The sequence below is a fragment of the Mucilaginibacter gossypii genome (genome assembly GCF_017569325.2).
In the GTDB taxonomy this organism is placed as follows: domain Bacteria; phylum Bacteroidota; class Bacteroidia; order Sphingobacteriales; family Sphingobacteriaceae; genus Mucilaginibacter; species Mucilaginibacter gossypii.
Map to the genome: position 1 here is coordinate 1 of NZ_CP071878.2, position 230,686 is coordinate 230,686.

General features: G+C 41.4%; 217 protein-coding genes and 5 tRNA genes (1 of these 222 cut by a window edge). 126 read left to right on the plus strand and 96 right to left on the minus strand.

Going from position 1 to position 230,686, the window contains the following annotated elements; genetic code table 11:
- The 3 genes from dnaA to J3L18_RS00015 all read left to right on the plus strand — a co-directional run bounded on the left by dnaA (position 1) and on the right by J3L18_RS00015 (position 4,432).
- Positions 1 to 1,425 (plus strand): chromosomal replication initiator protein DnaA, encoded by a 1,425-nt coding sequence (gene dnaA / locus J3L18_RS00005; RefSeq protein ID WP_090528828.1) that lies wholly within the window; start codon positions 1 to 3, stop codon positions 1,423 to 1,425.
- A gap of 110 nt (positions 1,426 to 1,535) precedes the next feature.
- Positions 1,536 to 3,938 carry a DUF6263 family protein gene (locus J3L18_RS00010; protein WP_129569069.1) on the plus strand — a complete coding sequence of 801 codons (2,403 nt, stop codon included), beginning with the start codon at positions 1,536 to 1,538 and terminating at the stop codon, positions 3,936 to 3,938.
- A gap of 38 nt (positions 3,939 to 3,976) precedes the next feature.
- Positions 3,977 to 4,432 (plus strand): nuclear transport factor 2 family protein, encoded by a 456-nt coding sequence (locus J3L18_RS00015; RefSeq protein ID WP_129569068.1) that lies wholly within the window; start codon positions 3,977 to 3,979, stop codon positions 4,430 to 4,432.
- Positions 4,433 to 4,497: 65 nt separating this feature from the next.
- On the opposite strand, the gene J3L18_RS00020 is transcribed toward J3L18_RS00015, so the two are convergent.
- The 8 genes from J3L18_RS00020 to J3L18_RS00055 form a co-directional block, all read right to left on the minus strand.
- Complete coding sequence (locus J3L18_RS00020; RefSeq protein ID WP_129569067.1) at positions 4,498 to 4,854, minus strand: DUF5615 family PIN-like protein; 357 nt, start codon at positions 4,852 to 4,854, stop codon at positions 4,498 to 4,500.
- Positions 4,854 to 5,081, minus strand: a complete 228-nt coding sequence (locus J3L18_RS00025) for a DUF433 domain-containing protein (RefSeq protein WP_112652775.1) — start codon at positions 5,079 to 5,081, stop codon at positions 4,854 to 4,856. The genes J3L18_RS00020 and J3L18_RS00025 overlap by 1 nt, the downstream gene beginning before the upstream one ends.
- 53 nt (positions 5,082 to 5,134) lie before the next feature.
- Entirely contained in the window at positions 5,135 to 5,686 is a 552-nt protein-coding gene (locus J3L18_RS00030) for an NUDIX hydrolase (RefSeq protein ID WP_129569066.1), read from the minus strand.
- Complete coding sequence (locus tag J3L18_RS00035; protein ID WP_129569065.1) at positions 5,679 to 6,083, minus strand: hypothetical protein; 405 nt, start codon at positions 6,081 to 6,083, stop codon at positions 5,679 to 5,681. The genes J3L18_RS00030 and J3L18_RS00035 overlap by 8 nt, the downstream gene beginning before the upstream one ends.
- Before the next feature lie 28 nt (positions 6,084 to 6,111).
- Positions 6,112 to 6,894 (minus strand): TPM domain-containing protein, encoded by a 783-nt coding sequence (locus J3L18_RS00040; RefSeq protein ID WP_129569064.1) that lies wholly within the window; start codon positions 6,892 to 6,894, stop codon positions 6,112 to 6,114.
- A gap of 11 nt (positions 6,895 to 6,905) precedes the next feature.
- Complete coding sequence (locus J3L18_RS00045) at positions 6,906 to 7,340, minus strand: TPM domain-containing protein (protein ID WP_090528810.1); 435 nt, start codon at positions 7,338 to 7,340, stop codon at positions 6,906 to 6,908.
- A 119-nt stretch (positions 7,341 to 7,459) separates the two neighbouring features.
- Positions 7,460 to 8,041 carry a LemA family protein gene (locus tag J3L18_RS00050; RefSeq protein WP_090528807.1) on the minus strand — a complete coding sequence of 194 codons (582 nt, stop codon included), beginning with the start codon at positions 8,039 to 8,041 and terminating at the stop codon, positions 7,460 to 7,462.
- Between the two features lie 246 nt (positions 8,042 to 8,287).
- Positions 8,288 to 8,863 (minus strand): RNA polymerase sigma factor, encoded by a 576-nt coding sequence (locus J3L18_RS00055; protein WP_112652780.1) that lies wholly within the window; start codon positions 8,861 to 8,863, stop codon positions 8,288 to 8,290.
- 249 nt (positions 8,864 to 9,112) lie between these two features.
- On the opposite strand from J3L18_RS00055, the gene J3L18_RS00060 reads away from it, so the two are divergent.
- From J3L18_RS00060 to J3L18_RS00070, 3 genes are read left to right on the plus strand one after another with little or no spacing between them, the layout of a single operon-like run.
- On the plus strand, positions 9,113 to 10,663 hold the full coding sequence (locus J3L18_RS00060) for an NAD(P)/FAD-dependent oxidoreductase (protein WP_129569063.1): 1,551 nt from the start codon (positions 9,113 to 9,115) through the stop codon (positions 10,661 to 10,663).
- Complete coding sequence (locus J3L18_RS00065; protein ID WP_129569062.1) at positions 10,660 to 11,136, plus strand: DinB family protein; 477 nt, start codon at positions 10,660 to 10,662, stop codon at positions 11,134 to 11,136. The genes J3L18_RS00060 and J3L18_RS00065 overlap by 4 nt, the downstream gene beginning before the upstream one ends.
- A complete protein-coding gene (locus J3L18_RS00070; RefSeq protein ID WP_129569061.1) occupies positions 11,129 to 11,494 on the plus strand; it encodes a CoA-binding protein in 366 nt (121 codons plus the stop codon). Before J3L18_RS00065 ends, J3L18_RS00070 begins: the two co-directional genes overlap by 8 nt.
- A gap of 103 nt (positions 11,495 to 11,597) precedes the next feature.
- On the opposite strand, the gene J3L18_RS00075 is transcribed toward J3L18_RS00070, so the two are convergent.
- From J3L18_RS00075 to J3L18_RS00095, 5 genes are all read right to left on the minus strand, one after another.
- Entirely contained in the window at positions 11,598 to 13,478 is a 1,881-nt protein-coding gene (locus J3L18_RS00075; RefSeq protein WP_129569060.1) for an ABC transporter ATP-binding protein, read from the minus strand.
- A gap of 193 nt (positions 13,479 to 13,671) precedes the next feature.
- Entirely contained in the window at positions 13,672 to 14,586 is a 915-nt protein-coding gene (locus J3L18_RS00080; protein ID WP_129569059.1) for a glycosyltransferase, read from the minus strand.
- A 16-nt stretch (positions 14,587 to 14,602) separates the two neighbouring features.
- Complete coding sequence (locus J3L18_RS00085) at positions 14,603 to 15,421, minus strand: hypothetical protein (RefSeq protein ID WP_129569058.1); 819 nt, start codon at positions 15,419 to 15,421, stop codon at positions 14,603 to 14,605.
- Positions 15,422 to 15,423: 2 nt separating this feature from the next.
- Positions 15,424 to 16,419 (minus strand): glycosyltransferase family 2 protein, encoded by a 996-nt coding sequence (locus J3L18_RS00090; protein WP_129569057.1) that lies wholly within the window; start codon positions 16,417 to 16,419, stop codon positions 15,424 to 15,426.
- Positions 16,412 to 17,425: a glycosyltransferase family 9 protein gene (locus tag J3L18_RS00095; protein WP_223266150.1), complete on the minus strand. Its 1,014-nt coding sequence runs from the start codon at positions 17,423 to 17,425 to the stop codon at positions 16,412 to 16,414. Before J3L18_RS00095 ends, J3L18_RS00090 begins: the two co-directional genes overlap by 8 nt.
- Positions 17,426 to 17,763: 338 nt before the next feature.
- On the opposite strand from J3L18_RS00095, the gene meaB reads away from it, so the two are divergent.
- Positions 17,764 to 18,648, plus strand: coding sequence for a methylmalonyl Co-A mutase-associated GTPase MeaB (gene meaB / locus J3L18_RS00100; RefSeq protein ID WP_129569056.1), 885 nt, complete (start codon positions 17,764 to 17,766; stop codon positions 18,646 to 18,648).
- A 69-nt stretch (positions 18,649 to 18,717) separates the two neighbouring features.
- On the opposite strand, the gene J3L18_RS00105 is transcribed toward meaB, so the two are convergent.
- On the minus strand, positions 18,718 to 20,007 hold the full coding sequence (locus J3L18_RS00105) for an aminopeptidase P N-terminal domain-containing protein (RefSeq protein WP_129569055.1): 1,290 nt from the start codon (positions 20,005 to 20,007) through the stop codon (positions 18,718 to 18,720).
- Between the two features lie 148 nt (positions 20,008 to 20,155).
- Here J3L18_RS00105 and J3L18_RS00110 point away from each other — a divergent pair, with 148 nt between their 5' ends.
- The 9 genes from J3L18_RS00110 to J3L18_RS00150 all read left to right on the plus strand — a co-directional run bounded on the left by J3L18_RS00110 (position 20,156) and on the right by J3L18_RS00150 (position 30,876).
- Positions 20,156 to 21,517: an OmpA family protein gene (locus tag J3L18_RS00110; RefSeq protein ID WP_129569054.1), complete on the plus strand. Its 1,362-nt coding sequence runs from the start codon at positions 20,156 to 20,158 to the stop codon at positions 21,515 to 21,517.
- Positions 21,518 to 21,654: 137 nt separating this feature from the next.
- Positions 21,655 to 21,798: a DUF6728 family protein gene (locus tag J3L18_RS00115; RefSeq protein ID WP_162997005.1), complete on the plus strand. Its 144-nt coding sequence runs from the start codon at positions 21,655 to 21,657 to the stop codon at positions 21,796 to 21,798.
- Positions 21,795 to 22,172, plus strand: coding sequence for a RidA family protein (locus tag J3L18_RS00120; protein WP_129569053.1), 378 nt, complete (start codon positions 21,795 to 21,797; stop codon positions 22,170 to 22,172). Before J3L18_RS00115 ends, J3L18_RS00120 begins: the two co-directional genes overlap by 4 nt.
- A gap of 419 nt (positions 22,173 to 22,591) precedes the next feature.
- Positions 22,592 to 24,691, plus strand: coding sequence for an ATP-dependent DNA helicase RecG (gene recG, locus J3L18_RS00125; RefSeq protein WP_129569052.1), 2,100 nt, complete (start codon positions 22,592 to 22,594; stop codon positions 24,689 to 24,691).
- Positions 24,692 to 24,900: 209 nt separating this feature from the next.
- Complete coding sequence (locus J3L18_RS00130) at positions 24,901 to 26,283, plus strand: M20/M25/M40 family metallo-hydrolase (protein WP_129569051.1); 1,383 nt, start codon at positions 24,901 to 24,903, stop codon at positions 26,281 to 26,283.
- A 140-nt stretch (positions 26,284 to 26,423) separates the two neighbouring features.
- A complete protein-coding gene (locus J3L18_RS00135; protein WP_223266149.1) occupies positions 26,424 to 27,746 on the plus strand; it encodes an MFS transporter in 1,323 nt (440 codons plus the stop codon).
- 271 nt (positions 27,747 to 28,017) lie between these two features.
- Positions 28,018 to 28,827 (plus strand): SDR family oxidoreductase, encoded by an 810-nt coding sequence (locus J3L18_RS00140; RefSeq protein ID WP_129569050.1) that lies wholly within the window; start codon positions 28,018 to 28,020, stop codon positions 28,825 to 28,827.
- A gap of 108 nt (positions 28,828 to 28,935) precedes the next feature.
- Entirely contained in the window at positions 28,936 to 30,177 is a 1,242-nt protein-coding gene (locus J3L18_RS00145) for an AAA family ATPase (RefSeq protein ID WP_129569049.1), read from the plus strand.
- Positions 30,178 to 30,876, plus strand: coding sequence for a TetR family transcriptional regulator (locus J3L18_RS00150; RefSeq protein WP_129569048.1), 699 nt, complete (start codon positions 30,178 to 30,180; stop codon positions 30,874 to 30,876).
- Positions 30,877 to 30,946: 70 nt separating this feature from the next.
- On the opposite strand, the gene ettA is transcribed toward J3L18_RS00150, so the two are convergent.
- Entirely contained in the window at positions 30,947 to 32,629 is a 1,683-nt protein-coding gene (gene ettA, locus J3L18_RS00155) for an energy-dependent translational throttle protein EttA (protein WP_090528750.1), read from the minus strand.
- A gap of 525 nt (positions 32,630 to 33,154) precedes the next feature.
- On the opposite strand from ettA, the gene J3L18_RS00160 reads away from it, so the two are divergent.
- Positions 33,155 to 35,689, plus strand: a complete 2,535-nt coding sequence (locus J3L18_RS00160) for an ATP-dependent Clp protease ATP-binding subunit (protein WP_129569047.1) — start codon at positions 33,155 to 33,157, stop codon at positions 35,687 to 35,689.
- A gap of 245 nt (positions 35,690 to 35,934) precedes the next feature.
- On the opposite strand, the gene J3L18_RS00165 is transcribed toward J3L18_RS00160, so the two are convergent.
- Entirely contained in the window at positions 35,935 to 37,044 is a 1,110-nt protein-coding gene (locus J3L18_RS00165) for a carboxypeptidase-like regulatory domain-containing protein (protein ID WP_129569046.1), read from the minus strand.
- Positions 37,045 to 37,192: 148 nt separating this feature from the next.
- Between J3L18_RS00165 and J3L18_RS00170 the strand changes: the two genes are divergently transcribed.
- On the plus strand, positions 37,193 to 37,579 hold the full coding sequence (locus J3L18_RS00170) for a hypothetical protein (protein WP_091165890.1): 387 nt from the start codon (positions 37,193 to 37,195) through the stop codon (positions 37,577 to 37,579).
- Positions 37,580 to 37,649: 70 nt separating this feature from the next.
- On the opposite strand, the gene J3L18_RS00175 is transcribed toward J3L18_RS00170, so the two are convergent.
- From J3L18_RS00175 to J3L18_RS00190, 4 genes are all read right to left on the minus strand, one after another.
- Entirely contained in the window at positions 37,650 to 38,462 is an 813-nt protein-coding gene (locus tag J3L18_RS00175) for an enoyl-ACP reductase FabI (RefSeq protein WP_129569045.1), read from the minus strand.
- A gap of 102 nt (positions 38,463 to 38,564) precedes the next feature.
- Positions 38,565 to 40,253, minus strand: coding sequence for a DNA repair protein RecN (recN, locus tag J3L18_RS00180; protein ID WP_129569044.1), 1,689 nt, complete (start codon positions 40,251 to 40,253; stop codon positions 38,565 to 38,567).
- Positions 40,254 to 40,340: 87 nt separating this feature from the next.
- The gene (locus J3L18_RS00185) at positions 40,341 to 42,338 is read right to left on the minus strand and encodes a M56 family metallopeptidase (protein WP_129569043.1); all 1,998 of its coding nucleotides are present in this window, start codon (positions 42,336 to 42,338) and stop codon (positions 40,341 to 40,343) included.
- A 5-nt stretch (positions 42,339 to 42,343) separates the two neighbouring features.
- Entirely contained in the window at positions 42,344 to 42,721 is a 378-nt protein-coding gene (locus J3L18_RS00190; RefSeq protein WP_091165901.1) for a BlaI/MecI/CopY family transcriptional regulator, read from the minus strand.
- 260 nt (positions 42,722 to 42,981) lie between these two features.
- Here J3L18_RS00190 and murB point away from each other — a divergent pair, with 260 nt between their 5' ends.
- The gene (gene murB, locus J3L18_RS00195) at positions 42,982 to 44,028 is read left to right on the plus strand and encodes a UDP-N-acetylmuramate dehydrogenase (RefSeq protein WP_375339191.1); all 1,047 of its coding nucleotides are present in this window, start codon (positions 42,982 to 42,984) and stop codon (positions 44,026 to 44,028) included.
- A 263-nt stretch (positions 44,029 to 44,291) separates the two neighbouring features.
- Complete coding sequence (locus J3L18_RS00200) at positions 44,292 to 44,828, plus strand: RNA polymerase sigma factor (protein ID WP_090528721.1); 537 nt, start codon at positions 44,292 to 44,294, stop codon at positions 44,826 to 44,828.
- Between the two features lie 88 nt (positions 44,829 to 44,916).
- Here J3L18_RS00200 and J3L18_RS00205 read toward each other — a convergent pair whose 3' ends face one another.
- Both J3L18_RS00205 and crtID read right to left on the minus strand, forming a co-directional pair.
- Complete coding sequence (locus J3L18_RS00205) at positions 44,917 to 45,525, minus strand: helix-turn-helix domain-containing protein (protein WP_129569041.1); 609 nt, start codon at positions 45,523 to 45,525, stop codon at positions 44,917 to 44,919.
- Between the two features lie 89 nt (positions 45,526 to 45,614).
- Positions 45,615 to 47,093 (minus strand): bifunctional phytoene desaturase/3,4-desaturase, encoded by a 1,479-nt coding sequence (gene crtID, locus J3L18_RS00210; protein ID WP_129569040.1) that lies wholly within the window; start codon positions 47,091 to 47,093, stop codon positions 45,615 to 45,617.
- 81 nt (positions 47,094 to 47,174) lie between these two features.
- Between crtID and J3L18_RS00215 the strand changes: the two genes are divergently transcribed.
- The 57 genes from J3L18_RS00215 to rfbD all read left to right on the plus strand — a co-directional run bounded on the left by J3L18_RS00215 (position 47,175) and on the right by rfbD (position 105,066).
- Positions 47,175 to 48,026 (plus strand): phytoene/squalene synthase family protein, encoded by an 852-nt coding sequence (locus J3L18_RS00215; protein ID WP_223266148.1) that lies wholly within the window; start codon positions 47,175 to 47,177, stop codon positions 48,024 to 48,026.
- Positions 48,026 to 48,571, plus strand: coding sequence for a hypothetical protein (locus tag J3L18_RS00220; RefSeq protein ID WP_129569039.1), 546 nt, complete (start codon positions 48,026 to 48,028; stop codon positions 48,569 to 48,571). The genes J3L18_RS00215 and J3L18_RS00220 overlap by 1 nt, the downstream gene beginning before the upstream one ends.
- Positions 48,568 to 49,248: a lycopene cyclase domain-containing protein gene (locus J3L18_RS00225; RefSeq protein WP_129569038.1), complete on the plus strand. Its 681-nt coding sequence runs from the start codon at positions 48,568 to 48,570 to the stop codon at positions 49,246 to 49,248. Before J3L18_RS00220 ends, J3L18_RS00225 begins: the two co-directional genes overlap by 4 nt.
- Entirely contained in the window at positions 49,245 to 49,517 is a 273-nt protein-coding gene (locus J3L18_RS00230) for a cytochrome b5 domain-containing protein (RefSeq protein ID WP_112652803.1), read from the plus strand. The genes J3L18_RS00225 and J3L18_RS00230 overlap by 4 nt, the downstream gene beginning before the upstream one ends.
- 585 nt (positions 49,518 to 50,102) lie before the next feature.
- The gene (locus J3L18_RS00235; RefSeq protein WP_129569037.1) at positions 50,103 to 53,288 is read left to right on the plus strand and encodes a SusC/RagA family TonB-linked outer membrane protein; all 3,186 of its coding nucleotides are present in this window, start codon (positions 50,103 to 50,105) and stop codon (positions 53,286 to 53,288) included.
- A 13-nt stretch (positions 53,289 to 53,301) separates the two neighbouring features.
- Complete coding sequence (locus tag J3L18_RS00240; protein ID WP_129569036.1) at positions 53,302 to 54,792, plus strand: SusD/RagB family nutrient-binding outer membrane lipoprotein; 1,491 nt, start codon at positions 53,302 to 53,304, stop codon at positions 54,790 to 54,792.
- 171 nt (positions 54,793 to 54,963) lie between these two features.
- The gene (locus tag J3L18_RS00245) at positions 54,964 to 55,743 is read left to right on the plus strand and encodes a hypothetical protein (protein ID WP_129569035.1); all 780 of its coding nucleotides are present in this window, start codon (positions 54,964 to 54,966) and stop codon (positions 55,741 to 55,743) included.
- 101 nt (positions 55,744 to 55,844) lie between these two features.
- Entirely contained in the window at positions 55,845 to 56,036 is a 192-nt protein-coding gene (gene rpsU, locus J3L18_RS00250; protein ID WP_090528691.1) for a 30S ribosomal protein S21, read from the plus strand.
- An 89-nt stretch (positions 56,037 to 56,125) separates the two neighbouring features.
- The gene (locus J3L18_RS00255; RefSeq protein ID WP_129569034.1) at positions 56,126 to 57,037 is read left to right on the plus strand and encodes a tyrosine-type recombinase/integrase; all 912 of its coding nucleotides are present in this window, start codon (positions 56,126 to 56,128) and stop codon (positions 57,035 to 57,037) included.
- A 12-nt stretch (positions 57,038 to 57,049) separates the two neighbouring features.
- A complete protein-coding gene (hpf, locus tag J3L18_RS00260) occupies positions 57,050 to 57,397 on the plus strand; it encodes a ribosome hibernation-promoting factor, HPF/YfiA family (protein ID WP_091166593.1) in 348 nt (115 codons plus the stop codon).
- 241 nt (positions 57,398 to 57,638) lie between these two features.
- Positions 57,639 to 57,711, plus strand: a tRNA-Thr gene (locus J3L18_RS00265).
- Between the two features lie 65 nt (positions 57,712 to 57,776).
- Positions 57,777 to 57,857, plus strand: a tRNA-Tyr gene (locus J3L18_RS00270).
- Between the two features lie 146 nt (positions 57,858 to 58,003).
- A tRNA-Gly gene (locus J3L18_RS00275) sits at positions 58,004 to 58,076 on the plus strand.
- 96 nt (positions 58,077 to 58,172) lie between these two features.
- Positions 58,173 to 58,244: transfer RNA gene (locus J3L18_RS00280), tRNA-Thr, on the plus strand.
- 58 nt (positions 58,245 to 58,302) lie between these two features.
- Entirely contained in the window at positions 58,303 to 59,490 is a 1,188-nt protein-coding gene (gene tuf, locus J3L18_RS00285) for an elongation factor Tu (RefSeq protein WP_091166595.1), read from the plus strand.
- Positions 59,491 to 59,573: 83 nt separating this feature from the next.
- Positions 59,574 to 59,644 (plus strand) — tRNA-Trp (locus J3L18_RS00290).
- A gap of 18 nt (positions 59,645 to 59,662) precedes the next feature.
- Positions 59,663 to 59,857: a preprotein translocase subunit SecE gene (gene secE, locus J3L18_RS00295; RefSeq protein WP_090529653.1), complete on the plus strand. Its 195-nt coding sequence runs from the start codon at positions 59,663 to 59,665 to the stop codon at positions 59,855 to 59,857.
- 17 nt (positions 59,858 to 59,874) lie between these two features.
- Positions 59,875 to 60,417, plus strand: coding sequence for a transcription termination/antitermination protein NusG (gene nusG, locus J3L18_RS00300; RefSeq protein ID WP_091166597.1), 543 nt, complete (start codon positions 59,875 to 59,877; stop codon positions 60,415 to 60,417).
- A 179-nt stretch (positions 60,418 to 60,596) separates the two neighbouring features.
- Entirely contained in the window at positions 60,597 to 61,037 is a 441-nt protein-coding gene (gene rplK / locus J3L18_RS00305) for a 50S ribosomal protein L11 (protein ID WP_090528676.1), read from the plus strand.
- A 28-nt stretch (positions 61,038 to 61,065) separates the two neighbouring features.
- Positions 61,066 to 61,764 (plus strand): 50S ribosomal protein L1, encoded by a 699-nt coding sequence (rplA, locus tag J3L18_RS00310; RefSeq protein WP_090528673.1) that lies wholly within the window; start codon positions 61,066 to 61,068, stop codon positions 61,762 to 61,764.
- Between the two features lie 2 nt (positions 61,765 to 61,766).
- Complete coding sequence (rplJ, locus tag J3L18_RS00315; RefSeq protein WP_090528670.1) at positions 61,767 to 62,285, plus strand: 50S ribosomal protein L10; 519 nt, start codon at positions 61,767 to 61,769, stop codon at positions 62,283 to 62,285.
- 64 nt (positions 62,286 to 62,349) lie between these two features.
- The gene (gene rplL, locus J3L18_RS00320) at positions 62,350 to 62,733 is read left to right on the plus strand and encodes a 50S ribosomal protein L7/L12 (RefSeq protein ID WP_022833154.1); all 384 of its coding nucleotides are present in this window, start codon (positions 62,350 to 62,352) and stop codon (positions 62,731 to 62,733) included.
- 193 nt (positions 62,734 to 62,926) lie between these two features.
- Positions 62,927 to 66,730, plus strand: a complete 3,804-nt coding sequence (gene rpoB, locus J3L18_RS00325) for a DNA-directed RNA polymerase subunit beta (RefSeq protein ID WP_091166600.1) — start codon at positions 62,927 to 62,929, stop codon at positions 66,728 to 66,730.
- A gap of 111 nt (positions 66,731 to 66,841) precedes the next feature.
- A complete protein-coding gene (gene rpoC / locus J3L18_RS00330; protein ID WP_129569033.1) occupies positions 66,842 to 71,131 on the plus strand; it encodes a DNA-directed RNA polymerase subunit beta' in 4,290 nt (1,429 codons plus the stop codon).
- A 375-nt stretch (positions 71,132 to 71,506) separates the two neighbouring features.
- The gene (locus tag J3L18_RS00335) at positions 71,507 to 73,564 is read left to right on the plus strand and encodes a right-handed parallel beta-helix repeat-containing protein (RefSeq protein WP_129569032.1); all 2,058 of its coding nucleotides are present in this window, start codon (positions 71,507 to 71,509) and stop codon (positions 73,562 to 73,564) included.
- Positions 73,565 to 73,699: 135 nt separating this feature from the next.
- The gene (locus J3L18_RS00340; protein WP_129569031.1) at positions 73,700 to 74,014 is read left to right on the plus strand and encodes a DUF3467 domain-containing protein; all 315 of its coding nucleotides are present in this window, start codon (positions 73,700 to 73,702) and stop codon (positions 74,012 to 74,014) included.
- Positions 74,015 to 74,170: 156 nt separating this feature from the next.
- Complete coding sequence (locus J3L18_RS00345; protein WP_129569030.1) at positions 74,171 to 75,019, plus strand: polysaccharide biosynthesis/export family protein; 849 nt, start codon at positions 74,171 to 74,173, stop codon at positions 75,017 to 75,019.
- Positions 75,020 to 75,026: 7 nt separating this feature from the next.
- A complete protein-coding gene (locus tag J3L18_RS00350; RefSeq protein ID WP_129569029.1) occupies positions 75,027 to 77,414 on the plus strand; it encodes a GumC family protein in 2,388 nt (795 codons plus the stop codon).
- A 41-nt stretch (positions 77,415 to 77,455) separates the two neighbouring features.
- Entirely contained in the window at positions 77,456 to 78,496 is a 1,041-nt protein-coding gene (locus J3L18_RS00355; protein WP_129569028.1) for a ferredoxin--NADP reductase, read from the plus strand.
- Positions 78,497 to 78,573: 77 nt separating this feature from the next.
- The gene (gene rfbF, locus J3L18_RS00360) at positions 78,574 to 79,344 is read left to right on the plus strand and encodes a glucose-1-phosphate cytidylyltransferase (RefSeq protein ID WP_129569027.1); all 771 of its coding nucleotides are present in this window, start codon (positions 78,574 to 78,576) and stop codon (positions 79,342 to 79,344) included.
- Entirely contained in the window at positions 79,292 to 80,425 is a 1,134-nt protein-coding gene (gene rfbG, locus J3L18_RS00365; protein WP_208102530.1) for a CDP-glucose 4,6-dehydratase, read from the plus strand. Before rfbF ends, rfbG begins: the two co-directional genes overlap by 53 nt.
- Before the next feature lie 24 nt (positions 80,426 to 80,449).
- Positions 80,450 to 81,751: a lipopolysaccharide biosynthesis protein RfbH gene (rfbH, locus tag J3L18_RS00370; protein ID WP_129569025.1), complete on the plus strand. Its 1,302-nt coding sequence runs from the start codon at positions 80,450 to 80,452 to the stop codon at positions 81,749 to 81,751.
- Positions 81,752 to 81,782: 31 nt separating this feature from the next.
- On the plus strand, positions 81,783 to 82,322 hold the full coding sequence (locus tag J3L18_RS00375) for a dTDP-4-dehydrorhamnose 3,5-epimerase family protein (protein WP_129569024.1): 540 nt from the start codon (positions 81,783 to 81,785) through the stop codon (positions 82,320 to 82,322).
- On the plus strand, positions 82,319 to 83,215 hold the full coding sequence (locus tag J3L18_RS00380; protein WP_129569023.1) for an NAD-dependent epimerase/dehydratase family protein: 897 nt from the start codon (positions 82,319 to 82,321) through the stop codon (positions 83,213 to 83,215). Before J3L18_RS00375 ends, J3L18_RS00380 begins: the two co-directional genes overlap by 4 nt.
- A gap of 60 nt (positions 83,216 to 83,275) precedes the next feature.
- Positions 83,276 to 84,685: an oligosaccharide flippase family protein gene (locus tag J3L18_RS00385; protein WP_129569022.1), complete on the plus strand. Its 1,410-nt coding sequence runs from the start codon at positions 83,276 to 83,278 to the stop codon at positions 84,683 to 84,685.
- Between the two features lies 1 nt (position 84,686).
- Positions 84,687 to 85,625 carry a glycosyltransferase family 2 protein gene (locus J3L18_RS00390; RefSeq protein ID WP_129569021.1) on the plus strand — a complete coding sequence of 313 codons (939 nt, stop codon included), beginning with the start codon at positions 84,687 to 84,689 and terminating at the stop codon, positions 85,623 to 85,625.
- A 36-nt stretch (positions 85,626 to 85,661) separates the two neighbouring features.
- A complete protein-coding gene (locus J3L18_RS00395; protein WP_129569020.1) occupies positions 85,662 to 86,939 on the plus strand; it encodes an energy-coupling factor transporter transmembrane component T family protein in 1,278 nt (425 codons plus the stop codon).
- A gap of 55 nt (positions 86,940 to 86,994) precedes the next feature.
- On the plus strand, positions 86,995 to 88,272 hold the full coding sequence (locus tag J3L18_RS00400; protein ID WP_129569019.1) for a protoporphyrinogen/coproporphyrinogen oxidase: 1,278 nt from the start codon (positions 86,995 to 86,997) through the stop codon (positions 88,270 to 88,272).
- Positions 88,273 to 88,293: 21 nt separating this feature from the next.
- Entirely contained in the window at positions 88,294 to 89,391 is a 1,098-nt protein-coding gene (locus J3L18_RS00405) for an acyltransferase family protein (RefSeq protein ID WP_129569018.1), read from the plus strand.
- Positions 89,392 to 89,398: 7 nt separating this feature from the next.
- Complete coding sequence (locus tag J3L18_RS00410; protein WP_129569017.1) at positions 89,399 to 90,565, plus strand: glycosyltransferase family 4 protein; 1,167 nt, start codon at positions 89,399 to 89,401, stop codon at positions 90,563 to 90,565.
- A gap of 494 nt (positions 90,566 to 91,059) precedes the next feature.
- Positions 91,060 to 91,335 carry an acyltransferase gene (locus J3L18_RS31050; RefSeq protein ID WP_375339192.1) on the plus strand — a complete coding sequence of 92 codons (276 nt, stop codon included), beginning with the start codon at positions 91,060 to 91,062 and terminating at the stop codon, positions 91,333 to 91,335.
- Between the two features lie 27 nt (positions 91,336 to 91,362).
- Positions 91,363 to 92,238, plus strand: coding sequence for a glycosyltransferase family 2 protein (locus J3L18_RS00420; protein WP_129569016.1), 876 nt, complete (start codon positions 91,363 to 91,365; stop codon positions 92,236 to 92,238).
- A 169-nt stretch (positions 92,239 to 92,407) separates the two neighbouring features.
- Complete coding sequence (locus J3L18_RS00425; protein ID WP_129569015.1) at positions 92,408 to 93,328, plus strand: phosphoglycerate dehydrogenase; 921 nt, start codon at positions 92,408 to 92,410, stop codon at positions 93,326 to 93,328.
- A 7-nt stretch (positions 93,329 to 93,335) separates the two neighbouring features.
- On the plus strand, positions 93,336 to 94,328 hold the full coding sequence (locus J3L18_RS00430) for a Gfo/Idh/MocA family protein (RefSeq protein WP_129569014.1): 993 nt from the start codon (positions 93,336 to 93,338) through the stop codon (positions 94,326 to 94,328).
- 35 nt (positions 94,329 to 94,363) lie between these two features.
- Entirely contained in the window at positions 94,364 to 94,969 is a 606-nt protein-coding gene (locus J3L18_RS00435; protein ID WP_129569013.1) for a D-sedoheptulose-7-phosphate isomerase, read from the plus strand.
- A 9-nt stretch (positions 94,970 to 94,978) separates the two neighbouring features.
- Complete coding sequence (locus J3L18_RS00440) at positions 94,979 to 95,743, plus strand: SDR family NAD(P)-dependent oxidoreductase (RefSeq protein ID WP_208102528.1); 765 nt, start codon at positions 94,979 to 94,981, stop codon at positions 95,741 to 95,743.
- Positions 95,736 to 96,812, plus strand: coding sequence for an AroB-related putative sugar phosphate phospholyase (cyclizing) (locus J3L18_RS00445; protein ID WP_129569012.1), 1,077 nt, complete (start codon positions 95,736 to 95,738; stop codon positions 96,810 to 96,812). Before J3L18_RS00440 ends, J3L18_RS00445 begins: the two co-directional genes overlap by 8 nt.
- Complete coding sequence (locus J3L18_RS00450) at positions 96,809 to 97,261, plus strand: NanQ anomerase/TabA/YiaL family protein (RefSeq protein WP_129569011.1); 453 nt, start codon at positions 96,809 to 96,811, stop codon at positions 97,259 to 97,261. The genes J3L18_RS00445 and J3L18_RS00450 overlap by 4 nt, the downstream gene beginning before the upstream one ends.
- Positions 97,262 to 97,267: 6 nt before the next feature.
- Entirely contained in the window at positions 97,268 to 97,948 is a 681-nt protein-coding gene (locus tag J3L18_RS00455) for an acylneuraminate cytidylyltransferase family protein (RefSeq protein ID WP_208102527.1), read from the plus strand.
- A gap of 34 nt (positions 97,949 to 97,982) precedes the next feature.
- The gene (locus tag J3L18_RS00460; RefSeq protein WP_129569010.1) at positions 97,983 to 98,435 is read left to right on the plus strand and encodes a NanQ anomerase/TabA/YiaL family protein; all 453 of its coding nucleotides are present in this window, start codon (positions 97,983 to 97,985) and stop codon (positions 98,433 to 98,435) included.
- Positions 98,436 to 98,479: 44 nt separating this feature from the next.
- Positions 98,480 to 99,163: a cyclase family protein gene (locus tag J3L18_RS00465; RefSeq protein ID WP_129569009.1), complete on the plus strand. Its 684-nt coding sequence runs from the start codon at positions 98,480 to 98,482 to the stop codon at positions 99,161 to 99,163.
- Between the two features lie 5 nt (positions 99,164 to 99,168).
- On the plus strand, positions 99,169 to 99,933 hold the full coding sequence (locus J3L18_RS00470) for an HpcH/HpaI aldolase family protein (RefSeq protein ID WP_129569008.1): 765 nt from the start codon (positions 99,169 to 99,171) through the stop codon (positions 99,931 to 99,933).
- A 70-nt stretch (positions 99,934 to 100,003) separates the two neighbouring features.
- Positions 100,004 to 101,089, plus strand: coding sequence for a 6-hydroxymethylpterin diphosphokinase MptE-like protein (locus J3L18_RS00475; RefSeq protein WP_129569007.1), 1,086 nt, complete (start codon positions 100,004 to 100,006; stop codon positions 101,087 to 101,089).
- Between the two features lie 176 nt (positions 101,090 to 101,265).
- Complete coding sequence (gene gmd, locus J3L18_RS00480) at positions 101,266 to 102,381, plus strand: GDP-mannose 4,6-dehydratase (protein WP_129569006.1); 1,116 nt, start codon at positions 101,266 to 101,268, stop codon at positions 102,379 to 102,381.
- A gap of 6 nt (positions 102,382 to 102,387) precedes the next feature.
- Positions 102,388 to 103,332 carry a GDP-L-fucose synthase gene (gene fcl, locus J3L18_RS00485; RefSeq protein ID WP_129569201.1) on the plus strand — a complete coding sequence of 315 codons (945 nt, stop codon included), beginning with the start codon at positions 102,388 to 102,390 and terminating at the stop codon, positions 103,330 to 103,332.
- 275 nt (positions 103,333 to 103,607) lie between these two features.
- Positions 103,608 to 104,162 (plus strand): dTDP-4-dehydrorhamnose 3,5-epimerase, encoded by a 555-nt coding sequence (rfbC, locus tag J3L18_RS00490; RefSeq protein ID WP_090528581.1) that lies wholly within the window; start codon positions 103,608 to 103,610, stop codon positions 104,160 to 104,162.
- A gap of 40 nt (positions 104,163 to 104,202) precedes the next feature.
- Positions 104,203 to 105,066, plus strand: coding sequence for a dTDP-4-dehydrorhamnose reductase (rfbD, locus tag J3L18_RS00495; RefSeq protein WP_129569005.1), 864 nt, complete (start codon positions 104,203 to 104,205; stop codon positions 105,064 to 105,066).
- A 74-nt stretch (positions 105,067 to 105,140) separates the two neighbouring features.
- Here rfbD and cysN read toward each other — a convergent pair whose 3' ends face one another.
- Together cysN and cysD are read right to left on the minus strand one after the other, a co-directional pair.
- Positions 105,141 to 106,427 (minus strand): sulfate adenylyltransferase subunit CysN, encoded by a 1,287-nt coding sequence (gene cysN, locus J3L18_RS00500; protein WP_129569004.1) that lies wholly within the window; start codon positions 106,425 to 106,427, stop codon positions 105,141 to 105,143.
- 10 nt (positions 106,428 to 106,437) lie between these two features.
- Complete coding sequence (gene cysD, locus J3L18_RS00505) at positions 106,438 to 107,343, minus strand: sulfate adenylyltransferase subunit CysD (RefSeq protein WP_090528572.1); 906 nt, start codon at positions 107,341 to 107,343, stop codon at positions 106,438 to 106,440.
- Positions 107,344 to 107,648: 305 nt separating this feature from the next.
- Between cysD and rfbA the strand changes: the two genes are divergently transcribed.
- Positions 107,649 to 108,512 (plus strand): glucose-1-phosphate thymidylyltransferase RfbA, encoded by an 864-nt coding sequence (gene rfbA, locus J3L18_RS00510; protein WP_090528569.1) that lies wholly within the window; start codon positions 107,649 to 107,651, stop codon positions 108,510 to 108,512.
- Positions 108,513 to 108,517: 5 nt separating this feature from the next.
- On the opposite strand, the gene miaA is transcribed toward rfbA, so the two are convergent.
- The 8 genes from miaA to J3L18_RS00550 all read right to left on the minus strand — a co-directional run bounded on the left by miaA (position 108,518) and on the right by J3L18_RS00550 (position 116,458).
- Positions 108,518 to 109,441 carry a tRNA (adenosine(37)-N6)-dimethylallyltransferase MiaA gene (gene miaA / locus J3L18_RS00515; protein ID WP_311085102.1) on the minus strand — a complete coding sequence of 308 codons (924 nt, stop codon included), beginning with the start codon at positions 109,439 to 109,441 and terminating at the stop codon, positions 108,518 to 108,520.
- A gap of 36 nt (positions 109,442 to 109,477) precedes the next feature.
- Positions 109,478 to 110,566, minus strand: coding sequence for a mannose-1-phosphate guanylyltransferase (locus J3L18_RS00520; RefSeq protein WP_188833318.1), 1,089 nt, complete (start codon positions 110,564 to 110,566; stop codon positions 109,478 to 109,480).
- A 104-nt stretch (positions 110,567 to 110,670) separates the two neighbouring features.
- The gene (locus tag J3L18_RS00525; RefSeq protein ID WP_129571854.1) at positions 110,671 to 111,330 is read right to left on the minus strand and encodes an IS1096 element passenger TnpR family protein; all 660 of its coding nucleotides are present in this window, start codon (positions 111,328 to 111,330) and stop codon (positions 110,671 to 110,673) included.
- Between the two features lie 41 nt (positions 111,331 to 111,371).
- On the minus strand, positions 111,372 to 112,784 hold the full coding sequence (locus J3L18_RS00530) for a CCA tRNA nucleotidyltransferase (RefSeq protein WP_129571855.1): 1,413 nt from the start codon (positions 112,782 to 112,784) through the stop codon (positions 111,372 to 111,374).
- A gap of 341 nt (positions 112,785 to 113,125) precedes the next feature.
- Positions 113,126 to 113,695 (minus strand): L-threonylcarbamoyladenylate synthase, encoded by a 570-nt coding sequence (locus tag J3L18_RS00535; RefSeq protein ID WP_091166671.1) that lies wholly within the window; start codon positions 113,693 to 113,695, stop codon positions 113,126 to 113,128.
- Positions 113,688 to 114,812, minus strand: coding sequence for a glycosyltransferase family 4 protein (locus tag J3L18_RS00540; protein WP_129571856.1), 1,125 nt, complete (start codon positions 114,810 to 114,812; stop codon positions 113,688 to 113,690). The genes J3L18_RS00535 and J3L18_RS00540 overlap by 8 nt, the downstream gene beginning before the upstream one ends.
- Positions 114,813 to 114,952: 140 nt before the next feature.
- Positions 114,953 to 115,768, minus strand: a complete 816-nt coding sequence (locus tag J3L18_RS00545; RefSeq protein ID WP_091166675.1) for a 2,3,4,5-tetrahydropyridine-2,6-dicarboxylate N-succinyltransferase — start codon at positions 115,766 to 115,768, stop codon at positions 114,953 to 114,955.
- A gap of 267 nt (positions 115,769 to 116,035) precedes the next feature.
- Positions 116,036 to 116,458 (minus strand): hypothetical protein, encoded by a 423-nt coding sequence (locus tag J3L18_RS00550; RefSeq protein ID WP_129571857.1) that lies wholly within the window; start codon positions 116,456 to 116,458, stop codon positions 116,036 to 116,038.
- Positions 116,459 to 116,511: 53 nt separating this feature from the next.
- Between J3L18_RS00550 and J3L18_RS00555 the strand changes: the two genes are divergently transcribed.
- The 3 genes from J3L18_RS00555 to J3L18_RS00565 all read left to right on the plus strand — a co-directional run bounded on the left by J3L18_RS00555 (position 116,512) and on the right by J3L18_RS00565 (position 117,969).
- Positions 116,512 to 116,706 (plus strand): lysozyme, encoded by a 195-nt coding sequence (locus tag J3L18_RS00555; protein WP_129571858.1) that lies wholly within the window; start codon positions 116,512 to 116,514, stop codon positions 116,704 to 116,706.
- Between the two features lie 421 nt (positions 116,707 to 117,127).
- A complete protein-coding gene (locus J3L18_RS00560; protein ID WP_129571859.1) occupies positions 117,128 to 117,322 on the plus strand; it encodes a hypothetical protein in 195 nt (64 codons plus the stop codon).
- A gap of 239 nt (positions 117,323 to 117,561) precedes the next feature.
- Entirely contained in the window at positions 117,562 to 117,969 is a 408-nt protein-coding gene (locus J3L18_RS00565) for an Hsp15 family ribosome-associated heat shock protein (protein ID WP_112657759.1), read from the plus strand.
- 94 nt (positions 117,970 to 118,063) lie between these two features.
- Here the strand turns inward: J3L18_RS00565 and J3L18_RS00570 are convergent, their stop codons facing one another.
- Complete coding sequence (locus tag J3L18_RS00570) at positions 118,064 to 118,543, minus strand: nucleoside deaminase (protein WP_090528535.1); 480 nt, start codon at positions 118,541 to 118,543, stop codon at positions 118,064 to 118,066.
- A 124-nt stretch (positions 118,544 to 118,667) separates the two neighbouring features.
- The gene (locus tag J3L18_RS00575; RefSeq protein ID WP_090528531.1) at positions 118,668 to 119,261 is read right to left on the minus strand and encodes an OmpH/Skp family outer membrane protein; all 594 of its coding nucleotides are present in this window, start codon (positions 119,259 to 119,261) and stop codon (positions 118,668 to 118,670) included.
- A gap of 459 nt (positions 119,262 to 119,720) precedes the next feature.
- On the opposite strand from J3L18_RS00575, the gene gyrB reads away from it, so the two are divergent.
- From gyrB to J3L18_RS00590, 3 genes are all read left to right on the plus strand, one after another.
- Positions 119,721 to 121,679 carry a DNA topoisomerase (ATP-hydrolyzing) subunit B gene (gene gyrB / locus J3L18_RS00580; RefSeq protein ID WP_090528528.1) on the plus strand — a complete coding sequence of 653 codons (1,959 nt, stop codon included), beginning with the start codon at positions 119,721 to 119,723 and terminating at the stop codon, positions 121,677 to 121,679.
- Positions 121,680 to 121,838: 159 nt separating this feature from the next.
- Complete coding sequence (locus J3L18_RS00585) at positions 121,839 to 122,450, plus strand: YdeI/OmpD-associated family protein (RefSeq protein WP_129571860.1); 612 nt, start codon at positions 121,839 to 121,841, stop codon at positions 122,448 to 122,450.
- A gap of 33 nt (positions 122,451 to 122,483) precedes the next feature.
- Complete coding sequence (locus J3L18_RS00590; RefSeq protein ID WP_129571861.1) at positions 122,484 to 122,780, plus strand: YciI family protein; 297 nt, start codon at positions 122,484 to 122,486, stop codon at positions 122,778 to 122,780.
- A gap of 2 nt (positions 122,781 to 122,782) precedes the next feature.
- On the opposite strand, the gene J3L18_RS00595 is transcribed toward J3L18_RS00590, so the two are convergent.
- The 5 genes from J3L18_RS00595 to rpsF all read right to left on the minus strand — a co-directional run bounded on the left by J3L18_RS00595 (position 122,783) and on the right by rpsF (position 125,953).
- Complete coding sequence (locus tag J3L18_RS00595; protein WP_129571862.1) at positions 122,783 to 123,868, minus strand: alpha/beta hydrolase; 1,086 nt, start codon at positions 123,866 to 123,868, stop codon at positions 122,783 to 122,785.
- Positions 123,869 to 123,984: 116 nt separating this feature from the next.
- A complete protein-coding gene (mtgA, locus tag J3L18_RS00600) occupies positions 123,985 to 124,656 on the minus strand; it encodes a monofunctional biosynthetic peptidoglycan transglycosylase (RefSeq protein ID WP_218117281.1) in 672 nt (223 codons plus the stop codon).
- Between the two features lie 206 nt (positions 124,657 to 124,862).
- Positions 124,863 to 125,306 (minus strand): 50S ribosomal protein L9, encoded by a 444-nt coding sequence (gene rplI / locus J3L18_RS00605; RefSeq protein ID WP_091166691.1) that lies wholly within the window; start codon positions 125,304 to 125,306, stop codon positions 124,863 to 124,865.
- Between the two features lie 15 nt (positions 125,307 to 125,321).
- Positions 125,322 to 125,585, minus strand: coding sequence for a 30S ribosomal protein S18 (gene rpsR, locus J3L18_RS00610; protein ID WP_022833472.1), 264 nt, complete (start codon positions 125,583 to 125,585; stop codon positions 125,322 to 125,324).
- A complete protein-coding gene (gene rpsF / locus J3L18_RS00615; protein ID WP_090528512.1) occupies positions 125,585 to 125,953 on the minus strand; it encodes a 30S ribosomal protein S6 in 369 nt (122 codons plus the stop codon). Before rpsF ends, rpsR begins: the two co-directional genes overlap by 1 nt.
- 148 nt (positions 125,954 to 126,101) lie before the next feature.
- On the opposite strand from rpsF, the gene J3L18_RS00620 reads away from it, so the two are divergent.
- From J3L18_RS00620 to J3L18_RS00635, 4 genes are all read left to right on the plus strand, one after another.
- Positions 126,102 to 126,722, plus strand: coding sequence for a hypothetical protein (locus J3L18_RS00620; RefSeq protein ID WP_129571863.1), 621 nt, complete (start codon positions 126,102 to 126,104; stop codon positions 126,720 to 126,722).
- 86 nt (positions 126,723 to 126,808) lie between these two features.
- The gene (locus J3L18_RS00625; protein WP_129571864.1) at positions 126,809 to 127,045 is read left to right on the plus strand and encodes a hypothetical protein; all 237 of its coding nucleotides are present in this window, start codon (positions 126,809 to 126,811) and stop codon (positions 127,043 to 127,045) included.
- A 400-nt stretch (positions 127,046 to 127,445) separates the two neighbouring features.
- Complete coding sequence (locus J3L18_RS00630; RefSeq protein ID WP_129571865.1) at positions 127,446 to 128,900, plus strand: capsule assembly Wzi family protein; 1,455 nt, start codon at positions 127,446 to 127,448, stop codon at positions 128,898 to 128,900.
- 82 nt (positions 128,901 to 128,982) lie between these two features.
- On the plus strand, positions 128,983 to 130,776 hold the full coding sequence (locus J3L18_RS00635; protein WP_129571866.1) for a DNA polymerase III subunit gamma/tau: 1,794 nt from the start codon (positions 128,983 to 128,985) through the stop codon (positions 130,774 to 130,776).
- 61 nt (positions 130,777 to 130,837) lie between these two features.
- Here J3L18_RS00635 and J3L18_RS00640 read toward each other — a convergent pair whose 3' ends face one another.
- Together J3L18_RS00640 and J3L18_RS00645 are read right to left on the minus strand one after the other, a co-directional pair.
- The gene (locus tag J3L18_RS00640; RefSeq protein ID WP_129571867.1) at positions 130,838 to 131,272 is read right to left on the minus strand and encodes a hypothetical protein; all 435 of its coding nucleotides are present in this window, start codon (positions 131,270 to 131,272) and stop codon (positions 130,838 to 130,840) included.
- Between the two features lie 83 nt (positions 131,273 to 131,355).
- On the minus strand, positions 131,356 to 132,066 hold the full coding sequence (locus J3L18_RS00645) for a hypothetical protein (RefSeq protein ID WP_129571868.1): 711 nt from the start codon (positions 132,064 to 132,066) through the stop codon (positions 131,356 to 131,358).
- A gap of 212 nt (positions 132,067 to 132,278) precedes the next feature.
- On the opposite strand from J3L18_RS00645, the gene J3L18_RS00650 reads away from it, so the two are divergent.
- The 3 genes from J3L18_RS00650 (at position 132,279) to J3L18_RS00660 (ending at position 135,121) form a co-directional block, all read left to right on the plus strand.
- A complete protein-coding gene (locus J3L18_RS00650; RefSeq protein ID WP_090529643.1) occupies positions 132,279 to 133,508 on the plus strand; it encodes an NADP-dependent isocitrate dehydrogenase in 1,230 nt (409 codons plus the stop codon).
- 136 nt (positions 133,509 to 133,644) lie between these two features.
- A complete protein-coding gene (locus J3L18_RS00655; protein ID WP_129571869.1) occupies positions 133,645 to 134,625 on the plus strand; it encodes a type I phosphomannose isomerase catalytic subunit in 981 nt (326 codons plus the stop codon).
- Positions 134,626 to 134,650: 25 nt separating this feature from the next.
- Entirely contained in the window at positions 134,651 to 135,121 is a 471-nt protein-coding gene (locus J3L18_RS00660) for a hypothetical protein (protein WP_112657779.1), read from the plus strand.
- Positions 135,122 to 135,175: 54 nt separating this feature from the next.
- Here the strand turns inward: J3L18_RS00660 and J3L18_RS00665 are convergent, their stop codons facing one another.
- The 6 genes from J3L18_RS00665 to J3L18_RS00690 form a co-directional block, all read right to left on the minus strand.
- Positions 135,176 to 135,580: a response regulator gene (locus tag J3L18_RS00665; protein ID WP_090528481.1), complete on the minus strand. Its 405-nt coding sequence runs from the start codon at positions 135,578 to 135,580 to the stop codon at positions 135,176 to 135,178.
- Between the two features lie 16 nt (positions 135,581 to 135,596).
- Entirely contained in the window at positions 135,597 to 137,084 is a 1,488-nt protein-coding gene (locus J3L18_RS00670; protein WP_129571870.1) for a sensor histidine kinase, read from the minus strand.
- Positions 137,085 to 137,663: 579 nt separating this feature from the next.
- Positions 137,664 to 138,182, minus strand: a complete 519-nt coding sequence (locus tag J3L18_RS00675) for a DNA alkylation repair protein (RefSeq protein WP_208102526.1) — start codon at positions 138,180 to 138,182, stop codon at positions 137,664 to 137,666.
- Positions 138,183 to 138,653, minus strand: a complete 471-nt coding sequence (locus J3L18_RS00680) for a YciI family protein (RefSeq protein WP_129571871.1) — start codon at positions 138,651 to 138,653, stop codon at positions 138,183 to 138,185. It lies immediately after the preceding gene.
- A gap of 127 nt (positions 138,654 to 138,780) precedes the next feature.
- Complete coding sequence (gene hppD, locus J3L18_RS00685) at positions 138,781 to 139,926, minus strand: 4-hydroxyphenylpyruvate dioxygenase (protein WP_129571872.1); 1,146 nt, start codon at positions 139,924 to 139,926, stop codon at positions 138,781 to 138,783.
- Between the two features lie 86 nt (positions 139,927 to 140,012).
- Positions 140,013 to 141,170, minus strand: coding sequence for a homogentisate 1,2-dioxygenase (locus J3L18_RS00690; protein WP_129571873.1), 1,158 nt, complete (start codon positions 141,168 to 141,170; stop codon positions 140,013 to 140,015).
- Positions 141,171 to 141,700: 530 nt separating this feature from the next.
- On the opposite strand from J3L18_RS00690, the gene J3L18_RS00695 reads away from it, so the two are divergent.
- The gene (locus J3L18_RS00695) at positions 141,701 to 142,696 is read left to right on the plus strand and encodes a fumarylacetoacetate hydrolase family protein (RefSeq protein ID WP_129571874.1); all 996 of its coding nucleotides are present in this window, start codon (positions 141,701 to 141,703) and stop codon (positions 142,694 to 142,696) included.
- Positions 142,697 to 143,052: 356 nt separating this feature from the next.
- Entirely contained in the window at positions 143,053 to 143,943 is an 891-nt protein-coding gene (locus J3L18_RS00700; protein WP_129571875.1) for a flavin reductase family protein, read from the plus strand.
- Between the two features lie 44 nt (positions 143,944 to 143,987).
- Here the strand turns inward: J3L18_RS00700 and J3L18_RS00705 are convergent, their stop codons facing one another.
- Positions 143,988 to 145,031 carry a ligand-binding sensor domain-containing protein gene (locus J3L18_RS00705; protein ID WP_129571876.1) on the minus strand — a complete coding sequence of 348 codons (1,044 nt, stop codon included), beginning with the start codon at positions 145,029 to 145,031 and terminating at the stop codon, positions 143,988 to 143,990.
- A 521-nt stretch (positions 145,032 to 145,552) separates the two neighbouring features.
- On the opposite strand from J3L18_RS00705, the gene J3L18_RS00710 reads away from it, so the two are divergent.
- Positions 145,553 to 146,443, plus strand: a complete 891-nt coding sequence (locus tag J3L18_RS00710) for an IS1595 family transposase (protein ID WP_189549506.1) — start codon at positions 145,553 to 145,555, stop codon at positions 146,441 to 146,443.
- 164 nt (positions 146,444 to 146,607) lie between these two features.
- Here the strand turns inward: J3L18_RS00710 and J3L18_RS00715 are convergent, their stop codons facing one another.
- The 5 genes from J3L18_RS00715 to J3L18_RS00735 form a co-directional block, all read right to left on the minus strand.
- Positions 146,608 to 147,306 carry a L,D-transpeptidase family protein gene (locus J3L18_RS00715; RefSeq protein ID WP_129571530.1) on the minus strand — a complete coding sequence of 233 codons (699 nt, stop codon included), beginning with the start codon at positions 147,304 to 147,306 and terminating at the stop codon, positions 146,608 to 146,610.
- A gap of 216 nt (positions 147,307 to 147,522) precedes the next feature.
- Complete coding sequence (locus J3L18_RS00720) at positions 147,523 to 148,269, minus strand: LytR/AlgR family response regulator transcription factor (protein WP_129571531.1); 747 nt, start codon at positions 148,267 to 148,269, stop codon at positions 147,523 to 147,525.
- Positions 148,266 to 149,300 carry a sensor histidine kinase gene (locus J3L18_RS00725; protein WP_223266292.1) on the minus strand — a complete coding sequence of 345 codons (1,035 nt, stop codon included), beginning with the start codon at positions 149,298 to 149,300 and terminating at the stop codon, positions 148,266 to 148,268. The genes J3L18_RS00720 and J3L18_RS00725 overlap by 4 nt, the downstream gene beginning before the upstream one ends.
- Before the next feature lie 28 nt (positions 149,301 to 149,328).
- Positions 149,329 to 149,664 carry a DUF4288 domain-containing protein gene (locus tag J3L18_RS00730; protein ID WP_090528450.1) on the minus strand — a complete coding sequence of 112 codons (336 nt, stop codon included), beginning with the start codon at positions 149,662 to 149,664 and terminating at the stop codon, positions 149,329 to 149,331.
- Positions 149,665 to 149,699: 35 nt separating this feature from the next.
- A complete protein-coding gene (locus tag J3L18_RS00735) occupies positions 149,700 to 150,554 on the minus strand; it encodes a LiaF transmembrane domain-containing protein (protein ID WP_091166729.1) in 855 nt (284 codons plus the stop codon).
- Between the two features lie 50 nt (positions 150,555 to 150,604).
- Between J3L18_RS00735 and J3L18_RS00740 the strand changes: the two genes are divergently transcribed.
- Genes J3L18_RS00740 through J3L18_RS00750 form a run of 3 tightly spaced genes read left to right on the plus strand, consistent with a single transcriptional unit; the run spans position 150,605 to position 152,397 of the window.
- On the plus strand, positions 150,605 to 150,742 hold the full coding sequence (locus J3L18_RS00740) for a hypothetical protein (RefSeq protein WP_167516053.1): 138 nt from the start codon (positions 150,605 to 150,607) through the stop codon (positions 150,740 to 150,742).
- A 29-nt stretch (positions 150,743 to 150,771) separates the two neighbouring features.
- Complete coding sequence (locus J3L18_RS00745) at positions 150,772 to 151,977, plus strand: hypothetical protein (RefSeq protein ID WP_129571532.1); 1,206 nt, start codon at positions 150,772 to 150,774, stop codon at positions 151,975 to 151,977.
- A 36-nt stretch (positions 151,978 to 152,013) separates the two neighbouring features.
- Positions 152,014 to 152,397, plus strand: coding sequence for a hypothetical protein (locus J3L18_RS00750; RefSeq protein WP_091166733.1), 384 nt, complete (start codon positions 152,014 to 152,016; stop codon positions 152,395 to 152,397).
- 86 nt (positions 152,398 to 152,483) lie between these two features.
- On the opposite strand, the gene J3L18_RS00755 is transcribed toward J3L18_RS00750, so the two are convergent.
- Complete coding sequence (locus tag J3L18_RS00755) at positions 152,484 to 152,891, minus strand: LiaF transmembrane domain-containing protein (protein ID WP_090528441.1); 408 nt, start codon at positions 152,889 to 152,891, stop codon at positions 152,484 to 152,486.
- Positions 152,892 to 153,299: 408 nt separating this feature from the next.
- On the opposite strand from J3L18_RS00755, the gene J3L18_RS00760 reads away from it, so the two are divergent.
- Positions 153,300 to 154,190 carry an IS1595 family transposase gene (locus J3L18_RS00760; RefSeq protein WP_189549506.1) on the plus strand — a complete coding sequence of 297 codons (891 nt, stop codon included), beginning with the start codon at positions 153,300 to 153,302 and terminating at the stop codon, positions 154,188 to 154,190.
- A gap of 36 nt (positions 154,191 to 154,226) precedes the next feature.
- On the opposite strand, the gene J3L18_RS00765 is transcribed toward J3L18_RS00760, so the two are convergent.
- Genes J3L18_RS00765 through J3L18_RS00775 form a run of 3 tightly spaced genes read right to left on the minus strand, consistent with a single transcriptional unit; the run spans position 154,227 to position 156,321 of the window.
- The gene (locus tag J3L18_RS00765; RefSeq protein ID WP_129571449.1) at positions 154,227 to 155,294 is read right to left on the minus strand and encodes an agmatine deiminase family protein; all 1,068 of its coding nucleotides are present in this window, start codon (positions 155,292 to 155,294) and stop codon (positions 154,227 to 154,229) included.
- A gap of 11 nt (positions 155,295 to 155,305) precedes the next feature.
- Positions 155,306 to 155,434 (minus strand): four helix bundle protein, encoded by a 129-nt coding sequence (locus J3L18_RS00770; RefSeq protein ID WP_129571451.1) that lies wholly within the window; start codon positions 155,432 to 155,434, stop codon positions 155,306 to 155,308.
- Positions 155,435 to 155,451: 17 nt separating this feature from the next.
- Positions 155,452 to 156,321 (minus strand): carbon-nitrogen hydrolase, encoded by an 870-nt coding sequence (locus tag J3L18_RS00775; protein WP_129571448.1) that lies wholly within the window; start codon positions 156,319 to 156,321, stop codon positions 155,452 to 155,454.
- 255 nt (positions 156,322 to 156,576) lie between these two features.
- Here J3L18_RS00775 and J3L18_RS00780 point away from each other — a divergent pair, with 255 nt between their 5' ends.
- The 6 genes from J3L18_RS00780 to J3L18_RS00805 all read left to right on the plus strand — a co-directional run bounded on the left by J3L18_RS00780 (position 156,577) and on the right by J3L18_RS00805 (position 163,975).
- On the plus strand, positions 156,577 to 157,536 hold the full coding sequence (locus J3L18_RS00780) for a lysylphosphatidylglycerol synthase transmembrane domain-containing protein (RefSeq protein ID WP_129571447.1): 960 nt from the start codon (positions 156,577 to 156,579) through the stop codon (positions 157,534 to 157,536).
- 101 nt (positions 157,537 to 157,637) lie between these two features.
- Complete coding sequence (locus J3L18_RS00785; protein WP_129571446.1) at positions 157,638 to 159,419, plus strand: aromatic amino acid hydroxylase; 1,782 nt, start codon at positions 157,638 to 157,640, stop codon at positions 159,417 to 159,419.
- A 118-nt stretch (positions 159,420 to 159,537) separates the two neighbouring features.
- A complete protein-coding gene (locus tag J3L18_RS00790) occupies positions 159,538 to 160,242 on the plus strand; it encodes an SDR family NAD(P)-dependent oxidoreductase (RefSeq protein WP_129571445.1) in 705 nt (234 codons plus the stop codon).
- Between the two features lie 68 nt (positions 160,243 to 160,310).
- A complete protein-coding gene (locus J3L18_RS00795) occupies positions 160,311 to 161,744 on the plus strand; it encodes a PAS domain S-box protein (RefSeq protein WP_129571444.1) in 1,434 nt (477 codons plus the stop codon).
- Between the two features lie 92 nt (positions 161,745 to 161,836).
- Positions 161,837 to 163,270 carry a DUF4932 domain-containing protein gene (locus J3L18_RS00800; protein WP_129571443.1) on the plus strand — a complete coding sequence of 478 codons (1,434 nt, stop codon included), beginning with the start codon at positions 161,837 to 161,839 and terminating at the stop codon, positions 163,268 to 163,270.
- Between the two features lie 36 nt (positions 163,271 to 163,306).
- Positions 163,307 to 163,975 (plus strand): DUF6624 domain-containing protein, encoded by a 669-nt coding sequence (locus tag J3L18_RS00805; protein WP_129571442.1) that lies wholly within the window; start codon positions 163,307 to 163,309, stop codon positions 163,973 to 163,975.
- Between the two features lie 98 nt (positions 163,976 to 164,073).
- Here the strand turns inward: J3L18_RS00805 and J3L18_RS00810 are convergent, their stop codons facing one another.
- Positions 164,074 to 164,559 carry a rhodanese-like domain-containing protein gene (locus J3L18_RS00810; protein ID WP_129571441.1) on the minus strand — a complete coding sequence of 162 codons (486 nt, stop codon included), beginning with the start codon at positions 164,557 to 164,559 and terminating at the stop codon, positions 164,074 to 164,076.
- Positions 164,560 to 164,600: 41 nt separating this feature from the next.
- Here J3L18_RS00810 and J3L18_RS00815 point away from each other — a divergent pair, with 41 nt between their 5' ends.
- Entirely contained in the window at positions 164,601 to 165,218 is a 618-nt protein-coding gene (locus tag J3L18_RS00815) for a class I SAM-dependent methyltransferase (RefSeq protein ID WP_129571440.1), read from the plus strand.
- Positions 165,219 to 165,395: 177 nt separating this feature from the next.
- On the opposite strand, the gene J3L18_RS00820 is transcribed toward J3L18_RS00815, so the two are convergent.
- The 3 genes from J3L18_RS00820 to J3L18_RS00830 form a co-directional block, all read right to left on the minus strand.
- Positions 165,396 to 165,875, minus strand: coding sequence for a hypothetical protein (locus tag J3L18_RS00820; RefSeq protein WP_129571439.1), 480 nt, complete (start codon positions 165,873 to 165,875; stop codon positions 165,396 to 165,398).
- Positions 165,876 to 166,035: 160 nt separating this feature from the next.
- The gene (locus J3L18_RS00825; RefSeq protein ID WP_129571438.1) at positions 166,036 to 166,488 is read right to left on the minus strand and encodes a hypothetical protein; all 453 of its coding nucleotides are present in this window, start codon (positions 166,486 to 166,488) and stop codon (positions 166,036 to 166,038) included.
- A gap of 262 nt (positions 166,489 to 166,750) precedes the next feature.
- On the minus strand, positions 166,751 to 167,089 hold the full coding sequence (locus J3L18_RS00830; RefSeq protein ID WP_091166759.1) for a single-stranded DNA-binding protein: 339 nt from the start codon (positions 167,087 to 167,089) through the stop codon (positions 166,751 to 166,753).
- A 151-nt stretch (positions 167,090 to 167,240) separates the two neighbouring features.
- Here J3L18_RS00830 and J3L18_RS00835 point away from each other — a divergent pair, with 151 nt between their 5' ends.
- Positions 167,241 to 167,603, plus strand: coding sequence for a hypothetical protein (locus tag J3L18_RS00835; protein WP_091166760.1), 363 nt, complete (start codon positions 167,241 to 167,243; stop codon positions 167,601 to 167,603).
- A gap of 13 nt (positions 167,604 to 167,616) precedes the next feature.
- On the opposite strand, the gene J3L18_RS00840 is transcribed toward J3L18_RS00835, so the two are convergent.
- Positions 167,617 to 167,790, minus strand: coding sequence for a hypothetical protein (locus J3L18_RS00840; protein ID WP_189549455.1), 174 nt, complete (start codon positions 167,788 to 167,790; stop codon positions 167,617 to 167,619).
- Positions 167,791 to 167,873: 83 nt separating this feature from the next.
- On the opposite strand from J3L18_RS00840, the gene J3L18_RS00845 reads away from it, so the two are divergent.
- From J3L18_RS00845 to J3L18_RS00855, 3 genes are all read left to right on the plus strand, one after another.
- Positions 167,874 to 169,430, plus strand: a complete 1,557-nt coding sequence (locus J3L18_RS00845) for an amino acid permease (protein ID WP_091166763.1) — start codon at positions 167,874 to 167,876, stop codon at positions 169,428 to 169,430.
- Between the two features lie 97 nt (positions 169,431 to 169,527).
- Positions 169,528 to 170,691: an MFS transporter gene (locus tag J3L18_RS00850; RefSeq protein WP_129571437.1), complete on the plus strand. Its 1,164-nt coding sequence runs from the start codon at positions 169,528 to 169,530 to the stop codon at positions 170,689 to 170,691.
- 12 nt (positions 170,692 to 170,703) lie between these two features.
- Positions 170,704 to 171,276 carry a MarC family protein gene (locus J3L18_RS00855; protein ID WP_091166768.1) on the plus strand — a complete coding sequence of 191 codons (573 nt, stop codon included), beginning with the start codon at positions 170,704 to 170,706 and terminating at the stop codon, positions 171,274 to 171,276.
- Between the two features lie 156 nt (positions 171,277 to 171,432).
- Here the strand turns inward: J3L18_RS00855 and J3L18_RS00860 are convergent, their stop codons facing one another.
- The 8 genes from J3L18_RS00860 to J3L18_RS00895 form a co-directional block, all read right to left on the minus strand.
- Positions 171,433 to 172,605: an RsmB/NOP family class I SAM-dependent RNA methyltransferase gene (locus J3L18_RS00860; protein ID WP_129571436.1), complete on the minus strand. Its 1,173-nt coding sequence runs from the start codon at positions 172,603 to 172,605 to the stop codon at positions 171,433 to 171,435.
- Entirely contained in the window at positions 172,602 to 173,855 is a 1,254-nt protein-coding gene (locus J3L18_RS00865; RefSeq protein ID WP_129571435.1) for an ABC transporter substrate-binding protein, read from the minus strand. The genes J3L18_RS00860 and J3L18_RS00865 overlap by 4 nt, the downstream gene beginning before the upstream one ends.
- The gene (guaA, locus tag J3L18_RS00870) at positions 173,812 to 175,341 is read right to left on the minus strand and encodes a glutamine-hydrolyzing GMP synthase (RefSeq protein WP_091166967.1); all 1,530 of its coding nucleotides are present in this window, start codon (positions 175,339 to 175,341) and stop codon (positions 173,812 to 173,814) included. Before guaA ends, J3L18_RS00865 begins: the two co-directional genes overlap by 44 nt.
- Before the next feature lie 543 nt (positions 175,342 to 175,884).
- Positions 175,885 to 176,850, minus strand: coding sequence for an SRPBCC domain-containing protein (locus J3L18_RS00875; protein ID WP_129571434.1), 966 nt, complete (start codon positions 176,848 to 176,850; stop codon positions 175,885 to 175,887).
- Entirely contained in the window at positions 176,847 to 177,167 is a 321-nt protein-coding gene (locus J3L18_RS00880; protein WP_090528388.1) for an ArsR/SmtB family transcription factor, read from the minus strand. The genes J3L18_RS00875 and J3L18_RS00880 overlap by 4 nt, the downstream gene beginning before the upstream one ends.
- 290 nt (positions 177,168 to 177,457) lie before the next feature.
- On the minus strand, positions 177,458 to 178,012 hold the full coding sequence (locus J3L18_RS00885) for a DUF1572 domain-containing protein (RefSeq protein ID WP_091166776.1): 555 nt from the start codon (positions 178,010 to 178,012) through the stop codon (positions 177,458 to 177,460).
- A gap of 110 nt (positions 178,013 to 178,122) precedes the next feature.
- Positions 178,123 to 178,620 (minus strand): hypothetical protein, encoded by a 498-nt coding sequence (locus J3L18_RS00890; protein WP_129571433.1) that lies wholly within the window; start codon positions 178,618 to 178,620, stop codon positions 178,123 to 178,125.
- Positions 178,604 to 179,068 (minus strand): hypothetical protein, encoded by a 465-nt coding sequence (locus J3L18_RS00895; protein ID WP_129571432.1) that lies wholly within the window; start codon positions 179,066 to 179,068, stop codon positions 178,604 to 178,606. The genes J3L18_RS00890 and J3L18_RS00895 overlap by 17 nt, the downstream gene beginning before the upstream one ends.
- A gap of 254 nt (positions 179,069 to 179,322) precedes the next feature.
- On the opposite strand from J3L18_RS00895, the gene J3L18_RS00900 reads away from it, so the two are divergent.
- Positions 179,323 to 180,489 (plus strand): acyltransferase family protein, encoded by a 1,167-nt coding sequence (locus J3L18_RS00900; protein ID WP_189549453.1) that lies wholly within the window; start codon positions 179,323 to 179,325, stop codon positions 180,487 to 180,489.
- Positions 180,490 to 180,930: 441 nt separating this feature from the next.
- Here J3L18_RS00900 and J3L18_RS00905 read toward each other — a convergent pair whose 3' ends face one another.
- The 3 genes from J3L18_RS00905 to J3L18_RS00915 are packed head-to-tail and all read right to left on the minus strand — an operon-like array spanning position 180,931 to position 183,495.
- Entirely contained in the window at positions 180,931 to 181,917 is a 987-nt protein-coding gene (locus tag J3L18_RS00905; RefSeq protein ID WP_129571430.1) for an MlaD family protein, read from the minus strand.
- Positions 181,918 to 181,945: 28 nt separating this feature from the next.
- The gene (locus J3L18_RS00910) at positions 181,946 to 182,719 is read right to left on the minus strand and encodes an ABC transporter ATP-binding protein (RefSeq protein ID WP_091166784.1); all 774 of its coding nucleotides are present in this window, start codon (positions 182,717 to 182,719) and stop codon (positions 181,946 to 181,948) included.
- An 11-nt stretch (positions 182,720 to 182,730) separates the two neighbouring features.
- Complete coding sequence (locus tag J3L18_RS00915) at positions 182,731 to 183,495, minus strand: MlaE family ABC transporter permease (protein WP_223266281.1); 765 nt, start codon at positions 183,493 to 183,495, stop codon at positions 182,731 to 182,733.
- Positions 183,496 to 184,326: 831 nt separating this feature from the next.
- Between J3L18_RS00915 and J3L18_RS00920 the strand changes: the two genes are divergently transcribed.
- From J3L18_RS00920 to J3L18_RS00940, 5 genes are all read left to right on the plus strand, one after another.
- Positions 184,327 to 185,205, plus strand: a complete 879-nt coding sequence (locus tag J3L18_RS00920) for an AraC family transcriptional regulator (RefSeq protein ID WP_112653587.1) — start codon at positions 184,327 to 184,329, stop codon at positions 185,203 to 185,205.
- A 247-nt stretch (positions 185,206 to 185,452) separates the two neighbouring features.
- Positions 185,453 to 187,285, plus strand: a complete 1,833-nt coding sequence (locus J3L18_RS00925; protein ID WP_129571429.1) for a sodium:solute symporter family protein — start codon at positions 185,453 to 185,455, stop codon at positions 187,283 to 187,285.
- An 11-nt stretch (positions 187,286 to 187,296) separates the two neighbouring features.
- Positions 187,297 to 188,493, plus strand: coding sequence for a glycoside hydrolase family 130 protein (locus J3L18_RS00930; protein ID WP_129571428.1), 1,197 nt, complete (start codon positions 187,297 to 187,299; stop codon positions 188,491 to 188,493).
- 14 nt (positions 188,494 to 188,507) lie between these two features.
- On the plus strand, positions 188,508 to 189,731 hold the full coding sequence (locus J3L18_RS00935; protein WP_129571427.1) for an AGE family epimerase/isomerase: 1,224 nt from the start codon (positions 188,508 to 188,510) through the stop codon (positions 189,729 to 189,731).
- 44 nt (positions 189,732 to 189,775) lie between these two features.
- Entirely contained in the window at positions 189,776 to 190,900 is a 1,125-nt protein-coding gene (locus tag J3L18_RS00940) for a glycoside hydrolase family 26 protein (protein ID WP_129571426.1), read from the plus strand.
- A 72-nt stretch (positions 190,901 to 190,972) separates the two neighbouring features.
- Here J3L18_RS00940 and nhaA read toward each other — a convergent pair whose 3' ends face one another.
- Complete coding sequence (gene nhaA / locus J3L18_RS00945; protein ID WP_129571425.1) at positions 190,973 to 192,280, minus strand: Na+/H+ antiporter NhaA; 1,308 nt, start codon at positions 192,278 to 192,280, stop codon at positions 190,973 to 190,975.
- 95 nt (positions 192,281 to 192,375) lie between these two features.
- On the opposite strand from nhaA, the gene J3L18_RS00950 reads away from it, so the two are divergent.
- Complete coding sequence (locus tag J3L18_RS00950; protein ID WP_091166797.1) at positions 192,376 to 192,663, plus strand: hypothetical protein; 288 nt, start codon at positions 192,376 to 192,378, stop codon at positions 192,661 to 192,663.
- On the opposite strand, the gene J3L18_RS00955 is transcribed toward J3L18_RS00950, so the two are convergent.
- From J3L18_RS00955 to J3L18_RS00965, 3 genes are all read right to left on the minus strand, one after another.
- Complete coding sequence (locus tag J3L18_RS00955) at positions 192,626 to 193,864, minus strand: MFS transporter (RefSeq protein WP_129571424.1); 1,239 nt, start codon at positions 193,862 to 193,864, stop codon at positions 192,626 to 192,628. The genes J3L18_RS00950 and J3L18_RS00955 overlap by 38 nt on opposite strands.
- Positions 193,865 to 194,055: 191 nt before the next feature.
- Entirely contained in the window at positions 194,056 to 194,763 is a 708-nt protein-coding gene (locus tag J3L18_RS00960; protein ID WP_189549451.1) for a hypothetical protein, read from the minus strand.
- A gap of 121 nt (positions 194,764 to 194,884) precedes the next feature.
- Positions 194,885 to 195,595, minus strand: a complete 711-nt coding sequence (locus J3L18_RS00965) for a DsbA family oxidoreductase (protein WP_223266280.1) — start codon at positions 195,593 to 195,595, stop codon at positions 194,885 to 194,887.
- Positions 195,596 to 195,732: 137 nt separating this feature from the next.
- Here J3L18_RS00965 and budA point away from each other — a divergent pair, with 137 nt between their 5' ends.
- The gene (gene budA / locus J3L18_RS00970) at positions 195,733 to 196,527 is read left to right on the plus strand and encodes an acetolactate decarboxylase (protein ID WP_129571423.1); all 795 of its coding nucleotides are present in this window, start codon (positions 195,733 to 195,735) and stop codon (positions 196,525 to 196,527) included.
- A 126-nt stretch (positions 196,528 to 196,653) separates the two neighbouring features.
- The gene (locus J3L18_RS00975; RefSeq protein WP_090528340.1) at positions 196,654 to 197,892 is read left to right on the plus strand and encodes a DUF3179 domain-containing (seleno)protein; all 1,239 of its coding nucleotides are present in this window, start codon (positions 196,654 to 196,656) and stop codon (positions 197,890 to 197,892) included.
- A gap of 13 nt (positions 197,893 to 197,905) precedes the next feature.
- Here J3L18_RS00975 and J3L18_RS00980 read toward each other — a convergent pair whose 3' ends face one another.
- The 8 genes from J3L18_RS00980 to J3L18_RS01015 all read right to left on the minus strand — a co-directional run bounded on the left by J3L18_RS00980 (position 197,906) and on the right by J3L18_RS01015 (position 204,920).
- A complete protein-coding gene (locus J3L18_RS00980) occupies positions 197,906 to 198,199 on the minus strand; it encodes a hypothetical protein (RefSeq protein WP_129571422.1) in 294 nt (97 codons plus the stop codon).
- A gap of 417 nt (positions 198,200 to 198,616) precedes the next feature.
- Positions 198,617 to 198,838 (minus strand): heavy metal-binding domain-containing protein, encoded by a 222-nt coding sequence (locus J3L18_RS00985; RefSeq protein ID WP_091166809.1) that lies wholly within the window; start codon positions 198,836 to 198,838, stop codon positions 198,617 to 198,619.
- 3 nt (positions 198,839 to 198,841) lie between these two features.
- Positions 198,842 to 200,290, minus strand: a complete 1,449-nt coding sequence (locus tag J3L18_RS00990; protein WP_129571421.1) for a PepSY domain-containing protein — start codon at positions 200,288 to 200,290, stop codon at positions 198,842 to 198,844.
- Positions 200,291 to 200,293: 3 nt separating this feature from the next.
- Entirely contained in the window at positions 200,294 to 202,648 is a 2,355-nt protein-coding gene (locus J3L18_RS00995) for a TonB-dependent receptor (protein WP_129571420.1), read from the minus strand.
- 329 nt (positions 202,649 to 202,977) lie between these two features.
- Positions 202,978 to 203,349: a hypothetical protein gene (locus J3L18_RS01000; RefSeq protein ID WP_090528324.1), complete on the minus strand. Its 372-nt coding sequence runs from the start codon at positions 203,347 to 203,349 to the stop codon at positions 202,978 to 202,980.
- Positions 203,350 to 203,479: 130 nt separating this feature from the next.
- The gene (locus tag J3L18_RS01005) at positions 203,480 to 203,839 is read right to left on the minus strand and encodes a hypothetical protein (protein WP_129571419.1); all 360 of its coding nucleotides are present in this window, start codon (positions 203,837 to 203,839) and stop codon (positions 203,480 to 203,482) included.
- Positions 203,840 to 204,080: 241 nt separating this feature from the next.
- On the minus strand, positions 204,081 to 204,446 hold the full coding sequence (locus J3L18_RS01010; protein WP_129571418.1) for a glycoside hydrolase: 366 nt from the start codon (positions 204,444 to 204,446) through the stop codon (positions 204,081 to 204,083).
- A 111-nt stretch (positions 204,447 to 204,557) separates the two neighbouring features.
- Complete coding sequence (locus J3L18_RS01015; protein ID WP_129571417.1) at positions 204,558 to 204,920, minus strand: glycoside hydrolase; 363 nt, start codon at positions 204,918 to 204,920, stop codon at positions 204,558 to 204,560.
- 295 nt (positions 204,921 to 205,215) lie between these two features.
- On the opposite strand from J3L18_RS01015, the gene J3L18_RS01020 reads away from it, so the two are divergent.
- The gene (locus tag J3L18_RS01020) at positions 205,216 to 207,432 is read left to right on the plus strand and encodes a putative Ig domain-containing protein (protein WP_129571416.1); all 2,217 of its coding nucleotides are present in this window, start codon (positions 205,216 to 205,218) and stop codon (positions 207,430 to 207,432) included.
- Between the two features lie 344 nt (positions 207,433 to 207,776).
- On the opposite strand, the gene J3L18_RS01025 is transcribed toward J3L18_RS01020, so the two are convergent.
- The 10 genes from J3L18_RS01025 to J3L18_RS01070 form a co-directional block, all read right to left on the minus strand.
- The gene (locus J3L18_RS01025) at positions 207,777 to 208,631 is read right to left on the minus strand and encodes a YjiK family protein (RefSeq protein ID WP_129571415.1); all 855 of its coding nucleotides are present in this window, start codon (positions 208,629 to 208,631) and stop codon (positions 207,777 to 207,779) included.
- Between the two features lie 190 nt (positions 208,632 to 208,821).
- Positions 208,822 to 209,265 (minus strand): hypothetical protein, encoded by a 444-nt coding sequence (locus J3L18_RS01030; RefSeq protein WP_129571414.1) that lies wholly within the window; start codon positions 209,263 to 209,265, stop codon positions 208,822 to 208,824.
- A gap of 131 nt (positions 209,266 to 209,396) precedes the next feature.
- Positions 209,397 to 210,434, minus strand: a complete 1,038-nt coding sequence (locus tag J3L18_RS01035) for a fatty acid desaturase (protein ID WP_129571413.1) — start codon at positions 210,432 to 210,434, stop codon at positions 209,397 to 209,399.
- Positions 210,435 to 210,564: 130 nt separating this feature from the next.
- On the minus strand, positions 210,565 to 211,566 hold the full coding sequence (locus J3L18_RS01040) for a YncE family protein (RefSeq protein WP_129571412.1): 1,002 nt from the start codon (positions 211,564 to 211,566) through the stop codon (positions 210,565 to 210,567).
- A 56-nt stretch (positions 211,567 to 211,622) separates the two neighbouring features.
- Entirely contained in the window at positions 211,623 to 214,712 is a 3,090-nt protein-coding gene (locus tag J3L18_RS01045; protein WP_129571411.1) for an efflux RND transporter permease subunit, read from the minus strand.
- 2 nt (positions 214,713 to 214,714) lie between these two features.
- On the minus strand, positions 214,715 to 214,915 hold the full coding sequence (locus J3L18_RS01050; protein WP_129571410.1) for a hypothetical protein: 201 nt from the start codon (positions 214,913 to 214,915) through the stop codon (positions 214,715 to 214,717).
- Complete coding sequence (locus J3L18_RS01055) at positions 214,915 to 215,841, minus strand: efflux RND transporter periplasmic adaptor subunit (RefSeq protein WP_129571409.1); 927 nt, start codon at positions 215,839 to 215,841, stop codon at positions 214,915 to 214,917. The genes J3L18_RS01050 and J3L18_RS01055 overlap by 1 nt, the downstream gene beginning before the upstream one ends.
- Before the next feature lies 1 nt (position 215,842).
- Positions 215,843 to 217,090 carry a TolC family protein gene (locus tag J3L18_RS01060; RefSeq protein WP_189549449.1) on the minus strand — a complete coding sequence of 416 codons (1,248 nt, stop codon included), beginning with the start codon at positions 217,088 to 217,090 and terminating at the stop codon, positions 215,843 to 215,845.
- Positions 217,091 to 217,167: 77 nt separating this feature from the next.
- Complete coding sequence (locus J3L18_RS01065) at positions 217,168 to 218,415, minus strand: sensor histidine kinase (RefSeq protein ID WP_129571407.1); 1,248 nt, start codon at positions 218,413 to 218,415, stop codon at positions 217,168 to 217,170.
- On the minus strand, positions 218,415 to 219,092 hold the full coding sequence (locus tag J3L18_RS01070) for a response regulator transcription factor (protein ID WP_091166849.1): 678 nt from the start codon (positions 219,090 to 219,092) through the stop codon (positions 218,415 to 218,417). Before J3L18_RS01070 ends, J3L18_RS01065 begins: the two co-directional genes overlap by 1 nt.
- 147 nt (positions 219,093 to 219,239) lie before the next feature.
- On the opposite strand from J3L18_RS01070, the gene J3L18_RS01075 reads away from it, so the two are divergent.
- Together J3L18_RS01075 and J3L18_RS01080 are read left to right on the plus strand one after the other, a co-directional pair.
- Positions 219,240 to 219,653, plus strand: coding sequence for an EamA family transporter (locus J3L18_RS01075; protein ID WP_129571406.1), 414 nt, complete (start codon positions 219,240 to 219,242; stop codon positions 219,651 to 219,653).
- Positions 219,654 to 219,800: 147 nt separating this feature from the next.
- Positions 219,801 to 222,287: a TonB-dependent receptor gene (locus tag J3L18_RS01080; protein WP_129571405.1), complete on the plus strand. Its 2,487-nt coding sequence runs from the start codon at positions 219,801 to 219,803 to the stop codon at positions 222,285 to 222,287.
- Positions 222,288 to 222,411: 124 nt separating this feature from the next.
- Here J3L18_RS01080 and J3L18_RS01085 read toward each other — a convergent pair whose 3' ends face one another.
- Positions 222,412 to 223,059: a DUF47 domain-containing protein gene (locus J3L18_RS01085; protein WP_091166857.1), complete on the minus strand. Its 648-nt coding sequence runs from the start codon at positions 223,057 to 223,059 to the stop codon at positions 222,412 to 222,414.
- A 291-nt stretch (positions 223,060 to 223,350) separates the two neighbouring features.
- Here J3L18_RS01085 and J3L18_RS01090 point away from each other — a divergent pair, with 291 nt between their 5' ends.
- From J3L18_RS01090 to J3L18_RS01110, 5 genes are all read left to right on the plus strand, one after another.
- On the plus strand, positions 223,351 to 223,557 hold the full coding sequence (locus tag J3L18_RS01090) for a hypothetical protein (RefSeq protein WP_090528273.1): 207 nt from the start codon (positions 223,351 to 223,353) through the stop codon (positions 223,555 to 223,557).
- Between the two features lie 114 nt (positions 223,558 to 223,671).
- Positions 223,672 to 226,077, plus strand: a complete 2,406-nt coding sequence (locus tag J3L18_RS01095) for a TonB-dependent receptor (RefSeq protein ID WP_129571404.1) — start codon at positions 223,672 to 223,674, stop codon at positions 226,075 to 226,077.
- Positions 226,078 to 226,349: 272 nt separating this feature from the next.
- Positions 226,350 to 226,868, plus strand: coding sequence for a DUF2911 domain-containing protein (locus J3L18_RS01100; RefSeq protein WP_129571403.1), 519 nt, complete (start codon positions 226,350 to 226,352; stop codon positions 226,866 to 226,868).
- 128 nt (positions 226,869 to 226,996) lie between these two features.
- Positions 226,997 to 228,103 (plus strand): DUF3810 domain-containing protein, encoded by a 1,107-nt coding sequence (locus J3L18_RS01105; RefSeq protein WP_189549447.1) that lies wholly within the window; start codon positions 226,997 to 226,999, stop codon positions 228,101 to 228,103.
- A gap of 499 nt (positions 228,104 to 228,602) precedes the next feature.
- Positions 228,603 to 230,686, plus strand: partial view of a penicillin acylase family protein gene (locus J3L18_RS01110; protein WP_129571401.1) — the 5' portion only. The gene runs 154 nt beyond the window's last position; 2,084 of the gene's 2,238 nt are visible here — the first part of the coding sequence; it begins with the start codon at positions 228,603 to 228,605; the stop codon falls past the right edge of the window.

Below are 230,686 nucleotides of genomic sequence, written 5' to 3' on the forward strand. Positions count from 1 at the left end.
ATGGAAAAAACTTGTACGAACGTTTGGAATAGCTGCCTTCAGATCATCAAAGACAACATACCGGCCCAGAGTTTTAAAACCTGGTTTGAGCCGATTAAAGCTTTGAGAATGGAGGGAAGCGTATTAACCATACAAGTACCAAGTTTATTCTTTTACGAGTGGCTTGAAGAGCACTATGTAGGGTTACTGCGCAAGACAATAAAAAAACAATTGGGCGACGAAGGACGTTTAGAGTATAATATAGTTGTTGAGCAATCATCAAGTAAACCATACACAACTAACATGCCTTCAAACGGAAATGGCGCTGATTCAAAACATCAGAGTATGCCGATACCTATTTCAATTAACAAGGATATTAAAAACCCCTTTGTTATACCCGGGCTCAAGAAGTTGAACGTAGATCCTCAGCTTAACCGTAACTACACCTTCGAAAACTTTGTTGAAGGTGATTGCAACCGTTTGGCCCGCTCTGCCGGTTATGCCGTTGCCGCTAAGCCCGGAGGTACTTCATTTAACCCTTTAATGATTTATGGTGGTGTAGGTTTGGGTAAAACCCACCTGGCACAAGCTATTGGTAACGAAATTAAGCGCACCCTGCCCGATAAACTGGTACTGTATGTATCATGCGAAAAATTTACGCAGCAATTTGTTGATGCTTTAAAGCACAATAATATTAATGATTTTGTGAACTTTTACCAGGCCATTGACGTGCTGATCATGGACGATGTGCACAACTTTGCCGGTAAGGAAAAGACACAGGATTTCTTCTTCCATATATTTAACCACCTGCACCAATCGGGCAAGCAGCTGATCATTACATCAGATAAAGCGCCTAAGGATCTGGCCGGTTTGGAAGAACGCCTGCTTTCGAGGTTTAAATGGGGCTTGTCTGCCGATTTACAGATCCCTGACCTGGAAACCCGTATGGCAATCCTGAAAAACAAAATTTACCAGGATGGTATCGATCTGTCAAACGATGTGATCGAATACGTTGCTCATAACATTGATAATAACGTACGTGAACTGGAAGGTGCCATGGTATCATTACTGGCACAGTCAACTCTCAACCGTAAGGAGATTGACCTGAACCTGGCTAAACAAATGTTGAAAAACTTTGTGAAGAACTCATCTAAAGAAATTTCGATGGAGTATATCCAAAGTTTAGTGTGCGAGTACTTTGAAGTACCTATTGAAATGGTAAAATCTCAAACCCGCAAACGTGAAATTGTACAAGCCCGTCAAATATCGATGTACCTGGCTAAGGCACATACCAAAAGTTCATTGAAATCAATCGGTCATTTTTTTGGTGGCCGTGACCACTCAACCGTGATCTATGCCTGCCAAACTGTGGAGGATTTGATTGACACGGACAAGAAATTTAAAGGGTACGTAGCAGATATTCAGAAGAAACTGAAAATGAGCTAATAATTGCTCGCTAATACAACAAAAAGGCCGGTTATTTTTAACCGGCCTTTTTGTTTTTATGTTTTTTAAATGTAGTTTTAACGGTTGTAAACCTTATCATAAAACTGCATATGAAAAAACACACCCTCCTGCTGTTTTTGTTTTTTTTCCATTTTTCAAATATTTATGGTCAATCCGTTACCCTTGAAAAAGGCAAGCAATTTGAGGTTGATGTGCATACAGAAACGAGGTCGCCCGATATGGCGGACTATTCCACTTTAACCTTTGCCTTTAAGGTAGAGGGTAAAGACGGGCCTAATACTGTACTTGAGTGCAGGATTGTAAAAGTGGTTATGAGTAGCCTCTATGCTAAATATCCAGGTTCCAATAGTATATTAAATACCGATAGCATCCATACACTTAAATTAAACTCGTCCTGGCTGCTTTTACATCTGGCGTTGATGCATCAGCCGTTAACTGTAACAATGAGCCCGCGCGGGCAATTGCTGAGTATTGCCGGTGTTGATAAAGCTTTGCAGGCTGCCATTGACAAATGGGGCCTCAGCGATGCTATGGCTTCACAGCTAAAGGCTAATGGTAAAAGCTTTCCTGAAACCAGTATAACCGGCATATTTACTCAATTGCCGCCACAAACCATCAGTTACAAAAGCGAGTGGACAAGCGATAACTTAAATTATAAGGTTACCGCTATTAATGGTGCTTTGCTTTATATTACTTCAACAAGTATTAAAACAGGAAATGGCCAGGGCATGAGCGGCTCGGGTATTTTTAACCAGGTAACGGGGCTCATGGAGCAGTGGCAATATGCAACAGAAACCAAGTTTGAACAGGAAGAAGAAGGGAGAAAAATAATGGTGCCGCAGTATGCCTACAAGCAAAGCCTGCGGTATGGTGAAAGGCATTATACGCAGGATACTGCCTGGATTAGCATGGCCATAAAAACAAGTCGTTCATTTAGTGATGCTCTTAAAACCAATACAATGTTCGATTCGGTAAAGGTGCATCGCTATTTCAGGGATAACGATGCTAAATTTGGTAATGATCCTTATTATGTAGTAACCAGATTAAATTTAATGCAAGAAATAGCCGGTTCCAGTAATTATGATGCTTACTCCAAAATGCTCAGAAATACACCCACAAGGTTTTTGAAAGACGAGGAAGGGCACTTGTTCAATAAATTTGTTGAGGTGAGTAATACCTCTGCCGACTCGGCCTATGTGATCAGTAAATACCTTTATAAAACCAGATTGTTTGATCAACTCATTCAGGAATCATATGCACAAAGTTTTTTAAGTTCAGATATAGCCAGTCTTATGCAGGACGAAGGCTTTAAGAGGTATGTGGCTTTACAAAAACTAAGTGACGCAGATGTAAAGAAAATGCTTGCCGAGCAAAGCGAGCAACGGCGCAATTCTGTGCAAAAGGCAAATGAGCTGCTACTTTTACTGCATCAGGATAAAGATGTGTTGATTCAACAAAAAATAAACCCGCTTTATTTGTGGGTAAACGCAAAAAAACATGAACAAGATCCCAACTTGTTAAACAAAACAGCCAAAGCTTTTATGCATATGGACGATGCCAGTATGAAAGCTGGAAATGGTAGCAGATATGCCTTATTGACGTATAAGCTGCTTTTAGGCGCTCACGCAACTGCCAAGGCAAATGCACTTTTGTTAAAAACGATTGAAAACCTGGAGCGATACAGCGCAGATACGCTTAATGCTAACCACTATGCCGATCAAAATATGCTGGCTTATGCCTGGTATCTGAAATATCAGGCCGAAAAACCTGCCGATTCGGTTAAGGCGCTGCAATACCTCTCAAAAGCGGCCAGGTGTTCACCCGCTACTACCAAGGAAAAGGCTCATGCCAGTTATTACGACCGGGTTTTCCTGCATTCAAAGGAGAGTTATAGGGAAGAGTTCATTGAACGGCTTTTTAATAGTGGGGATGATACACAAGCGCTTAAGGTATTTGTTGATCACGTTAACGCCGGATTGGATAATATTGACGAATTACAAAAATTGTATGAGTCGCATTTTACAAATAAAAGTTTTAAGGATTTTTTTGTTTCGGATGTGGTAAGTACCTGGAAAACCGCACCGCCATTTACCCTTAAGGCACTTGATGGCAAGGAATATTCATTGGCCGCGTTCAGGAATAGTTGGTTGGTACTTGATTTTTGGGGAACCTGGTGCGGCCCATGTCGCGCTGAGATGCCCCAAATTAATGCTTTTAACAAGGAGCTGAGTGAAGGCAAACATAGCGGTATCAATTTTTTAAGTATTGCCTGCCGGGATAACGAGCAGGAGGTAAAACTATATATTACCGCTAATAAGTTTGAGATACCTGCGGCTATGGCGAATGATACTATTGAAAAGCAATATAGCGTTTCAAGCTATCCTTCTAAGATTATTATATCGCCCGAGGGTAAAATGTTGACCCTGAAGTTTGGTGGCGACTGGACGGGGATCATTAAAAAGCTTAATCAGATGTATCCGGCAAATAACTAAAATTGTTATGGAGAAAGGTAAATGAGGTATATTTAGTTATGAAAAAACTTATCCTCGCAGTATTTATTTTATTGTCGTTCCAATCCTTCGCCCAGCAAACAGAGCAGGATGCTATTAAGCAAACCATCAATACTATGTTTAATGCCATGCGCAAAGGCGATAGCACCTTGTTACGCTCAACTTTTGCCAAAGGCATAACATTTCAAAGTGTAGCCAACAAAAAAGATGGAACAGTAAGTCTGGAGACCGAAAACCCGGATGAGTTTATAAGAATGGTTGGTACCCCACATAAGGGTGTTTATGATGAGCGCGTAACTTTTAGCGATATCAAGATCGATGGTCCACTGGCCAGCGTTTGGGCGCCCTATAAGTTTTACTTAGATGATAAGTACAGCCATTGCGGGGTAGATGTTTTTCAACTAATGAAAACTGCAGGCGGCTGGAAGATCATTTACATAGTTGATACCCGGCGGAAGGACAATTGCCCGGAGTGATTTTACATCACTCCCAGCTTCATCATCCCATAAAATAAACCGGTGCAGTGCATGGCTTGTTTTATCTACAGATATAATTCATATACACCCAAATTGTCGTCATTAATGAAATGAATTATTGATTCTTCATATTTTAATAACAGGTTGGCAATCGCCTGTGTGTTCACGTTACCAATGCGTAACCATATTATTTTAGGAGGGAAAGAATAAAGATTCTGTAGCTCCCAAAAGTCTTCATCAAAAGTTAAAATTGAATAATCGTTTGCTTTAGCAAATTGCCAGGTCTTGAAATCGCTTAAGCGTTCTTGTGCCGTGATTTCATTTACAGGTAAAATATCCCATGATGAGAGCAACTTTTTTAACCGCCATGAGATATTCTCATCGACAATAATACGGGTGCTTTTAGAAGCAAGAACAGCCATCAGGCAACCTTTATTATTCTCTCTTTATTGGCCGCATACGCCAAACAAGCTAAAATATGATCTTCATTTAGCTGAGGGAAATCTTCTGTAATTTCTTTATAAGTTAAACCGGAAGCAAGCCATTGCAGTACGTCGTATACGGTAATGCGTGTACCTTTTATTACAGGTTTACCAAACCTGACTTCCGGATTAACTTCAATGAATTCCTTGTAATTTACCTGTGGCATATTCAAATTTACCTAAATATATTTAGATAAAAAATATAGATTATCTGGTGCCTTTACATCACACCCAACTTCATCATTCCATAAAACAAACCGGCGCAATGCATAGCTTGTTTTATCTCGTTATTGAGCAGTAGTTGTTTTACTTCTTCAATGGTGTATTCTTCAACAATCAGTTCCTCCAGTTCATCGAGGTGTTGGCCCTGCACCTTTTTGCCACCTTTAGTAAAATAGGTAAATGTTTGATTGTTAGCAGTGGATGGATTACCATATACGGTGCAGATCAGTTCAAATTCGTCAAACCGGTAGCCGGTTTCTTCCAGCAATTCCCGGCGTATTGCGTGTACAGGTTCTTCGCCGGCATCAATCACACCGCCCGGAATTTCGAGCGAGATAACACCTGCGGCATGACGGTATTGTTTCACCATCAATACTTTATTGTCTTCGGTTATGGCTACTGCATTAACCCAGTTTGAATATTCAAGTACATAATAATCTTCAACAATTTTGCCGTTTGGCATTTCGCATTTATCAATGCGGAGGGTGGCCCAAGAGCCTTTGTGGATGTATGATGATGAAAGTAGTTTCCAGGTGAGATCTTTACTCATAGTTTTTTTGCAGAAATTGATAGATAGCGTTACGCTTGTTTATGTTTTCGAATGATGCTCGATTGTGATTCTTCTCCAGTCGGTTAAATATAGAAATGATCTTTTGTAAGGCGGCCAAGGTTTCGTCGTTAGCTTCAAAAGGTTCATAATACATATATAACAACTGAGCTAAAGCATCCAGCTTTTCGGGCGAATAGTTTCTCTCGTTGAGTAAAATGTCAAAATCTTCGATGCTTAGTTCAAGCAGATCGTTCAATTTTAGATCATACCCGTCCTGAAGCATTTGATCAGCATGTTGAATAAATGCTTCAGGATTTGCGGCGTTTTTGAAACCTGTCAGCTTTGATATCGAATATATGATCTTTTCGATCTCGCGTAAGATGAAGTCTTTTTGCATTGGTTAAGATGTGTTATGCCGTGAACGACTACCAGCTGCCGCTTGAGCCGCCGCCGCCGCCGCTTCCGCCGCCAAAACCACCAAAGCCACCGCCTCCGCCACCGCCGGAAAAACCTCCCCAGTCGCCACCGCCGCTCCGGCCTCCGCCGCCAAGCATGTTACCTGCCAGGAACCACCAGAATGGGCTTGCACCTCCCCTGCGACCAATGATTTGCCTGCCGCCTCCGCCCCCGCGATTGCGGAATACCAGGATCAGAATAACTACGATTATGACAATAACTATAAAACCGGCCGGGCCGCCGTTGCTTTGCTTTTGTTTTTTTGCCGCCTTATACTCGCCTTTCATGGCTTTGATAATGCTGTTGGTACCAGCATCAAGTCCGCCATAGTAGTCGCCTTGTTTAAAATGGGGTTTAAGGTCGTTTTGGATAATATCCTGAGTAACGATGTCGGGCAAGGCGCCCTCGGCGCCGTAGCCGGTTTGGATGCTCATTTTACGGTCACCGATGGCAACAAGCACCAATACACCGTTGTTTTTATCTTTTTGTCCGATGCCCCATTTCCGTAACAGTTGAACGCCATAGTCATTAATATCATAACTCCCTGTAGATTTTAGGATCACCACTGCAATTTGCGTTGAAGTGGAATCATTGAAGGCTACCAACTTAGTTTCCAGTCGCTGTTTATCAGCCGGGTTTAGAGTGTTGGTATAATCTGTTACGAGAGTATTGGAGCGTTCCGGAAAGTCCTGAGCAATTGCGGCAATAACGCAAAGTGTAAATCCGAAAAACAGTATAAACTTTTTGAGCATGTTTTTAATTTTTAATCGCCATCCATAAAGGCTATATCATCCGGAAGTTCGTTTTGATCGCCGTCCTGATGAGGGAAATATTTTTGGAGCTGTTCCCCGGCAATTTTAAGGCCTGTAACAATTCCTTCAACAATATCGCCATATTTAAAATGCTGCAGCATATCATCGCGGGTGGTATCCCAAAAATCGGGGGGGACAACCTGGTTAATACCGGCATCTCCTATGATGGCAAATTTGCGGTCGACGGTGGCCACATATACAAGCACCCCATGCCTGAGCTTGGTTTTATGCATATTGAGCTGCTGGAAATATTTTGCGGCACGGTCAAGAACATTTTCACTGCACCGCTTTTCGATGCACACCCTGATTTCGCCCGATGAGCGGTGCTCGGCATCTTCAATAGCTTTGCGGATGCGCTGCTGTTCCTCTTCGTTAAATACAGCCATATATTTTAATTATTGATTTTGTGAATTGTTGAATTGTGGAGTTATTGCATCTGTGGGCTTGTTTAACTGTTGAAGTACAAGTCGTAATTCAATAACTCAATAATTCAGTAATTCAATAATTAATTAAACTCTACTTTAGGGGCTTTGTCGGCACCAGGCTCGGCAGTGAAATAGCCTTTTTCAGAAAAACCGAACATTTTGGCAGTTATATTGGCCGGGAACGAACGGATCTTGCTGTTGTATTCCTGAACGGCATCATTAAAATCTTTGCGCGATACATTGATCCTGTTTTCGGTGCCTTCCAGTTGAATTTGCAAGTCGTGGAAGTTGGAATTCGATTTCAGGTCGGGGTAGTTTTCAGTAATTGAAAGCAATTTACCAAGGGCCGCGCTTAGCTCACCTTGTGATGCCTGGAAAGCTTTTATTGATTCGGGTGTAAGCTTGTTGGGGTCAACTTGCACCGATGTTGCCTTTGAACGTGCCTCAACCACAGCTGTAAGGGTGCTTTTTTCAAAATTTGCTGCGCCTTTTACGGTATTAACTAAATTGGGGATCAAGTCGCTACGGCGCTGGTAATCGCTTTGCACGGCACCCCATTTAGCTTTAACAGTTTCATCTAATTTAACCATACTGTTATAGCTGCATGAACTTAAGGACATAGCTGCAGCTATGATTAATATAACCGAGAATAACTTTTTCATTTGTTTTTCGTGTGTTTTTGTGATGTTTTGGGTTAGAGTGCAAATCACGTACCGTTGTTACAAAGGGCATGAGTTGCTGACAAGGTGTCAAGTTACGGCTTTTTGGTAAATTATAGAAGGATGTGAGACGTAAGATGTGCGATATGAGAAATTTTTCACAAATATCGATCCTTTATAAAAGCAGAAAGCCCCATCAGGGGCTGCATCTTTGTAAATGATTTGTATAAGGTTAATGGCGGGACCGGCTTATCCTGCCAGGCAATGTTCTTCGCGCATGGTTAGTTTCGCTACCATATCTTTTAAAAGCGTACGGGCACGGTGCAGTGTAGTGCGTGATAAAAGTTCGCTCATGCCCAGCGACGAACCTATTTCCTGGTGCGAGTAACCTTCAATGGCGTACATGTTAAAAACAGAGCGGTATGTTTTTGGTAATTTTTGTACCAGTTTCATCAGGTCTTTAGCTTCAAGTCCATTATCATTAAATGAGCTGCTGATAGGTATAGCGGCGGCTTCCTCTGCTGCAAAATCATCAACTAAAACTATTGGCTTTAACTTGCGATAACGTGATATGGCGCAATGTACCATGATGCGGCGGATCCATCCTTCCAAACTGCCTTCGCCACGGTAGTTTTTCATATTGCGGAACATTTTTATAAAACCTTCCTGTAATATATCCTGTGCCTCGTCTTTATCGGTTGCATAACGCATGCAAACTGCAAGCATACGTGGTGCTAATAACCTATATAGTTGTTCCTGGCTCTTTCTGTCGTTACTCAGGCAGCCATTCCATATAGTGTGTAAGCGTTCGTCGGCGGTAGTCATTGTTTTGTTATTTAAATATATGAGCTGCATGCCAATCTAAGTGCCATTTTGTAAGTTATTGATTTTCAGAAATTTATTTTTTATCTGGTTTTAAAACTGTTCGATAGCGTACGGTCATTGTACAAACCCGAACGGTTTTGAGGGTTTCGAACCTTCTTCCGATACTTTTAAAAGTCTCGCCCTTTGAGGAGAGATTTAACCGGGGATTCTTAACTTTGCACCATCCGGGATAAAAACCCGGCATCAGTCATGACAAAAGAAACAGAGATAGTTTGTCCTCCTGGGCAACAGGAAGATGAAGCAGTTTTAAAGCAACTGGCGTCAGCAGCGCTGAAAATTCCCCTGAAAAATATTTCGGCGTTAAAAATCTTAAAGCGTTCCATTGACGCGCGCGGCCGCCGTGTGGTTTACCGCATGCAGGTGAGGGTTTTTATAGAAGAGGTCTACCAGCCTGAAATTTTTTCTGTTAATTACCCCAACGTGCAATTTGGCCGACCAGTAATCATCGTTGGTGCAGGCCCGGCCGGATTATTTGCTGCCCTGCAATGCATCGAACTGGGTTTAAAACCAATTGTTATTGAACGGGGCAAAGATGTAAAACAACGCCGCCGTGATTTGGCAAATATCAACAAACAAGGCCTCGTTAACCCCGAATCAAATTATTGTTTTGGGGAAGGCGGGGCAGGTACTTATTCGGATGGTAAGCTGTATACCCGCTCAACCAAGCGGGGAGACGTGAACCAGGTGCTTAAAATGTTTGTGGCCCATGGTGCTGCCGAAGATATCTTGATTGATGCCCGTCCGCACATCGGCACCAATAAACTGCCGCAAATTATCACTGCCATGCGAGAAACCGTACTGAACGCAGGCGGGGAGATCATGTTTGATACCAAAGTAACCCAACTGCTGGTGGATTTTGGAAAAATTAAAGGCGTAAAAATAGCTGCGGGCGAAAAGATCGTGGCTGATGCTGTGATCCTGGCTACAGGCCACTCGGCAAGGGATGTGTTTGAAATGCTGCATAGCCAAAATATCCTGATCGAAGCTAAACCTTTTGCTTTGGGTGTAAGGATAGAGCATCCGCAAGAAATAATTGACCGCGCACAATATCATTGCGAATTGCGAGGCCCTGATTTGCCGCCATCATATTATAGCCTTGTTGAACAGGTTGACGACCGCGGTGTGTTTTCTTTTTGTATGTGCCCGGGCGGCATCATAGCCCCGTGCTCAACAGAAGCAGGGGAGATTGTGGTAAACGGCTGGAGCCCTTCAAAGCGAAATAACCCATTTGCCAATTCGGGTACGGTAGTTCAGATTAACCTGGAGGACGTTGCCGGCGATGATAGCGATCCTTTTAAGATGCTCAACTTTCAGAAACAGGTTGAACAGGCTGCTTTTGTAGCCGGTGGCGGTAATCTGGTAGCGCCCGGACAACGGATGGTTGACTTTGTGCAGAACCGTTTATCAAACGATTTACCCGTTAATTCATACTTGCCCGGTACTAAAAGCGTTGAACTGAAAGAAGTTTTACCGGGGTGGATCAATGAACGCTTGCGCAAAGCGTTACCGGTATTCGGTAAAAAAATGAAAGGCTATTATACCAACGACGCCATTTTGGTTGGCGTTGAATCGCGTACGTCATCACCGGTAAAAATTCCGCGCGACAGGGAGACCTTACAGCATCCACAGGTTACGGGTTTATTTCCCTGCGGAGAGGGGGCGGGCTATGCGGGTGGTATAATTTCTGCTGCTATTGATGGAATTAACTGTGCAACTGCTGCTTTAAAAATATTATCATGACCACATCTCAAAAATTATTTAACCAGCTTCAAAGCGTTTTGTCGGGCGAACCATGGTATGGCCCCTCAGTTTATTTCATTGTTGATAATATCAGTTTTGAAGCTGCCTATGAAAAGCCCGCTGGCTCAATACATAATATTGCCGCTATTATTTTGCACATGACCGGATGGACGGAAGAAGTAATGGACCGCATGAATGGCATGGATGCCCAACTACCTGTTCGTGGTGACTGGCCTGAGCCCGGCCTGCCCGACGAACAAAAGTGGAAATGGATTGTTGAAGATATAAAGCTGGTGAACGTAAACCTGGCAGGCTTTATCCAAAATTTCCCGGAAGAAAAATGGAACGAGCCTGTTACCAAAAAGGGCGGCGAAGCCGGAGAAACTTACGAATACCAGGTGGCCGGTTTGATACAGCATCATATTTATCATTCCGCGCAAATTGCTTTACTAAACAGGATGATCAATGGCTGATAAAAAAACATTAATATTAGGGGCAACGCCTGATACCAGCAGGTATGCCAATTTCGCGGCTACCCGTTTGGTTGAACGTGGGCATACCATTGTTAATGTTGGCATAAAAACGGGCGAAGTAGCTGGTGTACCTATTGAAAAACCTGAAACCATACATCATGATATTGATACCATAACGCTGTATGTTGGCCCACAAAATCAACCTCCGTTGTATGATTATATATTGAACACAAAGCCCAAACGGATCATATTTAACCCTGGTACCGAAAATACCGAACTGAGGCGCAAAGCCAACGAACAGGGGATCGAAACCGAGTACGCCTGTACGCTGGTAATGCTATCGATAGGGGAGTATTAAGTTTCTAAGTCTTAAGTCGAAAGTTTAAAGTCTTACATATGTCAGACTCGATCAGATTAATAATTTGAACTTATAGCTCATGACTTGTGACTTTCTCCTCAACTCATTCGCCGCTGTTAAAAGCCTGCATATCTATCAGTTTTTTATATAGGCCGTTATTTTGTAACAACTCCAGGTGCGAACCGCTTTCAACAACACAGCCGTTTTCAAGCACTATGATGATGTCGGCATTTTGAATAGTGCTCAGGCGGTGAGCTATAATGAGAGATGTACGGTTCTTCATCAGGTTGTTCAATGCTTCCTGTACCAGTTTTTCCGATTCGGTATCCAATGCAGAGGTAGCTTCGTCAAGTAACATAATTGGCGGGTTATTAAGTACAGCACGCGCAATACAAATACGCTGGCGCTGACCACCTGATAGCTTTGTCCCACGGTCGCCGGTATTGGTTTGATAGCCATTTGGCGTTTCCATAATAAAGTTATGGGCATTGGCTATTCGCGCAGCCACTTCAACCTCTGCCTGTGTTACACCTCTTTTACCGAAGGCGATATTATTAAAAATAGTATCGTTAAACAATATCGACTCCTGGTTAACTATGCCCATTAATGATCGTAACGAGTTGGCAGTAACATTTTTGATATCGTGTCCGTCAATAGATATGATGCCTTTCTGCGGTTCGATAAAGCGGGGCAACAAGTCCATCATGGTTGATTTACCTCCACCGGAAGGGCCAACCAGAGCTACGGTTTTGCCTTTAGGTATTTCAATATTCAGATCATGCAAAACATATTTTTCAATTAAGGGCAGCGATTTATTATTCGTACCATCGTCATCGGTGTCCGGTTTAACGGCATAAGCAAATGATACATTTTCAAATTTGATCTTATCCTCAAAATCCAAAAGTTCTGTAGCGTTGGGGGTATCTACGATCTGCGGTTTTTCATCAATTAAGTTTAATACCCGTTCGCCGGCGGCAATTCCTGAATGTATGTTGCCAAATGAATCAGAAATGGCTTTGGCTGGGCGCATTACCTGTGAAAATAAAGCAATGTATCCAATAAAGCCTGATGCTGTAAGTGAACTTTGGTGGCTGATGATCAATGATCCTCCATATAGAACGATACAGGCTACCATTAAAACGCCCATAAATTCGGATACCGGGGAAGCAAGCTGTTGGCGTCTTGCCATACTTTTGGTGATGTTAGAATATTTTATATTTTCATCATCAAAGCGTTTCTTGATAAAATCAGTCGCATTGAATGCCTTGACTATTTTAACGCCTGATAATGCTTCGTCAAGATAGCTTATCATGTTGCTATATGATTTTTGAGAGGCTATGGCTTGTTCTTTTAGTCGCTTTACTATTCGGGATATAATAAAGGCCGAAATCGGGATTACCAGCATGGAGAATAACGTAAGTTGATAGGAAATCCAAAATAACGCTACCAGGTAAGCTATTAGTTGCAACGGCTCTTTAAAAATTACCTGTAAAGTTCCGGTAACCGAAAACTGTACTACCTGTACATCGGCAGATATTTTAGCTATGATGTCGCCCTTACGTTCATTGCTGAAATAGCCGGTATGTAAGTCCATCACATTGTTAAATACCGTTTTGCGCAAATTCAGCAGCGTGTAGATACGCAGGTTTTCCATGATCCTTTGTGAAAGGTATCTGAAAATATTGCTTAACAATACCGATATCACAATAATTAAACACACAAATTTAAGCGCACCCGTTTGTCCGTAAGTTTGATTTGCCAGTGCGGCGTAATAATCAAAGGTTTTTGTCAGTTCTATCCAGTGAGCTGGCTTTACAGGTATTTTGTTATGTGATCTTTCGTCAAAAAGGGTTTTAAGCAATGGTGCAAGCAACGTAAGGTTTAACGTGCTGAATATTACTGTAAATATAGTGCATATGGCATAGGGAAATGCAAATTTGCCAAGAGGACGTGCAAATGAAAGAAGCCTGAAATATATCTTCATCAAATTATTTTAAAAATGCAAAGCTAATATATACTTTAATAAAAAAGCCGGATAGCTAACCGATAGCAGGGGAATTGCTTTTAAAAGAAAGCGCCTGCGGAGCCGGATACAACCTGTATTTATAATTTTAAGCGATTTTCCTGTAACGATAGTTAGTTGTTGTTTCATTAAAGGATATATGTTTTAGTGGTAATTATTCTTTTACCCTTCGGGCATACTTCAGTACAAATAATAGCCTCGATATTCCTTTCCTTTTTTTGAGGTAAGGAAACAGATTTAAATATTGGCTATAAAGTAAATGTATAAGTTTAAGGTTATAATAAGGATAGTTTACCTGGTGATATGCTTTTTTAAGATTGAGAATGAATTTTTTATCACTATCGTTTAATTTCTTATATGTCAAATAATTTGACTGCATGGTGCTGTTAAGGGCAAAGTATAACTTTTTTTGTTTTTCCGCATCTGCTGCTAAGCTCTGTTGAATCACCGATTTCTCATGAATGCGGTATTGTGTCAGTATTTTATCAACATACCGCAATTTATTATTATAACTTGCTACAAAACCCATCCACCAATCATAATAGCCTTTTTCGGGGAAAGGAAAAATATACTCTAAAAACTCCCGCGCCATTAAGGTTGTGTGCCCGGTGACGAAATTACCTAATAGGAATGCCATGTAGTTTCTTTGCAGATACTTAAAATTTAATAGCAAGGGCTTATCCGTTACTGTACCATCATCTTCTATATAAACGGAGTTTGAAAAAACAAGCCAGTTATTACCAATGTTATTCAACAGGTCAGAGATTTTTGTATCCATCCAGATATCGTCCTGATCGCTGATAGCTATATAATCGCCGGTGGTTAAATTAAGCGCATTCTCAAAATTTTTATTAAAACCTAAGTTGGTTTTATTTCGGAAACACTTAATCCTCCTATCTTTTTCAGCATAATCTAAAGCAATGTTATAAGAGTTATCCGTTGAGCAGTCATCAACAATAACAATTTCGAGGTTTTTATAAGTCTGGTTAACAATACTATCCAATTGTTCAGCAAGATGCTTTTCACCATTGTAAGTACAGAGCGCAATAGATATTAATTTTTGTTCCATTTAAATTAAGGAATTTTCAGCCACGTTGCAGGTGCGTTTTTATTTCTTCGGCTGTTTTAATTATCCTCCTGAACACACGCGTATTAAGCAGAATGTTCCTGATTTTTGAACCTGAAACGTAAAACTTCGCGATTGTTGTATTTACATAACGGCCTTTCATAAAGGCGACATATTTTTTTTGGGTAGTTATTAAAGCTTTATCAAATGTACCGTCGGCAATATTGCCCATGCTTTTATGAATAAGCAAAAAATCAATTACATATGCTTTGTAACCCAAAACCGAGGCCACCGTGCAAATGTCAAGTCCGTACAAATGATACCCGCCAATATTGCTGGATAAAGAGAGATTGGCGCTGCTCTTTACTAACATAAAGTTTTCATCAATACTACAAACCTGTTGAGGTAAATTACCTTTTAGGTCAATAAACCCGTTTGGGTAAGCTATTTTTATAGCCAATCGGTCATATAACCTTGCTGCAGCGCCCGCATTTCCTAATATCGCCCAGTTTGGGTCAAGAACGTCCATTTCGGCAATGCGCTTATCAAGGTTTTGGATATTGCTTTCATTTTCAATAAGCAAAATATCCTGGTGACAAATGATGATATATTCGCCCTTGGCTGTTTGTAAAAAGGAGTTGATGCCCTGGTAAGCATCCATTTTATTGGTCTCGGTATTGTCAATTATAAGGTATTCACATATATTTTCGGAAAAACCGTTTTTGATAAAAGTATCAAGCATTTCCATATATTCCTGTTTACGTGTTATAAGCGTGCAAACGGAATACCTGTATTGATAGAAAGGTTTTTCAACTTGTTTTATAAACCCTGGGAGCATGATTATTTCGTTTGTGCGTTTAAAACCTGATCAAGTGCGGTTTTTATTTGTTTTTTTATTTTTGTATACGGAATATAACGTTGTCTTTGGACAGCATGTTGTTTAAAAGCGAGCTTATAAACTTTCATGGCATTAAGCCTTTGCAAATAAAGCCGGTATGCCTGTAAATAATAAGCTTTGCCCACAAGCAGTTTCAGCGGCAATGATAATATGGTAATTATTTGCCAGATATAAAGGCGCATATCATCCAAATGAAAATAGTGAAGCAGCAGTTTATTGCGGGTACTGATAGTTTTGATGCTTTTTTTTGAATTATGTGATTTTATAGTTGCCGAAACGGCATGGAAACAAACAGCTTTTGGCTCATAATAACATTTCCAGCCATTTTCCCAGGCTCTTAATGACAGGTCGATATCTTCATGATAAAATGGCGAAAAAATCTCGTTAAAACCGTTAAGCTCGTTAAGCTTATCACGGCTTACCAGTGCATTGGCCCCGCTTAGATAATATGAGTAAGCCTCAGCGGTAAAATCAATTGATATATTTTTAAAATGGTTGACCTTAAAAAAGGAGAATAAAGGATATTTACATGATTCGGCAACATTGCCTGTTCCTTCATCAATGATCTTACCCATTACACCAAAAGTATCGGGATGGTCAAAGTATTTTATTTGTTGTTCAAAATAATTTTCGCCAGGTTTTATATCACTATTAAGCAACAATACCAATTCGAGCTTTGCCGCGGCTATACCTCTGTTAATGTTAACAGAAAAACCAGCGTTTGTATGGTTACAGATTAGGACAATATCGGGATAGTTTGCCCTGATAAATTCAACACTGTTGTCTGTTGATGCATCGTCGCTAACAACAACCTCATGATTAAGCCCACTGCTTTTCAGTGCTGCATATACCGAAGGCAGATTTTCTGCTAATAATCTGGCTCCGTTATAATTGGGTATTACAACGGATATACCTTTCTTAATATGGGTATTATACATCGCTGAATTTATTATTATACCATGTAACAATTTTTTCGGCAACGATATCTGGTGTTATGACATCCAGGTTATCGGTATGGCTTTCCAAATACCCGGCTTTTTTTCCAAGCGGTCCCCATCGGCCCGGATGGATAGGCCGTAAAGAAGGGAGCAGCCCCAGCGTATTTATACCTGCAGCTGCGGCCAGATGCAGCGGTCCTGTACCCGAAGCAAGTAACCCATCTGCATTAAATATGAAACCAATGAGCTCATTCAGCGACATTTTGCCCGTCATATCCAATACATGGACGGGCAGGGTTTTTATCCAGTTTTTAAGGACATCCTTTTCTTTGTCTGAGCCTGTTATAATAATATTAAATTGCCCGCCGGGTAAACGGTTTATCAGTTCTGTGAAATTATCCAGGCCCCACTCCATACCGCTGCCATGCGATTTTGGATGAATGATCAGGTTAAATTTATCGTTTACAAGTACAGCATCCAAAGCTGGTGTAAGCTCAACTTTATTTTGAAAATTATTATGTGCTATAATTTCGGGTAACGAAGGTATATGCTCAAGACCTAAAGGCTTTAAAAGGACGAGGTTGAGCTGCGCCTCATGCAGATCCGATTTTTTACGGCTTAATTTTACCAGCTTGTTACAGGTGTACCAATGAAATACCCTGTTGGTTGTTCCGATCCGGAGTTCAATACCCGCCTGTTTTGCTATCCTGGCAATATGTTTATTGGGCAACACATGTATTATAGCATCAATGTTTTGCTTTTGCAGATACTCAATTTGGCTGGTATCAGGGAGTGCTTTTAGTTCGTCGTAATTAACAAATGCATCTATAGAAGCCGTAGCGTTAATTACCGGCTGTGTATACGTTCGGCCCAAAAAAGAGACTTTAACGCCAGGGAATAATTGTTTAAGGTAGGATGCCACGGGTAATGTAAGTACAACATCGCCAATGGCATCAACCCTGCTTATTAATATATGAGGTGTTTTGATATAATTGATATCAGCCATTGTTTTAATTAATTACGGGCGGATTAATAAAATCTTACACATTAATCTGCAATGATAAGATTAAATCTGTTACAGGGTAAATGTAATTTTATATCATGTGATATTTAATGTGCATCTTATTATTGTGACGTTTTATAGATATTTTATTAATTTGATCCATAGCTTATATTTTTTAATTATTAAACTTCTGCGTAGGTATTAATTAGTTGTATTAAATATAATAGGATATAACGTGTTTGAATTCGGGTAAATGAATCAAATTTCATCCAGTGTAGTTTAATATTGCTTATAGGTGTTTGTGATATAATAGGTAGATTTGAGCGTTATCGTCATTTGCTTTGAATTTGCATCAAAATATCGTTGGTCAATTAAATTTTCGTGTAATTGCGCGCGCTTTAACTATCGTTGAGAATGATCTTAATGGCAGCGGCGCATTGCTTAAAAGCCTGAAGTTTGATAAAAGCTGCCCGGTTATCGGTATTACGGGCCCACCGGGCGCAGGTAAAAGCACCCTGGTAAACGGTGTCATTGATATACTTTTGAGAGAGGGAAAAAAAGTGGCTGTGCTGGCTATTGACCCTACATCGCCGTTTAATTTTGGCTCCCTGCTTGGCGACAGGATCAGGATGGCTTCTCATTTTAATCATCCCGATGTTTTTATCCGATCATTAGCCACACGGGGCTCTTTAGGAGGCTTGTCAGCAAAAACTATTGAGATGGCCGATGTGCTAAGGGCTGCAGGTTTTGATTTCGTGCTGATTGAAACAGTAGGCGTAGGGCAATCTGAAATTGAAATTACCGGGCTTGCCGATATTACGCTGGTTGTATTGGTGCCTGAGGCAGGAGACGAGATTCAGCATATTAAATCGGGCTTGATGGAAATTGCTGATGCTTTTATTATCAATAAAGCAGATCGGGAGGGGGCCGATGTGTTTGCCAATAACTTAAAAAAGATCATTGCACACAGCGTTAACGAGCAGCCGCCAATTTTTAAAACTATAGCCTCCCAAAACCAGGGGCTCGTGGATATAGCCGCCTTTATACAAAACGCCAATTTAAAGCAAAATAACAGGCGTAAATTGCTGCTGACCGAAAAAGTATACAAACTTATTCAGCAAAAAATGATGACTGGAATCGATAAAAAAAAGCTTCAGCTTGATATAGCTAAAGCTTTGGAGGCCGGAAATTTTAACCTGTATAGTTTTGTGGATACTTATGTATAGTTATTTGATAGCTTAATGTAAAGAAAATACAGATTGAGCTTTTTTGTTTATATAAATTTAATGTAAGTTTTAGCTGTTCATAATTTCTTCAATGTGTTCTGCTTCAACCGGGATGCTGCCCATTAAATCTATATTACCGGTGTCGGTGATAAGGATATTGTTTTCGAGGCGGATACCCAACCCCTCAGCGGCAATGTAAATGCCTGGTTCGCAGGTTAGTATATTCCCTGCCTCAAAAGGTTTATACCTGCTGGCATAGTCATGAACGTCCAGGCCCAGATGGTGCGAGGTGCCATGCATGAAGTATTTTTTATACAGAGGGGCGTTTTTATCCTGTTTTTCAACATCATGTCTGTCAAGCAAGCCCAGGCCCATAAGCTCTCCCGTCATGATTTTACCAACTTCCTCCTGGTATTCATTCCATACTGTGCCTGCTACAATGAGTTTTGTAGCTTCCCGCATCACTTTTAAAACGGCATTATAAACCTGGCGCTGCCGCTCAGTGAAACGGCCGCTAACAGGTATTGACCGGGTCATATCAGCATTATAATTGCCATATTCTGCACCGAAATCAAGCAGTATTACATCGCCCTTGTTACATACCTGGTTATTATCATTGTAGTGCAGCACAATAGCGTTGGCGCCCGAAGCAATAATTGGATTGTAAGCATGGCCCGTAGCACGCTGCCTGATGAATTCATGAATAATCTCAGCTTCAATTTCATACTCGGTTACACCGGGTTTGGTATATTTTAAAACACGTACAAAAGCATCACGCGTAATGTCACAGGCTTTTTGTGTAAGCTGTATTTCAATATCTGATTTTATTACCCTGAGATCGCGTAAAATTGGCGCCGAACGGGTGTAATTATGAAGCGGGTACTTTAACTTAAGAGCTTCATACATGCGGTATTCGCGATATGGAACAGTATGAACGTACCGGTCATTTTCATTAGTATTGATGTAAATATTTTCGCTATAGTTAATAATGCCATGGAGTATGGTATCATATTCATTCAGCCAAAAAATACTTTCAATGCCCGATGCTTCGCGTGCTTCCTCTTTAGTGTATTTGTGGCCCTCCCAAATAGCTATATGCTCGTTAGTTTGTCTTAAAAAAAGTACTTCTCTGTATGCTTTATTAGGACAATCGGGGTACAAAACCAGGATGCTTTGTTCCTGATCAATGCCCGTTAGGTAAAAAAAATCCGGGTTTTGTTTAAACATAAATGCCTGATCACCACTACGCGGGAACTCGTCATTGGCATGAAAAATAGCGATTGAATTGGGTTTTGTTCTTGAAACGAAATTTTTTCTATTATTTGTAAATAAGCTATTTTTTATCGGCAGATATTTCATATTTATCGGTTGAATATTTTATTAAATCATTTTTTTTTAGTTATTTGTGTAACTATTACAATTTTTGGAACAATGTTTGGTCATGGATTCAAACATAATTACTAAATTTGAAAAAAATCACAATTAAAATCGTTTAATCTTAAAAACTATGAATTATTCTACATTAAAGAAAACAGTCGCATTGTCTTTTGCTTCTTTGATGGTTGCAGGTTTGGCGAACGCGCAAACCGATTCAACCAAAACAACGGCAACTACAACGTCATCTGAAACCTCAACCGCTAAGGTATTTGGTGGTTTAGGCCAGTACAGGAAATTTAGCATTGGTGTAAATGGTGGTGTTACCTCACAATCATTAGCAACCGGTGGTTCAAGCGATTTCCAAAAGAAAAAACTTAGCCTTGGTTATGGCATTTCATTGAAAGAGCAATTAGCACATTCTTTTGCTTTACAATTAGATCTGAACGGCGGTAAAATTAAAGGCGAAAATGATGGTACCGGCGGTACTTACCGTAATGGTTATGTTAGCTATGATACCAAATTCTGGCAAGGAAGTTTAAGCGCGGTTGTTAACGTTGCTACTATCGATTTCATCCGTCGTAAAAATGCTGTTAACTTCTACTTCAAAGGTGGTTTCGGTTTAGCGATGTATGATCCAACTATTACAAGGATTAACAATGGAACCCAGGTAACCGGTCATTTCAAAAACGATGGTGCAAGCGGTACTCATTACGTAAAAGAATTGGTTATCCCTGTTGGTGCAGGTGTTAAATTTCGTTTAAGTGACGCTGTTGCCTTAGATTTGGGTTATACTCAAAACTATGTTGATGGTGATAACCTTGACGGTTTCAACAGGGCTTATCCTACTAAAGACCACTACTCATACGGTTACGCTGGTTTAGAATTTACTTTAGGTTCAAAATCGAAACCAGTATTAGAGTGGGTTAACCCGGTTGCTATGATGTATGACGAGCTGTATGATGCAGCTTTACGTCAGGAAGTTGAAGCTTTAAAAGGCCGTGTTGCTAACGTTGAAACTGCAGTTAACGACCTGAAAAAAGACTCTGACGGTGACGGTGTTGCTGATCAGTTTGACAAATGCCCAGGTACTGCTGCAGGTAGCGTAGTTGATGGCTCTGGTTGCGTTATCGTATTCCCTAAAGATACCGTTGCTCCAACTCCAGCTGCTGCTTACTCAAACATCCAGTTTGAATTTGATAGCTCAGTATTACGTACTTCATCTTACCCAGTGTTAGATGCTACTTCAGCTGATTTACGTTCATCTGGTTCAGCTGTTGAAGTTGACGGTTTCGCTTCATCTGAAGGTACTGCTGCTCACAACTTATCATTATCTAAAGACCGCGCTAACTCAGTAAAAACTTACTTAGTTAACTCTGGTGTTGATGCTAAGAAAGTGAAAGTAAAAGGTTACGGTGAAACTAACCCAATTGCTGACAACTCAACTGAAGAAGGCCGCGTACTTAACCGTCGTGTTCAATTCAAAAAGAAATAATATCTGATTAAATATTATTTGCGAAGGCTCCGGATAACCCGGAGCCTTCTTTGTTTTATAAGGTTTTGTGCTTAATAGTTATACCTTATATAATAGGTATGGGTTTACAGCGGCAAAATTTTACGTAAGTTTGTGTAATGTATTTCTTCAGGAAAAAAGATCCAAACAGGCCCGACAACTTTAACTTGCGGGTAATGCATTTTATAAATGCGCTGGCTATAATCATGTTCCTGGCCGGGATTATCTGGAAACTGGTACAGGTATTTATACTTAAAAAATGAAAGCAATCATCAATACCAACAATGCACCTGCCCCTATTGGGCCATATAGCCAGGCTACCTTAGCCGGCGGTTTTTTATTTGTTTCGGGCCAGATCCCTATTGATCCGCTAAGTGGCGAACTCATTAGCAGCGACATCAAAGCAGAGGCTACACAGGTAATGGAAAATATCAAAGCTATTTTAACCGAAGCCAGTTTAGGTTTTGATAATATAGTAAAAACCAGTATCTTCTTAACCGATCTGCAAAATTTTGTACAGGTTAATGAAGTTTACGGAACCTATTTTACTGCCGATTTTCCGGCCCGCGAAACTATCCAGGTATCCGCTTTACCAAAAGGGGTAAACGTTGAGATCTCGGTTATTGCGGTCAAATAATATTTTTTGATTTCGGAATTCGGATGTTCGATTTCGGATTTTTTCTGAACCGGGCTAAAAAAATGTTTTAGGGATTTATTGAATTTTTGGTATTCTGTAAATCTCTAAATCCTGTAAATTCTGATTCAGACAAATGCGTTAGGGATAGTAGCGGATACCGGCCTGTGCTTAATGCCTGCGGGCGTATGAGCGAATAGCCCGGCCGCAGGCAACGCCCTGATTAAGTTTGCAGTTTAGAGTGAGCAGGTCGCAGTTGTCTGCGATTGGTTCTGTCTGCTTTCGAATTTTTAGAATTATATGAATTGCCCGGATGCAAAACAAATTCTACAAATTCCAATAATTCGTTTAATTCGGGTTCAGACAAAAATCCTGTTAATTCTTAAATTCAGTAAATTCTGATTCAGACAACATTTTAATCAATGAACCCTTTTCAAACGCCACTTGTATATTTAAAAGGTGTAGGCCAGTCGAGGGCCGAGGTTTTGAAAAAGGAACTTGAACTGCACACCTTTGAAGATTTGCTGCGCCATTTCCCGTTCAGGTATATTGACCGTACCCGCTTTTATAAAGTAAGGGAGATACGAGAGGAGCTGCCTTATGTACAGGTGCTGGCGCGTATTATCAATAAAGAAGTTGTTGGCGAAAAGCAAAGCCGCCGCCTGGTGGTAAAAGCCAAAGATGATACTGGGATAATTGAGCTGGTATGGTTTAAGGGCATTAACTGGATAGAGAAAACCATTATTCCCGGTAAGGTTTATATACTGTTTGGCAAGCCTGGCTTCTTTAATATGATGCCGCAAATGGCGCATCCCGAAATGGAGTTGTATATGCCGGGCGCTCAAAAACAGGGTAACCTATCCTTACAACCTGTTTACAACTCAACAGAAAAGCTCAAACAATTTTCGCTGGATAGCAAAGGAATTCAAAAACTTACCGCGGTATTGCTTGATCTGCATGCTAAGGACATTCGTGAAAACCTGCCTTTATATATCACCAATCAGTTTAAGCTGCTCAACCGGGCTGATGCTTACCGTAACATTCATTTCCCGGCTGATGCTACACTTCTTAATGAAGCATTACACCGTTTGAAGTTTGAAGAGTTGTTTCTGCTTCAGCTTAAATTACTTAAAAATAAACTGCTTCATACGCAAAAGTTTAAAGGGAATGTATTTGATAAAGTTGGGCATTATTTTAATGAGTTTTATCATCACAAGCTGCCTTTTACCTTAACCGATCCGCAGAAGCGGGTATTGAAGGAGATTAGGCAGGATACCCAGCGAGGCATACAAATGAATCGTCTGCTTCAGGGTGATGTGGGTAGCGGTAAAACCGTAGTAGCGCTGATGAGCATGTTAATAGCTATTGATAACGGTTTTCAAACCTGTATTATGGCGCCTACCGAGATCTTGGCCAACCAGCATTATCAAACCATTAAAAGCCTGGTGGGCGATGATTTTATTGAGGTCGCTTTATTAACGGGTTCAACCAAACAAAAGGAGCGTAAAGTGTTGCATCAAAAGCTTGAAGAAGGTACGCTTAAAATATTGGTTGGTACCCATGCCCTTATTGAAGATAAAGTACAGTTTAAAAACCTGGGCTTTGTGGTAATTGATGAACAGCACCGCTTTGGGGTTGAGCAACGGGCTAAACTTTGGCGAAAAAATGCTGTTCCGCCGCATATATTAGTAATGACGGCTACACCTATTCCCCGTACATTGGCCATGACATTATATGGTGACCTGGATGTGTCAGTGATTGACCAGTTGCCGGCTGGTCGTAAACCTATCCAAACGGTTCATTTTTATGAAAATCAGCGCTTACGGATGTTTGGTTTTATGAAACGGGAGATAGCATTGGGCAGACAGATCTATGTAGTATACCCGCTGATCCAGGAAAGTGAAAAGCTCGACCTTAAAAACCTGGAGGATGGCATTGAGACTATGTCGCGCGAGTTTCCGCTGCCTGATTACCGGCTCAGTATTGTACACGGCAAAATGAAGCCTGCCGAGAAAGATTTTGAAATGCAGCGTTTTATTAAAGGCGAAACGCAGATCATGGTGGCCACTACCGTAATAGAAGTAGGGGTAAACGTACCGAATGCTTCGGTGATGATCATTGAAAATGCCGAGCGTTTTGGCCTGTCGCAATTGCACCAGCTGAGGGGGAGGGTTGGGCGCGGGGCCGAGCAATCCTATTGTATTTTGATGAGCAGTCATAAATTGAGTCACGACGGCAAGATCCGTCTGGATACCATGGTGAAGACCAACAATGGCTTTGAAATTTCGGAGATAGACCTGCAGTTGCGGGGACCGGGCAACATAGAAGGCACCCAGCAAAGCGGCGTAGTTGATCTGAAACTGGCCAACCTGGCCACCGATCAGGAGTTACTTTTCAAGGTACGCAAATGTGTTGAAACCATTTTTGAAAAAGACCCTCAACTGGCACATCCCGAAAACCAGATTTTGCATCATGCCTTTGAAGTAAAGAACGCAGGGTTGAGTTGGGATAAGATATCTTAAGCCAAGAATACTACAGAATAATCCCGCGTCATTGCGAGGAACGAAGCAATCCCAGATGTGCAGAGTAGCTGTGCAGGTTCGCCCTGTAAAGTATGGGATTGCTTCGTACCTCGCAATGAGGTCTTTTTTAATTTAGTATAATGCCCGTAACCCTTCCTCCTTTAGCTGTCAAATAGTACATTTGTTAAAACTGATCTTACTGTTTATATATGAAGAAATTTACTTTATTATTTTCTGTTGCTGCATTGCTGTGTACACAAGTTAAGGCACAGGACTCTTTAACTATCCGCAAAATGTATGACGAAGCGTTGGTTAACGGCCAGTGTTATGAAAATCTCCATTACCTGTGCAAAAATATAGGTCAGCGCCTCAGCGGTTCTGGCAATGCTCAAAAGGCTGTCGACTGGAGTAAAAAACTGATGGATGGTTATGGTTTCGATAAAGTTTACCTGCAGGAAGTAATGGTGCCGCATTGGGTGCGCGGAGCGAAAGAGGAGGCCGCTATTATTGATGGTAAAACCCGCATCCCGGTACCGATTGTTGCGCTGGGTATGTCAATAGCAACGCCTAAAGCAGGTATTACAGCTAATGTTATCGAGGTTAAAAGCATAAAAGAACTTGAGAGTCTTGGCGAGAGTGTGGTGAAAGGAAAGATCGTTTTTTTTAACCGCGCGTTCGATCCGCGTTTTATTGAAACAGGTATGGCCTACGGCACAGCAGGCGATCAGCGTTTTATGGGGCCGGCCGTAGCTGCCAAACTTGGTGCAGCCGGTGTAATAGTGCGTTCGCTCACTGAAATCATCGATGATTATCCGCATACCGGCGCTACCCTTGCTGCCCCGGGCAGTAAAATGATTCCAGCCGCGGCCATATCTACAAAAGCAGCCAATAAGTTGAGCGCTATGCTTAAGTTGAGGAAATTCCCGGCGGCAAAATTTTACTTTAAGCAAAATTGCGAGTTACTGCCTGATGTGAAATCATTTAACGTTATAGGAGAAATTACCGGCTCTGAAAATCCTAATAAATTTATTACCGTTGGCGGCCATCTTGATTCATGGGATTTGGCCGAAGGTGCACATGACGACGGTACTGGCGTAATGCAGTCGGTTGAGGTATTGAGAATTTTTAAAACGGTTGGATACAAACCTAAAAACTCGGTACGCGCCGTGCTTTTCATGAACGAGGAAAATGGTCATAAAGGCGGCACTAAATATGCCGAACTGGCCGCCCAAAATAAAGAGCAACACATTGCTGCTATTGAAACCGACGAAGGCGGCTTTACACCCCGCGGGTTCAGCTTTGCTGATGTATCAAAAGATTTTATCAAAAAAGTGAATGATAACTTCAAATCAATCCTGGAGCCATACGATGTTGACAAGTTAACCATCGGAGGGGCGGGTACGGATATTGAGCCGATGAAAGAAACGGTACCGGGAGTAGTATTGATTGGCTTCCGCCCGGATTCACAACGATATTTCGACTTGCACCATACTGCTAAAGACGTTTTTGAAAACGTAAACAAACGTGAGCTGGAACTTGGCGCGGCTGGTATGGCAGCGTTAATTTATTTGATAGATCAGCACGGATTGTAAGGAACCGAACCATGATTTTTAGGATTAAAGGATGATCCTGATGTGATACCATGCATAAAATTCATGGTAATCTTCTAATCCTAAAAATCAAGGTTCAAAAAAATAGCTACCTTTGCGGCACATCTAAAAATTAATAAATAGTGACCGAAGAAGGCGATAGTAAACCCCGAAAAGTAGACTCCTTTGCAGCATTGCGTTATAAAGATTTCAGATCTTACATAGGCATGCGTTTTTGTTTCACCTTTGCATACTCCATGCAGGCCGTAGTACTCGGCTTTTATATTTACAGTATCACCCATAGTAAAATAGCCCTCGGCCTTATTGGCTTGTGCGAGGCTATTCCGGCTATTGGTATTGCTTTGTACGGCGGCTATATCGCCGATAAATCTGAAAAGCGAAAAATGCTTTTGCTGATCTTTAGTGGAGTGTTACTGACATCCCTGGTGATGTTTACCGTAACACTCAAAAGCGTGAGCGGTATTATTCATACTGGTTGGATTGTACCTATTATGTACGCTATGATATTTTGTAATGGTGTGGCGCGTGCCTTTTATGGCCCGGCAACATTCACCATTTACGCTAACAGTATCCCGAAAGAATTGTATCCAAATGGCAGTACCTGGAGCAGTAGCAGCTGGCAAGTTGCATCTATTTTGGGCCCGGCAGCAGGTGGTTTAATATACGGTTATGCGGATAAGGTAATACCTGGTTTAAGCGGTATAACTGCTACGTTTAGCTGTATTCTGTTTTTGCTACTGGTATCGTTGGTGTTGGTGTACATGCTGCGTCAATATCCTGCACAATATGTTCCTAAAGAAAGTATCTGGAAAAGCCTTTCGGAAGGGATTCACTTTGTGTTTAGTAATAAGATGATGATAGGCGCTATGAGCCTTGATCTGTTTTCGGTATTTTTTGGTGGTGCGGTGGCTTTGCTGCCTGTTTTTGCCAATGAGATATTAAAAGTAGGTGCTGAGGGACTGGGTATCATGAGGGCTATGTCGTCATTAGGGGCGGTATTAACCATGCTGGTGATGACACGTTTTTCGCCGATGGGCAAGCCGTGGCGTAACCTGCTTATTGCGGTGACCGGTTTTGGTTTGTCAATCATATGTTTTGGTTTATCAACTAATTTTTACCTCTCGCTATTATTTATATTTACTGAAGGAGCTTTTGATAGTATCAGTGTTATTATCCGAGGTACGCTGATGCAGCTTTTGACACCAGATCATATGCGTGGCAGGGTATCGGCAGTAAACCAGATGTTTATCGGCTCATCTAACGAGATCGGCGCTTTTGAATCGGGCACGGCAGCGCAATTGTTAGGCACTGTTCCGTCGGTGTTATTTGGCGGCAGCATGACTATGCTTATTGTGGGCATTACTTATCTGAAAACCAAGAAGCTAATCCCATTGTCCTTGCAGCAGATTCATGCACCAGGTGAGAAGGGGATAAAGGAGGCGTAGAGAAATTCTGACATTCCTAAAACGGGTGTCCTGCTGAGTGTTTAAATCCAGGGCCTCTGCTTCGACAAGCTCAGAGTGACAGGCCGTCGCTCTCCATGTGTTTACTATTTTGCGGACGATATCGCTTTCACAATCATGAATTTTTCATGTAGCCGGCATTATTTTTAATCTATCCCCTTGCTTTGCTGCATTATAAATTCACATCTTTACGTTGCCAAAAAACGGCATCATCAAACCAATAAACAATAAAACAAACTCACCCTTACAAACAATGAAAAAGGTAATATTAGTAACAGGAGCATCTTCTGGTATTGGCTTAGCTTGTGCCAGTGCACTGCAAGCGGCAGGCCATACGGTTTACGGGTCATCACGTAACCTCGACCGCATGAAATCTGTGTCGTTTAAACCTGTTCAACTTGATGTTACCGACGATGCTTCGGTAAAGGCAGCAATCGACACCATTATTAAGACCGAAGGCAAAATCGACGTATTGGTGAACAATGCCGGCAATGGTGTAACTGGCCCGGCTTATGCTATGCCGGTTGAAAGTGCGAAGCAACAGTTTGAGGTTAACTTTTTTGGTGTGATCCGTGTTAGTTCGGCAGTATTGCCGGGCATGATCGAAAAAGGTCAGGGCCTTATTGTAAACATCAGCTCATTGGCCGGTTTATTCGGCTTGCCATATCAAGGTATGTACAGCGCCTCAAAATATGCTATTGAAGGCTACTCGCAAAGTTTAAGGATGGAACTGCGCAATACGGGTGTTAAAGTAACCCTGCTTAATCCCGGCGACTTTAAATCAGACTTTAGCCAGAACCGTGCAAAAGTAAAATTCCCGATCAAAAACGATAAACTGGAAACCGAATACAATGCCGCAGTTGCCGCTATGGAAAAAGATGAAAGCATTGCCCCAAGTCCGGAATCATTAGCTAAAAAACTGGTTTCGATAGTGGCATCATCAAGCCCGAAGCACCGTTACCTGGTTGGGCAAATTGGTCAAACGATCGTGCCTACATTAAAAGCGATTTTGCCGGGTGGTTTGTTTGAGAAGTTGATGAATGATCATTACGGGATAAAATAGGTTTTACCGTTTGTAAATAGAAAATGCCACTCGGTTTGGGAGGCATTTTTTGTTTGGTGTGATTTAATTATTAACGTTGTTGTATGTTTGCAATAGATAGAGGCTTTTATGATAAACAAGATTTCGATAAGTAACTTTAAATCAATCCGGGATTTGGATGTGGAGTTAGGGCGGGTTAACGTTTTTATAGGTGAAAATGGTTCCGGGAAATCTAATATACTTGAAGCCGTTGCCATGGCCTCTGCTTCTAATGGAAGTGAGTTGAATGTTGAAGGGTTATTCAATAAAGGTGTAAGGGTAACAAAACCATCACTTACTTTCAATTCTTTTTTGGGTATGCAGGCTAAATCGGAAATAAAAATTACAATTGTAAGTGATGAGACTATCTTGACGTCTTCCTTTACATCAGAAAATCCAGATGATATATATTCAGTTTGGGAAGACAAGGGGAATAATTATGGTTCGAAGCATCTTTGGAAAGATATCAATAATAAAGCCTACGAAACTATATTAACTCAATTTAATGACTTTATAAATAATCAGAAAAATTTAGAGTTAAGAGATACATTCATTAAAGCGCAGGAGAACGACCTATTTAAAGATGTGTTTGATAAAGCTTTTAAAGAAAAGGCCGAGGAGTTGTCGCAATCTGCCTTGGATCAAGCAAAATCTACAATCTCTGATTTTCTTATTTATAACATAAATACTAATTCACTGAGAGGAATAAATAATGATAGTAAAAAACAACCTTTGGGCATAAATGGCGAAGGCTTAGATGTTTTACTCTCAACTTTTTCTAAAAACAAGTTAGACGAATTAACTAAATTAAATTTTATTTCCTGGCTTAAGAAAATCGATATTGATGCCAGCGATGCTTTAAAAAATAAAGGGTATAAATTGGGGCGCAGTAATTCGGAGCTATACTTTATGGATAAGTTCATGCAAAAGAAGAATAATTTATTTGCAGCAGAGAATGCTAACGAAGGTGCCTTGCATGTATTGTTTTATTTGGCATTGTTTATTAGTGAAAAGACACCGAAATTTTTTGCTATTGACAATATTGAAAATGCTTTAAATCCATCATTGTGTAGGCAAGTTATAAAAAATATAACAGAACTTTCTAAAAAGAACGATAAGCAAGTACTGATAACTACCCATAATCCTGCAGTAATTGATGGTTTGAATTTGCACGATGATGAACAGCGTTTATTTGTAGTTAAAAGAACCGACGAAGGCTACACTAAGGTCGAACGCATCAAAATGAAACCGAACGCGGATGATCAAAAGTATAAACTTTCAGAACTTTGGATGCGCGGTTATTTAGGCGGTTTACCTTCAAATATTTTTTAAATGATTGTTGGTATTTACGCTGAAGGCAGAGGCGACTTGGCGGTTATTACGAATATTTTAAAAGGTGCATTGGGCATTGATAGATCAGACATGAGCTATAGAGTGCCTGAATTTGAGTTGGATCAAACTGATTTAAGCACAATGCCAGTCGAACAACACAGTAGCTGGACAGTTGTAAAGAAGGTTTGTGAAGAAAAGACTTTGATAGATACTTTCTTTGATAGCCCGATTGAACAAGTATCTTTTATTGTTATTCAAATTGATACTGCTGAAAGACATTTAGAAGATTATGGAGTGACAGAGCCGGTAAAAACCAGAGATATTGATCTCAAAGAATATTGTAGTCAATTACGTTCTAAAGTAGTTGACAAAATAAACAGCTGGCACGATGATTTGGATGGCGATAAAGTAACTTATGCAATAGCGATTGAGGAAATCGATGCTTGGGTTTTAACAATTTATGATAAGGGCAACAAAGACACTTCGATATACTCAAACCCTAAAAAAGCGTTGAATGATCAACTTAATATTATATTAAGCAAAAAGGAAAAAGGAGTGCTTTCTGCAAAAGCTTTTGATAAATACGATTGGTTAAGTTCTCCTTTTAAGAAAAAGAAAATTCTTAAAGCTTGTATGGATAAAAATGAGAGTTTAAAGTTGTTTTGTAAATCTTTAACAGCCTTTAAACAAGAAGAATAGATTTTTCCAAATGTTAACTTTGTATACTGACTAATATTTATCAGCCAATATACAAAGTTACTCAATGCTTTTACGCTGTCAACTTCTTATACTTAATCCTTTTCGGAGCAACATCGCCTAAGCGTTTCTTTCGGTTTTCTTCATAATCAGAATAGTTGCCTTCAAAGAAGTAGACCTGAGAGTTACCTTCAAAAGCCAGGATGTGCGTACAAATACGGTCGAGGAACCAGCGGTCGTGGCTGATCACTACAGCACAGCCTCCAAAGTTCTCCAGTGCCTCTTCCAATGCACGTAGAGTGTTTACGTCGATATCGTTAGTAGGCTCATCCAGTAGCAATACGTTCGACCCTTTTTTGAGGGTGATAGATAAGTGCACACGGTTGCGCTCGCCACCTGATAGTACACCTACTTTTTTCTGCTGATCGGCGCCGTTAAAGTTAAACTTGGATACATATGCCCTTGAGTTAAGCGGGCGGTTACCCACCATAATAGTTTCCAAACCACCGGTTACGTTTTCCCAAACAGATTTGTTAGGGTCAAGATCATCATGCATCTGGTCAACATAACCTAAGGCTACGGTTTCACCCACACGGAAAGTACCGGCATCCGGCTGATCTTGCCCTGTGATTAAACGGAACAGTGTAGTTTTACCCGCGCCGTTAGGGCCAATGATGCCAACTATACCGGCAGGTGGTAAGGAGAAGCTCAGGTTATCGAACAATAATTTATCGCCGTATGATTTGCTTACGCCATTGGCCTCAATCACTACATTACCCAAACGCGGGCCCGGCGGAATGAACAGCTCCAGTTTTTCTTCGCGTTCTTTAGTTTCCTCAGATGCCAGTTTTTCGTAATTTCCTAAACGGGCTTTTGATTTGGCGTGGCGGCCTTTCGGGCCCATACGCACCCATTCCAGCTCGCGCTCCAGGGTTTTCTGACGTTTGCTTTCACTCTTTTCTTCCTGGGCCAAACGCTTGGCTTTTTGATCTAACCATGAGGAATAATTTCCTTTCCATGGGATACCTTCTCCACGGTCAAGCTCGAGGATCCAGCCGGCAACGTTATCAAGGAAATATCTGTCGTGCGTTACAGCTATAACAGTTCCTTTATATTGCTGTAAATGTTGTTCCAGCCAATCAATAGATTCGGCATCCAGGTGGTTGGTAGGCTCATCAAGCAACAATACATCCGGCTCCTTTAATAAAAGGCGACATAAAGCTACGCGGCGGCGCTCACCACCAGATAATACTGAGATTTTGGTATCCGGTTCAGGACAGCGAAGGGCATCCATGGCGCGTTCCAGTTTGCTATCCAGCTCCCATGCGTTTACCGCATCAATTTTATCCTGTAATTCGCCCTGGCGGTTCATGAGTTTTTCCATGGCATCGGCATCTTCATAATATTCCGGAAGACCGAATTTTTCGTTGATCTCTTCATATTCCTTTAGTAAGGCAGTAGTTTCAGAAACCCCTTCCTCAACTATTTCGCGCACGGTTTTTTCAGGGTCAAGTTCCGGTTCCTGGCTCAGGTAGCCAACGGTATATCCAGGCGAAAACACCACTTCGCCTATATTGGTTTTATCAATCCCTGCAATAATTTTGAGCAATGACGATTTACCGGAGCCATTTAAGCCGATAACGCCAATTTTTGCGCCGTAAAAAAACGACAGGTATATGTTTTTTAATACTGTTTTTTGCGGGGGATAAACTTTGCTCACCCCGGCCATTGAAAAAATTATCTTTTCGTCTGCCATTATAATTGGATCAATAAATAGAAATTCAAATATGGCTAAAATAGATGAAACGGAGGTTGTAGATTAATGATTAGGGGGGTAGTAATTTTAAGTTGTTTTTTGAGTTATAATGTTAATTTAAATTTAATTGAATCTTAAGCGAAGCGCACAACCATCACCGCGGGTTTCCCGTATATAAGTTATATGACGATACCTGCTGGCTAATGCCTAATTGTCATGTTTATGACGAAATGCCTTAAAAGGTGGAAATGTTATTAAATATTTGAAATTTGTTTAAACTTTTTTAGGATATTTATATCAAACAGGTAAGTTTCGTTCGTATATTGTAAAAAAAATGCTTGTTAGCGGGCTTTTCAGATAAAAACTGTTGATTGATGCCAAACTTTGATACATTGCGTATCATTACAATGTCTGTTTCTGCAAAGCATTAAATGTTGGCAATATTGTTGATGAAAGTAAACAGGCGTCGTAATTTGTAAAAACATAATTTATACATTAGGGCGTTCAATAATTAGAAAGGTATATATGGAAGCTAAATTTTCGCCGAGGGTAAAGGATGTTATTCAATATAGCAGGGAAGAGGCATTACGCCTTGGGCATGACTATATTGGTACAGAACATCTTTTGCTTGGGCTTATCCGCGATGGGGATGGTGTAGCAATTAAATTGCTGAAGGGATTGAACGTTGATACCGCAAAACTTCGCCGCGCCGTTGAGGATGCAGTAAAGGGAACTATTGGAACAAACGTACATATCGGCAGCATCCCGTTAACAAAACAGGCCGAGAAGGTATTGAAGATAACTTATCTGGAAGCCAAAATATTTAAAAGCGATGTGATTGGTACAGAGCACCTGCTGCTGTCTATCCTTCGCGATGAGGACAACATCGCCTCACAAATACTTGTACAGTTTAATGTAAACTACGAGGTATTTAAAGGCGAAGTTGAATCGCATAAAAACGATGTTACTGACGAAATGCCGGGATCACCTACAGGCGGTGATGATGACTTTAAAGAAGAAGAGTCATTTAGTCAGCCTAAAAAAGTATCCGACATTAAATCAAAAACACCGGTACTTGATAACTTTGGCCGCGATTTAACCCGCGCCGCTGAAGATGGCAAGCTTGACCCTATTGTTGGTCGTGAAAAAGAGATCGAAAGGGTATCACAAATTCTATCGCGCCGTAAAAAGAACAACCCTATATTAATAGGTGAGCCTGGTGTAGGTAAATCAGCCATTGCCGAAGGGCTTGCATTACGCATTGTTCAGCGTAAAGTATCACGTGTATTGTTCAATAAGCGTGTAGTTACACTTGATTTAGCCTCATTGGTGGCAGGTACCAAATACCGCGGCCAGTTTGAAGAGCGTATGAAAGCGGTAATGAACGAACTGGAAAAATCACCTGATGTAATTTTATTTATTGACGAGATCCATACTATAGTAGGCGCTGGTGGTGCTTCAGGTTCGCTTGATGCGTCAAATATGTTTAAACCAGCTTTGGCGAGGGGAGAGATACAATGCATTGGCGCAACCACTTTAGATGAATATCGCCAGTACATTGAAAAAGATGGTGCTTTGGACCGTCGTTTCCAAAAGGTAATGGTTGAGCCGGCTACGCCGACTGAAACTATCGAGATCCTGAACCGCATTAAGGATAAATATGAAGAACACCACGGTGTTACTTATACTCCTGAAGCAATCAATGCCTGCGTTAACTTAACCACCCGTTACATTACCGACAGGTTTTTACCGGACAAGGCTATCGACGCGCTTGATGAAGCTGGTTCACGTGTTCACTTAACCAATATCCACGTGCCTCAAAATATTTTAGATATTGAGCAAAAGATTGAACAGATCAAGATTGAAAAAAACAAAGTTGTTCGCAGCCAGAAATACGAGGAAGCTGCGCAGTTACGTGATACTGAGAAGAATTTGTTAGTTGAGCTTGATCAGGCAAAAGCTGTTTGGGAAGCTGAAACAAAATCAAAACGTTACACTGTAACCGAGGATAATGTTGCCGAAGTAGTATCAATGATGACCGGCATCCCTGTACAACGTGTAGGTCAGGCCGACAGTCAGAAGCTGTTGCACATGAGCGATACTGTTGCCAGCAAGATCATTGGTCAGGATGAGGCTATCAAAAAGCTAACCCGTGCTATACAGCGTACTCGTGCAGGTTTGAAAGATCCTAAAAAACCTATTGGTTCCTTTATCTTTTTAGGCCCTACAGGTGTTGGTAAAACCGAGCTTGCTAAAGAGCTTGCCCGCTTTATGTTCGATACCGAAGATGCCCTGATCCAGATTGACATGAGCGAATACATGGAGAAATTCGCAGTATCCCGTTTAGTGGGTGCGCCTCCGGGCTATGTAGGTTATGAAGAAGGCGGTCAGTTAACTGAAAAAGTACGTCGTAAGCCATATGCTGTAGTATTACTGGATGAGATTGAAAAAGCTCACCCTGATGTATTCAATATCCTGTTGCAGGTTTTGGATGAAGGTCAGTTGACCGATTCATTAGGCCGTAAGGTTGATTTCAGGAATACTATCATCATCATGACATCAAACATCGGTGCCCGCCAGTTGAAAGACTTTGGACAAGGCGTAGGTTTCAGCACCAATGCTAAAACTTTACAGGCCGAAAGCCATTCACGCGGTGTTATTGAGAATGCCTTGAAACGTGCATTTGCTCCTGAGTTCCTGAACCGTATTGATGACGTTATCGTATTTAACTCATTAGGTAAAGAAGAAATCTTCAAAATCATCGATATCGAGCTTGCTTACCTGTTTAGCCGTGTAAATGGCTTAGGTTTCAAAATTGAGCTTACCGATGCTGCAAAAGATTTCATTGCCGATAAAGGTTATGACTCGCAATTTGGTGCAAGGCCGCTTAAACGTGCCATCCAGAAATACCTGGAAGATCCAATTGCCGAAGAGATCCTTAAAGGTGAATTGGCCGAAGGTGACGTGATGGTAGTTGATTTTGATACTGAAACCAAAGAGATCAAAATCACCGACCGCAAAGGCGAAAGCAAAAAACCAGAGCAGGAAGAGCAAAAGTAATTTTGCGGTACTGTAATTAATATTAAAACCCCGTTTCGATTTTTCGGAACGGGGTTTTGTTTGCTGTCTGAACCGGGATTTTAGTGGATTTTTGGGATTAATCGGATTTTTGTCTGAACTCGAATTTTTTGAATTTTAAGAATTTATTTAATTGCCTTTTCATTCTGATAATTCACTCAATCCGTTTAATTCGAGTTCAGACAATATTCTGTAAATCCTTTAATTCTGAAAACTCTGATTCAGACTTACTTTTTTTCCACCACCGGCTCATAATCAACAGGTAACATTTCGGCAACGCGGCTTATGCCCCAGTCACCTTCATAGATTACGGAATGAGGATTAGCTACAATACCATTGTTATCAAAAAAGGCATATGGCTCATCGAAAGAAATAATAGTTGTAGCGTTGTTAGGCATGTTAAACGCCTGGAAAGAATTGTCTGAAGCTTCCCGGCCTTTTTTAGTATACATAACATACAGGCAATCGGTAAATCCTATAGCAAATAAGCCTTCCTGGTCTGTTAGCTTGAAAAAGTCGGCTCTGTCTAAGGGTTTATTGACAAGACTTTGCAGGTATTTATTATTGGGGCCACCGTGATAATTAGGATTAGGCTTACGGATCAGGCACATCACAACAAAGTTTTCTTGTGTGAGACTATCTTTTATAGCCGACCGATAGAAATGCATATATGAACCAAGGTACGCTGATTGTCGTTCTTTACGCCATTTACGCTTTTGTTTTTCGGTTCCCTTCAGGTCTTCGAAATTGGAGATCCCCTCATAGTATAGCATAGCTTTTGCCGGATTGTAATTGAAGTTGGTTAGTTTGTACTTTATCCTATAGCCGAGAGCCTTGTTTTCAATCTCTAAGAAATCATGCGAAGAAGCTTTTAGTACATAGGTGATGTCATCATAATCAAAATCAAGCACATCTGAGTTCAGGATTTTACATTTAGCGGCATTGTCCGAATAGCCTAAAAATTGCTGCCTGAAAATAGCATAGTATTTTTCACGGTTAGGATCGGGCCTGATCTTAATCTCATTTAGCTGAAAGGTTTTGGGGATAATACTGATGGTCCCCAGGTTGATATTGGCACTGCCCGCCTGCAAACTATAAGTGTAGGTTTCATAACCAACTATGGATATAATGAAATCATACTTGCCGGGCTTTACGTTGCTGAGGGTGAAAGTACCGTCATCAGCCGTTTTGTTGCCTACCTGGGCATTGTTTAAAAACACACTGGCATTGGGCACGGGCTTGGTATCGGTCATGTTGATTACTTTGCCGGTAATTTTTACCTGGCCCATACAGTACGCAGGTATCAGTAACGATAAAAGCAACAATAACTTACGCATGGTTAAAATTAAACTAAAATTTTAGTTTAACAATATGGCTGCATGAAAATTTATCAGAAATAAAGACTCGAAATAAAATAATTTAAAAAACGTTTAAACCTTTGAACAATTTTTTGTTCAAACAGTTATATAACTAACGCAATACTTTATGAAAAAAATCTTGACTTTAATTTGCTGCACTATAGTACTTGCTGCAACATCGTGTAAAAAGGAATATGTAACTACCAGCCCGAGCGCTACCACTATTTTTGATACCACTCCAAATTTTGTGCTCGACAATAGTATTAACGGCTATACCACGACTTTAAATGTACCCGAAATTACTGACTACTATAACAATCACGGTGCTGTTTTGGTGTATTTGGAGGATAATGGTACCTATGAACAGCTACCGGATGTGTATGGGGGGATAAGTTACAGGTTTGTATATCAAACAGGCAAGCTATACATTGATGCTCAAAATTCCGACGGAAGCGTCCCTACAGGTAACGGTATCCCCGGCCCGTTAAAAGTGAAAATAGTATTGGTGCCGTAATCCAATCTAACTCAAAACAAAAAGGAGCCTTGCAAACGCAAGGCTCCTTTTTGTTTAAGAACATTTGAAATTATTTCCCCATCTGATCGATAACCGCCTGGGTTACGCCAGTGTAAGAAAAACCACCGTCATGGAAAAGGTTTTGCATAGTAACCATTTTGGTTAAATCGCTAAACATAGTAACGCAGTAATCAGCGCACTGATCGGCATCAGCATTACCCAGCGGGCTCATTTTTTCGGCAAACTCAATAAAACCGTCGAAGCCTTTTACGCCCGAACCGGCGGTTGTACGGGTTGGCGACTGAGAAATAGTATTAACACGTACTTTTTTAGCCATGCCGTACTCATAACCAAAGTTACGGGCAATGCTTTCCAATACCGCTTTGTTATCGGCCATGTCATTATAACCAGGGAAGTAACGCTGGGCAGCGATGTAGCTTAATGCCAGTACTGATCCCCATTCATTAATGGCATCATGTTTCATGGCAGCCTGCAAAATGCGGTGAAGACTTAACGCAGATATATCGAAACCTTTGTGGGTAAATTCGTAGTTGTTTTCAAAATAAGGAATGTTTTTGCGCACGTTAACGCTCATGCCTATTGAGTGCAGGATGAAATCAACCTTGCCGCCAAAATGCTCCATGGTTTTGGTGAACAGGTTATTGATATCATCGCCATTGGTAACATCGGCACCAATAACCGGCGCGTTGCATTCTTCGGCCAGTTTATTGAGTTCGCCCATGCGTAAAGCAATAGGGGCATTTGATAATACAATTTCAGCACCTTCCTGTACGGCACGTTGTGCTACCTTCCAGGCTATTGATTGCTCATTTAGCGCACCGAAAATGATGCCTTTTTTACCTTTTAATAAATTATAAGCCATTTGTTAAGTTTTTATAATTGAAGCAAAGTTATAATTTTATTTCAGTTGCTGATTGGCTGTTTAAACTAACGGCCGTTATTGCCTGCTGCAAACTCAAAACTGCTAACTGAAGAGTAACTCTCTCGCATTTTGCAAAGCACTTTCGCCCGGCTTATCCCCGCTTAGCATTTTGGCTATCTCCAATACGCGTTCATCGTTGTCCAATTGCTTGATCCGGGTAAAGGTAGCGGCTTCGCTATCATCTTTATAAACAAAATAATGGCTTTGTCCTTTGCTGGCGATTTGCGGCAGGTGGGTAATGGTGATTACCTGTAGGTTTTGCGCTAATCGCTCCATTATCTGCCCAACCTTATTGGCTACCTCGCCTGATACACCGGTGTCAATCTCATCAAAAATAATAGTAGGCAAGGCAGTGTATTGCGCCACAATAGATTTAATGCTCAGCATCAACCTCGAAAGCTCTCCACCGGATGCCACCTTGCTCATCTCAGCCAAAGCATGTCCCTTATTAGCCGAAAATAAAAATTTAATGTTATCAATCCCCGTAGCAGTAAGTAAGGGAGCTTGCTCAGTAGCCCCCCCTTTAGGGGGCGGGGGGGGCGTTTGCTCAATGCTTAACATCGAGTTTCCCATCCCCATCTCGGCCAGTGTTGCCAATATCTGTTTCTCAATATCCGGGATAGCTTTTTTGCGGTTGACTGATAACTGTGTCGCCAGCTTTTCAAGTTCGGCTTTATCGGCAGCAATTTGTTTTTTCAGCTTTTCAATGGCTTCGTCACCAAAAAGGGCTTGCTGCACTTTGTCTGATAATTCTTCCTGAATTTGCAATAGCTCGGCGATGGTATTTACCCGATGCTTTTTTTGCAGATTGTAGATCATGCTTAACCGGTTGTTCACCTCTTCGGCACGGGCTTCATCAATAAAAGTATGCTGTTCAATGGCATCAATTTCAGCAGCAATATCTTTCAATTCTATGATAGTGCTATTGATGCGCTGGTGCAATTCAGCCACAGCCGGGTTGTATTTTTCTATAGAACCCAAAGCTTGTCCGGCTTCTTTTAGCTGAGTCAACGCTGCAGCTTCGCCATCCTGTAAAAGATAGTTGGCGCCTAAAAGGTTGCGCTTAATTTCTTCGGCATTGTTGAGGGTGTTTAGTTCCAGCTCCAAATGTTCCTGCTCATCGGCAACCAAAGCACCTTTTTCAAGTTCATCAAACTGAAACTGGAAATAATCAAGATCGGCTTTGGCTTTATCATTTTCGGCTATGAGCTGGTTCAACTTGCTTAACGACTTTTTATATGCTTTGAATTTGGTTTGATAATCAAACAGCAGATCCGAATGACGGGCGACGGAGTCAACCACTAACAGTTGAAAATCCGGATCATTGATCTCCAGCGTAGCATGCTGGGAATGGATGTCAATCAGCTTTTCGCCTAGTTGCTTCAATGCTGTGAGGTTAACCGGCGTATCGTTTACAAAAGCACGGGATTTACCATCGGCAGAAATTTCACGGCGTAATACCGTTTCGGTTTCATAATCCAGATCGTTATCCTCAAAAAAATCGGCTAAATGAAAGCCACTGATTTTGAAAGTGCCCTCAATAACGCATTTTTTTTGCTGGTTAAAAAAGTACTTGCTTTCGGCCCGTTGTCCTAAAATAAGTGAAAGGGCACCCAATATGATCGATTTACCTGCACCGGTTTCGCCGGTTAATATGTTCAGGCCGCTATCAAAACCTATCTCCAGGTTATCGATAAGCGCGTAATTATTAATGGTTAGCTTTTGAAGCATAAAAAAAGTGTCCTCATTTTATTGAGGACACTAAATTACAAATTAAGGTTCTTTAAAAAAGATTTTTAATGCTAATTGCTAATTTATTTAGTCAGCTGTGTCTGGTTTGATATCTTCTTTATCGTCGGTGTCAAACTTGTAATCAAAGTCTTTATCCATTTTATCGCGGTAAAGTTTCATTTTTTGTTTAAACGCCGGGCTTTTCATATAGTCCCGCAGTTTTTTGCTGGCTTCTTTAAGCCGTTGTTGTGCCGCTCTAATTTCAGGGCTATCCTGGAAGCCGCGCATTTGCCGGCCAATGTCCCTCATATCCTCCTGTAGTTTTTTCATGTCGGGATTGTTGTAGGCCATCCTGATGCTATCGCCCATGGCCTGCATACGGTTTCTTTTGGCAATAAATTTCGGCGAGTCATAGCGGCTGCGGATTTTTTGGCCCAGGTTTTTCAATTGCTCTGTTTGCGCCTTCACATCGGCCGGGATCTTGCTTTGCAGTTCGTCCTGGTATTTTTTGTAGTTAGGGTCTCTATCGTCGTTATAACCACGATACCCACGATCATGCGGGATGCCATATTTTTTCTCCAGCTCTTCGTTCATTTTTTTAAACTCAGGACTGCTGTAATAAGCACCAATCTTGCGGCCTATCTCACCCATCTGTTCGCTGGTTTTTTTAGATTCGGACGTTTCGCCATATTCCTTTTGAAAATCTTCGCCCATTTTTTGCATTTCCAGCTTCATTTTTTCCATGCCTTCAGTATTATAATAGGCCTGCAGGGCTTTGCTTTTAGCTTCAAGCATTTCCTGTTGCTTTTTGAAATCATTGCTGTTGTAGTATTTACCAATCAGCTCGCCTTGTTTGTTTACTTCGGCGCTGAGTTTTTCAAGCTCAGCATCGTTAAAACCGTCGTAGTTAAAAGAATCATGGCGTTGTTTGGCTTTAACTATTTCGGCCTGGGTTTTCTTTTTATAGGTTACAGGTTTTTTAGTTTTAGGAGCCACCTTGCGTATGGTATCTTCCACAAATAGAGCATGTAAGGCGGCAGGCGCAGCAACTTTTTTAACTGAGAGCTTGCCGTCTTTTATGGTGGGGTTTAGCCAGGCAATGCTGCTAACGCCGGCAGCCATTATGGCAATGGCCACAAGCAGGTGGCGGATATTGCCTATAGGTTTCTTTGTTTTCATGATGCGTTCAATTCTGTTTAATAAATGATATTTTTTGCCATTAGCAGCCAGGGCCAGCTGTAAATGCTGCTGCCTGGTTTGCTCAAGCTTCAAAAGCGCGTGTGCATAGATCAAGGGTTGCTGTGTTGTTTGCACAACAAGGTCATCGCAGCTGTTTTCGCGCTCCTGGTTAATGATTCGATTAATTAATTGGGCAAAGGGATTAAAGAATAACAGTATGGAAATAAATTGCTGCATCAGGTTCAGCAGGTAATCATTACGTTTAATGTGCGATAGCTCATGCAGTAAAATGGCTTCAACCTCGGTAGCCGATAAGTATGTAGTAAGGGTTATCGGCAACAAAATAATGGGGCTTAAAAAGCCTATCATACAAGGGGCATCAACCATACGGCTAAAGTTTACCCACACATTTTTAGTAATGCAAAGCTTTTGGCAAAGCTCATCGGCAAAGTCCTGTAGCCTGTCGGCGGGTACCATGGTACGTTTTATCAGGCTGATCCTTTGCCAGCTTAAGCTAACTTTAAGCAGGTTAAATACCAAACCAGCAAAGTAAAGGGCTGATATATAAGGCAGATAGCCTTTTATAACGTATTCGTAATAATTGTTTTGCGGTTTGAATGCTACTTCATGCAGCGGAAGGTAGAAACGTGGTAATAAAGATGGTGCATTGGCGGATGTAAAATTGATCCACTCGTGCAGCCTGAACTGATGGATAAACGTGTATATAAACCAGGCGCTTATGGCAAGGATGGCGCCCATGGCCAAATTGTGCTTTTTAATGGCCGATAACTGCGGCCTGCAAATAAACACTAATCTTAAGGCAAACCATACTAACAAACCCTGCCATAACGATTGCAGAATAGTTACGCCCAACACCTGGCTTATATTATAGAATAAATTTTCCATCACGTTTATTTTTTATCCTGATCAAATTGATTCAAAAAATTTTTAATAGCGTCAATCTCGTCTTTTGATGCGCGGTGCTGGCCAAGCGCCTGGATCACCAAATCGGAAGTGGAGCCTTTAAATACAGTAGACAAGATTTTATCCAGAGCGTTGCTTTGGGCCTGCTCCATTGTGAATAAAGCCTTGTAAACATGGGTTTTTGAAGTGGTGTCGCGCTCAACCATTCCCTTATCGTGCATAATCTGCATGAGTTTTAAGGTGGTGGTGTAGCCGGCATCCTTGTTTTTAGCAAGCTCCTCGTGAACTTCACGTACGGTGCACTGGCCCTTTTTCCAGATCACCTGTAAAATTTCGAGTTCGCTTTCTGTTGGTTTAATTTCCATCTGTTTCTCTATTACGAATTTCTTCGTACAAATATCTACGATAGGTTTCGTATTTGCAAATGGTTTTGAAATTATTTAACAAATTTTAACGGTAGGGTGGGTGGTGAGTGGTTGTCTGAATCAGAATTTTCAGGATTTGAGAATTTACAGAAAATGGTCTGAACAGACAAAATTCCCCCAAATCCCGGTTCAGACAAAATCACTATCTTTTGGTTACTTTTGCACTCAATAGATTCGGAAAATAAAAACTCCGAAATCGAATATCCCAAATCCGACATCAAAAAAACATGCTGCAAATACAAGAAAACGTATCCCTCAAAAATTTTAACACCTTCGGTATTGATACCAGCGCCCGTTATTTTGTAGAGATAGCCCATGAAACCGAACTAACAGAACTGTTTGCCGATCCGCAGTGGCAGCAAACAGAGCGACTAATACTCGGTGGCGGCAGCAATATGCTTATGGTTGATGATTTTGACGGACTGGTTGTGCGCATGAACATCCGCGGTATTGAGCACCGGATTAGTCATGACGATGTTTATGTAGAAGCAGGTGGTGGCGAGGTATGGAATGACCTGGTTAATTATTGCGTTGTGCATGAATATGCTGGTGTCGAAAATCTGAGCCTGATCCCGGGTTCGGTAGGGGCATCGCCTATACAAAATATAGGTGCCTATGGCGTGGAGCTTAAAGATGTATTTCACAGTTGCCGCGCTTTTGAAATAGCGACAGGGACATTCAGAAATTTCAGCAAAGAGGATTGTAAATTTGGTTACCGCGAAAGCATTTTTAAAGCCGAACTGAAAGAACAGTATATTATAGTATCGGTAAAGTTCCACTTATCGCTGGTGGCAAGCATTAACACCAGGTATGGGGCCATTGAGCAAGAATTACAAAACAGGGGTATCTCAAACCCTACTATTAAAGATGTATCGCAGGTGGTGGCGCGTATCCGGGTATCCAAACTCCCCGATCCGTCAACTATAGGAAACGCGGGCAGCTTCTTTAAAAACCCGGTGATCAGTGCCGAAGAATTTGCTGTGGTGCAAGCTAAATTTCCTGATGTGGTAAATTATCCTGCTGCTGATGGCGGCGTAAAACTGGCTGCCGGGTGGCTCATTGAACAATGTGGATGGAAAGGAAAAACCGTTGGCCACACAGGAACATGGAAAAACCAAGCCCTGGTTTTAGTGAACCATGGAGGCGCTACGGGGCAGGAAGTGTATAACTTTTCGTCGCAAATCATAGACAGTGTGTACACTAAATTTGGCGTTATACTACAACGTGAGGTTAATATTATTAGTTAAATAAGTTTATTTAAAGTGAATTTTCATTTTTAATAAAATTTCTTCTCAATAACATTCCTGTTACAAATGTTCCCTAAATAAGTTTGATTTTCTGCTGTAAAAATTCATAACGTTCTGTTTTTCAGTATTGTATTTGTAATCAATGTGTGAATATTACACAATGAGTAAGTTTCAATACCGATGTTTAAATGTGGACTTTTTACTACACACTTTGGCTTAATGGCATCATGCTTGTCTAATTGTTAATACAAAACTTTAACAAAATGACAAAGATTGAGTTTAACACCCTTGTACTACGTCAGGCGACTTCTTTAAGATCATACGCTTTACATTTCACGCACGACGCAGACGATGCTAACGACCTTGTCCAGGATACAATGTTGAAGGCCATAACTTACTACAACAAGTTTAAGGAAGGCACCAATTTAAAAGGATGGTTATATACCATCATGAAAAACACATTCATCAACAACTATCGCCGTTTTGTTAAAATGAGCACTTTCGTTACCAAGAGTGATGAAATATCATCGCCCAACCTGGTATTTAGTTCAACCAAAAATCAGGGCGAAGCCAAATTTGTTATGGATGATATTAAAAAAGCTTTAGACAGGCTACCCGAAGATTATTATGTACCCTTCACCATGTACTTTGAAGGTCATAAATACCATGAAATTGCCGATCACCTGGATATCCCGATCGGTACGGTAAAAACCCGTATACATGTAGCACGGAAACTGCTCAAGAAAAACCTTAAGGCATATGATAACGGCATCGCCAAACCCGTTTACGCAGAGAATTAATATTCAATTAAACTCCATCATATATATAGAAGAAACCCGCCCATGAGGCGGGTTTCTTGTTTCAATTCAGGTTATTAACGGGGCTGTGTTATCTTAAAAAAGGTACAGCCGGCTGATAAAATATTTGCCGGGTATTATATACCAATACGCTGTTGAAAACGATATAAATAAAGTTTATAGCATAAAACAACGGCATACTCAATATTATAAGTTCGCCCACGCCAAGGTTCAATATAGATGAGGGAATATGAAAAAATTCGTGGTTAAAAAGAACAATAGCTGTTAAAACGATAGCTAAACACCATGATATTTGAAAATTGATAAGCCGTTTACAAGGTTTATCTATATCCTTTATTTTTTTTCTGTTGGATAACCACAAGGCCAGTGGCAATGCTATTCCCAACATAGGGAATATAATGAAGCTTAAGGCTGATAAATTGAATTGTAGTAAGAAGTTTCTGCTATCATGATTCAAAATTCCTGCCGGTTCGAAAGGCAATTCTGTTAAATCTTCAGGACTAATATTTAGTGCGGTTGCCAGTCTTTTAAGTGTATCGCCCCTTGCGTCTGTTTCATCGTTTTCTATTCGTTGCACGGTTCTTAAACTTAGTTGGGCTTGTTCAGCCAATTCTTCCTGGCTTAATCCTTTACGGTTGCGCAATTCCTTAATCTTTTTTCCGGGGTTATAGGTTTTCATATTGATATATTTTGCTGAACAAAAGTATAACTGCCTAAAGAATTAATTGCCGACTTGTTTACGTCATGTTTACGACATTGCTGTTATTGCTAATACGCCAACTTCTTCATTGCCTCCTTCGCAACCACCTGCCCTGAGATAATTGCCGGCGGCACACCTGGCCCGGGCACAGTAAGCTGGCCAGTATACAACAGGTTGTTGATATGTTTTGCCTGCATGGCGGGTTTAAAAAAAGCAGTTTGGGCAAGTGTATTTGCCAACCCGTAAGCGTTGCCTTTAAAGGAATGATAATCGACTTTGAAATCATTTAGCGCATAGCTCCGTTTCACCACGATCGAATCCCTTATGTCATGCCCGGTAATCTGAGCAAACCTATCCATCATCAGGGTGAAATATTTTTCGCGGATGGTTTCGTCATCATTTAAGCCCGGCGCTATCGGCATCAGGAAAAACAGGTTCTCGCCGCTCTCGGGGGCAACCGTGCTATCCGTTTTTGAACTACAGCAAACATAAAACAACGGACTGGAGGGCCATTGGGGCGCAGTATAGATCTCCTTGGCATGCAATTCAAAGTCTTCGTCGAAGAATAGATTATGGTGCTGTATGTTCGGCACTTTTTTATTAGTGCCGATATAGAACAATAAGCTCGATGGCGACATCGTACGGCTATTCCAGTATTTAGTAGTGTAGTTACGATAGGGTTTTTCAATTAAATGCTGGTCAACATGTTGATAATCTGCCCCTGCAATTACCATATCGGCGGTGAATACGCCGTTATTGGTTTGGATTTTATCAACCTGTTTATCCTGTATATTGATTTTTGTAACCTCTGTATTGAGCTTGATCTCAACCCCCAGTTCGATGGCCATGCTTACCATAGCTTTTACTATTTCGTTCATGCCACCCATAGGGTACCAGGTGCCCAGGGCAAGGTCCGCATAGTTCATCATGCTATACATGGCCGGGGTATTTTGCGGGGTGGCTCCTAAAAATAACACTGGGAACTCCAGTAGTTTAATTAATTGGGGGTTTTTAAAATATTTGCGTACATGGCTGCTCATACTGGTAAGCAGCTGCATGCTGAAGCTTTTTTTGATCAGGTTAAAGTCGATAAATTCGGTGATGGAATGGGAGGGGCGGAAAACGTACTCACCCATGCCTACTTTATATTTATATGCCGCCTGGTTTAAAAAATCCCGTAATGCTTTACTACTGCCAGGTTCGGCTTGTTCAAACAGGGCTTCAAGCTCAACCATATCCGCTGGGACATCAAATATTTCATTTTTGCTGTAATAAACACGGTAGCCGGGATCAAGCCTTTTTAGCCGGTAATAATCGGAAGTTTTTTTGCCGAACAGTGCAAAAAAGTTTTCAAATACGTCGGGCATCCAGTACCAGCTTGGCCCCATATCAAACCTGAAACCATCCTGCTCCCAGGCCCTGGCACGGCCGCCGGGCTGGTCATTTTTTTCCAGTATGGTAACTTTAAATCCTTCTTTAGCTAAAACACAGGCTGCTGATAAACCAGCAAATCCCGAACCAATAACAATAATATGTTTGCTGTTCATGTTTAATGTGAAGCCCAAGATAAGAAAAATGTTTTAGGCCTATAAAAAACAATACCGCTTTGAATTTGTACTTTTGAAAAAATGACCACGCGAGTGCCGATGATGAACCTGTACGATGAAACTTGTTTTGAATGCAGTAAACTTATAACAAAAAAATATAGCACTTCCTTTAGTCTGGGCATTAGAACTTTCGATAAAAGTTTTCGTTATCCTATTTATGCCATTTACGGCTTTGTACGTTACGCTGATGAAATTGTAGATACCTTTCATGGGTACGACCAGCAGCAACTGATCAACAGTTTTGAGGAAGAGACCTTTAAGGCGATTGAAGAAAGGATCAGCACTAATCCTGTGATTCATTCTTTTCAACAGGTAGTTAACCGGTTTGAGATCGATCATGAATTGATCAGGGCTTTTCTGCGATCAATGGAAATGGACCTGCATAATAAAGCCTATGATGAGGATAGCTACCAAACTTATATCTATGGTTCGGCAGAGGTTATCGGCATGATGTGCCTGCGTGTTTTTACCAATGATGATATTCAATATCAGGCCCTTGTACCGAAGGCCCGAAGCTTGGGGGCAGCTTTCCAAAAGATCAATTTTTTAAGGGATGTTAAGGCAGATTATACAGAACGTGGGCGCTCATACTTTCCCGGGGTCGATTTCAATAATTTTACCGAGCATGATAAGCTTGCCATTGAGGCGGAAATTAAACACGATTTTGATGAAGCCTTTGAGGGGATAAAATGCCTGCCTGCCGGTACCAGGCTTGGGGTTTATATTGCCTATATTTACTACCTGCAGTTGTTTAAAAAAATAAGTTACACACCTGCCAATGTAATACTACAAAAACGCATCAGGGTTTCTGATTTGTGTAAAATGAGTTTGTACATCAAAGCTGTTCTGCAGCAAAAGTTAAATGTTATTTAATGTTTAGGAAGATCTTTTTTATAGCCAGCATATTGGCATTGGTATTCGGGTTGAAAATGGCTGAAGCCGAAGAACCCAATCTGAAAGTACTGCGCAAGCAAATGCTTATTGCTATTGATAAAAGCAAAACCACCGATTCGTTGTTTAATAACCTTAATGGTATCAAAGAAAAGAGTGGTATAGTCAATGGTTTTATAGGCGGCCTGTTTGCCTTAAAAGCCAAACATGCCTGGAACCCATATTTAAAATTGAAATATCTTAACAGATCGGAAAAGGTATTTAGGCAGGCATTAATTGAAGATCCGCATAATATCGAGATCAGGTTCATGCGCTTTTCTGTTGAACACAATGTGCCTTCTATTTTAGGCTTTAATAAAGACCTTGCTGCGGATACTGACGATATCATAGCGCAGCTGGGTAAAAAGAATTATGGCTCGGCCGATAAGGAATTGACAATCCAGATTATCAAATTTCTCCTTCATTCCAAAAGATGCACTCCTGCCCAAAGCCAGGCGCTCAATAAACACTTAACCGAACTTACGTGAGATACACCTATTTACTAATCAACCTGCTAACGGTATTTTTTCCCGTTGTGCTTTCATTTGATAAAAGGGTGCAGTTTTACAAGAGCTGGAAATTTATATGGCCCGGCATGGCCATTACCGGTTTGTTTTTTTTGTTTTGGGACATGCTTTTTACCATAAGAGGTGTTTGGTCGTTCAATCCGGCATACATCATAGGCGTTAAGTTTTTTGGTTTGCCCTTAGAGGAAATACTATTCTTTTTAACGGTACCGTTTGCCTGTATATTTATTTACGCCTGCCTTAATCACTATATTAAGTGGCTGATGCCTTTCAGGCTTACCGGCATTATAAGCAGTATGGTAATATTGCTGAGCATCCTGATGCTAATATTTTATCACGACCGGCTTTATACCGAGATTACGTTTGGCTTATTGCTACTGCTTGTGGTGCTGATTCAATACGTTTTTAAGGCCGATTGGGTTAATCGTTATTACCTTGCTTACATTGTGGCGCTTTTGCCTTTTTATATAGTAAACGGCATATTAACCTCTGTACCAATAGTGTTGTACAATAACGCCGAAAACCTGGGAAAGCGGGTTGGCACCATCCCATTTGAGGATCATTTTTACCTGATGGCTTTACTGCTCATGAACATTGGGTTCTTTGAATATTTTAAACAACAGAAGTTAAGCCAATGAGTGAGTTGCCAATATACACCAAATCACAACTGGCCTTACGCAATGGGCAGGATAAGCCCCGGATCTGGGTAGCCTATAAAGGTGATATTTATGATGTAACTGAAAGCCGCTTATGGCGAAACGGAAAACATTATGAGCACTGGGCCGGACAGGATTTGACAGATGAACTTGCCGACGCACCACATACCGAAACCGTATTTGAGAGATTTGTAAAGGTCGGTCGACTCATCACCCCCGCCCTCTCTATTGGGGAAGAAGAGAAGGATTGATATGCTTTTTAAACAAAATACTCCCAAAACATTTTTAAATAGTTTCTGAAATGTGGCGCCCCCTCTTCTTTCTGTCATCCCCGCGTCATTTAAAGCCCGGATTGGTAGGGAATATTATGCGATAAATCATGTAAATATATTGTTACGTGGCCGTTTCTCGCCGAAAAGTACGAAACAATTAAGGTTTTTCCTTCCTGTCATACCTTTTTCAACAGGCTATGCATGGTACAATTTATAGTTGTAAAAAGGGAGTTTAAGGACCGGCAAGTTGTAGTTTTTCTGTTGGATTTCTCGTGACAGTTAATTTTATTGTGTTGTGATTTACAAGAGCTTATAAAACAAATTAGGAAAATGCCTCGCGCATTTTCCTAATTTATAATTAACAATATTAACTGACTTATTACCGGCCGGATCTAACGGCCATATGGTATTAACGATAGTAAAGGTAATTTCTTGTTGATTATTTCCTAAAACCTTCATTGAAGTTAAAAAAATTCATGTAAAAGAAATATTACATTCATTATTTGTTTTATTTTGTCATTGGCTATTAAGTTTGCTTCCTTAACTATTAGCTAAATTTTTTCTATGAAAAAACGACTACTACTAATTTTGTGCAGTTTCGTATTTGCTGTAACACAGCTTTTTGCGCAAAATCACACTGTTACCGGTACGGTAACAGCCAGGGAGGATGGTCTTCCTCTGCCGGGTGTATCGGTGAAGATAAAAGGGACAACTACCGGTACCCAAACCACCGTCGACGGCAAGTTTTCACTCAACGTTCCAAGCAACGCAGTTTTAACATTCAGCTTTATCGGTTATGCAACCCAAGATGTACCTGTAGGCGCTTCAGCAAACCTAAAAGTGGTTTTAGAAGCATCAGCCCGCGGCCTTAACGAGGTAATCGTAACGGCATTAGGTATCACGAGGCAACAGAAATCATTGGGTTATGCCGCGCAACAGGTTAAAGGTGAAGACCTTACGGTTACCAAGCAATCTGACCTTAACACCGCACTTGCCGGTAAAATAGCCGGTGTACAAGTTTTAGGTGGTTCCGGTGCAAAATTTGGTGTATCAACTATCCGTATCCGTGGTATCAACTCATTATCTGGGGGTAACCCAATTTATGTAGTAAACGGTGTTATTACTGATCCGAACGCAGTGAACAATGATGATATCGAATCAGTTTCGGTATTGAAGGGCCCTGCTGCTACGGCACTTTATGGTCAGCGCGCATCTGAAGGCGCGGTTGTTATCACATTAAAAAAAGGCGCAAACAAAGGCGTTGGTGTTTCAATCAATCAATCAACCACTTTCGAAAAAGTTTATCAGCTACCTGACTATCAAAACGAATATGGTGGCGGTACAAGTGTAAAATGGGATACTTATCAGTATGACCCTGCTAATGGCTCTCCTGCTTCATACGCAAAATTTAACGGCGTAAAAATTTATGATTATGGTGTTGACGAAAGCTGGGGCCCTAAAATGGATGGTACACTTTACGCGCCATGGTATTTCTGGGATCCAACCAATCCAGATTTTGGTAAATTGAAACCATTTGTACCGCAACCTAATAACGTACGTGATTTTTACCGTACGGGTGTTACTTTCAATACCAACGCAGCTTTCTCAAAAGCAGGCGATGACTATAACCTGAGGGTTTCATACACTAACATAGATCGTACGGGTATCACTCCAAACAGCGATCAGAAACGTAATAACGTAAGCGTAAATGGGGAGCTGAAGCTTACTAAAAAATTAACTGCAAGCGCTAACGTTAACTTTTCGCAAATTAATTCATTCAACATTCCTTCAGAAGATTATGGTAAACAAACCATAGGTTCATTTAGCCAGTGGTTTCACAGGGATGTTGAAATTGATAAACTTAAAAATTATAGAAGGGCCGATGGTACATTTACATCATGGAACATTTCCGGCCCTGACGATTTAACTCCGCACTACTGGGATAACCCGTACACTGAGGTTTACGAGAATACTTCAAAATCAAACAGCAACCGCGTTTACGGTAACTTAACTTTAAGCTATCAGTTTACTAAAGACATTTCTGCATCATTCATAGCAAGGCAGGATTTATTGACCCGCGATGCGAGTGCACAAGTAGGTTCAGGTACAATAAACCCTGATTCATACACTCAAAATCAATACACCTACAAAGAAAATAACTATGTCGGTAACGTAAGCTATGGCCATAACTTTAAAGACCTTTCTGTAAAGGCAGGTGTTTATGCAGAATCACGTCAGGATCGTTACACTTACTTATCAGGTGCAACAGTAGGCGGTTTAGCAATTCCTGATTTGTATACTTTAAGCAACTCTGCAAATGCGGCAACTTCATTTAGCTACAATGCGCTTTCAAGGGTAAACAGCTATTACGGTTATACCTCATTTGGCTATAAAGATTTCTTATACCTTGATTTCAATGCCCGTAACGATAGGTCTTCAACCTTGCCGGTTAACCACAACTCATACTGGTATGGCGGTTTATCAGGTTCATTTGTATTTACCGAGCTGATGCCTAAAAACGACATCTTAACATTTGGTAAATTGAGGTTATCCGCAGCTAAATTAGGTTCTGACGCGCCTATTTACTCAACATACCCAACTTATAACCTAAGCACTACTCCGCATGGAAATGATGCTGTGCAAACAGTACCCAATACTTTGCCAAATGCAAATTTAACTCCAAGCCTTTCAACATCATATGAAATTGGTACCGAATTGCATTTCATCAAAGACAGGGTTAAGTTTGACTTTAACTACTACACGCGCACTACTAAAGATCAGATCTTATCATTGCCTGTTAATGGTACAACCGGTTATTCAACAGTTGTTATCAATGCAGGTTCTATCCGTAATAACGGTATCGAGATCAGCCTTGGAGGTACACCAATTAAATCGAAAGATTTTACCTGGAATGCTGATTTCAACGTTTCATTTAACCGCAACAAAATTGTTTCGCTTTACCCGGGTGTAACTAACGTAAAAGTAACTCCCGACGGTCTTGCCGGTTATGGCCCAGGTGGCGTTCAGTCTGCCGGCGCTCAAAGCTTTGGCTTTGTTGGTTCACCAAGCTTTGGTATCAACGGTTATCTTAATCAGTCTTATGGTCAGATCATTGGATCTGGTTTTGCACGAGATGGCAAAGGAAATATCATAATTGGTGCTGATGGCCTTCCGGTAAGGCAGGACAACGTTAACCTTGGTAGCATGTTACCAAGCTATACAGGTGGTTTTACCAACTCGTTTAACTACAAAAACGTGGTACTTGCTTTTTCTCTTGACTTCCAAAAAGGCGGTAAATTTGTATCAGTTACCCAGCAAAACCTCAATGGTTCGGGCTTAGGTATCGAAACCATAGGTAACAACGCAAAAGGTAACCCGGTACGTAACCCGGTAGCTGAAGGTGGTGGTACCTTGGTAGCAGGTGTACATGCTGATGGTACTCCGAACACTACTTATGTAGAAACCCGTACTTTATACGAGCAATCATACAGCCAGATTTGGGAAAAATGGACTTATGACGCATCTTACGTTAAATTAAGAGAGGTGAGCATTGGTTATTCGTTCCCTAAAAAGATGTTAGGCAGGTTACCATTCCAAACTGCGTACTTTGGTATCACAACCCAAAACCCATGGATGATCTATTCAAAAGTTAAAGGTGTTGACCCATCACAATTGCAGACTTCATTTTATGAAGGTGGCCAATTGCCAAACACAAGAAACTTAGGTTTCAACATTAAGGTAACATTCTAACAAGCTCTTCATCATGAAAAAATCATATATCAGTAAATATATAATCGGGGCTGGTATGTTTATACTTGCCTCATGTAAAGTGGGCGGCGATTTAAACGTTAACCCAAACCAGTCGCCAAATGCGCAAACAGGTTATCTGTTAACCAGTGCGCTGCAATACTTAGGTGGTGTAAACGGCGCCGGTGCAACAACTAACATCAACGCATTCACCGGCGAGTTATACTCTCAGTACCTTGCTGAAACATTTTATACCAACGAATCGCAGTTTTCGTTAAAACAATATGACTACCAGGGTTATTACACTGGTCCACTTGAGGACTTGAAGACACTGATCCAGTTTAATACGGATCCAGCTAAGAAAAGCCTGCAGTCGACTATTAAATTTGGTTCAAATGCTAACCAGATTGCAGCCGCGCGCATATTAAGGGCATTTATTTACCTAACCATTACTGATAGGTGGGGTGATATTCCTTACTCTCAGGCTTTAAATGGCGTATCTGGCTTAACTCCGGCATTTGATGCGCAAAAAGATGTTTATGCGGCTTTAATGAAGGAACTTGACGAAGCGCAGGCACAATTTGACGGCGGTGCAGCTTTAAGCAATGATATTTTATTTGGTGGAGATGCTACTAAGTGGAAACATTGGGCTAACTCATTACATGCGGTTATGGCATTGAGGTTATCAAAAGCTGATCCTGCAACCGGTAAAACTGAATATGCAAAAGCAGTAGCAGGCGGTTTAATGACTTCAAACGATGACAACGCCGTATACGATTATTTGGCTATCCAAACTAACGAAAACCCATATTACACCAATTACAGAAGCCGCTACGACTACGCCGTGAGCAGTCTTGTTGTTAATACTTTAAGTGATCTTAAAGACCCAAGGTTGCCGGTTTATGCTGCGCAAACAGCATCGAAAACTTACGTTGGTTTACCTTATGGTACTTTTGGTGATGCTTTGGGTAACTATAATAAAGGAACACGTAGCAAACCAGGTAACGTATCATTGATTGGTTTAGCAGTTTCCGGCCAGGCTTCACCAACAGTGTGGACATCATACGCACAAATTATGTTTACCCAGGCCGAAGCTGCTCACCTTAACTGGATTGCTGGTGGTGACGGCGCTGCTGCCGATTTCTATAATAAAGGTGTAGCTGCATCGCTGGAACAAAACGGTGTTAGCTCGGCAGATGAAAGCGCTTATCTTGCGCAGGCATCAGTTAAATTTTCTGCAGCAACTGCTATGAACCAGATCATGACCCAGAAATGGATTGCAGGTTTCTTAGGTAACGGTTGGGAGTCATGGGCAGAATATCGCCGTACAGGCTTGCCTAAATTACTTGATCCGGTTTCTGGTTCATTAAGCCCGGATCAAAAGATCCCGCGCAGGCAACAATATCCGCAAACCGAGAACGACCTTAATAAAGCTAATTACAACGTTGTAATTGCCCGTCAAGGTCCGGATGCACTTAATACAAGGGTATATTGGGATAAACAATAATTATTGCTTATAGATTATGAGAACAACAAAGGCTGCCATTGGCGGCCTTTGTTGTTTATAGTAATTATTATAAGTGTGTAATCCTCCAAAATGGAATAAAACAGATTTAGTACTATTTAACATATACTATTCATTAAACCGGCTATCTTAGTTTAAACTGATAAGCCTATCATGAACATTAAACCGATCTTGTTTTTTTTTATTCTTTTTTTATTTCTCGATCGGGTTGCTGGTCAAGAAAAACATCAAGCGGAAATTATCGTGGGGAAGCCTGCCGGGAGAAGCAGTGATTTATATCTAAAGCGATCCTTTATAATACATAATCAAATAGGTACTCGCACAGATACAAATTATGCGAACGCGAAATTGATCCGCACGGGATGGGATGATGGGATATTTAAAACAAATCCGGGCTTTTACCGGCATGATCTTGTAAGTAGGGTTCCTGCAGGATTTGCAGCGCTTTCGGAAACTGACAGGAGGATGTTTATAATAACTATTAATCAAGATTCCGTTAGGCAAATGAAAGATACCGTATGCTATAGCGATGGTAAGTTACACAGATGTCTTTATGCGGTAATGCCGGTAACTTTGAGCAATCAATCTCCTGATACATTAAATTATATCAATATGTCATGCTCGTGGCTTGATGTTTTTAAAACAGATGCCGGAAACGTAAAATTTTTACCCACGCCCCTGATAGAGGAATGCTGGAAAAATAACCCTGCTGTTTATACGGTTGCGCCCCATCAACAAAAGGTATTTCATATACCTACGGCTTTTTTAACGGATACGGGCAAAGGAGGATTGTTCGAATCAAAAGTTTTTAAGATAGGAATGTGTTTATACAAATATATTGAGGGTTCGCAGCTCCCTGTTGATATACGTGGGTTAACGCTTTGGCAGGAAACAGATAATATTATTTGGAGCAATGAGATTGCCGTGAGATAGTTAGCTGGTTTTAAATCAAAAAATAATTCCCGCTCTCTATTTGATATTCAAAACATTGTGATTATCTTTGCCCTCCCTTGAAAGGAGGTATTTTAGGAATTATGATCATTATTAACGTAAAAGACGGCGAATCATTGGACAAAGCATTGAAACGCTTCAAAAAGAAATTCGAAAAAACAGGTGTTTTAAGAGAACTACGCAGTCGTCAGGCTTTTGAAAAAAAATCTGTAACCCGTCGTCATGTTGTTAAACATGCTATCTACAAACAGACTTTAAACCAGGAAACTGTTTAATTTTTTTGTTGAAAAGAATTAATTAATTTCTTGACACTATATTAAAACTATTTGTACATTCATAATCCCGGATGTATAAATAGTTTTTTATGTTTTTAGAGCGTTTTATCCAGTACATCAAGTACGAAAAACGGTATTCAGTGCATACTGTTTCCGCATATCAGTCTGATCTGGATCAGTTTATGCGCTTTTTAAATAATTCCGGTGGTGCCGATCCCGCGCCCGAGCCGGTTATTAACCATCCATCGCAGGTAAGCTACCATGACATCCGTAACTGGATGGTTGAGCTTATTGATCAAAAACTTACCGGCCGTTCGGTTAACCGTAAAATGGCCACGCTACGCAAATACTTCAAATTTTTATTGCAGGAAGGTATTGTTGAAACCAACCCAGTATCCAGGGTGCGGTCGCAAAAAGTTGCTAAAACGTTGCCCGTAGTGGTTGAAGATACGCGCCTCACAAAAATGTTAGATAGGGATGACATTTTTACAAATGATTTTCCGGGCCTGCGTGATAAGCTTGTTATTGAGCTGTTGTTTGGCACCGGCATGCGGCTTGCCGAACTGTTAGGTATTAAGCAACAGGATATTAGCTTTGAGGGGGGAGTGGTAAAGGTACTGGGTAAGCGTAACAAAGAGCGCATTATCCCTATTAATAATGAGCTGAAGGCCCTGCTGCCCGAATATATGGAGGTAAAGAAAAATCAAAATTTTGATAACAATTCCTTCACATTAATCGTTACAAATAAAGGAGCCGATGCTTATCCGAAATTGATTTATTTAATAGTGCAAAAATACCTATCTAACATATCAACCCAAAATAAACGGAGCCCACATGTGCTCAGGCACACCTTTGCAACCACAATGCTAAATAACGGGGCCGATTTAAATTCAATTAAAGAGCTTTTGGGGCACGCTAACCTGAGCGCAACCCAAATTTACACGCACAATTCAGTTGAAAGACTAAAATCTATTTATAAACTCGCCCATCCAAAGGCTTAAAAAGGAGGAAACATGAAAATTACAGTGCAGTCAATTCATTTCACCGCAGACAAGAAACTTTTAGATTTTATTCAGAAAAAAGCTGATAAGCTTGATACGTTTTATGACCATATTATTAGCGGTGAAGTTTACTTAAAGCTTGAGAATGTGGAAGATGAATGTAATAAGATAACGGAGATCAAATTATTGCTACCCGGAAATCAAATATTTGCAAAAGAGAAGTGTAAGAGTTTTGAGGAAGCTACCGACCTGGCGGTTGAAAGCCTGAGGAAGCAAATTGAAAAGCATAAACAAAAGAAAGCCCTTGCTGATGCTACAGCAAAAAAAGCTGTTTTAACGGCAGTTGAGGAGGGTTTTTAATATTATAAAAAGGCTTGTTTTAAGCCTAAATCGGCAGGTTTTTAGCCTGCCGATTTTTTTTGATAAAAAATTTTGACGTGGCGTTATTTTTTGTAGATTTGCAGTCCCTTTCGGGGAGGTATTTAACGCCTCGAAAAAAAGTTAAAATAGTTCTTTAAAATATCAAAAAGCTTATTACTTTTGCGCTCCGTTATCGAAAGCCACTTTAGGTTTAGGTAATAGAAAGGCAAGATAAATATAAGCCTCCTTAGCTCAGCTGGTAGAGCAACTGACTTGTAATCAGTAGGTCATTGGTTCGATCCCGATAGGAGGCTCAGTTTTTTTCGGATTGAGGTATTTAGCTTCAATTTTGGATATCGCAAATCCGGAAATAACTACCGGGGGGATACCAGAGCGGTCAAATGGGACGGACTGTAAATCCGTTGCTTCGGCTACGAAGGTTCGAATCCTTCTCCCCCCACTAATTAAAGTAAGCAGTTTGTAGTTCGCAGTTAGCAGTTTTGTTAACGGAACTATAAACTGCTAACTTGATTAAAAGGGTTTGAGGAATGGGTGTCATGAGCGGTTAAGCTGCTAATTGAATACTGCAAACCTAAAACTGAATAAGCGGAAGTAGCTCAGTTGGTAGAGCGATAGCCTTCCAAGCTATAGGTCGCGAGTTCGAACCTCGTCTTCCGCTCGGTTGGTTCATTAGTCGGTTAGTTCACTTGTTCATTAGTGGCGGCTGCAAAGACCAATGAACTGATAAACGAGTGAACCAATGAACAAAAAATTAGCCGACGTAGCTCAGGGGTAGAGCACTTCCTTGGTAAGGAAGAGGTCATGGGTTCAAATCCCATTGTTGGCTCAGTGTTATAAAACATACATTAAAGTTAAAATTAACCTACAAAAATAATTTATAGATCATGGCAAAAGAAAAGTTTGACCGCAGTAAGCCGCACTTAAACATCGGTACAATCGGTCACGTTGACCACGGTAAAACAACCCTTACCGCAGCTATCACTAAAGTTTTGGCTGATGCAGGTTTATCAGAAGCTCGTTCATTTGATTCAATTGACTCGGCTCCTGAAGAAAAAGAACGTGGTATTACCATCAACACTGCCCACGTTGAATATTCAACAGCTAACCGTCACTATGCACACGTTGACTGTCCAGGTCACGCGGATTATGTGAAAAACATGGTTACTGGTGCTGCGCAAATGGACGGTGCAATCATCGTAGTTGCTGCAACTGATGGTCCGATGCCACAAACTCGTGAGCACATCCTGTTAGCTCGTCAGGTAGGTGTACCTGCACTTGTTGTTTTCATGAACAAAGTTGACATGGTTGATGATCCGGAATTATTAGAGTTAGTAGAAATGGAAGTTCGTGAATTATTATCATTCTACGAATTCCCAGGCGATGATATCCCAGTTATCCAGGGTTCTGCATTAGGTGGTCTTAACGGCGATCCTACCTGGGTTGGTAAAATTATGGAGTTGATGGATGCTGTAGATAGCTACATCCCAATCCCTCCACGTTTGACAGATCTTCCTTTCTTAATGCCTGTTGAAGACGTATTCTCAATCACTGGTCGTGGTACTGTTGCTACTGGTCGTATTGAGCGTGGTGTAATCAACTCAGGTGAGCAAGTTGACATCCTTGGTATGGGTGCTGAAAACTTGAAATCAACTGTAACTGGTGTTGAGATGTTCCGCAAAATCCTTGATCGTGGCGAAGCTGGTGACAACGTAGGTTTATTGTTACGTGGTATTGAGAAAACTGATATCCGTCGTGGTATGGTGATCTGCAAACCAGGTTCAGTAACTCCTCACACCGACTTCAAAGCAGAAGTTTACGTATTATCAAAAGCAGAAGGTGGCCGTCACACTCCATTCTTCAACAAATACCGTCCGCAATTCTATTTCCGTACCACTGACGTTACTGGTGAGATTTCATTAGAACCAGGTGTAGAAATGGTTATGCCAGGTGATAACGTTACCATCACTGTAAAACTGATCAACGCTATCGCAATGGAAAAAGGCTTACGTTTCGCTATCCGTGAAGGTGGTCGTACCGTAGGTGCTGGTCAGGTAACTGAAATCTTGAAATAATAATATTTCAATAAAAAGGTTAATTTGAAAACATAAGTTTAGCCTTCAACGGCAAACTTATGTTTTCTTATTATAAATAACACACGGGAATAGTTCAACGGTAGAATAGAGGTCTCCAAAACCTTTGATCAGGGTTCGAATCCTTGTTCCCGTGCTTAAGCACAATATAAAAATGGCAGGCGTAGCTGAATATATTAAAGAGTCATACATCGAGTTAACCGAAAAGGTTACCTGGCCTACATGGCGCGAGCTTCAAAGCAGCGCTGTTTTGGTATTGGTTGCCGCTATAATTATTGCGCTGGTTATCTTAGGTATGGACCAGATCATTAATTATTTGCTTAAACTGTTTTACACATCACTAACATAATATCAGGGGAGACGGAGATGAGTGATCAATTGAAATGGTATGTAGTTAGGGCTATTAGTGGTAAGGAAAAGAAAGTTAAACAATACATAGATGCCGAAATTAGCCGTTTGGGCATTAGTCATTTGGTACCACAGGTATTAATACCTACGGAGAAATATTACCAGATGCGTGATGGAAAGAAGATCGCGAAAGAGCGTAACTACTTTCCGGGCTATGTGCTTATGGAAGCTGTTTTAGATGGCGAAACTGAACACATCATTAAAAATATAAACAGTGTTATAGGTTTTCTGGGCGATAAAGCCGGAAATGCTATACCGCTTCGCCAGTCAGAAGTTAACCGTATTTTAGGTAAGGTTGACGAGATGAGCGCACAGGGCGAAACCATGAATGTACCTTATTATGTTGGTGAGGCCGTTAAAGTTATGGACGGGCCTTTCAACGGTTTCAGCGGGGTTATTGAAGAGGTTAACGAAGAAAAAAAGAAACTGAAAGTAATGGTAAAGATATTCGGGCGCCGTACGCCGCTTGAATTGAATTACATGCAGGTAGAGAAAGAATAGTTTTCAAATAATTTCGGATGTCGGATTTTCGATTTCGAAATTATTGAATTTAAAATATAAGATGAGAGAAGCGGGAGTTAAATCCGAAATGGAAATTCCCAAATCCGAAATCGACACAATCTTAAATGTTACTTAGCTTCCACTTACTAACATTGAGTTTATAATTAAAGTAAATTAAAATGGCAAAAGAGATCGGTGCAATGGTTAAGCTGCAAGTTAAAGGCGGCGCCGCAAACCCATCACCACCAATTGGCCCTGCATTGGGTGCAAAAGGTGTGAACATCATGGAGTTTTGCAAACAATTTAATGCACGCACCCAGGACAAAGCTGGAAAAGTATTGCCTGTTTTGATTACTGTGTATGTTGACAAATCATTCGAATTTATCATCAAAACCCCTCCCGTTGCTATCCAGTTATTGGAAGCTACCGGTTTAAAGAGTGGTTCTGCTGAGCCTAACCGTAAAAAAGTTGCCAGTGTTAACTGGGAACAGGTTGAGACTATAGCAAAAGATAAAATGGTTGACTTGAACGCGTTCACAGTTGAATCGGCCATGAAAATGGTGGCAGGTACTGCCCGCAGCATGGGAATTACCGTATCAGGTACAGCTCCCTGGAATTAATTAATTTATACAAATCAGTTTAAAGACAGTGGCAAGATTAACAAAAAATCAAAAAGTGGCACTCTCCAAAATTGAGGCAAACAAATCGTACACATTACAGGATGCATCTGCATTGGTAAAGGAATTAACCCTTACTAAATTTGATTCATCAGTTGATATAGACGTTCGTTTAGGTGTTGACCCACGTAAAGCCAATCAAATGGTACGTGGTATTGCAACATTACCTCATGGAACCGGTAAAACTGTACGTGTATTAGTTCTTTGTACTCCTGATAAGGAACAAGAAGCTAAAGACGCAGGTGCAGATTACGTAGGTTTGGATGATTATATTGCCAAGATTGAAGGCGGATGGACTGATGTTGATATTATCATTACTATGCCAAGTGTTATGGCGAAGGTAGGTCGTTTAGGTCGTATTTTAGGCCCGCGTAACCTTATGCCAAACCCTAAATCAGGTACAGTTACCCCAGAAGTTGGTAAAGCTGTAACTGAGGTAAAAGGTGGTAAAATCGATTTCAAGGTTGACAAAACCGGTATCATCCACACTTCAATAGGAAAAGCATCTTTCTCTGCAGATAAAATTTATGAGAATGCATTAGAAGTATTGCAAACAATCTCTAAATTAAAACCTTCTGCAGCAAAAGGAACATATTTCAAGAGCATTCATATCTCTTCAACTATGTCGCCTGGAATTACAGTTGAAACTAAATCAGTAGCGGGGATCTAATCATGAATAAAGAAGAAAAATACGACCTTGTTGTAGCCCTAACTGAGCAAATCAAAGAGTATGGTAATTTTTATATCACTGATACCTCTGATTTAACTGTAGCCAAGATCAACAACATCCGCCGTAAATGTTTCGAAAACGACATTACGATGCAGGTAACCAAAAATAGCTTGATCAAAAAAGCTATGGAAGCTGCAGGCGGCGATTTCAGCCCTATATATGATGTATTAAAAGGTTCATCATCAATCCTTTTCTCAAAGTCAGCAACTGCTCCGGCAAAGTTGATCAAACAATTAAGGAAAACAGGTGAAAAACCAATTTTAAAAGCAGCTTATATTGATTCGGCAGTATTTATAGGTGATAACCAGTTAGATACTTTAACCAAACTGAAATCAAAAGAACAACTGATCGGCGAGATAGTTGGCTTACTACAATCACCTGCCAAAAACGTACTTTCTGCACTACAATCAGGCGGAACTACAATTGCAGGCCTTGTAAAAACATTACAAGAAAGAGGTTAACGAACGCCTCACAAAAGTTCGACAATAACAAACAAAAAGCATTAAAAGTAAAAATTTAAATAAAATGGCGGATTTAAAAGCGTTTGCTGAACAGTTGGTAAACTTAACAGTAAAAGAAGTAAACGAATTAGCTCAAATATTAAAAGATGAGTATGGTATTGAGCCTGCTGCTGCTGCTGTAGCAGTTGCTGCTCCTGCTGCTGACGGTGGCGATGCTGCTCCAGCTGCTGCTGAGCAAACTGCATTTGACGTTATCCTGAAAGAAGCAGGTGGCGCTAAATTAGCAGTTGTTAAATTAGTAAAAGACTTAACTGGCCTTGGTTTGAAAGAAGCTAAAGATCTTGTTGACGGTGCACCAAAAGAACTTAAAACTGGTGTAACTAAAGAAGAAGCTGAATCTTTGAAAAAACAATTAGAAGAAGCCGGAGCAGTAGTTGAGGTTAAGTAATTTAACCTACTGAAATATAGCATCAAGACTCCGACCATAAACGGTCGGGGTCTATTGCTGTTTATAAAGGTTTTGAATTAGATGTGAGATATTAGATATGAGATTTGAGATTTTTCAAATCGCTATTTCATATCTCAGATCTCATGTCTCAAGTCTCACATCTACAAAAATTAATAACTAAAATTTAAATACCTTGGCAAACAATAATAATCAAAGAGTAAACTTTGCAACCAGTAGAAAGGTACTTGATTACCCTGATTTTCTGGATGTTCAGTTACAATCTTTCCAGGAATTTTTTCAATTGGAAACCACTTCCGACAACCGTTATAAAGAAGGGCTGTTTAAAGTGTTTGCCGAAAACTTTCCTATTTCAGATTCAAGAAACATCTTTGTCCTGGAGTTTCTTGACTACTTTATTGATCCGCCCCGTTATGATATACAAGAGTGTATCGAACGCGGATTAACTTACAGCGTACCATTAAAAGCAAAGCTTCGCCTGTCATGTAATGATGAGGAGCACGAAGATTTTGAAACAATTGTACAGGACGTGTACCTGGGTACTATCCCATACATGACGCCAAAAGGTACATTTGTTATTAATGGTGCCGAGCGTGTAATTGTATCACAGTTACACCGTTCGCCAGGTGTGTTCTTTGGTCAGAGCCGCCACACCAACGGTACAAAATTATACTCGGCCCGTGTTATTCCTTTCAAAGGTTCATGGATTGAGTTTGCTACAGACGTTAACAACGTAATGTATGCTTACATTGACCGTAAAAAGAAATTCCCGGTTACTACGTTGCTTCGCGCCATTGGTTATGACTCTGATAAAGATATATTAGAGCTGTTTGAACTGGCCGACGAGGTTAAAGTAAGCAAATCAGGCCTTAAGAAATATATTGGCCGTAAGCTTGCTGCAAGGGTACTTAAAACATGGATCGAAGACTTTGTGGATGAAGATACCGGTGAGGTAGTTTCTATTCCTCGTAATGAGATCATCCTTGAGCGTGAAACCTTACTGGAAGATGACCATATTGATATGATCATCGACTCTGGTGTTAAAACCATCATCCTTAACAAGGAAGATGCTTCAACCAGCGGTGATTATACTATTATATACAATACCTTACAGAAAGATACTTCCAACTCTGAGAAGGAAGCGGTTGAACATATCTACCGCCAGTTACGTAACGCTGAACCACCTGATGAAGAAACAGCTCGTGGTATCATCGATCGTTTATTCTTTTCAGATAAAAGATATGACCTGGGTGATGTGGGCCGGTACCGCATCAACCGTAAATTAAAATTGAGCACTTCGGAAGAAACTAAGGTTTTAACCAAGCAGGATATCATCGCGATTGTTAAATATCTGATCAAATTAATCAACTCAAAAGCTGAGGTGGATGATATTGATCACTTGTCAAACCGTCGTGTGCGTACCGTTGGCGAGCAGCTTTATGCTCAGTTTGGCGTAGGTTTGGCACGTATGGCCCGTACCATTCGTGAGCGTATGAACATTCGTGATAACGAGGTGTTCACCCCAACCGACCTGATCAACGCACGTACATTATCATCTGTGATCAACTCGTTCTTCGGAACAAACCAGTTGTCACAGTTCATGGACCAAACCAATCCACTGGCAGAGATCACGCACAAGCGTCGTCTGTCAGCCTTAGGCCCCGGCGGTCTGTCGCGTGAGCGTGCAGGTTTCGAGGTTCGTGACGTTCACTACACCCACTACGGTAGGTTGTGTACTATCGAAACTCCTGAAGGTCCGAACATTGGTTTGATTTCATCACTTTGTGTACACGCTAAGATCAACAACTTAGGCTTTATCGAAACTCCGTACAAACGTGTAGTTGAAGGTAAAGTTATGGTTGACGAGCCGGTTATCTATTTATCTGCTGAAGATGAAGACGGTAAAACCATTGGCCAGGCAAACGCTGTATACGATGATAAAGGTGAGTTTGAATTGCCGCGTGTAAAAGCACGTTTCGAAGGTGACTTCCCGGTTATTGAGCCGGAGCGTCTGGATTTGATGGATATTGCTCCAAACCAGATCACTTCAATCGCGGCTTCGCTTATTCCGTTCTTAGAGCATGATGACGCTAACCGTGCATTGATGGGTTCAAACATGCAACGCCAGGCCGTACCATTGTTACGTCCGGAAGCGCCGATTGTTGGTACCGGTTTGGAAGGCCGTGTGGCAAAAGACTCCCGTACCCTGATCAACGCCGAAGGCGATGGTGTGGTGGAGTATGTTGATGCTAACGAAATCCGTATTAAATATGACCGTAACGAACTTGATCGTTTGATCTCGTTTGAAGGAGATAGCAAAAGCTACCGCTTAACCAAGTTTAAGAAAACCAACCAAAGCACCACCATGAACCTTAAGCCTATTGTTAAAAAAGGCCAGAGGGTTGAAAAAGGTGAAGTACTTTGCGAAGGTTACGCTACGCAAAATGGCGAGCTTGCATTAGGCCGTAACCTTAAAGTAGCGTTCATGCCTTGGCAGGGATATAACTTTGAGGATGCGATTGTAATCTCTGAGCGTGTTGTTTCACAAGATATCTTTACTTCAATCCACGTTGAAGAGTTCGAGCTTGAAGTTCGTGACACTAAACGAGGTGAGGAAGAGTTAACACCAGATATCCCTAACGTATCAGAAGAAGCAACTAAAGACCTTGACGAAGACGGTATCATCCGTGTAGGTGCCGAGGTTAAAGAAGGCGACATCCTGATTGGTAAGATCACCCCTAAAGGTGAATCAGACCCATCACCGGAAGAAAAACTGTTACGTGCTATCTTCGGTGATAAAGCCGGCGACGTTAAAGATGCTTCATTGAAAACCCCGCCGTCAATTGCCGGTGTTGTTATCGATACCAAATTGTTCTCTCGTGCTAAGAAAACTTCAAAAGCTGAAGAAAAAGCACAGTTAGAGAAATTGGATAACAAGCATGATAAAGCTGTGAAAGATCTGAAAAATACTTTGATCGAAAAGTTATTTGAGATCGTTAACGGTAAAACTTCGCAAGGCGTTTATAACGTTTACAAAGAGTTACAGGTTCCTAAAGGTGTTAAATTCACCCAAAAGATATTAGTTGAGCTTAATTACGATAACATTAACCCAACGAAATGGACTACTGATGATGATAAAAACGATCAGATCAAGATCCTTCTTCATAACTTCAACATTAAGTACAATGAAGAGTTAGGTGCTTACCGTCGTGATAAATTCGCTATCAGCGTGGGTGATGAGCTTCCATCAGGTATCGTGCAAATGGCTAAAGTTTACATCGCTAAAAAGCGTAAGCTTAAAGTGGGTGATAAAATGGCAGGCCGTCACGGTAACAAAGGTATCGTTGCTCGTATTGTACGTGACGAAGATATGCCTTTCCTTGAAGACGGAACACCGGTTGATATTGTGTTGAACCCACTGGGTGTACCTTCACGTATGAACTTGGGCCAGATCTATGAAACCGTATTAGGCTGGGCCGGTAAAGAGCTTGGTGTTAAATTTGCTACTCCAATCTTTGACGGTGCAAGCCACGAAGAAGTGGAAGAGTGGATTAAGAAAGCCAACTTGCCTGAATCAGGCCGTACTTACTTATACAATGGTTTAACAGGTGATCGTTTTGATCAGCAAACTACTGTAGGTATTATCTACATGCTGAAATTAGGTCACATGGTTGATGATAAGATGCACGCCCGTTCAATCGGTCCGTACTCATTGATCACTCAGCAACCATTGGGCGGTAAAGCACAATTTGGTGGTCAGCGTTTTGGTGAGATGGAGGTTTGGGCACTGGAAGCATTTGGTGCATCAAACATTTTGCAGGAGATATTAACCGTTAAATCGGATGATGTTATCGGCCGTGCCAAAACATATGAGGCTATTGTTAAAGGTGAAAACCTGCCAACGCCATCAGTTCCTGAATCATTCAACGTATTGGTTCACGAGTTACGCGGCTTAGGTTTGGATATCACATTAGAATAAGGTTAAAGCTTAAAGGCCAAAGGTGAAAGGTTAGGACAGGTTCCGAAACCTTTTACCTTTCGCCTTTTACCTTTCGCCTAAAAAATTACCTTTAAAAAATCAAAGTAGACTATGTCTTACAAAAAGGATAATAAAATCAAAAGTAACTTTACCACCATTACCATCAGTTTAGCCTCTCCCGAGTCTATCCTTGAGCGTTCAAGCGGTGAAGTTTTAAAGCCGGAAACCATTAACTACCGTACTTACAAACCCGAACGTGATGGTTTGTTCTGCGAGCGTATTTTTGGTCCGGTTAAGGATTATGAGTGCCATTGCGGTAAATACAAACGTATCCGTTACAAAGGTATCGTGTGCGACCGTTGCGGTGTTGAAGTAACCGAAAAGAAAGTACGTCGTGAGCGCATGGGCCACATCAACCTGGTGGTGCCTGTTGCACACATCTGGTACTTCCGCTCATTGCCAAACAAAATTGGTTATTTATTAGGCTTGCCTACAAAAAGGCTCGACCTTATTATATACTACGAGCGTTACGTAGTTATCCAACCGGGTATTAAAGAATCAGACGGAATCAATAAAATGGATTTCCTTACTGAAGAAGAATACCTTGACGTATTAGATACCCTTCCAAAAGAAAACCAGTACCTTGACGACAAAGATCCTCAGAAATTTGTTGCCAAAATGGGTGCCGAGGCTTTGGAAGAGTTATTGAAACGCCTTGACCTTGACGAATTATCATTTAGCTTGCGTCACCAGGCAGCAAACGAAACTTCTCAGCAACGTAAAAATGAAGCCTTAAAACGCTTACAGGTTGTTGAAGCTTTCCGTGATGCAAAAACAAGGATCGAGAATAACCCTGAGTGGATGATCGTTAAGATCGTTCCGGTTATCCCGCCTGAGTTGCGTCCGTTGGTACCACTGGAAGGTGGCCGTTTCGCTACTTCAGATTTGAACGACCTTTACCGTCGTGTTATTATCCGTAACAATCGTTTAAAACGTTTAATTGAGATTAAAGCACCAGAAGTGATTTTACGTAACGAAAAACGTATGTTGCAGGAAGCTGTAGATTCGTTATTCGATAACTCACGTAAAGTTAACGCGGTAAAAACTGAAGGTAACCGTGCTTTGAAATCACTTTCAGATATCCTGAAAGGTAAGCAAGGTCGTTTCCGTCAAAACTTATTAGGTAAACGTGTGGATTACTCTGCCCGTTCGGTAATTGTTGTAGGTCCTAACCTTAAATTACACGAATGCGGTTTACCAAAAGATATGGCTGCCGAGCTGTTTAAACCATTTATCATCCGTAAAATGATTGAGCGTGGTGTGGTTAAAACAGTAAAATCTGCTAAAAAGATTGTTGACCGTAAAGACCCATTAGTTTGGGATATTTTGGAAAACGTACTGAAAGGACACCCTGTATTACTAAACCGTGCGCCTACGCTGCACAGGTTGGGTATCCAGTCGTTCCAGCCAAAACTGGTTGAAGGTAAAGCGATCCAATTGCACCCATTAACCTGTACAGCATTCAACGCGGATTTTGACGGTGACCAGATGGCCGTTCACGTACCACTTGGTAACGCGGCAATTTTGGAAGCCCAAATCCTGATGCTTGCTTCGCACAACATCCTTAACCCTGCTAACGGTACGCCTATTACTGTACCATCTCAGGACATGGTGCTTGGTTTGTACTACATAACCAAAGGCCGTAAAACTGATGAAACGCGCGTGGTTAAAGGACAAGGCTTAACTTTTTACTCTGCAGAAGAAGTAATTATCGCTTATAACGAGAAAAAACTTGATCTGCATGCGTTCATTAAAGTTAAAGCTTTAGTTAAAGAACGCGATGGCAAAATCGTAAACAAAATTATTGATACTACTGTAGGCCGCGTGTTGTTTAATCAGCATGTACCTGTAGAAGTAGGTTATATCAATGAGCTGCTTACCAAAAAATCACTTCGTGATATCATTGGTGAAGTAGTGAAAATCACCGGTATGGCACGCGCGGCCCAGTTCCTTGATGATATTAAGGAATTAGGATTTAAAATGGCGTTCCAGGGCGGTTTATCATTTAACCTGAAGGATATCAATATCCCTGCAGAGAAAGTTACTTTGATCGAAACAGCTTCTAAGCAGGTTGATGAGGTTATGGGTAACTACAACATGGGTTTCATTACCAACAACGAGCGTTACAACCAGATCATCGATATCTGGACACGTATCAACAACCGCTTAACTGCTAACGTGATGGATATCCTGAGCAATGATAACCAGGGCTTCAACTCTGTTTACATGATGCTTGATTCAGGTGCGCGTGGTTCTAAAGAGCAGATCCGTCAGCTTGCAGGTATGCGTGGTTTGATGGCTAAGCCTCAAAAATCAGGTTCAGGTGGTGAGATCATCGAAAACCCGATCCTTTCAAACTTTAAAGAAGGTTTGTCGGTATTGGAGTATTTCATCTCTACCCACGGTGCCCGTAAAGGTTTGGCGGATACGGCGTTAAAAACAGCGGATGCTGGTTACTTAACCCGTAGGTTGCATGACGTTGCCCAGGATATGATTGTTGGTGAGGTTGATTGCGGTACCTTAAGAGGTATCTACACAACTGCACTGAAAGATAACGAGGATATTGTTGAGCCTTTATATGACCGTATTTTAGGTCGTACTACGCTTCATGATGTTCATGACCCTATCACTAACGAATTGTTAGCAGTAGCCGGTCAGGACATTACCGAAGAGGTTGCCAAAAAGATCGAGAATTCTCCGTTAGAAGGTATCGAGATCCGTTCGGTATTAACTTGCGAAAGCAAACGTGGCGTATGTGCATTGTGCTACGGCCGTAACCTTGCAAGCGGTAAACGCGTGCAAAAAGGCGAGGCTGTTGGTGTAATTGCTGCACAGTCAATCGGTGAGCCTGGTACACAGTTAACACTTCGTACATTCCACGTGGGTGGTACCGCGTCAAACATTGCTGCGGAATCTCAGATCAACGCTAAGTTTGATGGTATCATCGAGTTTGAGAACGTACGTACTGTAACTTATGAAACTGCTGAAGATGGCGCTGTTGATGTGGTATTAGGCCGTTCGGGCGAGTTCCGCATTATCGAAGCCGGAAGCAATAAAGTAATTGTTACCAATAATATTCCATACGGTTCATACCTGTATGTAAAAGATGGCAGCAAGATCACCAAAGGCGACCGTATTTGTTCATGGGATCCGTATAACGCGGTAATTATCTCTGAATTTGCAGGTATTGCCCAGTTCGATGCAGTATTGGAAGGTATCACTTTCCGTGAAGAATCTGACGAGCAAACCGGTCACCGCGAAAAAGTGATCATCGATACAAGGGATAAAACTAAAAACCCTGCTATCCAGATTGCTGATAATAAAGGTAACATCATTAAAGGATATAACATTCCGGTAGGTGCACACATCGCTGTTGATGAAGGCGATAGGTTACAAACCGGTCAGGTTATTGCTAAAATCCCTCGTTCAACCGGTAAAACGCGAGATATTACAGGTGGTTTACCACGTGTAACCGAGTTATTTGAAGCACGTAACCCTTCAAACCCTGCTGTAGTAACTGAAATTGACGGTGTGGTAACTTTAGGTGGCGTGAAACGCGGTAACCGCGAAATCACCATCGAATCAAAAGATGGCCAGGTTAAAAAATACCTTGTACCACTTTCAAAACACATCCTTGTACAGGATAATGACTTTATTAAAGCTGGTATGCCATTATCAGATGGTTCGATATCTCCGGCGGATATCCTTGCTATCAAAGGCCCTGCTGCAGTGCAGGAATATCTTGTTAACGGTATCCAGGAAGTTTACCGCTTACAGGGTGTGAAGATCAACGATAAGCACTTTGAGGTTATCGTTCACCAGATGATGCAGAAGGTATCTATCGAAGATGCGGGCGATACCCGTTTCTTAGAGCGTGAAGCTGTCGACGGATGGGATTTCATGACCGAGAATGATGAAATTTACGACAAGAAAGTTGTTACTGATCCGGGTGATTCAACTACATTGAAATCTGGTCAGATAGTTTCATTACGCCGCTTACGCGATGAAAACTCGGTATTGAAACGTCGCGACCTTAAACTGGTTGAAGTGCGTGACGCTATTCCTGCAACATCGAGCCCGATACTGCAAGGTATCACCAGGGCGTCGTTAGGCACCAAGTCGTTTATCTCGGCCGCGTCGTTCCAGGAAACTACCAAAGTACTGAACGAAGCAGCTATCGCAGGTAAAAAAGACAACATGCTTGGCCTGAAAGAAAACGTTATCGTAGGTCACTTAATACCTTCAGGTACCGGTTTACGCGAATACGAGAATATCCGTGTAGGTTCACAGGAAGAGTTTGACCGCTTGATGGCTTCAAAAGCAGAAGAGTTGGAAGCTTAATTGCCAGCTACTTAAATACAAAAGGGATATAAAAATAATCCCTTTGAAATCGTAAAATCGGATGCTTGGGTAAAGATATCCGAATAATTAAAAAGGGGCTGTTTTCATTTCATCATGAAACAGCCTCTTTTTTTGTGCTTATATTTGAACAAAACGAAGCTGGTTTATAATGATTCTTGTAATACAGAGTTCACCGATAATTCTTACGATTTAGTTTAAAATATATGGAACAATTTGCGAACGAAATCGGTTTATTCAAATTGTGGTGAGTTGATACTATTAATAAAATTGCTGTTATGTAAAAAAAAATTCTTCACGCGTTATTCATTTTAATTGGATAGTTTTCCTTTAAATCTATCAGCATTAAATAACTATATGAAAATCAAGCTTAAATTAAATGCATCGCTAAAGATGGTTAGGAAAGTGAATCTGATTTGTGTTTTATTGATCATCACTTCATTAATAAATTTTGGTTTTGTTTTAAACAGGCATTTGCCGCAGGGCAATGGGACAACGTATTATGTTGACTCAAAAAATGGCAATGATAACAATAGCGGAACATCACTTACGCAGGCATGGAAAAGCATTAGGAAGGTTAATGCAATACGCTTGACGGCGGGGGATCAGTTGCTATTAAAGAGAGGATGTATTTGGAGCGAACAATTGACTCCCGCAGGCAACGGTACCGCTGGTAAACCGATTGTTATCGGCGATTACGGAAGCGGCGCACTACCCGAAATAACCGGTTTTGAGGCATTGGATGGTTGGAATGCTAAAGGGGGGGGGATTTGGTCAGGTGATTGTACTTCATGCAGTACAGATGTAAACATGGTTGTGCTAAATAACGTTGTACAACCTATCGGACGTTACCCTAACATCGATGCGACAAATGGTGGATACTTAACTATTGATTCGCATCATGGAAATTCGATAAGTGATAACGGTTTGAATGGTTCCCCTGACTGGACCGGAGCAGAAATAGTTATACGTAAAAATCATTGGATAATTGACCGTAATACTATCTTGTCGCAGAGTGGTAATTCTATTTCCTATAAGTCTGCTTCAAGCTATCCTGCTGTCGATAAATTTGGTTTTTTTATTCAAAACAGTCCTCAAACTCTTGATAAAAAAGGCGAGTGGTATTTTGATTCTGCAACAAAAAAGATGTTGATGTTTTTTGGGAGCGGCAATCCCACTAATATGGATATTAGGGTAAGCACTAAAGCCTCGCTGTTGTCTGTAACAAAGATGAACAATATCGTTGTGCGTAATATAGCTTTTACCGGTGCTAACAAAAATACTATACTCGTAAATGGCTGTAGTAATATAAGTTTTATCAATTTATCAATTAATTATTCGGGCGGTAATGCGGTTACAATAACTAATACACACGCACTTACTATATCAGAATCAACAATTCTTAATACCAACGATAATGCGATAGTAGGCAGATTTAATTGCGATAGTATTAGCATTAATCATAATATCATTAAAAATACCGGTACTATACCAGGAATGGGAGGAAGCGGCGATGGCAGTTACTCCGGCATCTTGATTAAGGGGAGCGGCAATATTATATCCAATAATCAAATTGATAGTACTGGTTACAACCCAATATCGTTTCAGGGAGATATTATTGTTAAAAATAATGTTATCGACTATTTTAACTTTGTTAAAGATGATGGCGGGGGCATTTATACAGGTGATGCCAACAACAACGTTCCGTTAAACGGCACAAGGCAGATCATAGGCAATCTTGTTTTTAATGGTGTAAATGCCAGACCGGGAACTGAACCGGGCCGTTACGCTGCCAGTAGTTCAGCTCTGTGGCCCTCGTGTGGTATTTATATGGATGATAATACAAAAAATGTAACCATTTCGTGTAATACAGTGGCCCATAATAATGGTGCAGGCATTTACATTCATAATGCGTATAATATTACAGTACAAAATAACACGGCTTACGATAATTTTGAGCAATTATTGTTTTCGTACAGTTTCAGCTTCGCTGATGAGATTGCCAAAAAAAATAAGGTATCAGACAATATATTTGTGTCAGGCGGCCGTACTAAATATGTGGCTGATTTCCGGTCAAGTAAGGGCAGTGTTGGCGTATCTAAGATGGGCGTGTTTCGGTCAAATGCCTATTTACCTAAACCCGGGCAGAGGGAATTGAACATTCAATCTTCGATTGTAGGCGTTCCACTCACATCGTCGGCAGATATGTCAAGTTGGAAGTCTGATTATGATAGTAGAGATGATTCCAGTTTCCAAAAGGTTTCAATGCCCTCAGATGTGAGGTTTGAATGTAACAAAACTGATAAGCCAAAGGTGATTACATTAGATGGGGTTTATCAGGATGTAAAAAAGAATGTATATTCAAAAACAGTAACATTAAAGCCATTTACCTCAGTAGTATTATCAAAAAAATAGTTTGGTATTTCTGAAAAATAACTATTCACTTTTTTTAAAACAAAAGCTTTATTTTGATTGTTTTGAAGGCCTGACTCTCCTAAAAGGAGTAAGATGGGCCTGATTGGTTCCTTTTGTTAAAAAAATAGATTGTATATGAATGAAGAACAGGTTGAAAATCAATTAAGTATCGAGTTATCAGAGGAAGTTGCAGATGGCGTGTATTCTAATTTGGCTATTATTACTCACTCCAATTCTGAATTTGTTATTGATTTTATACGCGTAATGCCCGGTACTCCGAAGGCCAAAGTAAAATCGCGAATTATTTTGACACCTGAACATGCTAAGCGTTTGATGTCGGTAATTCAGGATAATGTTGAAAAATTTGAAGCAGCAAACGGAAAAATCAAAAGCGGGGAAAATGGATATAATTTTCCTATGAATTTTGGTGGTACCATGGGGCAGGCTTAAATTTTGATAATGATATTAAAAGTGGCTTCTTGTTAAAAAAAAGTTACGCTGATGCTATTTTTTTAAGAAAATCGATAGTTTATCATTGATATTTTGAAAAAAGTGTATATATTGCACCAGCTAAGACGCCTACTTTAGATATGAAAACTTAATTCTATGAGAAGAAAACACTTATTAAATCTTTTAATCGTTTCTCTAATTCTTTTCGTTACTTCCGGTTTATTTTCCTGCTCATCTCAAAAAAAAATAAAATATTTTCAAGATATCCCAGATTCAGGTCAGCTTAAAACTATTCCTGCGGCTGCTTATACGGAGCCCAAGGTACAGGTTGACGATATTTTGTCTGTAGTTGTTCAAACCATCGACCCGCTTTCCACACAAGTGATAAATGCCGGAAATATTGGCTCTTCGTCGTCAACATCCCCAAATATGCCTCTGTCACCGCTAACTGCAGCAAGTGCTGCAACGGCCGGAGCTGGTCAGCAGTCTGGAGTGTCTGGTTATCTTGTTGATAAAGAAGGCAATATTGATATTCCTATTTTAGGTAAGATACAAGTGGTAGGGCATACCACCTCTGAATTGAAGACAATTATACACGATGTAGCTGCTAAATACTACAATAATCCGACAGTAATTGTAAGGTATGCTAATTTTAAAGTAAGCGTAACAGGCGAGGTTTTAAAACCAGGCGTTTATGTGCTTCCCAATGAAAAAGTAACCTTATTGGACGCAATAGCTATGGCCGGCGATCTTACTATTTTTGGTAAAAGAGATAATGTTTTATTGATTCGTGAAAATCTGGATGGAACTAAAACTCCCTACAGGGTTAATTTGAAGAAAAGCGATATTATATCTTCTCCGTATTTCTATTTGCGCCAGAACGATTTGATCTATGTTCAGCCAGATGTAGCAAAATCAGCTGCTACAGACGCAGCCCAGGCTCGAAACTACACCATCATTGGCTCTCTCTTATCTGTATTAGTAATCTATCTTACAAGGAAATAATTATTTTATGGAGTTTCGAAATCAGGAATTCAAATCACCTTTTAGTAAAGAAGAAGACTTTAATTTTAAAAAGTTTGTCGGAAATACGATATCTAACTGGTATTTATTTGTTATATGCGTTCCAATTTGTTTAGCCGTTGCTTTTGGATACGCTCGTTATAGTACACCCGGTTATAAAATAAACAGTAAAATCACTATAGATGATGGTTCATCTGGCGGATTACTGGGCGGAAAATCAAATAACAGCTCATTAATGGATTTTTCCGATCTTCTCGATCTGTCAAGTAATGCTTATAATGAAATTGACATATTAAAGTCGAGAGCATTAATGGCAAGCGTTGTTAAGGATTTACATCTGGATGTAACAATTTATAGGAAAGGGATAATTAATTCTATAGAATTATATGACGAAGCGCCTTTCAATGTTCAATTTACCCCAACTGTAGATTCGATACAAGCCAGGAGTTATGATATTGAAATAAACAGTGATTTAATACACATAGCTAACCGGAAAGAAAGTATAGACACTACTGTTAAATTTGCTACGGTAGTTCATTTGCCACAATTTGCGGTGGTGTTTTCTAAAGTTCCGGGAAAAGTTGTGTTAACCAAAGGCTATAAACTGAATATTACCTCGGTTGACGACAGGGTTCAGGCGCTTAGTCAGGATTTTACGGTTGATCTCACCGATAAGAAGAGTACTACTCTGGCACTTACCATACCTTACTCTAATCCCCGCAAAGGAGAAGCTATTTTACAAAAATTGATGACCCTTTATTTACAGGGTAACCATCAAAACAAAATTGAAATAGCCGATAGTACGCTAACATTTATTGACAATAGGATTAGCGTAGTTAGCAAGGAACTGTCGGGCGTTGAATTAAATTTTCAACAGTTTAAGCAGGAAAATCAATTGGCAGATGTTGATGAGCAGGGTAAGGCGCTTGTAACTGATGTTTCCAGTTATTACAACAAGCTAAATGAACAGGAAATTCAGCTAACACTTGTTAATGATCTTGAAAAAAATATCACAGATCCAAATAACAGAAGAATAGTTCCAAGTACGCTTTCTGTTAATGACCCTATTTTTGCAGAAGCTATTAAAGTATATAATCAGTTGCTTATAAGCAGGGATAATTTAATGGTGTCATATAAAGCAGACAACCCTGTTATAAAAAATATGGATAGCGAAATTGAAACTTCAAGAGAAGGGTTAGTTAAAAGCTTCCAGACTTATAAAAACGGACTTATCGTAGTTATTAATAAGTTGAAAGCACAAAACTCATTATTAACTTCAAAAGTTAAAAATGTACCCAAACAACAAAGAGGTTATCTTGATTATGCTCGTCAACAGGATTTAAAACAACAGCTATATCTTTACCTGTTACAAAAAAGGGAAGAAACAGCAATTGCCAGAACATCTACTTTATCAACAGCCAGGATAATTGACCCTGCAAAGAGTGATTATTTGGCATATAAACCCAATAAAGTGGTTATATATTTTATCGGGTTTGTATTAGGCCTGCTTATACCATGGGGTTACATTTATCTTAAGGATTCTTTAAACATAAGGATCATTAATAAAGAAGATATCGAACTTAATACGAAGATTCCTGTACTTGGTGAAATTGGCAATAATAGCGACGAAAAGTCACTGGTGGCTCACGATAAAGCCCGCTCAATTATATCTGAGCAATTCAGGGCGCTAAGAACCAATTTACAATTCGTATTAAAAGTTGGCCAGCCAAATGTTATCATGGTTACTTCAAGTATGTCGGGTGAGGGTAAATCTTTTATCTGTACTAACTTGGGTAGCGTATTGGCTCTGGGCGGAAAAAAAGTTATTTTAATGGAGCTGGATTTGCGTAAACCACGTTTATCTCAGAATCTTGGTTTGGACAGAGATTTTGGATTTACCAATTATGCAGTATCTGAAACCATCGGCATCGATGATTTAATAAAGCCGACATTCTTTTCTGAAAACTGTTTTGTTATGTCGTCAGGCCCAATTCCGCCAAACCCTTCTGAATTATTGATGAGTGAAAAGTTGGAAGAAGTAATAGCGTACCTTAAAACCAAGTTTGATTATATCATCATCGATAGCGCACCTATTGGCTTGGTTTCCGACTCACAGCTTATTGAACGTTTTGTAGATACAAGTTTATATGTAGTACGACAAGAGTATACCTTTAAATCGCAGCTAAATATAATTAATGACCTTGTGAATGAGGGTAAATTTAAAAAGGCTTACCTGGTTATTAACGATATAAAAACCAAAAAAGGTGGATACTATGGCTACGGTTACGGCTACGGCTACGGTTATGGCTACGGCTATGGTTACGGCGAAGAGGTAAAAACAAAATCTTCTTGGTTTGGTAAGCTCTTTAAAAAATAAATGATCCGCAGTTGATTTAAAAGATTAAAGTAAATACCCCCATGCTTACTTATACATTACGAGTTGCGGAAATAAAGCAGGAAACGGAAGATACCATTACGCTGTGTTTTAAGCAGTCCGGATTAAAGAAGATTAAATATCTGCCCGGACAATATCTGACCCTGATTTTCAGGATTAACGGACGGCGGTACTTAAGGCCCTATTCGTTTTCGTCTGCACCGGGAATTGATCAGTATCTCGAAGTTACCATAAAGCGTATTATTGGGGGAGTTGTATCAAACCATATACATGACCAGGTTAAGGTAGATGATCTGATAGAAGTGATGCAACCTTTGGGCAACTTTACTTATACAGAATCACAATTCCCTTCAGAGAAGCAAATAGTATTGTGGGGCGTGGGAAGCGGAATAACTCCCCTGATGTCAATAGCCAAATACGCTTTATCGCTACCTAACGGCCCAAGGGTAAGTTTGATTTATGGGAATAAAAATTTTGAATCCAGTATTTTTTTAGATCTCGTTCATAAGTTGAGGGATCAACATAGGTCCAGGTTTTCTGTATGGCATTTTCATACGCGTTTGAAAATAGATGAAGAAAACCCGGGTGTAATCCAAGGTCGTATTGACGAGTCAAAGGTTCATGTTGTTATGAACAAAATTGATGATCATCTTAATACGCTTCATTATATATGCGGGCCTGTTGGATTAAAAGAGTCTGTTAAGGGCGCTTTGAAAGGCTTAGGCATAAGTGCAGAACATGTTTTCTCTGAAGATTTTGAAATAGTAAAAAATCCTAAAGATTTTGAAGGGATTATTACACGGGTTGTGAAGCTCATTAATAACAATCTGGAAACAGTTGTAGAAGTAGTGAGCGGTAAAAGTATGCTTGAAGCGGGCCTAGATGCTCAGCTTGAACTTCCTTATTCATGCCAAACGGGCAATTGCTCAGTTTGTAAGGGTAAATTGCTTACAGGTAAGTTAAAAACAATTGGAGTAGAAAAGGTGCCTCATGACCTTGAGTCGGATGAGTACTTGTTATGCTGCTCATACCCGCTTACAGACGATGTAAGTGTATTGGTATAATTATTACATACTGCGCGATAGCTGATTGCAATAATAAGTTAATAATTAAATAAAATTAATCATCAAACCATCTTCACATGAAAGTAGTATTGTTAGCCGGGGGCTTAGGTACCAGGTTGTCGGAAGAAACCGTTTTAAGGCCAAAACCAATGGTCGAAATTGGGGGCATGCCTATTTTGTGGCATATTATGAAAATTTATTCGGCTCATGGCTTTAATGATTTTGTTGTTTGTTTAGGCTATAAAGGCTACGTGATCAAAGAATATTTTGCTAATTACTTTTTGCATAAATCAGACGTCACAATTGATCTTTCAGATAATTCTATAAAAGTGCATGACTCTCAGGCAGAACCGTGGAAAATCACACTTGTTGATACTGGTAATGAGTCAATGACCGGTGGTCGTATAAAAAGGATACAACCTCATATAGGCAGTGAGACTTTCATGTTTACCTACGGAGATGGCGTTAGCGATGTTGACATAAAGGCTCTTGTTGAACATCACAAAAACAGCGGCAAGAAATGTACTGTTACTTCCGTTCAGCCATCGGGCAGATTTGGTGCTATTAATCTGAACGCCGACGACAGTGTTCACTCATTCATGGAAAAACCTAAAGGCGACGGTGCCTGGATAAATGGTGGCTTTTTTGTTTGCGAGCCATCTGTGTTTGATTATATAACCGGCGACAGTTCGATATGGGAGCGCGAACCAATGGAGAAAATAGCGGAAGAAGGGGAGATGACCGCGTTTAAGCACGAAGGCTTCTGGAAACCTATGGACACCATAAGGGATAAGCATGAGCTGGAAGAGGATTGGACAAAAAATAAAGCTAAATGGAAAATTTGGTAATATGTTTGACGAATTAAAGAAGATATATAACGGAAAGAAAGTTTTCCTGACCGGGCATACCGGCTTTAAAGGCTCGTGGCTTTTAAAAATACTTACTATGCTTGGCGCGGAAGTGAAAGGTTATTCACTTGCTCCCGAAAATGATTTTGACCTATACCATGTTTTAAACGGCGACGCTATATGCGAATCTGTTATTGCTGATCTCAGGGATAGAAATAAATTGACTGAGGCAGTTGAATCTTTCCAGCCTGATTTTGTGTTTCATCTTGCTGCACAGCCATTGGTGAGGTTATCTTATGATATACCTTCAGAAACTTTTGAAGTAAATGCCATAGGGACTGCTAATTTGCTTGATGCAGTAAGGCTCGTTAAAAAAGCATGCCAGGTTGTATTGATTACTACTGATAAGGTATATCACAATTACGAATGGGTTTTCCCATATCGTGAAAATGACCGTTTAGGTGGCTATGATCCTTATAGCGCGAGTAAAGCATGCGCTGAATTGGTTATAGACTCTTATCGTAATTCATTTTTTAATCAGGCGAAATACGAAGCTCATCAAAAAGCAATTGCTGTTGGCCGTGCAGGCAATGTAATAGGCGGTGGTGATTGGGCAAAAGATCGTTTAATTCCCGACATTGTTAGGGCTATTTCAAAAAGCGAAACAGTAATCATTCGTAATCCTGGTGCGGTGAGGCCCTGGCAGCACGTAATGGAACCAATTTTCGGTTACCTTTTGTTGGGTAGCTGTTTGGTAGCTGATCCTTTGAAATTTTCAACTGCTTACAATTTTGGCCCTCAGTTAACGGATGCACTTCCTGTTAAGCAGATGGTTGAATTATCTATTGCTGCGTGGGGCAAGGGAGCGTTTGAAGTTGTTACTACAGCCCATCAACCACATGAAGCAGGTTTATTAAAACTTGATATTACAAAAGCTGTCACCGAGTTGAAGTGGAACTCAAGATTTAACGCTGAAACAGCTATTCAGAAAACAATTAATTGGTATAAAGAATATCTGAACAACCCTGAAGGTATTGTTTCGTATACCGAAAATCAAATATTAGAATTTACAGGTATTTAAATTATCCCCCATTAAATAAGTAGCATGCTTAAGAACATAACCAACCCAGATATTGAAGCCGGTTTGAGGCAAATTGCAAAGGCTAAGTCAACTCAGATTATTGTTCCTGGTAAGAACTATATCCCTGTGACAGGAAAAGTACTTGACGAAGATGATATATTATTAGGCGTCGAAGCTGCGCTTGACGGCTGGCTTACTGCCGGCAGATTTGCAAACCAATTTGAAAGTGAGTTTGCAAAATATTTTGGTGCCACCAAAGCCTTACTGGTAAACTCAGGCTCATCAGCAAACTTGGTTGCGTTTTACGCTTTAACTTCGCCAAAACTTGGCGAACGCGCAATAAAACCCGGCGATGAAGTAATTACCGTTGCTGCCGGCTTCCCGACAACAGTTAATCCCATTGTGCAATTTGGAGCTATTCCCGTTTTTGTAGACGTGGATATTGCTACTCATAATATCAAATCCGAAGATATTGAAAGTGCAGTATCTCCAAAAACAAAAGCAATTATGGTTGCTCATTCGTTAGGCAATCCATTTAATCTTGACGAAGTTTTGCGTGTTGCAAAAAAATATAATTTGTGGGTTGTTGAGGATGACTGTGACTCATTGGGTGCAACTTATCGCGATAAAAAGACAGGTACTTTTGGCGATATCTCAACTTTCTCGTTTTATCCGGCTCACCACATTACGATGGGTGAGGGCGGTGCAGTTTTAATCAACAATCCTGAACTGGCTAAGCTTGCAGAAAGCTTCCGTGACTGGGGGCGCGATTGTTACTGCGAACCGGGTAAAGATGATACCTGTGGTTGCAGGTTTGCCCAGCAATTGGGTACACTGCCGTACGGGTATGATCATAAATATACTTATTCACATATAGGTTTTAACTTAAAGGTGACTGATATGCAGGCGGCTTTTGGCGTATCGCAGTTAAAAAAGGTTGATCATTTTGTTCAAAGGCGCCGCGAAAACTACAAAGCCTTGTATGAGCGTATGAAGCAATTTGAAGATATCTTCATCTTGCCGGAGCCAACACCAAACAGCGATCCGTCATGGTTTGGCTTTTTACTTACCCTACGTGAAGGTGATGCTGCCGACCGTCACATGCTTGTTAAACATCTCGAAGAAAAGAAAATAGGCACCAGGCTTTTATTTGCCGGTAACTTATTACGCCAACCAGCATATACAGGCGTTCAAAGCAGGCAGATAGGCAATCTGGAAAATACAGATATCATCATGAACCAATCTTTTTGGCTTGGTGTATGGCCAGGTTTAAACGAAAGCCATTATGATTATATCGCCGACGTAATTAAAGCTTACATACAGTAACTGTTATTGAACATTACTTAAACTTTAAGGTATGGAACTGGAACAAACCATTATTGAAGATCTTAAAATATTGCATTTAAAAAAGCTTGACGATTCCAGGGGATCGTTTACTAAAATATTTAACGTTGATTTTTTTGAGGCCAACAATCTCCGTACCGATTTTAAGGAAAGCTATTTTTCAGTATCTCACAAAAATGTAATTCGTGGGATGCATTATCAATCGCCGCCGACTGAGCATACTAAACTTGTATTTGTAAATACCGGAAGGATTGTTGATGTGGTACTTGATATAAGAACAGGTTCAAAAACTTATGGACAATATTTTTATACCACGGTATCTGTAAGCCAACCCAAACTTATTTATATACCTGTAGGGTGCGCGCACGGTTTTCTTTCGCTTGAGGATAACACTATTGTATCCTATATCCAGACATCGGTTTACAACAATAGCTGTGACCATGGTGTTAAGTGGGACTCATTTGGTATGGAATGGCCAGTGACAGATCCTATTGTATCAGTAAGGGATATGGCTTTTGATGGCTTAAACGATATTAAATCGCCGTTTGTATGAATGTTTTAATAACGGGCTCAACCGGGTTTTTAGGAAAATACCTCGTACCTAAATTAATTGAGGCCGGTCATAACGTTTTAGAGTTAACCCGCGACGCCGATAAATCAGAACAGCTATTTGGCACTGTTACAAACAAACATGTAATTACTGATGATCAGGATGCGCTTACCGTAGCTTTGAATGAATTTAAGCCTGAGATAATGGTGCATCTGGCATCCTACCTAACTTCATCTGACTCGTATAATGATATGAAGAAGCTGGTAGACAGCAACCTTCTGTACATGCTGAGGTTGATGGATGCTTTAAAGACCAGTGGATTAAAATTTTTAATCAACACTGGAACTTTTGCCGAATACTTTAAAGGAGATGAAAGCATTGATCCGGCTTACCTGTATGCTGCAACCAAAAGTGCGTCGAGGTATTTTGTAGACTATTATTCAAAAGCTTATGGCTTTAAGGCTGCAACTGTTATCCCTTATACCATTTACGGTGGTATCGATAGTCAGAAAAAGATCATTGATTACATATATGAATCGATAGGAGCTGCGGCACCGGTTGATATGTCGCCGGGTGGCCAGGTGCTTGATTTTATTCATGTCGACGATGTAGTTGATTTCTACCTTGAACTTATTGATAACTATCAGCGTGTAGCAGATAAAAGTGTATTTAAGTTAGGGACAGGAGTGGGGCATACCATAAAGGAGCTTGCCGAAGTAATAGCCCAAAAAAGTGGCAGATCATGCAACATAAACTGGGGTGGTAAAAGCTACCGCCCAACCGATGTAATGTATGCCGTTGCCGATATCTCAGCGCAAAATAACTTGTTTGACTGGGACGCTAAAGTGACGTTGGAAATGGGAGTTGAAAATTATTTACGGACAAAGAATTCATAAATAATAAGGATCTGAATTTCAATATCGAAGTGGAAAAAAATAATTAATTGTGACGTAAATATGTCTGCTTTTATAAAGAAAATTCTTTCGAATAAAGTTGTAAAAAATTTTTCTTATTTAACTATTGGGAATTTTTTAAGCCAATTTATATTGGTTTTTTCAAGTATAAAAATAGCTCGAATTTTGGGACCGGCTGGTTTCGGTATGTTTTCATATATTCTCATTCAATCAGCGCTATATGCTGTAATTGCCGAATTAGGTATCAGGAATATCTCAATACGTACAGTAGCACGGGATGGTGAGAAATCAAAACTTGTATTTTTTTCTGCAATCGTTTTGCAATTTATCGGGCTTGTTTTTTCCGTTATACTAATGCTCATCTACGAACATTTTGCTCACTCTGTTAGCCCGGAATTACTATTATACTTAGTGATAAACGTGTTTGTACTTAACTTGTGGAGTAGCTGTGAAGCAATTTGGCAAGGACACCAACGTATGGGAATTGCTGAGTCAATTAACGTCTTTTTCTCAATTATTTGGTTAATATTTATAATCATAACTCCAGCATCAGCTATATCAGTTAATTACGTAATAAAATATTACACTTTAATCCTTCTGGGAAAAACAATAGTAATATTTTCTGTAATGTTTTTAGTAAAAGATATACTTAAGGGTAGTGCTGTGGGGTTTTGGAAGTTTGGCAGAACGATGATTAAGGATAGTTCATACTATTACCTAAACAATATTTTCGCTTTGCCGACTAATTATTTATCAAACAATTTTCTCGAAATTAATTCTACCAAAGTTGAGTTGGGATACTTTAATACAAGTAATCGCCTAATCAATCCAATAAAAATGGTAATTAATCTTGGCATGTCTGCTGTGTTTCCAAGCTTTAGTAATCTTTGGGTTACTAATAAACAGCTGCTGATTGACAAATTGAAAAAAACTTTTCCACTTTTCATCGTGGTAGTTTCTTTTTTGTGTTTTAGTTTCACTTTAATAAGTAAAGAAGTGGTGCTGATTTTGTTTGGTCCTAAGTTCCTGTCTTCAGTTAATATAATTCAATACCAGATCTGGTTTCTTTTCATTTTTGCTTTAAACTGGTATATAGGAAACATTTGGGGGGCCACAGATAATCAAAAACTGCTTTCCAGGTGGGGAATTGCAAGTTCTTTGATAGCTACACCATTTTTGTTCATAGGTAGTAAATACGGTGGATTTGGTTTGTCAATATCTTACCTTATGGCTTATGTTATATTTTTACCTTTTCTATATAACTCATTTGTTAAATCTTTAAATATAAAACTGAATTTAACGAGGGAGTTTATATGGACTATTACACTTTTTTGCATGTCTGTTTTTCTACCTTTTAATACTTTTTTGTGGATCAGAATAATTTTAATTCTGTTGGTAGCAGGCATTATTTATAATGTTTACAAATCAAAGTTTAAAACTATAGCTAATTAGTATGTTTTTTACCATAGGCCTTCCTGTAACTAAAGTTGGTTTTTTAAAAAATACTATTGATAGTATTTTGAATCAATCATTCTCGGATTTTGAAGTGATAATACAAAACAATGCTTTGTTACCAGAAGATAGAAAGAAGATTGCCGGGGTAGTAGAAACCTATTTAGTTGATAACAGGTTTAGGTATTATGAAAATGATACGTTATTGCCTATTTACGATAATTTTAATAAAATATTATCGCGGTCAACCGGTCAATATTTTATGATTCTGAGCGATGACGATAACTTAACTCCTGATAGCCTAAGCAATTTTTATAGATTGATAACTTCAATGCCCGGATTATATGTATATCATTGTCGGGTAAAGTTGATAAATGAAAAAGATGAGGTAACCGGTTACTCTCCGTTGTGCAATAATTTTGAAACGCTTTCAGATTTCGTGTATCAGCGGCTAACAGTAAAACGCCAGCAATTTTTGTCGGATTTTGTTGTTGATACAGCTAAATTGAAATCAATAGGGGGATTTCCCACCTTTCCTCTGGGTTGGGGAATGGACGATCTTACCTGGTATCTGCTTGGGGAAAATGGGATTGGTTATACCTCTGATATTGGACTCGAGTACAGGGTGGTTACCAATAATTTTTCCAATTCGAAGCAAAACTTCAGGCTCCGGCTTGATGATATAAATTTCCTGTACAACCAGGTTGCAGATATTTCTACTTCAGATGCATTCATTGGAAATTCTGTATATCCATCAAGTATGGTGAAAAAAGCGGTTGATAAAGCTAAAAATAAAGCATATAGTTATTTATTTAAGCTTATGGCAAAGGGGTGCAGCTCGTTTTACATGATAAGGTTTTATTTAAAAAATAAAAGAGAACATAATATTCCTTATACCGCCTTGTTTTATGGATTATTTAACAAAATTTACAAATTCTGATTTACCAATGGATAGGTTGTCTGTCCGTATTAGCCTATGACAATAAAAAAAGGATCGCTTTTCGTTTTTTTTGCGGTTTTATTATGCACTGATGTGTTTTCTACCGTTTTGATACCCAGTGTATTTACGGAAGCAGGGAGGCTTTTGTTAATTGTTATGATGATTGTAACAATTGCTCATACAAAAAAAGAAGATTCTTTTTCGATTATAAAAGCCCATTTTAATAAAGAAGTTACCTATCTGATTGTAATAGTTGTGTTGGGTTTAATACCGGCCTATCTTTTTCACGGTCAAAATTTTTACATTTCAATATGGGTTGTTCGGCCAATATTTTTTTGGTTGCTGTATAAATATCTTCATATCAAGAAGTATAGCCCTACACTTATCATAAACGAAATGTTTAAAGTTGGTTTAATGTGGGGAGTTGTAGTAATTATGCAACAACGTTTATATCCAACTATTTACTTCAACCAAAGCAAAGATAATACAGATGAGTTTCTTGAATTTTTTGCCCAAACGAGAGGCGTAATTCGTTTATCAATAGCAGGTTTTTTTGTTGGCTTTTTTGTTGCGTTAGAAACTTTATCCCAATTGCTAAATAAAGTTAAGTTTATAAAAATGGCAGCATTGATCGCCATTATTGTAGGCGTTTTTTTTACAGGGTCAAGGCAATATCTCGGCATTTTGTTGTTTGCTATAGTTTTGACGATTTTTTATAGCCGAAATGCTGCAGGAAAACGGAGCGTATCAAAAATTTTCTTTTTGTTGATAACCATCGTTTTCATAGTGGTCATTAAATATGATTATATTACCAGTTTAATTAACGTATCAAGCGATGATTTATCTGCTGGCGATAGTTATATTAGGTTTATAGAAATGCATTTCTATCTATTAGAATATTGGCCTAATTGGTTAACTGTTTTGATGGGAAATGGATGGGAACATTCATCCAGCCCATACGGTAAGGAAATATATTCCCTTTGGATGAAACAACATTATTTTAGAGAAGATGTTGGAATTATTGGCGGTCTTAACAAATTTGGAATATTTTACGCTTTTATAGTTTTTAAAATAATTTACAAGGTAGTTTTCAAAATTAAGTTACCTAAAACACGTGTTTATATACGATATTTTTTCGTGTTAACATTTCTGCTCTATTTTGCTGCCCAGGATTGGTTTTCTTACCTCAGCAGCGTTCCTGTTTTTGCTATTGCATTGTATTTAGTTGATTGTTATAATCTTGAATATACTGAAAATCAAAATGTACCTGTACAGACTCAGGAACCAGATTTAAAAGCGATTTCTAATGTCTGAAAATATTAGAAGCGGCGATGTCATTTGTTAAGTTAAATATGAAGTAAACAGTTTTATGGTTGTAATATTAGGAGCCGGGATTGCCGGTCTTTCAGCGGGTTATCATCTTAATTTAAAAGGCGTAGCAAATACTATTTATGAAAAGAGAGAACGCTGGGGTGGACTTTGTGATAATTTTACTGTAGGAAACGGGTTTAGGTTTGACCATTTTGTACATCTTTCATTTTCAACAAATGAATATGTAAATGATTTGTTTGCCCGGAGTGCTGAATTTCAAAAACATTTTCCGGTATCAACAAATTACTACAAAGGTTCCTGGTTAAAACATCCTGCACAAAATAATTTGGCCCCGTTAAGCACAGACGAAAAGGTGAAAATTATTTTAGATTTTGTGAACAAGCCTGATATTACTGAACCCCAAAACTATTATGAATGGCTCTTAACACAATTTGGCTCGTATTTTACAGATCATTTCCCAGGAGTATATACGGAAAAATATTGGGGTAAAAATGCAAGTGAACTTACAGTTGACTGGGTTGCAAAACGTTTCAGTACCCCACCATTAGACAATTTACTAAAAGGGGCATTTGAAGTACAAAACGATAATTTTTATTATGCATCGGAAATGCGATATCCTCTGGAAGGGGGATATAAGTCATTTTTGCGGTTAATGGCTGAGCAAGCAAATATTCAATGCGGACGAGAGGCTTCGTTGATCGACTTGAAAACAAAAAGGGTAGAATTTTCAAATGGATCAAACGAATATTTTGATACCCTTGTATCATCCTTACCGTTGCCCGACCTGATAAATATAATTAAAGACGTTCCGACGAAAGTACGTGAAGCTGCTGCTAAGCTGGTCACAACATCAGGGCAATTGGTTTCTTTAGGGTTTAGCAATCCGGATGTAGCAAAATACCTCTGGTTTTATATATATGACTCCGATATACTACCGTCTCGTGCTTATTCTCCTTCACTAAAATCAAGTGATAATGTTCCTGAGGGGAAAAGTTCGCTGCAATTTGAAACCTATTATTCAAACTCAATACCTGCCAAACTAAAAGGCGGGGCATTAATAGAGCATATAGTTAATAAAGGAAAAAAGATGGGACTGTTTTCAGCCGAAGATGTGGAGGTTAGCGATTACCGTGAGGTGAAACACGCTAATGTTATTTTTGATCATAACAGAACTTTAAATCTATCTTTAGTACAAAATTACTTAGATGAAAAAGGGATCGGATATATTGGCCGGTTTGGTGAATGGAAATATTTATGGAGTGATCAAAGCTTATTGAGTGGGAAGCAATTCGCTGACAGTTTTAAAAGCATTTAAACCTAATATTAAAAAATCGAAATGCAAACCGAGGCGCAAATCCCGTTGATCACAAGTAAGGTAAGGGAGTTTGGGATAGATAATGCCAAATCTATAGGTATTGTGTTGGTGGTATTTGAGCATTTGGTGTTATTAGAAACTAAAATAACAACATTTATTTATAGTTTTCACATGCCTCTTTTTTTTCTTATATCCGGGTATTTACACAAAAATAGTATGTCCTTTAAAGAAGCGGTAAAAAAAGATGCTCAAAGATTGTTGATCCCATATTGCTACTTTTACATTATTACGTTTGTGTATTGGTTTATTGTTGTGTTTTTAAGGCATCGCAATGAATACCATGGCTCCCTGCTTCAAGAGGGGATAATTAAGCCTTTTTTTGGTTTGTTGCTGGGTGTAGGATATGATACATCTATTTCGCGCAGCATCAATGATCCGTTATGGTTTTTGATAGCGTTATTTAATATCAGGATAATTTACCAATGCCTCTTACAAATCACTAAAAATAAGATAGAGTACATTTTATTGATAACAGTTTTATTGGTGGGAATTGTAATGTGCATTAAATATGCCGGATATGACCTATGGTTTTCGCTTGACAGTGCTGTACTTGCTCTGCCTTTTTTTATAAGCGGGGTGTTATTAAAAAGCAGCGGTATAATTGTTAAATTACTAAAACCAAAAGTAGTAAACTTTGTCTTGCTGTTGGCTTTTTGTTTGGCAACTTTTTACTTAGTTAGGTATAACGGCCGTTCAGATATAAATGCCGCTATTTGGGGCCAAAATATATTTGCATTTTATATCGTAGGGTTTTCGCGTACATTCATGATCATAGCATTATCTTCCTTATTAAGTTTTATTAAAGGAAAACTCATCCTTTTTATCGCACTGAACACATTGATATTGATGTCTGTACAAAATGTATTGATAAGCATTAGTTCTTTTTTGTTGAAAGCGTTAAAAATAACACAGCCTATACAATTATTATTGGGGCAGGCGGTTTCGGTTACCGTTGTTGTTACCCTATTAGCGCTGCCGGCGATGTATTTCATCGATAGGTATTTTATTTTTAACCGGTGCAAAAAGAGGCCGCTAATGCTGTTGTTATATTGGTCTTAAGAGATTTATGAAAATTGCTATTATATCCCCTGCTTTTTTTGAAAGTACCTTTCCGTTAGCAAAGTACCTGGCCTTAAATAATGATATAACCTTATATTGTTTTTTGAACCAGAGTTCGCTTTCGCCACCGATGTTAAATCTTAGTGGTTTAACTAAAACCGGCTTGTTAAATGAAAATGAAACTCAGGAGTTGCTGCCATCCGATGTAAAGGCCTATTTTAACAATTCCGGTGTATCAATTAAAGTTATAGTTTGCGGTAATTCAAAAAAAATAGGTACCCTAACAATTTGGCAATTTATAAAGGAGCTCAAGAAGAATAATTTTGACAAGCTGCATTTCGTAGGCGAAGAATTTCGCTTCAATTTTATACAATACTTTTTCCCTGCCAAAAAAGTAGTTCAAACGCTGCATGAAGGCGACGCAGACCGGCTCACTAAACGAACCGGCAAATTGAAAACACTATTTATAAAGGCTTTCTTAAATCGATTGGGTAATAGTTCAATCAAGCTGATTTTTCATTCGAAAAACGTCAAGTCGGTTTTTCTTAAAAATTATGCTAAAAAAGCAAAGGAATTGACGGCCGTTATTCCTTTCGGGTTATTTGAAACTTATGAATACATCACAACAACTTCAGTTAAACTCAATATCCCGGAAAAATATTTTTTATACTACGGGTATATTGAGCAATATAAAGGTCTTGACCTGTTGTTGGAAGCCATCAGGCAGGTAAATGTTGTTAATAGTGAAATAGATTTTGTTATAGCCGGCAGGGACAAGGGAGGCCTGGTAAATATAGATGGCTTATCAAACGTAGCCTTTATCAACAGGTTTTTAACCGAACAGGAGATCGTATTTATGGTAAAAAATGCTGTCGCTATAATTATGCCTTACAAAACAGCGTCGCAGTCAGGGATCCCTAATACGGCTTTCTGTTTTGATGTGCCGATAATAGCAAGCGATATTGCCGGGCTAAATCATGTTGTTAAGCATGGTAAAAACGGATTGCTATTTAAACCCGGTAGTGTTGACGAACTTGCTCAAAATATTTTAATCCTACAAGATGATAAACTAATGGTTAATAAATTAAGGGGCAACATAGCAGAAAAAACTGATTTTGAAAGTTGGGAGATGTTGGCGTTAAAAACAAGTGATTTTTATAAGTTTAAATTGTAAAAAATTCCTTCAGGTTGTGAATGGATTTTTTAATAAACAGAGAAGAAATTGTGATTTTTTTCACAAAATAACTCAAAACGTATAATTATTTTTATATTTACCATAAAAAATTGAAAAGATTTTAAAGTATTAACACTTGTGGATGGGGTAAGTAAACTTATTGCATGTGTGATTTTAAAATATAGAGAAATATGAGTTCAAGTGCAGATAAACCAGTCAGGGTTAAAAAAAGCTTTAATCTTTGGAGAGATTCTATAAAATGGTTTCTTTTAAATTCAATTTTTTCGTCCTTCCCGTCTCAACATGTTCGTAAATGGTTTTTACGATTAATGGGAGCTAAAATTGCAAAAGGCGTACCCGTGTACGGCGGAACTGAATACAGGTACCCTAAGGGCCTTGTAATAGGAAAAGGATCTTCCATAGGGCACAGGGCCGTTCTGGATGCCAGGATGGGATTAACAATAGGAGCAAACGTAGTGCTTGCAACAGAAGTAATGATTTGGACCTTGCATCATAATTACAATGATGTGAATTTCAAATCTGAAGGAGCTCCGATAGTAATAGAGGATTATGCGTGGTTAGGATCCCGGTGTACAATATTACCTGGCGTAATTATAGGAGAGGGAGCAGTTATTGCGGCTGGGGCCGTTGTTACAAAAAACGTTCCGTCTTATGCAGTATTTGGCGGGGTTCCGGCCAAACAAATAGCACAACGTGATAAAATAAATTATGATTATTGCCCGGCAGACTATTGTTTGCATATGGTATAAATAAATGATCTTCTTGACACTTACATTATGAAAATACCAGTAGCCATTGTGGTACCAACCTTTAACAGGAAAAAATTACTTGTAGAATGTTTATCAATGATAAATGCACAAACAGTGCAGCCAGAATTGGTAATTGTTGTTAATGATGGTTCATCAGATGGTACAAACGAAATATTAAAGAATGATTTTCCACAGGTAATTGAATTGAATGGTGACGGAAATTTATGGTGGACAGGCTCCGTCAATGTAGGCATTGAATACGTTTTAAAGAATCATCCGGGTATTAAAGGTATTATTTTACAAAACGACGATGTGAAGTTTAATAATAACTGGATAGAAAACTTAACCAACATCGCTAATGAAAACCCGAAAGCATTGATAGGTTCACTTACAGTTGATGTTAAAGACGGCGACCGGATCACTTATGCGGGGAAATCAACACATCCGTGGTTTGCTTATTCTAAATATTACCACCGCAACAAAAAACTCTCATCATTTAAAGAAGATTTACTGATTGAGTCATTTGACTTAATTGGCCGTGGCCTTTATATACCTATCGAAGTATTTCATGAGTTAGGTTTATTTGACTTTGAACATTTTAAACATCGTGGTGATACGGAATTACCTTTGCGTGCAAAATATGCCGGATATAAATTGCTGGTTTCGTCGCGTGCCCTGGTAATGGAATATACAAACACAACAGCTGCAGTTGATATAAAGGAAAAATATAGCCTTAAAGATTTTAAACCAAAGTTTTTTGATTTCAGAAGCTCGGCTTATTGGAAATACCGCTATTATTATGGCAAAATTTTAGCCAAAAACCCCCTGCAGCACATGGTATTTTTTAGTTGTCGTATGTTTATACATCTTGGTGGTTTCGTTTCACGACTGAGATTATGGTAATGAACATGTGTACCAAAAAAATCTTGAAATTAATAATGTACCTATCAAAACAACAGCTAAATAAAATTAAATGCACTGAAGGAACATTCGTTCGGCTAGGATGTGATTATAAGCTGCTTGAGTTACGTTAATCACTTTGTAGCAACGGTAAAACGAACAACTTAATACTATGAATAAAATATTAACCTCGCCCTCATCTTTTGGACAAGTTGGCCCCGAACCAGTTGATTTACTTATCCAAAATGGTTATGAAGTGATCAATAACCCTTACGGAAGAAAATTAACAGAAGATGAGGTTATTGAATTAGCCAAAGATTGTGCCGGTATAGTTGCAGGTGTTGAACCACTTACAGCCCGGGTAATGGATGCTTTACCTAACTTGAAATGCATAAGCAGGGTTGGTATAGGCATGGATAGTGTTGATTTAAAATATGCTGCCGAAAAAGGAATTATTGTAACAAATACTCCTGATGGCCCAACAAGGGCGGTGGCCGAATTGACATTAGCCATGACACTTTCATTATTGCGCAAAGTTCCTCAAGCGCATACTGATCTCAGGAACAGAGTATGGAAAAAACAGGTAGGCAACCTGGTTCTTAACAAAGTTGTTGGCGTTGTAGGCTTAGGGCGTATCGGTAAACTGGTGGCACAATTATTCAGAGGTATAGGAAATCCTGTAATAGGATATGATCCGTATGCTGACGCCACCTGGGCTGCAAACAATGGTGTTGAACTGGTTGATTTTAACACGGTATTATCAAAGGCAGATATAGTTACTATTCATGTTCCTGGTAACGAAGATGGATCAGCTGTAATAGGCGCCGGCGAAATTGATTTGATGAAAGCAGGATCATTCCTGATAAATATTTCGAGAGGGGGAATTGTTGACGAAGATGCGTTATTTAATGCACTGTCGGCTAATAAATTAACCGGGGCTGCGGTTGATGTTTTTTCGGAAGAGCCTTATGCCGGACCGTTATGTGATCTGGATAACATTTTACTTACTCCTCATCTTGGCTCATATGCCGAAGAAGGAAAATTACTCATGGAGATCGACGCGGTTAAAAACTTAATTAACGCACTAAAATAATACATCTATGAATCATAAAGTTGGTATAATAGGTTATGGGGTGATGGGTAAAATTCGTCACAAGACTATTAATGAAATTGAAAAAGGTGTGGTTATAGCCATATCTGAACCGGGCGCAGAAAAAGAGATTGACGGTATTCCAAATATTAGCCATGAGGAAATAATAAACCATCCCGATATAGACACTATTATTGTTTGTACCCCTAATTTTTTAAATAAAGATTTAACAATAAGATCGTTAAATGCAAGTAAGCATGTGTTTTGCGAAAAACCACCTGCTTTTACTGGGGCAGATATATTGGAAATTCAGAAAGCCGAAGCAGCCAGCGGCAAAAAGCTGATGTATGGTTTTAATCACCGCCACCATGACAGCGTTATGCATATCAAACAATTGATAGATAGCGGTGAATATGGAAAAGTATTGTGGCTTCGCGGCCGCTATGGCAAAAGCGTTACGAGCGATTATTTTAACCAATGGAGAGCCAAAAAAGAATTAGCCGGTGGCGGTATCCTAATGGATCAGGGTATTCACATGCTTGATTTGTTCCTTTACCTTTCAGGAGATTTTGATGTTGTTAAAGCCGAAGTTTCGAACCTTTACTGGCATATGGATGTTGAGGATAATGCTTTTGTGATCCTCAAAGAATCGGCAACAGGTAAAGTGGCTTCGTTACACTCTACTATGTCGCAATGGCGCCATTTGTTTTCGTTAGAGATATTTCTTGAGAAAGGTTATATGGTATTGAACGGCCTTATAACATCATCAATGTCATATGGCGAAGAAACACTTTCTATCGCTAAAAACAGATCTACAGCTCCGGCAGCTACCTGGAAAGATGAAACGGTGACCAAGTATGTGGATAATAACAGCTGGCGTTACGAAATGGATCATTTTTTTGATTCAATTAATACCGGTAAAACTGTTACAATCGGCAATTCAGATGATGCCTATAAGCTTATGCGCATTATAGATAAAGTGTACGAACAAAAAGATTTTTAATCAACTACTTACAAAAAACATATAAATCTATTATAATGGAAAGACAAGAAAAAGTTAAAACTTATCTGAGTGATTATATCACCCGTTTGACTGATATTTTAAATAAAATTGAAGTTGCTAAACTTGAGCAGGTAATTACAACTATGATTACCGCGTTTAAAAACGGCAACACCGTTTATGTTGTTGGTAATGGCGGCAGCGCAGCTACTGCATCACACATGCAGGCTGATTTTAGATTTTTTGTACGCTATTTTTCAAAATTTCGCCCTAAAATTATTGCCTTAACAGATAACGTGCCTATGATTACAGCAATAGGTAATGATAATAATTTTGACGATGTTTTTGTTGAACAAATGCGCGGTCAGTTTGTAGCAGGTGACGTGTTAATAGCGATATCAGCAAGTGGAAACTCGCCAAACTTAGTTAAGGCGGCCGAGTATGCCAATGAACTTGGTGGTAAAACAATTGCTTTTGTTGGCTTTTTGGGCGGTAAACTGAATGAAATCTCAACTGTGCCATTATATACTCCGAATCCGAAAGGCGATTATGGGCCAATTGAGGATGTGCATATGATATTGAATCATATTATTGTTAATTATCTTTCAAAAGACGAAGAGTTTTTGACGCTTACTGCTAATTAATACCTGTTGATGGATAGTATATCAAACATAAAGATTGACCTGGCAGATAAAATGGTGCTTATTACCGGTGGCACCCGGGGCATAGGCAAAGCAATTGCCGATCGTTTTTTGGAGGCTGGCTCGTCAGTGATTCTCACCGGAACCAATGCATCAGAAATTGATCAACTAAATAACGCAAATGCATCCGGTAGAGTTAGCTATTTACAACTTGATTTTAATGATCAGGTATCTGTAGAAACCTTTCTATTGGCAATTAACAAGTTGGGCCATCAAATAGATGTACTAATCAATAATGCAGGTATCAACAAAATTGCGCTGAATGCTGAAACTACTGATGCTGACTTTGATTTGCTTCATAATGTCAACGTCAAGGGCCCATATGTGCTTTGCCGCGAAATAAGCAAAATAATGAAAGCGAACGGTTATGGCAGAATTGTTAATATTACTTCCATCTGGAGTGCAATCACCAGGTCGGGGAGATCTATTTATACCACTAATAAAAATGCCATAGCCGGGCTTACAAAAACACTGGCAATTGAGTTAGGAAAATACGACATCCTGGTTAATGCAGTTGGCCCGGGTTTTACGCTTACCGAACTTACGGCTACCACAAATTCGGCAGAAGAATTGGAAAAGATTACCGAACTTATACCGATGAAAAGGATGGCCTTGCCTGTAGAGATCGCTAATGTTGTTCTTTTTTTATGCAGCAATCTTAATACTTACTTAACCGGCCAAAATATTATAGTTGACGGAGGATATATCAATGTATAGTTTTACAGTAAAATCAATCATACACGATTATAGTGTCCAGTTTATCGATGACACACAAAAAGTACTTTTAAGCGAATTAAAAGATGGCGATGTTATCATAATCGATAATAAGATAAAAGAACTATATAACGATATGCTTGAGCCAATTTTTAAATTGCACAGGCATATTGGGATTGATGCTCATGAATCTGTGAAAAGTTATCAGGGCGTTGAACCTTTAATAGAAGATCTTATTGAAAATGGTTTTCGTAAAAATTATCGCCTGGTTGCAATTGGCGGGGGCATTACCCAGGATGCTACTGCGTTTATAGCATCTATTCTTTACCGCGGTGTTAAGTGGCTTTTTTTCCCAACGTCATTACTGGCACAAGGTGATAGTTGCATAGGCAGTAAAACCTCAATTAACTTCAAAAAGTTCAAAAATCAGATAGGTGGCTTTTATCCGCCCAACCAGATATTTATCAATCTTGATTTTTTAAATACGTTATCTACCTGGGATTTAAAATCGGGCATGGGCGAAATGTGTCATTACTTTATTGTATCAAGTCAGGAAGATTTTGACCGCTACAAAGTTGAATACGCTGCAGCTTTAACAGATAAAAAAGTATTGGCCGGCATAATTAACCGCAGCCTCGAAATCAAAAAAGGCTACATAGAACGAGATGAATTTGACCAAAACGAGCGATTGGTATTTAATTACGGGCACTCGTTTGGGCATGCAATTGAATCATTAACCAATTACCGCGTGCCGCATGGAATAGCAGTTAGCTATGGAATGGATATGGCAAACTTTGTATCGGTAAAATTGGGTTACATTACTGAAGAAACCCGCTTATATATCAGGGAGCTTTTAAGCCAGATATGGGAAGGCACTGATATTACAGATATAGAGCTTCAAAAATTCACGGTTGCTTTAAGTAAGGATAAAAAGAACGTTGGAAAAATGCTCGGCCTTATACTTAATAAAGGATGCGGTAAAATTTTCAAGGACATGCGTCCTATGGATGATGAATTTATAGGTTGGCTTAAAGAATATTTTGAAACTCAGTTAACACCTCAAACCGCATGATACTTGACCAGTTAAAAAATATCGACATTTATAAAGGTATTTCACCTGATATTTATGCCGGCCTGCAATTTTTACAGAAGGCTACTGCGGATATTGAATTGGGAACCTATGTTATCAATGAGAATACGAAAGCTATAGTTAGCGAGTACGAAACTATTGCCGACTTTTCCAGAGGGTATGAGGCCCATAAATATGTTATTGACATCCAATACCCGGTGAGGGGTTTAGAACGCGTAAAATGGTCGCCTATTGAAGGCATGAATGTTAATATTCCTTATGACGAAGCTAAGGATCGTACATTTTATAAAGATCCGTCGCCGCGCGGAACACATGTAGATATTGGGGAAGGTATATTTGCTATTATGTTCCCTGAAGATGGCCACGGCCCGCAGCATTATATTGATAAACCCGAAACCATAAAAAAAATAACAGTTAAAATATCTATCTGATAAAAAATGGAAATTCCGAAAATCACAGCATTGGTGCCAATGAAAGGGCACTCTGATAGAGTGCCTCGTAAAAATATTCGCCAGTTAGTGGGTAAGCCTGCTTTTCATTGGATAATGGAAACGCTGTCAAAAAGTGCATACATTAATGAAATATTAGTGAACACTGATTCAGAGGAAATTGCAGAAAGCGCCAGGGCTAATTTTGATAAAGTTAGAGTATTGGAAAGGCCTGATTTTTTACTGGGAGACATGGTCAGCATTCAGCCGCTTATAGCTTATGATATCGAGCAAACGGATGCAGAGTATTTTTTACAAACCCACAGTACAAACCCATTACTCACAGTGGAATCGGTTGATGGTGCAATAGAAGCCTTTTTTGCTCAAAAAGAGCATGATGCACTTTTTTCTGTTACTGAAGTGAAGCAACGTTTTTACTGGCCCGATGGCAGAGGAATAAATCATGATCCAAAGCATTTAATAAGGACGCAGGATCTGGAACCTATTTATCATGAGAACTCCTGCTTCTACATTTTTTCGAAAGAGACCAATCACAAAATAAAAAACAGGCTGGGTTCAAATCCTATGATGTTCCCTATCGAGAGACTTGAAGCCGCGGATATTGATGATCTGGAAGATTTTTACTGGACGGAGTTTTTATTGCAAAGAAGAATAGCTAACACCCTATAGTATCTGTGGGGCTTGTTTATAATAAAAAAAGCATATGATCATTGATTCACTTACAAATATTGAGTTTTATAAATCAATAAATGATGATATATACCAGGGATTGGTATTTATTAAAAATGCCGACCCGGAGATTGAACTTGGAGAGTATCCGCTTACTGATACAGCTAAAGCCGTGGTGATGGAATACGAAACCAAAATCAAAAATGATTTTGGTTTCGAAGCACATAAGCATGTTATCGATGTTCAGTATTGTATTAAAAACACTGAACGTATACCCTGGACCAACGTTAAGTTGCTTACACCCAATACTGAATACAATACAGAGAAAGATTTTACTTTTTTTGATATGATTGAGCACCCTCAGGGTGAGGTGGTTATAGGAAACGATATTTTCGCTATATTTTACCCGCAGGATGCTCACGCTCCTGTTTACAGTGATGGTGAGCCGGGATACATAAAAAAAATTGTTATAAAAGTAAAAGTATAATAAACTTTTATAACAGAGCCCTAAACTAAAACAAGCCCCTTAACATGCGTAATAATATTAATCTTTCACATTTAATATCTCAGTCAACCCCTGCATATGGCAATCGTGACAGGATATTTGTAAGAGATAATTCATCCATATTAAAAGGTGAAACGGCAAATTCATCCAGCTGGTTTTTTTCAAATAACCATGTTGGTACACATATCGACTCGCCAAGGCACTTTTCGGCTACGGGAAAAAAGACTCATGAATTTGACGTTAATGAGTTTTTTTATGATAAAGTAAAGCTTGTTGATATCACATGTACTTCAGGGATCTTAATTTCCATTGCCGACTTTAAAAAAGTTGAAAGTGAGATTACAGAGGCTGGTATTGAATTGCTCTTGATTCGTACAGGATATGAACAATATCGTTCGGCGGATAAATACTGGAACGATAGCCCGGGTTTGGCTGCCGAGTTGGCCGATTATTTTCGGGGAAAATACCCAAAATTGAGGTGTGTCGGCTTTGATTTTATCTCTCTTACATCATGGAATTTCAGACCTGAGGGAAGAGTGAGCCACAAAGCTTTCCTTTGCCCTGATGAGGAGACAACGCCGATTTTGGTAATTGAAGATATGGCGTTGGCTGCCATCAATAATAATATTAAATCGGTAGTGGTTGCGCCGATGTTTGTTGAAGATGGTAACGGAGGGGCAGTAACTGTATTTGCCGACATAGAAAAATAAATGGAATGAAAAATACTACATTAAAGCAAAAGCTTAAAAATAAAGAGAATACAGTAGGTTCATGGATAACTATACCTCATCAATCGGTTATCGACATACTTGCAGAAGCCGGTTTTGATTGGCTTTGTATAGATTTAGAGCATACCGCCATTGATTACAATGAGGTACAGGTATTGATAGGTTTTATACAGGCTCGTGGGATGGCTGCCCTGGTAAGGGTTTCAAAAAATGAAGAAGTTGTTATAAAAAGAGTTCTAGACTCTGGTGCCGACGGTATAGTGGTACCTATGATCTGTAACGCTGATGAAGCTAAGCAAGCAGTTGAATATGCCAAATACCCCCCTGTTGGTAAAAGAGGGGTTGGGCTTAACCGCGCTCAACGCTATGGATTTGGTTTTGAAGATTACCGCAAATGGGTTGATGACAATCAGGTTATAATTGCACAAATTGAACATTACGAGGGAGTAAATAACCTTGAGACTATAATCGAAACTCCCGGAATTGATGGAGTATTCATAGGACCGTATGATTTATCGAGTTCGTTAGGAATTCCCGGGCAATTCAATAACGCATTGGTACAGGAAGCGTTACAGAAGTTTGAAAAAATATGTATTGAAAAGAATTTTTCAATGGGATATCATGTAATTGACCCTGAATTTGAATTAGTGAGAGAGAAGAGCAAGGCTGGATATAATTTTATCGCCTTTAGTACTGACTTTCTTTTTATGGGTAGAAGGGCATTTGCAGAAATGAATAACCTTAAAGCATAATTTTATCATATCACAAAGTGAAAAATGAAAGTTTCTGTCGCTAATGCGTTAAGTTTACTTAAATATTACTATGAAATCGTTATTGGATAAAGGATTGGTTACTATTAAAACCGACGGCGTTAAAGTTTTTACATCCAGGCTACTGAAATATGGAGTTGTTAAACTAAAACGTTTATTTAGAAAAAAGGACCAGCAAAATATCGCTAAATGGGCCGGATTAAAAAATAAATATAAAGGTGAAAGAATATTCATAATCGGTAACGGCCCGAGTATTAATAAAATGCCTTTTTACTTATTGGAAAACGAATACACCTTTGCTTTTAATAGATTTAACCTGATGTTTGAACGGCTAAATTGGGTGCCGGACTTTTATATGGTTACTGATGACCTGGTTATTCAGGACATGTATGAACAAATAAATAATGAAATATTGCCGGTGGTTCCATATGCTTTTTTTCCAGACATACACCCTTCCAACGTTGATTTCACTAAGTTTATTAATCACGCAGATAATGTGCATTGGATCAATGCGGATAAGCCCGAATTTAGAGATGATTTACCAAACTGTGGTATTAATAAAACAGTTGTAAACGCAGCAATTCAAATAGCTGGATATCTAGGTTTTACAGAAATATATTTGATTGGTGTAGATATGACTTTTGCCGATCAAAAGGTTAAAAAAGTTAACTCCAGGGATTGGGAAGCAGATGAACATGATCCTAATCATTTTGATCCACGCTATTTTGGAAAAGGGCTTAAATATCATAACCCAACAGTTCATGAAATGATGGAAAAGTTTAGGCTTGCAAAGTTGTTTTTTGATGAGAGGGGGAATAAAATTTTTAACGCTACTGAAGGCGGTAAACTTGAGGAGTTTCCCCGCGTAGATTTTAACTCACTTTTTATACTATCAAACTCAGAAAAGCAGGATCTTTTAAACAACTCTAAAATTTTGAAAGATAGGGGATTGACATTTAATGAATTATTAGATGTAGAATTAGTTTCAAAATCGTCTGATTCGTATCCTGAGCTGTTTAGGACAGATTTAACACTTGGTTTGGATCTTATACCCAAATTAATTGTAACTTATTTGCCTTTAGGGCCATTTAAAGAACAATATTACTTCGTAAAAAGGCAGTTTATCTCAAAAAGATAATAAAGCATTGTCATTTTATAACAGTGCATGTGTATAACATTTGGCCTGTCTTTTAAAGCAAATTATTGAAAATGTGACATCGGCTATAGATCAAATCGATACTAAGAGTAGTTTAAAAAGGAATTAAACGCATAAAATTTGCCTATCATCCAGCTTTATGGATTAAAAACAAGAAAATGAAAAAAGTAGCTTTACTAACAGGTATCACGGGCCAGGACGGTGCCTATCTTACCGAATTACTATTATCTAAAGGATATGAAGTCCACGGTATTAAACGACGCAGTTCATTGTTTAATACAGATAGGATTGATCACCTTTATCAGGATCCGCATGAGAGCGGAATAAGGTTAACACTTCATTACGGAGACCTTAGCGATAGTACTAATCTTATCAGGATCATTCAACAGGTTCAACCTGATGAGATCTATAATCTTGGCGCCATGTCACATGTTAAGGTGAGCTTCGATACACCTGAATATACAGCCAACGCCGATGGTATTGGAACCTTAAGGCTTCTTGAGGCTATTCGCATCTTAGGGCTCGAAAAAAAGACTAAAATATATCAGGCATCAACATCTGAACTGTATGGATTAGTGCAAGCTGTTCCTCAATCGGAAACTACTCCGTTCTATCCGCGGTCGCCTTATGCAGTAGCCAAAATGTATGCTTATTGGATTACGGTAAATTATCGTGAAGCATATGGTATTTATGCATGTAACGGAATATTATTTAACCACGAAAGCCCTTTACGCGGCGAAACATTTGTAACCCGTAAAATTACCCGTGCTACCGCTAAAATAGCGATGGGCCTACAGGAAAAACTCTATTTGGGTAACCTTGACGCACAGCGTGATTGGGGCCATGCTAAGGATTATGTAGAGGCAATGTATTTGATATTGCAACAAGACGAGCCTACAGATTACGTTATAGCCACCGGTGTAACTACCCGGGTTCGTGAATTTGTAAGATTTGCTTTCGCCGAAGTAGGTATGGTTATTGATTTTAAAGGTGAAGGCATTAATGAAGTTGGATATGTTGTTAGCTGTAATAATCCTGATTTTCAGGTTGAAATAGGTAAGGAAGTAGTTGCTGTTGATGCTAAGTATTTCCGTCCAACAGAAGTAGATCTACTGATTGGTGACCCCGCAAAATCAAAGAAATTGTTGGGCTGGGAACCTAAATACGACTTGAAAGGACTTGTTAGCGAAATGGTTGCCGCCGACGTTGACCTGTTCAGAAGGGAAAAGTTATTGAAGGATTCTGGCTATGCCATCAAAAACCAATTTGAATAAACTATGATGGAAAAGGACGCAAAGATATATATAGCTGGTCATCGTGGCATGGTTGGTTCCGCAATTTTGCGTAAACTACAACGTGAGGGTTTTACGAATTTTGTAACGCGTTCATCGTCAGAACTCGACCTTCGTGACCAGGTTGCTGTATCCGAATTCTTTAGGCAGGAAAAGCCTGATTATGTTTTTCTTGCAGCTGCGAAAGTTGGTGGTATTGTTGCTAACAATACTTACAGAGCTGAATTTTTATACGATAATCTGGAAATTCAGAATAATATCATTCATAACTCGTATTTAAATGGGGTAAAGAAGCTGATGTTTTTGGGTTCAAGCTGTATCTATCCAAAATTGGCGCCTCAGCCTTTAAAAGAGGATTACTTGTTGACTGGTCCGCTTGAGGAAACCAATGAACCATACGCGATAGCCAAAATTGCAGGTATAAAAATGTGCGATGCTTATCGTGCTCAATATGGTTGTAACTATATATCAGCTATGCCTACTAACTTGTACGGTTATAATGATAATTATCATCCTCAAAACTCTCATGTTTTGCCTGCTTTGATCCGTCGTTTTCACGAAGCTAAGGAGCAGCAGGCGCTGGCGGTAACTATATGGGGTACCGGCACACCTAAGCGTGAATTTTTATTTGCTGATGATCTCGCCGAAGCATGCTATTATTTGATGCAGAACTATAATGAGCCGGGGCTCGTTAATATAGGAACTGGCGAAGATGTAACTATAAAAGAGCTTGCAGAGCTTGTAAAGAAAGTAACTGGTTATGAGGGCGAAATTAATTTCGACATTTCTAAACCAGATGGTACACCCAGAAAGCTAATGGATGTTACAAAACTGGCAAATGCAGGATGGAAATATCATACCAAGCTTGAAGATGGTATTGCATTAGCATACGCTGACTTTTTAAGCAAGGGTGAATTGATTGCTCAACGATAAGTAATTTATGTCATACTTAAACATCAGAAGCCGGCGAAAACCGGCTTCTGGTGTTTAAAACCCCTAATAAATCATTTATTAGGCCGGCTGCTGGCAGCTCTTTCTTAGGTGTTCAATGCATTAATAATATAGCAGCCAACTGTTTGAATTTCGGTCTGTTAATAAAGTGTATTACTCATTTTTGAATATGCCGTTGGGTTCTGTAACGTATTTTGCCTTATCTTCGTTAATAGAAAACGGTAAGCAATCCGGTTTTAGTTATCTTAATATATTGTATGACTATAATACCAACCCCGCTTGAGGGATGTTTATTAATAAAACCACGTATTTTTAATGATGACCGCGGTTATTTTTTTGAATCGTTTAATCAACAGCGGTTTGCTGATGCTACGGGCTTCAATGTCAATTTTGTACAGGATAATCAATCCTATTCAACGAAAGGTGTATTACGTGGCCTGCACTTGCAAAAAGGTCGGTTTTCGCAAGCTAAGTTGGTTAGGGTAACCAAAGGCGAAGTATTGGACGTAGCTGTCGATCTGCGCAAGGGATCGGCAACTTATGGGCAATATCATGGAGTGCATTTAACCGAACAGAATAACGAGCAATTTTTTATTCCCCGTGGATTTGCCCATGGCTTTATTGTATTGAGCGATGAAGCTGTATTCCAGTATAAATGTGATAACTACTATAACAAAGAGTCGGAAAGTGGTCTACATTATGCCGATCCTGATTTAAATATTGATTGGCAGCTCAGCGGGAGCGATGTGCTGGTATCGGACAAAGACCTTGAACTGCCCTTTTTAAAGGATGCTCCTGATTTTGGGTTCTAATTTTTATCCTGGTTTAATCAAAAAATAACACTTCTAAAAAATGCAAAATATCATCGTATTTGGAGCATCAGGACAATTGGGTAACTGCTTAAAGAAAGTGGCAGCCGACAGGAAAATAGATTATATCCATTTCCTGCCGGAAGAAGAGGCAGACATTTTGCGGGACGATTTGCTCGATATTGTTTTTGAAAAATATAAACCAACGTTTGCTATCAATTGCGCTGCTTATACCGCTGTTGATAAAGCGGAAGACGAAGTTGACCTGGCCCGGGCGATCAATAAAACAGGGGCCGCAAATCTTGCTAGGCATTGTAAAGCATATGGTGCTACCCTTGTTCAGATCTCAACTGATTTCATTTTTAAGGGCGATGTGGCATTGCCACTCACAGAAGAGGCCATTGCTGAGCCTATCAGTGTATATGGCCTTACCAAACTGGAGGGCGAACAGGTAATTGCGGAAATTCTTGATGAACACTATACAATTCGTACAAGCTGGCTATACTCCGAGTATGGCAACAATTTTGTAAAAACCATGCTAAGGCTTGGGGCCGACCGTGATGAGCTTAAGGTGATTGCAGACCAGGTGGGCACACCCACATATGCTATTGACCTGGCAGAAGCAATTTTAACTATCATAACAGCTGGTAAAAAAGCATATGGTATTTATCATTACAGCAATGAAGGGGTAACCTCATGGTATGACTTTGCCAAAGGCATCTTTGATATTTCAGGTACTGATGTTAAAGTACTCCCAATACGCACATCAGAATATCCAACGAATGCGCAACGACCGGCATATTCGGTACTGGATAAGGCTAAGATCAAAGCTACGTTTAATATAGAGATCCCTTACTGGCGCGACAGCTTAAAAGCTTGTATTAAAAAATTGGCCGCCGCACAATAAACAATGGTTTTAAAAAAATAAAATGCCAGGCTTTTCTTACAAACCTGGCATTTTTTAGCTTTTTTCCAAATAGCTTACAGGAATGTCCCTGCTGCTACCGTTTCATTAGTTGATTCATCAACCAGGATCAATGAGCCGGTAATACGGTTTTTGCGATACTCGTCAAACACTACGGGTTGAGTAGTGCGTAAACGGATCTTCACCATTTCGTTCATCTTAATATCAGTATTTTCTTCCTGTTTTTCAAGCGTATTGATATCCAGTTTATAATAAACTTCCTTAATGATTGACATTACCTCGCGGGTGGTGGTTTTGAGATGATATTTAGCACTTGGGCGCGGGCCTCGGGTTGCCATCCAGCAAATCATGGCGTCAAGGTCCTGGCTCACCTGTGGTTCGCTGTCGTCTTTAACAATCATATCGCCGCGGCTTACATCAATATCATCCTCCAAAGTAATGGAAACCGACATTGGTGCAAAAGCTTCTTCAACCGGACCCGAATAAGTATCGATAGATTTTATGGCTGATGTTAATCCTGATGGCAATACGGTGATCTTATCGCCGGGCCTGAAGATACCGCCCGCTATCCGGCCGGCATAACCACGATAGTCATGATATTCAGCCGCATGAGGACGGATAACTGTTTGCACCGGAAAGCGGGCATCAGAGTGGTTTTCATCACTGGCAATATGGATAGTCTCCAGTGTATGTAACAGGCTTTCGCCTTTGTACCATGGCATGTTTTCCGAATCGTTAACCACATTATCACCAGCTAAAGCACTGATAGGTACAAAACGGATATCAGTGACATCAATTTTTGCTGCAAAAGCTTCATATTGTTCAACTACTTTGTTAAAAGCCTCTTCGCTGTAATCAACCAGGTCCATTTTGTTCACACAAACAATAATGTGTGGTATTTTTAATAGTGATGCAATAAATGAGTGGCGGCAGGTTTGCTCAACCACGCCTTTGCGGGCATCAATAAGTACCAGGGCAAGGTTTGCAGTTGAAGCGCCGGTAACCATGTTGCGGGTATACTGGATATGGCCGGGGGTATCGGCAATAATAAATTTACGTTTAGGCGTGGCAAAATAGCGGTAGGCCACGTCAATGGTAATGCCCTGCTCGCGCTCCGAACGTAAACCATCAGTTAATAATGAAAGATCAACATGCTGAAGCCCTTTTCGTTCGCTCGATTGTTTTACAGCCTCCATCTGGTCTTCAAAGATGGATTTCGAATCGTATAGCAAGCGCCCTATAAGGGTGCTTTTCCCATCGTCAACACTACCTGCTGTAGTAAAACGTAATAATTCCATTGTGGTGGTATGTTTTGCTCCCGGCTTGACTGCCTGAAGGCTCATTGAATCAAATTTAAAAATAACCTTGTTTTTTCCTGTCTTCCATTGATGTATCCGAGCGTTTATCGTCGCTTCGGTTGCCCCGTTCGGTGCTGCGGGTTGCTGATACTTCAGCAACTATCTTCTCCAGCGTATCGGCGTCTGATTCGATGCCGCCGGTGATGGTGATATCGCCCAGTGTACGAAAACGCATGAGTTTGTTTTCGATAGTTTCACCCTCCCTAAGCTGTAAAAACTCTGAAGCAGGCAGCCAGGTATTATCGCGGTAAACCGCGTTACGCTGATGTGCAAAGTATAATGAAGGTATAGCTATATTTTCCTGCAGAATGTAGTTCCAGATATCCATTTCGGTCCAGTTACTGATCGGGAACACACGGAAGTGTTCGCCCATGCGCTTGCGGCCGTTAAAGATATTCCAGAGCTCGGGGCGTTGGTTTTTAGGATCCCACTGGCCAAACTCATCGCGGTGACTGAAGAAACGTTCTTTAGCACGGGCCTTTTCTTCATCACGGCGCGCACCGCCGATAGCAGCATCAATCTTATTGCTTTCGATGGTATCAAGCAGGGTTACTATCTGCAACTCGTTTCGGCTGGCGTTAATACCGCTTTCCTCAACTGCGCGGCCTTTGTTAATTGATTCCTGAACCGAGCCTACAATAAGTTGCACGCCAAGGTTTTCAACCAGCTTATCCCTAAACTCCATAGTTTCAGGAAAGTTATGACCGGTATCAATATGGATTAGGGGCATTGGGATTTTAGCGGGCCAGAATGCCTTTTTTGCCAGGTGCGTTACAACAATAGAGTCTTTCCCGCCCGAAAACAGGATGGCAGGACGATCAAATTGTGCAACCACTTCCCTGATAACGTAAATGGCCTCTGATTCTAATTCCTGCAGATGAGTAAGATAATATTTATGCATGTTAACAATGAAAATCCGCTAAATCCACCTAAATAGTAGTTTTTAACGTTCAAACTGCAATAATAACAATTTTATGCTAATGTTGAGGGGATTAAATGGATTTTGCTTTTGAAAAAGGCTTGTTGCCCGGTACATGGTTTATGTTCAAAATAATCAGATAAAATATAAGTTTGCATATTGAACAATAAATACCAACTTTATACCTGATAGCATTGTTCAACAGTATAATAATGGGCCCTGATATTACGGAAGCATTATTATATACTAACTTCGGGATGTTTACTTAAAAATTAGTATAATCAAATATGAAAGGCATTATTTTAGCAGGAGGGTCAGGCACCCGACTTTATCCTATAACCAGGGCAATCAGTAAACAACTGATGCCTATTTATGATAAGCCTATGATATACTACCCGCTATCGGTTTTGATGCAGGCGGATATCAAAGAAATTCTGATCATTACTACAGCCGAAGATAATCCCGGTTTTAAGCGGTTGTTGGGCGATGGTACAGAGTTAGGCTGTAAATTTGAATATGCTATACAGGAAAAGCCTAACGGCCTCGCCCAGGCTTTTGTTATTGGCGAGCAATTTATAGGCGATGATAAAGTAGCTTTGATATTGGGCGATAATATATTTTATGGTACCGGATTTAACGAATTGATCCGCAGTTTTAATGATGTAGATGGCGCTGCTATTTTTGCGTATCATGTGGCCGATCCTGAACGTTACGGTGTGGTTGAGTTTGATGCCGAATTCAGGGCCTTGTCAATTGAGGAGAAACCTTTGCAGCCAAAATCGAAATTTGCAGTACCCGGCCTTTATTTTTATGATAATTCGGTAATTCAAATTGCTAAAGATCTTGAACCCTCACCCCGGGGTGAGTATGAAATTACCGATGTTAACAAGTTTTACCTTGAACAGGGTAACTTGCATGTTGGCGTTATGGATAAGGGAACAGCCTGGTTAGATACGGGTACGTTTGATTCATTGAGCGACGCTACTGAATATGTGCGCGTAATCGAAAAACGCCAGTCAACAAAAATCGGATGTATTGAGGAGGTTGCTTACCGCCGTGGGTTTATCAATGACGATCAGTTGCGGCTATTAGTTAACAAATATATCAAAAGTGGTTACGGCAAATATTTACAAAGCCTGCTGCCGCAATAAAATAATTATGCGGAAGTTTCAATGGCTTTAGCCATCTGGTCAATAACATCGGGAGCACCGGCATCAAACCAAACAAAATCTTTATCTTTTCTGAACCAGGTAAGCTGCCTTTTGGCGAAGCGCCTGGTATTTTGTTTTATAAGCAGCAGGGCTTCATCGAGGCTGGTTTTACCATCGAAGTAATCAAATAGCTCTGAATACCCCACTGTATTTAAAGCATTAAGTTCCCGGTAGGGCAGGAGACTTTTTACTTCTTGAATCAGGCCTTGTTTAACCATCAGGTCGACGCGCAGGTTTATACGTTCATATAGTTTTTCGCGGGGCATATCAAGCGCCAGTTTGATAATGTTAAAAGGTCTTTTATTTACAGTAGCGTTGCGGTAAGATGAAAATGGTTTACCTGAGGTTTCAAAAACTTCCAGCGCCCTGATGATACGCTGAGGATTATTAAGGTCGACCTGGGTATAATAATCCGGGTCGACCTGTTGTAGTTGTTTTTGTAATGTTGTAATTCCTTCCCTTTCCAGTTGTTGGTTTAGTTTTTCACGTACTGAAATATCGGCTACGGGCAAGTTATCAAAGCCTTCACAAATAGCTTTAATGTACAAACCTGACCCTCCCGCCAGGATCACCTTATCATGTACTTTAAAAAGTTCATCTAAAAGTGCAAGCCCCTGCTTTTCAAAATCGCCAACAGAAAAACTTTCGGATATGGAGTGCGAATTGATAAAGTAGTGTTTGGCCGCAGCCAACTCGCTTTCATCAGGCTTGGCAGTGCCAATACTCATCTCCCTGAAAAATTGTCTCGAATCGGCAGAAACCACCACAGTATCGAACTGTTGCGCTAACTTAATGGCTGCTACTGTTTTCCCTACTGCGGTAGGACCGGCAACTACAATGAGGGTTTTATCACCCTGCGTCATGTTCATAAGCCTAAGCTTTACTCATATCAAAAATGTCGGTAACTAAATATACTTCGTCCCGAACTTGTTCTTTACATCGGCCACAACCTGCTTGATGTTCTGTTCCTGGTCGCGGGGGCAAATGAGCAGGGAGTTGTTCGATTCTACTACGATATAATCATGCAGCCCCTGCAATATTACCAGTTTTTCGCCCGGCACGTTTACCATACAGTTTGAAGAGTCATACATGATCACTTTTTCGGCAGGGATAACGGCATTACCTACATAATCCTTTTCGGCAAGGTCATATATTGATGCCCAGGTACCCAGATCGCTCCACCCAAAATCCGAAGGTAATACATACACATTATCTGCTTTTTCCATAATGCCGTAATCTATCGAGATATTGACGCATTGCTGGTATACATTGTGAACGTGAGGTTTCTCTTTATCCGAATTGTACACCGGTTTTGCATCAGCAAAAATCTCGTGCATTTCGGGCAGGTACTGGCTAAAGGCCTTAACAATAGTTTTGGCCGACCAAACAAAGATGCCGGCGTTCCATAAAAAGTCGCCGCTTTGAATAAAGGTTTTAGCTATTTCAAGAGTGGGTTTTTCGGTAAAGGTTTTTACCTTATGAAACTCATCATTGATAACGTTATCAGTGTATTGGATATATCCGTAACCGGTATCGGGCCTTGATGGTTTAATGCCCAGGGTTATCAGATAATCATTTGAAGCGGCGGTTTGCAATGATTTTTCGATAGCGGCAACAAAAGCATCTTCATCCAGGATCTGCTGATCGGAAGGGGCTACAACAATAGCTGCATCGGGGTTAAGACTTTCAATTTTAAAACAGCCATAGGCAACACAAGGTGCCGTATTACGCATTACCGGTTCGGTAAGAATCTGCTGATCCTCCATATCGGGCAATTGTTGTTTTACCAGTTTGGTGTAGTTTTCGTTAGTAACAACGTAAATATTTTCTTTGGGGCAAACTTTCAGGAAACGTTCGTAGGTGTTTTGTATTAAGGTTTTACCGGTACCGAGTATATCTATAAACTGTTTAGGGTGCGATGTACGGCTTATCGGCCAAAAGCGGCTTCCAATTCCTCCGGCCATAATTATGGCATAGTAATTTTTGTTATTCATTGATAAATGGGGGTAAATTATTATGAGCTGGTTAAAGTAACAAAACAAGTGAGGCGGCCTAACATAAAAAACGAGTATATAATTTATATACTCGTTTTTTATGATTAATAATCGTCGCTACCGCCGCGGCCAGGCCTTTCATCATCATCAAAGCCTTCGTCATCGCTAAATTCATTGCCGAACTCATCTTCCCCCTCTTCTTCTTCGCCGCCGCTGTGTTTTTCTTCCGGCAGATCATCGGTATCTGTAACTTCCGAAAAATCTTCGGCATCCTCCGGGTTAAAGGCCATTTCGTTCAAAAAGTCGAAGTCTTCGGTAACAGGCGGTAAAACGGTAGCATTAAATGAATTGCCAAATTGTTTTGGAGCCTCGCCAACTGATTTTACAACGGCAGGGTAGGTAGTACCCGGTGTTTCATCTAAAATGATCTTCATTAGTTCAACATGAAAATCAAACGGACGATCGAAATTGAATGTATAGTAAAATTTTTGGTGCGGATCATCAATAAAACTTAACAGCTTTACTTTATTCATTAATGATACGCCACGGTCAATACGCCTTTGGTTAGGCAGGTAAGTTATTTCTTCACCTTTGGTCCACTGATCATTGCTGATATAAAATGATGAAGAAAATTCCGGATTGTATCCGGTTGACTGATGAATTGCGCGGTGAAGATCTTCGAAAGTTTGATTTGATTTTACATCAATTTCTCTCGTAACGTCATCGTAGTCTTCAAAAGTAACCCTGAACCTGTATACTGCCATTGTTTATTGTAGATTTTGGACAAAAATAATAATGTTTTAATTTAATTTGGGGTAGTCACAACTTTTAAGCCAATTTCAATGCCTTTGCTGATTGTAAAGCTTAACGCGGCCTCACGATTGTTGGGAATTTCGCCTTCTAATATGGCTTCGCGGATCTGATTTTTGATTATTCCTACCTCGCGGCCTTCTTTTATCCCAAATATGGTCATGATATCGTTACCGGTAACCGGCGGCTGCCAGTTACGGATGCTGTCGCGCTCCTCAACGTCTTTTAATTTTTGTTGAACAAGCTCAAAATTGTTACGATATTTTTTAACCTTATATTCGTTTTTGGTGGTGATGTCTGCTTTACACAACAACATCAGTGCTTCAATATCGTCCCCTGCCTCAAAAAGCAAACGCCTCACTGCTGAATCGGTAACTATGGATTGTGAAAGTACGATGGGCCTTAAATGCAGCTGCACCAACTTTTGAACCTGCTTCATTTTTTCATTAAGCGGCAGCTTAAGCTGGGTGAAGATCTTGGGCACCATGCGTGCGCCCCGGTCTTCATGACCATGAAAAGTCCAGCCGTGGCCGGGCTCAAAACGTTTGGTGGCGGGTTTGGCTATGTCATGCAGTATAGCAGCCCAGCGTAACCACAGGTCGTCAGTAGTTTCGCAGATGTTGTCAAGCACCTGAAGGGTATGGTAAAAGTTATCCTTATGACCTTTTCCATCTACATAGTCAACTCCATAAAGGGCTACCATTTGCGGGAAGATCTTATGCAGCAGCCCGGTATCAAACAGGTAATTAAAACCTATTGATGGCACCGGCGATAGGATGATCTTGTTCAGTTCATCGGTAATCCGTTCCTGCGATATGATACTGATCCTGTCGGCAGTGGTTTTAATGGCTTCAACAGCGATATCATCAATCCTGAAATTAAGCTGGGTAGCAAACCTGATGGCCCGCATCATGCGCAGCGGATCATCAGAAAAAGTTTCGTTAGGATTAAGCGGCGTACGGATCAGCTTGTTTTCCAGATCAGCAATGCCGTTAAAGGGATCAAGCAACTCGCCAAATGTATCCGGGTGGAGGGAAATGGCCAATGCGTTGATGGTAAAATCGCGGCGTTTCTGATCATCTTCCAAAGTGCCATTCTCCACAATTGGCTTGCGCGAGTCGCGGCGGTATGATTCTTTACGGGCGCCAACAAACTCTATCTCCAGATCGCGGTATTTGAGCGAGGCCGTACCGAAGTTTTTATAAACCGCCAGTTTAACTTTAAGTGTATTGGCAACAATTTCGGCAAAGGCTATCCCGTTGCCAATAATTACGATATCAATATCCTTCGACGGGCGGTTCAGGAAAATATCGCGCACAAAACCACCTATAGCATAGGCCTGTACATTTTGTTCGCCCGCCAAACGGGATATAACAGAAAATACGGGGTGCCTGAGGTGTTGCTGCATAGTTGGATGCTTAAAAACGCTAATAAGGGTACAAAGGTAAGATTAATTGGTAAAATGCCCCGGTAAAGTCAAAAGTCTTAAGTCGAAAGTCCTAAGTCAAAAGTCCTAAGTATCTTTCCACTTAATAAACAAAATTTTCAGACTTCAGACTTTGACCTCATACTTCCGACTTTCTGCACGACAGGGGGTTAACAGGGTTAATACAATTTTAATTATTTGATTTAAATAATTGATAGTCAGTATATTGAATATGTAGAGGGGTTGCACAAAAGATTTTATAAAAATGTTTCTGTTAAAACATATCTTCAAAAATACCTTTTTAACTAATCACTAATCCATCGTTAACGACGCAAAAACTCAAACCTGCCATCAGGGGCCAACCTCATGATGGTTGACGGTGTTTTGATCTCCTTGCTGTGCTGCTCTAAATCAACAACGTAATCAACACCGTCAATAATTTCCTGGTCTATTTGCGAAAAATATTGCGGCGAGGGCTTGCCGCTAATATTAGCTGATGTTGACACCAATGGTTTGCGTAAACGCTGAATCAATTGCTGGCAAAAAGGGGTGTCTTTTACAACCCTGATCCCCACACTGCCATCAGCAGCAATTAATGCCGGAGAAATGTTTTTGGCGCCCGGCATTACCAGTGTTAACGGGTTCTCGGCATATTCAATCAGTTCAAAAGCCAGCGGGTTTACTTCACTGATATAGCTTTCCAGCTTGTTTTCAGTATCCAGCAAAATGATCATGCTTTTGGCCTCATCGCGCTGTTTCAGGCGGTAGATCTTTTGAATGGCTTCGGTGTTGGTGGCGTCGCAGCCTATGCCCCAAATGGTATCGGTAGGATAAAGGATGATGCCACCCTCTTGTACAATTTTAAAAGCCTTGGCTACTTCGTCTCTAAGCATGGTTCAAAATATTTTGGTAAAGCTGCATTAATTGCAGGCTTAGTTTATCATTGGTAAAATTAGCTGCGTAAGCGCGGCCTTTGGTTATCATGGTTTGCCTTAAGTCATCATCACTAAGCACCTGGTTTAGTTTTTCGGCAAGACCGATATCATCATCAGAGTTCACATACAGGCTGCCTGGCCCGCCTGCTTCTTCAAGGCAGGAGCCCGTTGCTGCTATAACCGGCGTGCCGGAGTTTAAAGCTTCTAACACGGGTATACCAAAGCCTTCGTACCGTGACGGGTAAACAAATACCGATGCCAGTTGATAAACAGCAGGTAACTCTGCAAAGGTAACGTCTTTTAAAAATATTACCCGGTGGTTTAAGTTATTAGCTGTTATACATGCTTTAACCAATTCTGTGTATCGGGTTTCTTTGCCAATTACCACCAGTGTTATGTCATCAACATTTTTTAACGCCTTAACGGTTAACAGCAGGTTTTTGCGTTCTTCAATAGTGCCAACACTCAAAATAAAGCGGTTGGGCAGCTTATATTTTTCTTTTACAGCCGATTTTTGCGCGGCGGTTTGTTCAATTGCAAATGAAGGGTCACACCCCTGGTAAACAACTTCTATTTTTTGGGGGGCGATGCTGAGCAGGTCGACAAGATCATCCTTTGTTTTTTGGCTTATGGCGATAATTTGATCCGAGACACGGCAGGCATGTTTAACCTTAGCGAGGTAAATACGGTAATTAACCGCACCAAAATGTTTCGGATAACGCATGAAGATCAGGTCATGCATGGTAACAACCGACTTAATGCCGGTATGTTCGATTCCCGAAGGCAACTCGTGACTTAAACCATGGTACAATTCAATACCATAACGTTTTAAATCTTTGATAATTCCTTTACTACGCCACCATGAAGTGAACCATTTGCTTTTTGGGGTAACAGTGCGAATGCTGGGATAATCGCCAATAAAATTAAGCCGTGGATTAGCTTTGGCCTTTGGCGTATATAAATATAAAAGGTTGGATAGATTGAGCGACGCTATGCCTTTAATTAACCAGCGACTGTAATTACCTAAGCCGGTATTATTGTAAAAAGCCCGTTTAGCATCGTATCCTATCTTCATGTTTTAGATATGAGATGTGAGATATGAGACGTGAGAAATGCTGCATTCTCAGAGGAATATAGCAGATGTGAAATAAAGGTATTGCCGGAATCTTTACCATGCAAAATCTCATATCTCACATCTGATATCTCATATCTAAATTATACCGCTACGTTATTTTCACGCAGGGCGTCATTTAATGACGTTTTTTTATCGGTTGATTCCTTACGGGTGCCGATAATGAGGGCGCAAGGCACCTGGTATTCGCCGGCAGCAAACTTTTTGGTATATGAACCCGGAATTACCACCGAGCGGGCAGGTACGCGGCCTTTATATTCAACCGGGGTGCTGTGGGTAACATCGATGATTTTGGTTGATGCGGTTAATACCACGTTTGCACCTAATACAGCTTCATGTTCAACATGTACGCCCTCAACAACAATGGCACGTGAACCAATAAAGCAGTTATCTTCAATAATAACCGGAGCAGCCTGTAGCGGCTCCAACACACCACCAATACCAACACCACCGCTTAAGTGTACATGTTTGCCAATCTGCGCGCATGAGCCAACAGTAGCCCAGGTATCAACCATGGTGCCTTCATCAACATAAGCGCCAATGTTTACGTACGATGGCATCATGATAACACCTTTGGCCAGGTGGGCACCGTAGCGGGCAATACCATGAGGTACAACACGAACGCCGGCTTGCTTGTAATCCGTTTTGAGTTTCATTTTGTCATGAAAAACAAAAGGGCCGGTTTTAATTTCTTCCATCTGCCTGGTCGGGAAATACAAAACAACCGCCTTTTTAATCCACTCATTTACATGCCAGCGTGTGCCAATGGGTTCGGCCACACGGATCTCGCCTTTGTCCAAACGGTCAATAACGGTTTCAATGGCGTTGGTGTATTCATTATAGTTCAGCAGGTTCCTGTCTTCCCAGGCCTCTTCAATCAGTTTTTTAAGATCTTGCATTGGTGAAATTAAACTTTTGGCAAATTAAAGGATTTTTTACTTTTATGCTGTTTTGATGCCTTCATGGCCATAAAGGGACAAAACAGGGACAAAATTGATTACCTTATATTGATGTTTTTTGAGTTATGAATTTATTTACTTGCACACTTCCGAAGAAGATTAGCAAGGACAAAGATAATAAAAAGTGGTTTGTTCGCTACTCCATTACTTATAATGGCGAAAAAACAGAATACCCTAAAGAGTATAGTAAAAATTCACCCCGGAATTTCAATAAGTCTCCAATTCGATTGCTTTGGTAGAATCCCAACCTTTCTTTTTAAAAAGTCTTTTGCTTAAAAGTAATCCTAAAGACAAACCTAAAACTACTCCTGATACGCTGAACGGCAAAACGAAATTGACAGGGTTTTTCAATATAGCAAATTGGTAAAAGATTGCTACACCAACAAGCAAATAAGCAATGACGGTTGATATTGAAACCCCGATTTTTTTAGGCCGGGGAACGAAATAAGCAGTAAGTACTATCAGAACAAAACACAGAATGAAAAACACAAGGAAATGATACATTGCATCAGTAACAATGTTTTTAGCCATAAAATCATTTAAAGGGTTGGCGTATGCTAACACAGATATCAGGCCAGTAAAAATTAAAAAGGCAAATAAAACTCCTAAAATCGTTTTAAAGATATTCATCCTGTAGGTTCGGTTATCAAAGATAAAAATACTTCGGTCTAATATTTATCAATGTGAAAATTAATAAAGAAGGGTTGGGAATCATTAAGAATGAAGAAGGTGTAGTTTTACATGCTTACAAAGATATTGTAGGTGTTTGGACTATCGGTATAGGCTGTACTTATTATCCGAACGGTAAACCAGTAAAAGAAGGTAATATCATCACTCAAACCCAATGTGATGACCTTTTTTTGAATGTTTACGTATAATATTTTGATTCACAGCGCATTGTTTTGCACACATTTATACAATATCCGGACAATCGATGGGTAGCTATATAAAAAACATTAAGTAAGCCTTAATTTTATATAAACGGAAACCAACGTTTAAACTAATTAGGTGTCAAAGCCTTCCGGACAGCGAGTGTCGGGGAGGCTTACTTTTTTTATTTCAACGGGCGCTATATCTATAATTCCAAGGTTGGTATAATTGGATTTTTGGGAGAACAATTTGATTTTAAAAGAGCGTTTATTTATTGTTGTTGCTGGTAAATAAGTTTATAAAGCATTAACAATTAGTACTTTACTTATGGCGTAACTGCTTATTATATCAATCTGTTGCCTTGGATGAATATTGGTATAATTGTCTTAACCTTTTAATTTATTACTGTTACCCCAATTATTCCCAGGTATGACCCCATTTGTACTGATTGCCATTATTTTACTTGGCCTGGCATTGCTGCTTATTTTTGGGGTTTTGTTTTTTAGCTTTCTCAAATACATCCCAAGGCGCTATTATCCACACTGGAAATTTCCTGATTATGTTAGCGTTGGTTATGCTGAATACCTTTATCATAAGTTCATTAAAAAAGACCTGCCCAAGTAAGCTGTAAAAAGTACCGGATCATAAAAGGTTTTTGATAACTACAATAATCTCTGGCAAAGCCGTTTTAAAAGCTATAAATTTGAGGCTTTATACTTATACCACCGTCGGGATAGCGGCGCGGCAAGTTGCGTTTCAGCTGTAAAGCATCTCCCGAACATGGATGCTTTTATTTGTACGTAAAATGATATTGGTAAATTAGCCGGCCGACCGGATAATCGGTGTAAAAGCAATTGAATGTTATGGCCGAAAAAGAGAAACTGAGAATAGATAAATACCTGTGGGCCATCCGCGTGTTTAAAACACGTACGCTGGCTTCTGATGCCTGCAAGGCCGGCCGTATCAAGCTGGATGGTAAAAATATCAAACCATCATACGAAGTGAAAATTGGTGATGTTTACCAGGTAGCAAAAGGTATAGAGCGCAAGGTAGTGAAGGTAACCGGCTTGTTGGAAAACCGGGTAGATGCCAAAACCGCTGTTAATTTTTACGAAGATATAACTCCTGTTGAACAAACCCAGGCCTTTAAATCAATGTTCCATGCCCCGATACTGAAGCGTGATCGTGGCACGGGCCGCCCCACTAAGGCCGACAGGCGCGAGATTGATGACCTGAAAGATAATTTTTTTGAAGAAAAAGAAGAGGAATAGCCCCACCCAACCCTCCCCTAAAGGGAGAGGGCTTCTGAAAGCCGGGGAATGTATTTTAAAAGTCTCCCCTTTAGGGGAGATTTAGAGGGGCGATTTAATAATGATCTTTATGCTCGGTTGTTTCCCAAAGTTTAAAAGCAGTTAGCGCTTCATCACGAAGGATTTGGACAAAAGGGAGCTTGCGTTTTTCCATGGTACAGCCCAGTTCATCATAAATAAAATGATCGTCGAAACCTATCGCGGCGGCATCGGCTTTGGTATTGGCGTAATAAATTTTATCGATACGGGCCCAGTAAATAGCGCCCAGGCACATTGGGCAGGGCTCACAGCTGGTATAAATTTCGCAGCCTGATAAATTATATGTTCCCAGTTCCTGGCAGGCCAGACGGATCACCGAGACTTCAGCGTGTGCGGTAGGGTCATTAGTGGGCACAACACGGTTGGCGCTACGGGCTATGATCATGCCGTCCTTAACTATTACGGCCCCAAAAGGCCCGCCCATTCCGCGCTTTACATTGTCTTCGGCCAGTTCAATGGCTATGCGCATAAATTTTTCGTGTGCCGTATTTTCCATATTGCCCTAAATTAAAAAACCTCAACCGAAGTTGAGGTTTTAATTTGAAAATGTGTCAATTTGAATATTTGAAAATGACTTGTAATGTTCAAATTACTACATCATCAAATTTTCAAATCGTATATTATTTTTTGTCTTTAGCGTAAGCTTCGTTAAGGCGTTTGGCAACGTCAACGGTAACATCTAAAGATGGATCACCATACAATACGGTTGGATTGGCTTTTGAATAGGTTAACACCAGTTTGTAGCCTTTTTCTTTAGCATAACCTTTTACAAAGTCGGCAATTTTATCATACAGTTTAGCATTTTCAGAAGCTTGCTCGTTTTGGAATTCGGCACCTGCATTTTGAGAGTAGCCTTGTAATTCCTGTTGTTTACGCTGTAACTGTTGCTCGGTAGCCTGGCGTTGATCGGCCGGCATGGTAGCCTGATTTTTCTGGTATTCGGCAACCTGGCGTTGAAATGCCTGACCGCGGTTTTGCAAGTCGGTTTGTGATGCTTTTCCTTTTTCTTCAAGGCGTTTTGACATATCCTTAAAGTAATCGTACTTGTTTAATAAAGAATCAGAGTTTACATAAACAATAGTTTCTTTATCAGGAGTTGCTGTGGTTGCAGCAGCCGGTTTATCGGCGGTTTTATTTTGAGTACAGGCCGCAACGCTACCTGCAATTGCTAATCCTAAAGTAAGTTTGGTTAAAACTGAAGCACTGGTTTTCATTTCTGTCAATCTGAAAATTATTATAAAATTTTGACAAAGATAATCTTTCATTGCAAGTATCCTAATGATTTCGAATATCGGATTTTCGATTTCGGATTTGTTTTTTAAAGATTACGTTGATTGATTTTTGTTTCTGGGATTACACCGATTTTGACTATTGATGATTTTTGATTCCGCTACTTTTTTTGCCTGAATCTGAATTACAGGATTTCAAAATAAAGAGGGTGCTAAACAATTCTATAAACTCTAATAGCTTCTTAGAATTCGTGTTCAGGCAAAAACAACCGGGCAAATCAAATCCAATAAATCATGAAAATCCACCCAAATTCCGGTTCAGCGCATTTGGTTGATCCTGTAAATTCTGATTCAGACAACTCTCCACAACAGTACTTTTATCCACAAATAATCGTTAATACGGGGTATTTTTTGTAATTTTGAAGATTGTTTCATTAAATAAATATGAGCGAAGAAATTCAGGATAAATCCAATTATTCAGCAGATAACATACAGGTTTTAGAAGGTTTAGAGGCGGTGCGCAAGCGTCCGTCGATGTACATTGGCGATACAGGTGTTAAAGGTTTGCACCACCTTGTATATGAAGTAGTTGATAACTCTATCGACGAAGCCCTTGCCGGTTATTGCGATGATATAAAAGTTACTATACATGTTGGCAATTCCATAACCGTATCAGATAACGGTCGTGGTATCCCTACGGGTATCAATACAAAAGAGGGTAAATCGGCGCTTGAAATTGTAATGACCGTTTTGCACGCCGGTGGTAAATTTGATAAGGATACTTATAAAGTATCCGGCGGTTTACACGGTGTGGGTGTGAGTTGCGTTAACGCATTATCAACCCATGTGAAGACCCTTGTGCACCGTGAAGGCAAGATCTTTACCCAGGAATACGAACGCGGCAAGCCGATGTTTGACGTTAAGGAAATTGGCGTATCTGATAAAACAGGTACTATCCAAACCTTTCAGCCCGATCCGGAAATTTTTACTACCACTACCGAGTATAAATATGATACGCTTGCTGCCCGTTTGCGTGAGTTGTCATTCCTGAACAAAGGCATTCGCCTGAGTTTAACCGATGAGCGTGAAACCCAGGAAGATGGTACTTTCCGTAGCGAAGAGTTTTTCTCAGAAGGTGGTTTGCGCGAGTTTGTTAAGTTTTTGGACGGAACACGTACATCGATCATCCCTGAGCCCATTTATGTAGATGGTAATAAGGGCGGTATCCCGGTTGAACTTGCCCTGCAGTATAATGATACTTACAGCGAGAATGTTTTTTCGTATGTAAATAACATCAACACCATTGAGGGTGGTACGCACGTCGCGGGCTTCCGTCGCGGTTTAACCCGTACTTTAAAAGCCTATGCAGATAAAGAGGGCCTGCTGAAAAACGTAAAAGTTGAGATCAGCGGCGATGACTTCCGCGAAGGATTAACTGCTATTATATCAGTAAAAGTTCAGGAGCCTCAGTTTGAAGGCCAAACCAAAAGTAAGTTGGGTAACAACGAGGTAATGGGCGCGGTTGACGTAGCTGTGGGTGAAATTTTGGGTAACTTTTTGGAAGAGAACCCTAAAGAAGCCCGCCTGATTGTAAATAAAGTAATCCTTGCCGCTACCGCCCGTGCCGCCGCCCGTAAAGCGCGCGAAATGGTACAGCGCAAGAGTGTGATGACAGGCTCGGGATTGCCGGGTAAGCTGTCTGATTGTGCCAATAGCGATCCAACCCTTTGCGAGCTATTCCTTGTGGAAGGTGACTCGGCGGGTGGTACCGCCAAACAGGGCCGTAACCGCGAGTACCAGGCTATTTTACCATTGCGTGGTAAGATCCTGAACGTGGAGAAAGCCATGGAGCACAAGATTTACGAAAACGAAGAGATCAAGAACATGTTTACCGGTTTGGGCGTAAGCCGCGGTACGCCTGAAGATGATAAAGCCCTTAACTTAAGCAAGCTCCGTTACCATAAGATCATCATCATGACGGATGCCGACGTGGACGGTTCGCACATTACCACGCTGATCCTTACCTTCTTTTTCCGTTACATGAAGGAGCTTGTTGAGGCTGGTTACGTATATATTGCCTCGCCACCGCTTTACCAGGTTAAAAAGGGTAAGGAGTACGAATATTGCTGGAATGATGTACAGCGCGATGCCGCTATTCAGCGCCTTAAAGGTGCGGGCAAGGAAGACAGTGTACACGTACAACGCTACAAAGGTTTGGGTGAGATGAACGATATCCAGCTTTGGGATACTACCATGAACCCCGCTACCCGCACGCTTAAACGCGCTACCATTGAAAACGCCGCCGAGTGCGACCATACCTTCAGCATGCTGATGGGTGATGAAGTTGCCCCACGCCGCGAGTTCATTGAGCGCAACGCTAAATACGCTAAGATAGATTCATAAGCCCTCCCGACCCCTGAAGGGGAAAGATGGTTAACACGTTTTTTAAGGCCCGCTTCTTTTTGAAGCGGGCCTTTTTTGCAGGGGCTTGTCCCTGCCCGGTTTTGGCGGAGCGTATTTAAATCCATTTTGCCGGAGTTGTTGTAATCGCTAACTTTAATTATGGAACATTACGATAACCGGATTGATACCTACATCGAAAAATCGCCCGAATTTGCAAAGCCAATTTTAAACTATCTGAGAGCTGTGGTGCATGAAGCCTCGCCTATGATAATTGAAACCATGAAATGGAGCATGCCTTTTTTTGATTACAAAGGTGTGGTTTGCAATATGGCCGCTTTTAAACAACATTGCGCATTTGGTTTTTGGAAGGCATCGTTATTATACGACCCACAAAAGATATTGAGCCTGGCCGATAAGGCTGCAGGTAGCTTCGGTCGCCTGACCAGTATTGATGACCTTCCTCCAAAGGAAGTACTTATTGAGTTTATACAGCAGGCGATGGCCCTAAATGAAGATAATAAACCCAGGCCGGCTTCCCAAAAGAAGTCGGCCGCCCAACGCGACGAGTTGGTTATACCGGACTACTTCGTGAAATTTTTAGAAGCCCATCCGCAAGCCTGGCTAAACCTTAACCAGTTTAGCTACTCGCAGAAAAAGGAGTATATTGAATGGATAACCGAGGCCAAAACCGAGGCCACCCGCCTTAAGCGTATGGAAACTGCCGCCGAATGGCTTACAGAAGGTAAATCAAGACATTGGAAGTACAAATAAATTCCAAATACCGAATATTAAAACTTAACGCTTATGTTTTTCATCGATCTTAAGTATATCGCCCCTCTTGAAGAGATTGATGCTTATATGGAGGTCCATCTGAAGCATCTTAATAAATATTATGATGAAAAGATATTTGTTGTTTGGGGGCCTAAGGTGCCGCGCACCGGTGGGGTGATCCTGGCCTTTGCAAGCTCAAGGGAGCAAATAGAGAAGATCATTACTGAAGATCCGTTTTACAAGCATAAACTTGCTGAATTTACCGTCACCGAGTTCTTAACTCCCGTGTATCACCCAGATTTAACTGCGCTGCTGGACGGTGCAGAATAGGTTTAGTTTATTTTATCGAGCCGGGTTGGTTTTTCATTTGGAAAGCTGAAAACCATGTACATTTTGTTGCCTTCTGTATGGAAAGTAATATCGGCCCGTTCATTTTCGTACATAAAGAACGACGCTTTTGCATATGGTACAATTACCATAGGTATTGCATCATTTTGGACGAAGTATAGTTTGCCTTCAGCAACATAAGTCTTGAATTTGTTTTTTTCATCGCCTGCTATCAGGTAATTACCTGCATATTGTTCCAGTTGCTTTGCAGGTATATCAATAGCCTTATGCTGTTTGCAATAGGCAAATTTTATAGCGTTTTGCATTACTTGTGCCAGGGCTGCGCCGTGACCTGCATTTGGGGTGATTGCAGTAGCAATATCAAGCCCTTTACAATGCTGGTTTTCCATGTAGATTTTAAAATCCTGAATATTTTTGCTGGTTAAGAGCTCAAAAGAACCTACACCTAAAAATACCCTGCAGTTAATGTCATGATTATTGACAAAATATTTCTTAGCCGAAGGGATCAGCTCACTGCCGCTATTACCAGGCGCCCCAATAAAGATTATGTTAAACAGGTTGGGGTGCTCAAACAATACCATAATAGTGAACATGCCTCCAAAGGAATAGCCATATAAGGCTTTATTATCGGTTACACGATACTTGCTTTGTATAAAAGGAATTACTTCCCGCTCAATAAATGATATGAACTTTGGTCCACCGGTTGTGGGGTTCAGATCGCGGCTGCGCTGGTTTGGGCGGCTGCCGTAACCAATGCCTACAATGAGTGCTTCAGTGGTTTCATAATCTTGCCGGAGCATGTTGAAGCAGTTCATGGCAACGGTCATGTTCCAGTCGCCATCGGTCATATATAATACCGGGTATTTTGTTTTGGTGGTATCGTATCCCGGAGGGAAGTGTACATAGATGGTATAATCTTCGCCAATAACTGTTGAGTGATAGTCCCATTGCACCATGTCTTTGTCCGTAAAAGGGGCGGGGGTATCGCTTTTAACTTGTGCGGCAGCAACGTTTGCGAAAAAGATAAAAGCAAGCAGGCAGAGGCTGATATTGATACTTTGTTTCAACATGGCGTGTGGTTATATAAATTAAGATAGTCTTAATTTACAAAAGGTTACAGCGTTGCTGGAATAAAAAAGAAATACCAGGAAAGGAATTTTCATTCCCCCTTTAGTGGGACAGGGGGCTAAAAATCCAGCGGCCCCAGCCTTTTCATATTTTTCATAATGAGGTATTGCCTGTGCCTTAAATATTTGGTAGGGTTGGTAGCCGACCATTTCAGCGGGCTTGGGAAAATCACCGCTATGGCAGCAGCTTCCTGCCGGGTTAAATCGGAGGCCGGTTTGTGAAAATAAGCCTGCGAAGCAGCCTCAACACCGTATATGCCATCGCCCATTTCAATCTCGTTCAGGTAAACCTCCATGATGCGTTTTTTGCTCCAAAAGGTTTCTATCAATATGGTAAAATAAGCTTCGATACCTTTACGGAGTATGGAACGGCCTTCCCAAAGGAAAACATTTTTGGCTACCTGCTGTGATATGGTACTGCCGCCAATTAGTTTTTTGCTGTGCGAATTTTTTTCGATGGCTTTTTCGATGGCGTTAAAATCGAAGCCGTGGTGCTCTAAAAAAGTCTGGTCTTCGGCAGCAACGGCGGCGCGTTTCATATTGTCGGAGATCTCGTCAAAATCTTTCCATTTTTTATCTATCTTCCATTCCTTACCTGCCGATTTACGCTGGAAGCCGCGTTCGATCATTAACCAGGTAAAAGGAGGGTTTATAAAACGGTAACCAATTACACCCAAAAGGCTTAAACCAAAAAACAAGATGAATATCAGTTTAAAAATCCTGAATATCAATTTAGGGATGCCATAAAACTTTGAATCCGATTTTGAATTCCGTTTGCCCGACGTTGATTTTTGGTTGTTTTTGCCGAAGAATTTAAACACTGTTATAAAATATTTCCTGATAAAAGAAGAGGGTGCTTTGCTTTAGCAAAACACCCTCTAAAATTCTAAATTTTTTCCAAAAATCCGAAATCGAAACTCCGAATTCCGAAATATAATTATTCCGCTACTACTGCAAACGGAACCTGTACTTTAACTTCTTTGTGCAGGTTGATGTTGGCTACGTATTCACCAACAAATTTTGGCTCCTGGTCAAAAGTGATACGACGACGGTCAACTTCAAAACCTTCTTTTTTCAATGCATCAGCAATTTGGATAGTGTTGATAGCACCGAAGATTTTGCCTGTTTCGCCGGCTTTAGCACCAATGTTAAGTTTAACACCTTCTAAACGTGCTGCAATAGCATCAGCATCCTTGCGGATTTTTTCTTGCTTAAATTGAGCTTGTTTAAGGTTTTCGGCTAAAACTTTACGTGCGCTTTCAGTAGCTAATATGGCGTAGCCTTTTGGTAAAAGGTAGTTACGGCCATAACCTGGTTTCACATTTACGATATCGTCTTTATCACCCAGGTTTTTTACATCTTGTTTTAAAATAACTTCCATTTCTTAAATCTCCTATTATTTTAATGAATCTGTAACGTAAGGTAATAAACCGATGTGACGTGCGCGTTTAACAGCCTGTGCCACTTTACGCTGAAACTTTAATGAAGTACCGGTTAAACGGCGTGGTAATACTTTACCTTGGTCGTTAATGAACTTTAATAAAAAGTTTGCGTCTTTGTAATCAATATACTTGATACCGTTCTTTTTGAAACGGCAGTATTTTTTACGGTTATCCTCCACTTTTGGAGCGGTAACGTATTTAATTTGTTCGTTAGCCATTAGTTTGCTGCCTCCTCTGCTTTAGCTGCTGGTTTTTTGTTAAAAGCACCACTGCGTTTTTTGTCATTGTAAGCAATGGCATGTTTATCCAAAGCAATGGTCAGGAAACGCAAAACACGCTCATCGCGCCTTAACTCTATCTCCAATTTGTTAATTAATTCACCCGGAGCCTTAAATTCAGTTAAGTGATAGTACCCTGTAGTTTTCTTTTGGATTGGGTACGCTAATTTTCTCAAACCCCAATTATCCTCCTGGACAATTTCGGCTCCGCCATCAGTAAGAATTTTGCTGTATTTGGCATTTGCCTCTTTAGCAGTCTCTTCTGAAAGCAACGGGGTTAGAACGATCACGATTTCGTACTGTTGCATTATACTTGATTTTTAATTATTTACCCGCTATAACGGGGCTGCAAATGTAGAGGTAATTATTGAAACAATCAAATGTTTTTAGATGAAATGCTACGTGTATAACAGCAAATTAGCCCGGCAGCGCTATATTAGCAGTCAAATTATTATTATGAAAAAGAACCTGCTCCTTTTTATCGCATTTTTTTTAACAACAACCAGCGCAATAAAAGCACAAACAATAGGGCCCGCGCAACAACGCCTGCTTGATTCGCTTTGCAAGGAACTGTCCAAAATTGACGTGGCAAAGATATCTACCAAACAGGCTGCCAATGATGCTTTTGAAAAGTGTTTTGAAAACCATGCCGACTTGCTGATGGATGTAGCCAAAGAGCAAAATGTTGAGGTAACCGATGAACCGGCAATGAGTAAAGTAGGCGTGGAGATCGGTAAAAACCTGATGAAGCAAAAATGCGGATCTTTTATGCAACTGGCCATGAAAATGGGAAAGGATGGCGATGCTGAGGATACCGGTACCCAGGTTACTACCGGCGTATTTAAACGGATTGATACAAAGGGATTTAATTATATTGTTATAACAGATAAGGCAGCGGCCGAAAAATCATTTATCTGGCTCAGGCAGTTTTCCGGGTCTGAGAAATTTATAGATGCTTCACCGGCTAAACTTGCCGGTAAAAAACTCCAGATAACCTGGAAGGATATGGAAGTGTATCTGCCGCAAGCCAAGGGGTATTATACTGTAAAGGAAATAGTATCGATAGATATTCTGTAAACAAGGGAGAAATTGTGTTGATAAAAACAAAATTTTTTCTAAAACTTATGGCATAGCTTATGGTTTTACTTAAAAACTCATAAGCTATGCAACCCGCAACTATTCAAGCCGAAAAAGGAACAAGCAATCCGCTTACTTTCGATGAGATCTTAATGTATGGCGGAGGGGATGATCCCCTTGAAGGCGACTGGGACGACCAGGAAGATGAAGATTTTGATGATATCCTTGAGGATAAAGAAGATCTGCATGAAATACAGGTTGATGGCAGTATTGATGAGCCCGACCCCGAAGATGATGATCATTTGCCTGATGATGATATTTAATATATTATGTGTTAAGTCTTGTTTGTTTGACCGCGACATATTAAGTTCCTTTTTGCTTATTCCGTTTATTTTTCGTTGTTGCCTTAAAAGGTGATCAGGGCAATTTGTTTCCCAAATTGAGTTAAAACAAAATTGCGTAACAATCATAGCGCATATTCTTTTGTGTCTATTTTTTTCTCCATGATTTAATTTTTTTCTACCTGAATCTCATATGGTTAAACATATAGTTAAATTTAATTTCAAGTTAAAATGCGAATGATATAATTTATTTGCTACATTACAATTGTTTTTGTATTAGTAATAGTATTATAAATGTGATTTTAATAAAAAAACAATATTATTTTTAATAAATTATCATTTTTCGTTATTTGAAATTAATCGTTAGCCGAAACTGTCTGTTATGAAAAAATTAGTCGTCTTATTGCCGATATTATTATCTTTTTTTTTAGCAAAAGCACAAAATCAGGATGTGCATATTAGCCTGGAGGCCCAGGGCATTGCCACTACCAATAATTCGGTGCCATTTTGGTTAAGGGCAAATCAGTTTGGCAGTATTCCGTTATCGGGTGGGTCCGGTAGCTTAATCGGAAAAATTCGGAAAGATTATGATACAACAAAAACCTTTGGCTGGGGTTTTTCATTTGAGGGACGGGGCAATATTGGCAATTCCGCCCGGTTTGCGTTGATTGAAGGTTTGGTGAAAGCCCATGCCGGCGTTTTTGAATTGCGTGCAGGTAGGTCGAAAGATGTTGTCGGTCTCGCCGATTCAAGCCTTTCTTCCGGGTCATTTTCAGTTTCGGGTAATGCGTTGGGCGTACCCAAAATTTCAATAGGCGTACCGCAGTATTATAGTATACCTGTTTTAAGTAAGTTATTTGCTGTTAAAGCTAACCTGGCAGTGGGTTACATAGGTAATGTTGATATATCTTATGCACATGCGCAGGTCAATAATTCAAAAGCATATTATCTTGAAAATTGGTTTTATACCCGCATTGGTATGCCCGACTGGCGTTTTAAGTTGCAACTTGGGTTTAGCCATGAAGTGGTTTGGGGAGATGAAAAGGATATTTTTCCTAATTACCGCTTAACCGGGTCAGAAACGTTATGGCATGTATTGATAGGGCAGGTTTATCATCATTCTAAAGTGGGCAATCATTTAGGCTCATTGGATATAGGTGCAGAATATCGGTTTGATGATGTTAATATTTTGCTTTACCGTCAAAATTTGTACGATAAAGGAGCGCTTTCGTCGCTTGCAAACATTGCCGATGGGCTAAATGGCTTAAGTATAACAAAAAACAAAACCGGCGAAGGGGATTTTTATTGGAAAAAAGTAGTTTTTGAGGTATTGTATACTGCTAACCAGGCTGGCGGGCTTAATGCCAAACGAACAAATTCGGGATATGAAAATTATTATAATAATTATGAGTATGCGCAAGGCTGGTCATATAAGGATGTTGGTCTCGGCTCGCCATTTATTACAACCAGGCAGGAAGGCCGGGATAATCTACCATCTTCACCGAACGAATATTTTATCAATAACAGGGTTACAGTGTTTCACGCTGCATCACAGCTTTATTTATATAAATGGTTTTATACAGCTAAACTGTCGTATTCAATAAATAAAGGTAACTATAGCACAGGTAACAATAGCTTTATGGGCTCGGGAGGTAATGTTGTAACTCCGGGCTTATACGGTGTGTTTAAGCAGGTTAACCAGTTTTCCGCTTATCTTGAGGGTATCAGGCCGCTTAATAAGGGCTACAACATAGGTTACAATATAGGTTACGATAGGGGCGGGTTATTGTACAATTCCTTTGGTGTTGTCATGAAAGTTTCAAAAACCTTTTTGTAATAATTGTTATGGATGCCTATGTGTAAAAAAATTAGCAAAGCCGCTCTTTCACCAAATCTAATTTCTCACTACCTTAGCACTTGTGGATAATTTCATTGTTTCGGCCCGTAAGTATCGCCCGGCTACTTTTGAAACCGTTGTTGGTCAGCAACATATAACCAATACGCTCAAAAATGCTATAAAAAATAACCAGCTGGCACAGGCATTTTTGTTCTGTGGTCCACGTGGTGTGGGCAAAACTACCTGCGCGCGGATCCTGGCTAAAACCATTAATTGTACCAATTTGCAGCCCAATGGCGAAGCCTGCGGCGAATGCGCTTCATGCAAGGCTTTTGAAAACGGAAATTCTTTTAATGTTCATGAGCTTGATGCTGCTTCAAACAATTCTGTTGATGATATCCGCAGTTTGATTGAACAGGTACGGATCCCGCCCCAGGCGGCACGTTACAAGGTTTATATTATTGATGAGGTGCACATGCTGTCGCAGGCCGCTTTTAACGCGTTCCTGAAAACACTTGAGGAGCCACCTCATTATGCCATATTTATATTGGCTACTACCGAAAAGCATAAGATCCTGCCAACCATTCTTTCGCGCTGCCAGATCTTTGATTTTAACCGCATCAGGGTTGAGGATATGGCCAACCACCTGGCATCAATTGCCGGCAAGGAAAGCATAGGTTATGAGCCCGACGGCCTGCATATCATAGCCCAGAAAGCCGATGGCGGTTTGCGCGACGCGCTTTCGATGTTTGATCAGATCGTGAGTTTTTCGGGGGGGAAGGTAACCTATCGCTCGGTTATTGATAACCTGAACATACTTGATTACGATTACTACTTTAATATAACCGGGAGCCTGCTTAAGGAAGATACCGCTAAAGTATTATTGTTTTTTGATGAGATCCTTTCGCGCGGGTTCGATGGCGCTCATTTTATAGCCGGGCTTTCTGAACATTTCAGAAATCTGTTGGTGGGGAAAGATCAATCGACACTAAAGTTGCTTGAGGTGAGTGAAGGCATTAAAACAAAATACCTGCAGCAATCGCAGCAGGCATCGGTGTCGTTTTTGCTCTCGGCCATGAATATTGCCAACCAGTGCGATATTAGTTATAAGCTCAGCAAAAATCAACGGCTCCAGGTTGAACTGGCATTACTCAAGATGTGCCACCTGCCATCGGTATTTAACCTGGCAACCACACCGCTCACTGTAACTTCCGCGACCGACGGGGGACTAAAAAAAAAACCTGATACCTCAACAGTAGCGCCTGTTAACGGAGCGCAGGCAAGCCCTGCTGTATCTATGGTGAGCGAAGCCGCACCGGTATACAGTGCCCCACCAAAAGAGGTTGTAACGCCATCTGTACAGGTAAAAGAAACAATAACATCGCCTGCTGAAAAGCCTAAGATAGTAATGCCTTCGCGAAGTACGCTCACCCCTTCATTAACCGGTGAAGTTAAAACGCAGGAAGAATTACTTGAAGAAGAGGACCCATATTTAAAAGGAGAGGATAAAGAGGATTTTACTATGGACGCCTTTTTGCAATGCTGGAGCGATTTTGCTGCATTCGCAAAAAAAGAGGGTAAAAAAACTTTGCTAACCGTTCTTACAGCGGGCGCGCCGCGCATGCTAAAGCCCTATGTTTTTGAAGTAATAGTAGGCAATATGGTGCAGGAAAACATTTTCAGGGATGAAAAGCCCGTTTTGCTGAATTACCTGCGCAGTGCACTTAAAAATTTTACTATCGAGGTAAACGCCAGGGTTGATGAACAAAAGGTAGTACGTAAGCCTTATACCGCGCCCGAAAAGTTTCAGCATATGGCAGCCCGCAACCCGCAGCTGCTGGAGTTGAAGAGCCGGTTTAATCTTGATTTTGATTAACCGGGTTTTAAATGCTGAGCAGTGAACTTGATTAAAAATCCACAACTCAGCAGTTAATAAATTATCTCAGGGGTTCCCTATCATTTTTGGGGTATCCTTCTTCGTCAAGGTCGTCCCGGTCGTCTTCGGGAGTGTGAGAAAGGGCGGCATCAACCGGATCAATCTCAACGCTTTCTCCGTTGTCAATGTGCATTCCCAATTCATCTACATCGGTTTCAAGCGAACGGTCTTCGTCAAATTCGCCGTCTACATCGTAAGGGTTTGCCTCGTCATAGGTGGAGTTAAAATCCTCGCCGTTTTTTGCGGCAGTATGATACGGATCGGGATGGTCATAATCCGGGTCATCGCTTTTAACATCGTATTCGTAGCTATTATCGTCCGGGTTATAACTTAGGTCCTCCTTATCAATGGTTTCGCCCAGTTCATCTTTTAGGTTTTCGTCGCGATCAGGCAGATCATCATTGAAACCTGCATCGTCTATTTGATCGTTGTTCATAGGTTTGTGCTTTTATTATATAAATATACGCAGTAAAAATCCTGCCAAAAAGCAAATCAACCAAAAAAAGATTTAGCCTAAGCTTAATAATGGATCTGTTTCCGGTAAGATGTAACACCACCAATGGCAAATTTAAAACCTAAAGTAACCTGCGAGTACGCATCGTTATGCGCGCCGGCAACGTAAGCGTCAAGATTATCGCCCATAATAAAATTGTATTGGTAACCCAGGTCAATTTTAACTGCAGGCTGGTTGTAACTGTTAAACAGCTTAAACTCATAACCCAGCCTTAGTGGTATAAATATTTCATTTGTTTTGCGTTCGTATGGTAATTCCAGGCCCTGCTCTAATAAAAGCGCATCTTGTGTTCTGTCTACAACATTATTATTAATGTATCCTAAGCCCGATGACAGGTAAAGGTTTTTAAAAGCATTGGCTACAGCACTTCTCGAGTAGTCAATTAATTCGCCTGCCTGTACCTGCACCCTGAAAGAGTAAGCACTGAAATGGTTTTCAAATTGCCTTTGTGTACTTGTAGCCGGCGAACCGCCTTTTAAACGGCCTACCTCCACATTAAATACATAATTTACAAACGGGCTTTGATTGTAAGTAAAGTTAAGATTTATGGAAGGTGTTGTTTTTAGGGTTTGCACATCGGTAGAACTGGCCTGGTTGATGCCCGCGGCAAAGCCAACGTCATATTGTGCATAATCAAAGCCTATTTGGGCTTCGGCTAAAAAAGATACAGAACACAGCAGGATTATAATGGAGGCTTTTAGTATGGATTTTATCATAAATAAACGGCAGCACCTGTATAAAAGGAGCTTGTTTTATGGTAAGCGTTTTATTTTATAAAAATAGCACCAAAGTTTATAAAAACAACAATGCCGGTACTAATAATTGTCATTATAACGAAATCTATAATTTTTCATTGCGTTATTTGATAAAATTGATAAAGTCAATTTTATATATTTGGGCCGTTTGTATAACAAAAACCACATCAGGCATGTCAAAAATAAAAGTAGAGAATCCGGTAGTTGAACTGGATGGCGATGAAATGACCCGAATAATCTGGAAATTCATTAAAGACAAATTGATTACCCCGTACCTTGATCTTGATATTAAATATTACGATCTGGGTATAGAGTACCGCGACCAAACCGACGACCAGGTAACTATTGACGCAGCTAACGCAATTAAGCAATACGGCGTTGGTATTAAATGTGCTACTATTACTCCCGACGAAGCAAGGGTGAAAGAGTTTGGGTTAAAACAAATGTGGAAATCGCCAAACGGTACTATCCGTAACATATTGGATGGTACTGTTTTTCGTGAGCCTATTGTTATGTCCAATGTACCCCGCCTGGTACCTAACTGGACAGCGCCTATCTGTATTGGTCGTCACGCGTTTGGCGATCAGTACCGTGCTACCGATTTCTTAACCAAAGGCAAAGGTAAATTAACCGTTAAGTTTACTCCTGAAGATGGCGGCCCCGAGCAATCATACGAGGTATTTAACTTTAAAGGTGATGGTGTTGCATTGACGATGTACAATACCGATGAGTCTATCAAAGGATTTGCGCATGCCTGCTTTAACCAGGCTTTGATGAAAGGCTGGCCTTTATACCTTTCAACCAAAAATACCATTCTTAAAAAATATGATGGCCGCTTCAAAGATATTTTTGAAGAGATCTATCAAAATGATTACAAACAAAAGTTTGAAGCAGCCGGTATCACGTATGAGCACCGCTTAATTGACGACATGGTTGCATCGGCCCTTAAATGGAACGGTAACTTTGTTTGGGCTTGTAAAAACTATGATGGCGACGTACAGTCAGATACTGTAGCACAAGGTTTTGGTTCATTAGGTTTAATGACTTCAACCCTGGTTACTCCTGATGGTACTGTAATGGAAGCTGAAGCTGCCCATGGTACTGTAACCCGTCACTATCGTGATCACCAGGCCGGTAAGCCAACCTCGACAAATCCAATTGCATCTATTTTTGCTTGGACAAGAGGTTTGGAATTCCGTGGCATCTTGGATAAGAACACAGAATTGATCAATTTCTGCAAGGCTTTGGAAGAAGTTTGTATTGAAACCGTTGAAAGCGGCAAAATGACCAAAGATTTGGCCATCACCATTAAACCAAAAGTGGAGCATGGTACCGATTACCTGTACACCGAGGAGTTTTTGGCTGCAATTGACGAAAACCTGAAAAAACGCTTAGGCAAATAATTGCCAGCGATTTAAATAAGAGAAAGCTCATACATTATAGTATGGGCTTTTTTGTTGCAATAAGGTGAGTAAACCAATTTAGCATTTTCAATTTTCTATTTAACTCCTAACTTAGCGGGCAAAAATACATAACACTATGTCGGCATTATATCCATTAAAATTTAAAACCATATATAAAGACAAGATATGGGGCGGTCAAAAAATAAAAACCTATTTGCATAAAGATTTTGGCAGCCTGCCCAACTGCGGCGAAACCTGGGAAATATCAGGCGTAAAATCTGATGTTTCGGTTGTAGCTTCGGGCGCTTTGGAAGGTGAATCACTGGCCGACTTATTAGAGCAATACAAAGATGAGCTGGTTGGTAAAAAGGTTTATGATCACTTTGGCAACATCTTCCCGTTATTGGTGAAATTTATTGATGCCAATGATGATCTTTCGGTACAGGTACACCCTGATGACAAGTTGGCCAAAGTACGCCATAACTCATTTGGTAAAACCGAAATGTGGTATATCATTGAAGCCGATCCGGGCTCGACACTGATTACCGGTTTTAACCAGGAAATGACCGAGCAAAAATATGTCGATGCTTTAAACAGCGGTCATATCATGGATATCCTTAACAAAGAGGATGCAGTAGCTGATGATGTTTTCTTTTTACCCGCAGGCAGGGTGCATACTATTGGCAAAGGTTTATTGATTGCCGAAATTCAGCAAACATCTGATATTACTTACCGTATTTACGATTTTGACCGTGTTGATGATAAAGGCAATAAACGCGAGTTACATACCGAAGAAGCTCTTGCCGCTATTGATTACAAGCATTATCCCGAATATAAAACCCAATACGAACCTAAAAAGAACGACACTGTAAAACTGGTTACCTGCCCTTATTTTACTACCAATGTACTCGATTTTGACGAAAGTACATCGAAAGACTATTCGGCACTTGATTCATTTGTGATCCATGTTTGTGTTGAAGGCGGTTATACTGTAAAATATAACAATCAGGCATACGCGGTTAAAATGGGCGAATGTATCCTGTTACCAAAAAGCATTGATAAAGTTGAGTTGGAAACAACGGGCGGTTTTAAAATACTGGAAAGCTATATTGAATAATAGCATACGGTTGTTTCCTGCGTTTATGAAAAAACAAATATATTTTTTAAGCCTGGCCACAGTAGCATTACTTGCGGGTAATGCCTGCAAAAAAGAAAAGGGTGAACCTGTAAATGCTTATGCAGGTAAGTATTCGCTGATATCAGAAACGAATATAAACATCACCACCGGTCACTCAGATACCTATACAAACGCTGTATCTCCATGCATAAGTGATAACCAAACTAACCTGAAAGGTGATGGCACATGGACAGCCGCTTACGTAGGCGCTGAAGATTGTTATGTTTCACGGACTGATAATAGTTACACTATTATAGGGCAAAAGGGGGCATCTGCGTCAGGTTCCTGGGTGCAAAGCGGTAACCGGATAAAGTTTACTTTGTCTAATAAATCTGTTTCATACGGCGTGGTGAGCAATGTAGGCGGAAAAGTTCAGCTTACATTTAAAGATACCTCCCAATACTTTATTTCTACTTCGGTATTGATGAAGCAATAATAAATACGGAGCCTTTTAGGTTCCGTATTTTTTTACTTGCTCGTTCACTTGCAGTTAAACGTTGTCAAAAACCTCTTTTAACTGATTTATTCTTACAGGTTTGAACAGATAGTCAGAAACTTCAGAAATATTTTTAGCCCGGTGGATATCGTTAAGATCAACTGATGAACTCACCATATAAACAGCGATCTTTTTCCCCGTTCGGGGTTTTATTTTCGCAAATTCATGCATAAACTCCCATCCATCCATAACCGGCATATTAATATCCAGTAATATTACATCGGGTAGGTTATGGTCTTCGTTTGCTTTTTTCAATGCGCAAATGGCTTCTTCTCCATTTACAAAATGGCTTAATTGGGTATTCAGTTCCTTTATGCTTATTAATTTTTTTAGGCCGTAAACGTAAATACTATCATCATCCACAATCCAGGTGTTAGCCGGACTTCGCTCTGCAATCATCTCTTGGTAATTTTAATTATACCAATCTGATAGTAAATTTTGTGCCAACGTTTACTGTACTATCAACTTTAATGCTTCCGCCTAATGCTTCAATCTGGTTACGGGTTATAAATAAGCCAATGCCTTTGGCATCCGTATTTTGATGGAATGTTTTGTACATGCCAAAAATCTTATCGCCATAACGGTCAAGATCGATACCAAGGCCGTTATCTTCAAAAATGAGATAAATATGTTTTCCTTCTGTTAAGGTATAGCATTTTATAACGGGCTGCCTGTCGGGGTGACTGTATTTTAAGGAGTTGGTAAGCAGGTTTTGTAAAATACTTTCCATGTAAGCCGGTATATAACTGATCTCGCGGCATTGCGTAAAGTCACCTTCAACGTGGGCGTTTATGGTCTCAATATTATTTTTTAACGCCGAGCAAATGTTTTTGAACATGGGCTCCAACTCAACCACTTTCCGTTCTTTGGTAATTTCGGTTTGAATTTTAACTATTTCGTTTATGTGTTCGATGGTCAGGTCCAGGCTGTCGCTGATGGTTTTAATATGCGAAAAGATCTCCTCCCGTTCTTCAGTTGTTTCGGTTTGTTCAAACAGGTTTACCATAAATTGAAGGTTGCCCGTATGCGAACGAAGATTATGTGAAACAATGTACGCGAAGTTTTGCAGGCGGCGGTTTTGGTCGGTCAGTAAATTTATCGACTGTTCAAGTTTCAGCAACTTTCTTTTTTCGCTGTCGATATCCTGGATAACCCCTTTTACTGATGTGCATTTACCCAGGTGATCAATCACAGGTACAGCCTTTACCTTTAGCCATAACATATTGTTTTTGGCCGAACGTAAAAGCAATTCAATATCAAAAGGCCTGCTATCTTCAATGGTATGGTTAATAGCATTTTGTAAAACAGGCCGGTACGGAGGCTCAAAAAAACTAATAAACTCTTCAACGCTCAGTTTTAAATGATTTTGAAGATCAAATAAATCATATATCTGTTTTGATAGCACAATGGTATTGAGGTTTTGAGGGTCAATTTCCCAGATGCCTAAGCGTGCTGTTTTAAAGGCATCATCATTGGTGATTTGGTTATTTGCCGATAATAAGTCGTCTTGTTTGTAACGGTTGATGTTTACAAGCGAGCCGTAAACTATACAGCCATGCTCATCGTCCAGTTTCCTGATCCTGATAGCGGTTTCAAACCACTGGTACCCGTTTTTTTTTGTTAAAAAACGTAATTGAAGCGACGGTGTGTCTTCCGTTATCCTGTTGTTAATAGCGTTGAAAAAAAACGGTTTATCGCCGTGGTAAAGCAGATGTTCAAAAAAAGTATAAGCATCACATTCAATTTCATTCACTTGATAGCCTAACAGTGTATAGAAGCCCGTTGACCATTTTACTTCCCTTGTATTGAAATTGTATTTCCAGATCCCCGTATCCAGATCATTGATCAAAGGGGTAAGATGTACATCATCGCCGGAAAGTTTACCCTTTTCAAAAAAACTCATATCAACAATCTGTTCACTAATTCAATTTGTTTTTGACACGTGCATATGATTAAAACGTGTGCCATGATTTGAACTTTTTATAATTTATAACCATTAGTTGTGTGCCGTGGCTTCTTCTCAATCATTATTCCACATTTGCCCGGCTTCAAATATAATATTTTTGATACTTTATAATGTATTCTTTTACTGGTATTTACGGTTTGGAGAATATTTGACTATATCTACTACTAATTGAAGTAATATTTTACAAAAATATGCTCAGGCTCTATTTTTTGTGTTGAAAAATGAAGGTATCCTTCATGAAATTGTTTGATGTAATTTAATTGTAAAAAATAGCGGGTACTAAGTTAATAAATATGGGTGAACTATTATTGGTTATTATAATGTCCTATTTTACAGGCAATTTGCCGGAGTTTAACTTTGTGGAAAAATATTAAATCATTATTTGCTTATTAGTTCATCAAGCGCGTTTTTTGCAATCCATTTGGCTGATTTGCTGGGCTGGCCATAAATATTTTGTGCAGTGTTAATGGCTTTAACTTTTAATATATTATTCCGTTTGCCTATTTGGCGTAAAGCTCAGTTAATAGCTTTTTTAACAAAGTTCCGGTCATCCCGGGCTTCCCGCTCCATAATAGGAAACAGGTTTGTAAATATTTCGTCGGGCGCCGTTTTATTATGAACTGCATATTCGGCCATTAAAACAAAACCGGCACGTTTTACAAATTCCTGCTCATGACTGCTATATTCAACAGCTTTATCAATGGCAAATGGGGTGCGGTCAAAAAGATTACCGCAAACCTGGTCGCAAATATCCCATGAATAAAAGTCGCCGGTCCAGCTGTCCATTAGTTCGGGGGTAACCTGTTTAGGATCGGCTATCATGGAGGCCAGCATCCGGGCTTCATGTATTTGCGTATCCCAAAGTGCTAAAGCCAGCTCATGATCTTTTTTAATGATCTTAGCCAGTTTCCGGATCTCCGGCAATTTTACCCCTAAAGCTCTCGAATTATCAATACCAAAACGTGCCATGCCTTTTAAGTACGCAGCATCAGCTTTTTCTTTAAGCTGTTCAATTACAAATGGTACGGCATCCATTTAATTGGTCATACTTTTCTTTTGGAGGGTATTGTGAATAGGCACTACCTGCATCAGCGCCGAGCTGCAATAAAAAGGATGAAGCTCCATCACTAAGGCCCCTGCTTTAATGGCTGGATCGGTTTCGGTGAGTTTTTGGGCTTCTTCTACGGTTTCTACATTAAAAATAAAGATCCCACGTAAGGGTTGGTTATCCAGAAACGGACCGGCCACAACTAACTTACCCTCGGCAGCAAGCCGGCCAATATTTTTAAGGTGCGCCATTTGTAGCTGCATATTAGCCGCCGAATCTTTGAGTTGCGTTGGCCCTTCTTTTAAAAAGGCCATCACATACTTTTTCATGCCGTAATCATCAGCCCCAAGCTTTTTGGCCAGGACAGCATCGTAAACAGGTTTTGAAGCAGCAGTATTTTGAGCTAAGCAGTTAAAACTTAATGTAGCAGTAGCAATGATAAGTAAAGCTTTCTTCATAAAAGTTATTATTGATTATATCAAATATAAATAATGCCGGCAAATAAAAAGCCGGGCAACTGCCCGGCTCCAAATCATAATTTCAATATTAAAAATCCGAAATCTAAATTCCGAAATCCGATATCAATCAAAGATTGCCCCTTGCTTCCTGCTCACGTTCAATGGCCTCAAATAGGGCTTTAAAATTACCGGCACCGAATGATTTGGCACCCTTGCGCTGAATAATTTCAAAGAACAGGGTTGGCCTGTCTTCAACAGGCTTGGTGAAGATCTGCAACAGGTATCCTTCGTCATCACGATCGACCAAAATACCTAAGCGTTTTAATGGCTCAAGGTCTTCATCAATATGGCCAACGCGGTCGATCAGGTCATCATAATAGGTTGAAGGAACAGTTAAGAACTCAACGCCACGATTCTGCAGCTCGGTAACGGTGGCTACAATATCATGCGTTGCAAGGGCCAGGTGCTGTACACCTTCATCCTCATAAAATTCAAGGTATTCTTCAATCTGCGATTTCTTTTTACCCTCGGCAGGTTCATTGATCGGGAATTTTACATAGCCGTTCCCGTTGCTCATCACCTTGCTCATTAAAGCCGAATACTCGGTCGAGATCATTTTATCATCAAAGGTGAGGATATTACGGAAACCTAATACTTCCTCATAAAAATTAACCCATTCGTTCATTTTATGCCAGCCCACGTTGCCCACGCAATGGTCAACATATAGCAGGCCGGTATCTGTCGGATTGTAATTATTTTCCAGCTTTTGATATCCCGGTAAAAACAAGCCTTTGTAGTTTTTACGTTCAATGAACATGTGCACCGTTTCGCCGTATAATTTAATGCCGCTGGTTCGTACTTCGCCGTTTTCATCAGTCAGGGTTTGCGGTTGCTGGTAAGGCTGGGCACCTCGTTTGGTGGTTTGCTCAAAGGCATCGTAGGCGTCGTCAACCCAAAGGGCCAATACTTTCACACCATCGCCATGTTTTTTAACATGATCGGCAATAGGGTGATCAGAGTGAAGAGGAGTGGTGAGCACTATCCTGATTTTGCCTTGCTGCAAAACGTACGATGCCCTGTCGCGCACCCCGGTTTCGGGGCCGGCATAAGCCAGGTTTTGAAAACCGAAGGCCGTTTTATAATAATGGGCCGCCTGCTTGGCATTGCCAACATAAAATTCCACATAATCGGTACCGTTAAGGGGTAGGAAGTCAGCCCCCTCTAAATCTCCCCCGGTAGGGGAGACTTTTTTATCTAAAGTTTGTGTGTGCATTTTAATTAGTGATTTAGTGAGTTAATGATTAGTGATTTTGGCATTACGGCTAATTGCCTTTCAGCTTTTACCTTTCGCCTTTAACCTCACATTTGCCAGCTCTTATAATAATTTTCGTCCTCAATCCTGATGGCATCCTCAGTTAGCATCAGCGGCCTGAATGGGTCGATCATCACAGCCAGTTCGTCCGTTGATTCTTTGCCTATTGATTTTTCAACCGAGCCGGGGTGCGGGCCATGTGGGATGCCACCGGGGTGCAGGGTGATCTGCCCTTTTACCACGCTTTTGCGGCTCATGAAATCGCCATCTACATAATATAACACCTCGTCGCTGTCCACATTACTGTGGTTATAAGGTGCAGGAATAGACAACGGATGGTAATCAAACTTGCGGGGCACAAAGGAGCAGATCACGAAGTTGTTACCCTCAAAGGTTTGATGTACCGGTGGTGGCTGATGTAACCTGCCGGTTATTGGTTCAAAATCATGGATAGATAGCGCCCAGGGATAATGGAATCCATCCCAGCCCACAAAATCAAAAGGATGAGTGCCATATATATAGGGATAAATAAGACCTTGTTTTTTGATCAGGATCTTAAAATCGCCATGCTCATCATAAGTTTTCAGATCGGCCGGTAGTTTGATATCGCGCTCGCAATAAGGAGAATGTTCCATCAATTGCCCATACTGGTTGCGGTAACGCTTTGGCGGCCGGATAGGGCTAAAGCTTTCCACAATAAAAAGCCGGTTAGCCGTGTCGTCAAACTCCATCTGGTAAATGGTGCCACGGGGGATCACCAAATAATCGCCGTATTGAAACTTGATATTACCAAACCCTGTTTTTAAAGTACCTGTGCCTTCGTGAATGAAAACTACCTCATCGGCCTGGCTGTTCTTATAAAAATAATCGGTCATGCTTTGGCGCGGCGCTGCCAGCGAAATATGCAGATCGCTGTTCACCAGTACCGGCTTGCGGCTTTGCAGGTAGTCATCCTCCGGCTGTATGTTAAATCCTATCAGACTGGTATGCTTCAGGTGTTTTTCGTGTGCTATTTTAGGCTCTACGCTGTATGGCTCGCCAAGGGTTTTTACAATGGTGGGCGGGTAGGCGTGGTATACCAGCGAATAAAGGCTTGAAAAACCTTCTGTTGACACCAGCTCTTCGGCATATAAACTACCATCGGGCTTACGGAATTGCGTATGCCGCTTAGGCGGAATTGATCCTAAACTATGATATAGAGGCATGAATTGGTTTAATTGGTTAACAATAAAACGTATAAAATGCTGATTTGTGTTCGGGCTAAAAAGTCCGTAACGCATAGCCTGACCATTTAATAAATAATGGTTAAAAAAGATAGAGGAAAGAGGAGGGGAAATTAGTATTGCGCCAGCACGATCTTGGCAAGCATAGCATCTCTGAACGATGACGCATCGCTCATGGAGGTTAACCCCAATGAAAACAGAAAGTGCATTTGTACGCGTAACATGATACTAAGTTAGGGGGATTATTTTTAGGATGCAAATTTAGGTGAGTGGTTGACTGCGGGACATTTGAAAAGATATGTCATTGAGCGTAGCGCGGCAATCTCGTAGCCGATGCTCAGCGGCATTGCATATTGCGCGGCATAACGACGAGATTGCCACGTCGCCCCAGATGCTTTTTCCCATGCCGCTCCTCGCAATGACATGATTTTTATAACTCAACTTAATCATCCATTCACCATAATTCCCTCAATCAAAATCATTAGCTTTGATTATACCAATTAAGCTACTCTATGAAATTAGTATCCTATAAAACCGAAGACCGCGAACATCTTGGCATTTTTGTTAATGGCCACATCTACAATTTAAACTCCTGCGATAAGCTGATCCCTGATAACATGAACGAATTTTTATGGGGAGGGCCAGAACTGATGGAACGTGCCGCGCGGGTTAATGAAGAAATCCGGTCGGGAAAGATAGAGGTTAAAGAGGAACTGTTTTTTGAGCTGATGGCCCCGGTGCCGCACCCAACATCATGCCGCGATGGTTATGCGTTCCGTCAGCATGTGGCTTCGGCAAGGCGTAACCGTAAGCTGGATATGATACCCGAGTTTGATCAGTATCCTATATTTTATTTCACTAACCATAACGCTGTACAAGGCCCCGGCGAAATTGAATGTATGCCCGATCATTTTCAAAAGCTTGATTTTGAGCTGGAAGTTGCCGTTGTTCTCAATAAAAAAGGACGTAACATTACCGCCGCCGAAGCCGATAGCTTTATTGCCGGTTACATGATCATGAACGATATGAGCGCCCGCACCCTGCAAGTGGAAGAAATGCTGCTGAACCTTGGCCCGGCAAAGGGTAAGGATTTTTCGACGGTGATTGGTCCCTGGCTGGTAACGCCCGACGAACTGGAGCAATATAAAGTACCTGCAAAACCTGGTCATACAGGGAATGCCTATAACCTGGAGATGAAATGCGTGGTGAATGGCAAACAGGTATCGGCAGGTAATATGGCCGATATGGACTGGACCTTTGCCGAGATCATTGAGCGAGCTGCCTATGGTTGCGATGTTTTACCGGGCGATGTAATAGGTTCGGGCACGGTTGGCACAGGCTGTTTTCTTGAACTGAATGGCACCGGCGTACTTAATAATGCCGATTATGAACCACAATGGCTGCAGCCGGGTGATCTGGTTGAAATGGAAGTTACCGGTTTAGGGATGCTGGGGAATATTATAGAAAAAGCGGATAGTAATTTTTCGATCTTGAAGTTGAAGAAGTAAAAAGAATATACCACGCTATTGCAAATAATTGTGTTATTGCGAGAAACCATTAGGGAAACTCCGGAAAAAATGGTAATGAAGTATAAAATACGTTTTAGAGATGGTGTGCGGGGTGTGTTAGTGATAGGAGCGGATACCGGCCTTGTGGCTAATGCCTGTGCAGTATGAGCGTATAGCACGGGCCGCAGGCAACGCCCATGTTTATAATATTGATCAGAAAAATATATTTAATAACCAACAACTTACAACCACGTCATTATAAGCGTAGCGTGGCACCCGCATGTTATACAGTGTGGCTTTGCTTACGCGCTATTGCCACCCTACGCTCGCAATGGCATGTTTTATAATATTTACCCATGCCAACCATCCATATATCCGATCTTTCTCCTGTTCAACTGCAAAGCTACCTGAACTTTGCGGTAGCACCACGACCGATTTGCCTGGCCTCAACGGTTGATAAAGCCGGGAATGTAAACCTGAGCCCTTTCAGTTACTTTAATATTTTCAGCGTTAATCCGCCCATTTGTATTTTTTCGCCATCGCGCCGGGTAAGGGACAATACCACCAAACACACGCTCGAAAATATCAGGGAAGTGCCCGAATGCGTAATCAATATTGTTAATTATGATATGGTGCAGCAAACCTCGCTCTCAAGCGTGGAATATCCGCAGGGTGTTAATGAGTTTATTAAATCGGGTTTAACACCTGTGCCATCCCAATTGGTAAAACCGCCACGCGTGGCCGAGTCATATGTGCAACTGGAATGCGTGGTTAACGAAGTGATTGAATTGGGGCAAAGTCATGGTGCAGGTAATCTTGTGCTTGCTGAAATTAAGCTGGTCCACATTAATGATGCCGTTTTAGATGCAGAGGGCAAAATAAACCAGGCCAAAATGGACCTGGTTGCCCGGCTTGGCGGCGACTGGTATTGCCGGGTTACTAAAGATAACCTGTTTAAAGTAGCCAAACCCAATACCAAAATGGGCATAGGTGTTGATGCTCTGCCTTATGCTATCCGCAACTCAAGGGTTCTTACGGGTAACAACCTCGGGCAATTGGGTAACCTCGAAGCTATACCCGGCGATGAAGCTATTGAAGCCTTTGCGCTTACCCCGGAGATAAAAGAAGTACTTGATGCCACCATCGGCGATAGTCAGACCCGTGAGTTGCAATTACATTTGAAAGCTAAACAATTGCTTGAAGAAGAGCGGGTTGAAGAAGCTTTGATGGTGTTGCTAATGGAATGATAGCTGAATATGTATTCTTCTGCCAGTGTAGGACGGATCATCAGCTACATCCCTTTAAAGTCTGTTATAGTGTTTCCATTATACCGGTACACTCCACCTACAGCACCAAACCAAATATTTCCTTTATCATCTTCTAAAATCCCAAAAACCATTGGCTTATTAGTTATTTCGGTTACTGATGGCTTTTTATCAGACAAGGATTTTTCATCGTAACGGGAAAGCGCCCAGGCCGTTGTATTAGCGCTAAAACCAGCAAGTACCCTGTTGGGGTTATCAGCACTTTCTGAACTTGTCCAAATGTTTCCTTTCTTATCTTCGTAAACGTAACCCGCAAATTTCCGGGTGAAATTGGTAAATGAACTACCATCGTAGCGCCACAGTCCATCACTGCCGGCGAGCCAGATATTGCCCTTTTTATCTTCCATTACAGAACGAACGTTGGTAAAAGGTTTGCCATTACGGCTGAAAACGTTAAATATTTTGCCGTCGTATACAAAGGTGTTGCCTCTTGTGGCAAACCAAAGCTTGCCCGTTCTGTCTTCAATAATTGAATTAACTTCATAAGGTGCCCTATCCGGAAATGTTTTCCCTGTTGGGTCTTCATTCATCCCATTTCCGTTTATGATATAATTCCGAAATGATATTCCGTCATACCGGCTTGTTCCACCCCGAACGCCGAACCAGATGCTGCCTTTTTTATCTTCATAAATACTTACAACATCATTATTGAGAAGGCCATCCTTTATTGTAAAATTGCGAAAGGATTTACCATCGTAACGGTAAGCACCTGAACCGATAGAGCCAAACCACAGGTTGCCTTTCTTATCTTCTAAAACAGAAAAAAAGCGGGCCGAAGTCACTTTACTTGTGATATTGGTAAAAGATTTCCCATCGTACCGAAAAATGCCATCAAAAGCAGCAATCCAAATGTTGCCTTTTTTATCTTGTATGATATTACGGGTAATTCGGTTAGGCCCGGCGAAAGGAACTACGTTCTCGGCCTGTTTTTGCTGGGCCTGTACAGGGAAATAAATTACTCCTGCCAGCAGAATAATCAGGCAGGAGAAAACGTTTCTTTTCTTTTTCATATCATATCAAAGTTGATCCAGCGAAATTACTTTGATACCTCTCCGTCAGAAGAACCAGGATAGTAAATAAAAATGTAAATTTTGTAAATAAAGTCTCCATGTTATGCCTGGTGGCCGAAGCCTCCTCCCCGGGGAGTGTAAATCCTTGTTCGGATTGAAATTAAGCGTGTGTTAACGCCAGAAGTGTTCGGAAGAAATAGAAAAAGCGAGGATTGTGCGATTCCCTCCCCTGGGAGGGTGTAGGGAGGGGTTTTAGCGAGATACCTGATTGTTGCAAGGCGTACAAACCCCTCCCTGCCACCACGAAATCCAGCCGGACCCCTCCCAGGGGCATAGCCGTCAACTTAAGGAATAGAAAGCGGGGAGGGTGCAATTCCCCTCTTGAGAGGGGCGGAGGGGTGTGTCTCTGCTTTGATAAGCCTACAGCAGAAACACACCCCTGCTAACCGCTCGTCCCTCCGCGCCCCCTCTTGAGAGTAATAGCCCATGAAAAGGCAGGAATAATTTGTATATTTATGATAATGAATATCATAGAGACGATTAAGCGTTTTCCAGATCAGTCCAGTTGCATAGACTATCTTGAGGGATTAAGATGGCAAGGATTGCCAGAATGCCCGTATTGCAACAGCAAACGGAGCAGCAAGCGCCAGGAAAGCCAACGGCATATTTGCAATAGCTGTAACCGCAGCTATAGCGTTTTGGTCGGCACTGTTTTCGAGGGCACCAAACTTCCTTTGCCGCAATGGTTTTTGGCTATTTCATTAATGCTGAATGCGAAAAAGGGGTTATCTGCACGTCAGTTAAGCAGGGATCTGGGATGCAATCGTAAGACAGGCTGGTATTTGCAGATGCGGATACGGGAAGCCATGCGGGACGGCGGGGATGGCGGTTTGTTTAAGGGTATTGTTGAGGTAGATGAGACTTATTTAGGTGGTAAAAAAGCCAATCACTCAAAGAAAAAGCGGCAGGAAAGGCGCGATAATAATTTGCAGGTCACCGGCATGCAGGATAAACAGCCCGTGATTGGGTTATTGGAGCGGGATGGCCGTCTAAAGCTTCAGGTCATAGATAAGGCACATGGGAAAACGCTCAAACCCATTGTTGAACAATCAGTGAGCACAGATGCTACTATTGTAACGGACGGCTTTGGTGGATATGCCGGTTTAAATAAAATATTCCGTGAACATCAGGTATTAAACAAGGAAAAAGAAGAGTATGCCCGGGGAGAGTATCACACCAATACGATTGAGGGCTTTTGGACATTGTTAAAACGGGGGATATATGGTCAATACCATAAAGTATCGCTCAGACATTTGCAATCATACCTGAATGAGTTCACATTTAAATATAACAATAGAGGCAATAACCAGGTGTTTAACTTTTTAATTAACAAAATGGCTACTGCCTCTTGATGGGCTATTACTCTCTCGAGAGGGGATTTTGTTCAATCGCTGCTTAAGTTGACGGCTATGCTCCCAGGGGAGGGAATTAAAAATCTTCCCAACACTTCTGGTGATAACACCGATCACAAACTCAATATTTGAGCCCCCATCCGCGTAATCAAAAAAATCAACGGTTAATAAGCGTATTCCTTCCCTTTAAGATGATAATCAACTGGTAGCTGCCGTTTTTCAAATAATTCGTAAGCCGGTTTGAGGTTGCGCCAAAAGGCATCCTGTTTGTAAGCCGCATAGCGCTTTAAGTTTGCCTCATCCATCCGGAAAGGGAAAATATCAACACGGACTTGCTTTTGGCCTGCTACAAATGCCTCGTAAACCAGGGTGTAAATTTCTTCAATGCGCGCATCAGTCATGGCATAGCAACCTATAGAAGCACAATGCCCATGTACCATGATGGCGCTGCCGGTATAACCTTTAGCGTTATCAATGGCATTTGGGTAGCCAACATTAATAGCCAGGTAATAGTTGCTTACCGGGTTAAGTTGTTTGGGCTCTATGATATATAAGCCTTCCGGGCTTTTACCATCGCCGCTGCGGGTTTTGGTACCTAACCCGCCGGAGTAGGTGCATACGTCATAAGTTTTAAAGAGCTGGTATTTATTAGCCGATTTTACCCATACTTCAAGTACGCTAATGTCTTTAATGATACGGAGGTACACTGGGCCATAGGGGGCAAAGCCTTTATCTTTAAGTTCTTTCTGAAGTTTAGGCCATATTTTAAGACGTACATCGGTGGCCCGTTTGCTGTCGGGGATTTCGGTTTTGTGAAGTGCTAATAATAGAATCAGCAACAACAACGTAATTGGTTTAGGCATTGGTTAGGTTTTTAACTATGATTATAGTTAACGGAATTGTTGAAAGGAAATTATGTGGGAGGGGAGATTTTTTGTTGGCTAAAAATGCAGGTTATAATCTCCATGTCATTGCGAGCGCAGCGCGGCAATCGCACGGATGCATAGCCGCTCTGTATAGCATGCGATTGCTTCGTCGTCCCTCCTCGCAATGACATTTTTTGTTGTAAGCAGTTGGTTCTATATCCCCAGCACCTGTTTCAACTTCACATACCCTGTTTTACTTACCGGGATTTTAGCGCCTGATTTCAGGATGGCCAGGTGTGCGTCTTTTTCGTATGGGTCGATACGGGTGATTTGTTGTATGGCTACGATGTAGGAGCGATGAACACGAACAAAATAATTAGGATCAAGGGTTTGCTCAAAAAAGCTCATGGTTTTGTTTTTGAGGTACGAGCCTTCTTTGGTGATCACACTTACATAATCGTCGTCGGCCTGCAAATACTCAACATCGGCAACGGGGATAATCTTTACCTTGGTGCCGGTTTTAACCACAATACGCTCATGCTGGGCGGGCGACTGGGTAGCGGCGGTTTCCAGCAACTCTTCCGTTTGTTTAACAGCCGGTTTTGGCGTGGCTGAAGCCAGGAATTTTTCAACCGCTTTATTAAAGCGTTCTTTACTGAATGGTTTTAATAAATAGTCAACCGCGTGTGCTTCAAAAGCTTTGATGGCGTATTCGTCAAATGCGGTAGCAAATATTACGGCAGGAGGCTGTTCAACCAGTTCCAACATTTCGAAGCCTGTAATTTTGGGCATCTGGATATCTAAAAAGACCAGGTCGGGCTGGTGCTGTTGAATGGCTTTAAGGCCTTCAAAGCCGTCGTTGCATTCCTGTATCAGTTCAATGTCTTTAAAATCAAGCAGGTATTCCCTTACAACCATGCGGGCTAAAGGTTCATCATCAATAATTAAAGCTCGCTTCATAGTTGCGGTATTTTTATAATGGTTGTGTACAGATCATCGCTCGCATGGGTTTCCATTAAATCATTGCGGGCATACAGCAAATATAATCGCCGCTGCACTCCCCGCAAACCAAAACCTGTACCTTTTTTTGGTTTGGATGTTTGTGGATCGTAAGGGTTCTGTACCATTAAGTTCAGATAGCCATCCTCAATTTCACCGCGAATGCTCACGGTAACTTCGCCTATGGTGTCGTACAGGCCAAATTTAATGGCATTTTCAACCAAAGGCTGTAACAGCATGGATGGCAGTATAGCGGTTCCGCATTTGGGGTCGCAGCTTATTTCGGTTTGTAAACGGTGGCCAAAGCGTACTTTTTCTATATCGAGGTATAAATTAAGATGTGCCAATTCCTCGGTAAGGCTAACCTGTAACTGATCATCCTTTTTAAGCGTTCCGCGTAAAAAGTCGGATAACTGGTGGATCATCCTGCGGGCTTCGTCGGGCTTAAAACCAATAAGCGCATTAATCGAGTTTAAACTGTTGAACAGGAAGTGGGGTTGTAATTGCTGACGCAGGTTATAAAGCTCGGCCTCGCGGGCCAACTGCTCGGCTTCGGTTTTGCGTTTCAGGGTTTCTTTCTGGTCGAGTTGCGAAAACCAAAGCAAGCTGATCATGGCCATCCATCCGATGGCTAAAAAGTCGGTAAAAAAGCGGATGGTTAACGACTGGGCCAGGAAACCGGTGTAAATTGTGTCGCTGTTAATGAGCGGTAACAGGTAACGGCAGCCGGCCGTGCAGATACCCGCAAGTGCTACACACCATATAAACAGGTTAATGTAGCTGCCCTTACCCGGCTGATAGTAGCGTAAGTTATTATTGATAAGCCAGCATGCGCATGAAAGCAATATGGCGCTCAACAGACCATCGGTGGCAGCGGTGAACCATAAAAACCCAAAACTATGGATGATGTAAGTTTGTAATGCAGCCCAAACCAGGCCGCATATTACAAATGCCGCATATAGTTTTGATGATTGTATTGATGGAACTTCCAAAACGGGTTACTTTCTGTGGTTTTAAGGTTTAATTTCTGATGCCCAATAAGGCCGACTTATGATGCGCCCATGCAATGTACAGGTCGGCATCGGGTGTTTCGTGTATGTTGTAATACAATTCGGCGCCGTCGGTAAGTTCGCCAAGCTGGTTAAGCTCGGCTACATCAATAAATTGCCATTTAACGGTTTGCTTTTCAATATTCTTGAAGCTATCCTGGTTGGCGTGACCTATCCGGTTAGCTTTTTCATAAGCTACCAGTTCATTATCTGCGCTGATCAATCTTAATTGCTCATCAAATTGCGCCTGATGGTCGCCATCCCCGCTTATCACCCTGAAAACTAATTTTGCTACGTACCAGTTCATGTTTTTATGCTTTTCGTATTAGCTGCCTTGATTAATTAATAACTGCGGATATCCACCCCTGCAAATATGGATACGCCTTTAAGCACCAGCACCTTTTCGCTGCCTACACTTGCGGTGCTCCTGATGCGCTTATCATCAACACTGGCAAAAACCGCCGCCAGGTCAGATACTACCTGCCAGTTTGATGGCACAATAATTTTGGTGCCGCCGAAGATCTGGGTAATGTCAATGATAATGCGGCCGTTAATATCTGCCTGGGTAAAATCAAGCTCGGCCCCGCCAAATATGTTTACGATATCACCACCGCGGAACTGTTTGGAAAGAATGGTTTTGTTAACCCCACCAAAAATGGATACAGTATCGATATAATCATCGCCAGAATATTTGGTGTTGTATTGCTGTTGTTTTTGTGCGTAAGGATCAACCGGGGGGATCTCGCTGCCTTCTTCTTTTACGGTGTAGTCAACAGTTTCGGCTTTTTCAAATTGGAAGGGCTCTTTTTTATCCCAGTTGGCCCATTTTTCTCCTTTGAAATCGTTTTTCCATTGCTGCGGATCAAAATGTTTGTTGCGCCTTAATATCAGCCACATACCAAATCCAATTACAGCTAAGGGCCAAAGAATACGGTCGGAATTATTGATGTTTTTGCTGAGCAGAAGCAATACACCTAAGCCTACCAGCAAAAGCCATGAGGCTTTTTTGTACTGATGCTTTGAGCCAATATAAAGCCCCCAGAAGACAAGCCAAAATGGCCACAAAACAATATTATGTGGTATAAAGAAGAGGTTGAACTGCTGAAGCAGCAGTATGCTGCCTACAGCAAGTAAAATGATCCCGGCAACAGACTTACCCTTGTTGGGATCTTTTGGATGTTCTATATCGTTGTTCATTGTATTATCTGCAAATTGAAATCATATCCAAAACTAAGGTAACATTATAGTTGAGCCAAACAAAAACTGGCGACGTATTTAAAGAAATCGGTGAAGGGGGATGTTTTGGCGGTGAAAAAGTTGCGGTTGATTTTTTATCATCCGGCAAAAATAAAAATTTGTATGTTGCGACGGTTTTTTATCTATAAATAACCATACTAAACTTTATCATATTAAGATGAAACAGGACTTTAGCCCATTCCGCGGCACTGTGTTTGAAAAGGAATACACCCTCAGTATTGGATGGAAAATATTTTTATACATCTTTATTGCGACGATGATTATCGGAGGGGCTTATCTGACTTATACTTCTATCGCCGATAAAAGTTGGTGGCTGCCGTCAATCGGTATTGCGCTGATAGCGCTGGGTATTTATTGTTATCTCGAATTAAAAGCAAGTAAGATAATTATATCCAATAACGGTATAAAAAGAGTAGGATATTTTAGCAGCCGGGAACTGTTGACGAATGATATTAAAGGTTACGATACCGCCCAGGGTAAAAGGATAACGATACGGCCTGTCGATAAATCAAATAAAGCAATAGTTTTAAGCGATTACAGCTACTTTTCTGACCATCGCGGGATATTGGAATGGATATTGGCAAATTGTAAGGATCTTGATGCCGAACAGGAACGGATAGGAATTGAGGAGATCCAAAACGACGATAGTTACGGCTACACCGGCGAAGAGCGGTTGGCCGAGTTAAAACGGTTAAAGCGATTTTGCTCGTACTTTAATTATGCCGGAGCAGCTGTGTGCTTTTGGGTGTTTATGTATCCCCGGCCTTATGATTTTGCTGTTTTAACAGGCATTGTATGGCCTTTAGTAGTGATGTTTGTGTTTTATTCAAAGAGAGATGTGGTTACGCTTAACAGTGCCGATAGGAAGAAACAGGCTGTATATCCATCACTGAACACTGCATTTATACTGCCGCCGTTTGCGCTTCTGGTAAGAACTTTTGTTGATTTTAAATTAATGCATTTAACAGATGCACTTTTGCCTGCAGCCGTAATTATGATTGTTTTAGGCGCAGCTTTTATTGGGATAATAATGAGCGCGAAGGAAAAAGCACGTAACAACAGAACTACCTGGTTCAGCGCTGTGATGTTTGTTCTGTTATATGGTTTTACAGCACCTATCCTGATCAATTGTAATTTTGATTACGCCGAACCAAAAGTGTACACAGCACGGGTGCTTAACCAAAGGGTATTGACGGGGAAACATACTTCATATGAATTAACACTAAGCAAATGGGGGCCGAAAGAAAGCGAAGAAACCGAAGTATCCAAATCGCTTTATTACCAGGTCAAAGTTGGGGATACTGTATACATAAATCTAAAGCCCGGACTTTTTAAAATGCCATGGTTTTATGTCAGTAAATAAGTTGGTAAATTAAGGGCTCAAATCCGGTCAAACTCAATGAAAATACTGGCGATATCAGCAGGCATATTAATAGCAATATTATCTGTGCTTGGAATGCTGAATTGTAAAGCACAGTTGCAGATACAAAATGAAGGAAGCATTGTAAAAATGAAAATAATTGAGCTTCCGGGCGTGTGTAGTGGAACTAAAGCTAAGTACTTTATGAAAGTATTTTATGAGGGGGCGACATACTCAAAGCAGATAGGCGCAAATTTTTGTGAGACGCACCGGGTAGGGAAAAATATAGAGATGAAGTATTTAAAAGGGAAAGATCAGATTCTTTTTCCTGAAGAAGATGTAATAGGTAATTTAATTGCCGCCACCGCAATATGCCTTTTGGGTATATTTATTATAATATACGCACTGAAAACACTGCAATAAGCTCTACTTGCCCGCGGTTTATATAAAACAAAAAGCCGGGGCTTTTTAAAAATGCCCCGGCTTTGATATATGATGGATGATTGAGTTTAAGCTTCGGTTTTGGGTTGTTCAAAGTCGAAGTGTTGTTTAGCTTTTTCGTTCTTTTCCCAGAAGTCCCGGTCGGTTTGTTTGGCCGGTTTGATGGCTATCCAGGTGCCAAGCAGCATCAATGCAATTGGCCAGGTTATACGGTCGGCGTTATAAACGTTATCATTTACCAGGAATATGATGCCTAACAGTATCATAAAGATCCATGATGGTTTTTTAAAGTCATGTTTGGCACCCATGTAAGCGCCCCAGGCTATGAACCACATTGGCCAGCTAAAAAGCCAGTCGGGAATTAGGAAGGCATTCAGCTGATCTATCAGAAATAAACCACCGGCGGCCAGTAAAATTATTCCTAACATGATTTTGCCATTTCTTTTGTTTTCGGTGTTTATTATATCGTTGTTCATCGCTTTAAGTTTTAATGTTACCCAAATCTACAGCGATGGGGCAGGCAGGTCAATCAATTGTTGGCGATGTAAGGGGAGATGTCGGTAAAGTAGGGGATAAGGGCGGTGAAAAAGAAGCGGAGCGGCAAGAGCCAGGAAGTCAAGATCAAAGAAGCAAGAAAAGAAGGAGTAGGTTCTTATTCAAAAATCAAATTGTCATACGACAGAGCACCGGAAGGAATGAGCGCCCGAGCGAAAGAGAAATCTTATGCGCCATATATCTCACAGCAAGGTGTATAAGATTTCTCCTCACACCACCCCATGCCCCCACCGGTTCGTCGAAATGACAATTTTTGATCAAAAAAGAACCCTCTCCTTTGGAGAGTAATAGCCCATGAAAAGGCAGGAATAATTTGTATATTTATGATAATGAATATCATAGAGACGATTAAGCGTTTTCCAGATCAGTCCAGTTGCATAGACTATCTTGAAGGATTAAGATGGCAAGGATTGCCAGAATGCCCGTATTGCAACAGCAAACGGAGCAGCAAGCGCCAGGAAAGCCAACGGCATATTTGCAATAGCTGTAACCGCAGCTATAGCGTTTTGGTCGGCACTGTTTTCGAGGGCACCAAACTTCCTTTGCCGCAATGGTTTTTGGCTATTTCATTAATGCTGAATGCGAAAAAGGGGTTATCTGCACGTCAGTTAAGCAGGGATCTGGGATGCAATCGTAAGACAGGCTGGTATTTGCAGATGCGGATACGGGAAGCCATGCGGGACGGCGGGGATGGCGGTTTGTTTAAGGGTATTGTTGAGGTAGATGAGACTTATTTAGGTGGTAAAAAAGCCAATCACTCAAAGAAAAAGCGGCAGGAAAGGCGCGATAATAATTTGCAGGTCACCGGCATGCAGGATAAACAGCCCGTGATTGGGTTATTGGAGCGGGATGGCCGTCTAAAGCTTCAGGTCATAGATAAGGCACATGGGAAAACGCTCAAACCCATTGTTGAACAATCAGTGAGCACAGATGCTACTATTGTAACGGACGGCTTTGGTGGATATGCCGGTTTAAATAAAATATTCCGTGAACATCAGGTATTAAACAAGGAAAAAGAAGAGTATGCCCGGGGAGAGTATCACACCAATACGATTGAGGGCTTTTGGACATTGTTAAAACGGGGGATATATGGTCAATACCATAAAGTATCGCTCAGACATTTGCAATCATACCTGAATGAGTTCACATTTAAATATAACAATAGAGGCAATAACCAGGTGTTTAACTTTTTAATTAACAAAATGGCTACTGCCTCTTGATGGGCTATTACTCTTTGGAGAGGGCAGGGTGAGGTCTTATTCCGGTTCTTGCTGGCTCAGGCAGTGGAAACTGCCGAGGCCCCAGATAATGTCGGTGCTGTCAATGCCTAATACCTTGCGGTCGGGGAAGCATTGGGTTAATATATCGAGTGCCTTATCATCGTTCTTTGAACGGTAAGTAGGCACAATCACGGCCGAGTTGGCAATGTAAAAATTAGCATACGATGCCGGTAAACGGGTATCGTCATAAACAACAGCGTCGGGCATGGGCAGCTCCACAATGTTAAGCTGTTTGCCGTTAAGCAGGCGCATTGTTTTCAAGGTTTCGAGATTTTCCTGTAGGATGTGGTAGTTCTCATCATTCTTATCTTCCTCCACAACGGTAACTACGGTATCTTCGTTTACAAAGCGGGTGATATCGTCGATATGTCCGTCGGTATCATCTCCTACAATACCATCACCTAACCACAGGATCTGCTCGGCGCCGTAGTAGTTTTGCAGGTAGCTCTCAATTTGTTGCTGGTTAAGCTCCGGGTTCCGGTTTTTGTTGAGCAGGCAGGCTGTGGTAGTTAATATAGTGCCTTTGCCGTTAAAGTCGACCGAGCCACCTTCCATTACTATGCCGGGATTAAATACCGGCAAACCGAAGTGGTTACCAATTTTGGTAGGGATCACGTCATCCAGGTCAAATGGAGGGTATTTGCCGCCCCAGGCGTTATAACCCCAGTCTACGATAGCTTTTTGACTTGTAGTTGGGTTGATCAAAAACGCCGGACCGTGGTCGCGGCACCAGGCATCATTGGTCGGGAATTCAAAGATCTCTATTTTGTTAAGATCAACACCTGCGTTTTGCAACTGGAAAATCACCGAGGCTTTCATATCAGCATCAGTCACGTTAATGCGTACCAGTTCGCCTTCGGTAACAATCTTTATAAACTCAATATAAGGCGCGTAAATGGTATCGATCTTGCCAGGCCATGATGCCTCTTTGTGAGGCCAGCTTAGCCAGGTAGCCGTATGTTTAGCCCACTCGGCAGGGAAATGGAAGCCCTGCGAAGCGGGGGTAAGTATAATTTTGTCCATAGTCGATAGTCGATGGTCCATGGTAGAAGGTTTTATAGTGTATTTCTCAAAGCTGTTATCATTTTACATAATGCCTGGTATTCATTATATAATTTATGAAAATCATCTTCCTTAATAATTTTTCGTTTTTTGGCAATAAACAGACACGCTACAACTTCAATGGCTGATGGACCATGGACTAATCTTCATCTAACAGTCTCTTTGTTATCGGCTGATAAGAATCTATACGACGATCTCTTAAAAACGGCCAGTGGCTGCGGTAGTAATCCGATTTATCCAGATCAAGTTCCTGTACTATAACTTCTTCCAGATCATGTGATGTTTGGTGTATAATAGCACCAAATGGGTTAGCAAAGAACGAACCGCCCCAGAATTTTACACCGGCTTCCTCGCCAACACGGTTCACGCTTACTACGTGTATACCATTAGCTACCGCATGCGAACGTTGAATGGTTTGCCATGCGTTGTATTGCTCAACGTTGGTAGCTTCGTCTTGAGTGGTAGCCCAGCCAATTGCGGTTGGGTAAAATAATATATCGGCACCCATTAAAGCGGTGATACGGGCTGCTTCAGGGTACCATTGGTCCCAGCAGATCAATACACCTACACGGGCAAATTTGGTGTTAAATACTTTGTAACCCAAATCGCCAGGCGTGAAGTAAAATTTTTCGTAAAAGCCCGGATCATCAGGAATATGCATTTTGCGGTATTTTCCTAAATAGCTTCCGTCGGCATCAAGCACGGCAGTGGTGTTGTGGTAAACACCCTGAGCACGTTTTTCAAATAACGAAGCAATGATTACCACATTCAGCTCGGCAGCAACTTTTGAAAGCTCATCGGTTGAGGGACCAGGGATAGCTTCGGCCAGCTTAAAATTGTTGTAATCTTCTTCATCGCAAAAATAAAGTGAGGTAAAAAGTTCCTGTAAACAAACTATTTGCGCGCCTTTAGCAGCGGCTTCCCTTACTTTAACAATTGCTTTCTGCAGGTTCTGCTCTTTATCAGCAGTACAGCTCATTTGTACTAAACCAACTTTTACTTTACTCATCTCCAAAAAATTTGCGCAAAAATAACACTTTGTTGTCAGGATTTTACCGATTTGATGTTATGATTACACAGCGTTGAATATTTGATTACAATGGCCATGGTTTAATTATTTGAGCTATGAATTATCCTGGTAAGAATAGCCCGTAATAATTAACTGATTTACTGGTTTTAATGTTTGTGAAAACAAAATGAAGAAAAATTGTTAATTGACTATCCCGTACATCCAAATAAAAAAATAACATAGCTTTGCAGCCGAATGACACAAACAGAAGACATCATTGACGAAGGTGCCGAACACAAAACCTGGAAAGGTAAGCTTTGGGGCGTTATAAAAGTAATCCTTATCATAGCAGTAACCGGGGGGTTGCTTTACTATGTATTCAGTAAGGTTCCGTTTGCGAAAATTAAATATCGCTTAATCCATGCCGACCGCGCCTGGTTAGCTGCCGCTATTGCCTGTTATATCGGGTCGATGTTTTTTTCATCATGGCGGTTATTAAGCTATTTCAAATCCATCGGTTTACGGTTAGACTGGCGCTTCAACCTGCGCCTGTATTTTCTTGGCTTGTGCTATAATGTGCTATTGCCCGGCGGTATCGGCGGCGATGGTTACAAAATTTACCTGCTGCACAAACGCTATCATTTGCCTACAAAAAAAGTGTTCTGGGCCATCCTGTTTGACAGGCTTAGCGGCTTTTGGGCCATAGGGGCCATTGTAGTTGGTTTGGTAATTTTAATACCAAGTTTCCCCTATCACCTGGCCTGGCCGCTTGGTATAGTATCGGTTGGTTCTGTGATCTATTACGCTGTAGCCCGCAAATTTTTTAAAGAATATACCCACAACTTTATACAGGCACATTTAAAAGCTATAGGTGTACAAAGCATGCAGTTGCTCGCCATTGTTTGCTTGCTGCTTGCGCAGGACTTTAACGGTAAATTTGCTCCATATCTGCTGTCATTTCTTTTCTCATCTTTAGCTGCAATTATTCCGTTCAGTTTGGGAGGCGGAGGCGTCCGCGATGCATTGTTCCTTACACTGGCCCGTCAGTTTAACCTGGCCGAAGATATGGCAGTTTATTTGAGCTTGGGGTTTTACCTCATCTCAATTATCGTAGCTTTATTGGGAGTGTATTATGTATTAGCTCCTAAGCGGCTGGATGCCGGGCTTAAAAAAGGCGAAGAACCAAAATTGGAAAATCATCCAATAGAAGAATAATATTCTGCCGCTGTTTTAATTTCAGAATAATAAACTGAAACTTGTTTTCATGGCAACCATCTGCTAAACTTGGCGTTGTATTATAAATCGCCAGTTTATCAATGAGCCATTTTAATGATTTTAATAATCCGCAAGTTGCGGCATTGCCCGGTCATTTAAAACAATTTATAGTCGACCAGCACTACGAGCATTATACGCCTATCGATCATGCGGTGTGGCGCTATGTCATGCGCCAAAATTATAGTTATCTAAAGGATGTTGCTTACTACCCGTACATTCCCGGCTTGCAAAAAGCAGGTTTAACTATTGAACATATTCCCGATTTACAGGAGATGAATGACGCCCTCGGCAAAATTGGCTGGGGGGCTGTTACGGTCGACGGCTTTATCCCGCCGGCAGCCTTTATGGAGTACCAGGCTTACCGGGTGCTGGTTATAGCTGCGGACATTCGCCAGTTAAAACATATTGAATACACCCCGGCGCCCGATATTATCCACGAGTCGGCAGGGCATGCGCCCATTATTGCCGATAAGGATTATCATGAATATCTGAGCTATTTTGGATCGATAGGGGCCAAGGCCATGTTTTCGGCACAGGATTTTGAGCTTTATGAGGCTATCCGGGCTTTATCGATATTAAAAGAAATGCCCGATGCCAATGAACAGGAAATCCTTAAAGCCGAAGAGCTGGTAACTTATTGCCAGGAGAATATGGGTGAACCTTCGGAAATGGCGTTGCTAAGCCGCTTACACTGGTGGACGGTAGAGTACGGCTTAATAGGCACTCTTGAACAGCCAAAAATCTATGGTGCAGGCCTGCTTTCATCTATCGGTGAAAGTTCAACTTGTATGAATAAAGATGTTCAAAAGCTATGGTATACTATTGACGCTGTTAAATATCCTTATGACATCACCAAGCCACAGCCCCAGCTTTTTGTAACCCCCGATTTTCAAAACCTGATCAGCGTGCTGGAAGAGTTTGCCAACACTATGTCGTTCAGAAAAGGAGGGGCTTATGGTTTACAGAAAGCTGTTGAAAGTAAGAACATCTGTACGGCTGTTTACAGTTCGGGCTTGCAGGTTTCGGGTAACATTATCGATTTTAATACAGATGCAGCCGGCAAACCTTATTTTATAAAAACCACCGGCCCTACCGCGCTGGCTCTGAACAATAAACAGTTAAGAGGCCATGGTAAAGATTATCATAAAGATGGTTTCAGCTCGCCGGTTGGCAAATTGAAAGGCTATCACGATACATCTTTGGAGGATTTTTCGGAGTATGACCTGAAAGCGGCGGGTATAATAAAAGGGCTGGGAACCGAACTGCATTTTGAAAGCGGGATCACCGTAAAAGGCATTGTTAAAAATATCCTTTCAGAGGCTGGCAAAATCTGCCTGGTCACTTTTGATAACGTAACCGTTACTGATGATAATGGAACGGTGTTGTTTGATCCGGCCTGGGGCGTTTATGACATGGCTGTTGGCGAAGAGATCATTTCGGTATTTTGCGGAGCGGCTGACAGGGAGGCTTATGAAACCATTGTTTATAAATCCAAAACAGAAACATACCACGCCCGGCATGACCATAAAACCAAAGAACTGCACAGGCTTTACCAGCAGGTACGCAATTGCCGCACAAATCATGGCGATTATGGCTTTTTAGGCAATGTATGGCAGCAACTGCAAAAAGATCATCATGACGACTGGCTTTGTGCCCTGGAGATACTGGAAATACTTGACCATGAAGGCGTAGACCCGGTGTTAGCAGCCGAAATCAAGCATTTTCTTGAAGAGAAGGGCCGTAGCGAGCCTGAATATGGTAAGCTCATCAGCGACGGCTTTTACCTGATTAAGCACCCGGTTGAGCAAAAATTGGTAGTTTAGCGTTGATTTATCATCTTAGAGGATAAATCACGCGTCATTGTGAGGAACGAGGCAAGTACGCGTGGGAAATGAAATTAATAATAAATAATCATTCCCCCTTTAGGGGGTTAGGGGGCATATGAACATCATAATAACCGGCGCCAGCAGCGGCGTGGGCTTTGAAGCCGTAATTGAACTGATACTTTCGGGCAGCCATAAGGTGATAGCGCTGGCCCGTTCACAGGATAAACTGGAACGTTTGCTGGAGATAGCACATGGTTTAAACCCCGATTGCCAATTGTTTGCCTTGAAATTTGATATAGTGCATGATGATTATGAAGGTTTGCAGCAGTTTATAGCATCGCATTTTGATAACCGGGTTGATGTTTTGATTAATAATGCAGGTGTGCTTATCAATAAAGCGTTTACCGAGTTACGCGAGTCGGATTTTGTAGAGATGCTGCAAAGCAATTTTATTGGTCATGTACGTGCTATCCAGGCGTTGCTGCCTTTAATGCCTGCGGGTTCGCACATTGTTAATATTGGCAGCATGGGAGGATTTCAGGGAAGTGCTAAATTTCCGGGCCTCGCGGCTTACTCAGCAAGTAAATCAGCATTGCATACGCTAACCGAATGTTTAGCACAGGAGTTAACCAAACAAGGGATCAAAGTAAATTGCCTGGCTTTAGGATCGGCGCAAACCGAGATGCTGGAACAAGCTTTTCCGGGTTATCAATCGCCCGTAATGGCGTTTGAAATGGGTAAATATATAGCTGATTTTGCTTTAACCGGGAGTAAATTTTTTAACGGGAAAATAATACCCGTAGCAGCAAGTACTCCCTGAAATATTAGATAATATTGCAAACATTTTTTATAACTTAGTTATTATAAATATGTTTATGCCTGCTGCGTATGGACACAAGGTTTACGTCACTCTTTACTCATTCAAAAGATATTTTTTTTGTCATGGATATGAATGGCGTGATCATGCATACCAATCATGCTTTTCGTAATATCCTTAACTATAGCGATGATGAATTAACAGGCATCAATATCGAGGCCCTGTGCCATCCGGCAGATAAAGAACGCCAGGCAGAATCACAGGGCAGCCTTCTGCTTAATAAAAAATTAGTTGGTTACCAAAGCCGTATTAAAGCAAAAGACGGGTGTTACTTTAGTATTATCTGGTCGGTAATATTGAATGAGGATGATAACCTGATTTATTCAAGCGGTAATACACTTGCCGGTATGATTGCCCAATCGGCAGATGATATTGTACAACATACCATTCAAAGCCTTAATGAAGGTTTTATTGTACTTGATGCCAGCTGGAATATAATTTCCTTTAACCCGGCCTTCCAGGCCATGACTAACCTTAGCTTAACCGAACTTGATCAGGCCAATTTTATGGAGATTAAAAGTCTTGGTTTAACTGAAAGGGTAGAGAACGAGTTTCAACTTTCATTAACCTGCAAAAAATCAACACAGGTACAATATTTAAATGCAAATTCAAACAGTTGGCTTCGCATCAATATATACCCATATCAGGAACATCTGGCTGTTTTTGTACGTGATATAACGGAAATAAAAATGCAGGAATGGGTATTGGAGCTTGAAAAGAGGGTGCTGGAGTTAAATGCTGCATCGCAATACACACTGGCACAATCTGCAGGCGAACTGCTTATGGGAATTGAAAGGATTTTCCCGGATATGATCTGTTCTGTTTTGGAAGTTGATGATGCACAGGAAAAATTGCATACGCTTGCCGGTCCGCGTCTGCCGCAGGCTTATAGCGATCAGTTAGAAGGCTTATTAGTAGGGCCAAATGTAGGGTCGTGCGGTACGTCGGCATTTCACCGCAAGCAGGTTATTGTAAGTGATATCGAAAATGATCCCCTGTGGGGCGATTATGTGGGGCTTGTTAAACCCTACGGCCTTAAGGCTTGCTGGTCATCGCCGGTAATGAGTTCAAAAAATACCAAAGTTTTGGCCGTGTTTGGCATTTATTACCATACAGTACGTGAGCCAAATGATGATGAGTTGAGTATTATTGAGCGCACTGTAAATATTCTGAGAGTGCTGATAGAAAGCAAAAAGACCGAAGATAATATACGAGAACAAAATCATAGGCTGCAAACCATAGCCAATATCAGCTCGCATGAGTTGCGCAAACCGGTTGCAACTATTTTAGGTTTAGTTAATTTGTTTGATAATGAAGATCTTCAAAACCCGCTCAATAAAGAGATTATCGGGCATATTGATACAACATCGCAGCAACTTGACGGGGTTATTCATTCTATTGTGGAAAGAACGGCATATATCAGGGCTTCCAAGGCTGATATGTAAGTAGTGCTTTTAATCGGTAGTTATATTTTTTATACCTTAAAGTAAATAATAATGTAGGGATTTCTTATATTAGGATTCTAATACAAAAACCTATGCGCCTTTTATTTACACTTATCACATTATTGACCTTTAATGCTGCTTTTGGACAAGCAGTAACCGAAACTTATCCCAAAACCCTATTTTGCCCCGACGATTCGATCAGGCTTAGTTTTTCAAAATTTCCTGGAAAAGAAGCTTATTGCGTCAGCGGCCTCAAAACCAGTCCTGGTACTGATGCCACAACTGGCATATATGCTACTTTTTACTACGGGAAAGATTCGGTGAAGATAAACTATCATAATAACCTGCCATACGGTCACGTAGTATACATTAAGCTTGAATCGCCAAAAGGTAGTAGTACTTTAAGACTTCACTTTAACGAGATATCTAATTCCTTCCCGAAAGCTTATATGGCAAAAAATCTTAATAATATACAATTTGATATCCCCGAACCTTATGAGCTGGCCAATATAATCTGGACGCTTTCGCCTACCGGGCAAAAAGCTACTGATCTGAACAAAGAAGGTGATTACTATAAAAAGGTGGTAACTTGGTTTAAACCTTATATGGACCACAAATTGTTTAAAGCGTTGAGTTTCCCGGATAGTCTTTACGGCAGTAAATACTATGAGTTTCGGGAAAATAGCTTTGCTTTTAATTTCCAGGATACCGTGCACGGTTCAAAAAATACAAAGCTGCTTTTCAACGGACCTTACTATTATGTTTACGGTGATGAACTTGCTGATAGCAGCCTGTTTGGAAAGCTTAAGCCATTGGTTGAAGATTTTGCCGCAAAGTCTAACTTCAGGAAGTTCTATCAGCAAAATTTACCTTATTACCGGCAACAACTTGCACGTCAAAAAACACTATTACCGGTGAGGCAAATGTGGACCTGGCTTGAAAATCAATTTCCGAAACGGAAGTACCAATCATACAGGATAGTATCCTCTCCGCTTATTGGCGGTTCGCACAGTACACAGCGTTATGCTACCTATGACTACGACGAAAATAAGCTGTTTACCGAAAATGCGATGTTTATATGCGGCACAGACAGGTATGACCGTGAAAAAGAACTTTCCGAAAAACAACGCGAAGGTTTAATGACAGGCATTGTATTTACGGAGATTGATCATAATTATATTAACCCTACAACAAGTGTATTCGCTAAGCAAATTGACAGCATATTTTCAAAGCGCTCTGTTTGGGCCAAGACAGGTAATAGCAGCGATTTTTATGGAAACCCTGTCAGCGTGTTTAATGAATATATGACCCACGCCGCTTTTTGTCTTTATATAGCTGATAATTATGATAAGCAGGTAGCTGATTATGTGATTGAACGTCGCGAAGCACTAATGGTAGAGCGTCGGAATTTTATCCACTTTAAAGAATTTGATCAGGAACTGTTACGCTTACACCGCCAAAACAGAAACTTAAAAACAGCCGATCTTTATCCCATGATTGTATCCTGGTGTAAAACGCAGATATAAGTAATCAGCAAATGAGTGGATATAAGCCTTTGCAGAATGAAATATTTGATTTGCATTAGTTTCTTCTTATTTGTGTGTGCAGCTTCTTTTGCGCAGGTTACCACATTCACCATTGACAGTAGTAAGTTAAACAGATCGTTAATGATTGTTTTGGATTCTGTTTATCAATCAGATCAATCTGTTAGAATAAAATATCTGTGGGCAAAAAGAGATAATGCACAAATCAATGTTGCCGATAGCCTGCAAGAAGTTATGCATAAAACCGACAGTCAAAATTTGATCAGGGTGAATACTATACTAACAAAGTATGGTTGGCTGGGGCCGCAAAAAGTAGGTATTACGGGAAGTCAGGCACTGTTCCTGGTAATCCAACATGCCGATTTGCAAACGCAGCAAAACTATTTACAAATGATCAGAGCTGCGGAGAAAAATGGCGAAATACTTTCAAGCAACCTTGCTATCCTTGAAGACAGGATCAATATGCGGACCGGCAAGAAACAAGTTTACGGTAGCCAGGGATTTACAGATAAACAAACAGGCAAGATATTTATCTATCCTATTGCTGATGTTGATCATTTGGACGAGCGACGTAAAGCAATGGGGATGCCACCAATGAAAGATTATGTTAAAAACTGGGACGCCGGGAAATATAAGAAGCAACTGCCCGAGATAGAGAAATTAGCCGGGGAGCAGGTTGTTAAATGACAATACCTGCATGGATGGAAATACATTATAATTAAAATAAGGTTTCCTCTAAAACGATGCAAGGCCCTTAGTAATAAAGCAAGGGCTTTGTTTATATGCTATTTATTCGTTTGTTTCTTAGCTATCGGATATCCTCTGGAAATCCAATTAGTTTGTAAATTTGTAGGAAGATCGAGCACTTTAATCTGAGTGAAGCCATTTTTCGACAATTCTTGATAGGCAGGCTGAATGTTGGGGCATTTGGTAAAAGGACAGCACCCGCAGTAAATAACTACAGGCTTATGCTTAGGTAAGTTTGTTAATAGTTGCCGCAGTTTTGTCATGTTCCGTTCATCGCTCACTGCACCTATATGTAAGGCTCCAGGCAAATCTTCAACTGCTCCAATGTTCAGGATTGCTATCTCTTCCTTTCCCGACTGCATAACACCAGCCAAAACAGAGGGTTCAAGTAATTCACTCTTTTTCCAGGGATATCCGATTTCGGGCATCTTTAAGGGTTGATTTGATATTTGCGCTTTGGTTTGGAAAGATATTGATATAAGGAAAAATAAACTTATAAGTGAGATGGAGAAAATGTGTTTCATTTTAATTATCTGATATTTGCTGTCAAAGTTCAGAATTATTTATGAAAGAAAATAGGCAAGGGCATTGGGAGCATGTCTACGCAACAAAATCATCTAATGAGGTAAGTTGGACACAAACCGTCCCACAAACATCATTAAATTTCATTCATAGTTTCAACCTTCCTAAAGATGCCAAAATCATCGATATTGGAGGAGGCGACAGCAACTTGGTTGACCATCTTTTGAATGAAGGGTATCGTAATATTTCGGTGCTTGATATCTCCGAAGCCGCACTAAACCGCGCAAAGATGAGACTTGGACCGAAGGCCAATTTGGTAACATGGATTGTTTCAGAAATCACCGAATTTAAGCCATCAGAAATTTATGATGTTTGGCATGATCGCGCCACTTTCCATTTTTTAACCACGCAGCAACAAATTGCGTCATACATTTCCATTGCGCGCAACGCAGTTAAACGTAACCTTATTGTAGGTACATTTTCAGAGAATGGCCCTGAAAAATGTAGTGGCCTTTCGGTAAACCGATATTCTAAGTTGCAACTGGAGCAGGTCATGTCTAACGGTTTTCAAAAACTAAAATGTATCAACGAAGATCATATTACACCATTTAATACGGTGCAAAACTTTACATTTTGCAGTTTCGAACGATGCTACACATGAAAATAGCTCTTTTTCTAACGCTATGTATATTATAAAATAAGTTTCCTCTGTGTGTTCGCAGAACAAACCTGGATGCTATCTATATAGTTGGGCAACTTAGGTTATTGACTATTATTTCTAAAATGTGTAAGTTAATATTATATCCTGATTAAACAAATGCTTTCCTAATTGCGATTATCATTGGTTTTCGTCGTAAATCCGAACGTAATTTGCAAATTCCGTATTTTGTAAGGCTACTTCAATTACAGTCTTAGCTAAGTCAAAATCTATTACTAAACAGCAAACTTCCATTGTTCCGCCACCAGTACTTCCGCCGTCACAATGTCCAAGACCTGTCCATCCTAAAACCTCGTCCATTTTGTTTTGAAGTCTTGTTCTTTTTTCAATGTCTTCTGGAGTCCCCATGCCTTCAATTATATATTCGATTAAAAGTGTGTAGTGATCATCTATGTCAACGTGTCTATAACCTTCGTCTATTTTTTTGTTTATGATCGTTTGGATTTTTTTTCGAAAGCTTGATAGCAAGCTTGAATGTATTTCTTCATTTTGCCCTACTTCGCCGACAATTCCCCAGTGAATTAATCCTGTTTTATCATCTTTATCCCAGGTTTCCCAATAGTTTATCACCGCGGCATCTTTTTTATATAACTTTAACATGTATCAAGCGTTAAGTATTTAATTACTATTTGTTGTCATTCGTTTTTAGACGATATCTGCGCCCGCATACCCTCGGGATTAAGCCTCTGCGTTTGATCGATACCTTTAATTGAGGGTCTATGCTTACGTGGTTTGTAATTCAAGCGAAGATGCTTGCACTTTAATATATGTTTTTCTTAATCAGTCGGTGACTTCTGAATTCAATAACGTTTTTCGCAAAACAATCTACAATAGCATATATTGTGGCGGTTGTATAGTTTCGGGCTTTTGAGTCAACGGGGTGATAGCTTCCTCCAATAACTTCAAAAATTAATGGGATGTCTTCTCCTCTTATACCTTCAAGGTAACTTATAAAAAAACGTAATGCATGTTCAACCGCCTCTTTGGCTCCCCATTCATCAGGTAATTGGGCACTGTTTAAATTCCAAATCATCTTGGTATCGTACTCCAATGATTTGTAGATTTTGATTTCAATATGTCCATAATTTTCGTTTTGCCTTACGTACAGCCCTTTTCCTTCAACAGGGCTTAAATCCCAATCTGATAAGTGCTTATTTATATGGAAGAGTCTATGGGCTTTCATCATTACTCCATATAGTCGAATTTCTTTCATGGTTCAAGATAGCTAAGTAAATCTAATCATAATCAGCAAGACTAAGTGTTTGAAAGAATTCCATTGACGTATTTGACGACAAAGAACATCAAAGTAATAACAAAAATAAGTTTCCTATACGTTCTTATAAGAACAAGCCATGACGTTGTCCTGTCGTATAGGAAACTTGGGATTATTCATCCTTTGGAGATACCAAACCAACCGCGTTCACAGGTTTTACCCGCCAATGCCCTGTAGCCTTAGGCACCTCGCCCTTTTCTTTTCAGCCTTTAACGCCCACTTTTAAAAATTCGTTAACCACTATTTCGGATACGTAACGTTTAATGCCATCCTTATCGGTATAGTTGCGGTTGGTCAGTTTGCCTTCAATGGCCAACTCATCGCCTTTTTTAAGCAGGTCTTCGGCAAGTTTGGCTTGTGTGCCCCAGAAAATCAGGTTATGCCATTGGGTATCGGTTATTTTTTCGCCTTTATCATTTTTATAGCTTTCGTTGGTGGCGATGGAAAGGCGTACCATTTTTTTATTGCTGTCGAATACTTTTACTTCCGGGTCCATACCTAAGTTGCCTACCAGGCGCACACTGTTTCTTAATGAGTTCATCGTTTTAATATTTACTGTTTAATGTTTGTTTAAATTAACGATACAAAGGTGGGGAGGGCAAGAAAATTTAACCGGATATTAACCGTTTATAGTCGATAGTATCCGTTTGTAAGCGTTTGCAAACGGATAAATTAATCGCTATCTTTATGTCATGAACCAGGAAAGAGTATGCTTAGATTGTGGTACACCACTACAAGGCCGTGCCGACAAAAAGTTTTGTAATGATCTGTGCCGCAATAATTATAACAATCAGCTTAACAGTAACAGCTATAACCTGGTGCGTAATATCAATAATATCCTGCGCCGTAACCGCCGTGTGCTGGAAGAGTTGAACCCAACCGGCAAAACCAAAACAACCCGTAAAAAACTCACCGCAAAAGGTTTTGATTTCGACCATATTACCAGCCTCTATCAAACTAAAACCGGGTCGACCTATTTTTTTAATTATGAGTACGGCTACCTGTTATTAGATAATGATGAAGTATTGCTGGTGAAACGGGAAGGGGAGCAATAACAGTGGGCAGTTTTCAGTGAGTGGCAGTAACAGTTTGCAGTGAGCAGCAGTTCGCTGTAAGATTTGCCGGTTTATTTGCTTTGAGCTTTAGGCGTTCTGCATTCAGCTTTAAAATCTGATTCTCTATAGATTTAATAGCATTTAACAGTTTAATATTTTGATAATTAATACTTAACTGTTGTTTCATTCGGCGCTTTATGTTTTCAATAAATTTAAGTACGTTTGGGGAAATGTAAATTTTTAATTTTTGACTGATCTTACTAATTTAAAATGAAATTATTTATTAAAAAACCGATTGCTCAACTAATGGCTGCTTCGGCAGAGACGGAGAAGTCGCTCAAGAGAACCTTAGGCGTTGGCTCACTTATAGCACTCGGTATCGGCGCAATTATAGGTGCCGGTATTTTCGTTCGTACGGCAGCCGCGGCAGGTGAACATGCCGGCCCTGCGGTTACCATCTCTTTCCTTATAGCAGCCGCCGGTTGCGCCCTGGCCGGATTGTGCTACGCAGAATTTGCCAGTATGATCCCCATCGCAGGATCTGCTTATACCTACTCTTACGCTACCATGGGCGAGTTTATTGCCTGGATCATTGGCTGGGATTTAGTGCTTGAATACGCGCTTGGTGCCGCTACAGTTGCAATTGGCTGGTCGCAGTATTTTAATGAATTTTTAACCACTTTCTTTAACGTGCATATACCATACGCATGGTCGCACTCGTTTATGGAAGTGTCAAATACCACTGCAGGTATGTACGCCGCCGAAATGGGTACAAGAGGTATCGTTAACCTGCCGGCTATTCTGATCCTGTTCCTGTTAACGCTGTTATTGATTCGTGGTACTGCAGAATCGGCAGTTGTGAATAATATCATCGTAATTGTAAAAGTTGCCATAGTATTGATGATCATTGGTTTAGGATGGCATTTCATTAACCCGGCTTTCCATACCCCATATACCATCCCTGCCGATGCAGGTAAAATTAAAGTGAGTGCCGGAGTAGTTGACTATGCCGATACCTTTAATCACGGATGGCTTGGCGTATTACGCGGAGCAAGCGTTGTGTTTTTCGCATTTATCGGTTTTGATGCTGTTTCAACTGCTGCTCAGGAAGCTAAGAACCCGCAGAGAGACATGCCAAAAGGTATTTTGATATCATTGGTGTTTTGTACAGTACTTTATATCTTATTCTCGCATGTGTTGACTGGTTTAGTGTCATACAAAGATTTCCTTATCCAGGGTAAAGAAGCTTCAGTAAGCTATGCTATCAAAACCGCTATGCCTGGTTACGGTTGGTTGGCGTCATTTGTTACTGTATCTATACTTGCGGGCTTCTCGTCTGTGATCCTGGTAATGCTTATGGGCCAAACACGTGTATTTTATACCATGAGTACAGACGGTTTAATTCCTAAAGTATTCTCAAAACTACATCCTAAATTCCGTACCCCTTATAAATCACAATGGTTATTCTTTGTGTTCGTATCATTATTTGCCGGTTTTATTCCCGATAAATATGTAGGCGACATGGTAAGTATCGGAACGCTTTTCGCTTTTGTGCTTGTATGTATAGGTATCCTTATCTTAAGGAGAACCGATCCCGACATTGTACGTCCGTTCAAAACCCCGGCTTATATGATAGTTTGCCCGCTTGGTGCCCTCATATGCCTGTGTATGATTGCGAGTGAAGGCTGGGAAAACTGGGCAAGGCTTATTGTTTGGTTATTGATCGGTTTTGCCGTTTACTTTGGTTACAGTATCAAACGTTCGCACGTACGCCATGGTAAAGTTGAAGGCGCTAATAACCCTATCAACCCTAAATTTGTTGAGTAATCATAACAATGTTATCATAAACAAAAAAGGTTCTGAATTTTCAGAACCTTTTTTGTTACATTCTCTTTTTATACCAGTAAACCAATAAAACCGCTTCATGAAGGGGGATAAAAACCTGTGGGTATTAGTATTTGTATGTATCATCAACTCGTTAGGGTTCGGCATTATTGTACCGATACTTTACTCTTATGGTAAAACCTTTGGCGTTACCGGCGAAACATTAGGCATCCTCACCGCTTCCTTTTCAGTAGCTCAGTTTTTTGCCACGCCGGTGTTGGGTTCCCTGTCTGATAAATGGGGGAGGAAGCCTTTGCTAGTGATCAGCCTGGCAGGTACATGTATTTCCTTTATCCTTTTTGCCGAAGCCCGGAGCATGATCATGCTTTTTGCAGCCCGCATCCTTGATGGGCTTACCGGCGGTAATGTATCCGTGGCGCAGGCCATGGTATCGGATACGGCTAAACCCGATAACCGTGCCAAAAGGTTCGGCATTTTGAGCTCGGCCTTTGGCTTTGGCTTTGTGATTGGGCCGGCTGTGGGCGGCTTCCTGAACAGGTACGGTATGCAGGTACCTTTCTTTTTTGCGGCGGGCATTTCACTTATAGGCACACTTTGCAGCCTGTTCTTTTTAAAGGAAACCAACCCGCCCGATAAAACGAAAAAGAATTCAGAAAAAACTAAATTTTCGTTTACCTCGCTGATAACTACCCTTAAACGACCGGTTATCGGCACAGCTGTGTTTACCGGTTTTATGCTTACCATGGCGCAGTTTACCATGATCATAGCATTTCAAACTTTTACTGTTGATGTACTGAAGATCAACCCCACGCAGATCGGTATTCTGTACGCAGGTTTCGGCGTGAGTGGTATTATCATGCAGCTTTGTGTGCCACTGTTCACCAAATGGTTTTCATCTAAATCAATGATCCTGTTGCTCTCTACTTTTCTTTGCCTTGCGGCGATGTTTGTAACCGGGCTCACCAATCATTTTATTCCTTTTGTTATAGGTATTTGTATTTATGGCTTGTTTAACGGTCTGCGTAATCCTATGCTCAACGCGATAATTGCCGATCATATTGATCATCAAGAGCAAGGCAAAATATTGGGCATCAATCAGTCATATGCTTCCATTGGTCAAACCCTTGGTCCGGTTACGGCCGGCTTTGCAGCTTTGCTATCGGTACATGCTATTTTCTTCTTATCTTCATGCTATATTTTAGCTGCGTTGCTGCTAAACATCCGGTTAAAGAAAAAAGAATAAATTTAAGAGACCATGCCGCACCCATTTATTTTTAAGGAGATCATTTCGGTTACGATGATCCTTTTTGCTATTATTGATATTTTGGGTGGTATACCGGTAATTATCCAGCTCAGGCAACGTGTCGGTCATATCGAGTCGGAAAAGGCCAGTATAGCCGTGCTGGTGCTTATGGTAACCTTTCTTTTTATAGGGGATGAACTGTTAGCTGTAATAGGTCTGGATATTTCTTCATTTGCGATAGCGGGCTCACTGGTGATTTTCATTATAGCCATGGAGATGATCTTAGGTGTCGACTTTTTTAAAGAGGAATTACCACAGGCTGCATCCATTGTACCACTGGCTTTCCCGCTTATTGCAGGCGCCGGTACCATGACCACGTTGCTCTCCCTTAAATCGCAATATCAAACGCAGAATATCCTTGTAGGTATTGTACTGAATACTCTTGTGGTTTATTTAGTACTTAAAAACGTAAAATGGCTTGAAAGGCTGCTTGGTCCGATTGGTTTAAGCGTGCTGCGTAAGGCCTTTGGGATAATTCTTTTGGCGATAGCTATTAAGCTGTTTAGGAGTAATACGCATTTGTAGATATCAAATATATACTACATGTCATTGCGAGGAGCAGCCGGGGAATGTGCGCAAAGGGCGCCGTGGCAATCTCGTAGCTAATGCATATTAGATTGGCATGATGGTCATTAACGCGACGAGATTGCCGCGCTATGCTCGCAATGACATATTTTTTTATTAAACGATTGGAGAGGGGCTTAATCTCGCCACAAACATGGTATCTGCTTTACGCTCATAGCCTTTTAATACTGCTTTCTCTTCTAGTTTTAAACCAAGCTCATTCACTAAATACTCAACCACGTCTTCATTCTCTCCTTTAAAGGCCGAGCAGGTGATATAGATGAGTGGCTTGCCGGGTTTAAGATATTTAACCACGTTTTGGGCAATGCTTTTTTGTAGTTTTTGGAAAAACTCAATCTTATGCACATCAAACTGGGCTATCATTTCGGGTGTACGTCCCCAGGTGCCCGAGCCACTGCAGGGGGCATCCAGGATGATCCCGTCGAAAGCGTAGTCATGCATCACTGAATCAATGTTTTGGGTAAGATCGAGTGCTTTTTTCTGGTATTTGGTTAATCCGGCCAATTGAAAGCGCTCATCAAGGTTGGCCAGGATAGATTCGCGGATATCGGATACAACCAGTTTAATATTAGGCTCATCCTCATGCAGTAATAGCGATTTACCGCCCGACGCCGCGCATGCATCCCACCAGCTATCCCAGCGCTGAGGCTTAAAATAATTCCCTGTTTGCTGCGATGAATAATCCTGCACCTCAAACCAGTGTTGTTTAGGAAATATGGTTTCGAGGCGCGTACCGTTTGGCAGCGAATAACAGCCATTACCTTCGTCTTTAAATACAACCTGGGCTTTGGTTAGTTCGGCTTTTACCAAATGATCATAACCGTTGCGCACGCGGATAAACAGATCGGGCTGGCAAAAAAATGATTTCAGAAAAGCTTCTTTATCAATTCCTTCTGAAAGCTGGCTGCTCCATGGGAAAACATCTGCCAGTTTAAAATCAGGGTAGGCGGTTTTTACAAGGGCCAGTTTATCATCGTCACTAAAACCAACACATACAGCCCACTCTGGTTTGAAGTGTTGCAGGTAAGAGTTGGTTTGGGTATTGCATAAAAATTCGGCAACCAGCAGCCGCTCATCTTCAGAAACATCAGGCAATGCCCTGCCCAGGCGAAAGTAATTGTATACTAACCGGTTGGCAACCCGCCTGTCGGTTGAGCCCATTTGTTTGTTTTGCCGGTAAAAGCCGGGTAAAAATTTACTTAGTGGCGTATCGGCAGGGTATTCACCCAAAATTCGCTGAAACGTTTTAAGCTGATTTATAGCCTTCATTCTACCTGTTTTAGCTCAAAGTTAGTGTACATTAATATATTTACGTGGGTGTTGATCCAGCCCAGCCCCGGCTTTTTGACAAAATGGAAGCCATTATGCAAACCTGTAAAATCCGTTCCTTCTATGGATTGCATGCCTTTATCCGTAAAGAGTAGCTTTCCAAAATACAATCCTTCATCAAAACCCTTAATGGCGTATTCGGTCGGTTCAACGTGATAAGCACGCCTATAGTTACGTAAAAATGTTATTGTAGCCCCCGCTTTGTAATTTATTTTTTCGGTAGAGGTAATATGCGTATTCAAACGTTGTAAAAGTTGCGGTTTCAGGAAACTGAACTTCTCCCAGCTCGGGTGCCCAAACACCATAACCGGATAGTGTTTGTTCAATGTATCTAACGATCGGAGGGTTACACCTAAAAATGCCTGATCGGTTGCAGGGATCACAAACACATTTTTTTCGGTTTTTGATAGCTGCGGCAGCAGGCTACTCAGTTTGCCCCGTATAACATATACGTTGGTGACCTTTACCTTCTTTTTACTTAAGCTGTCAATAGCCTTTTTAAAGTTAATAGCGTAATCACTTTCCTGGTTAAAGCCCGAACGCAGAATGAAGATTTTTTTAGGTTTAACCGTTCTGTTAATGTATTCGGCAGCGCCCCATGCGTGATATTCAAGCGGAGGAATAGCAGTGATTAAATTTTTGCTTTTAATTGTGCTTGGATTGGCAGGCGATAAAGGAGATAAAATTGGTCCCTTTGAATACGACAATGCGCCGGAGAAGGATTTTACGCCATCCGGGAAAACCGGGCCCACTATCAAATCGCTTGAACGTATAAACGCGTTTAAAGCCAGGTCATGTGCCTGCATGGCTTCGTCTTTCGAGTCAAAGATTTGTAGCCTATAATTATTTCCGTAAGCAGTAAGCGAATCGAGGGCGAGCTTAAATCCCTGGTAATATTCAACAGCGATATTGGCCTGGCTTAATTGTATAGGGCTATATTTTTGAGCCGGATTTAAATGCTCAAGATTCAAAGGCAGGATCATGGCTATAGTAGCCACCTTTTGCTCCGGAGCTTTGATCGGTTTTTCGGCGGTATTATCGGGCTTTTTTTCGGTATCAGTCGGTTTTTTTACGGTAGTTGCTACCGGCCGCGTTTTGGGTGAACACGCGGCCAGCAGCAAGGCTATGCAAAAAAACGGTAACCACTTATTCCCACTCAATAGTGGCCGGTGGTTTTGAACTGATATCATATACTACCCGGTTAATTCCTTTTACGTTGTTGATGATCTCGTTGCTGATCTTGGCCAGCAAGTCGTACGGTAAATGGCACCAGTCGGCGGTCATCCCGTCAACCGATTCAACTGCACGTAGGCAAATTACGTTTTCGTAAGTACGCTCATCGCCCATTACGCCTACCGACTGTACCGGTAAAAATATAGCGCCGGCCTGCCAAACTTTATCGTAAACCCCGGCAGCACGTAAATTGTTTATATAAATTGCATCAGCTTCCTGTAGTATCGCCACTTTTTCGGGTGTGATGTCTCCCAAAATCCTGATAGCCAGGCCTGGGCCCGGGAAAGGGTGCCGACCTAAAATATTAGGATCGATCCCTAAAGCTTTACCTACTTTCCTTACCTCATCTTTAAACAAAGTGTTAAGCGGTTCAACTACTTTAAGTTTCATAAAATCAGGCAGACCACCAACGTTGTGGTGCGACTTGATGGTAGCTGAAGGACCTTTTACTGATACCGACTCGATAACATCAGGATAAATAGTGCCCTGGCCAAGCCATTTCACATCCTGTACCTCATGAGCGGCATCATCAAATACCTCGATAAACACGCGGCCGATAGCTTTACGTTTCTTTTCAGGATCGGTTAAGCCCGCAAGCGCGTCATAAAAACGTTGTTTGGCATCGATGCCTTTTATGTTTAAGCCCATGTGCTGGTATGAATCAAGCACCTGCTCAAACTCATCCTTACGCAAAAGGCCGTTATCTACAAATATACAATGCAGGTTTTTGCCGATAGCATGGTGCAGCAATACTGCCGCAACCGACGAATCAACACCGCCTGATAAACCAAGTACTACTTTATCATCGCCCAGTTTTTCGCGAAGAGCGGCAACTGTGGTTTCGATAAACGAGTCAGGTGTCCAGTCCTGTTTGCATCCGCAAATGTCAACTAAAAAGTTTTGCAGCAATTGTTTACCGTCAATACTGTGGGTAACTTCCGGGTGAAATTGGATGCCGTAAGTTTGGGTTCCGGTTACCTGGTAAGCGGCAACTTTAACGCTATCGGTACTTGCAATTACCTCAAAGTTATCGCCAATGGTAGCAATGGTATCGCCGTGCGACATCCACACCTGTGAGCCACCGGGAACATCCTTAAATAATGGATTCTCCTTTTTGATATATTCCAAATTGGCGCGACCATATTCACGGGTACTTGATGGCAATACTTCGCCGCCGTGGAAATGGGCAACGTATTGAGCGCCATAGCATACACCTAAAATAGGACGTGTGGTGTGGAATTTTTCAAACTCGAAGTGAGGAGCATCTTCCTGTCTTACAGAATAAGGGCTGCCGGAAAGGATGATACCTTTTACAGTGCTGTCAATTTCGGGATAATGATTGAAGGGGTGGATCTCACAATAAATATTGAGCTCCCTGACACGGCGCGCTATAAGTTGGGTGAATTGCGAACCAAAGTCAAGAATGAGGATTTTTTCTTGCATGGGCAAAGATAGGATTTTGATTTCGGAATTGGGAGTTGGGATTTCGGATTTTTTTATTTGATGATTTGCCGATGAACTTGCGCTCATTTGTGATGAGTGCTTAATATGGTTCCGCATTTGTAATGCGAGTTGCGATGCAATCGCTAAGCCACGTTAAGCGCCCGTTTTTAACCTACCGTGTACCCATATCTTATCAAACCTTCTGATTAAACAAAAGTAGTTGTCATTTCGAACGAACCCTGGGCGGGATGGTGCGCTGGAGGTGAGGAGAAATCTTCTACAAGCAACAAACTCGCTATGTATGGCGTATAAGATTTCTCCTCGCGCCCAGCTTTTCCCTGCGCTGGCTCGTTCGAAATGACATTTTCTTTAATAAAAAGATATGGGTACACGGTAGGTTGCAAACGAGCGCAAGTGGATTGAACAGCGGACCTGAATGGTGTATGCATCAGGGTCCTCTGCGAGAGACCCTGATGGGACGTTAAGCTATATTAAAATCGCAATTAAAATCCCACTAATCCAAAAATCCCCCCAAATCCCGGTTCAGACATTCTGATAAGTCAGCATCCAGTTAATACCGTATTTATCCGTAAGCTCCGCGAAGTATGCCCCAAAGAACATATCGCTCAATGGCATAGTAACCACACCACCAACCGAAAGTTCGTTGAACAGGCGCTCGGTTTCTTCGCGGCTTTCGGGTTCAACGTTGATGTGCATATTATTGCCGGTCTGCAGTTTAAAGCCCATACTCTCCGGCGCGTCGGTAGCCATCAGTACGTGGCCTCCCATAATGGTAAGTTCGCCGTGGATGATCAATTTTTTATCAGCTTCGTTCATCCGGACCTCAGCCGGTAACTCTATATCGCTGAACCGCGTGAGTTTTTTACCTGTAAACTCACCCTTAAAAACCTCTTTGTAAAAGGTTAAAGCCTCTTCAGTGTTTCCGGGGAAATTTAAATAAGTGGTAACCCTTGCAGCATTGCCCGGTTTCAGATCTTTCCTGATTCTGAAAGCTGTACTCAGGTAATGATCAAGGTTGCTTAAGCCGGCAGTGAAGCCTTCCTGGAAGCCCATACCAACAATGGTTTGCATATCTTCCACTTTGTCAAAATAGATATCGATGTTAACGGTAGTATGCTCACCCTCGCCTGTAAAGTTCTTCTCCCAGTTCATGACAGGGAAATTGGTATTGGTTACAGCATTTTCATCACAAAAGGAAACAGCATTGGCAATTTTTTGCGGAACTACGATGGTTTTATACTCTTCCTTGCACCATGTTGGATGTTCAGTATGCTCCGGGCCAACCATCTGGTATAACCAGTAGCCGCCTTCCCTAAAATCCATGGTTTTTGTTTCGGTGCGATAAGGTTTTGGTGCCCACCACTGGTCAAGAATTTCACTTTCGGTCCATGCCTGCCATACTAAATTGAGTGGCGCGTCAAAAGTTCTTACCACATTAAGCCTTTTGTTTTGCAGGTCTTTGGTGAATACTGCTTCGTTGTTTGTCATGACTGTTTGTTTTTTAGGTTTTGTAACACGTTATCTAACTGGCTAAAACGGGTTTCCCACAGGGCGCGGAACTGGTCCATCCAAACATCCACTTCTTTCATTTTTTGAGCGTTAAAATGATAATAAATTTCGCGGCCGGTTTGTTTTTGATTAACCAGCTGGCATTCGCTCAGGATTTGGATATGCTTGGATACAGCTTGCCGGCTGCTTTGAAAATGTTCGGCAATGGCATTGGGTGTCATAGCCTGCAAAGCAAGCAAACTAATGATGGCCCTGCGGGTGGGATCGGCAATGGCCTGAAATACGTCTCTTCTCATAAAATCTTTTTTTTGCAACCGTTTGATTGCAAATATAAATGCAATTAATTGGTTGCGGAAATTTATTTGGAAAATGTTTAAAGCTGCGATTTCAAGCGTGAGATGCCGGGAATTGTTTAAAAATGAATTTTGTAGAAACGCATAATTGCGTCTCTCAGAGGACAGGCCGATTTCAAAAGCGTATCAGGTAGCGTAAATGGCAAGCAGGAGACGCAATTATGCGTCTCTACATTCAAAAATATCGTTTTAACAGCCCAGAGAACGTGTTTTTAATTCATGGGTTGAATAAGCTATTTCTCATCCGTAAAATGAACCTTTCGCTTTTCCTGAGCAAATTTATCTGCATTGTAATTTTCAGATTGCCCCCTGGGGATAGATAGCGAATGCCAGTTTTCATTGCAAAGCATCTTACCTAAAAAAACGATCTGGCCAACGTGGTAAGGGTAATGGGCCAGCTGCCGGTTAATGGCTTCCATAACCGTATGGCCCTGGTTGCGGATATAGACGATCTTACCGAGATCGTCGGCGGTTAGTTTATCAAGCGTATCAAAAAGGCATTGCCATCCCTGTTCCCAGGTTTCGGTAATTGTTTGGCGGGTGGGGGTAGAAGGGGTAAATTCAGCTTCCCGGTTACGGGTGGGTTTTTCGCCATCAGTAGTAAAAATATCAGTCCATCGGGAAATCATATTGCCTGACATGTGCTTCACGATCATGGCAATGCTGTTTGATTCGGGGTTGTATTGCCAATATAATTGTTCGTCGGTAAGCTGTTCAAACGTTTTTTCGCCGAGGGATTTGTAATAAGCAAACTGCTTTTTTACACTGGTTAGATAGTCGTTTTCCATAAGTTAAAGTTAAGAGGTGGTGGTTTAATAAACAACAAAAAAGGCATCCCTCGGGATACCTCAAATGTTTTTTTAAATAAATCTAACCTCTAATTTCCAACCACCAACCTCTATCTTTTCTTCAATTCCCTGATCTCGGTTTTTAACTCCTGTAATTGTTGCCTGGTTTGGCGGTTTTCAAGGTAAAAATATATCGCGAAGCCTAAAAAGATCTTCCCTAACACAAACACAGCAGCAAAGACCCAGCGCCACGATTTATGCAGGCGCATATGGTTCGATTCCGATTCAATCGGGATGAACTGATCTTCGGGAGGTGTTTTTTTATGCTTATTACGGCCATCGTCTGAAGTGCGGAATTTAATTGGTTGTGCCGGATTTCCCTGGTGGATAAGGCCATCTATCTCATCTTCTATCTTTTCCCACATATGCGGAGGCGGTGCAATAGCCATTTCACCTGCAAGTTTTTCCATGTCAGTTTCCAGTTGCTTCAGGGCTTCCTCCACTTCCGGATGCTTGGCCTTCATGTACATTAGCTCCCTTACTTCCTCGTCGGTAGCTGCGCCCATTACAAAAACTTCAAGTATGCCACTATCAATGTACTCTTTCATTGTTCCTCCCGTTCCTGATAATGGTAAAACATTCTTTTAACGTTTTTCTGATTTCTTCTTCTGTTTTATTCAGTTCTATAGCAATGCTTCCTGCCGATTTGCATTGGTAATGAATATAGCAAAAAACCTGCTGTTGAAAGGGGGTCATTAAAGTTACATACCGGTTATTGACCCAAGGTAAATTTTCCCAGGCTCTTTTATCGGTATCATTTTCTAACGCCTCAAAAAAGTGGACCAATTTTTCGCGCGCCATGATTTGCAAACGACAAAAGGCGCTTGTTCCGCTTTTTGAAAATTCCTCAAGCTCGTTTGGTACATCGTTAAAAACAGCTGAAAGGTACTGTTCAGCTATCGGCTTATTTTGCACAACCTCATAAATGTATCCTAAAAGCTTTGCTGAATAACTGTTGTACAGGTTAAGTACGGCTGCCGATTTGCTCTGGCCCATGGGTGCAGATGTTTGTAACCGCTTATTCAAATTAGGGTGTCAATTAAAATAGTATATTTCTATTATTTAACGAAATGTATAAAAATTATGTTACGAATTAAAGTAAATTGCGTAAAATTTGTGAAGTAGGATATCATATTCACACTCCTGTATGTTGTATTTTATTGTATAATAATTTGCTACGATAGCGCCCTGGGTGTAACATGCAGAAATTTATGGTGTCTTATCCTTCGAAAACAGACACAAGCCAGCTTATGCAATTAACCCAAACCTCAACAATTGATAATAATGTTAAGTCTACAACTACATCAAAGCTGCTTTATATTGATAATTTAAAAATTGCACTCACAATTTTGGTGGTGCTGCATCATACTTTTATTACTTACGGCGCATCCGGCGGTTGGTATTTTACCGATAAAACCACACATGTTGGTGCAATTATACCCATGACCCTTTTTGTGTCTGTAAACCAATCCTTTTTTATGGGATTTTTCTTTTTTATTTCGGCCTATTTTACGGCATCATCATTTCAAAAGAAAGGGGCAGCACAGTTTACTACAGATAGGTTAAAGCGCTTAGGTATCCCGCTGTTATTTTATTCCTTTATCCTGTCGCCGGTGTTGAGCTATATTGTTTATCGTTTTGCAAAAGGACATCAAATTACTTATTTACAATACCTGAGCGGTTTTGATGGTTGGATAGATTTTGGGGTGCTTTGGTTCGTAGCTGCCTTATTATTGTTCAGTTTAGTTTTTGTGCTGTTTAGTTCATTGAAAAAAAGTAAACGGCACCAGTTGAAGAAAGTTCCTTCAGCCCTGGCAATTATATTATTTGCAGCTGTATTAGGTATAGCATCTTATGCCGCGAGAATATTTTTCCCGATAGGATGGGTGCTTAAGCCAGTCGGCTTTCAGTTGGGCCATTTTCCGCAATATATTGCTATGTTTTGGATGGGGATAATGGCATCACGAAATAACTGGCTGCAGGGTTTTGAACTTAAAACAGGGCGACTGTTTGGATGGTTGGTTGCTTTCATGATTGTGGTATTATTCCCTATAATTTATTTTATAAAAGAAAGTACGAACAGCTCTATTGAAGAACTATGCGGGCAGGGGTACTGGCAATCGTTAATGTACGCCTGCTGGGAACAGTTTACGGGTGTTTTTATTATGGCGGCTTTGTTAATTATTTCAAAACACCGGTGGACAGGGCAATCAACCGTTGGAAAAACTATGTCGCGTGCAGCATTCGGCGTATATATTTTTCATCCCTTGGTGCTCATCTCGCTTTCTGTGGCCGCCATAGGCTGGCCAATGGATCCGGGTTATAAATTGTTGATTGTTGCGCCGTTGGCTGTATCCGGTAGTTTCCTGTTATCGATGATGCTGGTGAAGATTCCGGGTGTAAATAAAATTATCTGATCTAAAAGAGGACATCAGATGTACAAAATCGGACGTTTTAAAAAGTTTAATTCTATTTAAATATCTGATTTTTAATTATTTAAAACAATGGCACGATATGCGTGTATATTAAAGTACAGGCTGAGATTTAACCTGGTTTAGTTGATCGATAGCTTTGAGATGTTGTCGAGATTGCGTTCCGGGGTGAGATACGGAACGCATTTTTTTTGCTGGTTCACTTGTTCATTAGTTCAGTGGTTCATTTTTCGCCGTTGTTGGTGTTGTCACCAACAACTCCGCGCCGCTCAATTACTACGTGCATAGCAAATGGTGATTTCGTGATTATAAGAGACAAAACAGGCAAAAAAGTTGTTGGTGACAACACCAACAACGGCATGGAAGATTATTCGCAATTATTTGTTTTTAGTGCTCATGAGGGCTACGCCGTTTAGAGGGGGCTTACTATTTTCCTTTCAAACTATCAGCTTTTGCTTTTTCTTTCTTCTTGAAAAAACCTCTCAGGAAAAAGTTATGCTGAACGGCTTCCAGGTCATCATTTAATTTGATAGATGCTGCCTGCAGGTTATTAATGGCCGATTGTGTTTGTACTGCTGCTTTTTGATCGTTTAACAATACTCCCAGCGCATTATCTGTGCTATTAAGCTTATTGCTTGCTTTGGTAAGGTTGTTAGTAAGCGTTGAAGCATTTGCAGCGGTTTGCTGCAGTTGGCCTACCGCCTGTTTAATTTGGGCAAAGGTAGCTGTGTCCGTAAGCATTTTATCGGCAAGACCGCCTTTGGTATTAATTTTTTGGCTAAACTTATTAAGCTGTACAGCCATTAAAGCCGCGCTTTGGGTGGTGGCCTGCAGGTTACGCATAGCGCCACGTAGTTGTATGGCCATGGTACTGTCGGCCAATAAAGCGCCTACAGTGCCTTTGCCTTGCAATATGTTGTGGCTTAATGATTTAAAATCGTTGGTGATGGCTAACAGGTTTTGGTTATTGTCCTGCAGGGTTTTAAGCATATCATCGGTCGAGAGCATTTTTTCGGATTGCAGTACGTCGCCATCTTCAATTACCGGGGCCTGCGGGGTACCGCCTTCTATTACAATAAGCTTATTACCTATTAAACCATCTGATCCTATTTTGGCCTTTGCGTTACGACGGATATATTGCTGCGTAGCCTCGTCAACATTCATATAAACCTCAACCTCTGATGGGCCAATGAATTTGATAGCACTGATAGTGCCTACTTTAACGCCCGAAAACCAAATGGCGTTCCCTTTCTTTAAACCGGCAACGTCGGTAAATCTGGCGCTTAGTTTTATATTTTTAACAAAGGCTTTTTGCTGGCCGCCCAGTGTAAATACCCCTAATATGAACAATACGAGCCCAAGTGCCAGGAATATGCCTACTATGATCGATTTTCTGTTTTCTGCTGGATCCATGATAATGGTATATCTTGTCTAATTGTTGTTATTCAATAAAGTTGTAATCGTAAAATGGTTTCACCCGGCTATCGGTGGTGTTAAACACCTCGTCGAAAGTGCCGGTGCGCTGAAACTGCCCGTCTAAGAGCATGGCTATCCTGTCGCCGGTTTGCTTGGCGCAGGTAAGGTCATGTGTTATGATGATGGATGATGTATTGTAACGCTGCTGCACCTCGTTAATCAGGTCATTGATTTCGATACAGGTGATGGGGTCAAGGCCGGCGGTGGGTTCATCATACAGCATAACCTCGGGGTTCAGGATCAGCGTGCGGGCAATGCCGATACGCTTACGCTGCCCGCCCGAAAGTTCGGATGGCATCTGGTTGATGGTTTGCGAAAGTCCAACCGCGTCAAGCACCGTTTCAACTGCGGTATTGATCTCCCCGCGGGTAAGGTTACGTTTGTTACGCACCAACGGGAATTCCAGGTTTTTACGCACGGTCATACTATCGTACAAAGCGCTGTTCTGAAACGAAAAGCCGATACGGATGCGTAATTTCTGTAAGTCATCTTCGGTAATATGAGCGATATCCTGGCCAAATACTTTTACCATTCCCTCATCGGGTTTAAGCAGACCCGATATGATCTTAATCAGTACCGACTTACCTGTACCTGATCGGCCAAGCACCACAAGGTTTTCGCCCTGGTAAAGGTCAAGGTCGATACCGCGGAGTACGGCATAATCCTGGAACGCTTTTTTTAAGCCCCTGATGCTGATAACCGGGTTATTATGATCTGTTTGTACTGCTGCCTTTTTCATACTTCCATAAATTAGCGGAACCAGCCGGTTATTTGTACAATAATAACTTCTTCAATAAACACCAGGAACATAGCGGTAATTACCGCGCCGTTTGCTGCTTTACCTACGCCTTCGGTTCCTTTATTTGAGTTATAGCCCTGGTAGCAGCCCACAATGCCAATGGTAAAGCCAAATACAATTGATTTTATAAGCGATGCCACAAAATCGGTAAAGGTTAGCGGCTCAAAAACTTCCTGTATAAAAGTTGTCCAGGTGGTGCCTTCGTTCATGGTTACATTTAAATACCCACCAAATAAAGCCACAAAGCCTGTATAGGTTGATAAAATTGGAATAGTAAGCGTGGTAGCCAGTACGCGGGTACATACCAGGTATTTAAATGGTTTGGTGCCCGATACTTCCATCGCGTCTATCTGCTCGGTAACGCGCATGGACCCCAGCTCGGCGCCAATGCTTGAGCCTACTTTTCCGGACGCTATCAGCGCGGTAACTAATGGGGCAAGCGCACGCATAATGGCTATGGATACCAGCGAAGGCAACCACGATTCGGCGCCAAACTGTGATAATGAAGGCCTTGATTGCTTGGTAAATATCACCCCGACAATGAACCCCGTAACCGATATCAGTGTAAATGAACGTACACCTACTTCATAACACTGGCGTATAACTTCCTTAAGTTCAAAAGGCGGTACAAAAGCTTCTTTAAAAAAGCGGATGATAAACTGGTTTATGCGATAAAGCGTTAAAAAAAAGTCGCTCAGGCTTTGTTTAAGCTTCACGAATCTTTTGTTTGTATGCCTGGTTATGCTTTGCGTATTGTCCATTAAAAATGTACTTGTATATGCGTATGGTAACTCTACAAAACCCGCAGGTGTTTGTTTGCTGTGCCGTGTTTTATTTCACTAAGATACTTTGGGCAACTTTTTAAATGGTTTTAAAAAGAGTTTGTTTAATTGATAAAATGACATAAAAGTATTAGGTGTCGATGCTTTATTTTGAGTGTTTACAGTAGTAATTTAAACGTTTTTGGTAATTTAAAACTAAATAATGAAAAAAAAGTATTACATCTTGCCCGTGCATTAAAAGTACATTTGATGCTAAATCAATTATAAAATGCTGTAGCAAAAGGCCGGCCAAATCTCTGCCGGCAAATTATCAATACAGTATTAATGACAGATTAAATTACGGCTAAATAAACCTTTGACCGTTTGGGTTAAATGTTTAAACCAATTTGTCTGCAAACCTAAAAGTTAAAATTTATATAGCGCAGTACAGCCCCTAAAATATTAGTTAATGAAGTGTAAAATTTTGATAAGTTGCCTTGTATTATACTGTATTGCCGGGCATTTTAAAACGCGATGCCAAATTCATTTGAGTTTTCACGGCTTGATATTAACAGCAAATTATCAGATAGTGAGGTTAACTGTGATTTTGCCAAACAACTAACGTTAAACCCTACAGGCACATTTTAATTGGTTACAGTGCTGTAAGGGGGCCTAATACGCAATGAGGTAACGAAAATTAATAATTAATTGTTTAATTGACATTTTGAAAGTATAAAAGTGTTAAATTAGTATCATTAATTAGTAAACTTATTTTAGTGGGATTTTATGACTACAAGTAATGTAATGCGGGAGATAACTCCGCTAACGCCAAGTGATTGTTTTACTATTTTTTCGAGGGTAAAAAAGAAATTTGACTTTCCGCTTCATTATCATGACGAATACGAGCTTAATTTAATTATCAACGCCAAAGGGGCCAAAAGGGTAGTAGGTGGCCATATTGAGGTTATTGAAGAAGTAGAGCTGGCGCTGATAGGCCCAAACTTATACCATGCATGGTTTACGCACCAATGTCAAAGCGAAGATATAACTGAAGTTACCATCCAGTTTCATAAGGATCTGTTTGATGAAAAGTTTCTGAAGCGAAATCAGTTAAGTTTTGTAAAAAGCATGCTCGAGCGCTCGCAAAGGGGGATTTCTTTCGCATCGGAAACCATTTACGCGCTTAAAGACAGGATTATGCAATTGGATAAAAAGAGCGGTTTTGACTCCGTATTAGAGCTCCTGTCCATTCTTCATGACCTGTCAATTTCCCGCAATATGAAAATGCTGTCGGATCCAAGCTTTACAAATGAGAAGTTTTACTACAACAGCCGCCGCATCGAAAAAGTGTTTGAGCACATGAATATTAACTATAACAAGCAAATCACCCTTGCCGAAGTGGCTAAAATTGCCAATATGCCCGAAGCTTCATTTAGCAGGTTTATCAAAAAGCGCACGGGCAAAACCTTTATTGACAGTTTGAACGAGATCAGGCTTGGGCATGCTTCCAGGATGCTTATTGACTCTACAACCACGGTAGCCGAAATTGCCTATAAATGCGGCTTTAACAATATCTCCAATTTCAACAGGATCTTTAAGCGTAAAAAAATGTGTATTCCCAAAGAATTCAGGGAAACCTATACCGGAAACCGCGTATTTATTTAACTGGTATTTATTTGGCTTTATGGCTGGTTAAAAATGTATCAGCCTATCGATAAAGTTAAATATAAGGTTAAAAAAGTATTATAAAGTTGCTGATAATAAATTCATTTTTGAGTAATGACCGTTAGGATCAGAATTTCCAAAATTTAAGAATTTTCAGAATGCTTGAACGCCGCCCTATCAGCCTTTATGTACTGGATTATTTTAATTCTGTTAATTCAAAAATTCTGTAAATTCTGATTCAGACAAGATGAAGTTACACTTACTTGATGTTGCCATTATAGTTTTATACCTGCTGAGCACCATTTTTATTGGTTTATGGTACCGTAAAAAAGCTCGCGAAAATAAGGAAAGCTACATGCTGGGCGGCAAATCTTTACCCTGGTATAAACTGGGTTTAAGCGATGCCTCCGATATGTTCGACATCAGCGGCACCATGTGGATGGTAAGTCTGTGCTTTGTTTATGGCATGAAAAGTATCTGGATCCCCTGGCTATGGCCGGTATTTAACCAGGTGTTTTTGATGATGTACCTGTCGCGCTGGCTGCGCCGGTCAAACGCCGCTACCGGGGCCGAATGGCTGGCAACCCGTTTCGGTAAAACCGGGCCGGGAGTAACAGGTTCAAATGTGGTGGTTATCGCTTTCGCGCTTTTGAGCTGTTTTGGCTTCCTGGCTTATGGGTTTATTGGTTTGGGTAAGTTCATTGAAATATTTATTCCCTGGGACCTGGTTAAAGCTTACGTGCCCTTCCACGTGGCGCCTCAGTATGTACCGCATATGTACGGGATCATATTTACGCTATTCGCCATGTTTTATTCTATCATAGGCGGCATGCATAGTATTGTACTGGGCGATATGATCAAGTACGGCATTATGACCGTAGCCTGCGTGTGGATCAGTTTCATAGCTGCAGGCAAACTCAGCGGCAACCACCTCAATGTGCCCGATGGCTGGTATAGCCCTTTTTTTGGTAAAAATCTTAGCCTCAGCTGGACGGGGATCATCAACGAGGTAAATAATAAGATCAAAGAAGATGGCTATTCGCTGTTCGGCCTGTTTTTTATGATGATGACTTTTAAAGGCTTCTTCGCGGCAGTGGCCGGGCCCGCGCCTAATTATGATATGCAAAAGATCCTCTCCACCCGTTCGCCCGAAGAGGCCAGCAAAATGAGCGGCTTTGTAAATATCATCCTGTTGCCTATCCGTTATTCGCTTATTGTGAGTTTAACTATCCTGGGCGTACTTTTTTATCACCAAATGGATTTGAAAGACGCCAAAGGGGCTATTGATTTTGAACGCATCCTGCCGGCCGTGATCAACAACTTTTTGCCCGTTGGTTTGGTTGGCTTGCTGCTGGCTGGTTTGCTTGGGGCTTTCATGAGCACCTTCAGCGGTACCATGAACGCGGCGCAGGCTTATATTGTGAATGATATTTACCTCAAATACATCAACCCAAGGGCATCTACCAAAAAAATCATCACCGCCAACTACCTCGTAGGCGTTTTCGTGGTAGCGGTGGGCGTGATACTGGGCTTTTTTGTAAAGGATGTGAATAGTGTGCTGCAATGGATAGTATCGGCACTTTATGGCGGTTATATAGCCAGTAATGTACTTAAATGGCATTGGTGGCGCTTTAATGCCAACGGTTTTTTTTACGGCATGCTTTCGGGGATTTTGTCAGCCATGATATTCTCGCTTATTATCCCTTCGGTCCAACTGTTGTACTGGTTCCCGGTACTGTTTGCCATCTCGCTGGGGGGCTCGGTTGTCGGCTCGTACGCTACAGCGCCAACGGATATGACCGTGTTGCGGTCATTTTATACCACCGTAAGGCCATGGGGCTTTTGGGGGCCTGTCAAGGCTTTGGTAATGGAGAAAGATCCATCATTTGTGCCCAACAAAAACTTTAAGCTAAACATGTTCAACGTGGTTATAGGCACTATTACGCAATGCTGCCTTACCATACTGCCCATGTACCTGATACTGGCACAAAAAGCATCGCTCATAGTTACCATAGCCATACTGGTGGTTACTATTGCCATACTGAAAAAAACATGGTGGAATAAATTAAAGGACTATTGATAGAAAACTATATGACGCAGGAATTTAACCAAAGGCTCGTTCAACTACAGGCCGAACAAGCTCAATTGATTAACCGGCAAAACCAGGTTGAGGAAACAGGCAACGGTATTTTTTGCCGGTTTAAATATCCTGTGCTTACTGCCGCCCATACCCCGCTTGAGTGGCGGTATGATCTTGATGCTAAAACCAACCCTCACTTAATGGAACGTTTTGGTATTAACGCCGTTTTTAATGCCGGCGCTATAAAGTTTAACGGCAAATACCTGATGGTAGCGAGGGTTGAAGGCGCCGATCGGAAATCATTTTTCGCTGTGGCCGAAAGTGCTGATGGGATTAATGGTTTTAAATTTTGGGATTACCCGGTTGAACTGCCCCAAACCGATGAGCCCGATACCAATGTGTACGATATGCGCCTTACCCGCCATGAAGATGGCTGGATCTATGGCCTGTTTTGTACCGAACGCCGTGACCCCGAAGCTCCGTCATATGATCAGTCGATGGCGATAGCGGCCTGCGGTATTGCGCGTACCAGGGACATGGTAAAATGGGAGCGCCTGCCCGATCTGAAAACCAACTCGCCCCAGCAGCGCAACGTGGTGTTACACCCCGAGTTTGTTGATGGTAAGTATGCCTTGTATACCCGTCCGCAGGATGGTTTTATCAGTGCAGGGACCGGCGGTGGAATAGGTTTTGGCTTGTGCGATACTATGGAGAACGCGGTTGTTGACCATGAAACTATCATTCACAATAAAAGCTACCATACCGTTTACGAAGCCAAGAATGGCCAGGGCCCGGCGCCAATCAAAACGGAAAAAGGCTGGCTGCACCTGGCGCATGGCGTACGCAATACAGCTGCTGGTTTACGTTATGTGTTGTACATGTTTATGACCGACCTTCATGACCTTACTAAAGTACTTTACCAACCAGCAGGTTATTTTTTGGCCCCGGTTGGTGAGGAGCGTATTGGCGATGTATCAAATGTAGTGTTCTGTAATGGCTGGATAGCCGATAATAACGGATCGGTTTATGTTTATTATGCGTCCTCAGATACCCGCATGCATGTAGCCACAACTACAATTGATAAACTGATAGACTATGCCATGAACACACCGGCCGATGGTTTGCGTTCGGCCTCATCGGTACAGGCAGTGTACAATATTATCGATAAAAATAAAGCTTTAGGCCAATTACAGGGAGCCGGCGCCTGAACAGAGATTTAAACATGCTTCAACTATCAAATACTGTTTCAAATCATCAGCTTGCTATCTTCAGCAATGAGCTAACAGGTGAGCTGAAAAATATCCTCAACTATTGGCTTAATTATACTGTAGATGGAGTAAACGGTGGTTTTTGGGGCAAGATCAACAATGATAACCAGGTTACTCCCGGTGCCCCCAAAGGTTCGGTCTTAAACGCGCGCATCCTGTGGAGTTTCTCCGCTGCTTATAATCAAAATCCTGATGAAGTTTATTTACAGGCAGCTAAGCGGGCCTATGATTATATCAAAGCTCATTTTGTTGATGATGAGTTTGGCGGCGTGTATTGGTCGGTAGATTACAAAGGCGATATGCCGGATACTAAAAAACAGGTATATGCCAATGCCTTTACCATTTACGCGCTGAGTGAATATTATATAGCTTCGAAATCAGAAAGGGTAAAGCAGGAAGCCATCGGCCTCTATCATCTTTTGATCAATAAAAGCTACGACAAGGATAAAACGGGTTATCTCGAAGCTTTCACGCGCGATTGGCAGCCGCTCGGCGATCTTAGGCTAAGCGCTAAGGATGCCAACGAGAAAAAGACCATGAACACCCATCTGCACGTACTGGAAGCTTATACCAACCTGTACCGCATCTGGCCCGATGGCGGACTTAAACAGCAGATTGAAACCCTGATCAATAATTTTTTTGATCATTTTATTGATGCTGGAACCAGGCACCTCGTGCTGTTTTTTGATGAGGATTGGAACCGACGGTCAGAAACCATATCGTACGGGCACGATATTGAAGCCACCTGGCTTTTACTGGAGGCCGCCGAAGTTATTGGTAATCAGGAAATGATCGAGAAGGTCAGCAGCACTTGCATCGCGATAGCAGAAGCAACCGTACAGGGTTTAGATGTAGATGGTGGCTTATGGTATGAATATGAACCGGCAAATGGTCGTCTCATCAAAGAAAAACACTGGTGGGTACAGGCCGAAGCTATGGTAGGTTTTTACAATGCCTGGCAGGTTAGCGGTAATGATGAATACTTTCATTTGGTCCTTAAAAACTGGGCTTTTATAAAAGATAAAATACTGGATAAACAAAACGGTGAATGGTTTTGGGGTATCAAAGCCGATGGCAGTATTATGCCCGGCGAGGACAAAGCAGGGCTTTGGAAATGCCCCTATCATAACAGCCGTGCATGTATTGAAATTATCAGGCGTATAGGCCCGATAAATTAGCCGTAAAGCAAGGCTTCAAATGGTTTAACTTAGCGGCAGTGATTATGATAAAATTTTTTAGAAGGATTGCTGTTTTATACCTGCTGATCCATAGTTCAACCGCTATGGCGCAACTGTTTGAGCCTGCCGATAAACACTCCACAACCGAAACCCGGCAGCTTTTTTACAGTATGCAGCGCCTGCTTAACGTGGGGGGGATATTTGGTCACCACGATGACCTGGCTTATGGTGTGGGATGGCGTAATGAACCGGGCCGCTCAGACGTTAAAAGTGTTACCGGATCATACCCGGCCCTATATGGCTGGGATTTGGCCAGGATTGAGCACGACAGCATTCACGATATTAACGGAATCGCCTTTGAACAGCAGAAGCAGTTTGTTAGAGATGTTTATGCGCGCGGCGGCATCAATACATTTTGCTGGCATATGGATAACCCGGCCAATGGCAAAACCGCTTGGGATACCACGCAGCATACCGTAAAAGACCTTATCCCCGGCGGCACGTTTCATAATGTATATGTTGAGTATCTTGATCGTGCGGCCAATTATTTAGCTGATATGAAAGGCCCGGAAGGCGAGGCTATCCCGATATTGTTCCGGCCATTTCATGAACTTACGGGCAATTGGTTTTGGTGGTGCAAAAACATCTGTACCCCCGATGAATTTAAAGCCCTGTGGCGTTTTACTATCGATTACCTGCGGGATAAAAAGAAGCTGCATAACTTGCTCATCGTATATTCGGCGGCTGATTTTGAATCAGAAGATGAGTTTTTGGAACGCTATCCCGGCGATGCTTACGCGGATTTTATAGGCTTTGATAATTATTGTATGCAAAGCGTTGAGCGTTTTCAAGCTAAGCTGGATCAACGCCTTGCCATTGTTGATAGCATCGCTATAAAACACCATAAAATAGCATGCCTGCCCGAAACCGGCTATGAAGGTATCCCCATGCCCAACTGGTGGACGGATATATTACTGCAAACCCTCGCTAAGCATAAAGTATCCTACGTAATGGCATGGCGCAATGGAAACGATCATCATTATTACGTTCCATACCCCGGCCAAACCAGCGCCCGTGATTTTATAAAGTTTTATAATAGCCCGCAAACCATTTTCCAAAACCGCATAACACCACTGGGCATTTATGGTAAGCCAAATTGGAAGCAGTAGCCTTGCGGTTCATGGATGATAGTTCATGGTTCATAGAGGAGGTGGATAATACATTCATTTTGGCTTTATGCTTTAAGCCTTCGGCTTTTTGCTTAAAACAGCTACCCCCGATATCCCGGCCAGCAAAGACGCTAACAGGATCCCATACTTGGCCTGGTCAATCATTTCGGCATGATCAAAGGCCAGTGCCGATATAAAAAGGGACATGGTAAAACCTACGCCTGCAAGCAAGGCCACACCTGTCATTTGTTTCCAGGATGAGCCTGCGGGTAATTGTGCGCCAAATTTTACCATAAGCCAGGTAAAGAGCAATACACCTGTAAACTTGCCGGCAAGCAGGCCTATAGCCACACCCATGCTAACAGGGTTGGCCAGTGACGAGAAAAAGTCATGGCTAACTATAATCCCGGCATTGGCTAAAGCGAAAAGCGGCATGATGACGAAAGCTACCCAGGGATGAAGGGTGTGTTCAATTTTTTGCAGCGGTGTTTCGGCGTCAAGGCTCAGCTTTTTTATTTTATCAATAATGTGGTGCTGTTCGGACGTTATAAGCGTGCTGTTGTTTGGCTGCTCGTTTTCAAAATCGGTAAGGTATTGCTTTACAGATTGGGTGTAACTGATCTCACTGATGCGGGTACGTGCGGGAATAGTAAAAGCCACCAACACACCCGCGATGGTTGCGTGGACGCCCGAAAGTAAAAAAGCTATCCAAACAGCGAAGCCTATGATCAAATAAAAAGCAGTACTCCTGATCCCCATTTTATTGCCAATAAGCAGCAGCACCAGCAGCCAAACCCCAAAGGTAAGTGGTACAAGCGCTATGTGACTGCTGTAAAACAGGGCAATTACCAATACCGCGCCAAGGTCATCGGCAACGGCCAATGCTGATAGGAAAACTTTTACAGAGGATGGAATATGTTTGCCCGCCATAGATAGTAAAGCCAGCGCGAAGGCTATATCTGTAGCCATCGGAATTCCCCAGCCATGGGCCGATGGCTTACCTGTATTAAAAAGGAAAAAGAGGAAAGCAGGCACCAGCATTCCGCCCAATGCGGCAAACATGGGGAGTGAAGCTTTTTTTACAGAGGATAGTTCGCCGGCCATAAACTCGCGTTTTAACTCGAGGCCTATCACAAAGAAAAATAAAGCCATAAGGCCGTCGTTGATCCAAAGGTGCAGCGGATGGTTTAAAACATATTTATCAAAACCGAGCGATAGTTTGAGGTCCCAAAGTTGGTGGTAACTGAGCTGAAAAGGCGAGTTTACCCATACGATAGCCACAATTACGCTGATAAAAAGCACTATGCCGCCGGTATGTTCCTGGTTTATGAATTTGCTTACCGGCTGCGTGATTTTATCAATAGGGTAGCTTTGTTTCATAGATGCCTAAAATAGGGATTAAGTTTGATTTTTTGGTGAGATGATCTGCCGATTACATCGGATTAAAACAAAACCCGGCCATAAAACATTTATCAATGAAACCGGATATTATGAATAACTATCAGCAAAAATGGATAAGTACATTGAAAAACGCTCATTTAAATGGTTGGGAGATCAAGCCGCAGGGGGATGATATTTTTGTGGAGATGCCGCATGTTACAGACCTTAAACTAATAAGGGATAACCTGCCCGAAACACTTGCGCTGATGGCCTTGGATATTAATTTACCGAAGGAAAGGCTGAAGTTTATTTTTCACAACGGGTACGAGCAGTTTGAATACCTGCTTAACCCTGCCGCTGCGGATTTGGAACAGGAGGACTAAAATCAACGGTTGTTGTATCGTTGGGTAATTCCTCTTTGGTATTATCCGAATCAATTTTGGCCATTGTTGATACCACTACTACCGAAATTCCCATACAGGCAATCAGGATAAAAGAGGCCCTGAGGGTAGCAATTCCTGCTATAAAACCGATAACCGGCGGACCGACTAAAAAGCCCATAAAACCAATAGTTGATACTGCAGCCAGTGCAACGCCCGGCGACATAGTTTTTGATTTGCCGGCAGCGCTGTATACCATAGGCACTACAGATGATACACCGGCACCAACCAGTAAAAAACCGGCCATGGCCGTATAAACATAAGGGAAAGCTACCGCTATTAGCAAACCTGTTGCGGTTAATGAGCCGCTAACTTGTAAGGTGCGTTTTAAGCCAAATTTGTGAGCAAACCAATCGGCCACAAAACGGCCGCCTGCCATGGTGAACATGAATGTAGTAAAGCCTATGCCAACCAACGCCTCGGGGGCCAGTACTACTTTTTTGAAGTAGATCACGCTCCAGTCGAACATAGCGCCTTCGCAAATCATGGAACAGAAGGCTATAATACCTAATTTGATGAGCGATTTATCGGGCATTACAAACACAGGCCCGGAGTCGGTTACTTGATCATCTTTCAGGTAACGGGCAGCTACGGCCACGCCAATCGCTATCACGATCAGCATTAACGAAAAATGATGAAAAGGGATAATGCCGTTGGCTATCATGAACGTACCTATACCTGCCCCGGTAAAACCGGCCAGGCTCCACAAGCCATGAAAAAATGCCATAATAGGCCTCTGATAAAGCTGCTCGGTAGCTACTGCCTGTGTGTTTACCGCAATGTTTACAGAATTGCTTGCAAAGCCGAAACAAAGCAGGCAGATGATAAGCTGAAAAGTATTTTGTGCGAGGCCTAAACTTACCAATGCAGCAGCGTAAACCAACAGCGCGGCGATAACGAGTTTTTTACTGCCTATTTTGGTGATGATCCAGCCCGAGAAAGGCAGGGAACACATGAGGCCAACCGGCAGGGCGAATAACACGGCACCCAAACCGGCGTCTGATAAACCTAAATTTTGCTGAACAGTAGCAATGCGTGATGCCCAGCTTGAGAAACTCAACCCCGCCATAAAAAACATAGCACCCACGGCAATGCGGAGCGTTAACTTGTTAATGGTATCTGTTTTTTGTGGGATATTGTTCATGTTTTAGTATTGCCATAGTGTCTAAATGACACTATGGTTAATTGCCACAAATATAAGGCAATTAATTGTACTTTTAATAAGCTAAATCGTTTTTTACTTTTACGTGAATTAAACACTATATAAACGGAAAAGCGCTCGCTTAGCCTGTAATTGACTGAAAGCGAACGCTTCTATAATCTTGCTTTATATTGTTAAGTTTTTACATTAAAGGAGCCAACAACGACATATGATATACCGGTATTCAGGTTTTTAAACTCGGCCCTGAAAGTACCTACTGCATTTCCTTTGCTTGCGCTTGAATGATTTAACGTTGTAAACTTAACTTTGCCACCGAAAAAAGTAGCATCTATATTTGCACCCAAATTAACATTCAAATCTATTAGATCATAGGTGCCTGCGACCACTGTATTGGCTCCTAACTGAAATATATCCGAACCATTACCATTGATGTACGAAATCATAGTAGTTCCGGTAGTAGATATCGGACTTTGATCTATAGATGTAAGCATAGGGCCGCTCTTTACAACCTTGGCACCTCCATCAACCTGGTAGGAGATGGTTCCTTGCGAAGTAGCCGGGTAATCAGAGCCGTCGTCAGCTGTGCCAGTTCCTGTACCTGTACCTGTACCTGTTCCCGTGCCCGTGCCCGTGCCCGTCCCGGTACCCGTTCCCGTTCCCGTTCCAGTGCCGGTACCCGTACCCGTACCCGTACCCGTACCTGTACCCGTTCCCGTTCCCGTCCCGGTTCCTGTACCCGTCCCAGTTCCTGTACCTGTGGTAGGGACAACGGCAATTGCTTTTGTTTCTTTATCCGGCCCGAGCGGTGGGTCAAGTTTGCAGCTACTTACCGAAGCTGCTATTAAAAGAAGGGTAATTACTTTACGGTAAATTTTTTTCATATATACAAAGAGTGATAGTTTATGGTTTTAACGGTTTAAATATAAGTATTTTAGCTCTTTGTACGTAGGAGAAAAACTATTTGATACAAATAATGTTAAGAAAAGTTTACAATTTTTTCAATTATTTACAGTCGCCATCGGGGCTGCATGATTCGCCTTCGATCGTATCAAATGCTGGTTTGGGGTTTTCTTCCTGCCAGCCGGTAAAGGCTTTTGCAAGGGTATCTTTAAATACGGCCACCTCCTGTGCCCCTGATACGGCATATTTGCGGTTCATTACAAAAAACGGAACACCACGCACTCCTAAATATTGAGCTTCGGCAATATCGTGTTTTACCTCGTCGGCGTAGGTGTCGCTTTCAAGCATTTGTTTAATTTCTTCAGCGTTCAGGCCAATCGCCGTACCCATTTCAATAAGAGTTTCGGTATCATCAATATTGCGGCCTTCGGTAAAATATGCCCTGAACAAAGCTTCTTCGGCAGCGTCTCCTAATCCATGCTTTTTGGCCAGATGAGCTAACCTGTGCGCATTAAAACTATTAGCCACAACCGATTTGCTGAAGTTATAAGTAAGGCCGGCCTGCGCTGCCATTTGGGTAACATGGTCGTTCATCTGTTCGGCATGGTCAAGCGTCCATCCTTTTATATCGGCCAGGTACTGGTTAATGCTGATATTGGGGTTGGTTTTAAGGTCGGGGTTTAGCTGAAAGCTTTTCCATTCTATCTCAATTTGTTCTTTGCCTTCAAAGCCGGCCAGTGCTTCCTCGAACCTGCGTTTGCCTATATAACAAAACGGGCACATCACATCCGACCATATTTCTACCTTCATCATTTCTATTTTAAATGTTTAAACAAATTTAAGGCCTGTAATTCTTATCCCCGTAAAGGCAAAGTAAAATTTAACAGGCTTTGTTAGATGCCAGAGTGATTTTTGAACTACTTTTATTGCTTTAAAAACACGTTCCCCTCATGAAGAATTTATGCCTGAGATGCTTTTTGCTCTTAATGATCTTTACAAGCCTTAAAACATCGGCACAACAAAAAACAACTGATAAAAATTTATTCAGCGCAGGTTACGCGGCAGGCTTTATTGGCGGCTTGTATGATTCCTATTATCCGTATAAACAATTAAAACAACATGGCGATTTTGGTTTGGGCGCCCCGGGCAGGCTTGATGGTGAGCTCATGGTGTTTAACGGCAAACTTTATCAAACTCAGTCAACGGGTAAAACAACCCAACTTGCCGATACCGGCAAAACCCCTTATGCTGTGGTTTGCTTTTTTCATGCCGAAAAAACATATAAGTGTAATAAGCCTTTATCCAAGTCGGCACTGTTTAGCTACCTTGACAGTATCTTAACCAACCAGAACGGGATCTACGCTATCCACATCAAAGGAAATTTTAGTATGGTTAAAACAAGGGCTTTCCCGCCGGTTGATAAACCTTATTTGCCCTTGGCGGCGATGCTTGACAGGCAACATTTTTTTGATTTTAAGAACATCAAAGGCGATCTTATGGGTTTTAAGATCCCTGCACTGATGGAAGGAGCGCATATCAGCGGCTACCATTTTCATTTTTTATCTGATGATAAAACCGGTGGCGGCCATATTATTGATTTGCTTGCAGATGATATCACCATTGAAGTTGAAACGTTAACAAGCTATACCATTGACCTGCCGCAAACGCCGGAATTTAACAGCTTTGACTTTAAGAAAGACCGCAAGGAAGAGATTAAAAGCGTGGAGAATGGAAAAAAGCAATAATGACTGATCGTTTTTATTTGGACGATAATTTTTTGTAATATGTAAATTTTTATAAATTAGGAAATTATAAACCAATTATAAACTTATTGAGGTAACAGCCCAATGCTGAGGATTTATTGAATAAGCATGAGATGGAACAGTGCTAAAATATTCTGGATAGGTATCATTTTACTTGTGGTACCCGGCCTTGTTCATGCTTACCTGCTCATGCCATTTCCCGGCAGCCAGGATCTGAATGCCATAACCCTGTGTTATTATCTTGAAAAGGTGATCATGCCGCTGCGCTTGATTGGCTTGCTATTCGTTGTTTGGTACCTGTTTAAATTCTACGCTAAAAATACCTTTAAACAAAAGGCTGTTAAAGCCGCTGTTTTTGTGCTTTGCATAGGCAGCTTTTACATAACCGATTATATGTATAAGGCAGAAACCATGTTTAAAGAAACCACAAAAGCTGTTTTTGCCAATGGATTAAAAAACAGGGTGCCGTTAAGCTACCTGGTAGTAGGTGTTGTAAACAACGGTGTCGCCAAAGCTTATCCGCTCATCTACCTGGGCTATCATCATAAACTGCAGGACGATGTAGGCAATAAACCCGTTTTGGTTACCTATTGCACCATGTGCCGTACAGGCAGGGTTTACAGTCCGGTTATAAACGGTGTAAGGCAAAACTTCAGGTTGGTGGGGGCAAGGCACTACAATGCTATAATTGAAGATGAAAACACTAAAACCTGGTGGTACCAGGCTACCGGTAACGCGGCTGTTGGGGAGCTGAAAGGAAAGCAATTAACCGAGCTGCCTTATGAACAATTAACCCTCGCGGCCTGGTTACAGAAACATCCCGAAACGCTCATTTTACAACCCGACAGGCTATACACCGCAGATTATGCCGACCTGAAAAACTACGACCGTGTGCAAGCTATCGACCGTGACAGCACTATAAAAAACAAAGATTCCCTGATGCGTAAAAGCTGGGTAATTGGTGTGATCATAAACGGCAAAGCCAAAGCTTACGACTGGCGCCACATGTACGCCAAACGCCTGCTGAATGATGAGTTGAACAAAAGTTCACTGCTTATTGGCATTGAAAAGGACAGCCTCAGCTATCATGCCTGGAATACATCAGTAAGCGGTAAAACCCTTCACTTTAAACTGGATGATAAAGGCATGCTCACCGACGAAGAAACCGCTTCGGTTTGGGATTGGGACGGCCTGTGCTTAACCGGTACACAAAAAGGGCAGCGCCTTGCTAAAATTCAGGCCTACCAGGAATACTGGCACTCATGGAAACATTTTCATCCCGGTACCGTGTTTTGGAAAGGCGATGAATCGCTGGAGCAAACGGCATCCATTTACCCGCCTTTTTAACAAGCGGCTTTAATTAAATAGCGGTTGCTATTTTGCTGATGTCATCGTCATTAAGCAGAGCGTCTTCAGTAATGTTGGGGTAATACTTATTCAGGATCTTTTGAATAAGCTGGTAGCTTTCGATAGATTGAATGGGAGCGGAAGCCAGTTCAGTGATGGTTGAACCAATGAGCTTAAGTTTTTTTGCCTCGTACTGGTTGATCACAAAGTCAGAAGTTTTTTTCTTACGGCTTTGTTGTATGAGATCATCAAGTTTCTTGATCTCTTCAACCAGGTCAATCATTTTTAATACTTCCACCTTTTTCATCAGCGCCAAAATTAGTGATTTATTTGTAACAGGGGGTATAACAGGATATAAGTTGTATTGTTTGTAAGTATGAGACGGGTGGAAGCTGTAATTGTTACGGATAGAAATGAGCGCCTTTTCAATGTGTGCAAGCTGAAAAAATTAAAAATATGTCATTGCGAGTGTTTAAATCCGGAGGCCTCTGAAAGTGAAATGACAAAAGAGAGCCTGTCAGTCTGAGCCTGTCGAAGACTCGCGCGCAGAGGCCTACCCACCATGCTTCGACAGGCTCAGCATGACACCGTTTTAAGTTGTCATGGGTAGCGAAGCGTGGCAATCTCGCAGCTAATACATAGCCGCCCTGTGTAGCTACAAGATTGCCGCGTCGCCCCATTGCATTGGCTTATGCTGCTCCTCGCAATGACATTTTTTCTTTTACTATTTCTTATCCTCCGTAGTATCCCTTTCAACCAGGGCCATACCGCATTTAGGGCAGGTGCCGGGTTTATCAAACGTAAGATCGGGGTGCATGGTGCAGGTGTATTTTCCTTTTTTCTTTACTGTTGAGGTGGTGTCGGTTTTGCCGGTGCTTTTAACCGCACTGTTGCAGGCGCCAAGGGCAAGGCCGGCTAAGGCTAAAATGATAAAGCTTTTTTTCATTGATTATTTGTTTTTGATGAATGAGGCCAACCCGAACAACGATACTACCAGCACACCTAAAGCGGCCAGCATACTCACTATGTCGCGGATATCCTTACCCGCCCAGGTCATGCCGAAATATTTGTGTAAAAATATAAAAGAAAGCCCTTCGGCCCTGTCAATTCCTGCAACTTTTGCAGCCAGCTTTGATGAGGTAGTTTCAATATACCAATTGCTGCCGTCGGCATAACTTACGCTTTCAACCGGCAGGCGTTTGTTGATGAAACCATACTCGTTATCAAACTGCTTTACCTGGTTAATTTTTACCCTGCCATAAAATTTATCAGCATCAAGGCTGGTATGGTAATAGGTACTTAAAAAGCGGGCATAATCCTCATCCCCGTTAATTTGTTCTTTGCCGGTTAAGGTGTTAAAGTAGCAGATCTGCTTTTTATTATCAGTTACCTGGTAATAGCTGTTGCCACCAAAGTTAACCACGGCTATCCTCTTGATGATACTATCGGCAACAGGAAGCTGAAGGTTGGAGATAGCCAGCTGTTTCCTGGTGATCATCTGCCCATAATCAGGCTTTGGTGTTTCGGTATTGTGCAGTTTTACGGCAAGGTGAAAAGCGCCGCTGATTACGAAAGTGAACATCACAAAGGAAACAATAAGCCCTATCTGCCGGTGATAGCGATGAACGATGCGCTTGCCCTCGCCGCCATTTTCTTTTCGCTTTTGAGCTACGGATTTAAACTTTTTCCACATTAAACCATAAACAGTTAAGCCGCTGATGAGGGCGAACAGCATTACCACCATGATGATGAGTAATACTACATTTCGGAAAATATCGCCGCCGATATCAGCCAAAAACTGCCAGGTATGGAACTGTTCAAACAGCCAAAGGAAAGCCTTGCGGGTATTATTGTTAAATGTACCCATGCGGCTCTGACTGGTTTCGATATAAATGTCCATGCCATCGGGACGGTCAAAGCTAATCTTCCAAACAGGCAAAAGGTGATTGATGGGCTGGTATTGCCCATCAAATGTTGTTTGCAGAGCGATCTTTTTAATGTTAGATGTTGAGTCCTGCGTAAAATAGCGGGCAAGATAAGTGGCATATAGCTTATCCCCATCTTTTAACAATACCCCGTCATTGGCCGAGTAGTAATTGTACACACTATCTTTATCCAGCACCTGGTAATAGGTGTTGTGATTAAAGTTAATCAGTCCGAAGTTCCGGATAACGGAGATATTATTTTTATCCAGTACCTGCTGGATGCTGAGTACCGGTTTCATCCGGCTTTGAGGTAGCGGTTTAAACACTTCCTCCGCAATTGAAGGCCTGAACCAGTTTGACATGAATGGGTGTGAAAGACCGCTCAGTGTCCAGAAGATCACCGGGATGAGGGCTGTTAAGCCCAGCACCCGGTGCCATTTATAAAAGTTGCTTTTTACTGTTGCTGATGCCATTGATCAATATTTTGAAAATGAATAACTGATGCCCAGGGTGTAAGTACGTGGCGGCGCGGCATTATAAGTATCGCCGTACTGGCTGCTGGTTACTGTTGTAGCGTAAAGCTTATTGGTTAAGTTAAGCACATTAAACCAGATGCCCGCGCCTTTTAATACGCTGCTTTTTACATCATAGCCCAGGCGCAGGTTGTAAATATCATAACCTGAGTAAGTTTTGGTATTGGCGGGGTTGGTGTAGTATTGATTGATGTGCTGCCACTCTGTTGCTATCCTGAAACCCGGAAGGTACTGCGGCTTGTAGGTGAGCTCGGAGTTGGCAATCCAAGCTGGTGCGTTGTTCATGCGTTTGCCATCATAGTTGGTTACCGTGTTGGCGCCGGTTGTGTAATTGGTGGTCACCTCGCTGTACTCAACATAGGTATGTTTGGCATTGGTACCGCTAAACCTGAAGGTAAGCTCTTTAACCGGGGCCACAGTAACCGAGTATTCAATCCCCCGGTGACGTGTTGCACCTGCGTTTTGGTTCTGGGTAGTGTTATCCGGCAGCAATTGGTTAATGATTTCGTTATGCCCTTCCAGGTCGAATAGACTCAACTCAAAATACAACTTTTTGTTAAACGCCGAAAACCAGCCACCCGCTTCATAATTATCAAAAGTGGCCTGTTTAAGCTGGGTAAGCTGACGTGAACTGTACAAATCACCTGTCTCTGGTGGTTGGAAACCTACGCTATAGTTGGCGTAAATACCTTTGTTATTGCCAAAGTTATAGGTGATGCCCAATTTGGGAGCAACGATATTAAAATTGTTGGTTTCCTGTTGTTTATACTTGGTTTGTCCGGCGGGGATCTCATTATTAAAGTTGTAATGCACCCTGTCGTACCGTAAACCACCAACAATCCTCAATGCTTCAGTAGGCTTGACTTCATACTGGACATAAGCCGCGGTGTTGAACAACTTGATCTTGTAGTTGTCAATGTACCTGCCTGTATTACTGAAGCTGGTGTAATAGTTGTTAGCTACATCTTTGGTGATATCAAGATATTGGGCATAATATGAACTCGGGCTGTCATCCATATAAACACCACCAATGAGCCTCGAATGCAGGAAATCAAAATCAACCCGGTGCTGTGCCAGTAAGCCATAGCTGTTGAATTTTTGATCGTTTACCTGGCCGTTGCTGCTTTTGTAAACACCGTTAGCGTCGCGCACATCAGAGATATAATAACTTGGCAGCTGCGCAGTTGAGTTGTTGCGGAAAAACAGCGTTACAAAAGTGCTGTTCTTGTCATCCCACTGATGATCCAGGCGGGTGCCGGCACGAAACGATTTTACCTTGCGATAGGTGAAACGCTGGTTGGAGCCATAGCTGCGGTCATAAAACCGGGCGCTGTCTAAACTACCCGGGGTTTGGGTGTTGAGGTAATTATAGGCAGCTGAAGTAGTAAGCTTTGTTTTGGCACTGAAATCATAGGTAGTTTTAAAATTGGTCGAGTACTTATCAAAATCAGAATAGTCCTGCCAGCTATCGGTTTGATGGGCTACATATCCTCCTGCATACAAACCAAATTTGCCCTGGGTAAAACCGCCGTCGGCATCAACGCGGCGGTAATGATAATTATCACCCTGAACAGAAACATTACCGGCGTAACCTGTAGGCGGGCCCTGGGTAATAAAGTTAACCGCGCCGCCAATGGAGTTACTGCCGTAAAGCGATGATGCCGGTCCTTTGATCACTTCGATATCCTTAACGCCCGACATGTTGATCTCATACAGTGAGTTATGGTTAAAGATCCCGGTAGGGCGGATAGGAACACCATCCTCCATATATAAATAAAGGGCGTTGTAGGTAACAGGCTGGCGGATAGCCATAGTATGCTGCTCGTTACCCAAATTCACCATGTAAACACCTGCAACTTTGTTCAGCAATTGATAAAGGGCAGTGGCTTTGGTATCCTTAATTTGGGTGGAATTGATTTTACTGATGGCGATGGGGGCGTCCTGCCTGGCCTGGCCTTCTCGGCTGGCGGTTACCACTACAGGTTGCAGATCTACAGTTGAAGGTTCTAAGGCAACATCAAGCTTTTGGCCTTTTATGGTAGGTACTTCAATAATGCGCGCGCTGTAACCAACCATGGCAAATTTAAGCCGGTTAACGCCTTGTGCATTGATGCTAAAGTGCCCTTTGGCGTTAGTCATGCCAAGCTTTGCACCTGTAGCAGCATCGGCATTGCAGATTGATGCACCCGCGATGGCTTCGTGGGTATTGGCATCCGTAATGGTGCCTTGTATATTTTGGCCGAAGGCTAGGGTTTTAACGAGTATAAAGGTTATAAGTAGGATTAGATATCGTTTCATTATATAGTATTACAGGAGTTGCCTCCCGGTTTAAAAATGGGTAGAGTAGGGTGTGGGTTGATTGATGGGAGATGCAATGCGGCCGTTTAGCGTATCGACTCACCCCGACATCGCTGCGCTCGTCACCCCTCTCTACGCAAGCGTAAAAGAGGGGGCGGAAAAAGAAAAAAATCTTATTTTCCTCAACCCTCTTTGCGGCAAAGGCGAAGAGAGGGTGGTCCAGCGAAGCGTAGACCGGGTGAGTTAACTATATGCCATGTTTAGCCAGCGTTTAAAAACGCAAGCCAGCGGCAAATACCATCAATCAAAAACCAATAAAAATGAAATGATTATCCTAACTGCGGAGGCTGGAATATCGTAGCCGGGCGATCGGCCGGTACGGTTGGAGTGTAAGGGGTTGAAATAACCTGCAACAGGCTGGAGTGGAATTTTACATCAGTTGAGCTGATGACATAAACCTCCTGAAAGAGGCTCTTTTGCGACTGCCTTTCGTCGCTGGCCTGCTTGTCCTCTGCCTGTTTGATCTTTTTCGCGAAGTAGCATTTGCCATCGCAATGCAGCCAGGGTCTGTTCCTGTTTTCGCAAAGCTTGGTGGCAATGTAATTCCTGTTCAGCTCAAAACCCGCGAAAATAAAAAAACGCGAGAAGTTGACCGTGATCAGTGAAAAGATGAGTAAATAGGCTGTAATACGTTGCAGCATGGCGCAAAGGTACGCCCTGCGGGTTTAATAAGCAACTTTAGTTCTAAGTCTTAAGTCTCAGTTTTAAGTCTTAAGTTCAAAAATCTAAATGCATAACCCGACTAAAGACTTTTGACTTAGTACTTTCGACTCAAGACTTGTCCCTTTTCAACGTAGCATGCAGGTGTTGGCCTTTGTAAACCAGGTCCATACCAATAGAATCCTGATAAACTTTACCCGTATGGGGCGAACTGCCTCCCGGTACCGGGATACTGAAAGAGAAATTATCACCGTTGATCATGCCGTCGGTAATCGCTACATCCCCTTGTGGCGCATGGGCGGTGCCGGTAAGCTTGCCGCTATCGATCCTAAAAGTGTAGCTTAATGGAAAATGATCATCTCCGGGAAGTTTTAATGAACCTATCCATCTGCCGTTAATATCGGCCATCGAAATAAAACTAAAAGCGGTAATGATAACAAACGCACAGATCACCAGGAACTCTTTTTTCATTGTTGATATAGTTTAAGCAGATACCTATATGCCGTAATTTTAAACTATATACAATTTTATTGCCTTTAAGTTTAAAAAAGAAAAACCTTACCGGACGGGTAAGGTTTTTCTTTTTTGATATTTAAGATACATCATCCTGAACTTGTATCAGGATCCCACGAGACAGGCAGACCATGCAAGCTCGCTTAGCAAGTGGGGTGCTGAAGTAAGTTCAGCATGATTATCTTGTTATCAAATAAGGTTATTTCTTTTCAACCGATCTTTTCAATACCGAGCTGCTTTTTGAGCCATTGATATCCAGTTCAACGCTAACCGAATCGCCCATGAATTTGCCTGTATGAGGTATCACGATACCGCTGGTGGCTACTGTAAATGAAAAGTCGGTACCATTGGTTTTGCCTTCTTTAATGTCAACGTCGCCTTCCGGAGTTAAGGCTGTGCCGGTCAGTTTATCGCCATCAACCTTAAAATTATAAAGCAGTGGGTATTCCTGGCCGTCGCTTGTAACTAATTTGCCTGCCCATTTGCCGTTAAGATCAGCTATAGCTGCAAGACATATCATAAAGCAGCTTACCAATAAGGTAGTAATAAAAATCTTTTTTTTCATAAATGTGAATTTTGGTTTATAAATATAAGCACCTTGATTTATAGGATGAAATGATTACATGATATTTTATGATGTGAAATTTAAATATCATGTAATTCTTAAATCAGGAAATTAAGGTTGTTGAGCTCTTTTTAAAGTACTATGTGCTTTTGAACCATTGGCTTCAATATCAACACCTACCGAATCGCCATAGAATTTGCCTGTGTGGGCAATATGAATATCCTCGATACTTACCGTAAATTTGAAACTGTCGCCGGTTATTTTGCCGTCTTCAATCGGCATATCGCCTTTAGGTGTTTTGGCTGTGCCGGTTAGTTTGTCCCCGTCAATCTGAAAATTATAAAGCAATGGATAAATTTCACCGGTTTCTGTTTCAAGCTTGCCTTCCCACTTTCCGGCAATTCCGGCAATGGCTGCAAAGCAAACCGCAATACAAACTATTACAAGGGCTAAGGTTAAAAAAGTCTTTTTCATAGCTGTTGTTTTCATCGGTAAATGTAAAATCGATATTAAACCAAAACGTAAACTGTACATTAAATTTACTGCCGGCAGTATTATCGATTTATGAACAAAAACTGTACTATAACAGCCAGGTAATTAATGCTGGATTGTTTTTTTACTTTCATTTGTATTTAGGGGCATTTTTTGACTATCTCTAAATAAATGTTAATGATACATTTCCAATTATTCAAAATGATTGTACCTTTAAATCTGCATACTAACCGGGCGAAATCCTGTTTCGCTTTTCACTTTTAAACAACCTATAATAATGAAGAAAATTTTTACCGCATTGCTATTGTTGGGTGGTACATATCTGGGCGCTTCGGCTCAGGATGTTCAGCTTAACAAAGGCTGGAAATTTGCTGTGGGTGATTCTGCCCAATGGTCGTCCCCAACTTTTAACGATCAAAGCTGGCAAAACATTGATGTCGCCCATTCCTGGGAGCCGCAGGGACACCCTAATTACGATGGCTTCGGCTGGTACCGTATCCACGTAGTGATCCCTTCATCGCTTAAGGAAAAAGCTTATTTAAAAGATAGTCTCCGCTTAAGCCTGGCCAGTGTTGATGATAATGACGAAGTGTATTTAAACGGAAAGCTTATCGCTAAATATGGCGGCCACAGCGGAACCATTAAAGATGGCAATTACGGCTCGCGCACTTATAGTATCCCGGCTTCAGATCCTGCAATTTTGTGGGATAAAGAAAATGTGCTGGCCATCCGTATTTACGATACCGGGGGCGACGGTGGTATTTACGGCGATAACTTTTCTATTGCCATGGCCGATGTAATGGATCACGTTACAGTAAATACCGATGGCGATTTTAGTTTCCAGGAAAATAACAGTCTGGCCAAATCAGTTAAATTGATTACGACCAATAAATACCAATACCAGGGTACTTTAGCCTTTAAAGTTACCGATCCTGAAACCGGCGCGGTGATCTACGAAAAAACAAACCCGGCAAATTTTACTGCAGGAAAGCCTTTCACCTATTCGTTTGTGATAGCCCGGTTAGCCAAAAAATCGTATACCATAGCCTATACTTTTACAGATCAAAAATCGGGGAAGGAGATTGTTAAAACCGAAACCACGCCTTATGTACTTACTCCTTACCCATCGCCCAGGCCAAAAATTAACGGAGCCGATGTTTACGGTGCAAGGCCTGGTAACCCTTTCCTTTATCTGATCCCGGCAACCGGTAAAAAGCCGCTTACCTATAAAGCTGCGGGCTTGCCTGCCGGCTTAACGCTTGATGCTAAAACGGGTATCATTTCGGGTGAGGTAAGCCAAAAGGGAGATTATCCTGTAACGCTTACGGTTACCAATAGCTTAGGCAATAAAACCAAAACACTAACTATTAGCATTGGCGATAAAATTGGCCTTACCCCGGCCCTTGGCTGGAACAGCTGGAATGCCTGGGGCTTGAGCGTTAATGACGAAAAAGTAAAGATCTCGGCTAAAGAAATGTCGGAGAAATTAAGTGCTTATGGCTGGAACTATATCAATATAGACGATGGCTGGGAGGCGGAAAACCGTGCTGCCGATGGCGCCATCGTAGCTAACAGTAAGTTTCCGGATATGAAAGGTTTAACTGATTATGTACACAGCCTTGGCCTGCATACCGGGATTTATTCATCGCCTGGCCCGCGCACCTGCGGCGGCTTTTTGGGCAGCTGGCAGCATGAAGACCAGGATGCCAAAACTTATGCCGACTGGGGTTTTGATTATTTAAAATACGACTGGTGCTCCTACTCGGAAGTTACCCCTCCGCATCCCGACCTGCCTGCACTTAAGAAACCATATGAAGTAATGCGCACCTCTTTAAATAAGGTAAACCGCGATATTATGTTCAGTTTTTGCCAGTACGGCTGGGGTGATGTTTGGAAATGGGGTGCCGAAACCGGCGGCAACAGCTGGCGTACCACCGGCGATATCCAGGATACCTGGAGAAGTATGAGTGATATTGGCTTTAGCCAGGATCCTGCTTCGCCTTACGCTGGTCCGGGGCATTTTAATGATCCGGATATGCTGGTTGTAGGCAAAGTAGGCTGGGGGCCAAGCCTGCACAATAGCCGTTTAACTTATGATGAGCAATATACCCACATCAGTTTATGGAGCCTGCTGTCTGCGCCGCTGTTAATCGGCTGCGATATGGGGCACCTGGACAGGTTTACGCTTAGCCTGTTAACGAATGATGAAGTACTGGCTATTGACCAGGATGCCTTAGGCAAAGGTGCAAGACAGGCTTCTAAAACAGATGAGCAGCAGATTTGGGTAAAAGAGCTCACCAAAGGCGAAAAAGCAATAGGTTTCTTTAACACATCTGATAAATATCAAACTGTTAACCTGGAAGCTAATGACAAGCTGTTAAAAGGCTTTACCAAAGCCCGTGATGTTTGGGAACAGAAATACCTGATAGCGGTTAACCACAAATACACTTTCAAAATCCCACCGCATGGCGTAAAGCTTATTAGGGTTATGTAAGGATTTAGGGTAGGGAGATAAAAAACACGCGTCGTTGCGAGGTGCGAAGCAATCCCCGATGAGCAGGGCCACCCTGTATAGTTTGGGATTGCTTCGTACTTCGCAATGACGCTTTTTATTTGATTAGCTGATTTTATAAAAATCAATTTTCATGTCCCCTCAGGGTCTCTCGCAGAGGACCCTGAGGTTCACCGCGTTTTGGTTAGAACAGCTGATCTGGCGTATATCAATCTGCATGGCGTATACATCAGGGTCCTCTGCGAGAGACCCTGATGGGACGTTGATAGCAAAAATGGCCTATATCTATTCGATAAAGGCCATTTTTATATAACGTAGTTTGAAAATCAATTTGGCACGTCGTAATGATATACCGGCGAAAAAACTCCTTCACTTGTAGTGTAGTAGCCTTTACCATCGGGCTGAAAACCTATCGCCTCGCCCTGTTTTTCAACTTTGTAGGTAAGTTCCTGTGGCTTGCGTACCATAGTTTCCCATATGGGTTCGTTATGCTGGCGGCGCCAGTAGTAAACTTTGTCGTAACTTTTTAGCAGGATCTGCTGCCCGTCTTTAGAGATATCGCCGGCTGTGATCCATTTAAAAGGTTTAAAGCCCGCGAAGTACAATTTGCAGCGTTTGGTTAATACTGTTGTTGTATTGGCCTGGTATTTTAACGGACTGGTGTAAACCGCAACGGTATCACCCCTTTTACTTACAATGATCAATTGCTTGCCTATCGGGTCAATCATCAAAGTTTCAGCATCTTTGGGGCCATCCGGATATTTAAAATCTGCCCGTACAGCTTGTGTGTTTGTAATAGCCTTATCGCCTGTAGCCCATGATTTTTTTTCGGCCATGCGGTAAACTGTAATATATGGCCTGTTTTGATTGTTATCGCCTATATCGCCAAGGTAAACGTAGCTTTTACCTTTTTCCGGTCCGGGGCCAACATCAATATCTTCACAATCCTGTACGCCCAGCTTTTGAGTGCTGTCACCCTTAAAATAAATGGTTGATTTGAGTTTGCCTTCGGCTGTTATAGCAAAAAAACGGCTTGTATCGCCGCTGTCGTTATGTACATAATAGGTGTCGGGGCTAATGGATGACGCCGCAATACCCGACGTTTCATCCATCTCTTTATCATTCAGGGTGCCTGTAATGTCCTGCCTGTCGAGCAGCCTGTGCTTGGCGAAGGCCCCCATGAAAAGTAGGGATACAATGGGTAAGAGTATATTTAATTTTTTTGACCGGCTCATTCTGTTTCTTGCAAACAATAACGCAAATAAAGCGCATTAGTATGAAGTTGACATTAATTATTTGATTTTGTTACGACTATATGAAAATTATATAACAAACAGGGCAATGGTACACAATATTCGTACCACGAAACATTTATGCCGATTCAAAGGCATGTAATAAGGCGTTTTGTCGGTATATTTCTGCAGGGGTACGGTAATCGGCCAGTTCAAGCTCCTGAACATATTTGCAATTGCAGGGGTGCCCGGGTTCAATAAAAACAGGCATATCATAGCCCAGTTGCTGGTAGTATGGAGTAATGAATGCTTTTACGGGCAGTTTGTTTGCTGCAGAAACAACATCAGGCGTAAGTTTTTTTAAGGGCTTTAAAAGTATTTTAATTTCACAAAGTTTAAAGTTGTCATAAAGCGGGATCCAGCGTATTACATCGTCAATATTAACTGCTATGGCATTATGTTTTACTCCAGTAAGGGCGCCAATATTGACTTCGCTATTATTTAAAAGACTGATGATCATAACCTGCTGACCGATATAACGGCTAAAAATAATGAGCTGGGCTGCCACACTTATATGTTTCATTTTGCTAATTTTATTAGCAAAATACGGAAATTAGTTAGTGAGATGCAAGGGCGAATGTGAAATGTTTTTAGGCGTGGGTCGGCAATGTGCTACCAACAAAAAAGGGCCTTTTAAGGCCCTTTTTTGTTTTACTATTTCTCAACGTCTATAAGCTCCGGCTTTGTTGCTTCGGACTTGGTGAGGTCAATATCCGGTTTTGAAATATCTGTTAGCGCTACGCGGCCACGGTCTTTACGCAGGATACGGTTAAACAACGAGATCTCCCTGTCGAACAAAAACTGGAAAAACAGTTTGGTCCATGAGGTGTGATAGTATAATGTATCGTAATATTCCGGGGCAGTTTTCCTAATCTCGGGGAGCTTGTTCCATGGGATAGAAGGGAAATCATGGTGCTCATTGTGGAAGCCCACATTAAATGCTACCGCGTTAAGGTTTCCATAATAGCTGTATGTTTCCTGTTCTTCGGTAACGGTAAGGTAATGTTCCTGGATCCAGCGGGCGCCCAGCGGGTGCAGGCCAACTGAAAAAGAAAAGCTTAACAGCAGAAACGCTACTGCATGCCAGCCCATGAAATAAGCGATAGCGGTTGTAAATGCTGCCTGTAATAACCAGTTTGTCAGGATCCAGCCGTCAAAAGGATGGATTTCCCTTAAACGTGAAAGGCGGAACAATTGAAATACCGGGAAAAACAGCAGCCAGATTGCTTTACCAAAAAATGAATTGCTGATCAGTTTGGCTTCCCAGCGGTTAGGCAAATCGGCGTCAAGCTCATGTACACCCTGGAAAGAGTGATGCTTGATGTGGTATTTTTCGAATGAAATAGCGCTTGGCAATATTTGCGGTAAGTTGGCAAACATGGATGCCCAGCGGTTTGCGTTGCGGTTTTTAAACAGCAGCTGGTGTGTACATTCATGGATCATTACAAACAGCGCATGATCGGCAAAAGCGCCGAGCAAATAAGCCGCTCCGAAAACTATCCACCATGACTGGTCGCGTACAAACCAGGCTAAAACAACCTGGAAAGCTACTAAACCAATAATGGCCCATATGGTTGCGGGGTTTTTACCAATAAGCTTTCGCAATTGCGGAAACTCCTTCAAGATTTTTTTTGTGCGGATACGATGAGGTTCAGACTCCTGGGAATAAACAAAATCAGTCTTTTTAATCATATAGTGTTAAAACGTTAAATATAACGATAACGTGCGCAAAAGTTCATTTTTTTGTAAAAATTAATTAGCAATATTAGGAATAAACAAAATCTTCACGATCATTTCATATAAATTTTATACATAATTTACGTTAGTTTTGCTTAAAAACAAGCACCTTAAAAGTATTTGGAATGGCTTTACGTGTACCGGGCTCAAACTGAGCAACGCTTAAATAAATTTTGTGGGTTTTGGCGTCAAGTGTCATCGTGCGGGCCCGTTCGGCAGTTTTTAGGGTTTGGATCACCTCATATTCATCAGCCGATTTTTGTTTGATGATGGTAGTGGTGCCATCACCGCATGAGCAAAATATAAGTTTGGTTTCAGGGTCATAAACTACCGCGTCAACACCCGCGCCAATTGGCAGGGTAGCAGTCACTTTACCTGTTTTGATATCAACAACACTCACCCCTTTATTTTCGCGGCAAACGGTAAACAATTTCTGATTAGCGGCGTCAAGCGCTAAGCCTGTTGGGCCGCCGCAGGGGGCAAGGGGATAGTTTTTAACCACTTTAAGGCTTTTGCTATCAATAACATTCAGGCTGCTTTTATCTTCAAGGTTATTGTAGATTTTACCTTTACCGTTCGATACTGCAAACTCGGGGCCGCCGCCAAGTGCAACCGTGCCAACCTGATTAAGCGTTGCCGGGTTAATTACCGATGAATTATTGCTTTCGCCGTTAAAGGTAAACACCCGGTCGGAGTAGGGGTCATACATAATAGCGTCCGGGCCATTAGCATTGGTAAGGGCAATTGTAGTAATGGTTTTAAAAGTTTTTAAGTCAAAAACTACTACGCCATTTGCCTTGCCATCGCTGATGAAACCACGATTAAGTTTATTTACTATGGCTATGCCGTGAACGCCTTTCATGTTATCAATAACGCCAACCGGCTTTTCGGTATCCAGGTTAATGACATTTACAGCGGTACCATGCGATACATACAGGTTGCGGTTGATCTTGTCTATAGCCAGGTAATCGTAACCTCCATCACCCGGTAGCGCGATGGTTTTATCGGCCACATAGGTTTGCGCGTTCAGTTTAAAAGGAGCTATACCTGCTATGAGCAAGGCTACGGCCAAAATTTGCTTTTTCATTTTTCGGGAGTGTTTATTGCCATGAAATTAAGTCCCGAATCTGTAAAAATGCTGTGTTAACCGCGGTGGCTTTCATTAATTTCATTTAAATGGGTGTTAAACCCTTTGCTGTACAATATACGGAGCATTGCCGGTAAAACAATAAGCAGTAATGGCAACGCCGCTAAAAATCCGCCGATAACCGCAATAGCCAGTGGCTGATGTAATTGCGCGCCCGCACCTATGCCTAAAGCAAGCGGCAACAGGGCTATAATAGCGCCCAAAGCGGTCATCAGTTTTGGTCTTAAACGGGTACTGATGGCAAAGGTTATAGCGGCGTCAATGTTTTTATTTTCATTTTCGATAGCGCTTTCCTTAAACTGCAGAAAGGTGAAAATGGCGTTTTCACCAATAATGCCTACAATCATAATCAACCCCGTATAGCTGCCCACATTGAGCGGCGTACCGGTAATAAATAAGGCCAGGAAGCTACCGGCGATACCTAAAATGCCAATCATCAAAATAAGCAGTGCTATCCTGAACTGCCTGAACAGGAATAATATCACACCAAAAACCAGTAAACAGGCAGTTATCAGGATAATAAGCAATTCTTTAAATGACTGCTGCTGCTGGGCGTAAGCTCCTCCGTACTCCACATGGTAACCCGTTGGCAGGTTTACGTTGTCATGGATGGTTTTTTGAATGGATGTTATTACAGTACCCAGGTCGCTGCCTTCCAGCCGGGCGCTCACTACATTCATGCTTTGCAGGTTTTCGCGGTTGATCTCGGCATCGCCAGGCCTTAGCTCAACCGAGGCCAGTTCGGTTATAGGGATGAGTTTACCGTTGGGTAAAAATATATGCAGGTTATGGATATCATTCACGTTAAGCGAGCGGTTACCCGGGTAAACCATGCGAATGGGTGAGAGTTGTTCTTTCTCCAGTAAGCTGCCTATCACATTACCTTCCAGCGCGGTTTGGATCTGCATTTGCAGATCGGCGGCGGTAATTCCATACTGTGCAATTTTGCTGTAATGAGGTTGAATGCTTACCGAAGGACCGGCGATAACAATACCCGGCAGCACATCGGCAGTGCCTTTTACTTTTTCAACCAGCCCGGCTATCTGCCTTGACAGGTTTTGCAATGTTTGCTGATTATCACCAAATACTTTGATCTCGATAGGTTCGGCCGATGTGGTCAGGTCGCCAAGCATATCGGATATCACCTGGCCAAACTCAACCTGCAGCGCGGGTTGGGTTTCTTCAACCATTTTGCGCAAATCGCTGATCACCTCTTCGGTGCTTTTGGTGCGATCTTTTTTTAGCTGTATAAGATAATCGCCGCTGTTAGGCTCTGTAATAAAAAAGCCCATTTGTGTACCCGTGCGGCGCGAATAGGCAGTTACATCCGGGTGTTTTATGATCTGCTTTTCTATCTGGCGCAACATCCGGTCGGTTTCTTCCAGTGATGTTCCCGGAGGTGATTTATAGTCGAGCACGATGGCGCCTTCGTCCATATCAGGCAGGAAGCCGGTCTCCAGCAATGGGGGCACAATCACAATTACGGCAGCCAACGCGGCAATAATAATAATGCTTACATAAGGGCGCAGGATAAAGAAGCTTACCCACTTTTGTTGTTTAACTGTATGTATTTCTTCTGCCTTGGCTTTCGCTGTATTTAATTTAGGCTTACGCGTTACGAGCAGGTAAATTACCGGCAAACCGATCCAGGTTACAAAGAATGAACTCAGCAGGGTAATGATCATGGTATCGGTAAGCACCTTGAAGTACGCCCCGGCCACACCCGTCATCAAAACAAACGGAATAAAAATTACGATGGTACTGATAGATGAGCCCACCATGGCCGGGAAAAGATAATCAATAGCCTTGCGGACCAAATGGCTGCTCAACTCGTCCGGGTGTTCTTCGTGTACCCTGTGAATCTGCTCAACCACTACAATGGCATCGTCAATAATTAATCCTATGGATGCTGCGATAGCACCCAGCGTCATGATATTAAAAGTATAGCCAAGCCAGTATAGTACAAGTAATGTAAGCCCAAGTGTAACCGGGATGGTAATCAATATGGTTATACTTGCTTTGAACGATCTTAAGAAGATAACCGCCACAATAATAGCCAGGAGCAAGCCTACCCAAAGGCTGTCGCTTACGCTCCTAACCGAGTCGTTCACAAAATCGGCCTGAATATAATATGGACGGATACTTACACCCCGCGGGAGTAGTTTTTTTAGCGCGTCAATCTTATCGGCCATATCGTTACTAACCGAAATGAGGTTGGCATTGGGTTGCTTCACTACGGCTATCAGTACCCCATCATGCCCGTTGGCGTTGATGCGGGTGTATTCAATCCCTTCGTTAACCTGGATGCTTGCAAAATCCTTGAGCCGTACTATTCTTTTACGGTTGTTGCTGATCACAAGGTCTTCCAGTTGATCTTTGGCATTGATGGTAGCATCAGTAACAGTGAGGTACATGCGCTTATAATCCGACAGATAACCCTCTGATTTTACGAAATTGGTAGTAGCAAGCGTATTGCTGATAATATCAGGCGTAAGGCCTAATGAGGTCATTTTTTGCTGATCGAGTGTGAGCCAGTATTCCTTGAGTTTACCGCCGATCACCCTGATCTCCGATACCCCGTCGACCTGCGAAAGGAATGGTTTTACTGTGTATGTAGCTAACTGCCTTAATTCAATAGGGGACAGGTTATGACTCTCCAAAGTGTAACCGCTTACCGGTAAAATGGAAGGGTTCATTTTGGCTACGCTGATATTTACATCGGCAGGAAGGTCGTTCTTGATCTGATCGATGCTCGACTGGATACGCTGCTGGCTCAGGTCGATATCGGCATTCCAGTTGAGCAGTGCTGAAATTTCACAGCTTCCCCTGCTGGTAGTACTGCGTACCAGTTGCAGATCCGGCACCTGCTTAATGGCATTTTCCAGTGGTTTGGTAATCGTAACCATCATTTTATTTACCGGCTGCAGGCCCTCGTCGGCAATGATTTTGATCTTAGGGAAAGTGATTTCAGGAAAAAGCGAAGTTTGCAGTTTTGAATAAGCAAACAAACCGCCCATAATAATCAGGGCCAGCACCAGGCCTAAAGGCTTGCGGTGGGTTATGAAATAATTTTTTCGCTGGTTCATGATTAAAATGTTTTGTTTTTACCAGCGTACTGTATGGCGATGAGTTGACTCACCCCGGCATCGCTTCGCTGGCCGACCCTCTCTTCGCCTGCGGCGGAAAGAGGGTTGAAAAAGAAAAAGAGAGATTTTACTCCCCCTCTTTGCGAAGCAGAGAGGGGTGTCAGGCGAAGCCTTGACGGGGTGAGTCGAGTATTGGCTTTCATTACTCTACAATTTTCACTTTAGCCGTATCTGCCAGTCCGTAATTACCTGTAACCACTATTTTATCATTTGCCGAAAATTTGGGGGTTAAAATTTCCACCCTGCCGCCGGTTTCAATGCCTTTGGTTATGGCAGTTTTTACGGCGGTAGTAGGATTGATCAGCTTCATTACCCAAAACTCCGTTTGTGTTTCATTGCTTAGTATGGCCGATTTTGGAAGTGATCGCGTATGCGGGCGTATCGACTTAATGATCCGCGCTTTGGCTACCAAATTTTCGGGGATTGGGTTGGTGCTGTTCACTTTAAGCACAATACCCTGGGTTTGCGATAATGAATCAACAGCGGGCATTGATGAGCTTACCTGTGCCGTAAGTTTTTCACCGCCGGGCAGTACAAGTTGTACGTCCTGATTGTTTTTTACATAGCTACGCAGTTCATAAGGCAATTGCATCACAAATACAAAGCTTGAGCGGTCGCTGATCACGGCAAGCTGCTCGCCATCCTGCACATAATCGCCTTGTTGATGGTTGAGTTGGGTAACGTAGCCATTACCGGCAGCTTTTATTTTATTTACGCCCGAAAACTTAAACGTAGTGTCCAGCACATTGATGCTGTTGCCAATGCTTTGCGCTTCCTTGGTTTTTATGCTGAATAAAAACTCGCCTTTATTTACATAGTGCCCCGGCAGTATATTTACCTTTTGGATATAACCGTTGGCATTTGCCTTAACAACATTTTTTTGCTGAAAAACAGATGTAGCGCTAAGGTCAATGTAATCAACCATAGCACTATCGGCAACCGTGGTTACGGTTACGGGCGTTTGAGCTGCTGTTTCTGCATCGCCGGCATCATCTGCAGGAGTGTTGCCTTTGCAGCTATACAGCAAGGTTAAAAGGCCTGCAAACAGGTATATATGTTTAAATTTCATATTATTTATTCCAGTAATTGAGCTGATTAATGAGCTGCAGCTTATTAATATTGGTTTGTGTTTTAAGGTTTTTTATAGCAAGATAATTATTAATCGCCAGCACCAGGTCGGCTACCCGCACATCGCCGGTTTGCAGTAGTTGGGTGTCAACTTTTACCAGGCTTTCGGTGTATTTCATTTGGTCGTCAATCTGGTTTAGCAGTTTCTCTGAACCATCAATCTGTTGGTTTAGCTGGGCAATCTGCTGGCGGTATTGGGTATCAAAAAACGCTTTATAGCTGCGCCGGGTATCTTCTTCTAACGAAAGCTTGCGGTACTGGATCTTACGCTGGCCTCCATCATATAATGGCAGGGTAAAACTAAAACCAACGCTGGCCCCGAAGTTTTTATAGGCTGGTCCGCTCAGGAAATCAGAATTGTAACCGCCGTCGGCCAGCAGGTTGATCTTGGGCTTGTAGCTGAAATCAACTAATGAACGGCTATTCACCAGCTTAAGGCTGTCCGTTTTATACTGGTTGAAAAAGATGCTGTTGCTGATATCGGTCCGGATAGTTTTTTGAATACCGGGATCCTGTAATTCGATGTAACTGGTATCGGCAATGCCGGTTAAATAGTTAAGCGTTGTATAGTCATTTTTATATTGCAGCCTTGCCTGCGACAGCGTTAGTTCCTGTTGTTTAAGGGTAACCAAAAAAGTAAGGTAATCGCTTTGGCGATAAACATTGGCGCGGGTCAGTTTTTTAAGCAGCGCTTCCTCCCGGTTAAGCAGGCTGATCACTTCCTGGTTGAATTTTACCTGCTGCAGGCTGCCAAAAGCCGCTATGTATTGTGCCGTGACTGCTTTTTTCAGATCCTGCTCAGAGATTTTGGCGGTATTAAGCACCGATTGCGATTGCAGCTTCACTGCATCTATCTGTGCAGCGATATTTTTTTTGCTATCCAGCGATTGATTGATGCCCAATAGCGCATTAAGCGTATGCTCGTTGGTGATGGCAGGGGCATAACCATAGCCGCCGGCAACCGGCGCGTAAAGACCGGCACTGTTAGCGCTTACCTGTGGCCTGTAACCTGCCCTGATCCGGAGGCTGTCCAGTTGGCCTGACGCAACCTGGTTTTGCAGGTCCTTTAACAGCGGGCTGTTGCTTTTGGCAAGCTCCAGGTAATGTTCAAGATTGTAGGTTTGTGCCTGTATAGCAGCACTAAACAGGCAAAATAAAAAGCCGAAAACCCATTTTATCCGGATGGTCAAAATAATGCGTATTGTGTTAATAATAGCTAAGCTACAGGATAATTCTGGAAAAAATTGGTAGGGGCAGTGTAACAAATTTAAAAGTTAACCGTGAAGATATGGTAAGGCTCTTCATAATTGTAAACCAGCTGATAACCCAAACTTTCGCAGATCTGTTTGGAGATAGTGAGCCCCAGGCCGCTGCCTTCGGATGTGGATGCTTTATGAAAACGTGTAAAGATATTTTCAGGATTCAAGGCTACTTGCTCGCCGGTGTTTTTGATAGTTAAATTTTGGCTTGTGAGGCTGATGATGATCTCGCCGCTCGTTCGGTTATGGCGAACAGCGTTGATGATTAGGTTATTTAACAATATCTCAATAAGGTAATTGCTGGCATCAATTTCTTTTTCGCCAATTGTTGAAATAACTGTTATTTCTTTGTCGTTGAAAATATCTTCCAATTGATACAGCAAATCATCTATAAGTTCCTGCAAATCCAGGTGCTGTCGATCGTTCAGTAGTTTGTTCTCAATCTTGACCAGTAATAACAACGATTGATTAAGCCTGCTCAGGCGCGATACCGCGCTGTAAAGGTCATTGAGTAACTTGCTTTGATGCTCACTAAAGTTTTCTGTTTGGATCAGGGTGTCCAACTTGGAGTTGATCACAGCGATAGGGGTAAGCAGCTCATGCGAGGCGTTTTCGGTAAAGGTTTTAAGGTCTTTATAGTCTTTTTTTACCCGTTCGGCCATGGCGGTAACTTCGGCCTGGAGTTCGTTAAACTCGTCGATAGTGGTATTGGGAGATGGCATTTCGCGGCTATCGGTAACGTTAAATAGTTTCAACTCGCTCAGGATACTGTAAAATGGCTGCCAAAGCCGGCTCAATATGAGGCGATTGGTAATTACCAGCACCAGCAGCAGTAATAAGATAACGCCAATGGTAATGCCGAAGATGATCTGGATCAGATCTTCCGTTTCTACTTTTGATTCAACTATCAGAATTTTATAATACCTGTCGCCAACTTTTACCGAACTGACCAAACCGCGACCTGATTCCGGCTCGTCTTTTTCGCGGTAATAAGTAGTGTTAAAAAATTCGCGTTTAACGGAATTGGGTTCGGCCGAAATAAAGGTGATCTGCTGATCTTTAGAGGCGAAAACCTGGGGCAGGTGGTGATTGAGCTTTACGTAATCAAAAACTTCCTGCTCTTCAACCTTAAGTGAATTGTCTTTTTGATTAGTAAGGATGAGGCTGATGGCCTGGTAATAAATGGCACCGGTTATCAGCATGATAACGATAGTAGCAATTAAATTTACCCGGTTATACCTTTCCGAAAGCTTCATTATTGATCGGCAAATTTGTAGCCCATACCATAGGCTGCATAAATATAATCCTTACCGCCGGCTTCCATTATTTTTTTGCGGATGTTTTTAATGTGCGAATAAATAAAGTCGAAATTATTGACCAGGTCGATGCCATCGCCCCATAAATGTTCGGCAATGGCGTTTTTTGAAATTACCTTGCCTTTGTTGGAGATAAAATAGATAAGCAAAGCAAATTCCTTACGGGTAAACTTTACCGGGGTGCCGTTTACAGCTACGGTTTTGGCCATCAGGTCGATACTGAGCTCGTTAAAGTTAAGCACGTTGCTGCCATTGAACATTTTACGCCTGATGATGGCAGATACCCTCGCCTTCAATTCCGAAAGGTGAAAGGGCTTTACCAAATAATCATCAGCACCGAGGTCAAGGCCCTGCAGGCGGTCATCGAGCGAGTTTTTGGCCGATATGATGAGTACCCCATCGGTGTAATTATTGGCTTTAAGCTTTTTTAATATATCAATACCATTACCGCCGGGCAAGGTGATATCCAGCAGGATACAATCGTAACGGTATAATTCAACCTTTGCGAGGGCTGCTGCATAGCTGGCCGCGGTTTCGCAAATGTTGCCGGCTTCGGTAAAATATTCTTCAATACTTTCGCGCAGGCCTTCTTCGTCTTCGATGATGAGTATTTTCAAAACGTTTTTTTGATAAAGTTAAAACGCCAATTTGTACAGATTCTGGATTTTGAGCAGAGGCTAACAGCTATCTCACAGATTTTGTACAGAATACCTAAGCAAATTTGCATTTAGCTTGTTGCAAGTTAAAAACAAAATCTGATCATTATGTGGTGGATCTACGCATTACTTTCGGCACTGTTTGCGGCGCTTACAGCCATTTTTGCCAAAATAGGGATTAAAGGAGTTGATACCGACCTTGCTACGGCCATCCGTACCGTCATAATCCTGATCCTGGCCTGGGCCATAGCGCTTTTTAAAGGGACTCATGGCGGTATCGGCAGTCTTACTAAAACCAACTGGACTTTCCTCATCTTGTCTGGCTGCGCAACCGGCCTTTCGTGGATCTGTTATTTCCGCGCCCTGCAGTTGGGCAAGGTAAGCCAGGTTGCCCCGGTTGATAAACTAAGCGTTGCTTTGGCCATAGCGCTTTCTGTTATTTTTCTGGGCGAGCCATTAACTTTAAAAAATGCCATAGGCGCGCTGCTTATCATTGGCGGCACAATTGTATTGATTTTCTAATCTTTTTGTAACATGCTCATATACAATGTAACAAGCATATATACATAACAAAAACATATTGTAACAAATACACTTCAATACCGTTTAATTCAGATTTAATCCAATCTTTCTTATAAAATTTGTGGTTCCAAACACCCGTATTTTATAATGAAGTCTGTTTTTTTGATATTATTTTCTTTTATTTTTATAACCACCTTACACGCCCAAACTGTCCCCGGAGCCAGGGGGAAAATCACCGGTAAAGTTACCGATGCCACTACCAAGCTACCGGTTGACTATGCCACCGTATCTGTATTTAAACAAGGCGCTGCTTCACCCTTCAATGGCATCAGTACCGATCCCAAAGGAAATTTTAGCATAAATAACATCCCCGCCGGGGAGTATAAAATAACCGCCGAATTTTTAGGTTACCAGAAAGCAACTATCGAACATGTAATGGTTAAAGATGGAGCCGTATCATTGGGCGAAATCAAATTAGCTCCGGTTGCCAATGAACTAAAAGGCGTAACCATAACTGCCAAAGTACCTACTGTTGAAAACCGGATAGATAAAATGGTTTACAACCCTCAAAACGATTTAAGTGCACAGGGCGGCGTAGCTATTGATGTATTGAAAAAAGTACCGCAGATCACGGTTGATATTGATGGTAATGTGGAGCTTCAGGGCAATGCCAATATCCGTTTTTTGATCAATGGTAAACCATCAAGCATTTTTGGGGCCAGCCTTGCCGATGCTTTGGCCAGCATCCCGGCCAGTCAGATCAAAAGTATTGAGGTGATTACCAGCCCTGGCGCCAAATATGACGCGGCCGGTACGGGAGGTATCGTAAACATTATCTTAAAAGATAGCAAAGTGCAGGGCGTTAACGGCAGTGTTAACCTATCGGCAGGTACCCGCCGCGAAAACGGCTCATTTAACCTCAATGCCCGTAAAGGCAATTTTGGGGTTAACGCTTTTTTTAGCGGTAACGCCCAGATCAATAGTAACGCACCCAATACCCGTAACCGCGTATCAACCGATTCGGCCGCTAACAGGACCACTCTTTTTCAGCAGGGCAGCAATAATTTTAAACGCAGCGGTTATGAATCGGGCATTAATTTTAACTGGGATATCAGCCCTAAAGATCAGCTGACCGCAGGTGTGGGCTTTAATCATTTTGGTAACCATGGTAACGGAATTACCAACCAGGATCAAAGCGAGATTGATGCAGCGGGTAACCCAATATCTGATATCAGGAGCATCCGTAACTCAAGTAGTAAATTCAGTGGTTACTCAACCGATGTAAACTTGAATTACAAAAAAACTTTCGCCAAAGAAGGACAGGAGCTTGATGTATTATATTCATCAAGTTTTGGCCGTAACTCGTTCAGCTCGTTTCAGCGGCAAGATTATGATTCGGGCATAACTTCATCCGGTATCTCCAACAACAATCCGGGTAAGGACAGGGAAACCGATATTTCCGTTGATTATACCCAGCCGGTAAGCAAAAACTTTACACTGGAAACAGGTGGTAAGCTTGTATTTAACCACATCAATAATAATGTGGTGACAGATACCCTTTTTGGCGGTAATGCTTTTGTGCCCAACCAAAATCAAACCTATGGTTTTACTTATGACCGCAAGGTATATGCCTATTACCTATCAGCTTCAGCGTCGGTATTTGATAAATTTTTGGATGTGAAAGCAGGTTTAAGAGATGAGTATACTACTACTAAGGCCGATTTTCAGGGAGTAAATATTCCATCTTATAATATCCTTGCGCCATCGCTTGTGTTTTCGCACAAATTTGGCAATGGTGCCGAGTCTGTTAAATTGAGCTATACACGCCGCATACAGCGTCCTGATTATGGCGATCTGAACCCCTTCCTGAACATCAGCGATCCGCATAATATCAGTACAGGTAACCCCAACCTGAAACCCGAAAAAGGCGACCTTTTTGAGTTAGGCTATAACAAATCATTTGATAAAGGCGCCAATATTAACATAGCAGCTTTCTACCGTCGTAACACCGATGATATTCAGCAGTTCACTACCTTCTATTCTACGTTTGATGTAAACGGCACTACCTATACCGATGTGTCATTGAACCAGCGCTATAATATAGGTTCGGAAGAGCGCACCGGTATCAATATTTATGCTTCGGTGCCGGTAACCAGTAAACTAAGCCTGCGTACCAATATGATTTTTAGCGACAGGCGCAGCACCAACCCGGGTTTTGCCAATGTAAGTGCCTTCGCATACCGCCTTAACCTTAATGCACAATATAGCTTTGGTCATGATTTGAGCGCGGAGTTTTTTGGTAACTATAACTCATCGCAAAAGGGCATCCAGGGTACTAATCCCAAATTTGTATTCTACAATTTTGCCATGCGCAAAATGTTCATGAATAAAAAGGCAAGCATCGGCCTTACGGCTACCAATCCGTTTGCCAAATACGTGAGTCAAAGCTCATCAACCTTTGGCAGTAACTTTTATTCAACCAACCTGAGATTAGTGCCGGTACAGTCGTTCGGCATAAGCCTGAGTTATAAGTTTGGCAAGCTTGAATTTAAGAAGGAGCGGGAAAAAGAGAGAAACAATGAGCAGGATAATAATGGAGGTGACAATGGCCCTCAAACTGATAAGGGGAAATAACCTCACCTAAATCCTCTCCAAAGGAGATGACTTTAAAAACAAAAAACGCGATGAGTTATCATCGCGTTTTTTGTTTAAAATATCTATTTAAAGCCCTCTCCTTTGGAGAGGGTTGGGTGAGGTCTTATCCGTTCTTGATCAGGATACTTTCAATGATCAGCGTTGTATCTTCACAGCTGTCGGTAGCAGTTTCCATGGCTGCAAAAACGTCGGTGTATTTAATTAATTCAATCGGATCTTTTTCATTATTGAGCAGATCGGCAAAGGCCTTATTATGAACTGCATCGGCCTGAGCTTCCAGTTTTTTGATGTTACTGCAAAGCTCAAAAATTTCGGACGATTTGTTCAGGTTGTTCATCGCGTTTACTGCTTTTTCAAGCTCGGTGCTGGTTTTAAGGATCAGGGCAGCCAAATCTATCATTGGCTGGGTAATAACAGGTACGTTGTAAAGGTTTATCCTGCGGGCGGCCATGGTAATCCTGTCGGCTACGTCATCAATGGCTGATGCCAGTTCGCACATATCCTTACGGTTAAACGGCGAGATCAGCGTCCGGCCCGATTCGGAGAATACCCTGTGCGTTATCTCATAACTTTTAAATTTCAGCTTATCAATATGGGCAAAATTAAACTTCTGCTCATATGAGGTGGGGGCATTAACGGCTTCATCCAGTAGCCTGGCCATTTCGGTAACATTGGCTACAGCAGTGTTGAACAAATCGTAAAAAACCTGGTTTGAGTTTGGAAATATCGATTTTGAGTTAGTGCTCTTCATTGATCTGTCTTATCAGTCGTGAATTTACAGTAGTTATATTAAGTGGATTTTAAAATATGTCACTATAAATTATTCAGCGGATAAAAGTAACCATTAATATAATGCCAATTGTTAAGTTAATGTTAAGAATGGTTAAGCCAATGTAATAAAACGAAATTAGTGAGGTTGTAAGTTGCTGACTTAAAGTAAAAAGAAACCTGCTAATTGAATAAGGAAAATTGTGTAACATTTGAGTTTAATTAAAACAATCCCGCCATCTGCAGTATTGTATTTGTATTAGTCAATCCAATTATGAAAGCCGGGGAAAAGCATTATAAATGCGTAAACAGCAAAACAGGTTACGCCATTTATTACCATTCGCTGGGTAGGGAGCTCAGCAATGAAGAAGTGAAGGCCGAATTAGAAAAAATACGTGCGCGTGTAGCTATTCAAAACGGTATTTACCTCGAAACACTTTACTGGGAAGAAATGAAGCAGGATGCCGAACTGACGCAATAGCAGGCGCAGTTTTGTAGGGGTGTATAACTAATTTAAAATGAGTGTTTTTGCAAATAAATACTTATATTTAATTGCCATTATATAACCAGTTTTAACCTGCTGTCATTCCCGCTTATGAAAAAGATAGTTTTATCGCTGTTAGCGGCATGGTGTTGCTCTGTGCCTGTTTTTTCACAAAATAATAATCCGGTTTCACCTTCCGTTCCTTTAGACGCTGTGGTATCGCGTCTGCAAACTTTATCGGCCAATAAAGCAGTTGAAAAAGTGTACCTGCATTTGAATAAACCTTATTACAATGCAGGCGATACCATATACTTCAAAGCATATGTAACCCTGGGCGAACAGCATGAGCCTTCAAAGTTAAGTGGCATGTTACATGTCGACCTGGTTAGCCCCTCCGATTCCCTGCTGCAAACTATCCCGCTGCAAATGGTTAACGGCCTGGCCGCAGGCGATTTTAGTCTTCCCGGTATCTTGCCCGGAGGAACCTATCGTATCAGGGCTTATACTAAGTGGATGATCGATAACGGACAGAGTTTATTTGACCGGCAGGTAAACGTCAATGGCGGGGCATTTGCAGGCAATAAAGCGTTAGTGGTTAAAGCAGGTAAACCTAACATCGCTTTTTTTCCGGAAGGGGGAAGTTTTGTAAACGGTATACCAATCAAACTGGCCTTCAAAGCGGTAAGTACAAACGGTCAGGGGCTTGATGTTAAAGGTGTTGTGGTTGACAACACCAATGCCGAAGTAGCCAGGTTTGAATCGAAACACCTGGGCATGGGGCTTATATTTATTACTGCCGAAGCAGGTAAAACTTATAAAGCTAATTTAACCTATGCCGATGGTACCAAAGCGATAGTGGATTTACCGAAAGCCGATAACGAGGGGATCACGTTGATGGTTAACAATGATAATCCCGATAAACTTGGCATTGAAATAAATGCCAATAAAGCTTATTACCTTAAAAATAAGAACAAGGAAATAGGGATAATTATTTATTCGGCCGGTAGTATCCGCTCGGTAAAAACCGTGCTTGATAACCAGGTGCTCGACCTAAATCTCAATAAAAAAGATTTTAAAACAGGTATAACCCGGATAACGCTTTTTTCGGAGCAGGGCGAACCACTCAATGAGCGCCTGGTATTTATCCAAAATCCCGACCTGTTAACGATTACATCTGTTAGCGATAAACCTTTATACCCGGTAAGAGGAAAGGTGCATATTGCTATCAATACTAAAAACAAAAATGGAGAGGCGGTAAAAAGCTATTTATCAGCAGCAGTTATTGATGCCGACAAAGTTTCCACAACCGGGGACGATGAAAATAGCATCTTATCAAGTCTGCTGCTAACTTCTGATCTGAAAGGGGCAATTGAGCAACCCAATTATTATTTTGCTGATGTTAGCAATGATACCCGGTCAAACCTTGATGTATTGATGCTAAGCCAGGGGTACCGCCACTTTGAGTGGAAGCAAGTGCTAAATGATGCCAACACTACTGTAGCGTATACTGCCGAAAATGGTTTCGATGTATCGGGCCAGGTAAAAACAATTTCGGGGAAGCCGGTTGATGGCGGTACGGTAACCCTGATGCCGCAGGCAGGCGGGGCTTTATTAACACAAACCACCGATCATGATGGTAATTTTACTTTCAAAAACCTGGTTTATGACGATAAAACCCCGTTCATGATCCAGGCTAAAACGGCCGAAGGGAAAAGTAATACCAAAATATCCATTTCTCAGGCAAAGGCATTAACAAATATTAAAACCGGAGATTTGATGAGCTCGGCACAAGGGGTAAATGGTGCGGGCTTTGATAAAACTACGCAACAGCCGGTTTATATAGCTGATGCAAATAGCAGGGCACTTAATGCGGTTACCATTAGTGAAAGAGGCATTAATGCCGGTAAGCTTACTACAGAGGTTTTGGGGAAAAATAACCTGCGAGACCAAAGCACCCTGTCAAACGGGTTGCAGGGACGTTTAAATGGTATTGTTTTGAGACAAGGTGTGCCCTACCTGGCCGACAAGGTGAACCCGGTCATGCAGGGAGGGCCAATGTTGATTGTAGTTGATGATACCGTATTGCCGGCCGGAACAAGTATTGATAATTACAATGCTGCTGATGTTGAAAGTGTAAATGTGTTAAAAAATAACGATGCTACCATATATGGTGTAAGAGGGGCAAATGGGGTATTGGTGCTCAAAATGTGGAAAACTCAAGCTCCGGTTGTTTCAAATAATGTGATTTCGCCAGGCTTACTGTATTTTACAGCAAGGGGTTTTTACAAAGCCCGTACCTTTTATTCGCCGGTTTATGAAGCATCAACAGGTGCTGATAAGAAACCTGACGCAAGAACCGCTATCTACTGGAACCCCGATATTGTAACTGGCAAAGATGGCAATGCCTCGTTTGATTTTTTTAATGCAGATAGCAAAGGTAATTACCGTTTGGTGATAGAGGGCATTGATGAAGCAGGCAATATAGGGCGGAGCATATTAACTTATAAGGTACAATGATGCCGGCGCATAAAAAACCCTGCCATGGTAGGCAGGGTAAAAAAACCACAACAATTGTTTAACCTTTGGGCTATAAATCCCTCCGGTCTATTCCTAATTGCAATGTGATCTTTCAATTATTAAACAATATAAAATCAAAATAGTTTAATCATCGGGTGTTTATTTTCAGTGTTTTATGTGTTAAAATCACCTCTCGAAGGTATTTAAACGAATAGTTGTTTTTAAACCAAATTTCAATCTATCTTTATATTAAATAAATTATGAGAAATCTTATGAAAAAATCATTTCATCTTAAAGCAGCATTCCTGTTTGCTTTCGCCTTATTAGTATCAGCGGTAACCTTTGCCCAGAACAAACCAGCAAGCCCGCGCGATAGCGTTAGCGGTACAGCTGCAGGTTCAACTATTACTATTAACTATGGCAGTCCATCGGTTAAAGGCCGTAAAATTTGGGGCGGTCTTGAAGCTTACGGTAAAGTATGGCGTGCAGGTGCTAACGAGGCCACAACTTTTACAACAACAAAAGATATCAAAGTTGAGGGTAAACCACTGGCAGCGGGTACTTACGGTTTTTTCCTGATTCCTGCCGAAAACGGTACCTGGACAGTTATTTTTAACAAGGTGGCCAAACAATGGGGCGCGTTTAAATACGATGAGTCAAAAGACGCCCTGCGTGTAAACGTAAAAACCAAAGCCGCGCCAATGCACGAAAGATTAGTTTATACAGTTGATGCAAAAAGCTTTTGCATGTTCTGGGATAAGATCGTAGTGCCGGTGTCTGTAAGTAAATGATATTCAGTAACCTTATTTTTCACAATTTTGAAGGCCCCGCCAGGGGCCTTTTCCTTTACCCGGGTTTTAGCGCGCAAAAGCATTCTTTTTTAAACCTGAACCCTAAAGCGCTATATTTACCTCAGATAATGCGCTACCCAACCAACAAAAAACCTGTACTAAAAAGAATCATCGCGATAATATCATTGGCATTGGCTATTTTTTTGCTGATGCTGTTTGCTGATCATCCGGCCGCTGTTGAACGTTATTATGCCAATGGTTTTTACATTATCATTTGCCGGGTTTTTCATTCCGTTTTAAACATATTTCCGTTTAGTGTTGGCGACATTATATATATAGCCGTGGTTATTTATTTGATTTATGCGGTGATCAGGTTGATTGCCCTGCTGTTTAAAAAAAGGTTCCAAATGGCGGGGAGACTTTTTTTAGGATTGGTTATAGGTATCCAGGCGGGCATTGTGGCTTTTTATTTGTTGTGGGGAATGAACTATTTCAGGCTACCGGCCTCCGAGCGGCTTGGGCTTAGGGATACGGCTTTTACAACCGCCGATCTTAAAGCCGTAACCCGCATCCTGATTGACAGCGCCAACGTTACCCGTGCACGGCTTACACCAGCAGACTGGGCCCAAAGTAATACCCATATTTATAATACAGCACGGCATGCCATCGGCGTGCTCAGTAAAGATTCTGTTAATTTCAGGGCTTATAATCCTGATGTAAAACCATCGATATTGACGCCATTATTAAATTATATCGGTACCTCGGGCTATTATAACCCTTTCACCTCCGAAGCCCAGGTAAATTACCAGATGCCCATTTTTAACCGGCCCTTTGTGGTATGTCATGAAATGTCGCACCAGATGGGGTACGGGGCGGAGGATGAAGCTGATTTTGCCGGCTTTGTCATCGCCGTAAAATCACATGACAGGTTGTTACGTTATTCGGCATATCATCTCGCCGTGCAGGAATTCATGCACTCGCTTGGCGCCCGTGATACCCTTGCTCATAAAGAACTCAAAGCGCTCATCAGCAAAGATGTACGCGGCGATTATATCACCGAGCGCAATTATTGGCTGGCCTACGAAAACAAGCTGGGGGCCATAAGCAGTGTTTTTTACGATAATTTTCTGAAAGCCAACAACCAGCCCCAGGGCCTCGAAACCTATAACCGCATGGTGTTATTAGCTATGGCGTGGTACCGAAACCAATGGTTGTCATCGGCTTCGCGTCATTAGCTTCGCGTCATTAGCTTCGCGTCATTGAGTCATTTTGGAAGGCGATATGCAACTGTTTTGGAATTATTGAGCCATGAAATACAAACAAAATGACTTAATGATGCAAAGCAAAATGACTCAATGACACAAGGTAAATGACCTAATGACGCGAAGCAAAATGACGCGAAGTGAAATTGAGCGTAGCAGATAAAAAAAATGCGTTCCGTATCTCACCCCGGAACGCACACAATATCACGTCTCAAATGATATTGAATCAACTAAATCTCAGATATCATATTAAATGTGTACCCAAGCTCTTTATATTCGGATACCGGAAAGGAAACCGGCACAGGAATTTATCAAATGTTAACTATACAGTTTAAAAGTACAGCAAATAATTACCTCAAAAAAAGCCGATTGTAAATATTTGAATAAAAACGGCGGTGCTATGTAATTATTATGAATTAATCTCCAAATTTACTTCAAAATCTTTAAAAAGCCTCGTTTACTTCACATTTATATGGATAAATTGTTTGGTAAAATTGCTGTTACCGTGAAAGTTAATTTTATTATTGTTTCAATGTTTCTTCCTGCTTTGGTTTTTGCTCAAAAAATTAATCAAAAGGAAATAAAACGGAGCGAATCATTAGCAAAGTCAGTAACCATTATCAGGGATAATTGGGGAGTTCCTCACATTTATGGAAAAACAGATGCCGCTGTTGTTTTCGGATTGATGTATACCCAGTGCGAAGATAACTTTAAAGGGATTGAACGCAATTACCTTTACCAGTTAGGCAAACAGGCCCAGGTTGATGGCGAAACTAATTTATATACCGACGTGCAACTGCAACTGATTGCCGATAGTGCCGATGCCATTAAAGATTATAAAACAAGCGCCCCCTGGTTCCGGAAACTGTTGGATGCGTTTGCCGATGGCATTAACTATTACCTATACAAACATCCCGAAGTAAAACCCCAGGTATTTAAACATTTTGAACCCTGGTACGCGTTGATGTTTACCGATGGCAGCGTTGCCGCTACCGAAACCGGGGGGATTAAACTAAGCGAAACCAAAGAGTTTTACAGTACTGCCCCCGAAAAGCTTGGCGCGGTAACCGGCCAGCCTGTAAAAAATATTTACGACATGGTGAACGAGCGCGAAACCGGCTCAAATGGCTTTGCTATAGCGCCTTCAAAATCCGCATCGGGCCATGCTTTGCTGTATATCAATCCGCATGTGCCGTTCTATTTCCGCAGTGAGGTTGAGCTGGTAAGCGATGAAGGCCTTAATGCGTACGGGGCTGTTACCTGGGGCCAGTTTTTTATTTACCAGGGATTTAACCAACATTGCGGATGGATGCATACCAGTGCCTATGCCGATGTGGCCGATCTTTACGCCGAAAAAGTGAGTAAAAAAGAGGGTAAATGGTATTACGAATATGATGGTAAGCTAAGGCCCGTTATCACCCGTACACTATCTTTCAAAATAAAGCATAGCGACGAGATTGAACAGCGCTCCATAACAGGATATTATACCCATCACGGCCCGGTGCTGGGCGCCAGGGATGGTAAATGGCTTGCACTTAAAGCTAACAACCGCTCATATAATGCCCTGGTTGAGTCATGGCTGATAACCAAGGCCAATAACCTGGGCGAATATAAAAATGCCATGAACATGGTATCAAACGCTACAAACAGTACCGTTTACGCTGATGATAAAGGGAATACCATTTTTTGGTACGGCAACTACATCCCCAAACGCAATCCCAAATATGACTGGAGCCTGCCGGTTGATGGCAGCACATCGGCCACCGAATGGCAGGGTGTCCACAAGCTGAGCGAGATCATCACCATTACCAACCCCGCCACCGGCTGGATCCAGAACTGTAATTCAACACCGTATACGGCTTCGGGCACGTCAAGTCCGGATAAAAGTAAATACCCGGTTTACATGGCCCCCGATGGTGAAAACTACCGGGCAGTAACTGCTATCCGGATTTTAAAAGATGCGAAAAACCTTACGCTTGATGGCCTGGTAGTCAAAGGGTATGACCACTACCTGGCCGCTTTTGACGATCTGTTACCCTCACTTTTTAAAGCATACGATGCAGCCCCCGATTCTGTAAAGCAATCGCTTGCTGAGCCAGTAAAGATACTGCAGCAATGGGACAGGAATACCGCTATCCATTCTGTAGCCAGTTCGCTTGCTATTGAATGGGGCACCCTGATGGTGAAAGCGCTGCCGCCGCCCCAAACCGATCAGGAAAGCACTTTTATTACCCGGCGCTTTCAAACATTGGTTAAAACCATAAGTCCGGCGCAGCAATTAGCCAGGTTAAATGATGTACTTCAAAATTTGCAAAGCCGTTTTGGCACCTGGAAAGTGGAGTGGGGGGAGATGAACCGTTACCAGCGCCCGGATGATGGCATTAGCTTTGATGATAACAAACCCAGTATCCCGGTTGGTTTAACAGGATCGGGCTTTGGACAGCTGCCATCGTTCCAGAGCCGTACCATGAACACCAACAAGCGGTATGGATATTCGGGCAATAGTTTTATCGCTGTTGTGGAATTTGGTACACGGTTAAGAGCTAAAAGCATCGT

Excerpts from the sequence above, each read along its gene's own strand:
- J3L18_RS00865 (WP_129571435.1), bottom strand. The coding sequence starts at position 173,855 with ATGATATCAGTTCAAAACCACCGGCCACTATTGAGTGGGAATAAGTGG.
- J3L18_RS01030 (WP_129571414.1), bottom strand. The coding sequence starts at position 209,265 with ATGAAACATATAAGTGTGGCAGCCCAGCTCATTATTTTTAGCCGTTAT.
- J3L18_RS00085 (WP_129569058.1), bottom strand. The coding sequence starts at position 15,421 with ATGCTCCCAGGGTTTATAAAACAAGTTGAAAAACCTTTCTATCAATAC.
- recG (WP_129569052.1), top strand. The coding sequence starts at position 22,592 with ATGAACCCTTTTCAAACGCCACTTGTATATTTAAAAGGTGTAGGCCAG.
- J3L18_RS00785 (WP_129571446.1), top strand. The coding sequence starts at position 157,638 with ATGAGCCATTTTAATGATTTTAATAATCCGCAAGTTGCGGCATTGCCC.
- J3L18_RS00075 (WP_129569060.1), bottom strand. The coding sequence starts at position 13,478 with ATGAAGATATATTTCAGGCTTCTTTCATTTGCACGTCCTCTTGGCAAA.
- J3L18_RS01050 (WP_129571410.1), bottom strand. The coding sequence starts at position 214,915 with ATGAAAGCCAATACTCGACTCACCCCGTCAAGGCTTCGCCTGACACCC.
- rfbH (WP_129569025.1), top strand. The coding sequence starts at position 80,450 with ATGCTTAAGAACATAACCAACCCAGATATTGAAGCCGGTTTGAGGCAA.
- J3L18_RS00730 (WP_090528450.1), bottom strand. The coding sequence starts at position 149,664 with ATGAACTGGTACGTAGCAAAATTAGTTTTCAGGGTGATAAGCGGGGAT.
- J3L18_RS00375 (WP_129569024.1), top strand. The coding sequence starts at position 81,783 with ATGGAACTGGAACAAACCATTATTGAAGATCTTAAAATATTGCATTTA.
- J3L18_RS00030 (WP_129569066.1), bottom strand. The coding sequence starts at position 5,686 with ATGAGTAAAGATCTCACCTGGAAACTACTTTCATCATCATACATCCAC.
- J3L18_RS00665 (WP_090528481.1), bottom strand. The coding sequence starts at position 135,580 with ATGATTGCAGAGCGAAGTCCGGCTAACACCTGGATTGTGGATGATGAT.
- J3L18_RS00345 (WP_129569030.1), top strand. The coding sequence starts at position 74,171 with ATGAGAAGAAAACACTTATTAAATCTTTTAATCGTTTCTCTAATTCTT.
- J3L18_RS00105 (WP_129569055.1), bottom strand. The coding sequence starts at position 20,007 with ATGAAATATCTGCCGATAAAAAATAGCTTATTTACAAATAATAGAAAA.
- J3L18_RS00810 (WP_129571441.1), bottom strand. The coding sequence starts at position 164,559 with ATGAAACACATTTTCTCCATCTCACTTATAAGTTTATTTTTCCTTATA.
- J3L18_RS00925 (WP_129571429.1), top strand. The coding sequence starts at position 185,453 with ATGAAGTTACACTTACTTGATGTTGCCATTATAGTTTTATACCTGCTG.
- J3L18_RS00545 (WP_091166675.1), bottom strand. The coding sequence starts at position 115,768 with ATGCAAGATCTTAAAAAACTGATTGAAGAGGCCTGGGAAGACAGGAAC.
- J3L18_RS00120 (WP_129569053.1), top strand. The coding sequence starts at position 21,795 with ATGAAAGCAATCATCAATACCAACAATGCACCTGCCCCTATTGGGCCA.
- J3L18_RS00825 (WP_129571438.1), bottom strand. The coding sequence starts at position 166,488 with ATGAAAGAAATTCGACTATATGGAGTAATGATGAAAGCCCATAGACTC.
- J3L18_RS00115 (WP_162997005.1), top strand. The coding sequence starts at position 21,655 with ATGTATTTCTTCAGGAAAAAAGATCCAAACAGGCCCGACAACTTTAAC.
- J3L18_RS00245 (WP_129569035.1), top strand. The coding sequence starts at position 54,964 with ATGAACATTAAACCGATCTTGTTTTTTTTTATTCTTTTTTTATTTCTC.
- J3L18_RS00625 (WP_129571864.1), top strand. The coding sequence starts at position 126,809 with ATGCAACCCGCAACTATTCAAGCCGAAAAAGGAACAAGCAATCCGCTT.
- J3L18_RS00445 (WP_129569012.1), top strand. The coding sequence starts at position 95,736 with ATGTATAGTTTTACAGTAAAATCAATCATACACGATTATAGTGTCCAG.
- J3L18_RS00950 (WP_091166797.1), top strand. The coding sequence starts at position 192,376 with ATGAAACCGGATATTATGAATAACTATCAGCAAAAATGGATAAGTACA.
- J3L18_RS00880 (WP_090528388.1), bottom strand. The coding sequence starts at position 177,167 with ATGAGAAGAGACGTATTTCAGGCCATTGCCGATCCCACCCGCAGGGCC.
- J3L18_RS00570 (WP_090528535.1), bottom strand. The coding sequence starts at position 118,543 with ATGGAAAATACGGCACACGAAAAATTTATGCGCATAGCCATTGAACTG.
- J3L18_RS00540 (WP_129571856.1), bottom strand. The coding sequence starts at position 114,812 with ATGAAGATAGGATACGATGCTAAACGGGCTTTTTACAATAATACCGGC.
- J3L18_RS00575 (WP_090528531.1), bottom strand. The coding sequence starts at position 119,261 with ATGAAAACCAGTGCTTCAGTTTTAACCAAACTTACTTTAGGATTAGCA.
- rpsF (WP_090528512.1), bottom strand. The coding sequence starts at position 125,953 with ATGCAACAGTACGAAATCGTGATCGTTCTAACCCCGTTGCTTTCAGAA.
- J3L18_RS01080 (WP_129571405.1), top strand. The coding sequence starts at position 219,801 with ATGAAGTCTGTTTTTTTGATATTATTTTCTTTTATTTTTATAACCACC.
- J3L18_RS00565 (WP_112657759.1), top strand. The coding sequence starts at position 117,562 with ATGGCCGAAAAAGAGAAACTGAGAATAGATAAATACCTGTGGGCCATC.
- J3L18_RS00385 (WP_129569022.1), top strand. The coding sequence starts at position 83,276 with ATGTCTGCTTTTATAAAGAAAATTCTTTCGAATAAAGTTGTAAAAAAT.
- J3L18_RS00010 (WP_129569069.1), top strand. The coding sequence starts at position 1,536 with ATGAAAAAACACACCCTCCTGCTGTTTTTGTTTTTTTTCCATTTTTCA.
- rplK (WP_090528676.1), top strand. The coding sequence starts at position 60,597 with ATGGCAAAAGAGATCGGTGCAATGGTTAAGCTGCAAGTTAAAGGCGGC.
- J3L18_RS00110 (WP_129569054.1), top strand. The coding sequence starts at position 20,156 with ATGAATTATTCTACATTAAAGAAAACAGTCGCATTGTCTTTTGCTTCT.
- J3L18_RS01065 (WP_129571407.1), bottom strand. The coding sequence starts at position 218,415 with ATGAAGCTTTCGGAAAGGTATAACCGGGTAAATTTAATTGCTACTATC.
- J3L18_RS01000 (WP_090528324.1), bottom strand. The coding sequence starts at position 203,349 with ATGCTGCAACGTATTACAGCCTATTTACTCATCTTTTCACTGATCACG.
- J3L18_RS00420 (WP_129569016.1), top strand. The coding sequence starts at position 91,363 with ATGAAAATACCAGTAGCCATTGTGGTACCAACCTTTAACAGGAAAAAA.
- J3L18_RS00960 (WP_189549451.1), bottom strand. The coding sequence starts at position 194,763 with ATGAAAAAAATTTACCGTAAAGTAATTACCCTTCTTTTAATAGCAGCT.
- J3L18_RS00040 (WP_129569064.1), bottom strand. The coding sequence starts at position 6,894 with ATGCTCAAAAAGTTTATACTGTTTTTCGGATTTACACTTTGCGTTATT.
- rpsR (WP_022833472.1), bottom strand. The coding sequence starts at position 125,585 with ATGGCTAACGAACAAATTAAATACGTTACCGCTCCAAAAGTGGAGGAT.
- miaA (WP_311085102.1), bottom strand. The coding sequence starts at position 109,441 with ATGAACATGACGCAGGGTGATAAAACCCTCATTGTAGTTGCCGGTCCT.
- J3L18_RS00875 (WP_129571434.1), bottom strand. The coding sequence starts at position 176,850 with ATGACAAACAACGAAGCAGTATTCACCAAAGACCTGCAAAACAAAAGG.
- J3L18_RS00055 (WP_112652780.1), bottom strand. The coding sequence starts at position 8,863 with ATGACTACCGCCGACGAACGCTTACACACTATATGGAATGGCTGCCTG.
- J3L18_RS00550 (WP_129571857.1), bottom strand. The coding sequence starts at position 116,458 with ATGAATATCTTTAAAACGATTTTAGGAGTTTTATTTGCCTTTTTAATT.
- cysD (WP_090528572.1), bottom strand. The coding sequence starts at position 107,343 with ATGCATAAATATTATCTTACTCATCTGCAGGAATTAGAATCAGAGGCC.
- gmd (WP_129569006.1), top strand. The coding sequence starts at position 101,266 with ATGAAAAAAGTAGCTTTACTAACAGGTATCACGGGCCAGGACGGTGCC.
- J3L18_RS00470 (WP_129569008.1), top strand. The coding sequence starts at position 99,169 with ATGAAAAATACTACATTAAAGCAAAAGCTTAAAAATAAAGAGAATACA.
- J3L18_RS00630 (WP_129571865.1), top strand. The coding sequence starts at position 127,446 with ATGAAAAAATTAGTCGTCTTATTGCCGATATTATTATCTTTTTTTTTA.
- J3L18_RS01005 (WP_129571419.1), bottom strand. The coding sequence starts at position 203,839 with ATGAAAAAAGAGTTCCTGGTGATCTGTGCGTTTGTTATCATTACCGCT.
- J3L18_RS00775 (WP_129571448.1), bottom strand. The coding sequence starts at position 156,321 with ATGAGTAAAGTAAAAGTTGGTTTAGTACAAATGAGCTGTACTGCTGAT.
- rpsU (WP_090528691.1), top strand. The coding sequence starts at position 55,845 with ATGATCATTATTAACGTAAAAGACGGCGAATCATTGGACAAAGCATTG.
- J3L18_RS00715 (WP_129571530.1), bottom strand. The coding sequence starts at position 147,306 with ATGCCTAAACCAATTACGTTGTTGTTGCTGATTCTATTATTAGCACTT.
- J3L18_RS00990 (WP_129571421.1), bottom strand. The coding sequence starts at position 200,290 with ATGGCATCAGCAACAGTAAAAAGCAACTTTTATAAATGGCACCGGGTG.
- J3L18_RS00795 (WP_129571444.1), top strand. The coding sequence starts at position 160,311 with ATGGACACAAGGTTTACGTCACTCTTTACTCATTCAAAAGATATTTTT.
- J3L18_RS00985 (WP_091166809.1), bottom strand. The coding sequence starts at position 198,838 with ATGAAAAAAAGCTTTATCATTTTAGCCTTAGCCGGCCTTGCCCTTGGC.
- rplI (WP_091166691.1), bottom strand. The coding sequence starts at position 125,306 with ATGGAAGTTATTTTAAAACAAGATGTAAAAAACCTGGGTGATAAAGAC.
- J3L18_RS01075 (WP_129571406.1), top strand. The coding sequence starts at position 219,240 with ATGTGGTGGATCTACGCATTACTTTCGGCACTGTTTGCGGCGCTTACA.
- J3L18_RS00520 (WP_188833318.1), bottom strand. The coding sequence starts at position 110,566 with ATGAATAACAAAAATTACTATGCCATAATTATGGCCGGAGGAATTGGA.
- J3L18_RS01010 (WP_129571418.1), bottom strand. The coding sequence starts at position 204,446 with ATGAAAAAAAAGATTTTTATTACTACCTTATTGGTAAGCTGCTTTATG.
- J3L18_RS00850 (WP_129571437.1), top strand. The coding sequence starts at position 169,528 with ATGAAGGGGGATAAAAACCTGTGGGTATTAGTATTTGTATGTATCATC.
- J3L18_RS00400 (WP_129569019.1), top strand. The coding sequence starts at position 86,995 with ATGGTTGTAATATTAGGAGCCGGGATTGCCGGTCTTTCAGCGGGTTAT.
- J3L18_RS00860 (WP_129571436.1), bottom strand. The coding sequence starts at position 172,605 with ATGAAGGCTATAAATCAGCTTAAAACGTTTCAGCGAATTTTGGGTGAA.
- hppD (WP_129571872.1), bottom strand. The coding sequence starts at position 139,926 with ATGCACACACAAACTTTAGATAAAAAAGTCTCCCCTACCGGGGGAGAT.
- J3L18_RS00095 (WP_223266150.1), bottom strand. The coding sequence starts at position 17,425 with ATGGCTGATATCAATTATATCAAAACACCTCATATATTAATAAGCAGG.
- J3L18_RS00890 (WP_129571433.1), bottom strand. The coding sequence starts at position 178,620 with ATGAAAGAGTACATTGATAGTGGCATACTTGAAGTTTTTGTAATGGGC.
- ettA (WP_090528750.1), bottom strand. The coding sequence starts at position 32,629 with ATGGCAGACGAAAAGATAATTTTTTCAATGGCCGGGGTGAGCAAAGTT.
- J3L18_RS00845 (WP_091166763.1), top strand. The coding sequence starts at position 167,874 with ATGAAATTATTTATTAAAAAACCGATTGCTCAACTAATGGCTGCTTCG.
- J3L18_RS00700 (WP_129571875.1), top strand. The coding sequence starts at position 143,053 with ATGCCAACCATCCATATATCCGATCTTTCTCCTGTTCAACTGCAAAGC.
- J3L18_RS00765 (WP_129571449.1), bottom strand. The coding sequence starts at position 155,294 with ATGGACCATCGACTATCGACTATGGACAAAATTATACTTACCCCCGCT.
- J3L18_RS00435 (WP_129569013.1), top strand. The coding sequence starts at position 94,364 with ATGGAAAGACAAGAAAAAGTTAAAACTTATCTGAGTGATTATATCACC.
- J3L18_RS01025 (WP_129571415.1), bottom strand. The coding sequence starts at position 208,631 with ATGGGGGCCTTCGCCAAGCACAGGCTGCTCGACAGGCAGGACATTACA.
- J3L18_RS00705 (WP_129571876.1), bottom strand. The coding sequence starts at position 145,031 with ATGAAAAAGAAAAGAAACGTTTTCTCCTGCCTGATTATTCTGCTGGCA.
- rfbG (WP_208102530.1), top strand. The coding sequence starts at position 79,292 with ATGAGCTGGAAGAGGATTGGACAAAAAATAAAGCTAAATGGAAAATTT.
- J3L18_RS00220 (WP_129569039.1), top strand. The coding sequence starts at position 48,026 with ATGTTTAGGAAGATCTTTTTTATAGCCAGCATATTGGCATTGGTATTC.
- J3L18_RS00620 (WP_129571863.1), top strand. The coding sequence starts at position 126,102 with ATGAAAAAGAACCTGCTCCTTTTTATCGCATTTTTTTTAACAACAACC.
- nhaA (WP_129571425.1), bottom strand. The coding sequence starts at position 192,280 with ATGAAACAAAGCTACCCTATTGATAAAATCACGCAGCCGGTAAGCAAA.
- rpoC (WP_129569033.1), top strand. The coding sequence starts at position 66,842 with ATGTCTTACAAAAAGGATAATAAAATCAAAAGTAACTTTACCACCATT.
- J3L18_RS00235 (WP_129569037.1), top strand. The coding sequence starts at position 50,103 with ATGAAAAAACGACTACTACTAATTTTGTGCAGTTTCGTATTTGCTGTA.
- J3L18_RS00450 (WP_129569011.1), top strand. The coding sequence starts at position 96,809 with ATGATACTTGACCAGTTAAAAAATATCGACATTTATAAAGGTATTTCA.
- J3L18_RS00440 (WP_208102528.1), top strand. The coding sequence starts at position 94,979 with ATGGATAGTATATCAAACATAAAGATTGACCTGGCAGATAAAATGGTG.
- J3L18_RS01020 (WP_129571416.1), top strand. The coding sequence starts at position 205,216 with ATGAAGAAAATTTTTACCGCATTGCTATTGTTGGGTGGTACATATCTG.
- J3L18_RS00200 (WP_090528721.1), top strand. The coding sequence starts at position 44,292 with ATGACAAAGATTGAGTTTAACACCCTTGTACTACGTCAGGCGACTTCT.
- J3L18_RS00240 (WP_129569036.1), top strand. The coding sequence starts at position 53,302 with ATGAAAAAATCATATATCAGTAAATATATAATCGGGGCTGGTATGTTT.
- rfbD (WP_129569005.1), top strand. The coding sequence starts at position 104,203 with ATGCAAAATATCATCGTATTTGGAGCATCAGGACAATTGGGTAACTGC.
- J3L18_RS00025 (WP_112652775.1), bottom strand. The coding sequence starts at position 5,081 with ATGCCACAGGTAAATTACAAGGAATTCATTGAAGTTAATCCGGAAGTC.
- J3L18_RS00355 (WP_129569028.1), top strand. The coding sequence starts at position 77,456 with ATGCTTACTTATACATTACGAGTTGCGGAAATAAAGCAGGAAACGGAA.
- rplL (WP_022833154.1), top strand. The coding sequence starts at position 62,350 with ATGGCGGATTTAAAAGCGTTTGCTGAACAGTTGGTAAACTTAACAGTA.
- J3L18_RS00035 (WP_129569065.1), bottom strand. The coding sequence starts at position 6,083 with ATGCAAAAAGACTTCATCTTACGCGAGATCGAAAAGATCATATATTCG.
- J3L18_RS01015 (WP_129571417.1), bottom strand. The coding sequence starts at position 204,920 with ATGAAAAAGACTTTTTTAACCTTAGCCCTTGTAATAGTTTGTATTGCG.
- J3L18_RS00050 (WP_090528807.1), bottom strand. The coding sequence starts at position 8,041 with ATGAAAAAGTTATTCTCGGTTATATTAATCATAGCTGCAGCTATGTCC.
- J3L18_RS00650 (WP_090529643.1), top strand. The coding sequence starts at position 132,279 with ATGTCAAAAATAAAAGTAGAGAATCCGGTAGTTGAACTGGATGGCGAT.
- gyrB (WP_090528528.1), top strand. The coding sequence starts at position 119,721 with ATGAGCGAAGAAATTCAGGATAAATCCAATTATTCAGCAGATAACATA.
- J3L18_RS00165 (WP_129569046.1), bottom strand. The coding sequence starts at position 37,044 with ATGCGTAAGTTATTGTTGCTTTTATCGTTACTGATACCTGCGTACTGT.
- J3L18_RS00780 (WP_129571447.1), top strand. The coding sequence starts at position 156,577 with ATGACACAAACAGAAGACATCATTGACGAAGGTGCCGAACACAAAACC.
- J3L18_RS00895 (WP_129571432.1), bottom strand. The coding sequence starts at position 179,068 with ATGGGCCAGAGCAAATCGGCAGCCGTACTTAACCTGTACAACAGTTAT.
- crtID (WP_129569040.1), bottom strand. The coding sequence starts at position 47,093 with ATGAACAGCAAACATATTATTGTTATTGGTTCGGGATTTGCTGGTTTA.
- J3L18_RS00910 (WP_091166784.1), bottom strand. The coding sequence starts at position 182,719 with ATGAAAAAGGCAGCAGTACAAACAGATCATAATAACCCGGTTATCAGC.
- J3L18_RS00255 (WP_129569034.1), top strand. The coding sequence starts at position 56,126 with ATGTTTTTAGAGCGTTTTATCCAGTACATCAAGTACGAAAAACGGTAT.
- J3L18_RS00920 (WP_112653587.1), top strand. The coding sequence starts at position 184,327 with ATGACTACAAGTAATGTAATGCGGGAGATAACTCCGCTAACGCCAAGT.
- J3L18_RS00855 (WP_091166768.1), top strand. The coding sequence starts at position 170,704 with ATGCCGCACCCATTTATTTTTAAGGAGATCATTTCGGTTACGATGATC.
- J3L18_RS00790 (WP_129571445.1), top strand. The coding sequence starts at position 159,538 with ATGAACATCATAATAACCGGCGCCAGCAGCGGCGTGGGCTTTGAAGCC.
- J3L18_RS00560 (WP_129571859.1), top strand. The coding sequence starts at position 117,128 with ATGACCCCATTTGTACTGATTGCCATTATTTTACTTGGCCTGGCATTG.
- J3L18_RS00020 (WP_129569067.1), bottom strand. The coding sequence starts at position 4,854 with ATGGCTGTTCTTGCTTCTAAAAGCACCCGTATTATTGTCGATGAGAAT.
- J3L18_RS01085 (WP_091166857.1), bottom strand. The coding sequence starts at position 223,059 with ATGAAGAGCACTAACTCAAAATCGATATTTCCAAACTCAAACCAGGTT.
- J3L18_RS00160 (WP_129569047.1), top strand. The coding sequence starts at position 33,155 with ATGGAAGCTAAATTTTCGCCGAGGGTAAAGGATGTTATTCAATATAGC.
- J3L18_RS00640 (WP_129571867.1), bottom strand. The coding sequence starts at position 131,272 with ATGAACAACGATCAAATAGACGATGCAGGTTTCAATGATGATCTGCCT.
- J3L18_RS00350 (WP_129569029.1), top strand. The coding sequence starts at position 75,027 with ATGGAGTTTCGAAATCAGGAATTCAAATCACCTTTTAGTAAAGAAGAA.
- J3L18_RS00190 (WP_091165901.1), bottom strand. The coding sequence starts at position 42,721 with ATGGAAATTAAACCAACAGAAAGCGAACTCGAAATTTTACAGGTGATC.
- J3L18_RS00670 (WP_129571870.1), bottom strand. The coding sequence starts at position 137,084 with ATGAGTTTTTTTGAAAAGGGTAAACTTTCCGGCGATGATGTACATCTT.
- J3L18_RS00835 (WP_091166760.1), top strand. The coding sequence starts at position 167,241 with ATGAACCAGGAAAGAGTATGCTTAGATTGTGGTACACCACTACAAGGC.
- J3L18_RS00840 (WP_189549455.1), bottom strand. The coding sequence starts at position 167,790 with ATGAAACAACAGTTAAGTATTAATTATCAAAATATTAAACTGTTAAAT.
- J3L18_RS00675 (WP_208102526.1), bottom strand. The coding sequence starts at position 138,182 with ATGGATGCCGTACCATTTGTAATTGAACAGCTTAAAGAAAAAGCTGAT.
- budA (WP_129571423.1), top strand. The coding sequence starts at position 195,733 with ATGAAGAATTTATGCCTGAGATGCTTTTTGCTCTTAATGATCTTTACA.
- J3L18_RS00680 (WP_129571871.1), bottom strand. The coding sequence starts at position 138,653 with ATGAAGAAAGCTTTACTTATCATTGCTACTGCTACATTAAGTTTTAAC.
- J3L18_RS00380 (WP_129569023.1), top strand. The coding sequence starts at position 82,319 with ATGAATGTTTTAATAACGGGCTCAACCGGGTTTTTAGGAAAATACCTC.
- J3L18_RS00760 (WP_189549506.1), top strand. The coding sequence starts at position 153,300 with ATGAATATCATAGAGACGATTAAGCGTTTTCCAGATCAGTCCAGTTGC.
- J3L18_RS01100 (WP_129571403.1), top strand. The coding sequence starts at position 226,350 with ATGAAAAAATCATTTCATCTTAAAGCAGCATTCCTGTTTGCTTTCGCC.
- J3L18_RS00130 (WP_129569051.1), top strand. The coding sequence starts at position 24,901 with ATGAAGAAATTTACTTTATTATTTTCTGTTGCTGCATTGCTGTGTACA.
- J3L18_RS00745 (WP_129571532.1), top strand. The coding sequence starts at position 150,772 with ATGAAACAGGACTTTAGCCCATTCCGCGGCACTGTGTTTGAAAAGGAA.
- J3L18_RS00710 (WP_189549506.1), top strand. The coding sequence starts at position 145,553 with ATGAATATCATAGAGACGATTAAGCGTTTTCCAGATCAGTCCAGTTGC.
- J3L18_RS00425 (WP_129569015.1), top strand. The coding sequence starts at position 92,408 with ATGAATAAAATATTAACCTCGCCCTCATCTTTTGGACAAGTTGGCCCC.
- J3L18_RS00185 (WP_129569043.1), bottom strand. The coding sequence starts at position 42,338 with ATGGAAAATTTATTCTATAATATAAGCCAGGTGTTGGGCGTAACTATT.
- J3L18_RS00645 (WP_129571868.1), bottom strand. The coding sequence starts at position 132,066 with ATGATAAAATCCATACTAAAAGCCTCCATTATAATCCTGCTGTGTTCT.
- J3L18_RS01045 (WP_129571411.1), bottom strand. The coding sequence starts at position 214,712 with ATGAACCAGCGAAAAAATTATTTCATAACCCACCGCAAGCCTTTAGGC.
- J3L18_RS00755 (WP_090528441.1), bottom strand. The coding sequence starts at position 152,891 with ATGAACAACGATATAATAAACACCGAAAACAAAAGAAATGGCAAAATC.
- J3L18_RS01105 (WP_189549447.1), top strand. The coding sequence starts at position 226,997 with ATGCGCTACCCAACCAACAAAAAACCTGTACTAAAAAGAATCATCGCG.
- J3L18_RS00230 (WP_112652803.1), top strand. The coding sequence starts at position 49,245 with ATGAGTGAGTTGCCAATATACACCAAATCACAACTGGCCTTACGCAAT.
- J3L18_RS00975 (WP_090528340.1), top strand. The coding sequence starts at position 196,654 with ATGAGATGGAACAGTGCTAAAATATTCTGGATAGGTATCATTTTACTT.
- guaA (WP_091166967.1), bottom strand. The coding sequence starts at position 175,341 with ATGCAAGAAAAAATCCTCATTCTTGACTTTGGTTCGCAATTCACCCAA.
- J3L18_RS00805 (WP_129571442.1), top strand. The coding sequence starts at position 163,307 with ATGAAATATTTGATTTGCATTAGTTTCTTCTTATTTGTGTGTGCAGCT.
- J3L18_RS00175 (WP_129569045.1), bottom strand. The coding sequence starts at position 38,462 with ATGGCTTATAATTTATTAAAAGGTAAAAAAGGCATCATTTTCGGTGCG.
- secE (WP_090529653.1), top strand. The coding sequence starts at position 59,663 with ATGGCAGGCGTAGCTGAATATATTAAAGAGTCATACATCGAGTTAACC.
- J3L18_RS00800 (WP_129571443.1), top strand. The coding sequence starts at position 161,837 with ATGCGCCTTTTATTTACACTTATCACATTATTGACCTTTAATGCTGCT.
- fcl (WP_129569201.1), top strand. The coding sequence starts at position 102,388 with ATGGAAAAGGACGCAAAGATATATATAGCTGGTCATCGTGGCATGGTT.
- J3L18_RS00205 (WP_129569041.1), bottom strand. The coding sequence starts at position 45,525 with ATGAAAACCTATAACCCCGGAAAAAAGATTAAGGAATTGCGCAACCGT.
- J3L18_RS00590 (WP_129571861.1), top strand. The coding sequence starts at position 122,484 with ATGTTTTTCATCGATCTTAAGTATATCGCCCCTCTTGAAGAGATTGAT.
- nusG (WP_091166597.1), top strand. The coding sequence starts at position 59,875 with ATGAGTGATCAATTGAAATGGTATGTAGTTAGGGCTATTAGTGGTAAG.
- J3L18_RS00340 (WP_129569031.1), top strand. The coding sequence starts at position 73,700 with ATGAATGAAGAACAGGTTGAAAATCAATTAAGTATCGAGTTATCAGAG.
- J3L18_RS00410 (WP_129569017.1), top strand. The coding sequence starts at position 89,399 with ATGAAAATTGCTATTATATCCCCTGCTTTTTTTGAAAGTACCTTTCCG.
- J3L18_RS00900 (WP_189549453.1), top strand. The coding sequence starts at position 179,323 with ATGCAATTAACCCAAACCTCAACAATTGATAATAATGTTAAGTCTACA.
- J3L18_RS01055 (WP_129571409.1), bottom strand. The coding sequence starts at position 215,841 with ATGAAATTTAAACATATATACCTGTTTGCAGGCCTTTTAACCTTGCTG.
- J3L18_RS00820 (WP_129571439.1), bottom strand. The coding sequence starts at position 165,875 with ATGTTAAAGTTATATAAAAAAGATGCCGCGGTGATAAACTATTGGGAA.
- J3L18_RS00390 (WP_129569021.1), top strand. The coding sequence starts at position 84,687 with ATGTTTTTTACCATAGGCCTTCCTGTAACTAAAGTTGGTTTTTTAAAA.
- J3L18_RS31050 (WP_375339192.1), top strand. The coding sequence starts at position 91,060 with ATGATTTGGACCTTGCATCATAATTACAATGATGTGAATTTCAAATCT.
- J3L18_RS00015 (WP_129569068.1), top strand. The coding sequence starts at position 3,977 with ATGAAAAAACTTATCCTCGCAGTATTTATTTTATTGTCGTTCCAATCC.
- J3L18_RS00595 (WP_129571862.1), bottom strand. The coding sequence starts at position 123,868 with ATGTTGAAACAAAGTATCAATATCAGCCTCTGCCTGCTTGCTTTTATC.
- J3L18_RS01040 (WP_129571412.1), bottom strand. The coding sequence starts at position 211,566 with ATGAAAAAGCAAATTTTGGCCGTAGCCTTGCTCATAGCAGGTATAGCT.
- hpf (WP_091166593.1), top strand. The coding sequence starts at position 57,050 with ATGAAAATTACAGTGCAGTCAATTCATTTCACCGCAGACAAGAAACTT.
- J3L18_RS00885 (WP_091166776.1), bottom strand. The coding sequence starts at position 178,012 with ATGGAAAACGACTATCTAACCAGTGTAAAAAAGCAGTTTGCTTATTAC.
- J3L18_RS00690 (WP_129571873.1), bottom strand. The coding sequence starts at position 141,170 with ATGCCTCTATATCATAGTTTAGGATCAATTCCGCCTAAGCGGCATACG.
- J3L18_RS00455 (WP_208102527.1), top strand. The coding sequence starts at position 97,268 with ATGGAAATTCCGAAAATCACAGCATTGGTGCCAATGAAAGGGCACTCT.
- rplJ (WP_090528670.1), top strand. The coding sequence starts at position 61,767 with ATGAATAAAGAAGAAAAATACGACCTTGTTGTAGCCCTAACTGAGCAA.
- rfbF (WP_129569027.1), top strand. The coding sequence starts at position 78,574 with ATGAAAGTAGTATTGTTAGCCGGGGGCTTAGGTACCAGGTTGTCGGAA.
- J3L18_RS00475 (WP_129569007.1), top strand. The coding sequence starts at position 100,004 with ATGAAATCGTTATTGGATAAAGGATTGGTTACTATTAAAACCGACGGC.
- J3L18_RS00530 (WP_129571855.1), bottom strand. The coding sequence starts at position 112,784 with ATGCAGCAACACCTCAGGCACCCCGTATTTTCTGTTATATCCCGTTTG.
- J3L18_RS00070 (WP_129569061.1), top strand. The coding sequence starts at position 11,129 with ATGGCTGATAAAAAAACATTAATATTAGGGGCAACGCCTGATACCAGC.
- J3L18_RS00405 (WP_129569018.1), top strand. The coding sequence starts at position 88,294 with ATGCAAACCGAGGCGCAAATCCCGTTGATCACAAGTAAGGTAAGGGAG.
- J3L18_RS00660 (WP_112657779.1), top strand. The coding sequence starts at position 134,651 with ATGAAAAAACAAATATATTTTTTAAGCCTGGCCACAGTAGCATTACTT.
- J3L18_RS00750 (WP_091166733.1), top strand. The coding sequence starts at position 152,014 with ATGAAAATACTGGCGATATCAGCAGGCATATTAATAGCAATATTATCT.
- J3L18_RS00720 (WP_129571531.1), bottom strand. The coding sequence starts at position 148,269 with ATGAAGCGAGCTTTAATTATTGATGATGAACCTTTAGCCCGCATGGTT.
- J3L18_RS00465 (WP_129569009.1), top strand. The coding sequence starts at position 98,480 with ATGCGTAATAATATTAATCTTTCACATTTAATATCTCAGTCAACCCCT.
- J3L18_RS00215 (WP_223266148.1), top strand. The coding sequence starts at position 47,175 with ATGACCACGCGAGTGCCGATGATGAACCTGTACGATGAAACTTGTTTT.
- J3L18_RS00045 (WP_090528810.1), bottom strand. The coding sequence starts at position 7,340 with ATGGCTGTATTTAACGAAGAGGAACAGCAGCGCATCCGCAAAGCTATT.
- J3L18_RS00935 (WP_129571427.1), top strand. The coding sequence starts at position 188,508 with ATGCTTCAACTATCAAATACTGTTTCAAATCATCAGCTTGCTATCTTC.
- J3L18_RS00695 (WP_129571874.1), top strand. The coding sequence starts at position 141,701 with ATGAAATTAGTATCCTATAAAACCGAAGACCGCGAACATCTTGGCATT.
- J3L18_RS00150 (WP_129569048.1), top strand. The coding sequence starts at position 30,178 with ATGATTGTTGGTATTTACGCTGAAGGCAGAGGCGACTTGGCGGTTATT.
- J3L18_RS00145 (WP_129569049.1), top strand. The coding sequence starts at position 28,936 with ATGATAAACAAGATTTCGATAAGTAACTTTAAATCAATCCGGGATTTG.
- cysN (WP_129569004.1), bottom strand. The coding sequence starts at position 106,427 with ATGAGCCTTCAGGCAGTCAAGCCGGGAGCAAAACATACCACCACAATG.
- recN (WP_129569044.1), bottom strand. The coding sequence starts at position 40,253 with ATGCTTCAAAAGCTAACCATTAATAATTACGCGCTTATCGATAACCTG.
- J3L18_RS00905 (WP_129571430.1), bottom strand. The coding sequence starts at position 181,917 with ATGGATCCAGCAGAAAACAGAAAATCGATCATAGTAGGCATATTCCTG.
- rfbC (WP_090528581.1), top strand. The coding sequence starts at position 103,608 with ATGACTATAATACCAACCCCGCTTGAGGGATGTTTATTAATAAAACCA.
- rfbA (WP_090528569.1), top strand. The coding sequence starts at position 107,649 with ATGAAAGGCATTATTTTAGCAGGAGGGTCAGGCACCCGACTTTATCCT.
- J3L18_RS01090 (WP_090528273.1), top strand. The coding sequence starts at position 223,351 with ATGAAAGCCGGGGAAAAGCATTATAAATGCGTAAACAGCAAAACAGGT.
- J3L18_RS00980 (WP_129571422.1), bottom strand. The coding sequence starts at position 198,199 with ATGAAAAAGGTGGAAGTATTAAAAATGATTGACCTGGTTGAAGAGATC.
- J3L18_RS00940 (WP_129571426.1), top strand. The coding sequence starts at position 189,776 with ATGATAAAATTTTTTAGAAGGATTGCTGTTTTATACCTGCTGATCCAT.
- J3L18_RS00535 (WP_091166671.1), bottom strand. The coding sequence starts at position 113,695 with ATGCTTAGAGACGAAGTAGCCAAGGCTTTTAAAATTGTACAAGAGGGT.
- dnaA (WP_090528828.1), top strand. The coding sequence starts at position 1 with ATGGAAAAAACTTGTACGAACGTTTGGAATAGCTGCCTTCAGATCATC.
- J3L18_RS00655 (WP_129571869.1), top strand. The coding sequence starts at position 133,645 with ATGTCGGCATTATATCCATTAAAATTTAAAACCATATATAAAGACAAG.
- J3L18_RS00930 (WP_129571428.1), top strand. The coding sequence starts at position 187,297 with ATGACGCAGGAATTTAACCAAAGGCTCGTTCAACTACAGGCCGAACAA.
- J3L18_RS00090 (WP_129569057.1), bottom strand. The coding sequence starts at position 16,419 with ATGTATAATACCCATATTAAGAAAGGTATATCCGTTGTAATACCCAAT.
- J3L18_RS00140 (WP_129569050.1), top strand. The coding sequence starts at position 28,018 with ATGAAAAAGGTAATATTAGTAACAGGAGCATCTTCTGGTATTGGCTTA.
- J3L18_RS00065 (WP_129569062.1), top strand. The coding sequence starts at position 10,660 with ATGACCACATCTCAAAAATTATTTAACCAGCTTCAAAGCGTTTTGTCG.
- J3L18_RS00080 (WP_129569059.1), bottom strand. The coding sequence starts at position 14,586 with ATGGAACAAAAATTAATATCTATTGCGCTCTGTACTTACAATGGTGAA.
- J3L18_RS00335 (WP_129569032.1), top strand. The coding sequence starts at position 71,507 with ATGAAAATCAAGCTTAAATTAAATGCATCGCTAAAGATGGTTAGGAAA.
- J3L18_RS00525 (WP_129571854.1), bottom strand. The coding sequence starts at position 111,330 with ATGGCAGTATACAGGTTCAGGGTTACTTTTGAAGACTACGATGACGTT.
- J3L18_RS00060 (WP_129569063.1), top strand. The coding sequence starts at position 9,113 with ATGACAAAAGAAACAGAGATAGTTTGTCCTCCTGGGCAACAGGAAGAT.
- tuf (WP_091166595.1), top strand. The coding sequence starts at position 58,303 with ATGGCAAAAGAAAAGTTTGACCGCAGTAAGCCGCACTTAAACATCGGT.
- J3L18_RS00395 (WP_129569020.1), top strand. The coding sequence starts at position 85,662 with ATGACAATAAAAAAAGGATCGCTTTTCGTTTTTTTTGCGGTTTTATTA.
- J3L18_RS00430 (WP_129569014.1), top strand. The coding sequence starts at position 93,336 with ATGAATCATAAAGTTGGTATAATAGGTTATGGGGTGATGGGTAAAATT.
- J3L18_RS00965 (WP_223266280.1), bottom strand. The coding sequence starts at position 195,595 with ATGATGAAGGTAGAAATATGGTCGGATGTGATGTGCCCGTTTTGTTAT.
- J3L18_RS00735 (WP_091166729.1), bottom strand. The coding sequence starts at position 150,554 with ATGAACAACGATATAGAACATCCAAAAGATCCCAACAAGGGTAAGTCT.
- J3L18_RS00830 (WP_091166759.1), bottom strand. The coding sequence starts at position 167,089 with ATGAACTCATTAAGAAACAGTGTGCGCCTGGTAGGCAACTTAGGTATG.
- J3L18_RS00815 (WP_129571440.1), top strand. The coding sequence starts at position 164,601 with ATGAAAGAAAATAGGCAAGGGCATTGGGAGCATGTCTACGCAACAAAA.
- J3L18_RS00995 (WP_129571420.1), bottom strand. The coding sequence starts at position 202,648 with ATGAAACGATATCTAATCCTACTTATAACCTTTATACTCGTTAAAACC.
- J3L18_RS00460 (WP_129569010.1), top strand. The coding sequence starts at position 97,983 with ATGATCATTGATTCACTTACAAATATTGAGTTTTATAAATCAATAAAT.
- J3L18_RS00955 (WP_129571424.1), bottom strand. The coding sequence starts at position 193,864 with ATGAACAATATCCCACAAAAAACAGATACCATTAACAAGTTAACGCTC.
- J3L18_RS01095 (WP_129571404.1), top strand. The coding sequence starts at position 223,672 with ATGAAAAAGATAGTTTTATCGCTGTTAGCGGCATGGTGTTGCTCTGTG.
- J3L18_RS00585 (WP_129571860.1), top strand. The coding sequence starts at position 121,839 with ATGGAACATTACGATAACCGGATTGATACCTACATCGAAAAATCGCCC.
- J3L18_RS01035 (WP_129571413.1), bottom strand. The coding sequence starts at position 210,434 with ATGATTAAAAAGACTGATTTTGTTTATTCCCAGGAGTCTGAACCTCAT.
- J3L18_RS00170 (WP_091165890.1), top strand. The coding sequence starts at position 37,193 with ATGAAAAAAATCTTGACTTTAATTTGCTGCACTATAGTACTTGCTGCA.